At 60.1% G+C, this 230,686-nt stretch carries 215 protein-coding genes and 1 pseudogene (2 of these 216 running past the window's edge); 72 read left to right on the top strand and 144 right to left on the bottom strand.

From position 1 onward, the window contains the following. The 7 genes from N8H74_RS13470 to N8H74_RS13440 all read left to right on the top strand — a co-directional run. Positions 1-801: the 3' portion of an SDR family oxidoreductase gene (locus N8H74_RS13470; RefSeq protein ID WP_262148100.1), read on the top strand. It extends 69 nt beyond the left edge of the window; 801 of the gene's 870 nt are visible here — the last part of the coding sequence; the start codon falls outside the window, past its left edge; its stop codon occupies positions 799-801. 3 nt (positions 802-804) lie between these two features. Further along, positions 805-2,421 (top strand): geranyl-CoA carboxylase subunit beta, encoded by a 1,617-nt coding sequence (gene atuC, locus N8H74_RS13465; protein WP_262148098.1) that lies wholly within the window; start codon positions 805-807, stop codon positions 2,419-2,421. A 30-nt stretch (positions 2,422-2,451) separates the two neighbouring features. Next, the gene (gene atuD / locus N8H74_RS13460; protein ID WP_262148095.1) at positions 2,452-3,609 is read left to right on the top strand and encodes a citronellyl-CoA dehydrogenase; all 1,158 of its coding nucleotides are present in this window, start codon (positions 2,452-2,454) and stop codon (positions 3,607-3,609) included. Beyond that, positions 3,606-4,403 carry an enoyl-CoA hydratase-related protein gene (locus N8H74_RS13455; RefSeq protein ID WP_262148094.1) on the top strand — a complete coding sequence of 266 codons (798 nt, stop codon included), beginning with the start codon at positions 3,606-3,608 and terminating at the stop codon, positions 4,401-4,403. Before atuD ends, N8H74_RS13455 begins: the two co-directional genes overlap by 4 nt. Positions 4,404-4,452: 49 nt before the next feature. Further along, a complete protein-coding gene (locus tag N8H74_RS13450; protein ID WP_262148092.1) occupies positions 4,453-6,414 on the top strand; it encodes an acetyl/propionyl/methylcrotonyl-CoA carboxylase subunit alpha in 1,962 nt (653 codons plus the stop codon). Positions 6,415-6,483: 69 nt separating this feature from the next. Next, positions 6,484-7,026, top strand: a complete 543-nt coding sequence (locus tag N8H74_RS13445; RefSeq protein ID WP_262148090.1) for an exonuclease domain-containing protein — start codon at positions 6,484-6,486, stop codon at positions 7,024-7,026. Positions 7,027-7,095: 69 nt separating this feature from the next. Continuing rightward, on the top strand, positions 7,096-7,380 hold the full coding sequence (locus N8H74_RS13440; RefSeq protein ID WP_007973461.1) for a pyrimidine/purine nucleoside phosphorylase: 285 nt from the start codon (positions 7,096-7,098) through the stop codon (positions 7,378-7,380). A 68-nt stretch (positions 7,381-7,448) separates the two neighbouring features. On the opposite strand, the gene N8H74_RS13435 is transcribed toward N8H74_RS13440, so the two are convergent. Further along, positions 7,449-8,255, bottom strand: a complete 807-nt coding sequence (locus N8H74_RS13435; RefSeq protein ID WP_262148087.1) for an MOSC domain-containing protein — start codon at positions 8,253-8,255, stop codon at positions 7,449-7,451. A gap of 106 nt (positions 8,256-8,361) precedes the next feature. Next, positions 8,362-9,297 carry a chemotaxis protein CheV gene (locus tag N8H74_RS13430; RefSeq protein ID WP_217830830.1) on the bottom strand — a complete coding sequence of 312 codons (936 nt, stop codon included), beginning with the start codon at positions 9,295-9,297 and terminating at the stop codon, positions 8,362-8,364. A 451-nt stretch (positions 9,298-9,748) separates the two neighbouring features. Between N8H74_RS13430 and N8H74_RS13425 the strand changes: the two genes are divergently transcribed. The 3 genes from N8H74_RS13425 (at position 9,749) to N8H74_RS13415 (ending at position 12,246) form a co-directional block, all read left to right on the top strand. Beyond that, complete coding sequence (locus N8H74_RS13425; RefSeq protein ID WP_217830829.1) at positions 9,749-10,219, top strand: hypothetical protein; 471 nt, start codon at positions 9,749-9,751, stop codon at positions 10,217-10,219. 474 nt (positions 10,220-10,693) lie between these two features. Beyond that, positions 10,694-11,587 (top strand): sensor histidine kinase, encoded by an 894-nt coding sequence (locus N8H74_RS13420; protein ID WP_217830889.1) that lies wholly within the window; start codon positions 10,694-10,696, stop codon positions 11,585-11,587. Further along, on the top strand, positions 11,584-12,246 hold the full coding sequence (locus N8H74_RS13415; RefSeq protein WP_217830828.1) for a response regulator transcription factor: 663 nt from the start codon (positions 11,584-11,586) through the stop codon (positions 12,244-12,246). The genes N8H74_RS13420 and N8H74_RS13415 overlap by 4 nt, the downstream gene beginning before the upstream one ends. On the opposite strand, the gene yegS is transcribed toward N8H74_RS13415, so the two are convergent. Further along, complete coding sequence (gene yegS, locus N8H74_RS13410) at positions 12,230-13,147, bottom strand: lipid kinase YegS (protein WP_217830827.1); 918 nt, start codon at positions 13,145-13,147, stop codon at positions 12,230-12,232. The genes N8H74_RS13415 and yegS overlap by 17 nt on opposite strands. Positions 13,148-13,462: 315 nt before the next feature. On the opposite strand from yegS, the gene N8H74_RS13405 reads away from it, so the two are divergent. Beyond that, entirely contained in the window at positions 13,463-13,771 is a 309-nt protein-coding gene (locus N8H74_RS13405) for a hypothetical protein (protein WP_217830826.1), read from the top strand. 53 nt (positions 13,772-13,824) lie between these two features. Here N8H74_RS13405 and glp read toward each other — a convergent pair whose 3' ends face one another. Together glp and moaB are read right to left on the bottom strand one after the other, a co-directional pair. Further along, the gene (glp, locus tag N8H74_RS13400; protein WP_262148083.1) at positions 13,825-15,051 is read right to left on the bottom strand and encodes a gephyrin-like molybdotransferase Glp; all 1,227 of its coding nucleotides are present in this window, start codon (positions 15,049-15,051) and stop codon (positions 13,825-13,827) included. After that, positions 15,035-15,574 carry a molybdenum cofactor biosynthesis protein B gene (moaB, locus tag N8H74_RS13395; RefSeq protein WP_262148081.1) on the bottom strand — a complete coding sequence of 180 codons (540 nt, stop codon included), beginning with the start codon at positions 15,572-15,574 and terminating at the stop codon, positions 15,035-15,037. The genes glp and moaB overlap by 17 nt, the downstream gene beginning before the upstream one ends. Before the next feature lie 81 nt (positions 15,575-15,655). Here moaB and mobA point away from each other — a divergent pair, with 81 nt between their 5' ends. Next, positions 15,656-16,255 carry a molybdenum cofactor guanylyltransferase MobA gene (gene mobA / locus N8H74_RS13390; protein ID WP_262148079.1) on the top strand — a complete coding sequence of 200 codons (600 nt, stop codon included), beginning with the start codon at positions 15,656-15,658 and terminating at the stop codon, positions 16,253-16,255. A 78-nt stretch (positions 16,256-16,333) separates the two neighbouring features. After that, positions 16,334-16,555, top strand: coding sequence for a YgdI/YgdR family lipoprotein (locus N8H74_RS13385; RefSeq protein ID WP_217830822.1), 222 nt, complete (start codon positions 16,334-16,336; stop codon positions 16,553-16,555). Between the two features lie 84 nt (positions 16,556-16,639). Here N8H74_RS13385 and N8H74_RS13380 read toward each other — a convergent pair whose 3' ends face one another. From N8H74_RS13380 to N8H74_RS13370, 3 genes are all read right to left on the bottom strand, one after another. Beyond that, entirely contained in the window at positions 16,640-17,530 is an 891-nt protein-coding gene (locus N8H74_RS13380; protein WP_262148077.1) for a pseudouridine synthase, read from the bottom strand. Between the two features lie 73 nt (positions 17,531-17,603). Continuing rightward, on the bottom strand, positions 17,604-17,921 hold the full coding sequence (locus tag N8H74_RS13375) for a transcriptional regulator (RefSeq protein ID WP_217830888.1): 318 nt from the start codon (positions 17,919-17,921) through the stop codon (positions 17,604-17,606). 187 nt (positions 17,922-18,108) lie between these two features. After that, entirely contained in the window at positions 18,109-18,345 is a 237-nt protein-coding gene (locus N8H74_RS13370) for a glutaredoxin family protein (RefSeq protein ID WP_217830820.1), read from the bottom strand. 205 nt (positions 18,346-18,550) lie between these two features. Here N8H74_RS13370 and N8H74_RS13365 point away from each other — a divergent pair, with 205 nt between their 5' ends. Beyond that, complete coding sequence (locus tag N8H74_RS13365) at positions 18,551-20,263, top strand: monovalent cation:proton antiporter-2 (CPA2) family protein (RefSeq protein ID WP_262148075.1); 1,713 nt, start codon at positions 18,551-18,553, stop codon at positions 20,261-20,263. On the opposite strand, the gene N8H74_RS13360 is transcribed toward N8H74_RS13365, so the two are convergent. Continuing rightward, complete coding sequence (locus tag N8H74_RS13360) at positions 20,260-21,468, bottom strand: ammonium transporter (RefSeq protein ID WP_217830818.1); 1,209 nt, start codon at positions 21,466-21,468, stop codon at positions 20,260-20,262. The genes N8H74_RS13365 and N8H74_RS13360 overlap by 4 nt on opposite strands. A gap of 305 nt (positions 21,469-21,773) precedes the next feature. Here N8H74_RS13360 and N8H74_RS13355 point away from each other — a divergent pair, with 305 nt between their 5' ends. The 8 genes from N8H74_RS13355 to N8H74_RS13320 all read left to right on the top strand — a co-directional run bounded on the left by N8H74_RS13355 (position 21,774) and on the right by N8H74_RS13320 (position 33,116). After that, positions 21,774-22,088 carry a DUF883 family protein gene (locus N8H74_RS13355; RefSeq protein ID WP_217830817.1) on the top strand — a complete coding sequence of 105 codons (315 nt, stop codon included), beginning with the start codon at positions 21,774-21,776 and terminating at the stop codon, positions 22,086-22,088. A 2-nt stretch (positions 22,089-22,090) separates the two neighbouring features. Beyond that, complete coding sequence (locus N8H74_RS13350) at positions 22,091-22,477, top strand: phage holin family protein (protein ID WP_217830816.1); 387 nt, start codon at positions 22,091-22,093, stop codon at positions 22,475-22,477. Then, entirely contained in the window at positions 22,474-22,812 is a 339-nt protein-coding gene (locus tag N8H74_RS13345) for a hypothetical protein (protein WP_217830815.1), read from the top strand. Before N8H74_RS13350 ends, N8H74_RS13345 begins: the two co-directional genes overlap by 4 nt. Before the next feature lie 127 nt (positions 22,813-22,939). Continuing rightward, positions 22,940-24,103: an EAL domain-containing protein gene (locus N8H74_RS13340; RefSeq protein ID WP_262148072.1), complete on the top strand. Its 1,164-nt coding sequence runs from the start codon at positions 22,940-22,942 to the stop codon at positions 24,101-24,103. A gap of 68 nt (positions 24,104-24,171) precedes the next feature. Next, positions 24,172-25,500 (top strand): deoxyguanosinetriphosphate triphosphohydrolase, encoded by a 1,329-nt coding sequence (locus N8H74_RS13335; RefSeq protein WP_217830813.1) that lies wholly within the window; start codon positions 24,172-24,174, stop codon positions 25,498-25,500. Between the two features lie 342 nt (positions 25,501-25,842). Continuing rightward, a complete protein-coding gene (locus tag N8H74_RS13330) occupies positions 25,843-26,469 on the top strand; it encodes a response regulator transcription factor (RefSeq protein ID WP_217830812.1) in 627 nt (208 codons plus the stop codon). A gap of 8 nt (positions 26,470-26,477) precedes the next feature. Beyond that, positions 26,478-30,122, top strand: a complete 3,645-nt coding sequence (locus N8H74_RS13325; RefSeq protein WP_262148069.1) for a transporter substrate-binding domain-containing protein — start codon at positions 26,478-26,480, stop codon at positions 30,120-30,122. A 48-nt stretch (positions 30,123-30,170) separates the two neighbouring features. Further along, on the top strand, positions 30,171-33,116 hold the full coding sequence (locus N8H74_RS13320) for an HD domain-containing phosphohydrolase (RefSeq protein ID WP_262148067.1): 2,946 nt from the start codon (positions 30,171-30,173) through the stop codon (positions 33,114-33,116). Here N8H74_RS13320 and N8H74_RS13315 read toward each other — a convergent pair whose 3' ends face one another. Further along, positions 33,117-33,599, bottom strand: a complete 483-nt coding sequence (locus N8H74_RS13315) for a GAF domain-containing protein (protein WP_217830809.1) — start codon at positions 33,597-33,599, stop codon at positions 33,117-33,119. Continuing rightward, complete coding sequence (locus N8H74_RS13310; RefSeq protein ID WP_217830808.1) at positions 33,596-34,486, bottom strand: ATP-binding protein; 891 nt, start codon at positions 34,484-34,486, stop codon at positions 33,596-33,598. The genes N8H74_RS13315 and N8H74_RS13310 overlap by 4 nt, the downstream gene beginning before the upstream one ends. A gap of 166 nt (positions 34,487-34,652) precedes the next feature. Here N8H74_RS13310 and N8H74_RS13305 point away from each other — a divergent pair, with 166 nt between their 5' ends. Beyond that, on the top strand, positions 34,653-36,974 hold the full coding sequence (locus tag N8H74_RS13305) for a response regulator (RefSeq protein WP_262148064.1): 2,322 nt from the start codon (positions 34,653-34,655) through the stop codon (positions 36,972-36,974). Here the strand turns inward: N8H74_RS13305 and N8H74_RS13300 are convergent. The 3 genes from N8H74_RS13300 to msrB form a co-directional block, all read right to left on the bottom strand. Then, entirely contained in the window at positions 36,958-37,419 is a 462-nt protein-coding gene (locus tag N8H74_RS13300) for a MarR family transcriptional regulator (RefSeq protein ID WP_217830806.1), read from the bottom strand. The two genes, N8H74_RS13305 and N8H74_RS13300, sit on opposite strands and share 17 nt — an antisense overlap. Then, positions 37,416-37,901 (bottom strand): glutathione peroxidase, encoded by a 486-nt coding sequence (locus tag N8H74_RS13295; protein WP_262148062.1) that lies wholly within the window; start codon positions 37,899-37,901, stop codon positions 37,416-37,418. The genes N8H74_RS13300 and N8H74_RS13295 overlap by 4 nt, the downstream gene beginning before the upstream one ends. A 121-nt stretch (positions 37,902-38,022) precedes the next feature. Further along, positions 38,023-38,418 carry a peptide-methionine (R)-S-oxide reductase MsrB gene (gene msrB, locus N8H74_RS13290; protein ID WP_262148060.1) on the bottom strand — a complete coding sequence of 132 codons (396 nt, stop codon included), beginning with the start codon at positions 38,416-38,418 and terminating at the stop codon, positions 38,023-38,025. Positions 38,419-38,642: 224 nt separating this feature from the next. Here msrB and N8H74_RS13285 point away from each other — a divergent pair, with 224 nt between their 5' ends. Next, the gene (locus tag N8H74_RS13285; protein ID WP_217830803.1) at positions 38,643-39,854 is read left to right on the top strand and encodes a pyridoxal phosphate-dependent aminotransferase; all 1,212 of its coding nucleotides are present in this window, start codon (positions 38,643-38,645) and stop codon (positions 39,852-39,854) included. A gap of 304 nt (positions 39,855-40,158) precedes the next feature. Next, positions 40,159-41,046 carry a protease HtpX gene (gene htpX / locus N8H74_RS13280; RefSeq protein ID WP_217830802.1) on the top strand — a complete coding sequence of 296 codons (888 nt, stop codon included), beginning with the start codon at positions 40,159-40,161 and terminating at the stop codon, positions 41,044-41,046. A 166-nt stretch (positions 41,047-41,212) separates the two neighbouring features. Here htpX and N8H74_RS13275 read toward each other — a convergent pair whose 3' ends face one another. After that, positions 41,213-41,869, bottom strand: a complete 657-nt coding sequence (locus tag N8H74_RS13275; RefSeq protein WP_262148057.1) for a thiopurine S-methyltransferase — start codon at positions 41,867-41,869, stop codon at positions 41,213-41,215. 104 nt (positions 41,870-41,973) lie between these two features. Here N8H74_RS13275 and N8H74_RS13270 point away from each other — a divergent pair, with 104 nt between their 5' ends. Beyond that, the gene (locus tag N8H74_RS13270) at positions 41,974-42,741 is read left to right on the top strand and encodes a class III extradiol ring-cleavage dioxygenase (protein WP_262148055.1); all 768 of its coding nucleotides are present in this window, start codon (positions 41,974-41,976) and stop codon (positions 42,739-42,741) included. Between the two features lie 76 nt (positions 42,742-42,817). Here N8H74_RS13270 and N8H74_RS13265 read toward each other — a convergent pair. After that, positions 42,818-44,522 (bottom strand): annotated as a pseudogene (locus N8H74_RS13265) (DEAD/DEAH box helicase). A gap of 388 nt (positions 44,523-44,910) precedes the next feature. Here N8H74_RS13265 and N8H74_RS13260 point away from each other — a divergent pair. Then, positions 44,911-45,702, top strand: coding sequence for a crotonase/enoyl-CoA hydratase family protein (locus N8H74_RS13260; RefSeq protein ID WP_217830798.1), 792 nt, complete (start codon positions 44,911-44,913; stop codon positions 45,700-45,702). A gap of 51 nt (positions 45,703-45,753) precedes the next feature. Here N8H74_RS13260 and N8H74_RS13255 read toward each other — a convergent pair whose 3' ends face one another. Next, the gene (locus tag N8H74_RS13255) at positions 45,754-46,509 is read right to left on the bottom strand and encodes a spermidine synthase (protein ID WP_262148053.1); all 756 of its coding nucleotides are present in this window, start codon (positions 46,507-46,509) and stop codon (positions 45,754-45,756) included. Positions 46,510-46,659: 150 nt separating this feature from the next. Between N8H74_RS13255 and N8H74_RS13250 the strand changes: the two genes are divergently transcribed. Then, entirely contained in the window at positions 46,660-48,006 is a 1,347-nt protein-coding gene (locus tag N8H74_RS13250; protein WP_262148051.1) for a 3-deoxy-7-phosphoheptulonate synthase class II, read from the top strand. A gap of 94 nt (positions 48,007-48,100) precedes the next feature. Here the strand turns inward: N8H74_RS13250 and N8H74_RS13245 are convergent, their stop codons facing one another. Together N8H74_RS13245 and N8H74_RS13240 are read right to left on the bottom strand one after the other, a co-directional pair. Further along, entirely contained in the window at positions 48,101-49,327 is a 1,227-nt protein-coding gene (locus tag N8H74_RS13245) for a winged helix-turn-helix domain-containing protein (protein WP_262148048.1), read from the bottom strand. A 64-nt stretch (positions 49,328-49,391) separates the two neighbouring features. After that, a complete protein-coding gene (locus N8H74_RS13240) occupies positions 49,392-49,607 on the bottom strand; it encodes a DUF1127 domain-containing protein (RefSeq protein WP_217830794.1) in 216 nt (71 codons plus the stop codon). A gap of 96 nt (positions 49,608-49,703) precedes the next feature. On the opposite strand from N8H74_RS13240, the gene N8H74_RS13235 reads away from it, so the two are divergent. After that, positions 49,704-50,558 carry a LysR substrate-binding domain-containing protein gene (locus N8H74_RS13235; protein WP_217830887.1) on the top strand — a complete coding sequence of 285 codons (855 nt, stop codon included), beginning with the start codon at positions 49,704-49,706 and terminating at the stop codon, positions 50,556-50,558. Here N8H74_RS13235 and N8H74_RS13230 read toward each other — a convergent pair. Further along, on the bottom strand, positions 50,548-51,297 hold the full coding sequence (locus tag N8H74_RS13230) for a sulfite exporter TauE/SafE family protein (protein WP_217830793.1): 750 nt from the start codon (positions 51,295-51,297) through the stop codon (positions 50,548-50,550). The genes N8H74_RS13235 and N8H74_RS13230 overlap by 11 nt on opposite strands. Before the next feature lie 111 nt (positions 51,298-51,408). Here N8H74_RS13230 and N8H74_RS13225 point away from each other — a divergent pair, with 111 nt between their 5' ends. The 4 genes from N8H74_RS13225 to N8H74_RS13210 all read left to right on the top strand — a co-directional run bounded on the left by N8H74_RS13225 (position 51,409) and on the right by N8H74_RS13210 (position 54,644). After that, positions 51,409-52,365, top strand: coding sequence for a LysR family transcriptional regulator (locus N8H74_RS13225; RefSeq protein ID WP_217830792.1), 957 nt, complete (start codon positions 51,409-51,411; stop codon positions 52,363-52,365). Positions 52,366-52,448: 83 nt separating this feature from the next. After that, positions 52,449-52,913, top strand: a complete 465-nt coding sequence (locus N8H74_RS13220) for a MarR family transcriptional regulator (RefSeq protein WP_217830791.1) — start codon at positions 52,449-52,451, stop codon at positions 52,911-52,913. 263 nt (positions 52,914-53,176) lie between these two features. Continuing rightward, complete coding sequence (locus N8H74_RS13215; RefSeq protein WP_217830790.1) at positions 53,177-53,596, top strand: organic hydroperoxide resistance protein; 420 nt, start codon at positions 53,177-53,179, stop codon at positions 53,594-53,596. A gap of 34 nt (positions 53,597-53,630) precedes the next feature. Further along, a complete protein-coding gene (locus tag N8H74_RS13210) occupies positions 53,631-54,644 on the top strand; it encodes an alpha/beta hydrolase (protein ID WP_217830789.1) in 1,014 nt (337 codons plus the stop codon). A gap of 85 nt (positions 54,645-54,729) precedes the next feature. Here the strand turns inward: N8H74_RS13210 and N8H74_RS13205 are convergent, their stop codons facing one another. Then, a complete protein-coding gene (locus N8H74_RS13205) occupies positions 54,730-55,299 on the bottom strand; it encodes an elongation factor P (protein ID WP_123466546.1) in 570 nt (189 codons plus the stop codon). Positions 55,300-55,347: 48 nt separating this feature from the next. Beyond that, on the bottom strand, positions 55,348-56,490 hold the full coding sequence (gene earP, locus N8H74_RS13200; RefSeq protein WP_262148044.1) for an elongation factor P maturation arginine rhamnosyltransferase EarP: 1,143 nt from the start codon (positions 56,488-56,490) through the stop codon (positions 55,348-55,350). Positions 56,491-56,614: 124 nt separating this feature from the next. On the opposite strand from earP, the gene N8H74_RS13195 reads away from it, so the two are divergent. Beyond that, positions 56,615-57,022 carry a hypothetical protein gene (locus N8H74_RS13195; protein WP_217830787.1) on the top strand — a complete coding sequence of 136 codons (408 nt, stop codon included), beginning with the start codon at positions 56,615-56,617 and terminating at the stop codon, positions 57,020-57,022. A gap of 2 nt (positions 57,023-57,024) precedes the next feature. Beyond that, positions 57,025-57,507, top strand: coding sequence for a GreA/GreB family elongation factor (locus N8H74_RS13190; protein WP_217830786.1), 483 nt, complete (start codon positions 57,025-57,027; stop codon positions 57,505-57,507). A gap of 8 nt (positions 57,508-57,515) precedes the next feature. On the opposite strand, the gene cysB is transcribed toward N8H74_RS13190, so the two are convergent. From cysB to N8H74_RS13165, 5 genes are all read right to left on the bottom strand, one after another. Then, the gene (gene cysB, locus N8H74_RS13185; protein ID WP_085700020.1) at positions 57,516-58,490 is read right to left on the bottom strand and encodes an HTH-type transcriptional regulator CysB; all 975 of its coding nucleotides are present in this window, start codon (positions 58,488-58,490) and stop codon (positions 57,516-57,518) included. Between the two features lie 113 nt (positions 58,491-58,603). Then, positions 58,604-59,107 carry a universal stress protein gene (locus tag N8H74_RS13180; protein WP_217830785.1) on the bottom strand — a complete coding sequence of 168 codons (504 nt, stop codon included), beginning with the start codon at positions 59,105-59,107 and terminating at the stop codon, positions 58,604-58,606. A gap of 98 nt (positions 59,108-59,205) precedes the next feature. Beyond that, on the bottom strand, positions 59,206-60,111 hold the full coding sequence (locus N8H74_RS13175) for a 5'-nucleotidase (protein ID WP_262148040.1): 906 nt from the start codon (positions 60,109-60,111) through the stop codon (positions 59,206-59,208). Positions 60,112-60,141: 30 nt separating this feature from the next. After that, entirely contained in the window at positions 60,142-61,098 is a 957-nt protein-coding gene (locus N8H74_RS13170) for a putative 2-dehydropantoate 2-reductase (RefSeq protein WP_262148038.1), read from the bottom strand. After that, positions 61,095-61,481, bottom strand: a complete 387-nt coding sequence (locus N8H74_RS13165; protein ID WP_262148036.1) for a thioredoxin family protein — start codon at positions 61,479-61,481, stop codon at positions 61,095-61,097. The genes N8H74_RS13170 and N8H74_RS13165 overlap by 4 nt, the downstream gene beginning before the upstream one ends. On the opposite strand from N8H74_RS13165, the gene N8H74_RS13160 reads away from it, so the two are divergent. Further along, positions 61,480-61,923: a PilZ domain-containing protein gene (locus tag N8H74_RS13160; RefSeq protein ID WP_217830781.1), complete on the top strand. Its 444-nt coding sequence runs from the start codon at positions 61,480-61,482 to the stop codon at positions 61,921-61,923. The genes N8H74_RS13165 and N8H74_RS13160 overlap by 2 nt on opposite strands. Positions 61,924-62,114: 191 nt before the next feature. Then, complete coding sequence (locus N8H74_RS13155) at positions 62,115-63,191, top strand: 3-deoxy-7-phosphoheptulonate synthase (RefSeq protein ID WP_114884576.1); 1,077 nt, start codon at positions 62,115-62,117, stop codon at positions 63,189-63,191. Between the two features lie 71 nt (positions 63,192-63,262). Here the strand turns inward: N8H74_RS13155 and N8H74_RS13150 are convergent, their stop codons facing one another. Beyond that, positions 63,263-63,544 (bottom strand): GNAT family N-acetyltransferase, encoded by a 282-nt coding sequence (locus tag N8H74_RS13150; protein WP_007955658.1) that lies wholly within the window; start codon positions 63,542-63,544, stop codon positions 63,263-63,265. A 634-nt stretch (positions 63,545-64,178) separates the two neighbouring features. Between N8H74_RS13150 and oprI the strand changes: the two genes are divergently transcribed. Next, positions 64,179-64,430 carry an outer membrane lipoprotei OprI gene (gene oprI, locus N8H74_RS13145; RefSeq protein WP_011335311.1) on the top strand — a complete coding sequence of 84 codons (252 nt, stop codon included), beginning with the start codon at positions 64,179-64,181 and terminating at the stop codon, positions 64,428-64,430. Positions 64,431-64,550: 120 nt separating this feature from the next. On the opposite strand, the gene N8H74_RS13140 is transcribed toward oprI, so the two are convergent. From N8H74_RS13140 to N8H74_RS13130, 3 genes are all read right to left on the bottom strand, one after another. After that, the gene (locus tag N8H74_RS13140) at positions 64,551-65,522 is read right to left on the bottom strand and encodes a L,D-transpeptidase family protein (RefSeq protein ID WP_217830780.1); all 972 of its coding nucleotides are present in this window, start codon (positions 65,520-65,522) and stop codon (positions 64,551-64,553) included. A gap of 124 nt (positions 65,523-65,646) precedes the next feature. After that, positions 65,647-65,940, bottom strand: coding sequence for a hypothetical protein (locus N8H74_RS13135; RefSeq protein ID WP_003226812.1), 294 nt, complete (start codon positions 65,938-65,940; stop codon positions 65,647-65,649). Between the two features lie 57 nt (positions 65,941-65,997). Beyond that, a complete protein-coding gene (locus N8H74_RS13130) occupies positions 65,998-66,603 on the bottom strand; it encodes an arylesterase (protein ID WP_217830779.1) in 606 nt (201 codons plus the stop codon). 10 nt (positions 66,604-66,613) lie between these two features. Between N8H74_RS13130 and N8H74_RS13125 the strand changes: the two genes are divergently transcribed. From N8H74_RS13125 to greB, 3 genes are read left to right on the top strand one after another with little or no spacing between them, the layout of a single operon-like run. Continuing rightward, the gene (locus N8H74_RS13125; RefSeq protein ID WP_262148031.1) at positions 66,614-67,297 is read left to right on the top strand and encodes an ABC transporter ATP-binding protein; all 684 of its coding nucleotides are present in this window, start codon (positions 66,614-66,616) and stop codon (positions 67,295-67,297) included. Further along, complete coding sequence (locus tag N8H74_RS13120) at positions 67,297-69,801, top strand: ABC transporter permease (RefSeq protein WP_262148029.1); 2,505 nt, start codon at positions 67,297-67,299, stop codon at positions 69,799-69,801. Before N8H74_RS13125 ends, N8H74_RS13120 begins: the two co-directional genes overlap by 1 nt. A gap of 34 nt (positions 69,802-69,835) precedes the next feature. Continuing rightward, positions 69,836-70,333 (top strand): transcription elongation factor GreB, encoded by a 498-nt coding sequence (gene greB / locus N8H74_RS13115; RefSeq protein WP_262148027.1) that lies wholly within the window; start codon positions 69,836-69,838, stop codon positions 70,331-70,333. Between the two features lie 10 nt (positions 70,334-70,343). Here greB and N8H74_RS13110 read toward each other — a convergent pair whose 3' ends face one another. The 3 genes from N8H74_RS13110 to N8H74_RS13100 all read right to left on the bottom strand — a co-directional run bounded on the left by N8H74_RS13110 (position 70,344) and on the right by N8H74_RS13100 (position 72,864). After that, on the bottom strand, positions 70,344-70,652 hold the full coding sequence (locus tag N8H74_RS13110; RefSeq protein ID WP_262148025.1) for a class I SAM-dependent methyltransferase: 309 nt from the start codon (positions 70,650-70,652) through the stop codon (positions 70,344-70,346). 247 nt (positions 70,653-70,899) lie between these two features. Beyond that, on the bottom strand, positions 70,900-71,334 hold the full coding sequence (locus N8H74_RS13105) for a DoxX family protein (RefSeq protein WP_007950955.1): 435 nt from the start codon (positions 71,332-71,334) through the stop codon (positions 70,900-70,902). A 108-nt stretch (positions 71,335-71,442) separates the two neighbouring features. After that, positions 71,443-72,864, bottom strand: coding sequence for a transglycosylase SLT domain-containing protein (locus N8H74_RS13100; RefSeq protein WP_217830776.1), 1,422 nt, complete (start codon positions 72,862-72,864; stop codon positions 71,443-71,445). Between the two features lie 235 nt (positions 72,865-73,099). On the opposite strand from N8H74_RS13100, the gene N8H74_RS13095 reads away from it, so the two are divergent. The 3 genes from N8H74_RS13095 to N8H74_RS13085 all read left to right on the top strand — a co-directional run bounded on the left by N8H74_RS13095 (position 73,100) and on the right by N8H74_RS13085 (position 76,078). After that, positions 73,100-73,906, top strand: coding sequence for a TatD family hydrolase (locus N8H74_RS13095; RefSeq protein WP_262148020.1), 807 nt, complete (start codon positions 73,100-73,102; stop codon positions 73,904-73,906). A gap of 143 nt (positions 73,907-74,049) precedes the next feature. After that, entirely contained in the window at positions 74,050-75,531 is a 1,482-nt protein-coding gene (locus tag N8H74_RS13090; RefSeq protein WP_217830774.1) for a methyl-accepting chemotaxis protein, read from the top strand. Between the two features lie 181 nt (positions 75,532-75,712). After that, positions 75,713-76,078, top strand: a complete 366-nt coding sequence (locus tag N8H74_RS13085; protein ID WP_217830773.1) for a terminase — start codon at positions 75,713-75,715, stop codon at positions 76,076-76,078. 1 nt (position 76,079) lies between these two features. Here the strand turns inward: N8H74_RS13085 and N8H74_RS13080 are convergent, their stop codons facing one another. The 3 genes from N8H74_RS13080 to N8H74_RS13070 all read right to left on the bottom strand — a co-directional run bounded on the left by N8H74_RS13080 (position 76,080) and on the right by N8H74_RS13070 (position 78,132). After that, entirely contained in the window at positions 76,080-76,874 is a 795-nt protein-coding gene (locus N8H74_RS13080; RefSeq protein ID WP_262148018.1) for an acyl-CoA thioesterase domain-containing protein, read from the bottom strand. Positions 76,875-77,008: 134 nt separating this feature from the next. Beyond that, the gene (locus N8H74_RS13075) at positions 77,009-77,779 is read right to left on the bottom strand and encodes a CHAD domain-containing protein (RefSeq protein WP_217830771.1); all 771 of its coding nucleotides are present in this window, start codon (positions 77,777-77,779) and stop codon (positions 77,009-77,011) included. Between the two features lie 74 nt (positions 77,780-77,853). Next, the gene (locus N8H74_RS13070) at positions 77,854-78,132 is read right to left on the bottom strand and encodes a hypothetical protein (RefSeq protein WP_217830770.1); all 279 of its coding nucleotides are present in this window, start codon (positions 78,130-78,132) and stop codon (positions 77,854-77,856) included. 217 nt (positions 78,133-78,349) lie between these two features. Here N8H74_RS13070 and N8H74_RS13065 point away from each other — a divergent pair, with 217 nt between their 5' ends. Further along, complete coding sequence (locus N8H74_RS13065; RefSeq protein WP_217830769.1) at positions 78,350-79,387, top strand: patatin-like phospholipase family protein; 1,038 nt, start codon at positions 78,350-78,352, stop codon at positions 79,385-79,387. Positions 79,388-79,398: 11 nt separating this feature from the next. On the opposite strand, the gene N8H74_RS13060 is transcribed toward N8H74_RS13065, so the two are convergent. The 6 genes from N8H74_RS13060 to kdpF form a co-directional block, all read right to left on the bottom strand. Next, the gene (locus N8H74_RS13060) at positions 79,399-80,097 is read right to left on the bottom strand and encodes a response regulator (RefSeq protein WP_217830768.1); all 699 of its coding nucleotides are present in this window, start codon (positions 80,095-80,097) and stop codon (positions 79,399-79,401) included. A 48-nt stretch (positions 80,098-80,145) separates the two neighbouring features. Further along, positions 80,146-82,797, bottom strand: a complete 2,652-nt coding sequence (locus tag N8H74_RS13055; RefSeq protein ID WP_262148015.1) for a sensor histidine kinase KdpD — start codon at positions 82,795-82,797, stop codon at positions 80,146-80,148. A 73-nt stretch (positions 82,798-82,870) separates the two neighbouring features. Further along, positions 82,871-83,416: a potassium-transporting ATPase subunit KdpC gene (gene kdpC / locus N8H74_RS13050; protein ID WP_217830766.1), complete on the bottom strand. Its 546-nt coding sequence runs from the start codon at positions 83,414-83,416 to the stop codon at positions 82,871-82,873. 230 nt (positions 83,417-83,646) lie between these two features. Further along, positions 83,647-85,704: a potassium-transporting ATPase subunit KdpB gene (gene kdpB / locus N8H74_RS13045; RefSeq protein WP_262148013.1), complete on the bottom strand. Its 2,058-nt coding sequence runs from the start codon at positions 85,702-85,704 to the stop codon at positions 83,647-83,649. A gap of 10 nt (positions 85,705-85,714) precedes the next feature. Continuing rightward, positions 85,715-87,409, bottom strand: a complete 1,695-nt coding sequence (gene kdpA, locus N8H74_RS13040) for a potassium-transporting ATPase subunit KdpA (RefSeq protein WP_217830764.1) — start codon at positions 87,407-87,409, stop codon at positions 85,715-85,717. Between the two features lie 8 nt (positions 87,410-87,417). Next, a complete protein-coding gene (kdpF, locus tag N8H74_RS13035; RefSeq protein WP_032830911.1) occupies positions 87,418-87,507 on the bottom strand; it encodes a K(+)-transporting ATPase subunit F in 90 nt (29 codons plus the stop codon). A gap of 277 nt (positions 87,508-87,784) precedes the next feature. Between kdpF and N8H74_RS13030 the strand changes: the two genes are divergently transcribed. Together N8H74_RS13030 and N8H74_RS13025 are read left to right on the top strand one after the other, a co-directional pair. Then, positions 87,785-87,952: a DUF2897 family protein gene (locus N8H74_RS13030; RefSeq protein WP_217830763.1), complete on the top strand. Its 168-nt coding sequence runs from the start codon at positions 87,785-87,787 to the stop codon at positions 87,950-87,952. 330 nt (positions 87,953-88,282) lie between these two features. Continuing rightward, positions 88,283-88,840 carry a TetR/AcrR family transcriptional regulator gene (locus N8H74_RS13025; protein ID WP_262148008.1) on the top strand — a complete coding sequence of 186 codons (558 nt, stop codon included), beginning with the start codon at positions 88,283-88,285 and terminating at the stop codon, positions 88,838-88,840. Here the strand turns inward: N8H74_RS13025 and fabF (N8H74_RS13020) are convergent. From fabF (N8H74_RS13020) to N8H74_RS13005, 4 genes are all read right to left on the bottom strand, one after another. Beyond that, positions 88,837-90,111 (bottom strand): beta-ketoacyl-ACP synthase II, encoded by a 1,275-nt coding sequence (gene fabF, locus N8H74_RS13020; protein ID WP_262148006.1) that lies wholly within the window; start codon positions 90,109-90,111, stop codon positions 88,837-88,839. The two genes, N8H74_RS13025 and fabF (N8H74_RS13020), sit on opposite strands and share 4 nt — an antisense overlap. Before the next feature lie 22 nt (positions 90,112-90,133). Beyond that, the gene (locus N8H74_RS13015) at positions 90,134-90,937 is read right to left on the bottom strand and encodes an SDR family oxidoreductase (RefSeq protein WP_262148004.1); all 804 of its coding nucleotides are present in this window, start codon (positions 90,935-90,937) and stop codon (positions 90,134-90,136) included. A 214-nt stretch (positions 90,938-91,151) separates the two neighbouring features. Further along, the gene (locus N8H74_RS13010) at positions 91,152-91,487 is read right to left on the bottom strand and encodes a helix-hairpin-helix domain-containing protein (RefSeq protein WP_262148002.1); all 336 of its coding nucleotides are present in this window, start codon (positions 91,485-91,487) and stop codon (positions 91,152-91,154) included. A gap of 114 nt (positions 91,488-91,601) precedes the next feature. After that, positions 91,602-93,596, bottom strand: a complete 1,995-nt coding sequence (locus tag N8H74_RS13005; RefSeq protein ID WP_262148000.1) for a nucleoside-diphosphate sugar epimerase/dehydratase — start codon at positions 93,594-93,596, stop codon at positions 91,602-91,604. A gap of 346 nt (positions 93,597-93,942) precedes the next feature. Between N8H74_RS13005 and cysC the strand changes: the two genes are divergently transcribed. The 3 genes from cysC to N8H74_RS12990 all read left to right on the top strand — a co-directional run bounded on the left by cysC (position 93,943) and on the right by N8H74_RS12990 (position 96,846). After that, entirely contained in the window at positions 93,943-94,536 is a 594-nt protein-coding gene (gene cysC / locus N8H74_RS13000) for an adenylyl-sulfate kinase (protein ID WP_262147998.1), read from the top strand. Continuing rightward, a complete protein-coding gene (locus N8H74_RS12995; protein WP_262147996.1) occupies positions 94,533-95,921 on the top strand; it encodes an FAD/NAD(P)-binding protein in 1,389 nt (462 codons plus the stop codon). The genes cysC and N8H74_RS12995 overlap by 4 nt, the downstream gene beginning before the upstream one ends. A gap of 157 nt (positions 95,922-96,078) precedes the next feature. After that, positions 96,079-96,846, top strand: a complete 768-nt coding sequence (locus N8H74_RS12990; RefSeq protein WP_262147994.1) for an SGNH/GDSL hydrolase family protein — start codon at positions 96,079-96,081, stop codon at positions 96,844-96,846. Between the two features lie 83 nt (positions 96,847-96,929). On the opposite strand, the gene N8H74_RS12985 is transcribed toward N8H74_RS12990, so the two are convergent. The 24 genes from N8H74_RS12985 to mtnA all read right to left on the bottom strand — a co-directional run bounded on the left by N8H74_RS12985 (position 96,930) and on the right by mtnA (position 132,258). Next, entirely contained in the window at positions 96,930-97,901 is a 972-nt protein-coding gene (locus N8H74_RS12985) for an NAD-dependent epimerase/dehydratase family protein (RefSeq protein WP_262147992.1), read from the bottom strand. Positions 97,902-98,154: 253 nt separating this feature from the next. After that, positions 98,155-103,434 carry a glycoside hydrolase family 99-like domain-containing protein gene (locus N8H74_RS12980; protein ID WP_262147990.1) on the bottom strand — a complete coding sequence of 1,760 codons (5,280 nt, stop codon included), beginning with the start codon at positions 103,432-103,434 and terminating at the stop codon, positions 98,155-98,157. A gap of 142 nt (positions 103,435-103,576) precedes the next feature. Beyond that, entirely contained in the window at positions 103,577-104,950 is a 1,374-nt protein-coding gene (locus N8H74_RS12975) for an ABC transporter ATP-binding protein (protein WP_262147988.1), read from the bottom strand. Then, complete coding sequence (locus N8H74_RS12970) at positions 104,940-105,758, bottom strand: ABC transporter permease (RefSeq protein WP_262147986.1); 819 nt, start codon at positions 105,756-105,758, stop codon at positions 104,940-104,942. Before N8H74_RS12970 ends, N8H74_RS12975 begins: the two co-directional genes overlap by 11 nt. Positions 105,759-106,704: 946 nt before the next feature. Beyond that, the gene (locus tag N8H74_RS12965) at positions 106,705-110,436 is read right to left on the bottom strand and encodes a glycosyltransferase (protein ID WP_262147984.1); all 3,732 of its coding nucleotides are present in this window, start codon (positions 110,434-110,436) and stop codon (positions 106,705-106,707) included. Positions 110,437-110,439: 3 nt separating this feature from the next. After that, positions 110,440-111,699 (bottom strand): ABC transporter ATP-binding protein, encoded by a 1,260-nt coding sequence (locus tag N8H74_RS12960; RefSeq protein WP_262147982.1) that lies wholly within the window; start codon positions 111,697-111,699, stop codon positions 110,440-110,442. Then, positions 111,699-112,511, bottom strand: a complete 813-nt coding sequence (locus N8H74_RS12955) for an ABC transporter permease (RefSeq protein WP_262147981.1) — start codon at positions 112,509-112,511, stop codon at positions 111,699-111,701. The genes N8H74_RS12960 and N8H74_RS12955 overlap by 1 nt, the downstream gene beginning before the upstream one ends. Positions 112,512-112,772: 261 nt before the next feature. Next, a complete protein-coding gene (locus N8H74_RS12950; RefSeq protein ID WP_262147979.1) occupies positions 112,773-113,792 on the bottom strand; it encodes a glycosyltransferase family 4 protein in 1,020 nt (339 codons plus the stop codon). After that, a complete protein-coding gene (locus N8H74_RS12945; protein ID WP_262147977.1) occupies positions 113,792-114,751 on the bottom strand; it encodes an SDR family oxidoreductase in 960 nt (319 codons plus the stop codon). The genes N8H74_RS12950 and N8H74_RS12945 overlap by 1 nt, the downstream gene beginning before the upstream one ends. Beyond that, on the bottom strand, positions 114,748-115,671 hold the full coding sequence (locus N8H74_RS12940; RefSeq protein WP_262147975.1) for a glycosyltransferase: 924 nt from the start codon (positions 115,669-115,671) through the stop codon (positions 114,748-114,750). Before N8H74_RS12940 ends, N8H74_RS12945 begins: the two co-directional genes overlap by 4 nt. Positions 115,672-115,727: 56 nt before the next feature. After that, a complete protein-coding gene (rfbA, locus tag N8H74_RS12935; RefSeq protein WP_262147973.1) occupies positions 115,728-116,618 on the bottom strand; it encodes a glucose-1-phosphate thymidylyltransferase RfbA in 891 nt (296 codons plus the stop codon). Next, positions 116,615-117,508: a dTDP-4-dehydrorhamnose reductase gene (gene rfbD / locus N8H74_RS12930; RefSeq protein WP_262147971.1), complete on the bottom strand. Its 894-nt coding sequence runs from the start codon at positions 117,506-117,508 to the stop codon at positions 116,615-116,617. The genes rfbA and rfbD overlap by 4 nt, the downstream gene beginning before the upstream one ends. Next, positions 117,505-118,581 carry a dTDP-glucose 4,6-dehydratase gene (rfbB, locus tag N8H74_RS12925; RefSeq protein ID WP_262147969.1) on the bottom strand — a complete coding sequence of 359 codons (1,077 nt, stop codon included), beginning with the start codon at positions 118,579-118,581 and terminating at the stop codon, positions 117,505-117,507. Before rfbB ends, rfbD begins: the two co-directional genes overlap by 4 nt. 224 nt (positions 118,582-118,805) lie before the next feature. Then, positions 118,806-119,045, bottom strand: a complete 240-nt coding sequence (locus N8H74_RS12920; protein ID WP_262147967.1) for a LapA family protein — start codon at positions 119,043-119,045, stop codon at positions 118,806-118,808. A gap of 27 nt (positions 119,046-119,072) precedes the next feature. Then, positions 119,073-119,369: an integration host factor subunit beta gene (gene ihfB, locus N8H74_RS12915; RefSeq protein ID WP_003189779.1), complete on the bottom strand. Its 297-nt coding sequence runs from the start codon at positions 119,367-119,369 to the stop codon at positions 119,073-119,075. Between the two features lie 148 nt (positions 119,370-119,517). Next, complete coding sequence (locus N8H74_RS12910) at positions 119,518-119,796, bottom strand: hypothetical protein (protein ID WP_217830739.1); 279 nt, start codon at positions 119,794-119,796, stop codon at positions 119,518-119,520. Positions 119,797-120,006: 210 nt separating this feature from the next. Further along, positions 120,007-121,692 carry a 30S ribosomal protein S1 gene (rpsA, locus tag N8H74_RS12905; protein ID WP_217830738.1) on the bottom strand — a complete coding sequence of 562 codons (1,686 nt, stop codon included), beginning with the start codon at positions 121,690-121,692 and terminating at the stop codon, positions 120,007-120,009. Between the two features lie 120 nt (positions 121,693-121,812). Further along, a complete protein-coding gene (cmk, locus tag N8H74_RS12900) occupies positions 121,813-122,502 on the bottom strand; it encodes a (d)CMP kinase (RefSeq protein WP_217830737.1) in 690 nt (229 codons plus the stop codon). Beyond that, the gene (locus N8H74_RS12895) at positions 122,499-124,706 is read right to left on the bottom strand and encodes a bifunctional prephenate dehydrogenase/3-phosphoshikimate 1-carboxyvinyltransferase (protein ID WP_262148167.1); all 2,208 of its coding nucleotides are present in this window, start codon (positions 124,704-124,706) and stop codon (positions 122,499-122,501) included. Before N8H74_RS12895 ends, cmk begins: the two co-directional genes overlap by 4 nt. Positions 124,707-124,734: 28 nt before the next feature. Continuing rightward, on the bottom strand, positions 124,735-125,847 hold the full coding sequence (gene hisC / locus N8H74_RS12890) for a histidinol-phosphate transaminase (protein ID WP_217830735.1): 1,113 nt from the start codon (positions 125,845-125,847) through the stop codon (positions 124,735-124,737). A 13-nt stretch (positions 125,848-125,860) separates the two neighbouring features. After that, a complete protein-coding gene (pheA, locus tag N8H74_RS12885; protein WP_262147963.1) occupies positions 125,861-126,955 on the bottom strand; it encodes a prephenate dehydratase in 1,095 nt (364 codons plus the stop codon). Beyond that, positions 126,955-128,040: a 3-phosphoserine/phosphohydroxythreonine transaminase gene (gene serC / locus N8H74_RS12880; RefSeq protein ID WP_217830734.1), complete on the bottom strand. Its 1,086-nt coding sequence runs from the start codon at positions 128,038-128,040 to the stop codon at positions 126,955-126,957. Before serC ends, pheA begins: the two co-directional genes overlap by 1 nt. A gap of 64 nt (positions 128,041-128,104) precedes the next feature. Beyond that, positions 128,105-130,768 (bottom strand): DNA gyrase subunit A, encoded by a 2,664-nt coding sequence (gyrA, locus tag N8H74_RS12875; protein ID WP_262147960.1) that lies wholly within the window; start codon positions 130,766-130,768, stop codon positions 128,105-128,107. A gap of 413 nt (positions 130,769-131,181) precedes the next feature. Further along, complete coding sequence (mtnA, locus tag N8H74_RS12870; protein ID WP_262147959.1) at positions 131,182-132,258, bottom strand: S-methyl-5-thioribose-1-phosphate isomerase; 1,077 nt, start codon at positions 132,256-132,258, stop codon at positions 131,182-131,184. A gap of 108 nt (positions 132,259-132,366) precedes the next feature. Here mtnA and N8H74_RS12865 point away from each other — a divergent pair, with 108 nt between their 5' ends. From N8H74_RS12865 to N8H74_RS12845, 5 genes are all read left to right on the top strand, one after another. After that, the gene (locus N8H74_RS12865; protein WP_262147958.1) at positions 132,367-133,701 is read left to right on the top strand and encodes a TRZ/ATZ family hydrolase; all 1,335 of its coding nucleotides are present in this window, start codon (positions 132,367-132,369) and stop codon (positions 133,699-133,701) included. A 57-nt stretch (positions 133,702-133,758) separates the two neighbouring features. Further along, complete coding sequence (gene ubiG, locus N8H74_RS12860; RefSeq protein ID WP_217830730.1) at positions 133,759-134,457, top strand: bifunctional 2-polyprenyl-6-hydroxyphenol methylase/3-demethylubiquinol 3-O-methyltransferase UbiG; 699 nt, start codon at positions 133,759-133,761, stop codon at positions 134,455-134,457. 4 nt (positions 134,458-134,461) lie between these two features. After that, positions 134,462-135,133 (top strand): N-acetylmuramic acid 6-phosphate phosphatase MupP, encoded by a 672-nt coding sequence (mupP, locus tag N8H74_RS12855; protein ID WP_217830729.1) that lies wholly within the window; start codon positions 134,462-134,464, stop codon positions 135,131-135,133. Between the two features lie 31 nt (positions 135,134-135,164). After that, positions 135,165-135,905 carry a YciK family oxidoreductase gene (locus tag N8H74_RS12850; protein WP_217830728.1) on the top strand — a complete coding sequence of 247 codons (741 nt, stop codon included), beginning with the start codon at positions 135,165-135,167 and terminating at the stop codon, positions 135,903-135,905. Between the two features lie 362 nt (positions 135,906-136,267). Further along, positions 136,268-137,194 carry a GGDEF domain-containing protein gene (locus N8H74_RS12845; protein WP_217830727.1) on the top strand — a complete coding sequence of 309 codons (927 nt, stop codon included), beginning with the start codon at positions 136,268-136,270 and terminating at the stop codon, positions 137,192-137,194. Positions 137,195-137,263: 69 nt separating this feature from the next. Here the strand turns inward: N8H74_RS12845 and N8H74_RS12840 are convergent, their stop codons facing one another. The 7 genes from N8H74_RS12840 to N8H74_RS12810 form a co-directional block, all read right to left on the bottom strand. After that, positions 137,264-138,058 (bottom strand): iron-containing redox enzyme family protein, encoded by a 795-nt coding sequence (locus N8H74_RS12840; protein ID WP_217830726.1) that lies wholly within the window; start codon positions 138,056-138,058, stop codon positions 137,264-137,266. Between the two features lie 46 nt (positions 138,059-138,104). After that, a complete protein-coding gene (locus N8H74_RS12835) occupies positions 138,105-140,561 on the bottom strand; it encodes an EAL domain-containing protein (protein WP_262147955.1) in 2,457 nt (818 codons plus the stop codon). 201 nt (positions 140,562-140,762) lie between these two features. Further along, positions 140,763-142,589: an ABC transporter ATP-binding protein gene (locus tag N8H74_RS12830; RefSeq protein ID WP_217830724.1), complete on the bottom strand. Its 1,827-nt coding sequence runs from the start codon at positions 142,587-142,589 to the stop codon at positions 140,763-140,765. Next, positions 142,582-143,184 (bottom strand): DsbA family protein, encoded by a 603-nt coding sequence (locus N8H74_RS12825; protein WP_217830884.1) that lies wholly within the window; start codon positions 143,182-143,184, stop codon positions 142,582-142,584. Before N8H74_RS12825 ends, N8H74_RS12830 begins: the two co-directional genes overlap by 8 nt. 35 nt (positions 143,185-143,219) lie before the next feature. Beyond that, on the bottom strand, positions 143,220-144,161 hold the full coding sequence (locus N8H74_RS12820; protein WP_262147953.1) for a rhodanese-related sulfurtransferase: 942 nt from the start codon (positions 144,159-144,161) through the stop codon (positions 143,220-143,222). A 146-nt stretch (positions 144,162-144,307) separates the two neighbouring features. Further along, the gene (locus N8H74_RS12815) at positions 144,308-144,607 is read right to left on the bottom strand and encodes a BolA family protein (RefSeq protein ID WP_065257175.1); all 300 of its coding nucleotides are present in this window, start codon (positions 144,605-144,607) and stop codon (positions 144,308-144,310) included. A gap of 12 nt (positions 144,608-144,619) precedes the next feature. Beyond that, on the bottom strand, positions 144,620-145,138 hold the full coding sequence (locus N8H74_RS12810) for a DUF2059 domain-containing protein (RefSeq protein WP_217830722.1): 519 nt from the start codon (positions 145,136-145,138) through the stop codon (positions 144,620-144,622). A gap of 192 nt (positions 145,139-145,330) precedes the next feature. On the opposite strand from N8H74_RS12810, the gene N8H74_RS12805 reads away from it, so the two are divergent. Then, entirely contained in the window at positions 145,331-146,725 is a 1,395-nt protein-coding gene (locus N8H74_RS12805) for a class II fumarate hydratase (protein WP_262147949.1), read from the top strand. A 94-nt stretch (positions 146,726-146,819) separates the two neighbouring features. On the opposite strand, the gene N8H74_RS12800 is transcribed toward N8H74_RS12805, so the two are convergent. After that, on the bottom strand, positions 146,820-147,779 hold the full coding sequence (locus tag N8H74_RS12800) for a DMT family transporter (RefSeq protein ID WP_262147947.1): 960 nt from the start codon (positions 147,777-147,779) through the stop codon (positions 146,820-146,822). 213 nt (positions 147,780-147,992) lie between these two features. Here N8H74_RS12800 and N8H74_RS12795 point away from each other — a divergent pair, with 213 nt between their 5' ends. Next, positions 147,993-148,187, top strand: a complete 195-nt coding sequence (locus N8H74_RS12795; protein WP_217830719.1) for a DUF6316 family protein — start codon at positions 147,993-147,995, stop codon at positions 148,185-148,187. A 93-nt stretch (positions 148,188-148,280) separates the two neighbouring features. Here N8H74_RS12795 and N8H74_RS12790 read toward each other — a convergent pair whose 3' ends face one another. Together N8H74_RS12790 and pap are read right to left on the bottom strand one after the other, a co-directional pair. Beyond that, a complete protein-coding gene (locus N8H74_RS12790; protein WP_262147945.1) occupies positions 148,281-149,465 on the bottom strand; it encodes a thiolase family protein in 1,185 nt (394 codons plus the stop codon). A 102-nt stretch (positions 149,466-149,567) separates the two neighbouring features. Next, the gene (gene pap / locus N8H74_RS12785) at positions 149,568-151,082 is read right to left on the bottom strand and encodes a polyphosphate:AMP phosphotransferase (RefSeq protein WP_262147943.1); all 1,515 of its coding nucleotides are present in this window, start codon (positions 151,080-151,082) and stop codon (positions 149,568-149,570) included. A gap of 172 nt (positions 151,083-151,254) precedes the next feature. Between pap and mnmC the strand changes: the two genes are divergently transcribed. Further along, positions 151,255-153,234: a bifunctional tRNA (5-methylaminomethyl-2-thiouridine)(34)-methyltransferase MnmD/FAD-dependent 5-carboxymethylaminomethyl-2-thiouridine(34) oxidoreductase MnmC gene (gene mnmC / locus N8H74_RS12780; RefSeq protein ID WP_262147941.1), complete on the top strand. Its 1,980-nt coding sequence runs from the start codon at positions 151,255-151,257 to the stop codon at positions 153,232-153,234. Here the strand turns inward: mnmC and N8H74_RS12775 are convergent, their stop codons facing one another. Next, positions 153,235-158,040 (bottom strand): NEL-type E3 ubiquitin ligase domain-containing protein, encoded by a 4,806-nt coding sequence (locus tag N8H74_RS12775; protein WP_262147939.1) that lies wholly within the window; start codon positions 158,038-158,040, stop codon positions 153,235-153,237. Between the two features lie 296 nt (positions 158,041-158,336). Here N8H74_RS12775 and N8H74_RS12770 point away from each other — a divergent pair, with 296 nt between their 5' ends. The 4 genes from N8H74_RS12770 to N8H74_RS12755 all read left to right on the top strand — a co-directional run bounded on the left by N8H74_RS12770 (position 158,337) and on the right by N8H74_RS12755 (position 163,513). Further along, the gene (locus N8H74_RS12770) at positions 158,337-160,109 is read left to right on the top strand and encodes an N-acetylglutaminylglutamine amidotransferase (RefSeq protein ID WP_262147938.1); all 1,773 of its coding nucleotides are present in this window, start codon (positions 158,337-158,339) and stop codon (positions 160,107-160,109) included. A gap of 3 nt (positions 160,110-160,112) precedes the next feature. Further along, a complete protein-coding gene (ngg, locus tag N8H74_RS12765) occupies positions 160,113-161,861 on the top strand; it encodes an N-acetylglutaminylglutamine synthetase (RefSeq protein WP_262147936.1) in 1,749 nt (582 codons plus the stop codon). Positions 161,862-161,940: 79 nt separating this feature from the next. After that, on the top strand, positions 161,941-163,131 hold the full coding sequence (locus tag N8H74_RS12760) for an osmoprotectant NAGGN system M42 family peptidase (RefSeq protein ID WP_217830712.1): 1,191 nt from the start codon (positions 161,941-161,943) through the stop codon (positions 163,129-163,131). 154 nt (positions 163,132-163,285) lie between these two features. Beyond that, positions 163,286-163,513 carry a YheU family protein gene (locus N8H74_RS12755; protein ID WP_217830711.1) on the top strand — a complete coding sequence of 76 codons (228 nt, stop codon included), beginning with the start codon at positions 163,286-163,288 and terminating at the stop codon, positions 163,511-163,513. 6 nt (positions 163,514-163,519) lie between these two features. Here N8H74_RS12755 and csrA read toward each other — a convergent pair whose 3' ends face one another. From csrA to N8H74_RS12740, 3 genes are all read right to left on the bottom strand, one after another. Beyond that, on the bottom strand, positions 163,520-163,705 hold the full coding sequence (gene csrA, locus N8H74_RS12750) for a carbon storage regulator CsrA (protein WP_217830710.1): 186 nt from the start codon (positions 163,703-163,705) through the stop codon (positions 163,520-163,522). Between the two features lie 149 nt (positions 163,706-163,854). Then, the gene (locus tag N8H74_RS12745; RefSeq protein ID WP_217830709.1) at positions 163,855-164,187 is read right to left on the bottom strand and encodes a YnfA family protein; all 333 of its coding nucleotides are present in this window, start codon (positions 164,185-164,187) and stop codon (positions 163,855-163,857) included. 64 nt (positions 164,188-164,251) lie between these two features. After that, complete coding sequence (locus N8H74_RS12740) at positions 164,252-165,067, bottom strand: SDR family oxidoreductase (protein ID WP_262147932.1); 816 nt, start codon at positions 165,065-165,067, stop codon at positions 164,252-164,254. 297 nt (positions 165,068-165,364) lie between these two features. Here N8H74_RS12740 and N8H74_RS12735 point away from each other — a divergent pair, with 297 nt between their 5' ends. Continuing rightward, positions 165,365-165,517 (top strand): DUF3309 family protein, encoded by a 153-nt coding sequence (locus N8H74_RS12735; RefSeq protein WP_003226960.1) that lies wholly within the window; start codon positions 165,365-165,367, stop codon positions 165,515-165,517. A 59-nt stretch (positions 165,518-165,576) separates the two neighbouring features. Here N8H74_RS12735 and N8H74_RS12730 read toward each other — a convergent pair whose 3' ends face one another. The 10 genes from N8H74_RS12730 to N8H74_RS12685 form a co-directional block, all read right to left on the bottom strand. Then, positions 165,577-167,670, bottom strand: coding sequence for an LTA synthase family protein (locus tag N8H74_RS12730; RefSeq protein ID WP_217830707.1), 2,094 nt, complete (start codon positions 167,668-167,670; stop codon positions 165,577-165,579). A gap of 315 nt (positions 167,671-167,985) precedes the next feature. Beyond that, positions 167,986-168,591, bottom strand: a complete 606-nt coding sequence (locus N8H74_RS12725) for an START domain-containing protein (RefSeq protein WP_217830706.1) — start codon at positions 168,589-168,591, stop codon at positions 167,986-167,988. 41 nt (positions 168,592-168,632) lie between these two features. Next, positions 168,633-168,887, bottom strand: coding sequence for a YkgJ family cysteine cluster protein (locus N8H74_RS12720; RefSeq protein ID WP_262147930.1), 255 nt, complete (start codon positions 168,885-168,887; stop codon positions 168,633-168,635). Positions 168,888-169,054: 167 nt separating this feature from the next. After that, on the bottom strand, positions 169,055-169,534 hold the full coding sequence (locus N8H74_RS12715; RefSeq protein ID WP_262147928.1) for a translation initiation factor 2: 480 nt from the start codon (positions 169,532-169,534) through the stop codon (positions 169,055-169,057). Between the two features lie 74 nt (positions 169,535-169,608). Next, complete coding sequence (locus N8H74_RS12710) at positions 169,609-171,048, bottom strand: PLP-dependent aminotransferase family protein (RefSeq protein ID WP_217830703.1); 1,440 nt, start codon at positions 171,046-171,048, stop codon at positions 169,609-169,611. Between the two features lie 201 nt (positions 171,049-171,249). Then, positions 171,250-172,062, bottom strand: coding sequence for an OmpA family protein (locus N8H74_RS12705; RefSeq protein ID WP_262147927.1), 813 nt, complete (start codon positions 172,060-172,062; stop codon positions 171,250-171,252). Then, entirely contained in the window at positions 172,059-172,415 is a 357-nt protein-coding gene (locus tag N8H74_RS12700; protein WP_217830701.1) for a DUF4398 domain-containing protein, read from the bottom strand. Before N8H74_RS12700 ends, N8H74_RS12705 begins: the two co-directional genes overlap by 4 nt. Before the next feature lie 9 nt (positions 172,416-172,424). Then, complete coding sequence (locus N8H74_RS12695) at positions 172,425-173,270, bottom strand: transporter substrate-binding domain-containing protein (protein WP_217830700.1); 846 nt, start codon at positions 173,268-173,270, stop codon at positions 172,425-172,427. Positions 173,271-173,350: 80 nt separating this feature from the next. Beyond that, entirely contained in the window at positions 173,351-174,280 is a 930-nt protein-coding gene (locus tag N8H74_RS12690; RefSeq protein WP_262147924.1) for an FAD-binding protein, read from the bottom strand. Between the two features lie 2 nt (positions 174,281-174,282). After that, positions 174,283-175,032, bottom strand: a complete 750-nt coding sequence (locus N8H74_RS12685; protein WP_007942046.1) for an electron transfer flavoprotein subunit beta/FixA family protein — start codon at positions 175,030-175,032, stop codon at positions 174,283-174,285. Positions 175,033-175,581: 549 nt separating this feature from the next. Here N8H74_RS12685 and N8H74_RS12680 point away from each other — a divergent pair. Continuing rightward, entirely contained in the window at positions 175,582-177,246 is a 1,665-nt protein-coding gene (locus N8H74_RS12680; RefSeq protein ID WP_217830698.1) for an electron transfer flavoprotein-ubiquinone oxidoreductase, read from the top strand. 63 nt (positions 177,247-177,309) lie between these two features. Here the strand turns inward: N8H74_RS12680 and N8H74_RS12675 are convergent, their stop codons facing one another. Beyond that, a complete protein-coding gene (locus N8H74_RS12675) occupies positions 177,310-178,200 on the bottom strand; it encodes an AraC family transcriptional regulator (RefSeq protein WP_217830697.1) in 891 nt (296 codons plus the stop codon). A gap of 190 nt (positions 178,201-178,390) precedes the next feature. On the opposite strand from N8H74_RS12675, the gene N8H74_RS12670 reads away from it, so the two are divergent. Next, complete coding sequence (locus tag N8H74_RS12670) at positions 178,391-179,443, top strand: NAD(P)-dependent alcohol dehydrogenase (protein ID WP_262147920.1); 1,053 nt, start codon at positions 178,391-178,393, stop codon at positions 179,441-179,443. A gap of 4 nt (positions 179,444-179,447) precedes the next feature. Here the strand turns inward: N8H74_RS12670 and N8H74_RS12665 are convergent, their stop codons facing one another. From N8H74_RS12665 to N8H74_RS12615, 11 genes are all read right to left on the bottom strand, one after another. Further along, positions 179,448-180,251 (bottom strand): IclR family transcriptional regulator, encoded by an 804-nt coding sequence (locus N8H74_RS12665; RefSeq protein WP_262147919.1) that lies wholly within the window; start codon positions 180,249-180,251, stop codon positions 179,448-179,450. A gap of 60 nt (positions 180,252-180,311) precedes the next feature. After that, a complete protein-coding gene (locus tag N8H74_RS12660; RefSeq protein WP_262147917.1) occupies positions 180,312-181,622 on the bottom strand; it encodes an MFS transporter in 1,311 nt (436 codons plus the stop codon). A gap of 175 nt (positions 181,623-181,797) precedes the next feature. Beyond that, on the bottom strand, positions 181,798-182,946 hold the full coding sequence (dgoD, locus tag N8H74_RS12655; protein WP_217830693.1) for a galactonate dehydratase: 1,149 nt from the start codon (positions 182,944-182,946) through the stop codon (positions 181,798-181,800). A 61-nt stretch (positions 182,947-183,007) separates the two neighbouring features. Beyond that, entirely contained in the window at positions 183,008-183,628 is a 621-nt protein-coding gene (locus N8H74_RS12650; RefSeq protein WP_262147915.1) for a 2-dehydro-3-deoxy-6-phosphogalactonate aldolase, read from the bottom strand. A gap of 19 nt (positions 183,629-183,647) precedes the next feature. After that, positions 183,648-184,637 carry a 2-dehydro-3-deoxygalactonokinase gene (locus tag N8H74_RS12645; RefSeq protein WP_262147913.1) on the bottom strand — a complete coding sequence of 330 codons (990 nt, stop codon included), beginning with the start codon at positions 184,635-184,637 and terminating at the stop codon, positions 183,648-183,650. Positions 184,638-184,744: 107 nt separating this feature from the next. Next, positions 184,745-185,659, bottom strand: coding sequence for a hypothetical protein (locus tag N8H74_RS12640; RefSeq protein ID WP_262147911.1), 915 nt, complete (start codon positions 185,657-185,659; stop codon positions 184,745-184,747). A gap of 26 nt (positions 185,660-185,685) precedes the next feature. Beyond that, positions 185,686-186,183, bottom strand: coding sequence for a hypothetical protein (locus N8H74_RS12635; RefSeq protein WP_262147910.1), 498 nt, complete (start codon positions 186,181-186,183; stop codon positions 185,686-185,688). Next, the gene (locus tag N8H74_RS12630) at positions 186,180-186,905 is read right to left on the bottom strand and encodes an alpha/beta hydrolase (RefSeq protein ID WP_262147909.1); all 726 of its coding nucleotides are present in this window, start codon (positions 186,903-186,905) and stop codon (positions 186,180-186,182) included. Before N8H74_RS12630 ends, N8H74_RS12635 begins: the two co-directional genes overlap by 4 nt. 5 nt (positions 186,906-186,910) lie before the next feature. Further along, positions 186,911-187,405 (bottom strand): PAAR domain-containing protein, encoded by a 495-nt coding sequence (locus N8H74_RS12625; RefSeq protein WP_262147907.1) that lies wholly within the window; start codon positions 187,403-187,405, stop codon positions 186,911-186,913. Then, positions 187,402-188,064 carry a hypothetical protein gene (locus N8H74_RS12620; RefSeq protein ID WP_262147906.1) on the bottom strand — a complete coding sequence of 221 codons (663 nt, stop codon included), beginning with the start codon at positions 188,062-188,064 and terminating at the stop codon, positions 187,402-187,404. The genes N8H74_RS12625 and N8H74_RS12620 overlap by 4 nt, the downstream gene beginning before the upstream one ends. A gap of 157 nt (positions 188,065-188,221) precedes the next feature. Then, on the bottom strand, positions 188,222-188,704 hold the full coding sequence (locus N8H74_RS12615; RefSeq protein ID WP_262147905.1) for a GNAT family N-acetyltransferase: 483 nt from the start codon (positions 188,702-188,704) through the stop codon (positions 188,222-188,224). A gap of 199 nt (positions 188,705-188,903) precedes the next feature. Here N8H74_RS12615 and N8H74_RS12610 point away from each other — a divergent pair, with 199 nt between their 5' ends. From N8H74_RS12610 to N8H74_RS12590, 5 genes are all read left to right on the top strand, one after another. Further along, positions 188,904-189,557 (top strand): HD domain-containing protein, encoded by a 654-nt coding sequence (locus tag N8H74_RS12610; protein WP_262147904.1) that lies wholly within the window; start codon positions 188,904-188,906, stop codon positions 189,555-189,557. A 110-nt stretch (positions 189,558-189,667) separates the two neighbouring features. Further along, a complete protein-coding gene (locus N8H74_RS12605) occupies positions 189,668-190,864 on the top strand; it encodes an MFS transporter (RefSeq protein ID WP_262147903.1) in 1,197 nt (398 codons plus the stop codon). A gap of 81 nt (positions 190,865-190,945) precedes the next feature. Continuing rightward, positions 190,946-191,287: a hypothetical protein gene (locus N8H74_RS12600; protein ID WP_262147902.1), complete on the top strand. Its 342-nt coding sequence runs from the start codon at positions 190,946-190,948 to the stop codon at positions 191,285-191,287. Between the two features lie 43 nt (positions 191,288-191,330). Further along, entirely contained in the window at positions 191,331-191,585 is a 255-nt protein-coding gene (locus tag N8H74_RS12595) for a hypothetical protein (RefSeq protein ID WP_217830684.1), read from the top strand. A 63-nt stretch (positions 191,586-191,648) separates the two neighbouring features. Then, complete coding sequence (locus N8H74_RS12590; protein WP_217830683.1) at positions 191,649-192,029, top strand: Rho termination factor N-terminal domain-containing protein; 381 nt, start codon at positions 191,649-191,651, stop codon at positions 192,027-192,029. Positions 192,030-192,218: 189 nt separating this feature from the next. Here N8H74_RS12590 and N8H74_RS12585 read toward each other — a convergent pair whose 3' ends face one another. The 27 genes from N8H74_RS12585 to N8H74_RS12455 all read right to left on the bottom strand — a co-directional run bounded on the left by N8H74_RS12585 (position 192,219) and on the right by N8H74_RS12455 (position 217,018). Next, positions 192,219-193,148, bottom strand: a complete 930-nt coding sequence (locus tag N8H74_RS12585) for a PfkB family carbohydrate kinase (protein WP_262147901.1) — start codon at positions 193,146-193,148, stop codon at positions 192,219-192,221. After that, positions 193,141-194,607 carry a cytosine permease gene (locus N8H74_RS12580; protein WP_262147900.1) on the bottom strand — a complete coding sequence of 489 codons (1,467 nt, stop codon included), beginning with the start codon at positions 194,605-194,607 and terminating at the stop codon, positions 193,141-193,143. The genes N8H74_RS12585 and N8H74_RS12580 overlap by 8 nt, the downstream gene beginning before the upstream one ends. A gap of 223 nt (positions 194,608-194,830) precedes the next feature. Further along, positions 194,831-195,829 (bottom strand): ADP-ribosylglycohydrolase family protein, encoded by a 999-nt coding sequence (locus tag N8H74_RS12575; protein ID WP_262147899.1) that lies wholly within the window; start codon positions 195,827-195,829, stop codon positions 194,831-194,833. Next, positions 195,826-196,539, bottom strand: coding sequence for a GntR family transcriptional regulator (locus N8H74_RS12570; RefSeq protein WP_217830679.1), 714 nt, complete (start codon positions 196,537-196,539; stop codon positions 195,826-195,828). The genes N8H74_RS12575 and N8H74_RS12570 overlap by 4 nt, the downstream gene beginning before the upstream one ends. Positions 196,540-196,810: 271 nt before the next feature. After that, the gene (gene araH / locus N8H74_RS12565) at positions 196,811-197,779 is read right to left on the bottom strand and encodes an L-arabinose ABC transporter permease AraH (protein WP_217830678.1); all 969 of its coding nucleotides are present in this window, start codon (positions 197,777-197,779) and stop codon (positions 196,811-196,813) included. Between the two features lie 12 nt (positions 197,780-197,791). Next, positions 197,792-199,327, bottom strand: a complete 1,536-nt coding sequence (araG, locus tag N8H74_RS12560) for an L-arabinose ABC transporter ATP-binding protein AraG (protein WP_217830677.1) — start codon at positions 199,325-199,327, stop codon at positions 197,792-197,794. Positions 199,328-199,383: 56 nt separating this feature from the next. Then, positions 199,384-200,388, bottom strand: a complete 1,005-nt coding sequence (locus N8H74_RS12555; protein ID WP_217830676.1) for a substrate-binding domain-containing protein — start codon at positions 200,386-200,388, stop codon at positions 199,384-199,386. Positions 200,389-200,532: 144 nt separating this feature from the next. Next, positions 200,533-201,351, bottom strand: coding sequence for an SDR family oxidoreductase (locus N8H74_RS12550; RefSeq protein ID WP_262147898.1), 819 nt, complete (start codon positions 201,349-201,351; stop codon positions 200,533-200,535). 270 nt (positions 201,352-201,621) lie between these two features. Continuing rightward, complete coding sequence (locus N8H74_RS12545) at positions 201,622-202,497, bottom strand: SMP-30/gluconolactonase/LRE family protein (RefSeq protein ID WP_262147897.1); 876 nt, start codon at positions 202,495-202,497, stop codon at positions 201,622-201,624. A 53-nt stretch (positions 202,498-202,550) separates the two neighbouring features. Then, positions 202,551-203,267, bottom strand: coding sequence for a FadR/GntR family transcriptional regulator (locus N8H74_RS12540; RefSeq protein WP_262147896.1), 717 nt, complete (start codon positions 203,265-203,267; stop codon positions 202,551-202,553). A 110-nt stretch (positions 203,268-203,377) separates the two neighbouring features. Then, positions 203,378-203,938 carry a DUF1285 domain-containing protein gene (locus tag N8H74_RS12535; RefSeq protein WP_262147895.1) on the bottom strand — a complete coding sequence of 187 codons (561 nt, stop codon included), beginning with the start codon at positions 203,936-203,938 and terminating at the stop codon, positions 203,378-203,380. Positions 203,939-203,953: 15 nt separating this feature from the next. Next, complete coding sequence (locus N8H74_RS12530; RefSeq protein WP_217830671.1) at positions 203,954-204,559, bottom strand: DUF4823 domain-containing protein; 606 nt, start codon at positions 204,557-204,559, stop codon at positions 203,954-203,956. A gap of 171 nt (positions 204,560-204,730) precedes the next feature. Next, complete coding sequence (locus tag N8H74_RS12525) at positions 204,731-205,699, bottom strand: radical SAM protein (RefSeq protein WP_217830670.1); 969 nt, start codon at positions 205,697-205,699, stop codon at positions 204,731-204,733. Between the two features lie 137 nt (positions 205,700-205,836). Then, positions 205,837-206,475, bottom strand: a complete 639-nt coding sequence (locus N8H74_RS12520; RefSeq protein ID WP_007950805.1) for a TetR/AcrR family transcriptional regulator — start codon at positions 206,473-206,475, stop codon at positions 205,837-205,839. A 341-nt stretch (positions 206,476-206,816) separates the two neighbouring features. Continuing rightward, the gene (locus N8H74_RS12515; protein WP_217830669.1) at positions 206,817-207,602 is read right to left on the bottom strand and encodes a TatD family hydrolase; all 786 of its coding nucleotides are present in this window, start codon (positions 207,600-207,602) and stop codon (positions 206,817-206,819) included. Between the two features lie 14 nt (positions 207,603-207,616). Continuing rightward, the gene (locus N8H74_RS12510) at positions 207,617-207,973 is read right to left on the bottom strand and encodes a PilZ domain-containing protein (RefSeq protein ID WP_217830668.1); all 357 of its coding nucleotides are present in this window, start codon (positions 207,971-207,973) and stop codon (positions 207,617-207,619) included. A gap of 57 nt (positions 207,974-208,030) precedes the next feature. Further along, a complete protein-coding gene (locus N8H74_RS12505; protein ID WP_262147893.1) occupies positions 208,031-209,014 on the bottom strand; it encodes a DNA polymerase III subunit delta' in 984 nt (327 codons plus the stop codon). Continuing rightward, positions 209,007-209,639, bottom strand: a complete 633-nt coding sequence (gene tmk, locus N8H74_RS12500) for a dTMP kinase (protein WP_217830666.1) — start codon at positions 209,637-209,639, stop codon at positions 209,007-209,009. The genes N8H74_RS12505 and tmk overlap by 8 nt, the downstream gene beginning before the upstream one ends. A gap of 19 nt (positions 209,640-209,658) precedes the next feature. After that, positions 209,659-210,852 carry an endolytic transglycosylase MltG gene (gene mltG, locus N8H74_RS12495; RefSeq protein WP_262147891.1) on the bottom strand — a complete coding sequence of 398 codons (1,194 nt, stop codon included), beginning with the start codon at positions 210,850-210,852 and terminating at the stop codon, positions 209,659-209,661. A gap of 3 nt (positions 210,853-210,855) precedes the next feature. Then, positions 210,856-211,671, bottom strand: coding sequence for an aminodeoxychorismate lyase (pabC, locus tag N8H74_RS12490; RefSeq protein ID WP_262147889.1), 816 nt, complete (start codon positions 211,669-211,671; stop codon positions 210,856-210,858). Then, complete coding sequence (gene fabF, locus N8H74_RS12485) at positions 211,671-212,915, bottom strand: beta-ketoacyl-ACP synthase II (RefSeq protein ID WP_007908259.1); 1,245 nt, start codon at positions 212,913-212,915, stop codon at positions 211,671-211,673. The genes pabC and fabF (N8H74_RS12485) overlap by 1 nt, the downstream gene beginning before the upstream one ends. Positions 212,916-213,025: 110 nt before the next feature. Beyond that, on the bottom strand, positions 213,026-213,262 hold the full coding sequence (gene acpP / locus N8H74_RS12480) for an acyl carrier protein (protein ID WP_217830663.1): 237 nt from the start codon (positions 213,260-213,262) through the stop codon (positions 213,026-213,028). Positions 213,263-213,458: 196 nt separating this feature from the next. Further along, positions 213,459-214,199 carry a 3-oxoacyl-ACP reductase FabG gene (fabG, locus tag N8H74_RS12475; RefSeq protein WP_217830662.1) on the bottom strand — a complete coding sequence of 247 codons (741 nt, stop codon included), beginning with the start codon at positions 214,197-214,199 and terminating at the stop codon, positions 213,459-213,461. Between the two features lie 16 nt (positions 214,200-214,215). Further along, positions 214,216-215,154: an ACP S-malonyltransferase gene (fabD, locus tag N8H74_RS12470; protein ID WP_262147885.1), complete on the bottom strand. Its 939-nt coding sequence runs from the start codon at positions 215,152-215,154 to the stop codon at positions 214,216-214,218. A 125-nt stretch (positions 215,155-215,279) separates the two neighbouring features. After that, entirely contained in the window at positions 215,280-216,290 is a 1,011-nt protein-coding gene (plsX, locus tag N8H74_RS12465; RefSeq protein ID WP_262147884.1) for a phosphate acyltransferase PlsX, read from the bottom strand. A gap of 4 nt (positions 216,291-216,294) precedes the next feature. Next, positions 216,295-216,477 carry a 50S ribosomal protein L32 gene (gene rpmF, locus N8H74_RS12460; RefSeq protein WP_003179396.1) on the bottom strand — a complete coding sequence of 61 codons (183 nt, stop codon included), beginning with the start codon at positions 216,475-216,477 and terminating at the stop codon, positions 216,295-216,297. Between the two features lie 13 nt (positions 216,478-216,490). Beyond that, positions 216,491-217,018, bottom strand: a complete 528-nt coding sequence (locus N8H74_RS12455; protein ID WP_217830660.1) for a YceD family protein — start codon at positions 217,016-217,018, stop codon at positions 216,491-216,493. A gap of 106 nt (positions 217,019-217,124) precedes the next feature. Here N8H74_RS12455 and N8H74_RS12450 point away from each other — a divergent pair, with 106 nt between their 5' ends. Next, on the top strand, positions 217,125-217,703 hold the full coding sequence (locus N8H74_RS12450; protein ID WP_262147883.1) for a nucleoside triphosphate pyrophosphatase: 579 nt from the start codon (positions 217,125-217,127) through the stop codon (positions 217,701-217,703). Positions 217,704-217,751: 48 nt separating this feature from the next. On the opposite strand, the gene N8H74_RS12445 is transcribed toward N8H74_RS12450, so the two are convergent. The 3 genes from N8H74_RS12445 to rluC are packed head-to-tail and all read right to left on the bottom strand — an operon-like array spanning position 217,752 to position 220,374. Then, positions 217,752-218,741: a S49 family peptidase gene (locus N8H74_RS12445; RefSeq protein WP_217830658.1), complete on the bottom strand. Its 990-nt coding sequence runs from the start codon at positions 218,739-218,741 to the stop codon at positions 217,752-217,754. A 24-nt stretch (positions 218,742-218,765) separates the two neighbouring features. Beyond that, the gene (locus N8H74_RS12440) at positions 218,766-219,428 is read right to left on the bottom strand and encodes an HAD-IA family hydrolase (RefSeq protein WP_262147881.1); all 663 of its coding nucleotides are present in this window, start codon (positions 219,426-219,428) and stop codon (positions 218,766-218,768) included. After that, positions 219,415-220,374, bottom strand: a complete 960-nt coding sequence (gene rluC / locus N8H74_RS12435) for a 23S rRNA pseudouridine(955/2504/2580) synthase RluC (RefSeq protein ID WP_217830656.1) — start codon at positions 220,372-220,374, stop codon at positions 219,415-219,417. The genes N8H74_RS12440 and rluC overlap by 14 nt, the downstream gene beginning before the upstream one ends. Before the next feature lie 700 nt (positions 220,375-221,074). On the opposite strand from rluC, the gene rne reads away from it, so the two are divergent. Further along, positions 221,075-224,332: a ribonuclease E gene (gene rne / locus N8H74_RS12430; protein WP_262147879.1), complete on the top strand. Its 3,258-nt coding sequence runs from the start codon at positions 221,075-221,077 to the stop codon at positions 224,330-224,332. A 92-nt stretch (positions 224,333-224,424) separates the two neighbouring features. Here rne and N8H74_RS12425 read toward each other — a convergent pair whose 3' ends face one another. The 7 genes from N8H74_RS12425 to kdsB all read right to left on the bottom strand — a co-directional run. Beyond that, entirely contained in the window at positions 224,425-225,021 is a 597-nt protein-coding gene (locus N8H74_RS12425) for a nucleotidyltransferase family protein (RefSeq protein ID WP_262147877.1), read from the bottom strand. Then, positions 225,018-225,998 carry an XdhC family protein gene (locus tag N8H74_RS12420; RefSeq protein WP_262147875.1) on the bottom strand — a complete coding sequence of 327 codons (981 nt, stop codon included), beginning with the start codon at positions 225,996-225,998 and terminating at the stop codon, positions 225,018-225,020. The genes N8H74_RS12425 and N8H74_RS12420 overlap by 4 nt, the downstream gene beginning before the upstream one ends. Further along, complete coding sequence (locus N8H74_RS12415) at positions 225,998-228,319, bottom strand: xanthine dehydrogenase family protein molybdopterin-binding subunit (protein WP_262147873.1); 2,322 nt, start codon at positions 228,317-228,319, stop codon at positions 225,998-226,000. Before N8H74_RS12415 ends, N8H74_RS12420 begins: the two co-directional genes overlap by 1 nt. Next, complete coding sequence (locus N8H74_RS12410; RefSeq protein ID WP_217830651.1) at positions 228,316-228,786, bottom strand: (2Fe-2S)-binding protein; 471 nt, start codon at positions 228,784-228,786, stop codon at positions 228,316-228,318. The genes N8H74_RS12415 and N8H74_RS12410 overlap by 4 nt, the downstream gene beginning before the upstream one ends. Before the next feature lie 246 nt (positions 228,787-229,032). Further along, positions 229,033-230,052, bottom strand: coding sequence for a UDP-N-acetylmuramate dehydrogenase (murB, locus tag N8H74_RS12405; protein WP_262147871.1), 1,020 nt, complete (start codon positions 230,050-230,052; stop codon positions 229,033-229,035). After that, on the bottom strand, positions 230,049-230,513 hold the full coding sequence (locus tag N8H74_RS12400) for a low molecular weight protein-tyrosine-phosphatase (RefSeq protein ID WP_262147869.1): 465 nt from the start codon (positions 230,511-230,513) through the stop codon (positions 230,049-230,051). Before N8H74_RS12400 ends, murB begins: the two co-directional genes overlap by 4 nt. Next, positions 230,513-230,686, bottom strand: partial view of a 3-deoxy-manno-octulosonate cytidylyltransferase gene (gene kdsB, locus N8H74_RS12395; RefSeq protein ID WP_262147868.1) — the end only. 591 nt of this gene lie beyond the right edge of the window; only the last 174 of its 765 coding nucleotides appear in the window; its start codon lies beyond the right edge, outside the window; it ends in the stop codon at positions 230,513-230,515. The genes N8H74_RS12400 and kdsB overlap by 1 nt, the downstream gene beginning before the upstream one ends.

The following is a 230,686-nucleotide window of genomic DNA, read 5'->3' as shown; positions in this document are numbered from 1 at the left end:
AGCGGCATCGGCCGGTGTACCGCCCATGAACTAGCGGCGCTCGGGGCCACCGTGGTGCTGGTCGGACGCAAAGCGGAAAAGCTCCAGCGGGTCGCCGCCGAAATTGCCGAGGACGGTGGTCGCGCGTACTGGAAGGCCTGCGACATTCGCGATGAAGAAGCCGTGAAGCAACTGGTTGCCGAGCTGATCCACGAGCACGGGCCCATCCACGGCCTGGTCAACAATGCCGGCGGCCAGTATCCGTCGCCGTTGGCGTCGATCAATCAGAAAGGTTTCGAAACCGTGCTGCGCACCAATCTGGTCGGCGGCTTCCTGATGGCCCGGGAAGTGTTCAACCAATCCATGAGCAAGCACGGCGGCAACATCGTCAACATGCTCGCCGACATGTGGGGCGGCATGCCCGGCATGGGCCATTCCGGCGCCGCACGCTCGGGTATGGACAACTTCACCAAGACCGCCGCGTTCGAGTGGGGCCATGCGGGAGTGCGGGTCAACGCGGTGGCGCCGGGATGGATCGCCTCCAGTGGCATGGACACTTACGAAGGCGCATTCAAAGCGGTGATCCCGACCCTGCGCGAACAGGTGCCGCTCAAGCGCATCGGCACCGAGTCGGAGGTCAGCGCGGCCATCGTGTTCCTGCTCAGCCCGGCGGCGGCATTCATCAGCGGCAGCACCTTGCGCATCGACGGCGCGGCGAGTCTCGGCAGTCGCGCCTGGCCGCTGCACAAGGCGACCCACAGCGAATCGTTCAACGGTTTCCACCGCGCGTTTTTGCCGGACGTACTCAAGGACAAGGAGTAAGCCATGCCGCAGATCCAGTCCCAACTCGATCCCCACAGCGAAACGTTTGCCCGCAATCGCGCGGCGATGCTCGCGGCCATCGAGCATGTGCAGCAACTCGAGCAGAACCTGCTGAACAAAGCCGCCGAAGCCAAACCGAAATTCGACAAGCGCGGCCAACTGCTGCCACGCGAGCGTCTGAACCTGCTGCTAGACCCCGGCTCGCCCTTCCTGGAACTCGCCAGCCTCGCCGGTTACAAGTTGCATGACGACAAGGACGGCAGCGCTGCCGGTGGAGGCTTGATCGCCGGCATCGGCTACGTGTCCGGCGTGCGGGCGCTGGTGGTGGCGAACAACAGCGCGATCAAGGGCGGAACCATCTCGCCCACCGGCCTGAAAAAATCCCTGCGCCTGCAACAGATCGCCCAGGAAAACAAACTGCCGGTCATCACCCTCGCCGAAAGCGGCGGCGCCAACCTCAACTACGCGGCGGAGATTTTCGTCGAAGGCGCGCGCAGCTTTGCCAATCAGGCGCGGATGTCCGCCATGGGCCTGCCGCAAATCACCGTGGTACATGGTTCGGCCACCGCTGGCGGCGCCTATCAGCCGGGGCTGTCGGATTACGTGGTGGTGGTGCGCGGCAAGGCCAAGCTGTTCCTGGCCGGTCCGCCGCTGCTCAAGGCCGCCACCGGCGAAGTCGCCACCGATGAAGAACTGGGCGGCGCCGAAATGCACGCGCAGGTGGCCGGCACCGCCGAATACCTGGCCGAGAACGATGCCGACGGCGTGCGTCAGGTAAGGGAAATCGTCAGCCTGTTGAACTGGAACGAGCAACTGCCGTGGCTGCCCGAGCCGCAATACAAAGAACCGCTCTACCCCATCGACGAATTGCTCGGGCTGATTCCCGACGACCCGAAAAAGCCCTACGACGCGCGCGAAATCATTGCACGGATCGCCGACGAATCACGCTTCCTGGAGTTCAAGGGTGAGTTCGATCAACAGACCCTGTGCGGCCACCTGAAAATCCACGGCCGGGCCTGCGGCTTCATCGGCAACAACGGCCCGATCACCCCCAATGGCGCGAGCAAGGCGGCGCAGTTCATTCAGCTCTGCGACCAGAGCCAGACGCCGCTGCTGTTTTTCCACAACACCACCGGGTTCATGGTCGGCACGGAGTCAGAACAACAAGGCGTGATCAAGCACGGCTCGAAACTGATTCAAGCGGTGGCCAACGCCCGGGTGCCGAAACTGACCATCGTCGTGGGCGGCTCCTACGGGGCCGGCAACTATGCGATGTGCGGGCGCGGCCTCGACCCGCGATTCATCTTCGCCTGGCCCAACAGCCGCACCGCCGTCATGGGCGGCGCCCAGGCCGGCAAGGTGTTGCGCATCGTCACCGAAGCCAGGCAGCTCAAGGATGGCCTGGAGCCCGATCCGAAAATGCTCGACATGCTGGAACAGGTCACCGCGCAGAAACTCGACAGCCAGTCCACCGCTCTCTACGGCAGTGCCAACCTGTGGGACGACGGCCTGATCGACCCCCGTGACACCCGTACCCTGCTCGGCTATCTGCTGGACCTGTGCCACGAGGCCGACGTGCGTGCGCTGCAACCCAACAGCTTCGGCGTGAGCCGGTTCTAACTGCCACGGATTTCAGGAGAACAATAAAAAATGATCTTCACCCCGGAACACGAAGCACTGCGCCGCACCGTCCGCCAATTCGTCGAGCACGAGATCAACCCCCACGTCGAGGCCTGGGAAAAGGCCGGGCGTTTTCCGATCCACGAGATCTTCCGCAAGGCCGGCGACCTCGGCCTGCTGGGGATCTCCAAACCGGAAAAGTTCGGTGGCATGGGCCTCGACTACAGCTATTCGATCGTCGCCGCCGAAGAATTCGGCACCATTCATTGCGGCGGGATTCCGATGTCGATCGGGGTGCAGACCGACATGTGTACCCCCGCCCTTGCCCGCTTCGGCTCCGATGAATTGCGCGAAGAGTTCCTGCGTCCGGCGATCACCGGCGAACAGGTCGGCTGCATCGGCGTCTCGGAAGTCGGGGCCGGCTCCGACGTCGCCGGATTGAAGACCACGGCGCGCAAGGATGGCGACGACTACGTGATCAACGGCAGCAAGATGTGGATCACCAACTCGCCGAGCGCCGACTTCATTTGCCTGCTGGCGAACACATCCGATGACAAACCGCACGTCAACAAGTCGCTGATCATGGTGCCGATGAACAGCCCCGGCATCAGCCTCAGCTCGCACCTGGACAAGCTCGGCATGCGCAGCTCGGAAACCGCCCAGGTGTTTTTCGACAACGTGCGCGTGCCCCAGCGCAACCGCATCGGCCATGAGGGCGCCGGCTTCATGATGCAGATGCTGCAATTCCAGGAAGAGCGGCTGTTCGGCGCGGCAAACATGATCAAGGGCCTGGAATATTGCGTCGACAGCACCATCGAGTACTGCAAGGAGCGCAAGACCTTCGGCAATGCGCTGATCGATAACCAGGTGATCCACTTCCGCCTCGCCGAATTGCAGACCGAAATCGAATGCCTGCGGGCGCTGGTCTACCAGGCCACCGAGCAATACGTGAAAGGCCAGGACGTCACGCGACTGGCATCGATGGCCAAGCTCAAGGCCGGGCGCCTCGGCCGCGAAGTCAGCGACAGTTGCCTGCAATATTGGGGCGGCATGGGCTTCATGTGGGACAACCCGGTGGCCCGCGCCTACCGCGACGTGCGGCTGGTGTCGATTGGCGGCGGCGCCGACGAAATCATGCTGGGGATCATCTGCAAACTGATGGGCATCCTGCCGGGAAAAAAGAAATGAGCCCCCTGCCCGATTGCCAGACGCTGCTGCTCGAATCCCATAACGGCGTGCTGCACATCACCCTCAATCGCCCCGACAGTCGCAACGCCATGAGCCTGCAAATGGTCGCGGAACTGCGCAGCGTGCTGGCGGCAGCGCGCGACGACAGAGGCGTGCGCGCACTGGTGCTCAGCGGCGCCGGCGGGCACTTCTGCGCCGGTGGCGACATCAAGGACATGGCCAGCGCCCGCACCCGGGGCGCCGATGCCTATCGCGAGTTGAACCGCGCCTTCGGTGCCCTGCTGGAAGAAGCACAACACGCGCCGCAAGTGCTGATCACCGTGCTGCAAGGCGCGGTGCTTGGCGGCGGGTTCGGTCTGGCGTGTGTCAGCGACATCGCCATCGCCGATCATCAGGCGCAATTCGGCCTGCCGGAAACCAGCCTCGGCCTGCTGCCGGCGCAGATCGCGCCGTTCGTGGTGCAGCGGATCGGCCTCACCGAAACCCGGCGCCTGGCGCTGACCGCTGCACGTTTCGACGGCACGCACGCACGACGCATGGGGCTGGTGCATTTTGTCGAGGAGGATCCGCAAGCCCTGGCCGAACGGCTGGATGAAGTGCTGCAGCACGTGTTGTGTTGCGCCCCCGAGGCCAATGCCATGACCAAGAAACTGCTGCTGGCCAGTGCCGCCCAGCCTTCGAGCCAGTTACTGGATGACGCGGCGCAATGGTTCAGCGCGGCGGTGACCGGCGCCGAGGGAATCGAGGGGACCATGGCGTTCGTGCAGAAGCGCAAGCCTCGGTGGGCCTCGTAACCCCCGTGGGAAGCCAATCCATTCACCGCCCACTTCCAGGAAAGCCACCATGCCCGCCATCCACAAAATCCTGATTGCCAATCGCGGTGAAATCGCCTGTCGCATCCAGCGCACGGCCCAGGCCCTGGGCTATCGCACCGTCGCCGTGTTCAGCGAGGCCGATGCCGACGCGTTGCATGTGCAGATGGCCGATCAAGCGGTGAACATCGGCCCGGCACCGGTGCAACAGTCCTACCTCAATATTCCGGCCATCCTCGATGCCGCCCGGCGCAGCGGTGCCGATGCGATCCACCCCGGCTATGGTTTCCTCTCGGAAAACGCCGAGTTTGCCCGCGCCTGCGAACAAGCGGGGCTGACCTTCATCGGCCCCAGCGCCGAGGCCATTGAGCTGATGGGCAGCAAACGCCTGTCGAAAATCGCCATGCTTGAAGCCCGCGTGCCGTGCATTGCCGGTTATCAAGGCGCCGAACAGGATGATGCGACCTTGCTGCGCGAAGCCGAACGCATTGGTTATCCGCTGATGATCAAGGCCAGCGCCGGCGGTGGCGGGCGCGGCATGCGTCTGGCACACAACGCCGATGAACTGCCGGCGCAGCTGCGTACGGCGCGCTCCGAGGCGCTGAACGGTTTCGGCAGTGATGAACTGATCCTCGAACAGGCGCTGATCGAACCTCGACACATCGAAGTGCAGTTGTTTGGCGACCACCACGGGCATCTGGTTTACCTCGGCGAGCGCGACTGCTCGATCCAGCGCCGTCATCAGAAAGTCATCGAGGAAGCGCCCTGCCCGGTCATGACCGCCGAGCTGCGCCAGGCGATGGGCGAAGCGGCGCTCAAGGCCGGACGGGCAGTGAACTACGTCGGTGCCGGCACCGTGGAGTTTCTGCTCGATGCCCGTGGAAGCTTCTACTTTCTGGAGATGAACACGCGCCTGCAAGTAGAGCATCCGGTGACCGAGTTGATCACCGGGCAGGATCTGGTGGCGTGGCAATTACGCATCGCCGAAGGACAGCCGCTGCCGTTGACCCAGGATCAGGTGCAACTCAACGGCCATGCCATGGAGGTGCGCCTCTACGCCGAAGATCCGGCACAGGGCTTTCTGCCGCAGACCGGCCGGGTCGAAGCCTGGGAGCCGGCCTTGCACGAGGGCACCCGGATTGACCATGGCCTGCGCGAAGGCCAGTCGGTCAGCGCGTTCTACGACCCGATGCTCGGCAAACTGATCGCCCACGGCGCGACTCGCGAAGAGGCCCGGCGCAAACTGCTGCGCGCGGTACAGGACAGCGTTCTGCTGGGTCTGCACAGCAATCAGCGCCTGCTGACCCATCTGCTGCAACATCCACAATTCATCCGTGGCGAATTCAGCACCGCTTTCATCCCTCAGTACTTCGCCGATCACCCTTGCCTGCAGGCGTATGCGCCCAATGCCGAGGAACTGGCCATCGCGGCGCTGCTGTTTTATCAGGGCACGGCCCAGGCGCACCGCGCGCCACTGAACGGCTGGCGCAACACCGCCAGCGTGCCGCTGCGGTATCGGCTGGGCCTGGAAGATCAGGACTGGAACGTGCAACTGCTCGCCGGAGCGCAAGGCGCGTTCGAGGTGCGCGTGGCCGACCGCACGCTGGCGCTCAAACTGCTCGCCCACGACGAGCGCTCGGCCCTCCTGGAAATCGACGGTGTGCGCCAACGCCATGCCTATCGTCTTGATGATGGACAACTCTGGTTGTTCACCCGTCCCGGCAGCCTGCGGCTGGTGGATCGAACTCATGCGGTGATCGGCAGTCAGAGCAGCGTCAGCTCCGGCACCTTGAAGGCGCCGATGGACGGTGCCATTGTCGACGTGCTGGTCAGCGAAGGCAGCCCGGTCAGCAAAGGGCAACTGCTGGTGGTGCTGGAAGCGATGAAAATGGAGCACCCGCTCAAGGCCGGCATCGACGGCGTACTCAAGCGGGTGCAGGTCAAGGTCGGCGATCAGGTGAAAAATCGTCAGGTTCTGTTGCAGGTCGAGTGAGTCGCCGGGCGCATCCGCAAGGTTTGACTACGCTCTGACTATCAGAACGCGTATATCAGGAACCCTGCGATGCCCCATTGGCTGGTCATTGATCTGGAAGCCACCACCGACGAAGGTGGCTGGCCGGTTACGGACATGGAAATCATCGAAATCGGTGCCACCCTGGTGGATCGGGCCGGTCGCGAACAGGATCACTTTCAACGCTTCGTCAAACCGACGCGCCGTCCGCTGCTGACGCCGTTCTGTCGGGAGCTGACGCACATCACCCAGGCCAACATCGACAGCGCGCAACCGCTGGGCGAAGTCTGGCCGGCGTTCGAGCGCTGGCTCGGCCAGCACCAGACGCGGCTCGAAGGTTGGGCCAGTTGGGGCGATTACGACCGCAGGCAGTTGCTTCAGGAATGGCAGCGCCTGCAACTCGACAGCGCGTTGAGCCGTGTCCCGCACATGAATCTCAAACAGCGCTTCGCCAAGGCCCGGCGCCTCGAACGACCGATGGGGCTCAACGGCGCGCTGCAACTGGCCGGCATGCAGTTCAACGGCCAGCAGCATCGGGCACTGGAAGACGCCCGCAATACCGCGCGGCTGCTGCCGCTGGTGCTGCCGCTTTAGGGGCGTGACGGCACCGGAAGCCTTGGGCATACTGGCCGGCCCTTTTTAGCCCTTTTCGAGGAATCGCCCATGTTTAAAGTCAACGAGTACTTCGACGGCACCGTCAAGTCGATCGCCTTTGGCACCGCTGAAGGTCCGGCGACCATCGGCGTCATGGCCCCGGGCGAATACGAATTCGGCACCAGCCAGCGTGAAATCATGCACGTTGTTTCCGGTGCGCTGACCGTCAAGCTGCCAGACAGCAACGACTGGGAAACCTTCGCCGCCGGCAGCCAGTTCAACGTCCCGGCCAACAGCAAGTTCCAGCTGAAGGTCGCGGTCGACACCGCTTACCTGTGCGAGTATCGCGGCTGAGTCCACGGCTCTCGCGGCAAAAAAATGCCCGTGTCCAAGGACACGGGCATTTTCGTTTCCGTTACCGATTATTCAAGGATCTCGACCGCCATCCCGACTTCCAGACGACCATTACCGTCGTTGACCAGATTCTGCCCGAACATCGCACCATCAGCCTCGGCGCGGGTTTTCTGCAGGGTCGCCAGCGGCTCTCGGTCGGCGCTGCGCTCGCCGGTCTGCGGATCGATCGTGGTAAGAATGCAGCGCGAGCAGGACTTGACCACCCGAAACTCGACATCGCCAATGCGGATCCGCTTCCAGCCATCCTCGGCGTAGGCTTCGCTGCCCTCGATCACCAGGTTCGGCCGGAAACGCAGCATTTCCAGCGGCCGCCCGACCTCCTGCGACAAATGTTGCAACGACGCCTCGCCGATCAGCAGCAATGGGAAGCCATCGGCGAATGCCACCTGATCGTCATCCTTGCCATATCCGGCCTGGGTGGTGCGGGCGCGCTCCAGCGGCACTTGCACCAGACGGGTCGGCTTGCCAAGGAAATCGCTGACCCATCGGGCCGCTTCGTCACCGGCATCCGGCACACGCAGGGTGTCGCGCCAGATAGTCACGCCACGCAGCTCGGCATCGCTTTCGGGCAAGGCGATATCCAGCGCCGAATGCCCCGGCGCACTGAGCGTCAGGCCACCGTCGGCATTCCACAGCGCTGACAACTGGCTCATCTTCGCTTCGGCGCGCTGGGTCAGGAAACGTCCGCTGGCCTCGTCCACCAGCATCCAGCGTCGATCCCCCTCAAGCCCCAGTTTGTCCAGGCCGATCCCTTGCAGGACCTCGCCCTTGCCGGATTTCAACGGGTAACGATAAAGCGCGCTCAGACGCAGCATGGCCAGCTCCCTGGTGGGTCAAAAACGCCACCCTATACGAGCTTCATGGGCGAATCAAAGACTGAAAAGAAACCGGTGGGAGCGAGTCCGTCGCTCCCACCCGCTATCAGGCCGGTACGGCGTCGAGCATCAGGCGCTGGCGCACCACATCGACCAGTTTGTCCGGCTGGAATTTGGACAGGAAGTTGTCGCAACCGACCTTCTTCACCATCGAATCGTTGAAGCTGCCGGACAGCGAAGTGTGCAGCACCACGTACAAGCCACGCAGGCGCGGATCGTTGCGGATTTCGGTGGTCAGGCGATAGCCGTCCATTTCCGGCATTTCCGCGTCGGTGAAGACCATCAGCAGCTTGTCGGTCATGTTCACCCCGGTGTCGGCCCACGCCTTGAGCATGTTCAACGCCTTCAGGCCGTCGCTGGCAATGTGCATCTTCACACCCAACTGGCCGAGGGTGTCGCGCAGTTGCGACAGCGCAACGTTGGAGTCGTCCACCAGCAGCACTTCACGGCCACGGGCGCGCTCCAGCACCGGATCGTCGAGTTTGTCGCGGGAAACCTTGGCGTTGTACGGGACGATTTCGGCGAGGACTTTTTCCACGTCGATGATTTCCACCAGTTGATCGTCGACCTTGCTGATGGCGGTCAGGTAATGCTGGCGGCCGGCGCTGGTCGGCGGCGGCAGGATGGCTTCCCAGTTCATGTTGACGATGCGGTCGACGCCACCGACGAGGAATGCCTGCACCGAACGGTTGTATTCAGTGACGATGATCGTGCTGTTCGGCCCCGGCACCAGCGGACGCATGCCGATGGCCTGGGACAGGTCGATCACCGGCAAGGTCTGCCCGCGCAGGTTGACCACGCCGCAGACGAACGGGTGACGCTGGGGCATCAGGGTCAGCTTCGGCAGTTGCAGGACTTCCTGAACCTTGAACACGTTGATCGCGAACAATTGGCGTCCTGCCAGTCGAAACATGAGAATTTCCAGGCGATTCTCACCCACCAGTTGCGTGCGTTGGTCTACCGTGTCGAGAATGCCGGCCATCATGACTCCTGGGCTTGTACTGATGAATTCACTATTGGGGGTTATCGGCTGGATCCGGAAGATCTTGATCCCGTCACAAATCACTAACAAAATGCCATGAACGGGCATTGATGTCACATTAACATCATGCTTTACTGGCTCGGTGAAATCATCTGCTACATTCTCTCCGACGCGACCCCGGTTTGCGCCGAAGGTTCCTGCGCCTAGGGGATTCCCCTAGTAACAATCAGGCCCAACCTGATGTTCGCAATATCCAATAGCCATTAATGTGACGCCATTCTCATTGCATGAACGGAGTCAGGCTATTGTGTGCGATCGCAGGTCAGTGGAAACACCTCCTCTTGAAACCCCAGGTTCGTGCCATTGCACACCGGGGCGCGATCTCACGACGGTTCATGATCGTCGGCACACACGGCATTCCCTCATCAGACATGACGTGGTGGAGATAAGCATGCCGAACGAGCACAAAGACTGGGCGCAGCGGTTCCCCGAGTTTCTTGCCGAGGCTGAAACACTCCTGGCCAAGTCCGAAGAATGCCTCAGCCATTTGCAATTGATCAGCAACGACAAGGACGCCATCGACTGCATGCTCAGCACCCTCCTGAAACTTGCGCACAAGGCAAAAGCTCTGGCGCTGGAGGCGGTTTCCGAGTTTTCGCTGCACATTCACCAGTTGCTGAACCAGGCGGTGGACCACGTCGACCTTCATACCCAAGCGCTGGCAGCGTTGAAAGACTGTTTCACGCTGATGGCCTGGCAACTGGAACTGGTCGACCACAACACTGGCCAACTGAGCCTCGACGAAAGTGAACAATGCTCGTTGATCGAAGCCTTTGCCTTTCAGGTCGGACAGAGCCAGATCCAGCTGCCACTCAGCGTCAAGCCACTGGCCCTGGTGGCCTACTCGGAGCGCCAAGCGTAATCAGGTGCACTTGAGACACTTCTGCTTCAACCGTAAATGTCGCAATTGAATAGTTCATGCCTGCCCGCGACAAACTCAAAAAAATAATCAGCCCGAACGAACGCCGAATTTTTCCGGCCGTATCAGGGTTTGCCTGTGTATAAAAATACAACTTCCGGCAACCTCGATATCTATCGAACAATCCAACTTTTTCCATTGTGGAACTGACGTCCAATGTGGCGATTTTCCTGACCCCATGGACATATTGGGTAAACGCGACCGACGGTATCTTAAGTGGTATTATGCCGCCCGCTAGTTGCTCTCAATTAATGGCACAGTGATTTCAGTGATATGTCTGCAGAGAAGTTTTCATTTGACTGTCGATCACTTAACCGTATTGATTCCAACAACATAAGTGACAGTTTTTTCATTCAGAGACCCGCCAGCCATCCAGGCCGCTCTGCCCGCAGCGAACATCCATTGGCTCCATCCGTTATGCACGCCAGCCTCAAGTCAATCGCCAAATGGCAACCCTCGCGAGAAAACGCACGCCGGTTCACCCTGCTGCTATGTCTGGGTTCCGCCCTTGGCTGCGTGCTGACCTACAGTCTGTCCGCCCAACTCTCGCTCGGCCTGCTGCTGCTCAATGTGGCTGCCGCCAGCAGCGTCTGGGTGCAGCATCGCTTGTCACGCAAGTCGATCAAGTTCCAGCCGCAGGAGCTCGCCGATCGCTTGTTGCAAGTCCAGGAGAACGAGCGTCATCGTCTCAGCCGTGAACTGCACGACGATATCGGCCAACTGCTGACCGCCGCCAAACTGCAAAGCGAATGGTTGAAACGCCGCCTCCCCGAAGACTTGCAGGAACAGAGTTCGGCACTCTGCGAGACGCTGGACGAAACCCTGAACAAAGTCCGCGACGTGTCAGCCATTCTCAACCCGCGCCAGCTGACCAGCCTCGGCCTGGAAGCCAGCCTGCGCGCGCACCTGCTCAAGACATTGACCAATACGTCGGTGAACTGGAGCCTGGACTGCCAGCAGCGTCTGAACGGCATTCCCGAGGAAATGGCGGTTGCCGCATTTCGTATTGCCCAGGAAGCTGTTACCAATATCCTGCGCCATGCCCAGGCCCAGAATCTGCTGATCCGCGTGCAACGCCTGCCCCAAGGCTTGACCCTGATGATCAGCGATGACGGCCAGGGCTTCGCGCCAGCCGCCAACCCCGGGCGGGAAGGACAACGGGGCATGGCCGGGATGGCCGAACGGATCGAACAATTGGGTGGCACCTTGAACGTGATCAGCGAACCGGGCAAAGGCACTCGAATCGAAGCACTTTTCCCCTGGGCGCCCCGGGCACTCGAGCGGGCCAGCACGAATAAGGTTCTGCGTTGACTTGTAACTTACTTCTGGTGGATGACCACTCGCTGATCAGGGCCGGCGTGCGCGCTCTGGTACTGGATATTCCCGGTTACGCGGTAATCGGCGAGGCCAACGATGGCTCGCAGCTGCTCGAAATGGTCGAGCAACTGGTCCCCGATATTGTGTTGCTGGATATCTCCATGAAAGAAACCAGCGGCTTGCAGGCCTTGCAACAACTGCGACGCGTCCGCCCGCAGAGCAAGGTGCTGATTCTTTCGATGCACACCGATCCGGCGCTGATCATGCAGGCGCTGGAATCCGGCGCCCACGGCTACCTGCTCAAGGACACTACCGCCACCGAGCTCGAGCATGCGCTGGAAGCGCTGCGCAACAACGAGCGCTACCTGAGTCCGGCGATCGCGCATACGGTGATCAATCAGGCCCTGACCCGCAACAACCAGAAAAACCAGCCGGAAACCGCCGAATCACACAACCTGACGGCGCGCCAGCTGGAAATCCTGCGCCTGATCGTGCGCGGCAAGTCCACCCGGGAAATCGCCCATGGCCTGGGCCTGAGCATCAAGACCGTGGAAACCCACCGCTCGCAGATCATGAAGCGCTTGCAGATCTACGATGTGGCGGGCCTGGTGCTTTTCGCCGTCAGGGAACAGATCATCAGCCTCGACGATTGAGCGCCTGCCGGGCCAGCAGTAGTGGCGAATCCTGCGGCAAATGCACCTGCAACGCCCCGGGACGCACCTCGAACCGCAGGCTGTCGCCCTCCAGCGGTTCGCCATCCAGATTGATATAAAGCCCTTCGGCCACCTTGATTTCAACCCAGGGCAAGCGGGTGCGGACAAACATGTTGTCGAGGCCGAAACCGTCGCTCAGCAGGTTTTTCAAAGTCCCGACGAGCTCCTGTGGCGCCGGCAGGATACTGATGTCCAGCAAGCCATCATCGGCCAGGGCCTGCGGACACAGGACATGCCCTCCCCCGGCCTGACGCCCGTTGCCGATACCCAGCGCCAGCAGCTCGCCACTCCAGTGGAAGTCCGGGCCTTGCAGCTCTCCGTACGCGGCATGCAGCTCACTGAATCGCGACAGACCGGTGAACAGATAGGCCGCGCCACCCAGGACTTTTTTCAAATCCTCTGAAGTATTGGCCGTGACCTGGCTGCCGAAACCACCGGTGGCCATATTCAGAAAAATCTGCCCGCCGACCTCCCCCAGATCGATGTCGCGGGGCGCCACCTCCAACAGCTCCAGCGCCTGCGCCGGCACCAGGGGAATCCCCGCCGCACGGGAAAAATCGTTGGCGGTTCCCAGCGGCAACAACACCAGACTGGCCTTGCGCGGATGCGCCGCGAGGGCCTCGGCAATGTCGCGCAACGTGCCGTCCCCGCCGCCGGCAATGATCTGCCGATAACCGGCCGTCAGCGCTTCCTCGACCAGGCGCTGGGCGTCGCCGGCCTCCCAGGTCAGTCGCACCGCCACTTCCCAGCCCTGTTTGCGCTTGCCTTCGACGGCGGCGCGAACCTCCTCATTGAGTGCCTGCTTGCCATGCAGAATCAACAGTGCCCTGCGTTCACTCATTGTGGTCACTCCCGCAATTGATTGGTAACGGGACATGTTGACCACTGGCGCACGCAAAAAAGCCTCAAACCCTTTAATTAATTCGGGTTCGGGGTTGTACGTCCTACAGAGCGGTATTTTTTCTTACGAAATCTGACGAATCAGCTCAATTGACCGGATTTGTTCGCTGGTTCACCTTGTTCGGGCGGTATCAATCTTCTATCTGAAAACACGCAAGGATGTGCATGTAAATGAATGGATACATCGTCAGGACTTTCAACAGTCCGCATGGCAGCAGATACCAGCAGGAAGCCAAAACAGTGAGTGGCGGTTTCCATGTCGAGCCATGAAAGCAGAATCCCAGTGAGCCCGGTCGCCCCACTTGCCGAAAGCCGCGTCAATCATAAAACCGACTTCAAAAGCAGCGCTAAAACCACTGGAGGAAATGATATGGAACCTCGTATCACCGAGCTGGAGACTCACCTGAAATACATTTGCAGGGATCTCGCTGAAGTCCGCGGGGACGTCAAATCCATCAAGCATCGCCTCGCCTATTCGGCCGGTGCGGCTGCCGTGGTGATGGGCCTGCTGGGCTGGGTCGCCAACAGCCGTTTCGATCAGCTCGTCGGTCTGATGAGCTCTTGATACAAAAATGCAGGCGTCGACTGCATCAGCCGAGCCTGCACTTGCACACCCTCTCAGCCCAGGAGGTCGCTCAAGGGTATGAAATTCACCTCGTCGCCGTTGGTCAGCGTACGCCCTTCCAGCACCTCCACCAGCCCATCGGCCCACGCGGCACTGCGCAGGACGCCAGAGCTTTGATTGCGATAGACAGTGGCCCGCCCCTGCTCCAGGCGCCCGCGCAGATACTCGCGGCGGTTGCCGGCCACAGGCCAGTCAAAGCCTGCCGGCACCGGGAATTTCAGCGGTTCGACATCCTGCCCCCCCTGACGCCGCAACAGATAAGGCCGCGCCAGCAAGGCGAAGGTGACCAGCGTCGACGCCGGGTTACCCGGCAAACCGATCACCGGCACATTGCGAAAATGCCCAAACGTCAGCGGTTTTCCGGGTTTGATGGCCAGCTTCCACAGCGCCAGTTCACCCTCTTCGCGCAAAGCGATCCCAAGGAAATCCGCCTCCCCTACCGAGACACCACCCGTGGAAAGTATCAGATCGACGTCCTGCAACTGGCCGAGACGCTCGCGAGTGCTCGGCAGATCATCCGGGAGAATGCCGGCATCGATCACTTCGCAACCCAGGCGCTGCAACCAGCTGCACAACAGCACGCGGTTGCTGTTGTAGATCTGTCCGGGTCCCAGATCCTGACCCGGTTCCACCAGCTCGTCGCCCGTCGACAACACCGCGACGCGCACCTTGCGTACCACGTCCAGCTCCGCGCGTCCCAAGGACGCCGCCAACCCTTGCTCGATCGGGCCGAGCCGGGTTCCCGCCGTCAGGATCAGTTCCCCCTTCGTGGTTTCCTGGCCCTGGGGCCTGATGTTCTGCCCTGCCTTCATGGGTTCGATGAAACGCACGCGTTCATCGCCCTGTACCTCGGCGTTTTCCTGCATCTCGACACAATCGGCCCCCTGGGGCACCGGCGCACCCGTGAAGATCCGCGCACATGTACCGGGCTGCAATGGCTCGGGGAATTGACCGGCGAAAACCTTCTGGCTGACCGGCAACGGTTCGCCCTTCCAGTCCGCCAGAGCCAGGGCATACCCGTCCATCGCGCTGTTGGGCCAGGGCGGAAGATCCAGCGTCGCAACCAGATCCTCGGCCAGTACCCGGCCCTGAACCTTCGCCAGCGGCAACCGCTCACGCTCGACGATCCTCGATGCGTCAGCCATTTCCAGCAATCTGGCGAGGGCCGTTTCGACCGGCATCAGGCTGCCGGTCTTGCCAGGCTTACCCACGGGATTCACAAGGCGCCGCCTGTTTCAGATGAGGAACGAAATTGCACGGACGGTGCCGCGAATCCAGCTGCTCGGCCAAGATGCCGTCCCAACCGGTGCGCACCGCATTGGTTGACCCCGGCAGGCAGCAGACCAGCGTGCCATTGGCCAGGCCGGCCAGCGCCCGGGACTGCACGGTGGAGGTACCGATATCGGCCACCGAGATCTGCCGGAACAGCTCGCCGAAGCCATCCACCTGTTTATCGAGCAGGCAGGCGACCGCTTCCGGCGTACTGTCGCGGCCTGTGAAGCCGGTGCCGCCGGTGATCAGCACGACTTGCACCACGTCTTCGGCAATCCAGGTGGCGACTTGCGCACGGATTTTGTACAGGTCATCTTTGAGCATCACCCGTTCGGCCAGGTTATGGCCGGCAGCGGTCAGACGGTCGACGAAGACCTGGCCCGAGGTATCGGTTTCCAGGGTGCGGGTGTCGCTTACAGTCAGCACCGCAATATTGAGCGGCACGAAAGGTACATCAGCCTTGGCTTTCATAGGCTCGTCCAGTTGTAGGAGAAACAGCCCGGTGTTATATCACAGCGCCCCATTTTTTCGCCGCCCGAACGGAGAGCTGAAATGACCACGACACAATTGCCTCCCGGCTCCATTCTGCTCCTGGCCGGAGGGCGCGGCCAACGCATGGGTGGCCAGGACAAGGGGTTCGTGGAGTGGTTGGGCGAGCCACTGATTGCCCATGTGCAACGCCAGGTGCGCCCGTTCACCGACGACCTGATCATTTCCTGCAACCGCAATTTCGATCGTTACGCGCCCTTCGCCGACCAATTGGTGTCGGATCACGAAGGCGACTTTCCTGGCCCCTTGGCGGGGATCCTCGCCGGCCTGAGAGCCGCACGTCATTCACACTTGCTGGTCCTGCCCTGCGATGTGCCACGAATCGACGCCGCCCTGCTGGAAAGCATGCGCGAAGCCGCCAGTCGTCAACCTGAAAAACCTTTAATGTTGCGTCATGACCAGCACTGGGAGCCGCTGTTATGCGTGATTCCGCTGGTACTCCTGCCCGCGTTCGAAGAGGCCTGGAACAGCGGTGAACGCAGCCCCGGCCGCATCATGCGCAGTCTCGGCGCGGCTGCCCTGGAATGTCCTGACAACGACCCGCGCCTGGCCAATCTCAACACCCCGGAACTGTTAAGCTCGCACAACACTGTGTCAGACTGACAGCACTCAAGGAACTTGCACGCCTTGTATACGTCTCAAGCTCAGTAACCAAAAGATTATCCCTTCGGAGACACACTCATGACTCAACGGACCCTCGCCACTTTCATGCTCGCACTGGGCCTCGCTACCCTCGCCGGTTGCGCTTCGCCGTCAGTGATCACCTTGAATGACGGTCGCGAAATCCAGGCCGTCGATACGCCTAAATACGATGAAGACTCCGGTTTCTACGAGTTCCAGCAACTCGACGGCAAGCGCACTCGCATCAACAAGGATCAGATTCGCACCGTTAAAGAGCTGTAAGCTTTTTACGACGCACCTGATACAGAAAAAGCCCGCATCATGCGGGCTTTTTCGTGGGAGATAGAAACGCGGGGAATCCGATAATCACCAATCCAGCGTGATCCGGCTTTCAAATTCGCGCTGCTCCCCCGTAACCGGATCGATGAATCGCAAACCCTGCGCCAGCAGTTTGAGCGGCCTGGTGTAATCGTCCTCGATGCCCTTCAAGACTTCCGGGTAGAACGGATCATTGCAGATGCTCGCTCCTAACGCCGTCATATGTACCCGCAACTGATGCCTCTTGCCGGTCACCGGATACAGGCCATAGCGCCAGAGTTCGCCGTTTTTTTCCCGAACCTCCACGCGGGTTTCGGTATTGCTCACACCCGGTACTTCCTGCATGCGGAAAAACGGTTCGCCGTCCACCAGACGGCTTTTGTGCAGCAGAGGAAAATCCAGCCCCGGCAAGGCGCCGGCAATGGCTTCGTAGCGTTTTTCAATCTGCCGTTTCGGGAACAACGACTGATACGCAGAGCGGCTTTGCGGATTCGCCGAAAAGATCACCAGCCCCGCCGTGTGCCGGTCGATACGGTGCAACGGCACCAGATTGGGGTTCTCCAGGCGGCGGATCAAGCGGCGCAGCAAAGTCTGCTCCACGTACTCGCCCGCCGGGATCACGGGTAGAAAGTGCGGCTTGTCCGCCACCACCAGATGATCGTCCGCATAGAGGATCGACTCGATGACCGGAATCGGCTTTTCATCCGGCACTTCGCGGAAGTAGTGGATGCGCAGGCCTTCCCTGTACGGCAGATCCACTGCAATCGGCTGCCCGTCGCTGTCCAGGACTCGTCCTCGGGCGATCCGGTCGAGCCATTGCTCGCGGCTGATTGCACTGAAATGCGCACACAGGCAATCGAGTACGGTTACCCAGGAGCCGGGAGGCAGATGAAGCGTGCTGGCCTGATTCTGTGCGGCAGAAAACGTTGATGTGGACATACGAAACTCGAACCCTCAATGCAGGCCGGCATTATCCAACAGGGAACGAAACGAACCTAGCCCGGAATCCGCATCAGGCCGGAACCGATGATCTCTGCGCTGCCTCGGTAAACTCCTTGAGCCAGCGCAGCACCTCGACGGCTTCCCAGCGTCCCGGGTCATACAAGGCATAGAGCAGGCCCTGATAGCCGACGACATCGAGTTGTTTGTGATAACCGGCGCGCTGGAACAACGCCTCGATTTCAGCGAAACAGGTGTTGAAATGCAGCTTGTTGAATGGCGTCTTGCCCTCTGTCACCAGTCCGTCCAGGCGCAGCTCGAGGACGGCCTCGCGCACCACGTCAACCGACATCCGGTTTACGCTGTTCTTCAACTGTTGGACATTGACCACGGTGCATCCCTCTGACATCCGGGCTCACCTGCCGACTCCTTGACCAAGGAGCCAGTCACCAAAAGCATGGCAAGGCAGGCCAACCCGATTACTGTATGCGCATACAGTAACCGAATAATCCGAAAGGTGCCAAGGGAAGGATCAAACGGGCGACAGACGCAACGCCTGTGCGCTGTCAGAGGAACGCTTAACGCAGGAACGCCACCACCTGATCGGCACTGAATGGCCAGCCGATTTCCGCGCCGGTGTCGATCCGGCGCAGCACCGGAATCCGCAAACTGTAGGCCTCGAACCAGGATTCATCGTCAGCGATGTCCACCAACTCCACCAGCAGCCCGTGCTCGACGAACTCCATCAACATGGCTTCAGCGACTTCACACAGATGACACCCCAGGGTGCCGAACAGCTGACATTCAGGAAGCATGTGCGCTCAACCGAAAAAATTGAACGCCTATTCTAGGCCCGCTCCGAAAACCCGTCGAGCCGCCCCGACCGGAAGGTCTCCGAACCTCAGTCGCACTTTCCGGCAAAACGCTGATGCACATCAGTCGCGAAAAATCCGCTTTGCGCGATGCTTCGTTGTTTTTTGCCTCTACGCTTGAGTAGCCAGACCTGTCTTCGGAGTTTTCGTGTTTGCCAACCTGTTGATCATTCTCGCTTCGTCCCTGCTGATGATTGCCCTGTTCCGCCGCCTGCGTCTGCCGCCGGTGCTAGGGTATCTGTGCGTGGGATTGATGGTCGGACCCAAGGCGTTCGACTGGGTCAACGAGAGCGAACACTTGCCGGACATCGCCGAGTTGGGCGTGGTCTTTCTGCTGTTTTCCCTGGGGCTGGAATTCTCCCTGTCGAAAATGATCGCCCTGCGAAAAGTGGTGTTCCGTCTGGGCAGCCAGCAAGTGCTGGTCAGCGCACTATTGCTGGGCGGGGTGCTGATGCTGCTGGGCATGCCGGTCACGGCCGCGCTGTTGTTGGGGGCTGGCCTGTCATTGTCATCCACGGCAATTGTCACCAAGGAACTGAGCAGCCTCGGCGAAGTATTCAGCAGCCACGGCCAGAATGCCGTGGGCGTGCTGCTGTTTCAGGACGTGGTGGCGGTGCTGTTGCTGACGCTGGTCCCGGTGTTCGCCGGCAGCAGCGATCAGGCATGGTATCTGGCGCTGCCGCTGACCCTGGGCAAAACCGTGGCGCTGTTCCTCGGCCTGCTGCTGGCCAGCCGATGGTTGCTGCCGCGACTGTTTCACGAAGTCGCCGCCTCGCGCTCGGCGGAGCTATTCGTCCTGCTGGCACTGGTGATCGTTCTGCTGACCGCCTGGCTCACACACCTGCTGGGCCTGTCCCCTGCCCTGGGGGCCTTTCTCGCGGGCATGCTGTTGGGGGAAAGCCACTATCGGCATCAGATCGAGGCGGATATCCGGCCGTTTCGCGACATCCTGCTCGGCCTGTTTTTCGTTAGCATCGGCATGCTGATCGACCTGCAACTGTTTTTCAGCCACAGCCTGGCGATCCTCGGCCTGACACTGGGTTTGCTGCTGATCAAGGGCTGCGTGGTGGCGGTGCTGGTCAATTGGCGCGGCAGCGACAGTGAAACCGCCTGGCGCAGCGGTCTGGCCCTGGCCCAGGGCGGCGAATTCTGTTTCGCCCTGATGGCGCAGATGCAGCAGAACCAGATGCTCCCGGCCGGACTCGGTGCCCTGCTGTTGGCGGCGACGTTCTGTTCGATGCTGCTGACGCCGCTACTGCTGCGCGCGGCCCCGCGAATCGCTGCCGGCCTGCACCGAAAACCCAATCAAGAGGCGCAGATCGAACAGATCAGCGCGCTGAACGCCGGGTTCGATCAGCATGTGGTGATCTGCGGTTACGGCCGCGTCGGCCAGTCGATCGGGCGCTTCATGCACAACGCCGGACAACCCTACATCGCACTGGATAACGATCCCGTGCGAATTCAGGAAGCAGCCGCCCGCGAACGCGATGTGCATTACGGCGACTCCACACGGGGCGACTTGCTCACCGCCGTGGGCCTGCTGCGCGCCAGGCTGGTGGTGATTGCCGTGGATCAGAGCGATGTTGCCTTGCGCGTACTCAAGGAGGCGCGACGCCTTAACGCCACCGTGCCCATTCTGGTGCGCACCCGCGATGACAGTCAGTTGGCTGAGCTGAAAGCCGCCGGCGCCACGGAAGTGGTGCCGGAGCTGCTGGAGTCAAGCCTGATGCTCGGCTCACACGCCTTGATCATGCTCGGGTTGCCGGCACACAAGGTGCAGGCAAGAGTCGATCAGATACGTATGGATCGCTATCGCCTGCTGCACGGTTTTTACCCCGGTGCCGAAGATGAAGAGACTTAGTCCTGACTCACCGCGCCGATCTTGTGCAGCGACAGATCGGCGCCGTAATACTCTTGTTCCTGGCTCAGGCGCAGCCCGTGCAGTGCCTTGATCAGCCCGTAAACGGCAAAGCCGCCGACCAGCGCCACGACCACGCCCAGCGCTGTGCCGATCAGTTGACTGACCAGGCTCACACCGCCCAGGCCACCCAACGCGGTCTGCCCGAAGATCCCGCAGGCGATCCCGCCCCAGACGCCACACAAGCCATGCAGCGGCCACACGCCCAGCACATCGTCGATCCGCCATTTGACTTGCGCGGCGGTGAAGCACCAGACAAACAGCGCACCGGCAATCGCACCGGTCACCAGTGCGCCCACCGGGTGCATGAGGTCGGAACCGGCACACACCGCGACCAGTCCGGCCAGCGGGCCGTTATGCAGGAACCCCGGGTCATTGCGCCCGACCAGCAACGCCGCCATCGTTCCGCCGACCATCGCCATCAGCGAATTGACCGCCACCAGGCCACTAACCCCTTGCAGGGTCTGCGCGCTCATCACGTTGAAGCCGAACCAGCCGACAATCAGGATCCACGAGCCGAGCGCCAGAAACGGAATGCTCGACGGCGCGAAAGCCACCAGCCGCCCCTCGCGATAGCGTCCGTTGCGCGGCCCCAGCAACAGCACGGCCGCCAGCGCCAGCCAGCCGCCCATGGCATGCACCACCACGGAACCGGCGAAATCATGGAACGCGGCACCGAATTGCGCCGTCAACCAGGCTTGCAATCCGTAGTTGCCATTCCAGATCATGCCTTCGAAGAACGGATAGATGAACGCGACGATCAATGCTGTCGCGCACAGTTGCGGCACGAACCGCGCCCGCTCGGCGATACCTCCGGAAATGATCGCCGGAATCGCCGCCGCAAAGGTCAGCAGGAAGAAAAACTTCACCAGCCCGTAGCCGTGATCGGCACTGAGTACGGCCGCCGGTTGCAGGAAGGTCACCCCGTAGGAAATCCAATAGCCTATAAAGAAGTAGGCCAGCGTGGAGACAGCGAAATCGCTGAGAATCTTCGACAGGGCGTTGACCTGGTTCTTCTGGCGAACCGTGCCGACTTCCAGAAACGCGAATCCGGCGTGCATCGCCAGTACCATCACCGCGCCAATCAGGATGAACAACGTATTAGAGCTGTGAACCAGCGTGTCCACAGCGCTTTGCAGATTTTCCATAAGGAGGCAGACCCAAGGCTGAAAAAGGCACCAAAGCGGTTCATGCGGACATTTCATGCACCAAGTTGCGACTGTACGGTTCCCGATCCGGCAGTCCGGCGAACCGCTTTGGCGCACAAGGTCGATGTCCTGACACGTTCCATCATTAACCGGATAAAGTTTTCCCGGTTGCACGCCCGGCAACGGCGCACAGTGGCCGGTCGATGCACCACGACACAGCAAAAGTTGTACCAGTCATTTGCACTGAACCTTCGCGCAAGGCTCATACTCGAACGCTTCAGAAAGCCACTTACGGAGATCCACCCATGGCCAGAACCAAGGCACAGACCGCTCAAGACATTCTGATGGAAGACTTTCAGACGCTGGTGGCCGATACCGAACGGTTGCTCGAGCACACCGCCACCTTGGCGGGCGATCAGGCCGATGAGTTGCGTGAGCAGATCCACGAAAGCCTGCTGCGCGCCCGGGAAACCCTGAAGCTGACCGAAGACACCCTGCGTGATCGCGGCCAGGCAGCGGTTGCCGCCACCGAAGACTATGTGTCGGCCAACCCGTGGCAATCGGTCGGCATCGCCGCAGGCGTGGGCTTTCTGATTGGCCTGCTGGCCACACGGCGCTGATTATGTCGATCGGTGAATCCGGCCCGGCATCGGGCACCAGCTCCTCCACCCGGCGCCTGGGCGCCGCCGTCCTTGGCTTGTTGCACAGTCACGTCGAATTGTTCGGCATCGAACTGCAGGAGCAGAAAGCCCGTACCGTCAGCCTGTTGCTGTTCGCCGGCCTGGCCTTGGTATTTGCGCTGTTGTTGCTGGTCGGTCTGTCAGCACTGGTGCTGATTGTGTTCTGGGACCTCTATCGCCTGCCGGCGATCATCGGGCTGTGCGTGTTCTATACCCTGGCGGCCATCTTCTGCGGTCTGCGGCTCAAGGCTGCGGTTTTCGATGAATCCTCGCCCTTCCACGGTACTTTGGAAGAGTTGGCCAACGACCGGGAGCGCCTGCTGCCATGAGCCTGCCAGAACTTCCGCACAACAGTTCACGCCAGGAAATGCGCAAGGCACTGATCCGCTTGCGCATGGAAATGCACCGTCAGGAAATCCGCCATGAGACCGGCCAGGTCCTGCAACCCTTGCAGCGAATCCGTGGCATGAGTCAGAACCTGCACGAAGGTTTCGGCATCAAGCACGCGCCGTTGTGGGGCGTGGCCGCCGTGACGCTGCTGGGTTTTCTCACCGGCAAGGGTGCGAAGAGCGGCGGTATCGGCGGCCTCACCCGGTTGATCCGCCTGGGCACCACGCTCGGCCCGTTGATCAAACTGGTCATGCAGAACTCGGGCAAACGCTGACGTCGCGCATCTGGCTGCATTCTTGCAATAGCGGCGGGATTGAATCTCTTTATCCAGAGGTTCAATCCCGCTCGCCTATCCGGTCGGCAAGCATCCACCAGAACAACAAGACTTTTTAGGAGGCCCCGTGATCGACGGGCAACCGCTCGCCTGCTTTCAGCCGTTCATCGATACCGCGACAGGACGTATTGCAGGCGTCGAAGCACTGGGTCGCCTGCGCCAGGCCGACGGTCAACTGGCCTCGGTCGGGCCGCTGTTCGCCGACCCGCGTACACCCGCGATCGCCCTGCGTCGCCTCGACCGGCAGATACGCGACAACGCCCTGAGTCGACTGCATGAAGCTCCGACCGACTGGTTCCTCAGCCTGAACATGTCGCCGCGCTGGATCAGTCGTTTGCGCGCCGATCAACCATTGCCCAGTCTCAAGCAGCTCGCCCGCCACGGTATCGATCCCCGACGCATTGTCTTCGAGATCACCGAACTGGGCGGCAACAGTCAGCGCCTCAACGAGGTCGTGGCGCGCTACCGCGAGGTCGGCGCACGAATCGCCATCGATGATTTTGGAGCCGGCTATTCGCAACTGGATCGCGTGCTGGCCTTGCAACCGGACATCCTCAAACTCGACATGCGCCTTTTCCAGGAGGCCGCACGCGGCGGGCCGAGCAGCGATGTGGTCAAGGCGCTGGCGCAAATGGCCGAGAAAACCGGTTGCTGGATCATTGCCGAAGGGGTGGAAACCGAGGCCCAGCTCAACTTTGCCCTGGAATGTGGATCGCGCTACGTCCAGGGCTTTCTGTTTGCCCGGGCGCAGGAAGCGTTTTTCGCGCCTGACGCCTTCGTCCAGTCGTTCGCCGCACTGCGCCAGCGCTACGTTGCGCAGAAACTCGCAGAACGCGGGCGCTTGATGCGGATGCGCCAGCAGCTCGGCGAACTCATGGCGATCCTGCAAGCCTGGGCTCAGGCCCGCGCACCGCTCAGTGCGTTGCCGCAACTCGATGCGTTTCCCTGGCTGCTGCGCTTTTACCAGTGCGACCGCCATGGCACCCAACTGACCCCCAACCTCGAATGGCAACACAATGGGTGGAGCGCCGATAACCGTTACCTGGGACACAACTGGTCATGGCGCCCCTACTTCTATCACCTGCTGGCCGAAGGCTGGGAAGAACGCCGTCTGACGCTGTCCAGCACCTACCGTGACGCGACCAGCAACCAGTACTGCCTGACCGCCGGACAGTTTTTCGACAATGGTGAACGCCTGCTGCTGATCGACATCGATGCCGCCGGGTTGTAGTTGCGCTTGCAGACGCGAGTGCGAACCGGGAAGCTAGGCCATCAGTCACCAGACGGAGAGAATCAGCCTTGGATTGGCAAACCCTGCTCAACCGCGAACGCCTCGGAAAGCCGCTGCACAGCCCGCAAGAACTCGGCCGCAGCCCTTTTCACAAAGACCACGACCGCATCATTTTCTCCGGTGCATTCCGCCGCCTGGGACGCAAGACCCAGGTCCACCCGGTTTCCAGCAACGATCACATCCATACCCGCCTGACCCATTCTCTGGAAGTCAGTTGCGTCGGCCGCTCGCTGGGCATGCGTGTCGGTGAAACCCTGCGCGGCGCCTTGCCCGAGTGGTGCGAGCCAAGTGATCTGGGCATGGTGGTGCAATCGGCCTGTCTGGCCCATGACATCGGCAACCCGCCGTTCGGGCATTCCGGCGAAGATGCGATTCGCCATTGGTTTCAGCAGGCCGCCGGACGCGGCTGGCTGGATGCGATGAGCGATGCCGAACGCGGTGACTTCCTCAATTTCGAAGGCAATGCGCAAGGTTTCCGGGTGCTCACCCAACTGGAGTATCACCAGTTCGATGGCGGCACCCGCCTGACCTACGCCACCCTTGGCACCTATCTCAAGTACCCGTGGACGGCGCGTCACGCCGATTCCCTCGGCTACAAAAAGCACAAGTTCGGCTGCTATCAGAGCGAATTGCCGCTGCTCGAGCAGATCGCCCACAAACTCGGCCTGCCACAGCTCGAAGAACAGCGCTGGGCGCGTCATCCGCTGGTCTATCTGATGGAGGCGGCGGACGACATCTGCTATGCCTTGATCGATCTGGAAGACGGTCTGGAAATGGAGCTGCTCGACTACCCGGAAGTCGAGTCGCTGCTGCTTGGCCTCGTGGGCGATGACCTGCCGGAAACCTATCGCCAGCTCGGCCCCCAGGATTCGCGTCGGCGCAAACTGGCGATCCTGCGTGGCAAGGCCATCGAACACCTGACCAACGCCGCCGCCCGGGCCTTTGTCGAGCAACAGGATGCGCTGCTCTCCGGCACGCTTCATGGCGATCTGGTCGAGCATATGCACGGCCCGGCCAAGCGTTGCGTGCTGAATGCCAAGGACATAGCGCGCAAGAAGATCTTTCAGGACAAGCGCAAGACCCTGCACGAAATCGGTGCCTACACGACCCTGGAAATCCTGCTCAACGCTTTTTGCGGTGCCGCGCTGGAGCAGCACAACGGGCGGACGCCGTCGTTCAAGAGTCGCAGGATCCTGGATCTGCTCGGCAACAACGCGCCGGATCCCCACGGTTCATTGCACGGCTCGTTCCTGCGCATGATCGACTTCATCGCCGGCATGACCGACAGTTACGCCAGCGACATGGCCCTGGAAATGACCGGACGCTCAAGCCACTGAAATCTCCGCTGACCGGTGACCTCCAACACCGGTCAGCGGGGTCTCGACAGCCGAAACGGGGCTGCAGCGCCTTCCACTCTTAAACAACCGCGAGATAAATAATCATCGGCAAATAAAAGCCGAAAAACCGCTTACCAATCAATATTCGAGAACAACTTCGATATTATTTTTTTGGTAAAAACAACCTATCTCCTTACGCCACACCTAGTTTACTTGTAGTCACATTCTCTTTCTCTTGTAGGAATAATCCTAGATCACTGCTGGAGCCATGTCCGCTCATGCGACTGCTCATTTATCTGAGCTAAGGTGCGCGCTTTATTCGCGCTTGCATGGGATTTGATTATGAACTCCGTTTTTATCGTCGACGATCATCCGGTTATTCGTCTTGCCGTTCGAATGTTGCTGGAACACGAGGGCTACAAGGTGGTCGGTGAAACCGATAACGGGGTCGACGCCATGCAGATGGTCCGCGAATGCATGCCCGACCTGATCATTCTCGATATCAGCATCCCCAAGCTGGACGGCCTCGAAGTCCTCGCCCGCTTCAACGCCATGAGTTCACCGTTCAAGACCCTGGTCCTGACCGCTCAATGCCCGACACTGTTCGGCATTCGCTGCATGCAATCCGGCGCTTCGGGCTATGTGTGCAAACAGGAAGACTTGAGCGAACTGGTCAGCGCAATCAAGGCCGTACTTTCCGGTTACAACTATTTCCCGAGTCAGGCATTGAATCCGGTTCGCAGTGACGATATTCGCTACAACGAACTTGAACTGTTCAAGTCCGTAAACGACCGTGAATTGATGGTCCTGCAACTTTTCGCCCAGGGACGCACCAACAAGGAAATTGCCAAAGGCATGTTTCTCAGCAACAAGACCGTCAGCACTTACAAAAAACGCCTGATGCAGAAACTCAAGGCGAAGTCCCTGGTAGAACTTATCGAAATGGCCAAACGTAACGCACTCGTGTGAGAGCCCGCATGCCCAGCCGTTTAAAGGAATATCTGATCGCAGTGTGCGCGGGGCTTTGCCTGAGCGGGCCTGTGTCCGCCAACCCCACGGATCCGCAGGACTTCACCCTGCTCAGTCGCTCGGCAAGCGGATCGATACCGCTGGTGCTGGAACCTTCGCAACGGCAGTGGCTGCACACTCGCAAGGAACTGGTCGTCGGGACGTCCGCGCCGGATTACCCGCCCTTTGACATGACCGCCAGCGGGCGCGACTACGAAGGGTTCACCGCCGATTATGTGGGTCTGCTGAGCCAGGCCACCGAGCTGCCGGTCAGGATCGCGCGCTATGCCTCGCGGGATGCCGCCATCCGGGCGCTGATCGACGGGGATATCGACCTGATCGGTACTGCCAACGCCTATGAGGCTGGCAACCCCGAGCTTACGCTGTCCCGGCCCTACGCCATCGATCAGCCGGTACTGGTCACCCGCGAAGGCGAAACCCGTTCCCTGAGCGAAGGCCTGGCCGGCCTGCGACTGAGCATGGTCTATCACTACCTGCCGCTCGAGGAAATCAAGGCCCTGTACCCGAAAGCGCTCATCACCTCCTTTCCGTCCTACCAGAATGCGATCAACGCAGTCGCGTTCGATCAGGCCGATGTGTTCCTCGGCGATACGATTTCCACCCACTACATGATCAACAAGGGCTACCTGAACAACATCCGCATGGCCAACTTCGGCAAGCAGGAAGCCCATGGATTCAGCTTCGCGGTGCATCGCGACAACACCCCGTTGCTCGGCATCATCAATGCCATGCTCGCGGCGATGCCAGGCAGCGAACGGGTCAGCATCGCCAAGCGCTGGAGCGCCGGCAGTGACATATTGCTGACCGACCAGAAACTGCAACTGACCCGCCGCGAGGAGCTCTGGCTCAAGGAACACCCGGTCGTCAGCGTGCTGGTCAACGAGTCGTACGCGCCGCTGACCTTCTTCGACAACGACGGCAACTTCCGTGGCATCAGTGCGGACCTGCTCGAACTGATCCGCCTGCGCACCGGTCTGCGCTTCGATATCCGTCGCAGCCGCAGCGACATCGAAATGATCAAACAGGTCGACACCCATCGCGCCGACCTGATCGCCGCCCTGCTGCCAACGCCTCAGCGCGAGCAGATCCTCAACTTCAGTCGGCCGTACCTGGAAAACTCGTTCGTCCTGTTGACCCGCAAATCCGCCGACAGCCCGACCCACCTGGGGCAACTCAAGGGCAAGCACCTGGCGATCGCCCAGGGCAATCCGATGATCGAGTACCTGCGCCGCGAGTTTCCGCGCATTCAGTTGATCGAAACCCCCGACACCTTCAGCGCGGTGGCCCTGCTCGATGAGGGCCGGGTCGAAGGCGCGGTGAATTCGCTGCTGATCGCCAACTATTTCATCTCATCGCGGATCTTCGAACATCCTCTCCAGATCACCACCACCATCGGCACGCTGCAGGCAGCCTTTTCCCTGGCGACATCCCGCGACAATCAGGAGTTGGGGTCGATCATCGACAAGGCCCTCTCCAGCATCACCCCCGAGGAACTGGGCATCATCAACGGTCATTGGCGCGGTTACTCCGGCGCATCGCCCAGCACCTGGCGGGTTTACCAGCGCCTGTTCTATCAGGTGATCGGCGTGGCCTGTCTGCTCCTGCTGCTGTCTCTGGCGTGGAATGCCTACATGCGCCGGCAGATCAGACAACGCCAGAAAGCCGAGCGGGCGTTGAACGATCAATACGAATTCATGCGCTCGCTGGTCAATGGCACGCCCCATCCGATCTATGTACGGGACCGCCAGGGCCTGCTGCAAAGTTGCAACGACAGCTATCTGCGAACCTTCAACGCCAGGCGCGAAGATGTCATCGGCAAAAGCGTCATGCAGGGTGCGTTGAGCAACGCATTCGAGGCGCAGGTCTATCAGGCGGATTACCAGCGTGTCATCGCCGAAGGCAAGCCGCTGGTGCTCGACCGTCCCCTGCACATCGGCAACCGGCGCCTGACCATCTACCACTGGATCCTGCCCTACCGCGACTCCAGCGCCCGGGTGCAGGGAATCATCGGCGGCTGGATCGATATCAGCGAGCGTCACCAGTTGTTCGACGAGTTGCGCGCAGCCAAGGAACAGGCGGATGACGCCAACCGCGCCAAGAGCACCTTCCTGGCAACCATGAGCCATGAAATCCGTACGCCGATGAACGCTGTCATCGGCATGCTCGAACTGACACTCGAACGCATGGAGCACTGCCACCCTGATCGCTCGTCCATCGAAACCGCCTACCAGTCGGCCAAGGATCTGCTGAGCCTGATTGGCGACATTCTCGACATCGCCCGGATCGAGTCCGGGCGCCTGAGCCTGAGTCCGGAGCGGGTCAACCTGACGGATACGGTGAGTTCGGTGGTGAAAATCTTCGAAGGCCTGGCCCGGCAGAAAAATCTCGTGCTGCAGCTGACCTGCAACCCTGCCAACCCGGAGGTTGATGTGCATCTGGATCCGCTACGTTTCAAGCAGGTGCTGTCCAACCTGATCAGCAACGCCATCAAGTTCACCGACCGTGGACACGTAAGGGTGATGGTGGACCTGATGACCACCGAAGAACCCTCGCATTCGATTCTGCAACTGGCCATTCAGGACAGCGGTATCGGTATCGGTGCCGAAGACCAGCAACGCTTGTTCGCCCCCTTCGCCCAGGCCGGAACCGGCCGGCCGCAGGTCAGGGGCGGCGCCGGCCTGGGACTGGTGATCAGCCGCAGCCTGTGCGAAATGATGGGGGGACAACTGCACCTGAGCAGCCAGCAAGGGATTGGCACTCAGGTGTGCATTTCCCTGCCTCTGGAAACCTTCCCCGCCGACACCGGCAGACAGAAGATAGAGCCGCCCATCCTGATGTCCGCAACGCCCCTCAATGTGCTGGTGGTTGACGATCACCCGGCCAACCGTCTGCTGATGTGCCAGCAACTGGAATTCCTCGGTCATTCCTTCAGCCTCGCCGAAGAGGGTCAGAGCGGTTTCGAGCAATGGAAGGCCGGCCGTTTCGAACTGGTGATCGCCGACTGCAACATGCCGGTGATGGATGGCTATGAACTGACCCGCGCCATCCGCCGCCATGAACGCCAGACCCAACGCCCGCCCTGCACCGTACTGGGATTCACCGCCAACGCGCAGCCCGAGGAAGTGCAACGCTGCAAGCAGGCGGGGATGAATGACTGTCTGTTCAAACCCTTGAGCCTGAGCCTGCTCAGTCAATGGCTGAACAAGGTCAGGCCGACGCCCGCCGTCGCGGCATTCAACCTGCAAGGGCTGAATCAGCTGACCGGTGGCAACCCGGCCCAGGCGCAGCGATTACTGGTTGAACTGCTCAACAGCAGTCGCGATGACCGCCAGGAGCTGCTGGCGCTGTCGCCCCTGCATGATCGTCAGGCACTGGCGGCGATCGCCCATAAAATCAAAGGCGCCGCACGCATTGCCCAGGCCACCCGCCTGATCGAATGTTGCGAAGCGCTGGAACAGGCCTGCACCCAGGCGTTGCCGGCCAATGATATCGGTCAGCGCTGCGAAGCGAGTAACCAGGCCATGCTCGATCTGGAGCAGGCATTGCAGCAGCAATTGGCCCGATCCGGTTACGGCAAAACCGCCGAGCCTTAACTATGCTTTGACGCTGAGCAGTGTGTTAACCCCCATGGAGAGACCGTGATGCCCAGCCCACTGCGCCCGGAACAACGCCGGTTTCCGCTGCATGTGCACATCAGCGTCATGTTCACCTTCCTGCTGTTGCTCACCGGGGTGGTGCTGGGTCTGTTCAATTACCGGCAAACCACCCAGATCATCCTCGTCAGCAGTGAAAAACTGTTCAGCCGCATCGAACAGGACGTACGCGTGGATCTGCAAGCCACCTACGAACCGATTCGGCATCTGTTGAGTTTGCTGGCGGGCAATCCGGCCACCCAGGCAGCGGACCTGGAACAACGCCTGGCGCTGCTCAAACCATTCAGTCAGTCACTTGCCGACAACCCGGATCTGGCCTCGCTGTACGTCGGCTACGCCAACGGCGACTTTTTCATGGTCCGGCCCCTGCGCACGGCAGCGTTGAAAACCCTGGTCAAAGCCCCGGATGCCGCGGCCTATCAGGTCTGGAGCATCGAGCATGACGCCAGCGGTCAGGCCCGTTCGCAATCAGTATTTTTCGATCAGGCGTTGACGCGGATCGGCCAGCAGGACAATCCCGACGATGCCTATGATCCACGCCTGCGGGCCTGGTTCAGCGACGCCCGGCAACAAAGCGGGCAGATCACCACCGAACCCTACGTGTTTTTCTCCACCCGTAACGTCGGCACCACCCTGGCCCGGCGCAGCGATGAAAACGCGGTGATCGGCGCCGACCTGACCCTGGAAACCCTGTCCGCCACCCTGGTCAAGCATGTGGTCACGCCGGCCACGGAAATCGCCCTGTTCGACACCGATGGCAATGCCGTGGCTTACCCCGACAGCAGCCGTCTGGTCGTCGACGACCGTACACCGCGCCTAGCCAAGGCGGCCGACCTGAGTCCGAGCCTGCACGCGCTGCTGTCCGGCAAGCATCAAGGCAAACGGCTGATGGTTGACGGGCGGCAGTGGATCGTCGCCCGCAGTGCCTTGCAGGAGGGTGGACCCAAAGGGTTGCAGATGGCGTTGCTGGTGCCGGAGGACGAACTGCTGGTCGACGCTTATCGCCTGCGCTGGCAAGGCGCGTTGATTACCCTCGCCACCCTTTTGCTGTGTCTGCCGCTCGGCTGGCTGATTTCCCGGGTTCTGGTCAAGCCGCTGCATGCGCTGGTCAAGGAAGCCGACGCGATTCGCAGCTTCGACTTCAACTTCCCGCTCACCCGCCGCTCTCCCGTACTGGAAGTCGACCAACTGAGCGTGTCGATGGCGCGGATGAAGGACACCCTGGCGAGTTTCTTCCGTATCACCGACAGCCTGACCGCAGAAACCCGGTTTGCCCCGCTGTTGCAGCGCGTGTTGCTCGAAACGGTGCAGATCGCCCAGGCCCAGGCCGGGTTGATTTACCTGCGCGAACACGACGGCGATCGCATGGAGCCCCACGGGCTGGTGATCGATGGCAAGGCGCAGGCCCTGGCGACTTTCGATATCCAGGGCCGGAACCTGGATGCCGGGCAGAGTCCCGGTTGGTTTCAGCAACTGGCGCAGGCCGACACGGTGGTCAGCGACATCGGCTTCGAGCAGGCCGGCGATCTGCAAAAGGTGCTGCTGGCGATGACCTCGCCGAGGGTGCATCTGATCGGCATCCGCCTGCGCAACCGGCACAACGAAACCGTCGGCCTGCTGATCCTGCTCATCAACGACAGCGGCACCCAGGCCGATCTGGAAAAGCTGCGGCCCGATCGCATCGCGTTCCTGCAAGCGGTGTCCGGGGCAGCGGCGGTGAGTATCGAAAGCCAGCGTCTGCAAGCCCGGCAGAAACATTTGCTCGATGCGTTCATTCAACTGCTTGCCGGGGCCATCGATGCGAAAAGCCCCTACACCGGCGGACATTGCCAGCGCGTGCCGGAACTGGCGCTGATGCTCGCCCACGCCGCTGCCGCCAGCCAGGCCCCGGCCTTCCGCGCCTATCAGCCGAGCGAAGACGAATGGGAAGCCCTGCACATTGCCGCCTGGCTGCACGATTGCGGCAAGGTCACGACGCCTGAATATGTGGTCGACAAAGCCACCAAACTGGAAACCCTCAACGACCGCATCCACGAAGTCCGCACCCGATTCGAAGTGCTCAAGCGCGATGCCTGGGTCAGTTACTGGCAGGCGCTCGCCACCGGTGGCGACGAAACGCAACTGGCAACGCTGCGCGATACCACCCTGGCCGGCCTGGATGACGACTTTGCCTTTGTCGCCCACTGCAACCTGGGGGCGGAAGCCATGGCCGAAGCCGATCTGCTGCGTCTTGAACAGATCGCACAGCGGCGCTGGCAACGCACGCTGGATGATCGTCTGGGAGTGTCATGGGAAGAGAATCGGCGCCAGTCGCACACACCAGCGCCGGTTTTGCCTGTCAGCGAACCGTTGCTCGCCGACAAACCCGAACATCTGCTCGAACGCGCCGCCAGCGAGCTGATCCCCGAGGACAATCCGTGGGGGTTCAAACTCGACGTGCCGCCCTACAAATACAACCGTGGCGAGCTGTACAACCTGCGGATCAGCCGCGGCACCCTGACCCGCGAAGAGCGCTACATCATCAATCACCATATGGTGCAGACGATCCTGATGCTCAGTCACCTGCCCTTCCCCGAGCATCTGAACAACGTCGCGGAAATTGCCGGCGGTCATCACGAAAAAATGGACGGCACCGGTTATCCCAAACGCCTGAAACGCGAGGAAATGAGCCTGCCGGCACGGATGATCGCAATCGCCGACATCTTTGAGGCGCTGACCGCCGCCGACCGGCCCTACAAAAAGGCCAAGAACCTCAGCGAGGCGCTGGCAATCATGGCCAACATGTGCCGCGACGCGCATATCGATGCCGAACTGTTCGGCCTGTTCATCAGCGACGGCGTGTACCTGGAGTACGCCCATCGCTTTCTCGATCCTCGGCAGATCGATGCCGTCGATCCCGCCAGCCTGTTGCACAAGGCGGGTCTGACGGTGTGATCAGCAGTCGGTCAGACGCAGGAAAATCGCCGCCAGCCGCTCGATGCCGGCCTGATCGTCAACGCCGAAGCGTGCCAGTTTCGGGCTGTCCAGATCCAGCACGCCAATCAGGCGGCCGTCCTTGACCAGCGGCACCACCAGCTCGCTGTTCGACGCGCTGTCACAGGCGATGTGGCCGGGGAACGCATGCACGTCTTCCACCCGCTGGGTTTGCAGGCTGGCCGCCGCCGCGCCGCAGACACCGCGCCCGAACGGAATGCGCACACAGGCAATCTGGCCCTGGAACGGACCCAGCACCAGCTCTTCGTTGCGGTTGAGGTAGAAACCGGCCCAGTTCAGGTCATCGAGCTGGTTGAACAGGAATGCGGAAAACTGCGCGGCGTTGGCGATGAAATCGCGCTCATCCGCCAGCAGCGATTCCAGTTGGGCGGCCAACATGCCATAGCCTTCGAGGCCCTGGCCGCTCTGTTGCAAATCAATCATGCCTTGTGCTCCAGCAATTTGAGTCCCACCCAGTAACGGGCGAATTGGTACGCGCAACGTCCGTTGCGGTTGCCGCGTCCGGTGGCCCAGCGCACGGCGAGAATGTCCAGTTGCTCGTCGCGCTGCCAGCTCAGATTGGCCTTGGCGGCCAACTGGCCGATCCAGTGTTCGACGACATTGAGGAAGTGTTCCTGGGTAAACGGGTAAAACGACAGCCACAGGCCAAAGCGATCCGACAGCGCGATCTTGTCTTCCACCGCCTCGCTGGGATGCAACTCGCCGTCGACGCGCTTCCAGTTTTCGTTGTCGCTTTCCTTTTCCGGCACCAGATGGCGGCGGTTCGACGTCGCATACAGCAACACGTTGTCCGGCGCCTGCTCCAGCGAACCGTCAAGCACGCTTTTGAGCACGCGATAATCACCTTCGCCGGACTCGAACGACAAGTCATCGCAAAACAGCACGAAGCGCTGTGGCAGCTTGGCGATCTGCTCCACCACCCGTGGCAGATCCGCCAGATGATCGCGCTCGATCTCGATCAGCCGCAGACCGGCTGCGGCGTGCTCGGCGAGCAACGCACGCACCAGCGACGACTTGCCAGTGCCACGCGAGCCCCAGAGCAAGGCATGGTTGGCCGGCATGCCGTCGAGGAACTGCTGGGTGTTGCGGCCCAACTGCTCCAGTTGGCGATCGACGCCGATCAGGTCGGACAGGCGCATGTCCAGGCTGACTTCCAGCGGCAGCAGGAAACCGCTGCGACCGTCACGCTGCCAGCGCGCGGCCAGGCAATGGCTCCAGTCGATGACCGGGCGCGGCGCCGGCAGCAACGGCTCGATGCGCGCCAGAACCGACTCGGCGCGTTCAAGAAAAGCATTCAATCGGGAATCCACGTCTTCTCCTCGGGCTCGTTCACAGTAATGATGGCGGTACAGCGCCGACAAACAGACTTCAACACCCTCTCCACCCCTTGTTACAAGGCGATTCGAGAGGCACGGTATCCATACTTGATCGACTATGCTTGAGCAGCGAAGGGAAACGGAAGTGGTTCAACACCCCATGGATATCAAATTCACCCACCGGCTGTCTTACAAGCAAGCCCGGCTTACCGTGCTTGTCGGGTTCATTCTGGGCACGCTGCTCAGTCTGGTGCAGATCGGCATCGATTATGCCAGCGAAGACGCCTCCATCAACCGTGAAATCCTGTCTTTGCTGGAAATCAGCCATAACCCGGCTTCGCGCATTGCCTACAACATCGACGCCGAACTGGCCCAGGAACTGACATTGGGCCTGCTGCGCTCGCCAGCAATCATTTCCGCGCAACTGGTCGACAACAACCAGACGGTGCTGGCCAGCGTCAAACGCCCCGAGCTGCAAAGCGGCTACCGGATGATCAGCGACTTCCTGTTCGGCGCCAAACGCCGTTTCGAAGACCGCCTCTACCTCGACCACTTGCCCAACGAATCCCTCGGCAGCCTGAGCCTGGAGGTCGACACCTACGCCTTCGGCAGCCGCTTTCTGCGCCGCGCCGAAGTCACCCTGCTCAACGGTTTTGCCCGCAGCCTGATCCTCACCGGCCTGTTGCTGGCGCTGTTCTACGTGATGCTGACCAAGCCGCTGGTGCGAGTCATCCGCGAGCTCAGCGGCCGTGATCCGCGCAGCGCCGAGCCCACCACCCTGGAATGTCCTACCGGACACGCCAACGATGAAATCGGCGTGCTGGTCAAAGTCGCCAACCAGCAGTTCGACAACATCGCCACGGAGATCCAGCAACGGCGCAATGCGGAAAACCGTCTGACCGACTACCTCGGGCAACTGGAAAACATCGTCTCGGCCCGCACCGCCGAACTCAAGGCAATCAACGACCGCCTCACTCAGTCCAACGAAGAACTGGAAGTCGCCCGCAGCACCGCCCTGGACATGGCCGAGGCGCGGTCGGCGTTCCTCGCCAACATGAGCCACGAGATCCGTACCCCGCTCAACGGCCTGCTTGGGATGATCGCGCTGTCGCTGGACGGCCCGCTGAATGCCGAACAGCAGCAGCAACTGTCCATCGCCCACGACTCGGGCAAGGTGCTGGTGGAACTGCTCAACGACATCCTCGACCTGTCGAAATTCGATGCCGGGCAACTGGAGCTCGAGCACATTCCGTTCGACCTCGGATCGCTGATCGAAGACACCGCCAACCTGCTGTCACAGAACGCGGCGCCGAGTGTCGAGCTGACGTGCCTGATCGACCCGCATTTCCCGGCGCTGGTGCTGGGGGATCCGACCCGGGTCCGGCAGATCGTCAGCAATCTGCTGTCCAACGCCCTGAAATTCACCCGCTTCGGTCGGGTCGACGTGCGCTTGTCGACCTGCCCGGACGGCGTGCGCATAGAGGTCTGCGACACCGGCATCGGCATCGCTCAGGAAGCGCAGGTGAAAATCTTCCAGCCGTTCACCCAGGCGGGCGCCGGTATCACCCGGCAGTACGGCGGCACCGGACTGGGCCTGGCGCTGACGTACAACCTTTGCGAAGCCATGCAGGGCCGTTTGACGATCAGTTCCGAAGTCGGCTTCGGCAGCCAGTTCTGCGCCGAACTACCGCTGCCCTGCCATACCCGCGCCGTGCCCCCGGCGCCGATGACGGGCAAGGTGCTGGCAATCACGGCCTCAAGCAGCGGTCTGGCGGAACTGCTCGGCGGTCTGCTGCCGGTCTGGGGGCTGACCTATGAACAGCGCACCATCGATGACTCACTGCTCGGCTTGTCACCCGATGTACTCATCACTGATTGTCCTGAATGTCTGTTCGGCCTGCGTCCGACCCTCGGCGCGCCGGTGCTGTTGGTGACCGCCTACGGCAGTTTCATGCCCAGCGAGGAAGCGGCCGCCCTCGCCCCGCTGCAGCAGCAGGCCCGACCGCTGGCGCGCAATGCGTTGTATCAGAACCTGCGGCGGATCCTGCAACAGGACGTCACCACCATCGACAGCGCGCGCGTCGAAGCGCCGCCGTCCCAGCGCCGTGGACGGGTCTTGCTGGTGGAGGACAACCCGGTCAATCAGTTGGTGGCCAAAGGCATGCTCGGCAAACTCGGCTGCGACGTGATCGTTGCCGCCCATGGCGCCGAAGCGCTGGATCAACTGGAACACGATGAGTTCGACCTGGTGCTGATGGATTGCAACATGCCGGTGATGGACGGCTATGAAGCCAGTCGGCAGATTCGCCAGAGCGGTCGCTGGCCGCACCTGCCAATCGTCGCCCTGACCGCCAACGCCATGTCCGAGGAACGCGAACGCTGCCGGTCAGCGGGCATGAGCGACTACCTGGCCAAACCGTTTCGCCGCGAAGAACTGGCGGCCCTGCTCGATCAGTGGATACCGACTACGACGCCGCTTTGATCTGCCCGAGCAGGTAATCGAGCCCTGTGCGCAGCTCTTCGAGCCGTCCCAGATCCACCCCGCTGTCGCACAACAACCGGGCCTTGAGCGGCCCGACCTGATCGCGCAGGGCCAGGCCTTCGTGGGTCAGGCTCAAGTGAACTTCACGCTCATCCCGCGCCGAGCGCTGGCGCTGCACCAGTTGCAGTTGCTCCAGACGTTTGAGCAGCGGCGTCAGCGTCCCCGAGTCGAGCGCCAGACGCTCCCCCAGGGCCTTGACGGTCGGCTGCTCGGGCGCAGTTTCCTGCCACTCCCACAACACCAGCATCGCCAGGTATTGCGGGTAGGTCAGGCCAAGCTGATCGAGCATCGGCTTATAGCCACGGATCACCGCGCGGGAGGCGGCATACAGCTTGAAGCACAGCTGGCTGTCGAGCTTCAGCGAATCGGCGGACAGGTCGTTCATTTGAGCAGGGCTTCGATCTCGCGGCTCAGGTCCTGTGGCTTGGTGGCCGGCGCGAAACGCTTGACCAACTGCCCGTCCTTGCCGATCAGGAACTTGGTGAAGTTCCACTTGATACCCTGGGAACCCAACACGCCCGGTGCGCGTTTCTTCAGTTGCGCGAACAGTGGGTGCGCACCCGCGCCATTGACGTCGATCTTCTTGAACAGCGGGAAGCTGACGCCGTAATTCAGCTCGCAGAACTCACTGATCGCGCCTTCGTTACCGGGCTCCTGCTTGCCGAACTGATTGCACGGGAAACCCAGCACCACCAGGCCCTGATCCTTGTAGGTCTGCCACAACTCTTCAAGCCCCTTGTATTGCGGGGTGAATCCGCACTTGCTGGCGGTGTTGACCACCAATACCGCCTTGCCGGCGAAGTCGGCCAGGGTCTTTTGTTCGCCCTTGATGGTGGTACACGGGATGTTCAGCAGGTTGTCGCTCATGGGTGCGCACTCTGAAAAGTGGGTAAGGGGCAAAAATAGCGAGCAATTGAATTGTGTGCAATTTAAATATTCACACAACACCCTGCGAGAGCCGCCAAAAGCAACTCCCGCAGGGTTCACATCACGCGCGCGGTTCCAGGTTCAGGCACACCGAGTTGATGCAGTAACGCAGCCCTGTCGGCGGCGGACCGTCGGGGAACACGTGACCCAGGTGGGCATCGCATCGGGCGCACTTGACCTCGGTGCGGATCATGCCGTGGCTGGTGTCACGGATTTCGGTCATGGCGCTTTCGCCGATCGGCGCGTAAAAGCTCGGCCAACCGCAACCGGAGTCAAACTTGGTGGTGGAATCGAACAGCGGCTCGTCGCAGCAGACGCAGTGATAAACACCGTCGGTCTTTGTGGCGTTGTACTTGCCGGAGAACGGTCGCTCGGTGGCGCTGAGACGGCACACGTTGTACTGCTCGGGGTCGAGCATCGCCCGCCATTCCTCCAGGGTCTTTTCTATCTTTTCCATCATCACACCTCAGCGGCTGAAAAAGCCCGATCTGTACCTTTTCCACGGATCGGGTGGCACGTATGATTGCGCCTCGTCACGCGCCAGTCTGGCAGCGGCATCCTGCGCATTCAAACGAATTCCGGGAACCGCCGCGCAAGACCTCCACCTGTGTGAAGACGCAGGATTCCCAGCACGGTTGTCCACCCGCCGCCTGGATCGTTCATTTTCGGGATCACATCGCCATGCAGTTCAGCAAATCGAACAAGCTCGCCAACGTCTGCTACGACATTCGCGGCCCGGTGCTCAAGCACGCCAAACGCCTGGAAGAGGAAGGCCATCGCATCCTCAAGCTGAACATCGGCAACCCGGCACCCTTTGGTTTCGAAGCGCCGGATGAAATCCTTCAGGATGTGATCCGCAACCTGCCGACCGCCCAGGGCTACAGCGACTCCAAAGGCCTGTTCAGCGCGCGCAAGGCCGTCATGCAGTATTACCAGCAGAAGCAGGTCGAAGGTGTCGGCATCGAAGACATCTACCTGGGCAACGGCGTTTCCGAACTGATCGTGATGTCGCTGCAGGCCCTGCTCAACAACGGCGACGAAGTGCTGGTGCCAGCTCCGGACTATCCGCTGTGGACGGCGGCCGTGAGCCTGGCCGGCGGCAATGCGGTGCATTATCTGTGCGACGAAGGCGCCGACTGGTTCCCGGACCTGGCCGACATCAAGGCCAAGATCACCCCGAATACCAAAGCCATGGTGATCATCAACCCGAACAACCCGACCGGCGCGGTGTACTCGAAGGAAGTGCTGCTGGGCATGCTGGAGCTGGCGCGCCAGCACAACCTGGTGGTGTTCTCCGACGAAATCTACGACAAGATTCTCTACGACGATGCCGTGCACATCTGCACCGCCTCGCTGGCCCCGGACCTGCTGTGCCTGACCTTCAACGGTCTGTCCAAGTCCTACCGCGTGGCCGGTTTCCGTTCCGGCTGGATCGCGATTTCCGGTCCCAAACACAACGCCCAGAGCTACATCGAAGGCATCGACATGCTGGCCAACATGCGCCTGTGTGCCAACGTGCCGAGCCAGCATGCCATCCAGACGGCGCTGGGCGGTTACCAGAGCATCAACGACCTGGTGCTGCCACAGGGGCGCCTGCTGGAACAGCGCAACCGCACCTGGGAACTGCTCAACGACATTCCCGGCGTAAGCTGCGTCAAGCCGATGGGTGCGCTGTATGCGTTCCCGAAAATCGACCCGAAGGTCTGCCCGATCCACAACGACGAAAAATTCGTCCTCGACCTGCTGCTCTCCGAGAAGCTGCTGGTGGTTCAAGGCACGGCGTTCAACTGGCCGTGGCCGGATCACTTCCGGGTCGTCACACTGCCACGGGTCGATGACCTGGACATGGCGATCGGCCGTATCGGCAACTTCCTCAAGTCCTATCGCCAGTAACCGGCCATCAGTGCGCAACGCCCCGAACGTTGCGCACTGTCTGATTCAGCAACACTTCTGCACGCCCCGCCCTCATACGCCTTCTACACTTGCGACTCGTAACGGTCACACGCCCCTGAGGTAGTGGCTGCGGGTGGACGCTGGCGATCTTGCCTGTCAGCACCGGACGTGGGAAACGCCCTGCACGCGACGGATTTGGCTGTAGGACACAGTTTGAAATAGTCACCCGGTTGAATCGCCAGGTGCCGCACCTTATATACCCCGCAGTACGCTACATCTTTAGCTTGAGGAGAGTTCTACAACCATGATGCGCATCCTGCTGTTTTTGGCCACTAACCTGGCGGTCGTGCTGATAGCCAGCATCACCCTGAGCCTTTTCGGCTTCAACGGGTTCATGGCGGCCAACGGGGTTGATCTCAACCTCAGTCAGCTGCTGGTTTTCTGTGCGGTCTTTGGTTTTGCCGGTTCCTTGTTCTCGCTGTTCATCTCCAAATGGATGGCGAAGATGAGCACCAGCACCCAGATCATCAGCCAACCGCGCACCCGTCATGAACAATGGCTGCTGCAAACCGTCGAGCAACTGTCCCGTGAAGCCGGGATCAAGATGCCCGAAGTCGGGATTTTCCCGGCCTACGAGGCCAACGCCTTCGCCACCGGCTGGAACAAGAACGACGCGCTGGTCGCGGTCAGCCAGGGTCTGCTGGAACGTTTTTCGCCGGATGAAGTGAAAGCGGTGCTGGCGCACGAGATCGGCCACGTGGCCAACGGTGACATGGTCACCCTGGCGCTGATCCAGGGCGTGGTGAACACCTTCGTGATGTTCTTCGCGCGGATCATCGGCAACTTTGTCGACAAGGTGATCTTCAAGAACGAGGAAGGCCAGGGCATCGCCTACTACGTGGCGACCATCTTCGCCGAACTGGTACTGGGCATCCTGGCCAGCGCGATCGTCATGTGGTTCTCGCGCAAACGGGAATTCCGCGCCGACGATGCCGGTGCGCGTCTGGCCGGCACAGCCGCGATGATTGGCGCCCTGCAACGCCTGCGTGCCGAGCAAGGCCTGCCGGTACACATGCCCGACACCCTGAATGCCTTCGGCATCAACGGGGGCATCAAGCAAGGGTTCGCTCGCATGTTCATGAGCCACCCACCGCTGGAAGAGCGTATCGACGCCCTGCGTCGTCGCGGCTGATTCAGCCCGGCGTATAAACAAGAAGGCCCGCAGTGATGCGGGCCTTTTTTATTGCAGTGTTTTTGGGAGTGCCTGTCAGGACCCTTCGCGGGCCAGCCCATATTGGAATGTGTTGCCCTTATGAGAGCGGGCCTGCTCGCGAAGACGCCTGAACAGCCAATGCACCTCAGCGACCGGAAACCCGATACGCCCGCTCCTCCAGCCGCGTCGCGCCGGCCTGCAGGAACTTGCCGTTTTCCCCCAGCACATCCTGCTCTTCCAGCATCTGTACCTGCCACGCACCACAGAGAAGGCGCTGCACCTCGGCATCATCCACCGCAAACGGTGGCCCGGACATCTGCGTCTGATCGTAATCCAGAGTAATCAGCAAACCCTGCAACCCCGTTGGCAAAATGGCCTGCAGATGCGCCGCGTAGCGCTCGCGCATCGGTGCTGGCAAGGCAATCAGCGCCGCGCGGTCGTACAACGCGGCGCAGTCCGCCACGTCATCCGCCGTCAGGGCAAAGAAATCACCGCACCACAATTCGATCGAACCGGCGCGATAACGCTTGAATGCACCCTTCTCACTGACCTGCACCGGCAACTGCTGCTCGCTGAAAAAATCCTCGACGGCCTTCTCCGACAACTCGACGCCGAGCACCTGATGACCGCGCCCCGCCAGCCACAGCAAATCGAGGCTCTTGCCGCACAACGGCACCAGCACGCGGGCTTGCTCCGCGACTGACAGATCCGGCCAATGCCGCTGTAAATACGGGTTCACCTGCGGCTGATGGAAGCCGATCTGGTTCGACTCCCACTTCTTGTACCAAAAATCGGGCTGCATGGGTCACTCCCAAAAATTCGATTAAAAGGCGTTAAAACTTATATTAGATTTAGATCAATGATCTGACTGAAGATGGCGCCATCTTAACGCTCAGGAACCCTTCCATGTTTCCCAGCCTGTTTATCTCCCACGGCTCGCCCATGCTGGCACTGGAGCCCGGCGCCAGCGGCCCGGCACTGGCGCGACTGGCCGCCGAACTGCCAAGACCCAAAGCCATCGTCATTGTTTCCGCTCACTGGGAAAGCCACGAATTGCTGGTCAGCAGCCACCCGAACCCGGAAACCTGGCATGACTTCGGCGGTTTTCCTCGCGCCCTGTTTGAAGTGCAGTACCCGGCGCCCGGCAATCCGCAACTGGCACAAGAGGTTGCCGAACGGCTGACCGCCAGCCAGTTGCCCGCCCGCCTCGACCCTCAGCGTCCGTTCGACCACGGCGTCTGGGTACCGCTGACACTGATGTATCCACAGGCCGATATCCCGGTGGTGCAGGTTTCCCTGCCCAGCCGGGGCGGACCGGCCTTGCAGACCCGCGTCGGTGCTGCGCTGGCCGGGTTGCGCGAGCAGGGTGTTCTGCTGATCGGCTCCGGCAGCATCACCCACAACCTGCGTGAACTGGACTGGCACGCCGGCCCGGAAAGCGTCGAGCCCTGGGCGCAGGATTTCCGTGACTGGATGATCGACAAGCTGAAAGCCGACGATGAAGCCGCGCTGCACGACTATCGCCAGCAGGCGCCGAACGCCGTGCGCAGCCACCCGAGCGATGAGCATCTGTTGCCGTTGTACTTCGCCCGGGGTGCCGGGGGCAAGTTCAGCGTGGCACACCAGGGATTCACGATGGGTGCCCTGGGCATGGATATTTATCGCTTCGGCTGAGGCTTTCTTGCAGGCATAAAAAATCCCCGAACCAGTCGGGGATTTTTTATGTTCGATCAATCAGCCCAGAGGCGGATCAATCTTCGCGGTAGCGACGCAGCTTGAGCTGCTTGCCGGCAACGCGAGTGTCCTTCAGCTTGGTCAGGAGTTTGTCCAGACCATCTTCCGGCAGCTCGACGAGGCTGAAGCTGTCACGTACCTGGATACGACCGATCGCTTCGCGAGCCAGACCACCTTCGTTGAGGATGGCGCCCAGCAGGTTCTTGGCGGCGATACCGTCACGCGCGCCCAGCGCGGTACGGCAACGGGCACGACCTTCGCCCAGCGGCATTGGCGCGCGACGCTCGCGGTCACCGCGATCCGGACGCTCGCCACGATCAGGACGGTCGCCACGCGGTGCGCTGTTCGGCACCAGTGGACGCTCCTTCTCGATCGCTGCCAGGTTCAGCGCCTGACCATTGGTAGCCTTGCGCAGCAGAGCGGCAGCCAGGGCACGCGGGGTGCAACCGATGTCGGCGGTCAGACGATCCAGCAGATCGCCATGAGTCGCTTCGGCATCAGCCACCAGCGGCGACAAGCTGTTGGTCAGCTTCTTGATGCGCGCATCGAGAACAGCCTGGGCGTCCGGCAGACGCACTTCGGCAACTTTCTGACCGGTCACACGCTCGATCACTTGCAGCATGCGGCGCTCACGCGGAGTCACCAGCAGCAGCGCGCGGCCTTCGCGACCGGCACGGCCGGTACGGCCGATACGGTGTACGTAGGATTCCGGGTCGTACGGCATGTCCACGTTGAATACGTGGGTGATGCGCGGCACGTCCAGACCACGGGCGGCAACGTCGGTCGCGACAACGATGTCCAGACGGCCATCCTTGAGCGAGTCGATCACGCGTTCACGCTGGTTCTGGGCGATGTCACCGTTCAGCGCAGCGGCCTTGTAGCCTTTGGCGTCGAGGGCGCTGGCCAGATCCAGGGTCGCTTGCTTGGTGCGCACGAACATGATCAGAGCATCGAAATCTTCCACTTCCAGCAAGCTGAGAACGGCCGAAGTCTTCTGGTCGGCGTGGACCATCAGGTGAGCTTGTTCGATCGCGGTAACGGTCTGGGTCTTGCTCTGGATCTTGACGTGTTTCGGATCCTTGAGGTGACGCTCGGCGATCGCGCGGATCGACTGCGGCAAGGTCGCCGAGAACAGTACGGTCTGGCGGGTTTCCGGCAGAGCCTTGAAGATCACTTCGAGGTCGTCCATGAAGCCCAGTTTGAGCATTTCGTCCGCTTCGTCGAGAACCAGGTGGTTCACGGTGTTGAGGACTTTTTCGTCGCGACGCAGGTGGTCGCACAGACGGCCCGGAGTGGCGACAACGATCTGTGCGCCATTACGGATTGCTTTCAATTGTGGGCCCATCGGCGCGCCGCCGTAGACAGCCACAACAGTCACGCCCGGCATTTGCTTGGCGTAGGTTTCGAAAGCGGTTGCAACTTGCAGCGCCAACTCACGAGTTGGGGCCAGGATCAGAGCTTGCGGCTCGCGCTTGGACGGATCAATGCGGTTCAGGATAGGCAGGGCAAAGGCAGCGGTTTTACCGGTACCGGTTTGCGCCTGACCAATCATATCGTGACCGGCGAGAATGATCGGGATCGACTGCTGCTGAATGGCCGAAGGCTCTTCATAGCCGGTAGCGACTACTGCAGCGACAATATTGGGATGAAGTTCAAGAGCGGCGAAGCCGCCGATTTCCTGGGTCATGGGTCTGCCTCTAAGTGCATCCGCAAAGACCCATGCTCCAAAGCTGCACATGCCGTGTTGAGACTCAAGAGTCGCCCTGGCAGCTTTGTCGGCGGGGATTTGCGAAAACGAATGGATGGAAAAAGAATCGTCAAGGAAGAGCCCGCAGTGCGGACGTGCAGCCGAAGCTGACTTCGGAGAATTGCGCTACCTAAACGCGACCCGGTTAAAGGCCGGCGCGCACTATACCGGAATTTGCCCGAAAAGGGAGCTTTTTTTATCGCTCCGGTGCGCTTGTCACCGTGATGTAACGGGGTTTTGCGGATAATCCCGCCAAGGTCTACTTTTCAAAGGCCCGGCTCTGTTGGCGATGGCGCTTAATCGATTCATCGACGTGCGGCATGTGGTCGCTGCACCCACCCTTCCCGTCTGAGGAAATCCCCATGAATCAGCCCTGCCCCGGCCGTGTCAGCCGTGAGCGCCGTGGTCACGTCCACTTGCTCGGTCTGGATCGAGCGGCCAAGCGCAATGCCTTCGACCTCGAACTGCTCAACGACCTGAGCCTGGCCTATGGCGAGTTCGAGGCGGACAGCGAGGCGCGGGTCGCGGTGGTGTTCGGGCATGGTGAGCACTTTACCGCCGGGCTTGACCTGGTCAACACCAGTGCCGCCCTCGCCGAAGGCTGGCAGGTGCCGCCCGGTGGCTGCGATCCGTGGGGTGTTTTCGTCGGGCCACGGGTCAGCAAACCGGTGATCGTCGCGGCCCAGGGTTACTGCCTGACCATCGGCATCGAGCTGATGCTCGCCGCCGACATCAACCTGTGCGCCAGCAATACCCGGTTCGCCCAGATGGAAGTCCAGCGTGGGATCTTTCCTTTTGGTGGCGCGACGTTGCGCTTTCATCAAATCGCTGGCTGGGGCAATGCCATGCGCTGGCTGCTGACCGGTGATGAATTCGACGCTCATGATGCGTTGCGCCTGGGACTGGTGCAGGAAGTCATGGCCAGCGAGGATCTGCTACCGCGAGCCATTGAGCTGGCTGAGCGGATTGCCCGGCAGGCGCCGCTGGGAGTGCAGGCGACGTTGATGTCGGCGCGACAGGCGCGTTATGAGGGCGAGACCGCCGCAGCGCAGGGATTGCCGCCGCTGGTGAAGCGGCTGCTGGCCAGCGAGGATGCGCGCGAGGGTGTTCGCTCGCTGGTCGAGCGGCGTCCCGGAGTATTCAAAGGGATCTGAATACGGGGGAGGTCTTGAAGCCGCCCTCGCGGGCAAGCCATCACTGACGACTCAGGTCGCCGGACGAATCGCGTTGATCAATGTCTGCAACGAATACCCCAGCCTCGGCGCCAGCGCTTCGGCCCGGGCCGTCAGCGCCTGCATGTCCAGTTGCTGATCCAGATCCGCCGGCACGATCAGAATCACATTGCCCTCCTTCACCGGCAGCTCCCAGTAATGCCGGTGATAGAGCCCGCGCAACAGTGCCGCGCCCAAGGGTTTGCCATCGTCGGTGGCCCATTGGTTGATCACCAGCCAGCCGCCGGGATTCAGACGTTTCTGACAATCGCCGAGGAAATTCCATGCAAGGTGCCCGGCGCCGGGGCCGACGTCGGTGTACAGATCGACGAAGATCAGATCCGCGGGTTCCGCCGTCGGCAGCAGTTCGAGCGCATCACCGACGCGGATATACAGCCGCGGATCGTCATCCAGCCCGAGGTATTCGATGGCCAGGCGCGGGACGTCCGGGCGCAACTCGATGGCTTCGACGTCTTCCAGCGGCAGGAACTTGAGGCAGGCCTGGGTCAGCGTACCGGCGCCCAGCCCGAGAAACAGCGCACTTTCCGGCTGTTCATGGCACAACGCGCCAATCAGCATCGCCCGGGTATAGTCGTATTCCAGCCAGCTGGGATCGGCGGTGAACACGCAGCTCTGCTCGATGGCATCGCCGAACTCCAGAAAGCGGTAATCGGCCACTTCCAGCACGCGGATCACGCCGAACTCGTCCTTTACCTCGGCGAGCAAAAGCTCGACGCGCTCCTCAGTCATTTCATCTCCTGGTGGTCACCGGGCGCGGTGACGCGATGGCACCGCAGCGGTGCCGTGGCAAAGCGGCGATTGTCGGCGAAGGAGCGGGAGCAGGTCACGCACTAATTGCTGCTACCATGGCCGTCCGTGCGTAGAACCTTAGAGACCATGATGAGCCAACCCTGGAGCCCTGACAGCTGGCGCGCCCTGCCGATCCAGCAACAACCCCAATACCCCGACGCCGCGCATCTGCGCCAGGTCGAGCAGACCCTGGCCAGTTATCCGCCGCTGGTGTTTGCCGGCGAGGCCCGGGAATTGCGTCGTCAGTTCGCTGAAGTGACCCAGGGCCGGGCGTTCCTGTTGCAGGGTGGCGACTGCGCCGAAAGCTTCGCCGAGTTCTCCGCCGCGAAGATCCGCGACACCTTCAAGGTGCTGCTGCAAATGGCGATCGTCATGACCTTTGCCGCCGGTTGCCCGGTGGTCAAGGTCGGGCGCATGGCCGGGCAGTTCGCCAAGCCGCGTTCGGCCAACGATGAAACCATCGACGGCGTGACCCTGCCGGCCTACCGTGGCGACATCGTCAACGGCATCGGTTTCGACGCGGTCAGTCGTGTGCCGGACCCGGAGCGCCTGCTGCAGTCCTATCACCAGTCCACCGCCACCCTCAACTTGTTGCGCGCCTTCGCCCAGGGCGGCTTTGCCGACCTGCATCAGGTCCACAAGTGGAACCTGGATTTCATCGCCAACTCGGCCCTGGCCGAAAAATACAGCCACCTGGCCGACCGCATCGATGAAACCCTGGCCTTCATGCGCGCCTGCGGCATGGACACTTCGCCGCAACTGCGCGAAACCAGTTTCTTCACCGCCCACGAAGCGTTGCTGCTGAATTACGAAGAAGCCTTCGTGCGCCGCGACAGCCTGACCAACGATTACTACGATTGCTCGGCGCACATGCTGTGGATCGGCGACCGCACCCGTCAGCTCGACGGTGCCCATGTCGAGTTCCTGCGCGGGGTGAACAACCCGATCGGGGTCAAGGTCGGCCCGAGCATGAACCCGGATGACCTGATTCGCCTGATCGACGTGCTCAACCCGGACAACGATCCGGGTCGCCTGAACCTGATCGCACGGATGGGCGCGAACAAGGTCGGCGATCACCTGCCGGCGCTGATCCGCGCGGTGCAGCGTGAAGGCAAGCAGGTGCTGTGGAGTTCCGACCCGATGCACGGCAACACCATCAAGGCCAGCAGCGGCTACAAGACCCGGGATTTCGCGCAGATCCTCGGCGAGGTGAAGCAGTTCTTCCAGGTCCATGAAGCGGAAGGCAGCTATGCCGGCGGCATCCACATCGAGATGACCGGGCAGAACGTCACCGAATGCATCGGCGGCGCGCGGCCGATCACCGAGGATGGTTTGTCGGATCGCTACCACACCCACTGCGACCCACGGATGAATGCCGATCAGTCGCTGGAGCTGGCGTTTTTGATTGCTGAAACACTGAAGCAAGTTCGCCGCTGAGATTTTCGATCTTTAGTGCCTGCACTGGCCTCTTCGCGGGCCGGCCCGGCTCCCACAGCGTTTGGGAGCCGGGCTGGCCTGCGAAGGCAATGGCTCAGTCTCCATCGATCCGCGCCAATGCCACCCGCAACCTGGCCGCACTCTGCCGCTGACAATTGAGCTGCAACCGCTCCAGCCCCAGCCAGTCCGCCATCCGCCGCAGACTCCCCGCCAACGCCAGCATCCCCGCCTCATCCAGCCCGCTTTCCTCTTCGTGTACCGCATGCACCGCCAGTTGCCCCGAGGCCCGCTCGGCGCGCAGGTCGACCCGCGCCGCAATCCGTTCGTTGTGCAGAAACGGCAACACGTAATAGCCGTAGACCCGCTTGTGCTGCGGCGTATAAATCTCCAGCCGATAGCGGAAATCGAACAGCCGCTCGGTGCGACTGCGCTCCCAGATCAGCGAATCGAACGGCGACAACAGGGCACTGGCCTCGACTTTGCGCGGCACTTTTGGCTCAGGCAGGCAATAGGCGATCTGACGCCAACCGGCGACCTCGCAAGCCTGCAATTGCCCGGCCTCGACCAGCTCCGCCAGCCGTGGCCGGGCGTCCGCCGGGCTCAGCCGAAAGTAATCGCGCAGGTCTTTTTCCGTGCCGACGCCCAGCGCTTCAACCGCGTGCAGCAGCAAGCCGCGTTGCGCCTCGGCCTCATCCGGCAGCGGCTGCTGCAGAATCGCGGACGGAATCACGCGCTCCGGCAAGTCATACAAACGCTCGAAGCCACGCCGTCCGGCGACGGTCACTTCGCCCGCCGCAAACAGCCATTCCAGCGCGTGCTTTTCCGCACTCCAGTCCCACCACGGCCCGGCCTTTTCCTGACGGGTCGACAGACTGCCGGCGCCCAAGGCCCCCTGCTCCTCGACCGACGCCAGCACGCGACGAATAGTGGCTTGCTCCTCGCGCCCGAATCGCGCCAGTTGCTGGTAGATGTCTTCGCCACGCTTGGCGCGCTGCATGCGCCAGCCCATCAACGGATACATCGACAGTGGCAGCAATGACGCTTCGTGCCCCCAGTACTCAAACAGCGTGCGACGCCGTCCCGAACTCCAGGCAGCCTGGTCGAGCAAATCGGCGGAATAGGAACCGAGGCGGGAAAACAGCGGCAGGTAGTGCGAGCGCACAACGGCGTTGACGGAATCGATTTGCAGCAGGCCCAGCCGTTCGATCAGCCGGTTGAGATGAGGTGCCTTGACGACCGACGGCTGGCGCCCGTTGAACCCTTGGGCGGCCAGCGCCAGACGTCGAGCCTGTTTGAGAGAAAAGGACAAAGTCGCGGGCATGTGTACCTCCATGTCTGCTCGCAACCTACCTCACCTGAAGTGGGTTTGTGTAGCGCGGCCCTCATCATTTATGCATCGGATCGTCCCAGAACGGCCGCACCACTTCATGTTCGACATCGGCCCGGCTGACGCCGATGTCCTTCAACGCTTCGTCGCTCAGACTGGAGAGCAACTCGCGCTCGCGGTGAAGTTCGTACCAGCGGCTAAACTTGTGCAGCAGATCGGAAACGAGATGGCCGGAAATTTTTTCGTCGCTTACATACTCTCTTTGACCTTTCATCGTGTTGCCTCCTTTGTGGATGGCTCAAGTCTCTCGCCAGCGCTAAGATCAATCCAACGAATGTTTCTGATGGCATGCATCTCGGAGATTGATGATTTGTCGGCCTACCCCAGTATCGATACCGATGTCCTGCGTACCTTCGTCGCGATTGCCGACCAGGGCGGATTCACCCGCGCCGGCGAAATGGTCAACCGCACCCAATCGGCGGTGAGCATGCAAATGAAGCGTCTGGAAGAGGACGTGTTGCAGCGCCAGTTGTTTGAGCGGGACGGGCGTCAGGTACGCCTGACCGCAGAAGGCCAGGTACTGCTGGGCTATGCCCGGCGCATCCTCAAGCTGCACAGCGAAGTGTTCAACACCCTGCGCGAGCCGCACATGGTCGGCACCGTGCGCATCGGTACGCCGGACGATTACGTGATGCGCTTCCTGCCGGGGATCCTGTCGCGCTTCGCCCAGTTTTATCCGCTGATCCAGATCGAAGTGCATTGCGAATCGACCAGGCAACTCTTGCAGCGCACCGATCTGGACTTGTCGATCGTCACCCGCGAGCCAGGCAACGAAATCGGACAGTTGCTGCGCAAGGAGCGCTTCGTCTGGGCCGAGGCGCAGAACTTCAGCGCCCACGAGCAGACGCCATTGCCGCTGGCGATGTTCAACAGTGATTGTTTCTGCCGCTTGTGGGCCTGCAATGCGCTGGACGCCATGGGCCGCGAATACCGCATCGCCTACAACAGCAGCAGCCTGTCGGCGTTGATGGCGGTGGTGAGCGCGGGTCTGGCGATCACCGCGCAACTGGAAAGCCTGATCACGCCGGACATGCGCATTCTCGGCGCCAACGAAGATCTACCGCTGTTGCCGGAGGCCAGCATCATGCTGATCCGCAACCTGAACAATCCGTCGCCGATCACCGAATGCCTGGCCGAGCACATCGTCGAAGGCTTCAAACTTTAAAGGCGAGCATCACCGCACACAGCACCAGAAAGCCGCAGAACAGCCCGCGCAGGAGTTTTTCCGGCATCGCGTGGGCGACTTTCACGCCCCAACTGATGCTCGCCAGGCCGCCGATGGCCAGCGGCAAGCCGATCATCCAGTCCACTTCATGATGCACCGCGTAAGTCACCAGGGTGACACCGGTGCTCGGCAGTGCCAGCGCCAGCGACAAGCCCTGGGCAACCACCTGGGTAGTACCGAACAGGCTGGTCAGCACCGGCGTTGCCACCACCGCCCCGCCCACGCCGAACAATCCGCCCATGGTTCCGGACGCCGCGCCGAGCACACCCAGCCACGGCCACGAATAACGCATCTCGGACGTCGCCGCCGGCCGCGCGCCGAACATGCGCAGCAGGTTGTAGGCCGACAGCGCCACGAGAAAGGCGACAAAGCCGATGCGCATGGTTTGCGCGTCGATGCCCACCGCCCAGATCGAACCGATCCAGGCGAAGCAGAACCCCATGACCGCCAGCGGCAGCGCATGACGCAACTCAATGCGATTGCGCTGGTGATAGCGCCACAGCGCCAGCATCACGTTGGGCACCACCATCACCAGCGCCGTGCCTTGGGCGATCTGCTGGTCCAGCCCGAACCACACGCCCAGCAGCGGAATGGCGATCAAACCGCCACCGATGCCGAATATTCCGCCGAGTGTGCCCAGGGCGGCGCCGAACAGCAGGTACAGCAAAAACTCCATCACTAGCGAATTCCTCTTACGTCAGGCGATTCATCCTACGCAGTCGACGCTGGCACGGAAACGCACAGCAACGCACAATGGCTTTGCCAAATTCGCATAAGCGTTGATTGATCCATGAATCCGAACCAATTGACCGACCAACTGGGCCTGTTCCTCGACGTGCTGGAAAGCGGCAGCTTTTCGGCGGCGTCGCGGCGCCATCCACTGACGCCGTCGGCCGTGGCCCGACGGATCGACAGTCTTGAGAACGCCGTCGGCAGCCAGTTGTTCATCCGCAGTACCCATGCCGTGCGCGCCACCCCGGCCGGCCTGGCCTTCGCCGAACGGGCGCGGCGGATCGTCGCCGAGCTTCGTCTGGCCCGCGCCGAGGCGGTGTCCCTGAGCAGTGCGCCGGAAGGCTTGATCCGGGTCGACGCCCCTGCCGCGTTCGGTCGGCGACACCTGGCGCCGGTGATTGCTGACTTTCTGGTGCTGTATCCAGGCCTGGATGTGCAGTTGCATCTGATCGACAGCTTCGTCGACATGGGCGGCTCGAACCTGGGCAAGGTCGATCTGGTCCTGCGTGCCGGGCAACTGGCGGATACCCGGTTGGTCGCCACGCCATTGGCGAGCATGGTGCGGATTGCCTGCGCCAGCCCCGACTATCTCAAGCGGCGCGGCGCTCCCAGCGATCCTGCGCAACTCGGTGAACACGACGGCCTCGACTGGGAGGGCCTGGCCCCACCCTTCGCCTGGCGTTTCGAGCAGGACGGGCAGATGCAGTTGCACCGTCCGGCGCGGATCCGCATGAGCGCCAACAACGCCGAGGCCCTGGTGTTCGGCGCACTGGCCGGGTTGGGGATCGCCCACCTGCCGACCTGGCTGGCGAGCGAGTACCTGCTGCGCGGGGAATTGCTGCCGCTGTTCTGTGACAACGGTCTGCCGAAACCGGAAACCACCGGCATCTATGCCCTGCGCCTGGAACAACAGGCCAGCTCGCGCAGCCGCCTGCTGCTGGAATACCTCAAGACCCGTTTCAGCCCGGTGCCGCCCTGGGATCTGGCGCTGCAACGGGATCTGGGCCGGCACTAGCCGATTCGACGTGGGCCACAATTGTCTGGCGCATTAAAGATTCGAGCGCTAGATTCATCAGCATCACCGTTCAAGGCACTGACATGACCACCGACCGCAACACCCCCGACCTCTGCGAAGACCTGCTGCTCGATAATCAGGCCTGCTTCGCCCTGCACTCCACCTCGCTGATGATGACCAAGGTCTACAAGCCGCTGTTGCAAGCGCTGGGCCTGACGTATCCGCAATACCTGGCGATGATGGTGCTGTGGGAGAAGGATGGTTTGACCGTCGGAGAAATCAGCACGCGCCTGCTGACGGATCCGGGTTCACTGACGCCGCTGCTCAAGCGTCTGGAAGCGGAAGGTGTGCTCAGCCGCACCCGCAGCCGCGAAGATGAGCGCGTGGTGATTGTCGAACTGACCGAACAGGGACGCGCCCTTCGCCAGAAAGCCGAAACCATCCCGCAATGCATCCTCGGCGCCAGCGGCTTCAGCCTCGAACGTCTGCAGAATCTGCAAGCCGAGTTGCAGGCCCTGCGCAGCCATTTGCAGGACAGCCTGATCTAAGACCTGCACCTGTGGGAGCAAGCCTGCTCCCACAAAGCCCTCGCTCCCGCACTCCCCTGCGATTTTTTTTCGCCCCCCGTTTCTCCCCGAAAACCTTTTCAGATCAAAAACTTCCGACCTATCCGGCACCCCTCCTCCAGCCCTGAATCGGATTTTTTTGAAAATTTATCTTGCGCACTAAATATTAGAGCGATACATTCACCTCGCAATTAGTTAACGCGCAAACAATTAGCGCAACAATCACACTCGATGAGGCTCACACCATGCAAACTCTCTACACCGCAATCGCAACCTCCACCGGCGGCCGTGACGGTCGTGCGATCTCCAGCGACAACATCCTCGACGTCAAACTGGCGACCCCGAAAGAACTCGGCGGCGCAGGCGGCGCGGCCACCAACCCTGAGCAACTGTTCGCCGCCGGCTACTCGGCCTGCTTCATCGGCGCACTGAAATTCGTCGCCAGCCAGACCAAACGCAAAATCCCGGACAACGCCTCGATCACCGCTCACGTCGGCATCGGCCAGATCCCTGGCGGTTTCGGTCTGGACATCGACCTGCACATCAGCCTGCCAGGCCTGGAACAAGCCGACGCGCAAAGCCTGGTCGACGCAGCCCACCAGGTCTGCCCGTACTCCAACGCCACCCGTGGCAACGTCGATGTACGTCTGCACGTCACCGTCTGACCACTGACGCCCCAGGCCCGAACAGGAAATGAACATGAACACTTTCAGCAAAGTCTTGACCGGTACTCTTCTCGCCCTGTCCGTTCACAGCGCATTTGCCGGTGACGTTGAACACAACACCCAGGCGTTCCTCGATGCCTTGAACGCCGGCACCGGAAAACCGCTGGAGCAACTGACACCCAAAGACGCCCGCGCCGTGCTGGCGGGTGCGCAGTCCGGAGTCAAACTGACACTGCCCAAGGCGGACGTCAGCGAGAAGACCATCCAGGTCGATGGCCAACCGTTGAGCCTGACCATCGTCCGGCCGGCCGGAGTCAAGGGTGAGCTGCCGGTGTTCATGTTCTTCCACGGCGGTGGCTGGGTGCTGGGGGATTTCCCGACCCACGAACGACTGGTGCGGGATCTGGTGGTCGGTTCCGGCGCGGCGGCCGTGTTCGTCAACTACACGCCGTCACCGGAAGCGCATTACCCGGTGGCGATCAACCAGGCCTACGCCGCGACTCGCTGGGTGGCGGAACACGGTAAAGAGATCAACGTCGATGGCAAACGCCTGGCCGTGGCCGGCAACAGCGTCGGCGGCAACATGGCGGCAGTGGTTGCCCTGATGGCGAAAGACAAAGGCACCCCGGCCATCCGCTTCCAGGTGCTGCTGTGGCCGGTGACCGATGCGAACTTCGATACCGGTTCCTACAACCAGTACGCCGAGGGGCACTTCCTCACCCGCAACATGATGAAGTGGTTCTGGGACAGCTACACCACCGATGCCGGGCAGCGCAACGAGATCTACGCCTCGCCGCTGCGGGCCACCACCGCGCAGTTGCAAGGCTTGCCGCCAGCGCTGGTACAAACCGCCAGTGCCGACGTGCTGCGTGACGAAGGCGAAGCCTACGCCCGCAAACTCGACGAGGCCGGTGTGCCGGTCACGGCGGTGCGCTACAACGGCATGATCCACGACTACGGCTTGCTCAACGTGGTCAGCCAAGTGCCGGCGGTGCGTTCGGCGATGTTGCAGGCGTCGGAAGAGCTCAAGCAACACCTGAAGAAATAAGCGCCAAAAGCGCGGCCGCAATTCTTTCAGGCATAAAAAAGCCCGACTCAATGGTCGGGCTTTTTCTTTCCGCAAAAAGCAGTGCTTATTTGGCACGGCCTTTGTAGGAACCGCCTTCGCGGGTATCGATCTCGATCATGTCGCCGATTTCGATGAAGTCAGCCACCGACAGCTCGGTACCGTTCTTCAGTTTGGCAGGCTTCATCACCTTGCCGGAAGTGTCACCGCGAGCGGAACCTTCGGTGTAGTCAACCTGACGCACGATGGTGGTCGGCAGTTCTACGGAAACCAGACGCTCTTCGAAGAACACGGCTTCGCAAACGTCGGTCATGCCTTCTTCCACGAATGGCAGAACGGCTTCGATGTCTTCAGCGTTCAGCTCGTACATGGTGTAGTCGGTGGTGTCCATGAACGTGTAGGAGTCACCGCTGATGAAAGACAGGGTGGCTTCTTTACGATCCAGGATCACGTCGTCCAGTTTGTCGTCCGCACCGTAAACGGTTTCGGTCTTGTAACCGGTCAGCAGGTTTTTCAGCTTGGTCTTCATGATCGCGCTGTTACGGCCCGACTTGGTGAATTCAGCTTTCTGAACCAGCCAAGGATCGTTGTCGATACGGATCACGGTACCGGGTTTGAGTTCTTTACCAGTTTTCATTGCGAATATCCGAATTTGGATGGGATGTACAAAAATCTAGGCCGCGTATCATAGCCAATTTCGGTAAAACTGTACCAGCGCCTTGGCAAGATCAGCTTGCAAGGCCTGTTCCAGACACCATTGTTCAGCGTTTTTTTGCAGTTCCGGCCAATGTTCACGGGCCGCGAGCCAGAGCGCGCCAATAGGTTGTCCGGCGCTCCAGGCCCGCCAGAGACCGTTCATCGCCTCGGCGGCGGCCGGTGAAAGCGCTTTTGTGTAGAGCGCGAGGAACGCGTCGAGCTTGTCCAGGTGAATGTCTTCGTCCTGCTGATAGATGTGCCAGAGCATCGGCCGCCCCGCCCATTGCGCTCGAACGAACGAATCCTCGCCACGCACGGCGTTGAAATCGCAGCACCAGAGCAACTGGTCATATTGATCCTGTCGGACGAACGGCAACACTTGCACGGTCAGCGACTGGCGCACATGCAGCGCGCCGGTCGCCAGCGACTCGACCCCGAGCCAACGCGCGACGTCGCCCAGAATCCGCCCTTCCGGCACCAGCAGGTGAGTCGGCGTCGCGTCGGCGGCGAGCACATCCAGCCAGCTGGCCAACCCGGCGTTCTCGTAGGCGAACAGTGAAATCAGTTGCGCGCCGGGCGTCGGCTCAATGCCCAGATCGTGCAGGAATTTTCGCTGCGCATCGGGATCCCGCTGAAATTGCTCACGACGCTCAAGCAAACCGCTTTCACGCAACAGTCCACCCGTACCGGGCTGAAACCCCGGGAAGAAAAAGAACTTCTGCACGGTTTTGTATTTCACTGACGGCAGGCCATGGCAACCGATCACCCAGTCTTCGGCGCTGAGATAGTCGAGGTTCATCCATAACGGCGGTTTTTCCCGCTCGGCCATGGCGTCCATGTAGGCGCCCGGCAACTGACAGGCGAATGCGGCGATCACCACATCGGCGGCTTCGGTCGGCGACCACTCGGCGGACCAATGTCGCACCTCGACGCCTTCCTGAAGTTGCTGCTCCAGCTCAACGTCGATCGCCGGGCAGATCCGCTCGAACGCACGCAGGTCGTCGACCCACAGCCGCACCGCCAAACCGTGTTCGGCCACCAGTTGCCGGGCCAGGCGCCAGGTCACACCGATATCGCCATAGTTGTCGACCACGGTGCAAAAAATGTCCCAGCGGGTTTTCAGTGGCGGCATTCAAGACTCCCGGTGGCAAAAGCGTCGATTGTCCGCATAAATCTCTGCGTACAGAAGAGCCGACGACGATTAATCTTCGTGCGACAATCGCCACTTGCCCGCAATCACCCGCCAGGAGGCAGTCATGCCCTACCGTCCCAATCCGCGTCGCCCCTTGCCTGTTCAGCTTAGCGCGCTGCGTTTGACCGGCAGCATCGCCCTGGGCATGTGGCTGGGGTTCCTGGCGATCGCGCTGACCTGCTGGCTGCTCTCGCGCTTGCTGTTCAACGAACAACTGGCCCCCGTCGCCCAGGCTGTGCAGCAACTCGCCAGGCCACCGGCGGCTCAGACGGCGCCGGACATTCCGCCACCGAGCCCGCAATTCCAGCAGTACGAAGAAAACCTGCGCAAGAACGAGCAACAGGTTCGCCTCGACCAGGCCCGCAACAGCGCCCGTAACCTGTCGAACCCCAAATGCCAGTTCTGGCTGCAACAGGATCAGACCGCGCCGAGCGAGAAAAGCCGCGCCAACGTCCTGCAATTCTGCGATTGATCATGAACAAGCACAGCGTCCACCAACTGATTCTCGACAAGCTGCGGATCGATCTCGACATCGCCGAGCGCGCCGCGTTGACCGCTTACGAAACCGCGACCCACGAAGAAAACATCGCCGAAAACAAGTACGACACGCTGGGGCTGGAAGCGGCATACCTGGCGGCCGGACAGGCGAAGCGGGTCGAGGAAATCCGTCAGTCGCTGACGCTGTGCCAGAACCTGACATTGCGTGCCTATGACGATCAGCGCGGAATCGAAATCGGCGCCCTGCTCGGTCTGGAAGACGAAAAGGGTCGCGAGCAATGGCTGTTCCTGGCGCCGGATGCGGCAGGCCTGAAAGTCGAGGTGGTGGGTCAGCCGATTACCGTCATCACGCCTCGCTCGCCGCTGGGCAAAAGCCTGCTGGGCAAGTTCGAGGGTGATGAGGTGGAGATTCTGGTGGCGGGCGCTCGGCAACAGTTCGCTGTCACCGAGGTGCTGTAGCGCGGTGCTTAGTGGACGGGCAGTTCAACACCTTCGAACAGCTCTTCCAGTTCCTGCTTGTTGTGGCACTGAATGGCTTTGGCCATCACATCGCGGGTCAGGTGCGGCGCGAACTTCTCGATGAAGTCGCACATGAAACCACGCAGGAAAGTGCCGCGACGGAAACCGATCTTGGTCACGCTCGACTCGAACAGTTCGCTGGCATCGAGCACCACCAGGTCGTTGTCGAGTTTGGTATCGACGGCCATTTTCGCCACGATGCCGACGCCCAGGCCCAGGCGCACGTAGGTTTTGATCACGTCGGCGTCGGCGGCGGTGAACACCACTTTCGGCGTCAGGCCGCGATGGCTGAAGGCTTCGTCGAGCTTCGAACGGCCGGTGAAACCGAACACGTAAGTCACGATCGGGTATTCGGCGAGCGCTTCGAGGGTCAGCTTCGGCAGTTTGGTCAGCGGGTGCCCCTGCGGCACGACCACGCAACGGTTCCAGCGATAGCACGGCATCATCACCAGATCGCCGAACAATTCCAGCGCTTCGGTGGCGATGGCGAAATCCACGGTGCCGTCAGCGGCCATTTCGGCGATCTGCATCGGCGAACCTTGATGCATGTGCAGCGCCACGTCCGGGTATTGCTTGATGAAATTGCTGATCACCGGCGGCAGTGCATAACGCGCCTGGGTGTGGGTGGTGGCGATCGACAGGGTGCCCTTTTTCTCGTTGGAGAATTCCTGGGCGATCTGTTTGATGCTTTCGACCTTGCGCAGAATCTCACCGGCGGTGGTGATGATGCGCTCGCCGGCCGGCGTGACGCGGGTCAGGTGCTTGCCGCTGCGGGCGAATACTTCGACGCCGAGTTCGTCTTCCAGCAGACGGATTTGCTTACTGATGCCCGGTTGCGAGGTGTAAAGACTTTGGGCTGTAGCGGAAACGTTGAGGTCGTGGTGCGCCACTTCCCAGATGTAGCGCAATTGTTGAAGCTTCATATGAATCCCTCAAAGCAGATAGACGCCACGGGCATCAGCGACGGTATATAACTATATTAATGGTTTGAAGAATAAATCTAGAACTTTTTTATCAAAACGCCATTATTCCTGCCTCAACGATCCTCCCGCCGCCGACGCTCCACCAACGGCACCAGATAAACCGGCACCTTGGACAATTGCAGGACCCTGGCCGCCGTGCGCCCCAACGGCGTTTCCGCCCCTACCCCGTGGCTGTGGCTTCCCAGAATCAACAGATCGACACCCAGTCTCTGCGCCTGCTCGAGAATCACCTGCGACGGATCGCCCTGGAGCACTCGCACCGAGCGTATCCGTTGCAAATCCTGCTTGCCGTCATCGCCCAGCTCGTCGCGAAAACTCTCGAGCACTCGCTCCTCGATGTTGGCGATGACAGTTTTCAGACCCTGGCTGTGGAATTCGTTCAATGCCTGCTCGTCCAGATAGCTCTGCAACACCGACTCGGCGAACAACCCCATGGGCTCCACCGCATGCACCACATACAAGTCGGCATTGAATGTTCGGGCCAGAGCCAGTGCATGCTGCATCACTAACGGTGCGTACAGACCGAGGTCAGTGGCATACAGCATCGAACGAATCATATGACCTCCTCGCGAGCCAACATGGCGGAGATTTGATTGAGCTTAGCAGTGCCTTGGCGAGTACGACGTATGGCGCAACGTCTTGAAGCGTGGGGGCTTTAGATCGTGGGTTCGTTGCTGATGCCGTGGGGAACGTGACCGGTGGCGACCACTTCCCGGGCCAGTTCGCAATGGCCGGTCTGGTCATCGAAAAACACGTCGGCGGCAAACGCTTCAAGGAACGCCGACTTGGTCAGGCCGCCGAGAAACAGCGACTCGTCCAGCCGGATATCCCATTCGCGCAGGGTGCGAATCACCCGCTCGTGGGCCGGCGCCGAACGGGCGGTGACCAGTGCCGTACGGATCGGGCAATCCTCGTCCGGAAACTCGCGCTGCAACAGATTGAGGGCCGCCAGAAACCCTTTGAACGGGCCACCGCGCAACGGCTCGCGCGCCGACTCGCGCTCCTTGGCTTGAAAGGCTTCGAGGCCGCCAGACTGATAAATCCGCTCCGACTCGTCGGAGAACAGCACCGCATCACCGTCGAAGGCGATACGCAATTCATCACTCGCCGCACGGCTGGCGCCACCGGACAGAATGGTCGCCGCCGCGAAACCGGCATCCAGCGCTGCGCGCACATCCTCGGCATGGGTGGACAAAAACAGATCGCAACCGAACGCCTTCAGGTACGGATAAGGACTGCGCCCGCCAACGAACGCCGCGCGGGAGATCGCCAGGCCGTAATGACCGATCGAGTTGAACACCCGCAACCCGGTGTCGGCACTGTTGCGCGACACCAGAATCACCTCGACCCGGGCACGGCCGAGGCGACTGTTCAGGTCCAGCAGTTTTTCCACCAGAGGGAAGGCATCGCCCGGGGCGAGGATTTCGTCTTCGTGCTCGATCTGATATTGCCGATAGGCTTCAACGCCTTCCGACAGATAAACCTTGTGGCTTTCGCTCAGGTCGAACAAGGCGCGGGACGAAATTGCCAGCACCAGTTTGTCATCGATGTTCTTGGCCATGCTTCCCCCATCCTTTGCGCAAAAACCGACTCAGGCGTTACGCCGGTCGATAAACCCCAGATTGCGATACAGCGCCTCGATGCGCGGCAGTTCACAGCCCGCCGCTTCCGCCGCCGCCAGGGGCCGGGCGTAAATCGCCTCCAGTTCCAGCGGCCGCTTGTGCAGAAAATCGTGGTACATGCTCGGCCAGTAGTCGGGCATTTTCTCGGTCATCATGAACAGGTACTCGGCGTATCCGGGCGGCATGTCATGACCGCAGGCCTTGGCGCCCTGCACCACTTCAGCCATCAGCGCCTGGATCGACGCGCGGCTGTCGACATCGGCCATCAGCGGCGTAGTGCTGGCACCGAGCAGTACCGACAGACCGTTGTAGGGGATGTTCCACACCAGCTTCTGCCAACGGGCCTGGTGCAGATTGGGCATCGCCTGGGAGTCGATGCCGGCGGTACGGAACAGTCCCGCGCCCTCTTCGACAATCGCCATGCGCGTCGCGTCATCGGTCGCCGGGCCGCTGTGATAACCGATGTTCACCGCCCCCAGCGCCTGATGGGTAATCTGCCCTGGAGCGTCGCGATGCACGCAGATCAGGCACAACCCGCCGAGCAGGTGCAGAGAATCGGGCAGCAACTCACGCAAACTGTCTTCGACATCCAGACCGTTTTGCAGCACCAGCACCCTGGCACCGGGTTTCGCCGCCTGAATGATCGACGGCGCCAGACCGGCGTTGCTGGTGGTCTTGGCGCCGACCAGCAACCAGTCACAGGGCGGCATGTCTTCGGCCGACGAATAAGCCTGTACCGGACTCAGCGTCAGCGCGCCATGGACCGCGCTGTCGACCCGCAAGCCATGCTCGGCGACGGCGGAAAACTCACTGCGCAGCAAAAAATGCACATCAAACCCGGCCCGCGCCAGCATCAGGCCGTAGAAACCTCCGATGGCCCCCGTGCCGATAATCCCCACCACCGGTTTGTTGACTGCCCCCATCATGGCAACTCCTCTGCAATTCGACCCAGTGCCTGGGCCACGGCGGCGTTCAGCTCGTCGCGGCTCAGGCGCGTGTGCAATGCCCCAAAGAACTCGCCGTCGCACACGACAAACAGCGCCGGCAAATGAAAGACCTGATATCGCTCGACCAGTCCGCCATTGTTACCGGCGTCAATCCAGCACAGCCGGTCAACCGCCAGTTCCAGCCCCGGCAACACTTCGCGGGCGAACCGGCAGCTCGCGCAGCCGACACTGGTGAAAATCACCAGCGAAACGCCGCTCATCGCCAGCAGCCGTTGGTCGGCGTCGAAATCGGTCAGTTCCGATTCGACCACTATACTGGGGGAAACAATGTCAAATGGCCGACACAGGGAGTCTGTGCTCATGGGACGGTTTATTCCTCATCCGGATGATGTGCCCGTCGAATTAACCTTGCTCAAACCTGAGTGTATTTCGCGGCAACAGCTGCACACTATCAGCCTCGGCGGTATCGCTTGCAATTACCACCGCGCCTGGCGCCATGGCACGGCGTTGCAGGTGCGCATGCCGACCCTCAACGCCGATATCTGTTATCCGGGTTACGTGGCTTGGTGCCTGCGCCGCAAGAAGGGCTATCTGGTGGGCATCGCCTTCACCGACGAGCAGACGCTGTTCAGCGCCCGAATGGGTGAGCAGGTGTGTCAGATCGAGCGTTATTGCCGCCTCAACGAAGCCCCCGACGACCTCCAGAACGTCCAGGCCCTGGCCCTGCAATGGGTCGAACAGCACGCCGACGAGTTCTCCCATGACACCGTGCGCAAGGCCTTTGCCCAGCCGGTTCTGGATTAGGTCATTGGCTTGCGGTTTCCCCGCGCGGTAAAAACTGCACGGCGAACGCCCCCTGAACAGTTACTTTCCCATTGTCGAGCAGGCGCCTAACGCGCTAAGGTTCGGCTCCCCGACGCGCTTAAATCTGCTGTGCTCCGGTCCGCCGCGCGGGGATCGCTGGTGGCCGGCACCCGTGACCTGACGAGTAAACGATGGCTGATTTACCAATCAACGACTTGAACGTCGCTTCCAACGAGACCCTGATCACTCCCGATCAGCTCAAGCGTGATATTCCGCTGAGCGACGCTGCCCTGCGCACCGTCACCAAAGGTCGCGAAGTTATCCGCAATATTCTCGACGGCACCGACCACCGTCTGTTCGTGGTCATCGGGCCTTGCTCGATCCACGACATCAAGGCTGCCCATGAGTACGCCGAGCGCCTGAAAGTGCTGGCGGCGGAAGTCTCCGACACCCTGTATCTGGTGATGCGCGTGTATTTCGAAAAGCCGCGCACCACCGTCGGCTGGAAAGGCCTGATCAACGACCCGTACCTGGACGACTCGTTCAAGATCCAGGACGGTCTGCACATCGGTCGCCAGCTGCTGCTGGATCTGGCGGAAAAAGGCCTGCCAACCGCCACCGAAGCCCTCGACCCGATCTCCCCGCAGTACCTGCAGGACCTGATCAGCTGGTCGGCCATCGGTGCGCGCACCACCGAATCCCAGACCCACCGCGAGATGGCTTCCGGCCTGTCCTCGGCGGTCGGTTTCAAGAACGGCACCGACGGCGGCCTGACCGTGGCGATCAACGCGCTGCAGTCGGTCTCCAGTCCGCACCGTTTCCTGGGGATCAACCAGGAAGGTGGCGTGTCGATCGTCACCACCAAGGGCAACGCCTACGGTCACGTGGTGCTGCGTGGCGGTAATGGCAAGCCGAACTACGACTCGGTCAGCGTCGCCCTGTGCGAGCAAGCGCTGAACAAGGCGAAGATCAAGCCGAACATCATGGTCGATTGCAGCCACGCCAACTCCAACAAGGATCCGGCCCTGCAACCGCTGGTGATGGAGAACGTGGCCAACCAGATCCTCGAAGGCAACCAGTCGATCATCGGCCTGATGGTCGAGAGTCACCTGAACTGGGGCTGCCAGGCGATTCCGAAAGACCTCGCCGACCTGCAATACGGCGTGTCGATCACCGATGCCTGCATCGACTGGTCCGCCACTGAAAACACCTTGCGCAGCATGCACGCCAAGCTCAAGGATGTTCTGCCAAAACGCCAGCGCGGCTGACAGCCGTTTCGCAGGCATAAAAAAACGCCGGGCTCAGCCCGGCGTTTTTGTGTGTGCGGTGTGGTGCAAAATCAGATCTTGGCGGTGCGCCGCTGGTGGCGCTCCATGTAGCGCTCGACGTAGGAGCACGACGGAATCACGGTGTAGCCCATTTCATCGGCATATTGCAGCGCCCGCTCGGTCAGGGCTGCCGCGATGCCTCGGCCACGCAAGGCGTTGGGCACGAAGGTGCGGTAGATATCCAGGGTCTGTTTCCCCAGATCCATATAGGTCAGATAGGCACGATGACCGTCCACATTGGTCTCGAACTGATGACCAGCCTGGTCATGGTGGATGGACAACGCCTCGCTCATCACTACTCCTCGCGGGTCTTTAAATTGCGACCCCTACCTTACCGATGTTTTCCCGGCGAAGGAACATCTACGCCACCCCGTGCCTGATCGACACCAAAAGAGCCACACCGATCTTGCGCAACCGAGCACGTAACAAATATTAGGCACCATTGGCAAAAATGCTCAAGGTGCCCTCGTCACCCTGCTTGCGGGGAGAGGCAGCTCCGGTGGACGCAGGGTCGGTTGGGGAGTCAATCCTCCCCGAAAGCCTGAACATTGCCGGATGTTGAGACTTAAGACGTACCACCTTGTTTAAAGTCACCTCAAGATGGACAAAGATAGGCAACGCATTGCACCAAACCTGAACAAAAGTATGGTCACCGACATATAGACAGACTCTAGCCGAAGCAGGAAAAACAGCACGCGACAACGGGAACTTTTTCTCATTAACTCGCTCAGCTCGCGGCTTGCAGCTGGATATTTTTTAAACAGAACAGTTAAAAGTTGCTCGAAAAAGAATCAACGCCTACAATTTTTTTTGCTTCTTGCGCTACGTCAGTTTACTTACTACAAGTAATGGGTAGTATGTACGCCGGCTATTTCCTCAATCGGAGGAGACAGCCACTTAATTTGAAAGTCCTTGAAGGGGAACACGATGAACAACGTTCTGAAATTCTCTGCTCTGGCTCTGGCCGCAGTTCTGGCTACCGGTTGCAGCAGCGCATCGAAAGAAACCGAAGCACGTCTGACCGCTACTGAAGACGCAGCTGCTCGCGCTCAAGCTCGTGCAGATGAAGCTTACCGTAAAGCTGATGAAGCTCTGGCTGCTGCTCAAAAAGCACAACAGACTGCTGACGAAGCTAACGAGCGTGCTCTGCGCATGCTGGAAAAAGCTAGCCGCAAGTAATAGTCCTTCGGGATTGTTATCAAGCCGACCCATTCTTGGGTCGGCTTTTTTGTGCCCGGTGTTTTCTGCGGGCAATAAAAAACCCGCCGATGTCGTCATCGGCGGGTTTTGTTTTTGAGCTTATTGCTGCAAGTCGATCGGGGCGCTGGAAACGATCGGCGCCGAGGTGTTCGGCGTGGCGATTTCCACCGGCAGGCCATCCTCGGCCGCCACCACATCACGCACCACATCCCAGTTCATGCGCAGGTTGTTGGTGATGTCTTCACGCTTGAGCATCGCGTTGATCACCGCCGTGTGTTTGTCGACCACCGACGGGTTGCCCTTGTCGTCCAGCGGCGTGTGCGCTTCCAGGTAGACCTTGCCGGCACTGCGGCCGAACTTGTACGGGTCGTTGATGATCCGCACCGACGTTCCGACCGGCACCATGCCGGCCATTTCCAGCACGTTGTTGTTGAACATGCGGAAGCAGCCGTGGCTGGTGCGCATGCCGATACCGAACTTCTTGTTCGAACCATGGATCAGGTAGCCCGGCGTGCCCAGGGTGAACTTGAACGGCCCCAGCGGGTTATCGGGACCGGCCGGCACCACGTTCGGCAGCGGATCACCGTCGGCGGCGTGTTCGGCCTTGATCGAGGCCGGCGGCGTCCAGGTCGGGTTCGGGGTCTTGGCGGTGATCGAGGTATGGGCGATCGGCGAGCCCCAGCCTTCACGGCCAATACCCAGCGGGAAGGTGTACACCACGTTCCGGCCTTTCGGGTAGTAGTAGAGGCGGTATTCGGCGAGGTTGATCACGATGCCTTCGCGCGGACCCGGCGGCAGGATGAATCGCGTCGGCAGGACCACTTCGGTGCCGGCACCCGGCAACCAGGCATCGACGCCCGGGTTGGCCGCGACCATTTCCGAATAGCCCAGATCGTAGGTGGTGCCCAGGTCGGCGAAGGTGTCTTCGTACTTGGCCTTGATCACCTGCACCTGGCCGATGATGTCTTCACCGGGTGGTGGCAGGGGGAACTCCAATGCTGCAACGGGGCCGGCCACACACAGGGCGGCAAGAGACAGGCAGCGGGTGACGGCAGGAAAGCGCGGCAACATCCGGAACATCCTTCGCATGATCAACAGGGATATAGGAGCGCGATTGTACACCGCACCTCGGGAATTCGGGGAGATCAGCCCATGACAGGCGATACAAGGCATTTTTTTGGGGAGCGTCGCCCGCTTACAGTTCGAAGCGCAACTCGGGCCAGATCGGCGACGTGCCGCGCTTCTGCGATTCGAGAATCGCCCGGCACAGCGAACACAGGCGCTGATCCTGGAACACCCGGCGATCCACGCTCGACCAGCGCGGCTGCGCCGGCAGCAGACTGCCGCACAGGGTTCGATCCGCCGAGCCACCGAGCTCCAGTTGACGGGTCACCAGATGCACTCGCACTTCCTGGCAGGCGAACAGATCCAGCTGTTCGTCAGGCTCGATCAGTTGATAGGCAAACAGGGACCAGGCAGGGCGCGGCATCGGGGGCTCCAGATAAGGGGGCGCCACATTAGCCGAAAGCCTGCCGCTAGAAAAGCCTCATAGCAGCGGTTTTAGCGTAGGCCAGACATTTTCCAGCAACTTGCCCTGAGCCCCGGCCGCCGGGTGCAGACCATCGGCCTGCATCAGATCCGGATGCCCGCCCACACCATCGAGAAAAAACGGCACCAGGGGGATGTTTTTCTCCTCGGCGAGTTTGCCGTAGACCTGGGCAAAGGCATCGGTGTAGCGCTTGCCGTAATTGGGTGGCAGTTGCATGCCGAGCAACAGCACCTTGGCGCCCTGCTCGCGGGAGCTGTCGATCATCGCAGCAAGGTTTTGTTGCAATTGCGTGGGCGGCATTCCGCGCAGGCCGTCGTTGCCTCCCAGCTCGAGGATCACCAGGGCCGGCTTATGCTCTGCAAGCAGCGCCGGCAGCCGCGCCTGGCCTCCGGCGCTGGTGTCGCCGCTGATGGAGGCATTGACCACTTTGTCGTCAAAACCTTCGGTCCTGAGCCGTTGTTCAAGCAACGACACCCACCCCAACCGGGTATCCAGCCCGAAACCGGCGCTGATACTATCGCCGACGATCAGGACTGTACCCGCCGCTGCGTTCTGGGCCATGCACATCAAGGCCAGGCCAGCACTCAAAAACCACACACGCATCGGATTCTCCATGGGCGCAAGCATTCTCACCGCGAAGAACCTTAGCAAAGTGGTTCCCAGCGCGGAAGGTGAACTGACCATCCTGCACGAACTCAGCCTGGAACTGAACAAGGGCGACAGCCTCGCGATTGTCGGCGCGTCCGGTTCCGGCAAATCCACCCTGCTGGGCCTGCTCGCCGGGCTCGACCTGCCCAGCAGCGGCGAAGTCACCCTCGCCGGCCAGGGCCTGAGCAATCTCGACGAAGACCAGCGAGCGCGCATTCGCGCCGAACACGTCGGTTTCGTCTTCCAGTCATTTCAGCTGCTCGACAGTCTCAACGCCCTGGAAAACGTCATGCTGCCGCTGGAACTCGACGGCCTCAAAGACGCCCGTGGTCGCGCCACCGAACTGCTGCAACGGGTCGGTCTCGGCCAGCGCCTGACCCACTCGCCGCGCCAGCTCTCCGGCGGTGAGCAACAACGCGTGGCGATTGCCCGCGCCTTCGCCGCCGAACCGGACGTGTTGTTCGCCGACGAACCCACCGGCAACCTCGACAGCCATACCGGCGAGCGCATCAGCGATCTGCTGTTCGAATTGAACAAGGAGCGCGGCACGACGCTGGTGCTGGTGACTCACGACGAACGCCTGGCCCATCGCTGCCGGCGCCTGATCCGACTTGAAGCCGGCCTGCTGGTCGCCCCTCTGGAGCCTTGATGGCACGTCTGCCGCTGTTGCGTCTGTTCAGTCTCGCCCTGCGCCAACTCATGCGCGATGCCCGCGCCGGCGAGTTGCGGGTGTTGTTCTTCGCCCTGCTGGTGGCGGTGGCCGCAAGCACCGCGATCGGCTACTTCGGCGCGCGCCTGAACGGCGCCATGATGTTGCGCGCCACCGAGTTTCTCGGCGCCGACCTGTTGCTTGAAGGCAGCTCGCCGGCCCGCCCCGAACAGATCAAGAGCGGCACCGAGCTGCGCCTCGATCATGCGCGGGTCGTGGAGTTTTCCAGCGTCATCGCCACGGACAACGGCATTCAGTTGTCGAGTATCAAAGCGGTCGACCGCGCCTATCCGCTGCGCGGCGAACTGAAAAGCGCCCCCGCCCCTTACGCCACGGAAGAGGCCGGCGGCGAACCGCAACCCGGCGAAGCCTGGGTCGAATCGCGCTTGCTGACTGCGCTGGACCTGAAGATCGGTGACAGCATCGACGTCGGCATGAAGACGCTAAAGCTGACGCGGGTGCTGACGTACGAGCCGGATCGCGCCGGCAATTTCTACAGTCTCACGCCACGGGTTCTGATCAACCTCGACGACCTCGCCGCCACCGGCGTGGTGCAACCCGGCAGCCGGGTGAGCTACCGCGAACTGTGGCGCGGCCAACCCCAGGCACTGGAAACCTATCGACAGTTGATCAAGCCAGGACTGGCGGCCAATCAGCGGATCCAGGACGCCCGCGACGGCAACCGGCAGATCGGCGGCGCCCTGGGCAAGGCCGAGCGCTACCTGAACATGGCGAGTCTGGTCGCCGTGTTGCTGGCCGGGGTGGCCGTTGCATTATCGGCGAACCGCTTCGCCAGCCGCCGTTTTGACGCCAGCGCCTTGTTGCGCTGCCTCGGTTTGTCGCGACGGGAAACCATGGTGCTGTTCAGTTTGCAGCTGACGGTGCTGGGCTTGCTCGCCAGCCTCAGCGGCGCCCTGCTCGGCTGGCTGGCGCAGTTGGGACTGTTCGCGCTGTTGCACGATCTGCTGCCGACCGACGTGCCGCCGGGTGGTTTGCTGCCAGCGCTGGCGGGAATCGGCACCGGGCTGGTGGCCCTGGCCGGTTTCGCCCTGCCGCCGCTTGCAGCGCTGGGTCGCGTGCCGCCGCTGCGGGTGTTGCGTCGGGACCTGCTGCCGATCCCCTCAAGCACCTGGATGGTCTACGGCGCGGCGCTCGGTGCGCTCGGCCTGATCATGTGGCGTCTGAGCCTGGATCTGCTGCTGACGTTTGCCTTGCTCGGCGGTGGCGTGGTCGCCGCGCTGGTGCTGGGCGGTTTGCTGCTGTTGCTGCTGAACAGCCTGCGTCGTCTGCTCGCCCGCGCGTCCTTGCCGTGGCGGCTCGGACTGGGACAATTGCTGCGTCATCCGCTGGCCGCGGCCGGTCAGTCACTGGCCTTCGGTCTGATTCTGTTGTCCATGGCGCTGATCGCGCTGCTGCGCGGCGAACTGCTGGACACCTGGCAAAACCAGTTGCCGAAAAACGCGCCGAACTACTTTGCCCTGAACATCCTGCCGGCGGACAAACAAGCCTTCGCCGATCACCTGGTCAATGTTTCAGCTCAAGCCGCGCCGTTGTATCCGGTAGTGCCAGGTCGCCTGATCAGCATCAATGGCGAAGCGGTGCAGCAAATCGTCAGCAAGGACTCGGCGGGCGACCGCGCCATCCAGCGTGACCTGAGCCTGACCTGGGCCGCCGACCTGCCGGCGGGCAACAAGCTCACCGCCGGCTCGTGGTGGAGCGAGCAGCCATCGGACCATGTGCCGGGGGTATCGGTAGAAGGCAAAGTTGCCGAAAGCCTCAAGCTCAAACTCGGCGATCATCTGGTGTTCAGCGTCGGCGGGGTCAACCGCGAAGCGAAGGTCACCAGTCTGCGGGAAATCAACTGGGACAACTTCCAGCCGAATTTCTTCATGATCTTCCAGCCCGGCACGCTGAAGGATCTGCCGGCGACCTACCTGACCAGTTTCTATCTGGCGCCGGGTCATGACCAGCAGATCGTCGAACTGTCGCGGGCCTTCCCGGCGGTGACCATTCTTCAGGTCGAGGCCTTGCTCGAGCAACTGCGCAGCATCCTCGCCCAGGTCACCTTGGCCGTTGAATATGTATTGTTATTTGTGTTGGCGGCGGGAATGGCTGTGCTGTTCTCCGGGTTGCAGGCAACCCTCGATGAACGCATTCGCCAAGGCGCGTTGTTGCGCGCACTGGGGGCCGAGCGGCAATTGTTGATCAAGGCGCGTCGGATCGAATTTGGTCTGCTGGGCGCAGTCAGCGGATTGCTCGCGGCGATCGGTTCGGAAGTGGTGAGTCTGGTGTTGTATCGCTACGCCTTCGACCTGCCGTGGCATCCGCATCCATGGCTGCTGGTGCTGCCGCTGATAGGCGCGGTGCTGATCGGTGGCGCGGGGGTGTTCGGCACGCGTCGGGCGCTCAACGCAAGTCCGCTGACAGTGTTGCGCGAGGGTTGATAGACTCCGGCCGTCTCCATCACAAGAACCTGCCATGAGCCGTTATCGCCCTCCCCGCACCGCTGGCACCGCGCTGATCACCCCCGAAGGTGAAGCGCGGATGCGCGCCGAATTCCATGAGCTGTGGCATGTGCGCCGGCCGCAAGTGACACAGGCCGTCAGCGAGGCGGCGGCGCAGGGCGATCGTTCGGAAAATGCCGAGTACACCTACGGCAAAAAGATGCTGCGCGAGATCGACAGTCGCGTGCGCTTTCTGACCAAGCGACTCGAAGCCTTGAAGGTTGTCAGCGAAAAACCCAGCGATCCGAACAAGGTCTACTTCGGCGCCTGGGTCACCATCGAGGACGAGGACGGCAAGCAATCGCGCTACCGCATCGTCGGCCCGGATGAACTGGACCTGAAGCTGGGTCTGATCAGCATCGACTCGCCATTGGCCCGCGCCTTGATCGGCAAGGTTCTGGACGCCGAAGTCCGGGTACAGACACCGACCGGGGAACAGTTCGTCTACATCGTGGCGATCGAATACCCCTGAGCCCGCAGGACTAACGCCGTGCGATCAGGCCCTGGCGGGCGACGCGGGTCAGCTGGCGGATCATTTCCGGGGCATCCTCCTGGCTCGGCGCCTGAATCACCGCCAGATCGAAACTGTCATCGGCAAAACGCGCCAGCGACTCGCCGTCTTCGACAAACTGGATGAGGAACGCGGCAGGACCGCCGCTGCGACGTGGCCAGCCGTCGAGATAACGCAACAGCGTCGGCTGGTGCTTGCCGCCAAGCAGGATTTTTGGATTGCGCTGGGTAACGTGTGCCGTGATCGGCGCGGGACGTGCTGGAGGGCGAAGTGCATTCATCGTGTCGTGTCTCTGCCTCAAAGTCTGCATGGCAGGTGAGAGGCAACACCGAACCAGCGCTTTAGCGGTATTTCGAAGCCGTTGTTCCGGCTTCTACGGCAACTGAATGAGTCACCTGGCGCCCCGCAAGTAGCTGTTTAAATCGGCGCATGAGTGGCATCCTAGAGAACGTGACCGGCGAGTGTCAAGAATCAGCCGCAACAAAAAAGGCCCGCGCAATGCGGGCCTTTGGCTTGAGCCAGAGCGCTCAACCGGCGATGGCGCGATCCACTGAGAGCTTGCCGGCACCTTCGATCAGTACCGCGAGGCTGCCACCGAGCAGGGCCAGGGCGAATTCGTAACCGTTGTTGGCCATGAACAGACCGTTGCTGATGTGGACAGTGAAGATCGCCACCAGCGACAGGAAGGTCAGGCCCAGCGCCGCCGGGCGCACCAGCAGACCGATGATCAGCGCCAGACCGGCGAAGAACTCGGTGCCGCCAGCCAGCGTTGCCATCAGGTAGCCAGGCGTCAGGCCAATGCTTTCCATGTATTGCGCGGTGCCTGCCAGGCCGTAACCACCGAACAGACCGAAGAGTTTCTGCGAACCGTGGGCGGCGAAGATCACGCCGACAGCGATACGCAGAATGGTCAGGCCGTAGCCAGCGCGGGTGAACAGTACCTTGTTGATCAGAGAGCTCATGTTTGTCGTTCCTTGCTTGGGAAAGTGTGTGTGGATTGGCCGCTATATTAATCAGTAAATATCATGTTAAAAGCGCAAATATTCCGCCATAACAATCAATTTATTAGATCATTTGCGTGAGACAACTTTCTGTCCCCCGGGCTCCAGCGACTCCCGCTCCCGGTCGAACGCCAAGTAGTATTTGTTCACGCTATTAACATAGCTGACGGGGCCCATCCCCACTTGCTCCATGGCGATGCGCTCGACCTGAAAGAACCACTGGTTCGGGTTCAAGCCGCGTCGCCGCGCCTCGGCCCGCATGCCCTGGACCCGCTCGGGGCCGATGTTGTAGGCGGCCAGCGTGAACGCCATGCGCTCGCGTTCGTTGAGCTTGGGGCTGTTGAAGAACTTGCGGCGGATCATCGCCAGGTACTTGGCGCCGGCCTGCACGTTCGCATCAAGATTCTGGATATTACTGACCCCGACCCGCTGCGCCGCCGACGGCGTGATCTGCATCAGCCCGGTCGGGCCATTGCCGCTGCGCGCGCTGGGCTGCAGTGCCGACTCCTTGAACGCCAGCGCAGCAAGGTTCAGCCAGTCCATGTTTTGCGCTTCGGCGTGCTTTTGCAGGGTCGGACGGAGTTTTTCCAGGCGCTGGCGATCAGCCTTGGCCAGCGGATAGTGAACCTGGTAAAGCCGGCGATAGATCCGCAAAAACGCCGCATCTTCGTTCGACGGCTTCTTGTAGCCGGCCAGGAAGCGATCGATGCTCGCCCGCAGCATCGACGCATCGCGCCGAACGAACCAGTATTCCTCGCCCGGCTCGCTGATCATCAACTGCCGGTCGAAGCGCAGTTTGGGCAGGATCTTGCCCCAACGCTCGGCAATCGGTTGCTCGACGATGGTCAGGTGGAAAATCCCGCCCTGGACCATTTCCAGCACATCTTCGACCGCCAGCGTCGGATCGACCCATTCGATCTTGATCGGCGCCAGTTTGTGCAGCGCCAGTTTCTGATTGAGCTGGCTGACCGCCTCCCCCGCCGCGCTACCGGTGGGCAGCGCCAGAGTCTTGCCGGACAGTTGCTCGACCTTGGTGTAGCGCCGCTCGCCCTTGATGCCGACCAGTACCAGCGGCACATTGCTGGCGAGCGGTTCGCTGCTGGCGACCGCGTGGCCGGGTTGCAGCTCGAGCAACTCGCCCGGCGCCACCAGGTCGCCCTCGCCACGCTGCAAGGCGCCGAGCAATTGGTCCTTGGCTTTGGGAATGATCTTGAGGGTGATTTCCTGACCGTCGCGGGCGTGGCCGTTGAGGTATTGCTCGAAGGCGCGCAGGCGGTGGTATTCGATGCCGATGGCCTGGCCCTGGACTTCACCGGAGCTGTTGCGGCTCTGGTTGACCAGCACCCGCAAGACCCGGCTGCTGCGGATTTCACTCAGGTCGCGCACCTTGGCCGCCGGCACGGCTTGCAGCGGCCCGGGCAGGCGCGCAACCGCCGTCATCGGCAGCAGCAGCGATCCACACAACAGGAGCAAAACCGAGGGACGAACCATCCACTCTCCGGAAAGAATACGGGGTGTTTTCACCGCTGAACGGTCAAAAACACCGACGAAAACAGAGCGCCTGGAGCGCTGATAAAGTGCGAGAGACTGGCACAGTGATGGCAATTGTGCCAACCCAACCTGCCTCGCGGCCTCAACAGACAGCCATAAGCCGTTGTAGTTCTTGGCTTTTCTTATAAATCTACAGCTCTGATATGCTTTCCGGCCTTCGGCCCGAGGTAGCACCATGCAACTCATCGATATCGGCGTCAACCTGACCAACCCCAGTTTCGCCGACAAACACCAGGCGGTGCTCGATCGCGCTTACGCTGCCGGGGTCTGCCAACTGGTGCTGACCGGGACCAGCGTCGAGGGCAGCGAACAGGCTCTGGAGTTGTGCCGGCAACTGGACGCAGACGGCCAGCGGCTGTTTGCCACCGCCGGCATCCATCCCCATTCGGCCAGCGACTGGAACGCCGACAGCGCCCGGCGCCTGCGCAGTCTGCTGAAAGAAGCGAACGTGGTGGCGGTGGGTGAATGCGGGCTGGATTTCAATCGCGATTTCTCGCCGCGTCCGCAGCAGGAAAAAGTCCTCGAAGAACATCTTGCCCTGGCCGTCGAACTGCAATTGCCGGTGTTTCTCCACGAACGCGACGCCAGTCAGCGCCTGCTGGACATTCTCAAGGACTTCCGCGATCGATTGCCGGCCGCCGTGGTGCATTGCTTCACCGGCGAGCAAAAAGCGCTGTTCAGTTATCTGGACCTGGACCTGCACATCGGCATCACCGGCTGGATCTGCGACGAACGCCGTGGCACGCACCTGCACCCGCTGGTCAAAGAGATCAAACGCGGACGCCTGATGCTGGAAAGCGACGCGCCGTACCTGCTGCCACGCAGCCTGCGTCCGAAACCGAAGAACGGTCGCAACGAGCCGGCGTACCTCACAGAAGTGCTGCGTGAAGTGGCCCTACACCGGGGCGAAACCGAGGAAGACCTGGCTGCCCATACCACCGCCTGCGCCCGAGCGTTCTTCAACCTCCCCGCCCTCTCCTGACTGACCAGGCCGCCACTTGTGAGAGCGGGCTTACCCGCACTCACAGCATCACTCGTTGACGCATATCAAAAGTCCGACCTCTCGATACCGGCACAATAATGGCACCTTGCCAAAACTGTTTCCGCTATCAGAGAAGACCTTCCATGGGTGCCTGGCTTAGCAATATCTCGCTGAAATACAAATTCTGGGCGGTCAACGCCGTCGCCTTCGTCACCACCCTGCTGCTGGTGTTGTACGCCGTGCAACTCGAACAACAGGCCCGCCGTCATGCCGCGCAGGCCTCGGCCCAAGCCCAGGCGCAATTGCTCAAGGCCTGGCCGGCCGGACAGACGTTGCCCAAGGCCGATCAGGTGTTGACCTTCAAACGCGGTGAAGCGCCGCGACTCAACGATCAACCGTTGCTGGAAATCACCGACAGCACAGGCTGGATCGAAATCAACCCGATGCCGCTGTTCGGCGAAAATCCGCTGCTGGGCGCCGAGGTGTTCAGTCGCGCCGATGGCCAGCAAGTCGCCGTGATCGCCTACGCCCCGAGCCTTAGCCAAGTGTTCGGCGAGCGCTTCACCCACTACGCGGTAGCCGTATTCATCCTGATGCTGGCAATGCTCGGCGCTTCGCAATTGCTCATCCGCTTCCTGCTCAGCCAGCTCAACACCTTGAAAGACGTGATGCTGCATGTGGAAAAAAGCGGTGACCTGTCCGCCCGCGTGCCGCTGGCCGGCAAGGACGAGGTCGGGCAGATGGCCAATGCGTTCAACGCAATGCAGGCCGGTTATCAGCGCGTGGTCAGCACCGTCGCCAACACCGCCCGCCAGCTCGACGTCGGCGCCGCGCGACTGGCGTCGAGCATGAACGAGGTGCGTCACGGCATGCTCGGCCAGCAGAGCGAAACCGATCAGGCGGCGACGGCGATCAACGAAATGACCGCCACCGTCTACCACATCGCCCAGCATGCCGGCGCGACGCGCGACCTCTCGCAGACCGCCGATGGCCTGGCCGGCAGCGGCCAGCAAGTGGTGACCCGGGTGCAACACTCGATCGCCGGGCTGTCGAGCGGCGTGCAGCAGACCGCCGAGATGATCCAGCGTCTGGCCGAGGACAGCCAGAAAATCAACGGGGTGGTCAGCGTGATTCATAGTATCGCCGAGCAGACCAACCTGCTGGCGCTCAACGCTGCCATCGAAGCGGCCCGCGCCGGGGAGATGGGACGCGGTTTTGCGGTGGTTGCCGATGAGGTGCGCAACCTGGCAAAACGCGTGCAGACCTCAACCGATGAAATCACCACCATGGTCTCGGCGTTGCAGGCCGGCACCCGGGATGCGGTGGACTTCATGCAGGAAAGTTCGTTTAAGGCCGACGACTGCGTGCAACAGGCGCAGGAGGCCGGCGAAGCGCTGGCGGAAATCACCGGCGCGGTGGCGCAGATGCGCGAGAGCAACACGCAGATCGCCGTGGCGGCGGAACAACAGAGCCAGGTCGCCGAGGAGATGAACCGGGCGGTGGTGAGCATTCGCGATGTCACCGAGAACACCGTGCAACAGACCGTGGATTCAGCGACCACCAGCAATGAACTGGCAACGCTGGCCGGGGAATTGAACAAGGCGATTGGTCAGTTGAAACTTTGATGGCCTCTTCGCGGGCAAGCCCACTCCCACATTGGAAAGTGTTGTCCTTGTGAAGGCTTGCCCGTGAACATCGAACCCGACCATTACCGCTATCACTTCCATAGCGAACCTTGATTCGCCGCCCTCTGCGCCCGGGCCTATTCTTCAGGCATGTGTCCAACATGGAATGAGGAGTAGCAACATGGGCAAACGTCACCCCAATCTTCCCGCGTGGCAATGGCGCGCGTACCCGCACAATCACCAGCATCCGACCAATCTGGTGTTGCACCTGATTGCCGTGCCGCTGTTCATTGTCGCGTTTCTGCTGATCGTGTCCGGGGTGTTCAGCCTGAGTCTGGTGAACGTCGCCATCGGCGTGATTGGCATCATCGCAGCGCTGGGGTTGCAGCGCCACGGTCACAGCCTGGAGGCGCAAGCCTCCGAGCCGTTCAGTGATCGCAAGGACGCGGTTTCGCGTCTGCTGGTCGAGCAGTTTCTGACCTTTCCGCGCTTTTTCCTCAGTGGCGGCTGGTATCGCGCCTGGCGCGAACGCCACCGCCGGCATTGAGTCAGGCGAAGATGGTCACGGTCTGCCGGCTCATGGCAATCAGTTCGCCCTCCGCGCTCCACAGCTTGGCAGCGACGTGGCCGTAACCGTCGGCCGCATACTCGATTTGCGCCAGATACTTGCACCAGTCCAGCGTGCTCAAGTCACGTAACGGCTGCACGAACTCGATGGTCCAGGTCAGCGTGCTGCCCGGTGCCGGTTTCTTCAGATAAGGCAGCAGCGCCGGAGGCCAGGCATCGACCAGTGCCAGCAGATGCGCCTCGCTGACCGGCTCTTCCTTCACATCGCCACGCAGCCGCACCCAGCCCCCCATGTCCCGCGATTCGGCGCCGGTGAACGGCATGCTACCGACACTCCAGCGCATCGCCAGATGGCGCATGAACTCCGGCGTCACACCTTTGATGTAGGGCAGTTCCTGGCACTCCTCCCAATGTTTCATCTCAGGCGCGGGATGTGCTGGCACCGCCACTTCCGAGGTGCGCGGGGCACCGAAACTGCCGTGTACCAGCGTGACGACCTGGCCGTTCTGCACGGCGCGACCCAGCACCTGGATGACCGCTTTGCCTTCGCGCAGGATTTCAACTTCGAAGTTCACCGGCACTTCGGGTTCGACCGGCCCGACGAAGGTGATCGCCAGCGACCGCACCGGCCGATCCGCAGACACCCTCGCGCGCATGGCCTCATATTGCAGCGCCACCACCAGTCCGCCGAAACTGGCGCGACCCTGACCCCATTCGGCCGGAATGGTGACGTCCGATTGATGACGGACGGCATCGAGCAGATCGCTAAAGCGCATGGAAACCTCGAACACTGGAAAAGGAATGCAGCGATCTTAACCAGCCTGACAGAGCGGCACAGCGTCTATTCCGGTCAAAGAGACTGACAGATAGGCCGCCAGCGATCTGACCTCTCATTAAAATTTTGCGGGGTTCAGGACGCTTTGAAACAACTCGAGCTGAGTTTTTCCAGCACCCGGTCAGCCTTGATTTCGGCCTGGATCATGGTCGCCTGCCAGGTGTCGACGCAGGGTTGCAGATCCGCCTCTTGCTCGGCTTTGGCCAGCCACTGCCAGCAATCGTGCCAGTCGCCCAGTGCGCCTTGCGCGGACTTCAGGCGCGGCAGCGCCGCTTCGGGCAGGCGATCAAGTTCGGGATAGGCTTCGATGCCATAACGTACACGCTTGATCAGCAGGCGCAGACGATGGCGGTCATGGGCCGGGTCATGCAGCGCTTCGTCGAGATTCTTCCATTGCTTGCCCAAGCGTTTTTCGATGCGTTTATCCAGGCTCTTGAGCAAGCCCTGGCGCTGGGATGCCCGCAGGAAGCGTGGAAAGGCATCGAGGATCATCAGCAGCGAAGCCAGCTCGGGGCTTGCGGCCAATGCGGGATACGCTTCGGCCATTTGCGCCATGCGCCGTTGCGCGGCCTGCGGTTGATCGTGCTTGAGCAGATACGCCGCCAGCACCTCGCGATCCCGCCAGGGCGTGGTCAGTTGCCCGACACTGGCGGCCGCGTCTTCCAGTTGCTCGACGCCCGGCAGGCCACGCAACGGCCGCAGCAGGCTGCGCAAGCGCCGCACCGTGGTGCGCAGATCGTGCAACGCCTCAGGATCGGTACGCGCGGTCAGACGCGCCTGACAGGCGAGCAGTCTGACTTCAAGGCTCAGGACGTGGGCCACCAATCGATCAACCAACGCGGACATCGCTTGCTCCTGGAAATGGCGTTGCACAAGTGTGCGCTTGCAAGGGCATCCTGCCCTTGCGTCATGTCAGCAGCTTAGCGCCCGGCGCGAGATTCGCGAATGTAGAAACGCGCCTTCTCGGCTTTCTTGCTGCAACCTTCGAACCCCTCGAATTGCTGTTGGGTCTTGGCCGCCGTCAGCAGCGACAGGGCCTTGGAGTAGCTGACCGTCCCGGCGAAACCCTCGGCCTTGGCCAGGTCCAGCTCATGCCACGCCGCATCGAGCTGGGTGCCACAGGTGTCGCGGTACGCGGTTTTCCCGGCACAACCGGCCAATGCCAGGGCAATCAACGGCACACAGATCCAGGCTTTCATCACTCACACCTCAAAGTAGGTCAACAGTCGTGCAGGTAAGACGGTCGGGCGGCGAAAAAGTGCCTTGGCCCGTGCGCAAACCGCCATCAGCGAAAGATAGCGCCGCCAGGGCCGGAAGTATCGAAAAAACGACGCCCTCGGCATTGCAGGCGACCCCGCCGATTGTCCCCCGCCCCTCGATGGGTGCATTGTGGAACCTTGCCGGGGAGGATGTTCGATGAAAAAACGTGTCGCACTGGTGCTGGGCTCCGGTGGCGCCCGGGGTTATGCCCATATCGGGGTCATTGAAGAGATCGAACGACGCGGCTACGACATCGCCTGCATTGCCGGTTGTTCGATGGGCGCGGTGGTCGGCGGGATCTACGCCGCCGGCAAACTCGACGAGTACCGCAACTGGATCGAAAGCCTGGATTACCTCGATGTGCTGCGGCTGGTGGACGTCAGTTTCCGCCTCGGCGCGATCCGGGGGGAAAAGGTCTTCGGGCAGATCCGCAAGATCGTCGGTGACATGAACATCGAAGACCTGCGCATCCCCTACACGGCGGTGGCCGCCGATCTCACCAACCAGCAGGAAATCTGGTTCCAGGAAGGCTGCCTGCATCAGGCCATGCGTGCGTCGGCGGCGATTCCCAGCCTGTTCACCCCGGTGATGCAAGGCAACCGGATGCTGGTGGACGGCGGCATTCTCAATCCGTTGCCGATCGTGCCGGTGGTGTCCAGCCACTGTGATCTGATCATCGCGGTCAACCTCAACGCCACCAATCAGCGTCATTACAAACTCCCGGTGATCCAGCGTCCGGCAGCGTTCCGCACCCGCTTCGACAGTCTGATCAGCTCCCTCGGCTCGAAGCTGCCGTTCCGCCGCAAACAGGCCGAACAATTACTGTTGCTGGAACAGGAAGCCTTGCGCGCCGAAGCGGCGGAGATCAATCCGTGGGTCGAGGGCGCCGAGCCGGAAACCCAACAACCGGCCGCCGCCCCGGAGCGTGACGGCGCGCCGAAATCGGCCACTGGCTCGTTCATCATCGACAACGTCGGGCCGGCGTCGCTGCTGGATCTGATCAACCAGAGTTTCGAGGTGATGCAGACCTCGTTGGCACAGTACAAGATCGCCGGCTATCCGCCGGACGTGCTGATCAACGTGCCGAAACGGGTGTGCCGGTTCTTCGAGTTCTACAAGGCGCCGGAACTGATCGCCCTGGGCCGGGAAATTGCGCGCGATACCCTGGACCGCTATGAGAGTGAGCAGGGCTGAAGACCACTCAGTTACAGCCCCCCTTCGCTCAGCAACCGATACCCCACCCCCGCCTCGGTCACGATAAACCGTGGCCGGGTCGGATCATCCGCCAGTTTCTGCCGCAGATGGCCGACGACGATGCGCAGGTAATGGCTGTCCTCGGTATGGGTCGGCCCCCAGATGTCCTTGAGCAATTGCTGCTGGGTGATGACCCGCCCCGGATGCCGCGCCAGTTGCGCGAGCACCGCGTACTCCTTGCGGGTCAGGGCGACTTCGGCGCCATCGAGCAGCACCCGGCGATACGCCAGATCCACGGTCAGCGGGCCAAAGCTCAACGCCGCCTGCTGCGCTTCGCCGGCGGGAGCCTGACGCAGCAACGCGCGCACCCGGGCGAGAAACTCCTGAATGCCGAACGGCTTGGTCACGTAGTCATTGGCACCACCGTCCAGCGCCTGGACCTTCTGCCCTTCGCTGGCCCGCACCGAGAGCACCAGCACCGGCGCCGTGGCCCATTCGCGAAACTCGCGCAGCACTTGCTGGCCGTCCATGTCCGGCAGGCCGAGGTCGAGCACCAGCAGATCGGGCTTGTTCAGCGCCGCCTGGGCCAGACCCTCGGCACCCGTGCCGGCCTCCAGCACTTTGTAGCCCTGTGAGGCGAGGCTGATGCGCAGGAATTTGCGGATCTGCGGTTCGTCATCGATGACCAAAATGGTCGCGGTCTGGCTCATGGGTTCACATCAACGCAAAGGATGGGCGAGAGAGTAGCGCAGCCGAGGTCAGGCTTCATTGTCCATTCCCGGTTGCGTCTGGAGTGGCAGGTGCAGGGTGATGCAGGTGCCGCGCCCGTCAATGCCGTCATCGACGCTGATCCGGCCGCCATGAGCACCGACCATGCCCTGACAGATCGCCAGTCCCAGCCCGGTGCCCTGCCCGCCACGATCACCACGGGCAGCGGTGTAGAACATGTCGAAAATCTTCGCCCGCTCATCCACCGGAATACCCGGCCCCTCGTCGCTGACCGAGAAGAACACCTCGCTGTCATCCGCCCCCGCGCGCAGTTGCAGGCGGCCATGGGACGGCGAGAACCGCGCGGCGTTTTCCAGCACATTGACCAAGGCCTGTTCGATCAGCGCGGCATGCACGAACAACAGCGGCAACTGCGCCGGCACCTCGGTGCTGACCTGCAATGACGACAGCACCGCGCGCAGGCGATTGAGGGCGCTGCCGACGATGTCTGCCGGCGACACCCAGTCCCGCGCCAGTTTCAATGCGCCGTGGCCGAGGCGGGTCATGTCCAGCAGATTCTGGATGTAGCGATCCAGACGCTCGGCTTCATCGCGAGTGCCTTCGAGCAGTTCGCGGCGATCCTCCAGCGGGATCGCCTCACCGAGGGCCAGCAGGCTGTCGATGCTGCCGCGCATGGCGGTCAGCGGCGTGCGCAGGTCGTGAGACACCGAAGCCAGCAAGGCGCTGCGCAGTTGTTCGGTTTCACCGTGCAGGCGCGCGGCTTCCAGGTCATCGGCCAGTTGCGCCCGGGCCAGGGCCTGGGCCAGCGGCTGGCTCAAGGCAGTCAACAAACGGCGGCGCTGACCACTGAGTGTCTGGCCCTCCGTGGCGCACACGCCGAGCAGCGCCAGCGGCCCGTCCTCCACCGACAGCGGCCACCACCACCAGCGCCCGAACGGCAAGGTGCCGGTGCCCATCCCTGCCGGTTGATCGTGCTGCCAGGCCCAGTCGGCGGCGGCGCGTTCGGCTTCGCTGAATTGCAGCGGCCCGCCGGTCTCGACTTTCCAGCCGCCCTGCCCGTCGCGATTGAGCAGACACAGTTGCAGATCGCTCCAGCCATTGAGATGTTGCGCGGCGGCGCTGACCACGGCCTGACGATCGGTCGCCGCCGTGAGTTTGCGCGACAGATCGAGCAACTCGGTGGTTTCTTCCTGAGTGTCGCGCAATGCCTGCAACTGCCGCCGCTGGCGGGCCGCCAGATTGCCGGTGAGCGCCGCCATCAACAGGAAGAACAGCAAGGTCAGGACGTCTTCCTCACGCTGAATCGCGAAGGAAAAATTCGGCGGGATGAACAGAAAGTCATAGGCCAGGAACGACAGCGCCGCGCAGGCCAGCGCCGGCCCCAGGCTGCTGCGCACCGCCACCAGCAACACCGCCGCGAGAAATACCAGGGAGATGTTCGGCAGCGGCAGCACGCTGGCCACTGCCCACGCCAGCGCACTGGCCAGCACCGTGGCGACCAGCGCCAGCGCATAGTCGAACCACACCAGCGTCGGGGTCGCCCGCATGCGCGGTTGATGCTGTTCCTGATCGCTGTCGAGGACGTTGATTTCCAGGCCATGGGCCTGCCGCAGCAAACGCGCGGCCAGTCCACCGCCGAACAAACGCCGACGCAGGCGCGGCCGGGACTGGCCGACCAGCACCAGACTGGCGCGACGTTCGGCGGCGTGTTGAATCAGGGTTTTCGCCACTTCACCGGCGCGCAGCAGGACGACCTCGCCACCAAGGCGTTCGGCCAGTTGCTGGGCACTTTGCAGCCGCAGGCGCGATTGCTCGTCGCGCACGCTGCCGTTGTCGACATGCACCAGGCTCCACGGCAGATGCCGGCGCTGGGCGACGCGACTGGCGTGGCGCACCAGACGCTCGGCCTGGGCATCGCCATCGACGCCGACCAGCAAGCGCCCGCGCACGGCCGGCGCGGCCTGACCGAGCTGGCGATAGCCCTGGGCGAGATCGTTGTCGACCTGCGCCGCTGCGGTCTGCATCGCCAGTTCGCGCAGCGCGGTGAGGTTGGTCTGGGTGAAAAACGCATCGATCGCCGCCCGCGCCTGCTCCGGCACATAGACCTTGCCCTCGCGCAGACGCTCGAGCAATTCGCGGGGTGGCAGGTCGATCAGCAGCAGTTCGTAGGCTTCCTGCAAGACCCAGTCCGGCAGGGTTTCGCGCACCTGCACACCGGTGATGCCGCGCACCTGGTCATTGAGGCTTTCCAGATGCTGGACGTTGACCGTGGTGAACACGTCGATGCCGGCGGCGAGGAGTTCCTGGATGTCCTGCCAGCGTTTGGCGTGACGGCTGCCAGGGGCGTTGCTGTGGGCCAGTTCGTCCACCAGCACCAGTTTCGGCCTGGCCGCGAGCAGGCCGTCAAGATCCATTTCTTCAAGGGTGACGCCCCGGTATTCAGAGCGCACCAGCGGCAGTTGCGGCAGGCCGCCGAGCAGCGCTTCGGTTTCGGCGCGACCGTGGGTTTCCACGACTCCGGCGATGACTTTCACGCCCTGGCGCAATTGACTGTGGGCGGCCTGGAGCATGGCGTAGGTCTTGCCGACACCGGGCGCGGCGCCGAGAAATACCTTGAGCCGGCCACGACCATCGCGGGGCAGGTCTGCTAACAGCGCGTCGGCGCGGCCGGAGTCACTCATGCTTGAAGCTCTCTCTTCCTGATGTTGATGCGACGGCCGTGCGGGCCTCTTCACGGGCAGGCCCGCTCGCGCATTAGAGTTTTTCCAGCGCCATGTTCAGCGCCAGCACATTCACCACCGGCGGTCCTACCAGCGGCTGCTCGATGTGCGCCTCCAGCAACTGCTGCAAGGTCGAGACCGGCAGGTTACGCGCGGCCGCGACACGCGCCAGTTGATAGGCAATCGCGGCCGGTGGCAAGTGCGGATCGAGGCCGCTGCCGGAGGTGGTCAACAGCGCCAGCGGCACCGGGCCTTGCCCTGGAACCTGCAACTTGTTGGCGTCATCGATCACCCGAGTCGCCAGGGCCGGATTGCTCGGCGACAGGTTGCTCGCGCTGCTCGAAACCGTCGCAAAGGCACCGGCGGAGGGACGCGGATGGAACCAGGCGTCGCCGACGAAATCCTGGGCAATCAGCGCCGAGCCGCGCACCTTGCCTTCGGCGTCGCGCACCAGGCTGCCGTTGGCCTGCTCGGGGAACGCGACCTGCGCGACCCCGGTGACCACCAGCGGATAGGCAACGCCGGTGACCAGGGTCATCAGCACCAGCAGGCTCAGGGCCGGACGTATCAATGTGGACATTTGTAAATCCTCGAATTCATGGGGCAACAGTTTTTGGGGTATCCGGGAGAGCCATCCCCCTCACCCCAACCCTCTCTCCCAAAGGGGGCTAGGGGGAAAGGGAGCCGATCTTCGTGCTTTTCAAATCCTGAGTTCGGCTCGATAGCTCAGGTCGACGTATAACTCCGGAACGCCTCGGTCAGTCCCCTCTCCCTCTGGGAGAGAGTTAGGGTGAGGGGACGATTTCAGCCTCAAACCAGATGCAACGCCGTGAGCAGCATGTCGATCACCTTGATCCCCACGAACGGCACCAGAATCCCGCCCAGCCCATAGATCAGCAGATTGCGCCGCAGCAGTGCCGCCGCGCTCGCCGCCTGCACCCGCACACCGCGAAGGGCCAGCGGAATCAGCACGACGATGATCAGGGCGTTGAAGACGATGGCCGACAGGATCGCGCTCTGCGGACTGCTCAGGTGCATGACGTTCAGCACACCCAGTTGCGGGTAGATCGCGGCGAACAGCGCCGGCAGGATCGCGAAGTATTTGGCCACGTCGTTGGCGATGGAAAAGGTCGTCAGCGCGCCACGGGTCACCAGCAGTTCCTTGCCGATCTGCACCACGTCCAGCAGCTTGGTCGGATCGCTGTCGAGGTCGACCATGTTGGCCGCCTCGCGCGCCGCTTGCGTGCCGTCGTTCATCGCCATGCCGACGTCTGCCTGGGCCAGCGCCGGGGCGTCGTTGGCGCCGTCGCCGCACATGGCGACCAGGCGACCGTCGTTCTGCTCATGGCGAATACGCGCCAGTTTTTTCTCCGGGGTGGCCTCAGCGAGCACGTCGTCGACGCCTGCTTCAGCGGCAATCGCAGCGGCGGTCAGCGGGTTGTCGCCGGTGACCATCACGGTGCGGATCCCCAACTTGCGCAGTTCGGCAAAACGCTCGCGAATCCCCGGTTTGACCACGTCCTTGAGGTGGATCGCGCCGAGCAGTTTGCCGTCGGCGCAGACCAGCAACGGGGTGCCGCCGCTCTGGGCGATCTTGTCGATTTCCCGGGACAGCGCCGGGGCCAGATCCGAGCGTTTCTGGCCGAGGAAGGCCAACAACGAATCCACCGCGCCCTTGCGGAACACGCGGCCCTGATAGTCCACGCCGGACAACCGGGTTTCCGCGCTGAACGGCACGGCGATCAGGGTTTCCGCTGCTGGCTCAGGCTGTGGATGCAGACCGCGCAGGTACTCGACGATGGATTTGCCTTCGGCGGTTTCATCCGCCAGGGAAGCGAACAACGCGCCTTCGGCCAGTTCCCGACCGCTCACACCCGGCGCGGCATATACCGCGCTGCAACGACGGTTGCCGAAAGTGATGGTGCCGGTCTTGTCCAGTAACAGCACATGCACGTCACCCGCTGCCTCCACTGCGCGGCCGGACTTGGCAATCACGTTCAGGCGCACCAGACGATCCATCCCGGCGATCCCGATCGCCGACAGCAGACCACCGATGGTGGTCGGAATCAGCGTGACCAATAACGCCACCAGGAACACCAGCGGCAGGCTGCCGTTGGCAAAGTGGGCGAACGGCTGCAGGGTCACCACCACCAGCAGGAAGATCAAGGTCAGGCCGATCAGCAGGATGTCCAGCGCCACTTCGTTCGGGGTTTTCTGACGCTTGGCGCCTTCGACCAGCGCGATCATGCGGTCGAGGGTCGACTCGCCGGGATTGGCGGTGATTTTCACCAGCAGCCAGTCGGACACCAGCCGCGTGTTGCCGGTGACGGCGGAACGGTCGCCGCCGGACTCTCGAATCACCGGCGCCGATTCACCGGTGATCGCCGCTTCGTTGACCGCCGCAATACCTTCGATGACTTCGCCGTCACCGGGGATCATTTCCCCGGCCTCGACGCGCACCACATCGCCCTTGCGCAGGCTGGCAGCAGGCACCACCTGGAAGCTGCCGTTGGCCAGTTTGCGGCGGGCGCTGAGGCCTTCGCTGCCGGCCTTCAGGCTGTCGGCGCGGGCCTTGCCGCGACCTTCGGCCAGGGCCTCGGCGAAGTTGGCGAACAGCACGGTGAACCACAGCCACAGTGCGATCTGCGCGGCGACGAACGTCGGCACGACGCTGTCGGGAATGAAGCACAACACCGTGGTCAGGATCGCAGTCAGCTCGACCACCAGCATCACCGGCGAGCGCTGCAACTGCCGTGGATCGAGCTTGACGAAGGCTTGCACCAGCGCCGGCCGCCACAGGGCCGAGATCGCGGTTTTCGCTTGCTCCGGCGCCTTGGCGGCGACCGGTTTGATTGCGGGCATATTCATCATTCAGTCCTCAGAAGCCCATGCTCAAATGTTCAGCAATCGGGCCAAGTGCCAGGGTCGGCAGAAACGTCAGGCCACCCACCAGCAAAATGGTCACGGTCAGCAGGGTCACGAACAGCGGGCCGTGGGTCGGGAAACTGTTCTGGCCGATCGGCGCGGTTTTCTTCATCGCCAGGCTGCCGGCCAGGGCCAGTACCGGGAGGATGTAACCGAAGCGCCCGATCAGCATGCCCAGGCCCAGCATCAGATTGTGGAACGCGGTGTTGGCGGTCAGCCCCCCGAAGGCTGAGCCGTTGTTGGCGCTGGCCGAGGTGTAGGCGTACAGCAACTGGCTGAAACCGTGGGGGCCAGGATTGCTGATGGTCGCCGCCGGGCCGGGCAGAACAGCCGCGATCGCCCCCAGCACCAGCACGCCGACCGGCATCACCAGCAGGGTCACCACCAGCAGTTGCACTTCACGGGCCTGGAGTTTCTTGCCGAGGTATTCCGGGGTGCGACCGATCATCAAGCCGGCGAGGAACACCGCAATCAGCACGTTGAGCAACATGCCGTAGAGCCCGGCGCCGACACCGCCGAAGATCACTTCGCCGACCATCATGTTGACCAGCGCCACCATGCCACTGAGCGGGTTGAGGCTGTCATGCATGCCGTTGACCGAGCCGTTCGACGCCGCCGTGGTGGTCACCGACCACAACACCGTGGCGGTGGTGCCGAAGCGTGCTTCCTTGCCTTCCAGCGGCGCGGTCTGTTCGACGGCGGCGTTGTTCAGCGCCGGGTTGGGCTGGTATTCGGCCCACAACGAGGTGGCGCCGCCGATGATGAACAGCGCGAGCATGCAACCGATGATCGCGCGGCTCTGGCGCAGGTCTTTCACGTAATGGCCGAAGGTGAACACCAGCGCCACCGGGATCAGAATGATCGACGCCACTTCGAACAGGTTGCTCCATGCGGTCGGGTTCTCGAACGGATGCGCCGAGTTGACGCCGAAGAAGCCACCGCCGTTGGTGCCCAGTTGCTTGATCGCAATCTGGCTGGCCGCCGGGCCGAGCGGGATCACCTGATCGACGCCCTGCATCGTCACCGCGTTCACGTATTGTGCAAAAGTCTGCGGCACGCCCTGCCATACCAGGTACAACGCCAGCAGCAGGCAAAGTGGCAGCAGGCCGTAGAGGGTCGCGCGGGTCATGTCGACCCAGAAGTTGCCCAGCGTCTTGGTGGACTTGCGCCCGATGCCACGGCACAGCGCGACCAGCACGGCGAGGCCGGTGGCGGCGCTGACAAAGTTCTGTACGGTGAGGCCGACCATCTGGCTCAGGTAGCTGAGCGAGGCTTCACCGCTGTACGCCTGCCAGTTGGTGTTGGTCATGAAGCTGACAGCGGTGTTGAACGCCAGCGTCCACTCCTGTCCCGGCAGGTTTTGCGGGTTGAGCGGCAGATGGTCCTGGAACAGCAGAATCGCGAACAGCAGCAGGAACCCCGCCAGGTTGAACGCCAGCAACGCCAGCGTGTATTTCTGCCAGCTCTGTTCGGACTGCGGATCGACCCCGGCGATGCGATAACAGCCGCGCTCGACCGGGCCGAGGATTGGCGTCAGCCAGGTGCGCTGGCCTTCCATCACTTTGTAGTAGAAGCGCCCGAGGAACGGCGCCGGCAGCAAGACCACCGCGAAGAACGCGAGGATCAGCCAATAGTCATAACTGTGCATAGCCGCTCCTAGCTCCGATCCGCGCGCAACAGCGCAACCAACAGATAAATGAACAGCCCCACTGCCAGCAGCAGTGACACCCCGTCCAGAACGCTCATGGAAGATCTCCGTGTAACGGCGTATTGCCGCGAGTGCAGTCATTGTCGGAAAGGAGGCTGTAAAGGAACGAGAGCACGGGGACTGGCTGGGCATAAAGAAAGCGTAAAGAGTGGCTTTACGGCGCGGTTACAGCGGCGGTGCTTCAGGGATTGATCGGATACGACAGGCTGAACCGGCCTAGAATGGAACCACTGCGAATGCACTTCGCTCAAACGTGGTATGCAGCGTTGCGCGGCGAAACCCTCGCCCGTCGATCTGCCCTTAAGGAGAGCCGTTATGCCCTGGTATGCCTGGTTGATTCTGGTCGTTGCAATCGGCTCGATCGTTGGCGGTCTGATGATGCTGCGCGACACCGCCAGCAAGGTCGAGCTGACCGAAGAACAACGTCGACGCGTGGCTGAGCGCAATGCTGAAGCGGACGCCAAGGACGCGCAGGACCGCTGAACGAAAAACCCCGCCTGATTCGGCGGGGTTTGTTGTTTTCGGCGGGATTATTTTCTCGGTCGGCCCTGACCCGTGAAGGCCATGCAGGCCCTTGTACCCTGCGCGCTCAGGCTGACGCCAGCCTTCGAGCAGTGAGTCTTCGAGATGGATTCTCTCCCCCACGCCTTCTTCTCACGATGACGGGGAGCGACGTGAACAACCACTCTCCGTACCCACTTTTCCCGTCGTTACAACCATATTGGGCGCATCTGCATGCTTTTTAGAAGTAGAAGTACAATCACCATGCAATTTTCATTGGTTAAGATGGGGACCTTGTTGCGGAGAGTTTAAATGCGTTACTCGCACGACCATAAAGCCCAGACCCATCAGCGCATCATCAAGGAAGCCTCGGAACGGTTCCGCAAGGACGGCATCGGCGCGACCGGGCTGCAGCCATTGATGAAGGCACTGGGCCTGACCCATGGCGGCTTTTACTCGCACTTCAAGTCCAAGGACGAACTGGTGGAAAAAGCCCTGCAGGCCGCTGGCGATCAGGTCGCCGGATTGTGCGCGGAAATTTTCGCCCAGGAAAACCCGCTCCAGGTGTTCATCGACACTTACCTCTCCGAATGGCACCAGACCTCCCCGCATGAAGGCTGCCCGTTACTGACCATTTCTTCGGAGCTGGGCCTGCGCGGACAGCCGAGCCCGACCAGCGACACAGTGCTCAACGCACGCCTGGAGCAGATCGAAAGCACCCTCGAAGGCGAGAACACCAGCGACCGCAGTATCGTGATCATGTCGACGCTGGTCGGCGCCCTCCTGTTGTCACGCAGCGTCGCGGATGCCGAGTTTGCCCAGCGCATTCTCGATGTCACCCGCGAACACTTGAAGCGCTCGGAAGATTAAGCCTGCCAGCGCTTGAACAGCACGCTGGCGTTGACCCCGCCAAAACCGAAGCCGTTGGACAGTGCATATTCGATCGGCATCGATCGCGCCTCGCCATGGACGATGTCAACGCCCTCGCTCGCAGGATCGGGATTGTCGAAATTGAGCGTCGGCGGCACCACCTGATCGCGCAGCGCCAATAACGTAAAAATTGCTTCGAGCCCGCCGGCCGCACCGAGCAAATGACCGGTGGCGGATTTGGTCGAGGTGACGGCGATTGCGTTCTGCGTCCCGAACAACGATTTGATTGCCGCCAGTTCGCCGAGGTCGCCCACCGGGGTCGACGTGGCATGGGCGTTCAAATGCTGTACGCGATCGGGCGTAAGCCCCGCCTGAGCCAACGCCAGCGCCATTGCCCGTCGTGCACCGCTGCCGTCCTCCGGCCCGGCTGTCAGGTGATAGGCGTCGGCGCTGGTGCCATAACCGACCAGCTCGGCCAACGGTTGTGCGCCTCGCGCCAGGGCATGCTCCAAAGACTCGATCACCAGCAGACCTGCCCCCTCACCCATCACGAAACCGTCGCGTCCACTGTCGAACGGCCGCGAGGCACGTTCGGGCGTGTCGTTGAAACCGCTGGACAGCGCCCGGGCGGCAGCGAAACCGGCGAGGCTGACCCGGTCGATTGCGGCTTCGGCCCCGCCACACACGGCGATATCGGCTTCACCGGCGCGAATCAGCCGCGCCGCGTCACCGATCGCCTGCACCCCGGCGGCACACGCCGTGACCGGAGCGCCGAGCGGACCTTTGAAACCATGCCGGATCGACACATGGCCGGCCGCCAGGTTGACCAGAAACGACGGGATGGTGAATGGCGACAAACGCCGTGGACCGCGAGTGTCGGTGGTGCGCACGGCATCGGCAATCGCACCGAAACCGCCGACGCCCGAGCCGATGATCGTCGCCGTGCGTTCCTGTGACGCCGCTTCGGCCGGTTGCCATCCGGCCTGTTCCAGCGCCTGCCGGGCGGCCTCCATGGCGAACAGAATGAAGCGGTCCATCTTCTTCTGCTCCTTGGGGGGCGTGGCGCGATCCGGATCGAAACCGGCCTCGGCGTCCTCCTTCATCGTCGGCACCACACCGCCAACGCGGGCCGGCAGATCGGCGATCACCGCCTCCGGCAAACTGCGCAGCCCGGAGCGCCCGGCCAGCAATCGTTGCCAGACTACTTCGACGCCACTGCCCAACGGCGACACCAGCCCCATGCCTGTGACCACTACTCGACGCTGATCCATACCGCGATTACCTCTGCTCGATTCAAATGACTGACTTGTAGCGCTGGGCTGCCGAACTGCGCGAAAGGTTCGGCCCCAGCACATGCCGCGCAGCGACGAACGCTTGCCACTCATTGGCATCGGGCAGTGATGGAATGGTGATCAACTCACCCTGATCCAGACCGGCCAGCGCTGCATCCACCATCTCGCCCGCCTCCATGACCATCTCCGCCGGAATACCGCTGGCGTCGATGCCAGAGCGTTCCCAGATTTCGGTACGGGTAACACCTGGCAACACCGCTTGCACCTTGACACCCGTGCCCTCGAGTTCGGCATTCAGCGACTGGCTCAGGCTCAGCACGTAGGCCTTGCTGGCGCTGTAGGTGGCGTTGAAGCGTTCGGGGAACAAGGCGACCACCGAGGCAATGTTGATGATCGTGCCACGACCGGCCTTGGTGAAACCGGCGGCGGCGGCCGATGCCAGGCGGGTGACGGCCGTGACGTTCAGCTGGATCAACTGCTCGAGCTGATCCGGGTCGGCATTGGCCAGCAGACCGTTCGCCGCCACCCCGGCGTTGTTCAGCAGCAGCGTGATATTCGAGTCGCTGCGCAGACGCTGTTCAATTTTGAGTACGTCATCTTTTTGCGTCAGGTCAGCCCTCAACACCTCGACCTGAACTCCGTGGTCCTTGCGCAAAATGTTCGCGGCGACGTCCAGGCGCTGCTGGTCGCGCGCCACCAGCAACAGATCGAAACCACGGGCCGCCAGACGCTCGGCGTAAATCGCACCGATACCGGATGAAGCACCGGTGACAAGGGCAGTACCTGGGGACTTAGCAGAACTCATGACCGTACTCCTGAAATGCCTTGGGGAATGAACGCTCGGGGATGCAACAAAGCATCAGCGCCGAGGCAAATTATTATAGGCATAATCTAAACTCAATATGATAGTCGTAATTTTATACCGTCCGACGGAAAGTCCTTCTCCTCTGGTCATCCGTTCGCCATGCCTGAAAGCAAAAAGGGCCGATCAAATGACCGGCCCTCTGGGTTCGACTAGCTTAGTTCACGTCCAGCTTTTCGCGATTGCGATCCAGGATCGCCTTGCCGATCCCCTTCACTTCCAGCAACTCATCCACCGACGCGAACGGCCCATTGGTTTCACGATATGCAACAATCGCTTTCGCCTTGGCCTCACCCACTCCCGACAGTTCCTTCTGCAGCGTGGCCGCATCGGCATTGTTGAGATCGACTTTCGCGGTTTGGGCGGAACCCGCCACTTCGGTTACCAAGGGTATCCTGACTGGCTCGGCGGTAGTGGCAGGGGCTGCCACCACGGCGATCGAGGCGCCGGTCAGCAGCGCAAAAACCAGAGAGTAGAAGTAACCAGTACGCATAAAATGACGCTCCATGACATCGATTGAGAAAGCAGCTTTTCCTGAAGCTGCCTCTCAAACTTAGGCGATGGATGGAGCCTGTCAAAAATGCGTTCGTTACCGAATGTGAAACAATCAGGGTTCGAGACGGCGTTGCTGGTAGATCCAGTCAACGATTTCGCCGTCCGGCGTATAGCCACTGACGGTCTCACGCAACAATTGGCGAACCCGGGAATAATCATCGCGCTCGACGGCGCCCAGCAGCTCGCTCAAGCGGCCCTTCAACACATCCCAAGGCAAGTGATCTTCATTGGCCGTCATGATCATCGGGTGCGGTGTGGCCGCCACGTTATCGCCGATCAGCAGCTCTTCGTAGAGCTTCTCCCCCGGCCGAAGCCCGGTGAACTCAATAGAGATGTCGCCCTGGGGATTGCGCTCGGAGCGAATGCTCAAACCGGAGAGATGGATCATTTTCTCTGCGAGTTCAACGATTCTGACCGGTTCGCCCATGTCCAGAACAAACACGTCACCGCCCTGCCCCATTGAGCCGGCCTGAATGACCAGCTGCGCCGCTTCCGGAATTGTCATGAAGTAGCGAGTGATCTTCGGGTGCGTGACCGTCAGCGGACCACCGGACTTGATCTGGCTGTGGAACAGCGGAATCACCGACCCGGACGACCCCAGGACATTGCCGAAACGCACCATGGTGAAGCGGGTTTTGTTGACGCGGGAAACGTTGGCTTTATCGCCGAACAGGACCGGAGCCACCTCACGGCTGAGGGCCTGAAGCGTCAGCTCGGCCAGGCGCTTGGTACTGCCCATGACATTAGTGGGGCGCACGGCCTTGTCGGTGGAAATGAGAACAAAGTTGGCGACGCCGGACTGCAGAGCCGCCTGAGCTGTATTGAGTGTTCCAATGACGTTGTTCAGCACGCCTTCGGCGATGTTGTGCTCCACCATCGGCACATGTTTATACGCCGCAGCGTGATAGACCGTATCGACCTTCCAGGTTTTCATCACGTCCTGCAACTTGTCCTGATGCCGTATGGAACCGAGGATCGGTAATAACCGAACCGGCGCCGATTGCCGACAGGCCCGTTGCTCCAGCTCTGACAGGATGCTGTAGAGATTGAACTCACTGTGTTCGAACAAAATCAGCGTGGTGGGACTCAGTGCAAAAATCTGCCGACACAACTCCGCGCCTATGGAACCACCTGCCCCGGTGACCATCACGGTCTTGCACTTGATGCACCGGGCCATCAGATCAGGTTGCGCAGGCACCGAGTCGCGCCCCAGCAGATCAGCGATATCCACTTCCTGGATATCCTCGACCTTCACACGGCCGCTGGCGAGATCAGTGAAATTCGGCACGCTTCGAATATGAAGCGGAAAACCTTCCAGAAGGTTGAGAATCTCCCGGCGTCGCGCTCGGGTGGAGGATGGCAGGGCCAGGAGGATTTCCTGGGCTCCGGTGACATCAATCATCTGCTGGATATGCTTGGGCTTGTAGACCTGCAGACCGGAAATCGAACGGTCGGATATACCTGAGTCATCATCGATGAACGCGACGGGGCGCATCACCCGTCCCATTCGCAGCGCGGCAACAAGCTGGTTGCCCGCAACACCCGCCCCATAAATGGCAACTTTGGTCAGACCATCGTCACGGCTGGTAAACGGTACGTGTTGCGCCGCTGTAAACCAATCGCCCATGAAGTACTGCCGCAGACACAAGCGCAGTCCCCCGATGATGACCATGCTCAACCACCAATAGTTGAAGATGATCGAACGTGGAACAACGGTTTCATGGTTGCTGTACCAGTACACAACAACTGCAAGAATCAATGAGGAAAGACTGACTGCCTTGACGATCGCGATCAGGGCGTCATTGCCGAAGTAGCGCATGACCGCACGATACATGCCAAAACGAATGAAGAACGGGATAGCGATGACCGGAGCGCAGGCAAACAGCCATATGTGGGCCCTGATCGGGTTGTACATATCATCGATACCCAGACGCACGATGAAAGACAACCACAGCGCGAGCCATACCAGCACGACATCAGTAGCCACCTGTAGCAAACGCTTCTGTCTGCGAGGCAATCCAAGCAGTATCGTTCGCACTTTATCCATTCACCCGTTCTCCCTCCTTCAGTTGACGCGGGGCATTGTACGCTCAATGCGTGAACCATCAGATGAATACTTGATCAGACAACACGCTCGGTCGCCGACCGGATCACCGTGCAGCTCACCGATTCAACACGAGCAATTTGTCCGGAGCATAGCTACAATCCATGGACCACCGAAAATTTGAAGGGTTCTTGGATTTTCGGATGATGATAAGCCTTGAGCTGCCGATAAGGATCATCGACACGGATCACGGGAGCAAAACAGCAGGGAAATGGAATTTGCCTCGCTACCCATAACCCCCTGATCCAGCAACTATCATTTTCCAATTTTCAATGTTTAACGAGAAAACATGCCCGAAAATCTTGTAGCTCACGTGTCTGTCGTGGACGCCAGGCGCCGCAGCATCATAAAAAACCAGCGGCCTATCGTAATCTGGCTGACAGGACTTAGCGGCGCAGGCAAGTCCTCCATCGCCAACGCCCTGGAGCTGGCACTTTGCGATGCCAACCGTCATACCTATTTACTCGATGGTGATAACGTTCGATTAGGCCTTTGCCATGATCTCGGATTCAGTGACAAAGATCGAATTGAAAACATACGTCGCATTTCGGAAGTTGCAAAACTGTTTCTTGATGCGGGCCTGATTGTAATCACCGCATTCATCTCCCCGTTCCTGCGTGACCGCGCGCTGGCCAGGGATGTCATCGGCGCGGAAAACTTCATCGAAGTCTTCGTTGATACCCCTCTCAGCGAGTGTGAGCGCAGAGACCCTAAAGGACTTTATAAAAAGGCCCGGCAAGGATTGATAAAAAACTTCACAGGCATCGACTCTGCCTATGAGCCGCCGGAAAATCCCCAGATCAGAATCAACACCCTGGAAGATGATCTGCAGACCGCAGCGCAACGCATTATCGACTTCATCAATAACTCGTCGTGCAAATGAAAACTTTAGTCATCATCGGCGCCGGGTTCAGTGGAACTGTCGCCGCCATCGAATTTTTGCGATCAGCCCCCGAAGGCACCCGACTCATCATCATCAACAGATCCGGTGCCGTGGCGCGGGGCCTGGCCTACGGAACCAGCAGTTCCAAGCACTTGTTGAATGTGCCGGCAGGCAACATGAGTGCCCTGGTCGATGATCCGGATTCATTTCTGCGTTACTGCCAGACCCGCCTACCCGATACAACTTCCAGCTCTTTTGTATCCAGAAAACTCTATGGCGATTATCTCTCCTCCCTTCTGGACAACGCTGAACAAGATGCAAGAAATCATATCGATGTCGAACGCTTAACCGCCGAAGTTAAAACATTGACGCCCCATGAGCACGGCGCATTGATTGAATTGTCCTCAGGTGAAAGCATCTTCGCCGATCAGGTCATTTTAGCGTTTGGACATTTCCCTCCCCGGACTCCAGCCGTACTGGAAAGCCTGCTTGATTTCCCAGGTTACGTGGCCAACCCGTGGAATGCCTCGTTCTCGACATCCACCTCGAACAGCAAAAATGCATCAATTCTGTTGTTGGGAAGCGGCCTTACCGCACTCGATGTAATTTCCAGCCTCGGAAAAACTTGCGAAGGTGGGCAGATCTATCTCCTGTCCCGGCGCGGGCTGCTACCGCTACCACACCGAGCCAGGAAAGGTGGGCTGCATCCGCCCGCTTCATTCAAGGATGAACTGCTGAACACTCCACCCAGGATTTTGAACTACCTGCGCACGATCAAGGCGCAGGTGAAGGCCGGGGAAAAGTCTGGACTGAACTGGAGAGATATTGTTGCTGCCGTGCGACCGATCACATCTTCACTCTGGACTCGTCTTCCCGCCAAAGAACGCAGCCGTTTTCTTCGTCACTTGCAACCCTATTGGGATGTTCACCGCCATCGCGTAGCACCGGACACCTATCAGGTTTTCGACGATGCACTGGCAAGGCAAAAAATCCTGCCAATCGCCGGACGTATAAGCAACATCGAACCCTGCGATGGAAAAACCCTTGTCACAGTCCAGCGACGCGGTGGCCGAGGAACGGAGAAGCTGTTAGTTGACTGCATCATCAACTGCACAGGACCCAACTCGAATCCGAGCCTGATTGAAGAACCTCTGATCCAGCAATTGATAAGAGACGATCTGATCTCTATCGACGATCACGGTCTGGGTCTGCGGATCAGCGACAATATGGCCGTCGAAAGCCAGGATGGGACGCCGTCTGAATGGTTGAGTTATGTCGGCCCCATGTTGAAAGCCAGCCTCTGGGAAGCCACGGCCGTACCTGAACTGCGCATATATGCATCCGGGCTCGCCAGAAAAATATCCCGCAAGTTCAACCCCGCCTGACATATGCGATGAAACTCAACCATCACCGATATAGCTGGCTGATTCGGTGACGGCAACTTGCGAACGTCCCTCTATTGCGTTCACATCCGGCTCCCTGGCAAAGGGAGCCGGAACAAGACCCCTGTCTAAAAGCATTCAATCAGGACCTGATCAGATAATGAACCCTGTGCTTGTACTCGGCGATTCCCACGCTCTGGTTTTCAGCTCGGAGCAAATGACTGCCCTGTTCCCCGAACACACTTTCGAAGTGACTTCCGTCGGGGGAGCTACTGTATCCGGTCTGAAAAATCCCAACGCCGTTACCCAGGCCATGCCGCAATTCAACTCGGCGCTGCAAGCGACCACGGCGAAAACAGTCATCGTCATGCTCGGTGAAGTCGATACCGGTTTTGTGATTTGGTACCGGGCTCAAAAGCATGGCAGTTCCATAGACTTGATGCTTGAACAAGCTCTCAGCAACTATCAGAAACTTCTTGTGGATGTAGCTAAAAACTTCCGGGTGATCTGCATCAGCACCCCCCTTCCAACCATCAGCGATGACATGCAATGGGGTGAAGTCGCGAACATGAGAAAGGAAGTAAAGGCCTCCCTCAGTGAAAGAACCAGACTGACCGTAAAGTTCAACGCGCTGATGGAAGCCTTCTGCATTGGCGAGGGTATCAGCCATCTCAATTTCGACCATTTATCCATTGATGAAACCGGCCAGCTTGCAAAAACGCTTCGCAACTCCGACCCAAGCGATCACCATTACGAACCCTCAGCCCACGCACTGATGATTGCGCCTCTTTTGCGGCCATTGCTTGAACAGGACTGCCAACTGGATAACGACAGCCGCACGAAAGAACCTGGCGCTTCTACCAGGTGCGAACATCACGGCTACTCAATCCTGCGCAAGTTTTGGCACGCACTTCTTCGGCGCAAATAAAAAGCCCCACTGGGAACACCAGCAGGGCTTTTCACCGAGAGCCTTGAGCGCTGACAGCAAAATCAATCGACTGACGGCAAGCCTCAGGAGGCCGGATTTTCATCCAGCCATGCGACAAACTGCTCCAGTCCTTGCTCGAAGCTCACCGCCGGTGCCCATCCCAGCGCGCGCTTGGCCCGCTCGATACTCAATACACTCACAGGAACGTCAAAACCGCGAGCAGGTAAGTATTGGCGATTGGTGGTGCGTCCGGTGATCTTCTCTATCGCATCAAGCAAATCGTTCAAGCTGTGACCTTGACCTGAACCGATATTGAACACATGTTCGTCTTGGGACGGTTCCAGCGAAGCCAGCAAGGCTTGAATGACATCGTCGACGTGGATGTAGTCGCGAACTACTGAACCATCGCCCCAGATTTCAATGGACTCGTTACGCAGTACTTTGCCCAGGAATACCGCAACAGCACCCTGACTGGCGTGGGTGCGCTGCCCTTCGCCGAACGGGTTCGCCAGACGCAAAACGGTGTAATCCAGACCATGCAGTCGATGAAACAGTGCCAGATACTTTTCGATCGCCAGCTTTGCAATGCCGTAGGAACACGCGGGGTCTGTAGGATGGGTTTCAGGAATCGGCAACTCGACCGGATCGCCGTAAACGGTTCCACCCGATGACACGAAAATGACCTTCTTGATACCGGCCTCTAGCGCCAGGTTCAACAAGCGAATGGTCCCGACGAGATTGCTCTCGACATCAAACACCGGATCCGCATTTGAGGACTTGGGCAGTGTGGTCGATACCAAGTGATAACAAATGTCGCAACCCTGCAATGCTTCACTGATGTCCGCTTCGCTGGTGAAGTCGCCTTCGTATAGCTCGAAATGTGGATTCTTCGCATGCGACTCCCCAAGCTCCACCACATTTGGGCGGTCAAAACAGCGCACAGCATGCCCCTGATCGAGCAGTGCATCGATCAGATGGGTACCGATGAAGCCTCGCCCGCCCAGCACCAGGGACTGTACAGCCCTGTCAGTCGAGCTGTTCTCGGATTTTTTCAACGTAGCCTCCAATGCTCCAACGGTTCGATCTATTGGACTGATCTCAGGAATCAGAACTCACAAAACGTTGTAAATAGAAAATTTAACAGCACCACGCGAAGCAGTACAAAGGCAGCCGATGAACAGAATGTAGCGGCAGATCGGAGAGCACTATCCCTGATCTGCCTCGACTCGCCCTTGCGATGACTCGATGGATCTTCCCTACGACCAACAACCACTCCCCAAAACCTGTGAAGCGGCGTCGAGTGGGCAATTAAGCCGTGCGGTCAGCCCGGCTGGCCTTGATGTCACGCTCGAACAATCGAACGTACTGCGTAGCTACAGCATCAATTCGGTAGCGATTGGAAACCTCCTTGACCAACCCAAGCGCCTTTCGGTATTGCTCTTTATCTGCGGCAAACCCGGCGATGACTTTCGCTGCTCGTTCAATTGGGACTTCCCAGTCATCCAATCCAATAACCTCACCAGCGATGCGCTCATTGAGCGTCAGCATGTTTCTGATATCGCCCACGTCTGAAGCGATGTATGGCTTCCCGGCAAACAGACAGTCGACAATCGTAAGAGGGAAGCTCTCAGACTTGAACTTGGTCAACATGATACCCATGTCCGCAGCAGCATAATGTCCAACCGAGTTGTCACTGAATCCTGCCAGATAGACGAAGTCTGGTGCCCCGACCTTGCGATATTCATCGTAGACCGGCCCATTACCGACTAGCAGTAAACGAATGTCCTTGCCGGAAAGCTTACGCGCCAACTCTACGGCCTGGATCGTTTCCTCCCACCCCTTGTCAGGAATTGCACGACTCACACAGCAAAGTACAAAAGCATCCTCGGGAATACTCAGTTGCTCACGAGCCACGGCGACTATATTCGGCGGCTGCAGACCATTCGGCACCTTGACGAAACGCTCAGAGGTTTTGTCATAAAGAGAGAAGTTCGCGAAAGGAACGATATTCTTTTCGGCGGTATATACCCATGTGGTTACTGCGGCATCTGCTGCTCGAAGTTGCTCCTCAGTAACAGCAAATGCATCACCATGCTCAATCATTCCGTGTAAGGACGCCACATGAGAACCCAATTCGGAGAACACCTCGGGCAGGTGCAACGGATACTTCTGAATGTGCCATTGATGAGTGTTCATCGCCTCAACGCCGAACTCGTGGATAACCGATCGCACGTCTTCGAGATCCGAGGTCTCCACAAGCGGAACATCAGGTCGGAGCATACGGCGGACACCATCTTCACGAGCTGTCAAACCGGCGCTCAGTAGAAAAACAGACAGCCCTTGTCGCTTGAATTCGTTCGCCAAACGGATAGGCAGAATCTCCGCACCGCCAGGATAGAAGCCAATCGTCGAAACCATAATGTTCGGCGAGCGATTTTTACGCGCTTCAAAAATCGCGTCGCGACCATACCAGTTCTGAAACTGCTCAATTGATTCACCGACGTTATGCTCATAAAGCCGCTGGCAGCTTTCCTCACACCGCTCAAGAACCGACAATGGCACGTTATATAGCGCCTGCACTGTCCGGCTGGACATCCCAAGCTCGCGATAGAAAACCTCTCGCTTGTAAGTGGTGTGAGCCGCACTACCATCATACCGACGGAAGAAGTTCGTACCATCAACCGAATAGGCGACCTTGCCTCCACGGATGAGATGAAGATAGAAAACCCAATCGCCTGCGACTCGCATGGACAACCAGGTCTCATCATCGAGTAATGGCATTTCGACGGGGCGTTTGAAAACAACACCACTGGCGTTAGGAATTGTATTCTTGATCCCAAGTGCAGTTCGTACTTCGTTGTGAGCGGTTTCTACGTACGATTCTTTCCATTTTTCTGCCACTTCCAAATCGCTGACATAGCGATGGAACTCGTTCTCGATTACGACCTCGTCACTTGTAACAAATTCGCAACGAGCGTAGGCCAGCATGACGGCTTCATCATCGAAACAACGAACGAGAGCTTGCAGGAATTGCTCGTCGCAATAGTCATCGCTCTCAGCCACCCAAACCAGGTCGCCAGTTGCCGACTTGATGCCTTTGGCCCACTGTCTGAACACGCCACCAGAGTTGGTTTCGTTGAATAGCTTGATCGTTACATCGGGATACTTCTCGGCATACTCGCTCAATACCGCACGACTTTGATCAGACGAACAATCATCCATCAAAATGACTTCGATATTCTGGTACGTCTGCCCATAGATACTATCCAGACGACGACGCAAGAAGCGCTCATGGTTGAAGTTCGGCACAATCACCGAAACCTTCGGCATCAACACATTCGATTCGATATCCAACAGCGTGCAACTTGTTTCATTGATTCGACCGAAGCCGGCGACTCTGTCGGGCTCAAGAAACAGCCCCTGGCCCCAGTCATTCCAGGCGTTTACAAACACCAGACGTCGATCCGCAGCATGTATGCCCCGAGCACTGGAGATGGCAGCCTCTAGCCAGCGACGATATTCACCGGCGGTAAAGCGCGTATAAACCAACGGGGATTCCGAGGTAATCGCCGACTCGTCCCTGGCCAGAGTGACCCCGTGATAGACGGGGAATGCCTGCAACGGCGCACTCTTCGTCCGCGAAATTCCGTTAGCCACAACCACCGAATAAGGGATAGCGGACAGTCCATTCTTCGACTGAGGAACAAACGTGCCTGTTTCACCTGGAACCGGGGCGACAGGCAGATCCAGAACAGCATCACAAAGCTCGGTCAATTTCTTGAGCTGCGTCTGATCATCGGTATGTACCGACTGAACAATCAGATAAGCCGTGATATTCAGTTTCACAAGCACGCTGCGTAGATCGTCAAGCGACTTAACAAGATCATCGATCGCAGGCTCAACCACAATGACAGGTCGTCCATCGATGCGCATGTAGCGCTGGTCAGAAACAATTTCTGCAATGCGCGTCGGCAATTTTTTGGCAGATGCGGAAACTTTCAAGCAAAAGTTGAAATCGATCTCTGCATGATCAAAGAAGACGTCAACTGGTTGCTGTACATCAACCAGTGCCGCGTCGCCTTCCCATTGGAAGCAGAAGCCGTGCAGACCATGAGCTTTAGCAAGTTGAGCCTGTTTGCCAAGAACAGCGCTATCCAGCGGATCATAAAATCCAAGATATTCATCCGGCAGCAAGCGTGCTCCACCCTTGGCCGAAGACTGAGCGCCACGTAGCTTGTCCCACTGCGGAGTAACATACAGCGCAAGAAGCTTGATATCAGTGTCGACACTACCGAATCGGATATCTTCCTGATAGCGAAGGGTCGTACCTGATACAGCAATCCGCTGCTCTGAAGCACCAGCAACAACATAGTGCCAGAACGGGTTGATATCAGCCGCCTGGATATCCTTGTAAGTTTCGAGATAGGATCGAGTATCGAAATCGTCGGACGGATTTCGCCCCTCGCGCCAACCTGAATCGCAGTAGTGGCGGATAGGGTCGATGTTAGATCCCAACAAGTCGGGATACATCGCAAAATAATAAGTCTCATCAAACATGCCCGACGTCTTGATGACCTCAACTTGAGCATCAATAACGGTCTGGGGAGTCTGATTGAAGACTTGAGGTGCCGATACGACGTGTTCCGAAGGTTTATTACTGCCTACGGCTGCACTGACACTCCGAACCCGCGTATGAGAAGCGATTGAACGCCCCTCCAACTGGCCGTTTCTGAGATAGTGAACCAAGGGATTCACGCGTGCAGCGGCCACATCCGGATTCTCATCCAGATATTTGGAAGTGCTAAACAGCACCGAAGGATTTCGGCCTTCACGCCAGCCATGAAGCATATAGTGCTTGAGCGGATCAACACCCAGAGCGCTGACGTCAGCGTTGCTGGCCAAGTAATAATCCTGGTCAAACAGAACACTTTCACGAAGCAGGTTTACTGTGGCCTCGTTTCGGAAATCCCGGCGATTTCTCAGCACCTCAATCGCTTTACCCAGCGAGAGAACACTCAGCACTCGCTTCGTTCGGCGCGCAAGTCCACCGAATTTGCGCAAAGGAGAAGTAACGCGCCAGGAACGGGACTGCAGAACGCTATTCAGTTCTTGCCTTAACCCATCGACATCAAGCGCTTTTTGCTGAGCAATGCGCGAAACCTCACTTTTCAGGCAGCCGACCTCGCCCTCGCGCTCGACAATGGAATGTTTGAGATGCGTGATCTCCACGTCTCTCTCGCCCATGACACCATTGAGATGGGAGATCTGTTTTTCATGCTCAACCAAAGCGTGGCTGAGACTTTTTATCGTCTGGTTATAGTTGTTGATCTCGCCTTCGCGGGCACTGTCAAGGTGAGTGAAATTTCGCAGTTGAGCTTCAAGCTCGACAATCGAATATCTCAGGTTGGCGATCTGCGTGTCCCGCTCGGCGGTTGCCTGCGTCAACCCGACAAGCTGGCCATCTCGCTCAACCAGGGCATGACGGAGCTCGGTAATCTTGTCGTCATACTCGACAACTTCCGCGTTACTGCGAACTTGATCAGAAATATCCTTTTCAAGGTCGACAATGCGCTGCTTGAGCTTGGTAATCTCGGTCTCACGCCCTACCACCCGCAGACCCAGATCAGTAATTTGCGCGCCTCCTTCGCTTACCAGAGCATTGAGGGACTCGATTTTCGCCTCGAGTGCCCTGGCCGTCCGATTCAGAAACTCAATTTGGCCGTTCCGCTCACCAAGACGCTGATGACGCCCGCGAATCAGCATGACAGCCCGTAGCGCCAGGTGCAGCTGGTCCTGCGAAAACGAATCCTTGGCCTGCGGTAGTTCAGTGTCGTATCCGAACACTGAGAAATCTTCGGCGTACAAAGTCCGAATCAGACTGGCACTACGCGCCGTCACAAATTCTGGGAGGTAAGGAATCAGACTCTCATTCGCCCGTCTATCTGCGAAAGGGTCAGGTAGAAACTCACCTAAATGGGCGGATAAAGCCTCACTAAGGTGCGACGACTCTTCGATTTTTACCAACATGGTGTAGTTGATCAAATCAGGACGCAGTAGCGTAACTTGCGGGGTCCAGTGCTGATCCCAGTAGGACGGCGCTTCCTTGCTTGCAAGATGCTCAAGGAACCCCTCGAAAGCCAACGCAATATCTTCGGCGTTTTTCAACGGCCGATGATAAAAGTCGCTCTGAGTATAAGGTCCGACCTGCTGCGGCTCTTGCAGCAAAAGTTTTGATTGCCACGCGGAAAATATACGCTTGTATGGATTTCGCACTACAGCAAATCGAAAATACGAGTCCGATGTCAACGCTTCAAAAAGCTCGTCTGCACCTAGACCAGTAACATGTGGTGCAACTTTATGCATCTCATGAACAATCTGATCCGGATTGCTTTCAGCACTATCAGTGATTTCGTACAATGCCTTCGAGCAGCCTTCCAAAGCGGCGAACCACCACTTGAGGGAGGTACATGCAACTTTAGGTGTGCTTACGTACAAGAGCTTATGTTGCTCTGAACGATAGCCACTCCAGCGGAGATAGTTGAATACTTTTTCTGCGTCACTCGGTGGCCAATCACTGATATTTAGCATATACGTCAAAACCCTATGAATATGCTGCTGTACAGCAGCAAACTTCCAAGCTAATTAAACCATTGCACAAGCCACTTGCCTTCCAATGACTTGTTTGAAACATTCTTAGACTGTCGGTATGGCTTATCATCCGACAGTCAACCTAGCTCGTAGTTTTTCCACCGATCTCTGCCTGAGGTGCGTTCGCCATCAAATCCACGTAACCAAATGAATTTAACTTCCCTCCCGGCACGACTCTAAACATGATGGCGTCCATGATTCTATGAGCACAGCTCGGCTCTTGGTTCGACCAGACGCCACCACCCACGAAATAGACACCCGGCAACAGATTCATCTGAAAAGAGAACCGCACGGCAAAGTCACTTCCGCTGGCAACAGGCTCGAAATACGATCCGTCCTCAGGAAATCTCTGACCGGTGATAACTGCGCCCGAGACATTGCGGATATGTATCCCCCAATAAGTTGCGTCAAAACTCTCCATAAAGTGGCCAGCCACTTCGATCTGGTATGTTTTCCCGGCTTGCAGCACGTTCACCACGCGCCCTTCAGCGTCCAGGATAGAGAACGACTTGATTTCGGCGCCTTGCGTGGGATAGATCGCCGTCGTTTCAGGAACGAGACCGGAATCAAATGCGTCGCTTGGCAACTCATTGATCTCAACAGAAGGCTCCACAACCTTCTTCTGGAGATCAATCGGTTCGCCTGCCTTATCTGCTACCGAGTATTCTTCAACGAGCCTTTTATATTCCGCGTCGGGTGCATAGATGAGTTTCTGATACGCACGTACCGCTTGCGGGGCGGCGCCATACATAAGTCGGACACCATGATCCAGCAGCAATGTACGGTCACATAGTTCAATAATGCTCGTCGCCGAATGCGATACGAACAGAATGGAAGTGCCTCGACTTTTCAACTCCTCCATTCGTGCAAAGCATTTGCGCTGAAACTTCTCGTCCCCGACAGCAAGCGCTTCATCAACAATAAAGATATCAGGATCAATCATTGCTTGAACGGCAAAGGCCAGTCGAACGACCATGCCGCTGGAATAGCTTTTTACCGGCTGTTCAATAAAACTTCCGATATCCGCGAAAGCCGCAATCTCATCAAATCGCTGGTCGATCTCTTCCTTTGCCAGCCCGAGTACCGCCGCGTTCATGTAAACGTTGTCTCGACCAGTAAACTCCGGATCGAATCCAGAACCCAACTCCAGCAATGCGGCAATACGCCCGAACGTCTGCACCGTGCCTGATGTCGGATTCAACGTGCCGCAGATCATTTGCAGCAGAGTCGATTTACCGCTGCCGTTACACCCGATAATGCCGACCGTTTCTCCTTTCTTGACTTCGAAAGAAACGTCCCGCAAGGCCCAAAACTCACGGAAAAACTGGCTGGGCTGCATCCGCACCGCGTTTTGCATGCGAGGGACGATGAACTGCTTCAGTCGATCACGCGGTTGGTCGTAGATTTCGTAGCACTTGCTAAGGTTCTCAACCTTAATCGCGACTTCAGAGGACATCAGCAAATCCTTTACGTGTTTTCTGGAACCAGGCGAAACCCAACCAGGCGATGCAAGTAGTGGCTACCCAATAGATTCCCAATATTTCAAAATCCGGTAATTTCCCCCAAAACAGGACGTCGCGAGTCATTTCAATCGCTGGAGTCAACGGGTTGAGGTAGAGCAGATGGCGATATGCTTCGGGAAGAGCGGTCGCAGGGTAAAAAATGGGACTGAGGAACATCAGCACAGTGGTCAAAATACCAATGAACTGCGAAACGTCGCGCAGGTAAACACCCAGAGACGCCAAGGCCCAGCTGATGCCCATGATAAATAGGATGAAAGGGATAATGATCAAAGGCAGGTAGAGCGCGGTGACATGCGGTACGCCAAAAAAGATGCCGTAGGCAATAAACCAGACGCCCAGACTGATCGCGGCATGAAACAACGCGGACCCCAGCACTACGACAGGCAGAATTTCAAGTGGATAAACCACCTTTTTTACGAAATTCACCTTGCCGAGAATCAAACCTGGAGCCCGATTGATGCACTCGGAAAACATATTGAAAACGATCAATCCCGCAAACAGAATCAGTGCAAATTCCGTCTTCGAATCGCTGTCTACACTCCAGCGCGCGCGAAGCACGGCACTGAAAACGAAGGTGTATACCGCGAGCATCAACAGTGGGTTAAAAAACGACCACAGCAACCCCATCGCCGAGCCACGATACCTTCCAAGCACCTCCCGGATCGTGGATGCCTTGATCAACGCGAAATTGCGCCAGAAGCTGGCGAACATGTCCAACGGACTGATGGAAAACTGTCGCATCAAGCAAAAACCTCAACAGATAATTGTGCATGCCTGGGCGCGGCACAAGCCGCTGGCAGCGGGGCTACACCCATTAACGAAAAAAAAATGCTTCCATGAGAATCACCGCACACCTCAGCCCGGGGCTCGATGTAGGTCGGCGCATTGTCGTACATATCTAGGGAATTCCTTTCGTTAGAAGCTGCAATGACCTTGAACAAAAAGTGCGTGGACCATGATCTCAGCCTGAGCTGACCGACTGGTACGCAGGGGGGCATGGGTAAAACGCTGTACTGGATAGAAAGCAAAACCGGGCAACCTGTCGCCCGACAGGCCCCCTTCCAAACCTGCATAACGGAGATGATACCGAAGGAGGCGATTCCCCCAGCGCTGGCCCCAATGACAGATGAAGCCCACAGCGGCCGACAACACCCGTGGTCCTCACCCAGCACACGGCCCAAGCCTAACAAGCAGCTAGTTTTGTAGCCAGCCAGAGCTTTCAAGCCATCGACACTGAGGTCAATAATCCGTCAGATGATAGCATTCAAACCCACACGGAAACACGATTTTTCCCACACAGATATCATCCCTCGGGCGTAGACAAAATCGAATAGAGCGCTAGATATTCAACAATTTCGTCCACAATCGAGGGCGGTAACGCAAGGACAAAATGCATGGCGGCGACAGAAGACGGCAAAAAGCGAAATTTCCCACACTTTCTAACGGCATCCGCATAAACCAGACTCCTTACAACCGAGGACAGGGTGTTCGCAGCCTTACAATCCTGAATCCCGAGGGCCTAACTGATGAACAACCACTTCAATGACACCGGAAAAATGAAAAAATCGATGCCTGTTCAGACATCGATTTTTTATTTATCTCAACAAAGAGAGAACGCTAAACTCGACTCTTTGAATTAACCTCAAAGGTAAATTTCTGGCGAATGAGGTTTTATAACTTTCAGCACTCAAATATAGCCTTCACAAGATTTCACAGCACGCTCCCTTGCAATAAAGTAGGCGTCATGAAGCTGTTTATGACGACTCATTCTCACCTTAGGGTCCGCAGGCGTCCTGAACAGCGACGTGGTTTTTGGAACATAGCAAAAACGATTTTTATATCCATAACGCAACCACAGATTCCAGTCTTCGAGGTTGCTCATATCTGTTTCAAAACCACCACGCTCCAAGTATAAATCTCGCTTGAATAGAAGAGACTGGATCGGGATATAGTTATGATCGAGCAATGTCTCGTAATCAAACTCATGTTTGTATGCATTGGGGGTTTCGTGACTGATCTCAACGTACCGCCCTGTACTACCATCGGTAACCGTGCCGACCTCCATTGCCAGCGAATAAGCCGCAGCTGCGCCGTCATCCTTCAAGAGTGCCGTCACCAAGACTTCAACATGATCAGAAAAAAGCAAATCATCATCATCCAGAAACATGCAATACCGGCCGGTAGCCATTTCCAAACCACGGTTCCCCGTAACAGAACGCCCCACCTTTTCCATCCCATGGAATCGAATACTGCGTCCCGGCGACATTAAAGTACCTTCAACGAGGGACTTCATCGTAGAGCCTCCATCCTCCACAACAATCAACTCAATATTACGGTACGTTTGATTTTGTACCGACAGGATTGCTTGTTTGAGAAATTCATCTCTTTTCTGGTAGGTTCGCGTCACGATGGTGACCAAGGGTTGCTCGGATATGGCATCACCAATCCGCCAGAAAGCACCTTCGCGGATCATCTCGTAATCAAACCCCCGGAACGGAAAGCTAACCCCTTTTTCCGGTCCTTTACCCTTCATAAAATAGGAAGCTTTTTTTACGAGCCGACCGATGCTACGCACTATATCGCGACGAGATCCCGGATAAACTTGAGGCCGCAGCAATAACAATAACTGAAGTACGACGCCACCCAATTTGTCGACCAACCTGCCATAACGCAATCTTATATTTGCGTTCGCCAACGTGCTTCCAACATATTGGATTGGCTTCACATGATTCTCGTGCTCGTAGGTATAGTGATAAACCATCGCGGAAGGACAGTACTTCAACCGATAGCCAAAGGACCTGAGTCGATACGATAGCTCGACATCCTCTCCATACATGAATATTTGGCGCTCGTATCCGCCTACTCGCTGGTAGGCAGAGCGCCTGATCAAGACACATGCATGTGAGGACCAGTTGGTTTCAAGCGTGACCGGATCATAATATTTTGGATGTTCATAAGGCGCCTGTCTCATTTCCCATGATGCGACATCATCCTGGCCGCACGACAAGGCTGAACAAACTACCCGCTCAATTGCCTCTTTGGAAAACTGGATATCGATATTACTGATCAGAAAATAATCTGCCTGTCCCAATGCAATCGCACGATCATGTCCTGCTCCAAATCCTATATTTTCTCCACTTATAATATTGAAACTTGCAAAGTCACTACCGAAAGCGGCCTGCCACCGCGCAATCGCCTCGACGGTATTATCTGAAGAGCCATTATCAACAAAAAAAAGGTTTATTTTCTTACAAGAATAACTTTGACTTCTTAATGACTCAAAAAAACCATCAACCCATTTGGAGCTATTAAAAGTAACAACTGATATATCAATCAAGGGAAGTTCAGCCGCTTCCACTTTAGGCAAAACATGTACAAATCGGCGATCCGCGAGGGTTTGCAGCGCCTGTATGTTGTCTTTCGAGTAGATGAGTGCAAGAAGCTTCGAACGAACTGCCCGAGAATAAAGCCCGATGCGCACCCGGATACTCGCCAGAACAGGAACTTTTTGATAAATGGGGCGCAATAGCGACTTTGATTTCGACAGCAAACGACGCAGCCCCACCGAGCAGTGGGCAAAAAACGACTTTTTCGAAGTCTTCATACCGAACAGTTTTTCCTTTAAAAACGAGTTTTTTTCTTCTGATTCTTCAAAATCCGGACCGTTTTGCCGCAGGCCTTCGAGCGCGCCCTCTAGCTCGAGAACCTTTCCATTCACCTGAACAAGCTCTTTGTTCAGGGCAGCCAAATCGGTGCCCAGCTCCCGGTTTTTTGACTCTAACCAGGAAATGTACGACTGTTGCCGATAACTTTCCAAGGCCGGGTCATATTTATTTCGTTCGCGCAGCTCTCCGGCATCCGCTTTGATTCTGAACAAGTGCGCCGAAGGCTCACGGAATTGCTCATCCGACAGGAAATATTGCATTTCGGCAAAATCAAGAATGGACGCCCTCAGCGCCTGTGGGGCAATGCGATCCGCCTTGTGTAACGCCCAGGTCGCCGACAGACTCGCCGGATCCTGAACATCAACGGTAAGCCCCAATCCCGAATAGGGTGCGGCCCCGAGAACATATACACACTTACCCGCCAGAGCTGCCTCGAATCCCGCCGAAGAGTTGATGGTAAAAACCACGTCAGCTGCTGCGATGAGCTCAGAAATACTATCGTTCTTGTCCGCGACGGCGACATGATCTGGCAGGCTGGGAACAGAATCCAAGGGATGAGGCTTGACTACAGCTAAGAGGCCAGCCCCCTCCAGAACATCTGAAATATGCTGAACATACTCAGCCATGCTCGAATACGGACATCCCGTGATTATGTTGGAATCGTCCTTGACCTGCAGCAGGATTAGCGCACTGGGTATCTGCGCCTTACCTTGACGAGCATACCGCTCCTCGAGAATCTTCAACCTTTCGACAGCCTCACGATTCTCGCCCATTGACACCCTTGCGGAATAAGCCAGGAATTCATCTCTGAATCCACTTCGAGCATTCACACCTTGCGGGTCGGAATAATATCCCATCACGTTAGGAGCCCGTAACATTCCCAACTCATTAAAAACCAGAGGAATCTTTCGGGCGCCACATGCCAGATCGAGAGCACCATCGTAGTTCCAGCAGAAAATCAGATCCGGATCAATCTCTGCCAACAACCTCTGTACAAATTCATCATGATAGGGCAGATCTTCCCTATTGAGAATTTTTGTCCAGTCATCGATCCACCCCTTCTCTCCTCCATCTGGATAGATGCATGAAAAACTCTCTGGCGTAACCCATTTATACCCAAAGTTGGGGTACTCATCCCTGAGCTGGTCAGAACCGACAAACACGCACTCCCAACCATCTCGAGAAAAGTTATTTGCCAGCGGCAAATATACATCAACAATACTACTAAACAGCGTTGGCTGCCCTCGCAGGACAAGAGGCAGCGTGTAAAATACAACGCGTTTGAATTTTCTATCAGAAATTTTTATCGCTGGATTCCCTGCCGCTATGCTCATTCTCTCGATATTAAACTTGACGGCAGAGTTTGCACTTATGACAGCCCCCTCACCGATTACCGCACCCGCAAGGACTGAAACATTCGCGCCAATCCAGACATCATCACCAACAACCACTTCCGCGAGTTTCAATCCCTGCTCACTGATCGGCAACAGTCGATCGAAACGATGAGAGGAAGAGGTAATTGAACAGTTTGGGGCAACTAAAACATTTTTACCAATGGTGACCTTTCCACTACCATTTATCCATGTACCACAATTAATCACCGTCCCTGATGAGATGCTCACAAATTCGCCAGCACCGCATTCAATGACAACATTGTCGCGAATCTGTACATTATCTTCGATAATGCAAAGAGCACTTTCATCAATGTAAAACTTCACTGAATCAGATATAGCGGAATCACCAATCTTGAGCATTTATCAATCCAACTTCAAAACAGTTACAGATGAAGGGCAGTAAGCAGACCCTACAGCGTTACGCGCACCCACCACAATTATCTTGCGTAAAGGCCAACGCTGATCAAGCTCTATGCGCTGACCGTCCAGGCTAGCCATGCCAATATATAAAAAATACTCACCAGGTGAAACATTCAGTGAATAAGAGAAACTCACCTTGTAATACCCATCTTCGAAGTCAATTTCCTGACCGGCCAAATGGGTATTATCACCTGCCACATCAACACCCTTGGAATTACGCAAGGAATAACCAATGACGACATTTTTTATATCGCCCCAAGACTTGATATGACAGACCATCGTGACTTCGTCCAGCGGAGCAAAGCTATTCGTACTCGCACCTGAAGCAGATAAAAAATCAACCGCATTTATTTTTGCTTCACCGGAACCAAATCTTACTTCTGAAATATCACCCAACTCATGCTTATAAGCCACTTCCGCATGTAACTCATCTACGGCTATAGACTTCAATGCTGAAGCATTTCTGATATTTTTTTCATAGTTCTTGGTTGCGCTCAAAACCTCCGAGCTATGCTCAAGAATTCGCCCTGCCTGCATGACTATGACAGATTGGCAAAAACGGATAACGGATTGTGTATCGTGAGAGACAAACAGAATAGTCGTACCGCTCTCCTGCATCTCGTTCATTTTAAGCATGCATTTTAGTTGAAAACCCGCGTCCCCCACGCTAAGCGCCTCATCAACAATAAGCACATCCGGACTTACGTTGATTGCTACCGAAAATGCCAAGCGTGCAAACATGCCGCTACTGTACACCCTGACAGGTTGGCTTATAAATTCGCCAATATCTGCAAACTCAGTGATTGCCGAGACGCGCTTGTGCATTTCCGCGCGACTATAGCCCATCAGAGTGCCCTGAAAGTAAATATTTTCAATACCGGTATAATCTGGATTAAAGCCTGCTCCGAGCTCCAGTAGTGACGAGACTCGCCCGAAAACCTTGACATCCCCGCTTGTAGGCGTAAGCACACCGGTCAAAATCTTCAGAAGAGTGCTCTTTCCAGCGCCATTCGCTCCCAGAATACCAACGGTCTGCCCTTTCGCTACCGAGAAGGATACATTTGAAAGCGCATGAAAATCATGATGTCGTCGTTTTCCGGAAAATGACAAAGCCTCAATCAATCGGTCAACGGGCTTTTTATATAAGCGGTAAACCTTGCAAATATCCCTGACGACGATGGCACTTTCAATATTTTCGCTCATCACAAAACATCCGCGAAGTGAGGTCTCAGCTTTTTGAAAGTTCGCAGACCTATCAACATCAGAGCAATCACGACGGCCCAGAATACGAGTGTTTGATCAATACGATCCCAAAACCAAACTCCACGAATAAATGAATCCCTGAATCCCTCAACAACATAAGCAAACGGGCTAAAGCGGAGAAAGCCTGCAACGCCGCCCGTCATGTTATCTATATTCCAAAAAACCGGGGTCAACCAAAACCCAAACTGCACGCCCATGGAGATCAACTGATGAAGATCCGGAAAAAATATAACTATCGAACTGGTTATCCACGCAACAGCAAGCAATAACGAAAGCATGCAAAAAATATAATAAAAAACCTGAAGCCAGTACAAAGTCGGCATATAGCCATAAATCAGAAGCAAGGCTATAAAAACCAAAACAAAAAAACAGTGGACCACCACAGCAGAACCTATTTTAACTACAGGTAACAATGAAACATTAAATACAATTTTTTTTACAAGGTAGCTGTTTTCCCTGATAGAGGAGCAACCGGAATTCAATGCTTCGACAATAAAAAACCATGGCACGAGCCCACAAACCAGCCACAGAACAAACGGAAAAGAGGTATGAACAGAAGACTTGAATCCAAACTGAAAAACAAACCACAAAATAATTGTGGTTGCGACTGGCTGGATAAAAACCCAGAGAATACCAAAATAATTGGTTAGATATCTTGCACGCAGGTCATTGGAAACGAGACTGAACAAGATCATTCGATCCCGGGTAAATTTACTGAACACCTGCATAAAACCACCTTTCGGAAGATTCATCTTGCATCACCGTCAACGAAAAATTGCCGGGTCGACGATTCCCTCAGCATTGATACCGTATCAGAAGAACGCGGAAAGCAGCTCGAAGCTTTACCGACAATCACCTTGGCTCGAGAGACACCGAGGATCCCCCCACAGTTCCAATGGCTTCCCAGCACTTTCCCGCTACCTAGCGCAGGATACGGAATTTTGAAGAACAAGAAATATGATACTTCCGAGACGGTTGTAGGAAATCTCCTCAAAAATCTGCCAATTACACCGCTATTTTTCGACTTCCAACATTCCAGCATTGTATCGATTCGCGATAAAAACCAACGGAATGTAGGCAATAAATAGTGCCAAAACGCCCGGAAGCATGCCAATCCCGGAAAGAACCGCAAGAGGCAACAGCCACAGCACATTTATCGTCAGGACAGCATAAACCACGGTTTTATGAGTGCCATAGTGCCGGGAAGCGAACTGATAGGCGTGACTGCGATGGGCCTCGTAGATTTTGTCCCCACGAAGAAGGCGTCGCATAAGTGTCCACGTTGCATCGACAATGAATACGCCCAACAATATCAGCCAGCTCCACAACAACTCGGGTGCCTCACTGGAGGCGATAATGGCCAGGAGCCCGATAGTCAAACCGAGAAAGCCGCTGCCGGCATCTCCCATAAATATTCGGGCGGGAGGAAAGTTCAAACAGAGAAAACCCGCCACAGATGCTGCAAGCACCAACACTATACAACTTAAATCCTGATGCCCGCTCAACCAATAGATCAGGCAAGCAGATAAGCAGACGAAAATGGCCTCGACACTCGCCAATCCATCTATGCCATCCATGAAATTATATAAGTTGAGCATCCAAACCAGATAAACTGCAAACAAAAGGCTTGATAACCATTGCAACTCCAGGAGCACACCAAAAATGGATATTTGTCCAACGCCGCCCAGCCAATATAGCGCCCACACCGCAGCCGTAAAATGCCCAACAAGTCTCCACCTGGCAGCGATATGGCCGTGATCATCAGCAAATCCCAGCAACGCAACCAAAGCCCCCGCCCCCAATAGCCCGGTCATCACCGTAAAGCTGATCAACTGCAAGTAATACAATGCGGGCAATGCAATCAGGAAGGATAAGACAATGGCCACTCCACCACCTCTCGGAGTCGGAATAGTATGAGAGCTCCGAGAGTTTGGAATGTCGATCAGACTGTTTGCCAGCGCATAACGGCGCAGCACATAAGTCAGCGACAACGAAATTATGAATACGGCACCAATCAGCCCATACAAAATCATTATTTTTTATTTTCCAGATAGTGTTCAACTGTATGGCGGATCGCCCTATCCACACTCACCGGCGGACTCCATCCAAGGGTAGCCTGAGTCTTGGCAAGATCGATCTCAAGCGAATCAAACAAGCGCTGGGCTATAACCTTTTTTCCGACCAATGCCAGCAAACTCTTCAGTATCCAGACTGGAATCGGAATCAGCAAAACAGATCGTCCAAGTGCCTTACTGATACATGTCAACAGTTGGGTAGTCGAAAGATCCACGCCATCGCTGACTAAAAAAACATTGTTCGCAGCCGCAGGATGATCAATACATTTGATAATGACGTCTGCAAGATTACTCAGCGAAATAAAGCTTCTTCGGTTTTGTACTCCCCCTAACGGCAGAGGAACACCTTTATTCAGCCAATTCACCATGCTGAGAAAGTTAGCCTTCACCCCTGGCCCGTAAACCAATGGTGGGCGAATGATCACTAATTCCATCCCGGTTTCCCGGCTGATCAGTCCCAAGACCTGCTCAGCTTCGAGCTTGGATTGACCATAAGCATCTTGTGGTGCGGGCACAGCATCAGATCTGAAGGGAGCGCCTTTCGTGGTGCGCTCGCCATTGACCTTGATCGAGCTGATATAAATGAAACGCCGTACTCCGGCCGCCGCAGCCTTACGCGCCAGAGCCGCAGTACCTTCCACATTGATCTTGCGAAATTCGGCTAAAGCGTCCAGCGCAGTTTCATTCATCACATGTACACGCGCTGCACAGTGAACCACAACATCAATGTCGTCCAGAGCGGGCAACTCCGCACGGTCACCAAGAGCGAATGTTACAACCTGGCAGAGCCCGGCGAGGTTCGACGCCCCACGAACGGCAGCTACCGGTGTGAACTTGCGATCCAGCAACAGACGCATGACTACCGCTTCGCCCACAAAACCCGAAGCGCCTGTCACCAATACCCTCGGCCGGTTCATTGGACACTCTTGCCAATAATTGCTTTAGTCCAGCAAATCAAAAAAAAGAGCACCTTGTCACGCATACGCCTCCGGCATTTCCATGCACTAAAAGAAAGACACATTAGTTGTCTGCGGCCAAGCTGAAACCAACGACGGACAAAAGGGTCATGCTCTCTCCCTACCAAAACGGCAATGAGTTGCACTTGAGAAAACCACCAACCGTCATGAATGGTTTTGTAGCGCGTCAACAATGAGTTGATTCCGATGTTGGCACCAACCTGGTTACTTTCATGTTGACGGTATTGCATGGTGGGCACCGGATCAGTGAACCAGCGAAAGCCATGACTTCGAGCGAATGCATAGCAGTACCAGTCATGAAGACTGACACCCTGCAGCTCATGCCATTGCTCACACACCGAAGCTTTGAGCTCGGTGGCAAGTTTATGGCTGAGAACATAAGTGCAGCCAGGGCCGGCCGCTTCGAACAGATAGTCCCAGGTAACCTGAGGCTGCGCCTTGTCTATCAAATGGTTGGTGCCGTCATTCCAGAACGCAATGACATTACTGGAGTAGCCATCCAGATTTCGCGCGATGAGCGTCTCTGTAGCGCGCTGAAGCTTATCGCTGTGCCAGATATCATCCTGATCAGCGAATGCGACAAAGTCGTAGCCATCGAAGTCGACGTCACGAATCAGTCTGAAAAAATTACGCGCAGCCCCACCGAACTTGCCGGCTGCCGGCAACACTACGATCCGAGGATCTGCGGTAGCGGATTCAGTGCACCAGGCTTCAGTACCATCCGTGGAAGGATCAATACTGATGTACACCGTAACATCTACCGCAGACTGTTCGAGAACCGAGACCAATTGCTCCTCGACCCATTGCATGCCATTGAAGGCACCCAGCAATACTGCAACCTTAGGATGTCTTACTGGCATGCCTATCCTGCTAAAAACGAGCCGAGTGTTGCCGACTGGAAAGGTATATGCCCGCGTTAGTGCGCAGGCGCGTCCAGCAGCTTCTGCAGGTATTGTCCATAACCCGTTTTCTTGAGCGCATCGGCCTGAGCCCCCAGCTGCTCCGCAGTGATCCAGCCATTGTGATACGCAATTTCTTCCAGGCAGGCCACTTTAAGACCTTGACGCTGTTCGATTGTATGCACGAAGTGGCTGGCCTCCAGCAACGAATCATGAGTCCCTGTGTCCAGCCATGCAAATCCACGACCGAGCATCTCTACACTCAGATCCTTACGCTCCAGATAGGCACGATTGACATCGGTGATTTCCAGCTCGCCACGATCCGAAGGCTTGATGTTCTTTGCAATTTCGACAACGTCGTTATCGTAGAAGTACAAGCCTGTTACCGCATAGTTAGATTTCGGCTTTAGCGGTTTTTCTTCGATACTCAATGCACGACCAGCAGCATCAAACTCAACTACCCCGAAGCGCTCTGGATCGGAAACGTGGTAGCCGAAAACGGTAGCACCATGCTTTTGCGAGCTAGCCGAACGCAAATTGTCCGAAAAATGCTGACCGTAAAAGATGTTATCGCCGAGGATCAAACAGCAAGGATCCTTGCCGATGAACTCTTCACCAATGATAAATGCTTGAGCCAGTCCGTCCGGGCTTGGCTGCTCCGCATATGTCAGCTTGATGCCATAGAGACTGCCATCGCCCAACAACTTGCGGAAGCAAGGAAGGTCGTCGGGCGTAGAGATGATCAGGATTTCGCGCATCCCCGCCAGCATCAGCACCGAGAGCGGATAGAAGATCATCGGCTTGTCGTAAATTGGCAGCATCTGCTTGGAGACACCAAGAGTAAGCGGATGAAGGCGAGTGCCCGAGCCGCCAGCGAGGATGATGCCTTTACGATTTGTAGTGGTCATTTGTTCAAAACTTCCCTAAGCATTCGGGTTACACCACTCTGCCAATCCGGCAGGTGTAGAGAAAAGTTGTCACGCAGTTTCTGAGTGCTCAATCGTGAATTCAGGGGACGGCGCGCAGGTGTTGGGTATGCCGTGGTTTCGATTGGAGTGATCGAAGTAACGGCAAGCGATTCGCCATTCTTCTTGGCAAAATCAATCACATGACTTGCGTAGCCATGCCAGGAAACCTCGCCACTGGCAGCCAGGTGATAAAGACCTGAAAGCTCGGGACGCGAATGGATTTGTTGAATCGCCAGCGCAGTCACGTCAGCGATCAAGTCAGCTCCCGTCGGGGCTCCGACCTGATCATTTATGACACTAAGCGTTTCTCGATCCTTGGCCAAACGCAGCATGGTCTTGGCGAAATTGTTGCCACGCGCGCCATAAACCCAACTGGTACGAAAAATCAGATGCCTGCAGCCAGAAGCGATGATCGCTTGCTCACCAGCCAACTTACTGGAGCCGTAATAATTTACGGGGGCCACGGCATCATTTTCACACCACGGCTTGTCACCCTGACCACTAAAAACGTAATCGGTCGAGTAGTGAATCAACCATCCATCCAAAGCTGCAACTTCTTGAGCCATCACCTGGCAGGCTTCAGCGTTCACACGATCAGCCAACTCTGTATCAGACTCTGCTTTATCGACCGCCGTGTACGCGGCAGCGTTGACGATAATGTCAGGTTTGACCTTCCGGATCGTGGCGCGCAATGCGTCCAGATCAGACAAGTCACCAGACATGCCGTCAGCGCTGTTTCGATCCAAGGCAATCAACGTACCAAGTGGCTGAAGGGAGCGTTGCAGCTCCCAACCCACCTGGCCGTTTTTTCCTAATAGAAGGATTTTCATGCTTTGCTCGAGCGATCCGCATAGTTCTGATCGATCCACTGCTGATAGGCACCGCTCTTCACGTGAGCGACCCATTCGGTATTGTTCAGATACCACTCGACAGTTTTGCGGATACCGGTTTCGAAAGTCTCTTCCGGCGTCCAGCCCAGCTCGCGCTGGATCTTGCTCGCATCGATCGCGTAACGCTGGTCGTGGCCCGGACGGTCCTGCACATAAGTGATCAGACTGGCGTGCGGGCGATGAGCGGAGTCCGGACGCAATTCATCAAGCAGCGCACACAGGGTGTTTACGACTTCGATGTTTTGTTTTTCGTTGTGGCCGCCGATGTTGTAAGTCTCACCGATTACACCCTCGGTAACGACTTTGTACAACGCACGAGCGTGATCTTCGACATACAGCCAGTCACGGACCTGATTGCCTTTGCCATAAACCGGCAGCGGCTTGCCTTCCAGCGCGTTGAGAATGATCAGCGGGATCAACTTCTCGGGGAAGTGGCATGGGCCATAGTTGTTGGAGCAGTTGGTGACCAGAGTCGGCAGGCCATAAGTACGCGCCCACGCACGAACCAGGTGGTCGGAACTCGCCTTGCTGGCAGAGTACGGGGAGCTCGGCTGATACGGCGTGGTTTCAGTGAAGAGATCTTCAGGACCTTCAAGATCGCCATACACTTCATCGGTCGAAATGTGGTGGAAGCGGAAGTTGGCTTTGCGCGTGTCATCCAGCGCAACCCAATATTGACGCGCAGCTTCCAGCAAAGTGTAGGTGCCGATGATGTTGGTCTGGATGAACTCGGACGGGCCGGAAATCGAGCGGTCAACATGGGATTCGGCAGCCAGGTGCATGATTGCATCAGGCTGATGTTCACGCAGAACGCGATCAATCTGGTCACGATCACAAATATCCACGCGCTCAAACGAATAACGGGAGTTCTGACTGACTTCCGCCAACGACTCCAGGTTACCGGCGTAAGTCAGCTTATCGACGTTAACGACAGAGTCGGAAGTGTTGGAGATGATATGACGGATGACTGCCGAGCCGATAAACCCGGCGCCGCCGGTAACTAGAATTTTCACGCGAAACCATACCCTTGAGCTGCGGACAGCGCCCCCAACGAGCGCCATCTAATCCATGAATGCAAAAGCCATCGGACACGAGGCTTCTGTCAAAGTCAGACTGCATCGACGTGGGATTACGCCACTATCGAACAAGGGATGCATTTTACAGCTTAATGAACGTTTTACTAATGGATATAGACGGGTAGCGACGCAATTCGACAGATATCCCGCGCCTGTCGCTTTCAGACAAGGCGCTTGCGAGCAGTTTTGGACAAGCGCCCAAGAAACCACCCCAGAATCGGACCGAGCAACATCCCTACAAGCAACGCCAACACCATGACCAACGAGACTGGAAGTTGCGGACCCGCCCAGCCAAGAAACATCAAGGAAATTGATTGCTGGTTTTCAAGAACAAATGCCAGGACCACCAACACCAGCAAAAGAATGAAAACACCAAGAAGTATGCGCCTGAAGTTACGCATGAGTAACTCCTTGAAGGATCACGACTGTCAAACCCCCTCCTCCTCTTCCTCGTTCACCCGATCTCGCAACTCCTTACCCGGCTTGAAGTGCGGAACGAACTTGCCATCAAGGCTTACAGACTGACCGGTCTTTGGATTGCGCCCTACGCGCGGTGCACGATAGTGCAGGGAGAAGCTGCCAAAACCACGGATCTCGATGCGATCTCCAGTAGCCAGACATTGGGACATTTGCTCAAGCATGGTCTTGATGGCCAACTCCACATCCTTGGATGAGAGCAGCCCTTGATGGGTGACAATTCGTTCGATCAACTCCGACTTCGTCATATTTTTCCCTTCTTTTTCAAGCAGCTAGATCAGCGCTTGAAAGGTTTTAGCATGCCCGGAGGATTTTGAACAGCCCAGGGGTTGACATATCTTTCGCCGCATCGAAACACCCATTTTCAGGACAGTTAATCGCCAAGCCTGATCACGCTCAACGACACATCACCAGCATGGTACGAGTCACGAAGCCTGCAGGATTGAAGCCGAACGGAAACTCATCCTCCTCCTTGGCATCATCGGATCGAGTAATCACCTTGTAGCCTGCCCCCTTACACTCCTTCGCCGCGCGCTTTTGGCACCTGTCCCACCCCGAACCCAAGCCCGAGCAATCGATCTCAATACCACTGACCCCGCGCACCGCATGCGTTCTGGCGCTTGTGGTACAGCCCGCCAATATCAGCACAGCCATCAAGACAATGAGCTTGTTCATTCAATTCCTTATGCCAGGCAAGCAGCCCGACTACTGCGATCTTCAGACTAAGCCTAGTCGCAAATAGACCATTGATCCGCTCAAAGAAACAGACAACCGCGCCAGGTATTTGGTTTCACGGGAATTCTGCGCAGCAAATGAGCGCAACCACCAAATCGCAGGCACAAAAAAGGGCGACCGAAGTCGCCCTTTTTCATGATCAGACAGAACTCAGTTCTGTTTGGCCATTGCTTGACGCAGCAGTGCCGCCATAGTGGTGTCAGCTGCTTCGCCTTCCGGAGCTGCTTTCAGGCTCTGGATGGCGTCTTTCTCGTCAGCTTCGTCTTTCGACTTGATCGAGAGCTGGATTACGCGGCTCTTGCGATCAACGCTGATGATTTTGGCTTCAACTTCCTGACCTTCTTTCAGAACGTTGCGCGCGTCTTCAACGCGGTCACGGCTGATTTCGGAGGCTTTCAGGGTTGCTTCGATATCGTCAGCCAGAACGATGATGGCGCCTTTGGCGTCAACTTCTTTCACGGTGCCAGTAACGATTGCGCCCTTGTCGTTAACCGAGACGTACTCGGAGAACGGATCGCTTTCCAGTTGCTTGATGCCCAGGGAGATGCGCTCGCGCTCCGGGTCAACCGACAGGATAACGGTGTCCAGATCGTCGCCCTTCTTGTAACGACGCACGGCTTCTTCGCCGGTTTCGTTCCAGGAGATGTCGGACAGGTGAACCAGACCGTCGATGCCGCCGTCCAGACCAATGAAGATACCGAAATCGGTGATCGACTTGATGGTGCCGGAGATCTTGTCGCCCTTGTTGAACTGGCCAGAGAAGTCTTCCCATGGGTTCGACTTGCACTGCTTGATGCCCAGGGAGATGCGACGACGCTCTTCGTCGATGTCCAGAACCATGACTTCCACTTCGTCGCCGACTTGTACGACTTTCGAAGGGTGGATGTTCTTGTTGGTCCAGTCCATTTCCGAAACGTGCACCAGACCTTCAACACCTTCTTCCAGCTCAGCGAAGCAGCCGTAATCGGTCAGGTTGGTTACACGAGCGGTAACGCGAGTGCTTTCTGGGTAACGGGCTTTGATAGCAACCCATGGATCTTCGCCCAGTTGCTTCAGGCCCAGGGAAACACGATTGCGCTCGCGATCGTACTTCAGAACCTTGACGTCGATCTCGTCGCCAACATTGACGATCTCGGAAGGATGCTTGATGCGCTTCCAGGCCATGTCGGTGATGTGCAGCAGGCCGTCCACGCCACCCAGGTCGACGAATGCGCCGTAATCGGTGAGGTTCTTGACGATACCTTTGACTTGCTGGCCTTCCTGCAGGGATTCCAGCAGAGCTTCACGCTCGGCGGAGTTCTCGGCTTCCAGGACGCTGCGACGGGAAACGACAACGTTGTTGCGCTTCTGGTCCAGCTTGATGACCTTGAATTCCAGCTCTTTGCCTTCCAGGTGCGTGGTGTCGCGCACTGGACGGACGTCAACCAGGGAACCTGGCAGGAACGCACGGATGCCGTTAACGTCGACAGTGAAGCCGCCTTTAACCTTACCGTTGATAACGCCCTTGACCACTTCCTCAGCTGCGAAGGCTGCTTCCAGAACGATCCAGCATTCAGCGCGCTTGGCTTTTTCACGGGACAGCTTGGTTTCACCGAAACCGTCTTCAACCGAGTCCAGAGCAACGTGAACTTCGTCACCGACGTTGATAGTCAGATCGCCAGCGTCGTTGTAGAACTGCTCAAGCGGGATGAGTGCTTCAGACTTCAGACCAGCGTGAACGGTTACCCAGCGAGCCTGGTAATCGATATCAACGATAACACCGGTGATGATGGAGCCTGCCTGAAGATTCAGGGTCTTTAGGCTTTCTTCAAAGAGTTCCGCAAAGCTTTCGCTCATTTTAATTCCTGTTGATTAGGGCGAAGAATACGCCCGTCTCCACATCCCAGACGATGCGGGTCAGTTTCAATTAAAGGAAGCCACCGCAGGACTATGACTGGTCCCCTGCGGCCTTCCTGATCATCCGGCGATATCGCGAATGGCGATCTCGCTCATGATGCGTTGCAACACCTGATCGATGGACAACTCCGTGGAATCCAGCTGAATGGCGTCAGCCGCCGGTTTGAGCGGGGCTACGGTTCGCTGGGTGTCACGCTCGTCGCGCGCACGGATCTCATCTAGCAGACTCGACAGACTAACACCCTCGACTTTGCCCTTCAACTGCAAATATCGACGGCGTGCCCGCTCCTCGGCGCTGGCCGTGAGGAAAATCTTCAATGGCGCGTTTGGAAAAACCACCGTGCCCATGTCGCGACCATCCGCCACCAGCCCCGGCATTTCCAGAAAATCACGCTGGCGCTGCAGCAGCGCCTCGCGCACCGCCGGCAACGCAGCCACCTGGGAAGCGCCGGAGCCGACGCTTTCAGTACGGATGACATCGCTGACTTCATCACCTTCCAGGATGATCCGCTGCAACTGACCGTTCGTCGCCGGAATGAATTGCACATCCAGATGAGCGGCGAGCTTCTTCAGCAGTTCTTCATTGGTCAGGTCGACACCATGATTGTGCGCGGCGAACGCCAGCAGGCGATACAGCGCGCCGGAGTCCAGCAGTTTCCAGCCCAGACGCTCGGCCAGAATCCCGGCTACCGTGCCCTTGCCCGAACCGCTTGGCCCATCGATGGTGATAACCGGTGCAATGATGTTCACGACTGAGCCTCTTGCGCTACACGAATGCCGACCTGGGCGCACAGCGCCAGGAAATTCGGGAACGACGTCGCGACGTTGGCGCAATCATGGATGCGGATCGGTGCCGTAGCGCGCAACGAGGCCACGCTGAAAGCCATGGCAATCCGGTGATCGCCGTGACCATGCACTTCGCCGCCGCCGATCTGGCCGCCGTCGATGATGATGCCGTCCGGGGTCGGCTCGCATTTGACGCCCAGCGCCAGCAAACCGTCCGCCATGACCTGGATCCGGTCCGACTCTTTGACCCGCAGCTCTTCGGCGCCGGTCAGCACGGTGCGCCCTTCGGCACAGGCTGCCGCGACGAACAGCACCGGGAATTCGTCGATCGCCAGCGGAACCAGCGCTTCCGGAATCTCGATACCCTTGAGTTTAGCTGCCCGCACGCGCAGGTCAGCCACAGGTTCACCGCCCACTTCACGCTGGTTTTCCAGCGTGATGTCGGCGCCCATCAGACGCAGAATGTCGATCACGCCGGTACGGGTCGGGTTGATGCCGACGTGCTCCAGCACCAGCTCCGAACCTTCGGCAATCGAAGCCGCCACCAGGAAGAACGCCGACGACGAGATGTCGCCCGGCACTTCGATGTGGGTCGCAGTCAACTTGTTGCCGGACTCGACCGAGGCCGTGGCGCCATCGACGCTCACCGGGTAGCCGAAACCACGCAGCATGCGCTCGGTGTGGTCGCGGGTCGGTGCAGGCTCGGTGACGGTGGTCTTGCCTTCGGCGTACAGACCGGCCAGCAGCAGGCACGATTTCACCTGGGCACTGGCCATCGGCATGGTGTAGGTCAAGCCCTTGAGCTTGTGCCCGCCACGAATGGTCATCGGCGGACGGCCTTCGGCAGCAGTCTCGATCACGGCGCCCATTTCCCGCAGCGGGTTGGCCACGCGGTTCATCGGGCGCTTGGACAACGAGGCGTCGCCAGTCAGGGTGCTGTCGAAATCCTGCGCGGCCAGCAGGCCGGACAACAGGCGCATCGACGTACCGGAGTTGCCCAGATAGATCGGGCCCGGAGCCGGTTTCAGGCCATGCAGGCCGACACCGTGAATGGTCACGCGACCGTGGTGCGGACCTTCGATGACCACGCCCATGTCGCGAAATGCCTGCAAGGTCGCCAGGGCGTCTTCGCCCTCGAGGAAGCCTTCGACTTCGGTCACGCCTTCAGCCAGGGAACCGAGCATGATCGAACGGTGGGAAATCGATTTGTCACCCGGTACGCGAATCCGACCGGACAGGCGGCCACCAGGTTGAGCCAGGAAGATCAGATCGTTGGAATTCATAGCGTCCACATAGGCCCTGCGGGCCAGGATTTTACTGAAATGCTCGCGGGCAACCCGGGCGCGCGTGAAGACGCCCAACAATTGGTGCCCATCCCCTGCATCGACCGCGTCGCGCAAGGCGTCGAGGTCGCTGCGAAATGTATCGAGTGTGCGCAGGACAGCCTCGCGATTGGCGAGAAAGATGTCGTGCCACATCACCGGGTCGCTTCCGGCGATTCTTGTGAAATCGCGGAAACCGCCCGCAGCGTAACGGAAGATCTCCAGGTTTTCATTGCGCTTGGCCAACGAATCGACCAGGCCGAAGGCCAGCAGGTGCGGCAGATGACTGGTCGCTGCCAACACTTCGTCGTGACGCTCGACTTGCATATGTTCGACATCGGCGCCCAATTCACGCCACAGGCGATCGACCACCGCGAGGGCAGCCGGGTCGGTCTGCTCCAGCGGCGTGAGGATGACCTTGTGGCGACGGAACAGCTCGGCATTCGACGCCTCGACCCCGCTTTGCTCGGAACCGGCAATCGGATGGCCCGGCACGAAACGCGCCGGCATGCCGCCGAACGCCTCGGTCGCCGCACGCACCACGTTGCCCTTGGCGCTGCCGACATCCGTCAGGATCGCCTGCCCCAGATCCATGCCGGCCAGACGGGCCAGCACTTTTTCCATGGCCAGGATCGGCACCGCCAGCTGAATCACATCCGCGCCCTGACAAGCCGCCACGAGCTCATCCTCGCAACGATCCACGACGCCCAACTCGACCGCCAGCCTGCGTGATTGCGGATCGAGATCGACCCCGATCACTTCACGGCACAGGCCGCTTTCACGCATGCCTTTGGCAAACGAACCACCGATCAATCCCAGACCGACCACCACCAGGCGCCCGATCATAGGTGCAGCAGATTGCAGCGCAGTGACATCACCCACGAGCCAGAACCTTGCGCAGCGCTTCGAGGAAGCGGCTGTTTTCCGCCGGCAGACCGATGGTCACCCGCAGATGGTTAGGCATGCCGTAGTTGGCCACCGGACGCACGATCACACCTTCGCGCAGCAAGCCCTGGAACACCGGCGCCGCCACCTGGCCGAGATCGACGCAGATGAAGTTGCCTTTGGATGGAATCCAGCTCAGCCCCAACTCACGGAAACCCGCTTCCAGTTGCTGCATGCCGGACTCATTGAGCTGACGGCTTTGCGCCAGGTACTCGTCATCCTTCAGCGCCGCACACGCCGCCGCCAGGGCCAGGCTGTTGACGTTGAACGGCTGGCGAACACGGTTCAGGACATCCGCCACGACTGCGGTGGACAAACCGTAACCGACACGCAACGCCGCCAGACCATAAGCCTTGGAGAACGTGCGCGAAACCAGCAGGTTTGGATACGCGGCGAGAAAATCCAGGCCATCGGGCAGGTCGCTGCCCTCGGCGTACTCGATGTAGGCCTCGTCCAGCACCACCAGCACATGTTCCGGCACGTCTTGCAGGAACTCGTCCAGCGCTTCGGCGCCGAACCAGGTGCCGGTCGGGTTGTTCGGATTGGCGATGAACACCACGCGGGTGTTGGCGTCGATGGCCGCGAGCATCGCAGGCAGGTCATGCCCCCAATCCTTGGCCGGAACGACCTTGGCCTGGGCGCCGACCGCCTGCGTGGCAATCGGGTAAACGGCAAACGCGTGTTCACTGAACACGGCGTTCAGGCCCGGGGCCAGATACGCACGCGCCACCAGTTCGAGAATGTCGTTGGAACCGTTGCCCAGGGTGACCTGGTTCAGTTCGACACGGCACTGCTCGGCCAGCAGAGACTTCAGCGCAAAGCCGTTGCCGTCGGGATAACGGGTCAGCTCGGCGAGCTCTTCGCGGATCGCCGCCAGTGCTTTCGGGCTGGCGCCCAGCGGGTTTTCGTTGCTCGCCAGTTTGACGATGCTCGCCGGATCCAGATCCAGTTCGCGCGCCAGCTCATCCACAGGCTTACCCGGAACGTACGGCGAAAGTTGTTGCACGCCCGGCTGTGCCAGCGCGAGGAAATTGCCACTCATTTGCTACCGCCCCTTAGAGAACTGCTTTCGGGTAGGAACCCAGCACTTTGAGTGCTACCGCTTCCTGACTGATCTTTTCCAGCACACCCTTGATCAACGGATCACGGTGGTGGCCGACGAAGTCGATGAAGAACACGTAGGTCCATTTGCCGCTGCGCGACGGACGGGTTTCGATCCGGGTCAGGTCGATCCCGTTGTCATGGAACGGCACCAGCAGCTCGTGGAGCGCGCCGGGCTTGTTGCTCATCGACACGATGATCGATGTCTTGTCGTCGCCGGTCGGCGGCACTTCCTGGTTGCCGATCATCAGGAAGCGCGTGGAGTTGTCCGGACGATCCTCGATTTTCTCGGCCAGACGGGTCAGGCCATACAGCCCGGCCGCCATGTCGCCGGCAATCGCCGCCGAATTCCACTCACCCTTGACCCGCTTGGCTGCCTCGGCGTTGCTCGACACCGCCACGCGCTCGACATTCGGGTAATGGGCATCCAACCACTTGCGGCACTGGGCCAGCGACTGGGCGTGGGAGTAGATACGGCTGATGCTGTCGGTCTTGGTGTTTTCGCCCACCAGCAAGTGATGGTGAATGCGCAGCTCGACTTCGCCGCAGATCACCATGTCGTGCTCGAGGAAGCTGTCGAGGGTGTGGTTGACCGCGCCTTCGGTGGAGTTCTCCACCGGCACCACGCCAAAATTCACCGCACCGGCCGCCACTTCGCGGAACACTTCGTCAATGGCCGCCATCGGCTTGCTGATCACGGCGTGGCCGAAGTGTTTCAAGGCCGCCGCTTGAGTGAAGGTGCCTTCCGGACCGAGGTAGGCCACCTTCAGCGGGTTCTCGAGGGCCAGGCACGAGGACATGATTTCGCGGAACAAGCGCGCCATCTCTTCGTTGCCCAGCGGCCCCTTGTTGCGCTCCATCACACGCTTGAGGACCTGCGCCTCGCGCTCGGGACGATAGAACACCGGCTGCTCGCCTTCGGCCAGACTGGCCATCTTGACCCGTGCAACCTCTTCGGCGCAGCGAGCGCGATCGCTGATCAGCTGGAGGATCTTCTCATCCAGACTGTCGATACGAACGCGCAGCGCCTTGAGCTCCTGCTCGGACATCAGGAATGCTCCTTCTCGAATTCAGCCATGTAACCGACCAGCGCTTCGACGGCGTCCAGACCCAGGGCGTTGTAGATCGAGGCACGCATGCCGCCGACCGAACGATGGCCCTTGAGGTTGAGCAGCCCACGGGCGTCGGCGCCGGCCAGGAACGCCTTGTCCAGACGCTCGTCGGCCAGGCGGAACGGCACGTTCATCCACGAGCGCGCGTTGATGTTGATCGGGTTGGTATAGAAGTCGCTGTTGTCGATGAAGCCGTACAGGCGATCTTTCTTCGCCTTGTTGCGCTGCTCCATCGCGGCGACACCACCCTGCTCCTTCAGCCACTCGAAGACCAGACCCGAGAGATACCAGGAATAGGTGGCCGGGGTGTTGTACATCGAGCCGTTATCGGCCGAAACCTTGTAGTCGAGCATGGTCGGGCAGGAACTGCGGGCGCGGCCCAGCAGGTCTTCACGGACGATCACCACGACCAGACCGCTCGGACCGATGTTCTTCTGCGCGCCGGCGTAGATCAGGCCGTACTGCGACACATCGATCGGACGCGAGAGGATATCGGAGGACATGTCGACCACCAGTGGAACGTCACCGGCTTCGGGTACCCAGTCGAACTGCAGGCCGCCGATGGTCTCGTTGGACGCATAGTGCAGATAGGCCGCACCCGGAGTCAGCTTCCACTCGTTCTGGCCAGGGATGGCCAGGTAGTCATAAGGCTTGGCGCTGGCGGCAACGTTGACATTGCCGAAGCGACGCGCTTCCTCGATGGCCTTCTTCGACCAGATGCCGGTTTCGACATAGTCGGCAGTGCCGTTCTCGGGCAGCAGGTTCAGCGGAATCTCGGCGAACTGTTGGCTCGCGCCGCCCTGCAGGAACAGCACTTTGTAATTGGAGGGGATGGACAGCAGGTCGCGCAGGTCTTGCTCGGCCTTCTCGGCAATGGCCACGTAGTCATCGCTGCGATGGCTCATTTCCATGACCGACAGACCCTTGCCGTGCCAGTCGAGCATCTCGGACTGGGCACGCAACAGGACAGCTTCAGGCAGCGCAGCGGGACCTGCGCAGAAGTTATAGGCTCGTTTGCTCACATCCACTCTCGCTATGCAATCACGGTAGCGGACAGAGCAAACACTCTGCCCTGCTACGATTTGGTTAGTCTTGCGACTCTTCTTCGTCTGCGGCGTCCGCCTGCAGGTTGTCGACCGCATCGTCCGGTTCGGCGCCGATCACGCCATCTTCCAGCTCGACGCCTTCTTCACCTTCAAACTCTTCACCCTCGACTTCCGACGGCTCCTGAACCCGCTCCAGGCCGACCAGGGTTTCATCCTTGGCCAGTTTGATCAGGGTCACGCCCTGAGTGTTACGACCCAGGCTCGACACCTCGTCGACACGGGTACGCACCAGTGTGCCCTGGTCGGAAATCAGCATGATTTCCTCGCCATCGAGCACCTGGACCGCGCCGACCAGACGACCGTTACGCTCGTTGCTGACCATGGCGATAACGCCCTGGCCGCCACGCTTGTACTCAGGGAACTCGGTGATCGCGGTGCGCTTGCCGTAGCCGCGCTCGGAAGCAGTGAGGATCTGGCTGCCTTCTTCCGGAATCAGCATGGAAATCAGCTTCTGGCCTTCCGGCAGACGCATGCCGCGCACACCGCGAGCGGTACGGCCCATGGCGCGAACGTCGGACTCCTTGAAGCGAGTGACCTTGCCGCCGTCGGAGAACAGCATCACTTCACGCTCGCCATCGGTGATGGCGGCGGAGATCAGCACGTCGCCTTCGTCCAGTTCCAGCGCGATCAGACCGACGCTGCGCTGACGGCTGAAGGATTCCAGCGGGGTTTTCTTCACGGTGCCGTTGGCGGTCGCCATGAAGATGTAGTGACCTTCGGTGTATTCCTCGACCGGCAGCATGGTGGTGATGTACTCGCCATCATCCAGCGGCAGCAGGTTGACCAGCGGACGACCACGGGCGGCGCGGGAGGCTTCCGGGATCTCGTAGGTCTTGAGCCAGTACACCTTGCCCTTGCTGGAGAACAGCAGCAGCGTGGTGTGGCTGTTGGCGACCAGCAGGTGAGCGATGTAGTCCTCATCCTTGACGCCGGTAGCCGATTTGCCTTTACCGCCACGACGCTGGGCCTGATACGCCGCCAGCGGCTGGGTCTTGGCATAACCGCCGTGGGAAATGGTCACGACGCGCTCTTCTTCCGGGATCATGTCGCCCAGGGTCAGGTCGAGGCGCGCATCGAGGATCTCGGTGCGGCGCACATCGCCGTATTCGGCGCGGATCACTTCCAGCTCTTCGCGGATCACTTCCATCAGGCGCACGGCACTGTTGAGGATGCGGATCAGCTCGCCGATCTGGTTGAGTATCTCCTGATACTCGGCCAGCAGCTTCTCGTGCTCCAGACCGGTCAGGCGGTGCAGACGCAGTTCCAGGATGGCTTGCGCCTGTTCCGGCGACAGGAAGTACTTGCCGTCGCGCAGACCGTATTGCGGATCGAGATTTTCCGGACGGCACGAATCGGCACCGGCGCGCTCGACCATAGTCATCACCGCGCTGGACTCCCAAGGCGTGCTGACCAGCGCCTCTTTAGCTTCCGACGGGGTCGGCGAGGCCTTGATCAGGGCGATCACCGGGTCGATGTTCGACAGGGCGACAGCCTGGCCTTCAAGGATGTGACCACGCTCGCGGGCCTTGCGCAGTTCGAACACGGTACGGCGGGTCACGACTTCGCGACGGTGGCGAACGAAGGCTTCCAGCAGATCCTTGAGATTGAGGATCCGTGGACGGCCGTCGATCAGCGCAACAATGTTGATGCCGAACACGCTCTGCAACTGGGTCTGGGCGTAGAGGTTGTTGAGGATCACCTCCGGCACTTCACCGCGACGCAGTTCGATCACGACGCGCATACCGTCCTTGTCGGACTCGTCGCGCAGCTCAGTGATGCCTTCGAGCTTCTTCTCTTTGACCAGCTCGGCGATCTTCTCGATCAGACGCGCCTTGTTCAGCTGGTAAGGCAGCTCGGTGACGACGATCTGCTGACGGCCACCGACCTTGTCGATGTCTTCGATGATCGAGCGGGCGCGCATGTAAATGCGCCCGCGACCGGTGCGGTAGGCTTCGATGATGCCGGCACGACCGTTGATGATCGCGGCAGTCGGGAAGTCCGGGCCGGGAATGTATTGCATCAACTCATCGACGGTCAGCTCGGGATTGTCGATGAGAGCCAGGCAACCGTCGATGACTTCACCGAGGTTGTGCGGCGGAATGTTGGTCGCCATGCCCACGGCGATACCGCTGGAACCGTTGACCAGCAGGTTCGGAACGCGGGTCGGCATGACCGCCGGGATCAGTTCGGTGCCGTCGTAGTTCGGCACCCAGTCCACGGTTTCCTTGTGCATGTCGGCCAGCAGCTCGTGCGCCAGCTTGGTCATGCGCACTTCGGTGTATCGCATGGCCGCAGCGTTATCGCCGTCCACCGAACCGAAGTTGCCCTGACCGTCGACCAGCAGGTAGCGCAGGGAGAACGGCTGCGCCATGCGGACGATGGTGTCGTACACCGCAGTGTCACCGTGCGGGTGATACTTACCGATCACGTCACCGACGACACGGGCGGATTTCTTGTACGGCTTGTTGAAGTCGTTGCCCAGCTCGCTCATCGCGAACAGCACGCGACGGTGCACAGGCTTGAGGCCATCGCGCGCATCCGGCAGTGCACGGCCGACGATCACGCTCATCGCGTAGTCGAGATAGGACTGTTTCAGCTCGTCTTCGATATTGACCGGGAGGATTTCTTTGGCCAGTTCGCCCATGAGAAGCCTGATTCCTTTTTCTGGTGAAACCTCGCCTTGTCCATGCGGGACTGACGAAGCTCGTCGATGCAGACAGAGTGCCGTGCTTCGACTTACGACAAATCAACAAGTTGAACATGGATTTGCGCAGTGAAGACAACCCCGTGGGGCGGCTTCGGAAAACGCCGGATGTTATCACAAGAGCCGCCACGCACCTATCCCCCAGATGCGCATGGAGCATAGTTAGTTGACCGATGACAGGCTTAACGGGGACGAGAGGGGCTTAGAGGCGGATCGAAGCCGGAAATCGGGCTTGATTTGTGAATGTTTATTGACTTTGCGGCGCTTTCGCGAGCGAACCCGCCCTCACAGATTTGGTGCCGGGACAGAAAACTGTGAGAGCCAGGGCTTACCCGCGAAGAGAACCAACGACTTCAGTGCAAACGCTTGCGGCACATCAATTGCGCCATTTTCGCGGTGTCCGGGCGCTCGACGATGCCCTTTTCGGTGACGATCGCATCGATCAGGTCCGCCGGCGTCACATCGAACACCGGGTTGAACGCCTCGACATCCGCTCCGACCCGCTTGCCGCCGACTTCCAGCAGCTCCGCACCGGCACGCTCCTCGATCGGAATGTCATCGCCGCTGGCCAGGTTCATGTCGATGGTCGAACTCGGTGCCACCACCATGAAACGCACGCCGTGGTGCATGGCGTTGACCGCCAGTTGATAGGTGCCGATCTTGTTCGCCACGTCGCCATTGGCGGTGATCCGGTCAGCGCCGACGATCACCCAGGTCACGCCCTTGGTTTTCATGATGTGCGCGGCGGCGGAGTCGGCGTTCAGGGTCACCGGAATGCCTTCGTTCGCCAGTTCCCACGCGGTCAGGCGCGAGCCTTGCAGCCATGGACGGGTTTCGTCGGCGTAGACCCGCTCGACCATGCCTTCGATGAACGCGCCGCGAATCACCCCGAGCGCAGTACCGAAACCACCGGTGGCCAGGGCGCCGGTATTGCAGTGGGTGAGCAGCGCCTGGGCGTTGCCCTGATGCTTGCGGATCAGATCCACGCCCAGTTGCGCCATGGTCAGGTTGGCCTCACGGTCGCTTTCATGAATCGCGATGGCTTCGGCTTCCAGCGCCTCCAGCGGATCGGCGTTGTCCTTCAAGCGATCGAGCCGGTCATGCATGCGGCCCAGCGCCCAGAACAGGTTGACCGCCGTCGGCCGGGAATCGGCCAGCAGCGCGAAATCCTCTTCCAGCGCGGCATACCAGTCGCCGCCCTCGGCAACCCGGGTCCGGGCCGCCAGCACGATGCCATAGGCCGCACTGATGCCAATGGCCGGCGCACCGCGCACCACCATCGAGCGAATCGCTTCGGCCACGCCGGCGGCGCTGGTGTAGGCGATCCAGGTTTCCTCGAACGGCAAAACACGCTGATCCAGCAGGTAGAGCGCGCCATCGCGCCAATCGATGGCCTTCACTTTCTCCGCAGCCAACAGACGATCGCGCATCCCTCACCCCGCACTCATGAACAAAAGCCGCCGATTATAGCGATCCGCCCGCGAAGACGCTCGGGTATACTTCGCCATCCTTTACAAAAGCACTGGAACCGACCCTCGATGCCGAAACCTGCCATTGCGCTCGACCTCTTATTGCTGCCGACCTGGCTGGTCCCCGTCGAACCTGCAGGCGTGGTGCTCAAGGAGCATGGCCTGGGCATCCGCGACGGTCGCATCGTATTCATCGGCCCGCGCAGCGAAGCGCTGAAGTGCCACGCCGCCGAAATTCGCGAACTGCCGGACGTGCTGCTTGCCCCCGGCCTGATCAACGCTCACGGCCATGCGGCGATGACCCTGTTCCGTGGCCTGGCCGACGATCTGCCGCTGATGACCTGGCTGGAAAACCATATCTGGCCGGCCGAAGCCAAATGGGTCGACGAAGCCTTTGTCCGTGACGGCACCGACCTGGCCATCGCCGAGCAGATAAAAGGTGGCATCACCTGTTTCTCTGACATGTATTTCTTCCCGAAGGTTGCCAGCGAACGCGTTCACAACAGCGGAATCCGTGCGCAGATCGCCATTCCGATCCTCGATTTCCCGATCCCTGGAGCCGGCAGCGCCGATGAAGCCATCCGTCAGGGCGTCGAACTGTTCGGCGACCTGAAGCATCACGACCGGATCAAGATCACCTTCGGCCCCCATGCACCCTACACCGTTGGCGATGAGAACCTGGAAAAAATCCGGGTGATCGCCGAAGAACTGGACGCCGCGATCCACATGCACGTGCATGAAACCGCGTTCGAAGTGCAACAGGCGGTCGAGCAGCGCGGCGAACGACCGTTGGCCCGCCTCGGTCGCCTCGGCCTTCTCGGGCCGCGCTTCCAGGCCGTACACATGACTCAGATCAGCGAAGATGACCTGGCGTTGCTGGTAGAAAGCAACACCAGCGTGATCCACTGTCCCGAATCGAACCTGAAACTGGCCAGCGGCTTCTGCCCCGTCGAGCGCCTGTGGCAGGCCGGGGTCAATGTGGCGGTCGGCACCGATGGCGCGGCAAGCAACAATGATCTGGATCTGCTCGGCGAAACCCGTACCGCTGCGTTGCTGGCCAAAGCCGTCGCCGGCTCGGCCACCGCACTGGACGCCCACCGCGCCTTGCGCATGGCGACGCTCAATGGCGCGCGGGCACTGGGCATCGATACCGAAGTCGGTTCGCTGGAAATCGGCAAGGCGGCGGACGTCGTCGCTTTCGATCTGTCGGGCCTGGCACAGCAGCCGGTCTACGACCCGGTTTCGCAGCTTATTTATGCCACTGGTCGCGATTGCGTCAAACACCTGTGGGTCGCCGGCAAACAACTGCTCGACGACCGGCAACTGACCCGCCTGGACGAAGAACAACTGGGCGCCACCGCCCGGGCCTGGGGCCAGCGCATCAGCGGCCACACCGAATCGTAAACACCGTGGATCATCATCCGCGGCTACAACCTTTTTGAAGATTCAGAGGAAGAGATCATGAGCAACGTCGACCACGCCGAAATCGCCAAATTCGAGGCCCTGGCCCATCGCTGGTGGGATCGCGAAAGCGAATTCAAACCGCTGCACGACATCAACCCGCTGCGGGTGAACTGGATCGACGAGCGCGTCGGTCTGGCCGGCAAGAAAGTCCTCGACGTCGGTTGCGGCGGCGGCATCCTCAGCGAAGCCATGGCCCAGCGCGGCGCCACCGTGACCGGCATCGACATGGGTGAAGCGCCACTGGCGGTCGCGCAACTGCATCAACTGGAATCCGGGGTCAACGTCGAGTATCGGCAGATCACCGCCGAAGCCCTGGCCGAGGAAATGCCCGAGCAGTTCGACGTGGTCACCTGCCTGGAAATGCTCGAGCACGTCCCGGACCCGTCTTCGGTGATCCGCGCCTGCTTCCGCATGGTCAAGCCCGGCGGCCAGGTGTTCTTCTCGACCATCAACCGCAACCCGAAGGCGTACCTGTTCGCCATCGTCGGCGCCGAATACATCATGAAGCTGCTGCCGCGCGGCACCCACGACTTCAAGAAATTCATCCGCCCGTCCGAACTGGGTGCCTGGAGCCGCATGGCCGGCCTCACCGTCAAGGACATCATCGGTCTGACCTACAACCCGCTGACCAAGCACTACAAGCTGGCGGCGGACGTTGACGTCAACTACATGATCCAGACCCTGCGCGAGGAATAAGCCGATGGCTATCAGAGCAGTCCTTTTCGACATGGACGGCACCCTGCTGGACACCGCGCCGGACTTCATCGCCATCTGTCAGGCGATGCGTGCCGATCGCGGCTTGCCGCCCATCAACGACAAACACATCCGCGACGAGATTTCCGGCGGCGCCAAAGCCATGGTCGCGGTGACGTTCTCGATGGATCCGGAATCCCCGGGCTTCGAGGAACTGCGCCTGGAGTTCCTCGAGCGCTACCTCGTCGGCTGCGCGGTCCACAGCAAGCTGTTCGACGGCATGGGCGAACTGCTGGCCGACATCGAAAAAGCCAACCTGATCTGGGGTGTGGTCACCAACAAACCGCTGCGCTTTGCCGAACCGATCATGCAACAACTGGGGCTGGCCGAGCGTTCGGCGCTGCTGATCTGCCCCGATCATGTGAAGAACAGCAAGCCGGACCCGGAGCCGCTGATCCTTGCGTGCAAGATGCTTGATCTGGATCCGGCCACGGTGCTGTTTGTCGGCGATGATCTGCGCGACATCGAATCCGGCCGCGACGCCGGAACCAAGACTTGCGCGGTGACCTTTGGCTACATTCACCCGGACGACAACCCTCGGCATTGGGGCGCGGACGCGGTGGTGGATCATCCGCTGGAACTGCGCAAGGTGATCGACAGCGCGCTTTGCAGTTGCTGATCTTTTCCAATGGATTTGTGTAGAGGTTTTTATGTTTGATTACAGCGCTCGCCCCGAATTGCTCAAGGATCGGGTCATTCTGGTCACCGGCGCCGGCCGTGGCATCGGCGCGGCTGCCGCGAAAACCTATGCCGCCCATGGCGCCACCGTGCTGTTGCTGGGCAAGACCGAAGCCAACCTGACTCAGGTCTACGATGAGATCGAAGCAGCAGGACACCCACAACCGGCGGTCATCCCGTTCAACCTCGAAACCGCCCAGCCGCATCAGTACGATGAACTAGCAGCGATGATCGAAAGCGAATTCGGTCATCTCGACGGCCTGCTGCACAATGCTTCGATCATCGGCCCACGGACGCCGATCGAACAGTTGTCCGGCGACAACTTCATGCGGGTCATGCAGATCAACGTCAACGCCATGTTCATGCTCACCAGCACCCTGCTGCCGCTGCTCAAGCTGTCGCGGGATGCCTCGGTGGTGTTCACCTCCAGCAGCGTCGGGCGCAAGGGCCGCGCCTACTGGGGCGCCTACGGCGTATCGAAGTTCGCCACCGAAGGCCTGATGCAGACCCTGGCCGACGAAGTCGAAAACGTCGCACCGGTGCGCTCCAACAGCATCAACCCCGGCGCCACCCGCACCAGCATGCGCGCCCAGGCGTACCCGGGGGAAAACCCGCTGAACAATCCGACGCCCGAGGAGATCATGCCGGTCTACCTCTACCTGATGGGTCCGGACAGCACCGGCATCAACGGCCAGGCTTTCAACGCCCAGTAATGCCATACGTCGCATTTGTTGCCGTGGCGGTTTCCCGTCGCGGCATGCATTTGCCGCTTTGGGCACGGCCAAGTCAGTCAAATATCCAGCGCACGCTTTTACCATCCAAACCCAAGTCATTGATTCAAAACGGTTTTAATAAATTCGAACCGAATGGCACGACTTTCGCTCTAAATTTCCCTACAAGCACGCCGTGTGAAGGCAGTCGGGCGAGGCCTGTTTCGATAGCTGACTAATCGTCATCAGGCAGACTAAACTTACGCCAAATGTCCTACGGGACTGATGGATCAGTATGACGCGCAGCCCATAGCCGCTCTCACCCAGCCTGTAAGACAGACTTACTGCTTAGGGGCTCACGCCATATGAAATCACCCTCCCAGACCAATGCAATTGACTTCGACAGTGCCAAATTGCAACGCCTGGGCTTCGGTCAGCAGCCTCCTCTCCTGGAACGGCCGGTCAGTCTGGCGCAATTACGCGCGCAACTGAGCCTGCAACTGCAAACCAGTCTTGAGCCACAACGCATTCTCGGGCTTTTCTTCCGCGACATTCAGCGCATGGTTCCGCTCGATGCCTTGACCTATGTGCATCAGGGCAGCGACTTGCGCCTGGAGTTCGGCACGCGCGGGCACCACTCGATCAGCTACAGCCTCAGTCACGAAGGCGAGCACATGGGTGAGCTGGTGTTCCGCCGCAACAAGCGTTTCAGCGAAGAGGAACAGGGCAACCTGGAATCCCTGCTGTCGTCGCTGCTGTATCCGATGCGCAACGCTCTGCTGTACCGCACGGCGACCCAGACCGCCCTGCGCGATCCGTTGACCGGCGCCGGCAACCGGATTGCCATGGAGCAGACCCTGCAACGGGAAATCGACATGTCCCGCCGCCACCTGCAACCGTTGTCGTTGCTGATGCTCGACATCGACCATTTCAAGCGGGTCAACGACAGCCACGGACACACCGCCGGCGACGAAGTGCTCAAAACCGTGGCCGCGTCGATCAAGGGCCAGTTGCGCAACGTCGATATGGTGTTCCGCTACGGTGGTGAAGAGTTTTTGATCCTGCTGTCCAACACCAGCCGGGAAGCGGCGGCGATGGTCGGCGAGCGTCTGCGCTATGCCGCGCAGGCTCAGGATTACTACGCCGAAGGGCAATTGATCGAACTGACTGTGAGCCTGGGCTGTTCGACCCTGCTGCCCGGCGAGTCGGCGGAAAGTCTGTTGCGCAGAGCAGACAGCGCGCTGTACGTCGCCAAGCGTGAAGGTCGCAATCGCCTGGCCATGGCCGGCTGATTACCTGCACCCATCGACAAATGAATAAGGGAGCACATCGGCTCCCTTATTTTTTGCCTGCTATCTGAATCAGCTGCCGACCAACGCCCGGCGCTCGCGGCCGTGGATCACCCGCTCCGACAGCTCCAGCTGCATGCAGCGCTCAAGGAACAGGTACATGTAGTCATAGCTCTTGCAGATGGCCTGTCGCAGCTCCGCCTGCAAGGCCTTGCTCGGGTTCATGCCGGCCAGGGTGCAGATGATTTCCAGCGCCTCCCACGGATGGGCATCGTCGTACTGAGCGTGCATCTTCAACCACTTCATTGCCCGTTTGCGATCCTCTTCCGGGAAGGCCGCGGCGTAGACGCCCGTGGAGCAGACCAGCGCCGACCACTCCCCGGTCGCGCCCTCGATCGCATAGTTGGTGGCGGCGATGGCAACGATCAGCGAATCCGCCGAACTGGTGTGCCAGCACCAATGACTCAGCGCGTGCAGTTCCGGCGGCACTTGCTGCTCCTGGAGATCTTCCAGGCTCACGCCATGGGCTCGACTCCAGTGTACCCAGTAGTCGGCGTGGTTCAGCTCGACGCGAATGTTGCGCATCAACCAGCGCCGCGCCATGTCTTCGCCCGGGTGACGGGCAAACTTGGTCTTGGTCAGGTTCTGCGCCATGTACAACGCGAATTGCTCAACCACCGGCCAGCCCCCGATCAGGTACTGGCGCATGGTTCTAGCGCTGAGCTGGTTATCACGCATGCGCAGGTAAAGTTCATGTTCGACAACCCGGCGCTTGCTCTCGCTGCAATCCTTGAGCAACTGCTGTGCCCAGGCAGGATAACTTGCAGCTTCCATGAGTGGTCCGGTTCGGTTGAATGTGTCGATCACTGTTCGGCTCCTTTTGATTTGTGATTGTACGGATCGGCGAGAGCCTTCAACGGAACGTGCCAGGCGCCTTGAATAACAACGGCTGCGGTCTGGCGGGCCGACTTTGCAAACTGTCGCAGGTAAACAATTGCGGGCGCTCTATGACGTAACCCTGTGCGTAATCCACGCCGATTTCAAGCAGTACCTGCTCGATCTGTGTTGTTTCGACAAACTCGGCAATGGTCTGTTTACCCATGACATGGCCGATGTGATTGATCACCTCGACCATTGCACGGTTAATCGGGTCGTCCAGCATATCCTTTACGAAACTCCCGTCGATCTTCAGGAAGTCTACAGGCAAATGTTTCAAATAAGCGAATGAGGACATTCCGGCACAAAAGTCATCTAGCGAGAAGTAACAACCTAAGCCTTTGAGTTCATTAATAAAACGAATCGCACTACCCAAATTTGCAATAGCACTGGTTTCAGTAATTTCAAAACAAATCATTTCAGGGGGCACTGCGTAAGTTTCAAACTGTTCACGCAGGAAGTGCAAAAACGCGTCATCTCCGATAGTAATGCCTGAAAGATTAATCGCACACATTGCCAATGACGTTTCATGTTCTTCGTTAATACATTGAGCAATAACCTTAAATACGTTTTGCACTACCCAGCGGTCCAGGGATGTCATCAATCCGTAACGCTCAGCCGCCGGAATGAAACTGTCAGGCAAGATCATGCGACCAGCTTCGTCGTGCAGGCGCAGCAGGATTTCGATGTGCCCGCGATCCTCGGCATGCCGCAGCGGAGCGATTTCCTGGGCATACAGGCAGAAGCGGTTCTCTTCCAGGGCCATGTGCAGCCGCTGCACCCAGGCCATCTCGCCGAAGCGCAGGGACAGTTCCGAGTCATCGGCGTGGTAGACCTGAACCCGGTTGCGCCCCTTCTCCTTGGCCATGTAGCAAGCCATGTCGGCAGCACGCAGCGAGGCTTCGAGGGTGGCCGGGGTTTGCGTGACATGCACCAGGCCAATGCTCACGGTGGTCAGGAACGGTCGCCCCTTCCAGACAAAATGCAGGTTCTGCACAGTCTGACGCAGCCCCTCGGCGATTTTTTCCGCCGCATCCGGCGCGCAGTTCTCCAGCAGAATGCCGAATTCATCGCCCCCCAGCCGTGCCAGGGTGTCGCCCTCGCGCAAACCGGACTGCAACAGCGCGCAGATATGCCGCAGCAGCTCATCGCCGGCCGCGTGACCGCAGGTGTCGTTGACCAGTTTGAATTGATCCAGATCGAGGAACATCAGCGCGTGCCGGCCCGACTGGCGCGTCAGGTTGTGCAGCGCCTGCTCCAGGCGATATTCGAACTCGCGGCGATTGGCAAGACCGGTCAGCGCATCATGGGTCGCCTGCCATGACAGGTTGGCGATGTATTGGCGCTCCTGCGTCATGTCGTGAAGCACCAGCACCGCGCCGCTGACCTTGCCGGCATTGCGGATCGGCGCGCCGACCAGCGTCACCGAGACGGTGCTGCCGTCCAGGCGCTGGATCAGCTTGGAATGTTCGCTGCTGCCCCCCAGCTTGCCGCTGAGAATGTGCTCGATCAGGGTCAGCCCTTCGCTCTGGGCATTGTCATCGAGCAGATTGAACAGTGCCGCCAGCGGCAGACCGGCGGCCTGCTCGGCCTTCCAGTGAGTCAAGGCTTCGGCGGCGGGGTTCATGTAGTCGATGGCACCGTCGACGTCGGTGGTGATCACCCCGTCGCCGATCGAATGCAGGGTGATGTGCGCCCGATCCTTCTCCAGTTGCAGCGCCTGGGCAAAGGCATGGCGCTGCTTGAGCAGTTTGTGGGTTCGCAGCAATGCCAGCACGATCAGCCCCAGCGCCGTCGCCAGGTTGGTGAACAGCAGCAGCCGCATGACCAGCCGCGAGCCTTCGCCCAGAGCATCGCTGAAGGCCTTGGCGGCCGGTGTCACACTGTCGTTGATCGCGAATATCCGCGCCTTCCAGTGGCGGATATCTTCATCGCTGGCGGCGTTGATGCTGATCTGCCGATGCATTTCCCGAGCGACATCATCGAGCTCGACCAGATAGGCGTCGCCCAACGTCCAGCGGTCAATGGCGGTTTCCAGATAACTGAAGTGACGGAAATTGAGGTACAGCCAGATCAGGCTCGAGACGTCGTCCGGGTGGTTGCCACCCCTGAGAATACCCTCGCGCGCCGCTTGCAGGTCCGGCGGCTGTCGGTCGAGCGCCAGACGCAGTTCGTGCCCACCCTGTGGCACGGAGATCGCCTGCTGGTACTTGAGGAAGATCGCCTCGTCGCGACTGTCGGCGTACAGGTTGAGGTAATAGATGGCGTCCTTCTGGCCCTTGGACCAGAGACTTTCACCCGCGACATAACCGCGAACGGCCGACAGCACATAGAGGCTGACGCCGCCCAGCAGCGCCTGACACAAGACGACGGCAATGAATGGCCAGACGATGCCCAACAACCGTGGCGTTCCGAGAGTCCGCTTTTGCTTCATGAGGTCCCTTGCGCAAGCACTGCCAGATGAACACCGGAAAATACCGCTCCTGACAGCTCAGCCTAGGCTAATTTTCGGCAAGTCAAAGAGACAGCTGTGCCGTCTTCTGTGCCGATCCTGCAACCTGACTGCGCGCAGAGCCGATCCGGGCGTTTTTACTCAAAGCAATTCAAGCACTAAGCACAGAAATGCGCACGAAACTCAAGGGCGCTGGATTTGTTGCAGGTGTCCGTAGAGCTTGGCGTACAGGCCACCCTCGGCAATCAGTTGCTGGTGGTCGCCGTCCTCGGCCACCTGACCGCCATCGAACACCAGCACCCGATCCGCCTGCTTAACCGCCGACAGGCGATGGGCAATGATCAGTGTAGTGCGGCCATTGAGGAACCGCGCCAGCGCCTGATGCAGGTTGTATTCGGTGGCAGCGTCGAGCGCCGAGGTGGCTTCGTCGAGAATCACCACTTTCGGCTCGGCAAGGATCATCCGGGCGATCGCCAGACGTTGCCGCTGCCCTCCCGAAAGGCGCACGCCGGAACGCCCGACGATGCTGTCCAGGCCTTGCGGCAAGGCGCGGATGGTGGGTGCGAGCTGGGCAATTTCCAGCGCCTGCCAACAGGCTTCGTCGCTGCGCGTGCGGCCCATGGTCAGGTTGGCCCGCACGGTATCGTTGAACAGCGCCGGATGCTGCAGCACCACCGCCACGTTTTCCCGCACCGTCTCCAGGCCGATATCTTCCTGGGTCGAGCCGCCGAAGCGGATTGTGCCGGCCAGCGGCGTGTACAGCCCCAGCAGCAATTGCACCAGGGTACTTTTACCGCCGCCGCTGGCACCGACGATCGCCACTTTCTCGCCGGGGGCGATGGACAGGTTCATCTGATCCAGCACCAGTTCGTCGCCATAGCCGAAACTCAGGCCCTGCACCTGAATCCCCACAGTCTCGCGCCCCTTGAACGGATCGACACCGCCGGGATATTGCGGCTCGTCGGCGCGCGCGAGCAGCTCGTTGATGCGGGTCAAGGCGCCACCGGCGGCGTAGTAGGCGTATTGCAGGTTAAGCAGTTGTTCCACCGGGCCGATCATGAACCACAGGTAGCTGAACACCGCGAGCATCTGGCCGATCGACAGGTCGGAAAACAGCACGGTGAGCATCGCCGCCGCGCGGAAAATGTCGATGCCGAACTGGAACAGCAGACCGCTGGCGCGGTTGGAGGCATCCGTCTTCCATTGGGAGTTGACCGCATAGTTGCGCACTTCCTGGGCGCGCAGGCCGAGGCGGCCGAGGAAATACCCCTGACGGTTGCCGGCCCGCACTTCCTGAATGGCATCAAGGGTTTCGCTCAAGGCCTGGGTGAAGCGCGAAGTGCTGTCGTTCTCCAGCTTCTTCAGGTGCTTGACCCGTTTGCCCAACTGCACCGTGGCGTAGATCACCAGCGGGTTGAACATCAGGATCAGCAGCGCCAGTTTCCAGTGCATCCACACCAGGATGCTGGCGGTGCCGACCAGCGTCAGCATCGCCACCAGAAAACGGCTGAGGGTTTCGCCGACAAATTTGTCGAGGGTATCCAGGTCTGTGACCAGATGAGTGGTGACCGTGCCGCTGCCCAGGCTTTCGTATTCGCCGAGGGAAATGCGCTTCAGCCGTTCGATCAGGCGCACGCGGATGCGGTAGACGATGTCCTTGGCCAGCCGCGCGAACAGCCGCGCCTGCAACACGCCAAAACACAGGGCGCTGCAGCGCAACGTCAGGGTGACCAGCAGCATCAGGCCGATATAGCCGGCCGCCTGCTGCCACATCGTCGGCAGCACATGGTTCATGACTTTCAACGCGGCATCGCCGTGACCGAGCAGGACTTCGTCCACCAGCAACGGCAACAGCAGCGGGATCGGCACGCTGCACAGGGTCGCCAATACAGCGACGCCGTTGGCGATCCACAGGGATTTTTTGTGATGAAGTGCCAGTCGCCGGACTTCTGCCCAGCTCAGCCGGTCGACACGCTTTACGGCTGGCGTGTCATCGGCCAGGTCAGGCACAGGCCAGACGCTCCAGCCAGCGGCCGAGCAGAGGCGAAAGTTCGCTGAGCGGCTGATAACCGTTGGTCAGCAGCGCCAGTTGGCCATTGCGCTCGGCGAGCAGGGTCGGGAATCCGGCGATCCCCAGGTCCTGCACCCAACTGAAATCGGCGGCGGTGGCCGCATGCTGTTCGGCCCGGTCGAAGGCTTCGGCGAATTCGATGCGCGGCACGCCGGCCTGCTCCGCCAGCTCCACCAGCACGCTGGCGTGGGTGACGTCGCGACCTTGCGCGTAGAACGCATGCTGAATCAGCCCCAGCAGCTTCCACGCGCAATCCGGTGCCAGGCTGCGCGCGGTGACGATTGCACGGCAGGCCGGCTCCGTGTCGTAGATGAAGCCGTCGGGCAGCGCGCCTTCGAACTTGAACGGCTGGCCGGTGGCTTCGGTGACCGCCTGCCAGTGTTCGAGGATGTAACGCCGGGTGGTCGGCTCCAGCGCCGCGCCACTGCCGGTGCGCAAGCCGCCGACCACCAGATGCAGCTCGACCCCGGCTGCCTGCGCCTGCTCCACCAATGCCTTGGCGACCGGGGCGAATCCCCAGCACCAGGAACACATCGGATCCATCACATAGAGCAGGCGTGCAGACATGATTAAGCCTCGGTGGATGCTTGCTTATAGTTGTAGCCGATCGGGTGCGGCTGGTTACGGGCCTTGGCCAGTTCGATCTGTTTCTGCCGGTCGATCGCGCTGCGGCGGGTCTTGTCGCTCAGCGTATCCCAGCAATGCGGGCAACTGATGCCGGCCACATAATGCTCGGAGGCACGATCCTCAACACTGACCGGAGTCCGGCAGGCATGACATTGATCGTAGTCGCCTTCGCTGAGGTCGTGGCGCACGGTCACGCGGTTGTCGAACACAAAGCAGTCGCCCTGCCATTTGGTTTCTTCCTGCGGCACCTCTTCGAGGTACTTCAGGATCCCGCCCTTGAGGTGATACACCTCTTCGAAGCCTTCGCCCAGCATGTAGCTCGATGCCTTCTCGCAGCGGATGCCGCCGGTGCAGAACATCGCGACCTTCTTGTGCACGGCCGGGTCGAAGTGGGCTTTGATGTAGTCGGGAAATTCACGAAAACTGGTGGTTTTCGGATCGATCGCGCCTTCGAAGGTGCCGATCGACACTTCGTAGTCGTTGCGGGTATCGATCAGCAGGACTTCCGGGTCGCTGATCAGCGCGTTCCAGTCCTGCGGCTCGACGTAGGTGCCGACCTTCTTGTTCGGGTCGACGCCTTCGACGCCCAGGGTCACGATCTCTTTCTTGAGCTTGACCTTGGTGCGGTAGAACGGCTGCTCGTCGCAGTACGATTCCTTGTGGTCGATGTCGACCAGGCGGGGATCGTTACGCAACCAGACCAACAGCCCGTCGATGCCTTCGCGGCTGCCGGAAACCGTGCCGTTGATGCCTTCTTCGGCGATCAGCAAGGTGCCTTTGACGCCATTGGCGACCATCGCCTGCAACAGCGGCTCGCGCAGGTCTACGTAATCTTCGAGGGTGACGAACTTATACAGTGCCGCCACGACAATCGCTTGTGTCATGGGTATTTCTCCAGGTGGCTACCCTCGCAAAGGGTGAACCGGATGCGAAAAAAAACGCGCCGGCTAAGCGGCGCGTTGCGGATTCTAGCAAAAACACTGTGGGATTAGGACTGCGATCTATCAGCACAGGCCCTCGTCACGACAACTCAGTGCTTGCTACCCCCGGCACAGGTCGGCGATGCAGGAGCGGCGCCCACTTCTGCCCATTCCTGCGGGGTGTAGGTGTGCAGCGCCAACGCATGGAACTCGCCCATCAGCTCGCCAAGCGTGCCGTAGACTTTCTGGTGGCGCTTGACCCGGTTCAGCCCTTCGAACTGCGCGCTGACCACCACAGCCTTGAAGTGGGTCTGCAACCCGCGACTGTGCATGTGGCTTTCATCCAGCACTTGCAGATGCTCGGGCTGCAGCAGGGCCAGCGTCGATTCGATGCGTTGTTGCATGGTCATCAAGAACTCCGCTTACTTCTTCTTGGCCGGGGCAGCGCCTTTAGGCGACAGCTCGTTGGTCATGTCGTCCAGCAGCTTGTTGACGACCGGCACCGCGCTTTCCAGCTTGGCCTGGGTCATCTGGGCCGATTGCTGGGTCAGCTGCGGCATTTTTTCCAGGACTTTCTTGCCCAGCGGCGACTGGTAGAACGCCACCAGATCCTTGAGCTCCTGTTCGCTGAAGTTGCTGGTGTAGAGCTTGACCATGTCAGGCTTGAGCTTGTTCCAGCCGATGGCTTGATCCAGGGCGGCATTGGCCTTGGCCTGGTAGGTTTCCAGGACGGCTTTCTTGGACTCCGGGGCTTTGGTCTGTTCAAAGCGCTGGGCGAACATCTGCTGCACTTGCATGTACACCGGAGTGCCCAGTTTGTCAGCGTGCGCCAGGGTCAGAAAAGATTCGGCACTGGCATTGTGGCTGGCGGTATCGGCAAGCACCTGGCCGCTGGCGCAAACCAGGGCAACCGCGGTACAGATGGCACGAAGACGAGTCATCGAGTTTCCTTTTCAGCTAGGCGAGGTCGAACCCCAAGGGCGACCATTCTGCGCCTAAAAAACGCTGCGGCTCAACCCCCGGGCCTTGCCGCGCTTGATTGCCGGGGCTGGCAGGTCAACAATCAGCTCGATGGAACCACCTGGGCCGGACCCGGCCTAAACTGCGCGAACAGACCAACAGGAGTGTGCATGATGAGCCGTAAAGAATCCGACAGCCTGGGCGAAATCGACGTCCCGGACGAAGCTTACTGGGGCGCTCAGACGCAACGCTCACTGATCAATTTCGCCATCGGCCAGGAGCGCATGCCGTTGCCGGTGCTGCATGCCCTGGCGCTGATCAAGAAAGCCGCCGCCCGGGTCAATGACCGCAACGGCGATCTGCCGGCCGACATCGCCCGCCTGATCGAACAGGCCGCCGACGAAGTGCTCGACGGCCAGCACGACGACCAGTTTCCGCTGGTGGTATGGCAGACCGGCAGCGGCACCCAGAGCAACATGAACGTCAACGAAGTGATCGCCGGTCGCGCCAACGAACTGTCCGGCAAGGCCCGTGGCGGCAAGTCGCCGGTGCACCCTAACGATCACGTCAACCGCTCGCAGAGTTCCAACGACTGCTTCCCCACCGCCATGAGCATCGCCACCGCGCAGGCGGTGCAAAACCAGTTGCTGCCGGCGATCGCCGAGCTGTCCGGGGGCCTCGCCGAGCTGTCGGCACGGCACATGAAACTGGTGAAGACCGGGCGCACCCACATGATGGACGCCACGCCGATCACCTTCGGCCAGGAAGTGTCCGGCTTCATCGCCCAACTGGATTACGCCGAGCGGGCGATCCGTGCCGCGCTGCCGGCCGTGTGCGAACTGGCCCAGGGCGGCACCGCCGTCGGCACCGGGCTGAATTCGCCCCATGGTTTTGGCGAGGCGATTGCGGCCGAGCTGGCGGCGCTGTCCGGCCTGCCCTTCGTCACCGCACCGAACAAATTCGCCGCGCTCTCCGGGCATGAACCGCTGACCACCCTCTCCGGCGCCCTGAAAACCCTCGCCGTGGCGCTGATGAAAATCGCCAACGACCTGCGTCTGCTCGGCTCCGGCCCACGAGCCGGGTTCGCCGAAGTGCGGCTGCCGGCCAACGAGCCGGGCAGTTCGATCATGCCCGGCAAGGTCAACCCGACCCAGTGCGAAGCGCTGTCGATGCTGGCGTGTCAGGTGCTGGGCAACGACGTGACCATCGGTTTCGCCGCAAGCCAGGGCCACTTGCAGTTGAACGTGTTCAAACCGGTGCTCATCCACAACCTGCTGCAGTCGATCCACCTGCTGGGTGACGGTTGCAGCAACTTCCACCAGCACTGCATCGCCGGGCTGGAGCCGGATGCCGAAGTCATGGCGCAACATCTGGAACGTGGCCTGATGCTGGTGACAGCGCTGAACCCGCACATCGGCTACGACAAATCGGCGGAAATCGCCAAGAAGGCCTACAGCGAAGGGCTGACCCTGCGCGAGTCCGCACTGGCGCTGGGGTATCTGACCAATGAAGAGTTCGATGCCTGGGTGCGCCCGGAGAACATGATCGAGCCGGGGGCCAAGGGCTGAGTGTTGTAGCGCCTGACAGCCACCCTTCGCGAGCAAGCCCGCTCCCACAAAGACGTGGGAGCGGGATTGCTCGCGAAGGGCACGACAAAGAATTTCAGCCAGGCACCGTCCGCGCCCGCCGCGCCTTGAGCCCGGCAATCAGCGAAGGCCCCAACGCCACCAGCGCCGACCCCAGCACCACCAGCACCGCCCCGCCATAGCCCAGCGCATTGATCTGCTCGGCATGCACGTATTCCGGCCACGTCCAGGCCGCCACCGCGACGGCGCCGAACGTCACCAGCGGCGTGATCGCCAGCGTGGCGCTGACTCGCGACGCTTCCCAATGGGCCAGTGCCTCGGCAAACGCGCCGTAGGCAATCAGGGTGTTCATGCAGCACGCCAGCAACAACCAGCCCTGCAACGGGTTCAGTTCCAGCGCTTCGAGCGGATGCACCCACGGCGTCAGCAGCAAGGCGCAGAACAGGTAGATCACCATCATCACCTGCAACGAATTCCAGACCGTCAGCAATTGCTTCTGCCCCAACGCATAGAACGTCCAGACCGTCGACGCGAGCAACACCAGCAACACCCCGGCGGTGTAATCCGACAGCGAGGTCAGCAGTTCCGCCAGGCGCTGGTTGAAAAACAGCGCGAAGCCAATCAACAGCACCGCCAGGCCAATGCCCTGGCCGATGCTGAAACGCTCCTTGAACACGAACAGACTGGCGATCAACAACATGATCGGCCCCATCTGCACCACCAGTTGCGCGGTGCCGGGGCTGAGCAGGTTAAGCCCCATCAGATACAACACGTAGTTGCCGACCAGCCCGAGCACCGCCATCAGCACCAGCCAGCCGCCCTTGGGACCCAACTGCTTGCGGCTCGGCAGACGGCGGGTGGCCGCCAGATAAATGAACAGGCAACCGCCGGACACCGTCAGGCGAAACCAGGTCACGGTGATCGGGTCCATCACCAGCAACACCTGTTTGAGCTTGATCGGCAGGATTCCCCAGAGAAACGCGGTCAACAAGGCCAGGAACATGCCGTACACCCAGCGACCCGACGAAATGTGCATGAGAACCCCGAAAACTGCCGACGAGAGTAGTCATTCTAGGCGTAGCCATCGGCGCGACACAGGGACAGTTGCGCTGCGGCCGCAAATGAAACTGTGCAGGTCGCAACGAAAAATTGACGGATTGCCGTTGATCGGTTGAACGAGCGAGCCAAGTGCTTCGGGCATAAGCTCATTGGATCCGACCCGGACCCTCACTCACCAGGAAGACCGATCATGTTAGGCATGCGCGCCCAGGACACCGCCCCCGCCACGCACTTTCGCAGCGACCGGGTGTGCCGGGTCAATGGCGAACTGTTTTTCAGCACGCGGGAGAACACCCTCGAAGGGCCGTTCGACAACCTTGAAAGCGCGGAAAAAGAAATCCGCGCCTATATAGCGCGGATGCAGATGCTGGATTCCAGCCGATAGATCCAGCGCCCTCTTCACAGACAAGCCCGCCTGCTCCTGTGGGAGCCGGCTTGTCTGTGAAGAGGCCGGAACAGACCGCCAATGCCTTTGCCCTCAGCGCACCGCCTCGAACAACCCGCTGGCCCCCATCCCGCCGCCCACGCACATGGTCACGATCCCGTAACGCAGACTGCGTCGCTGCAGCTCGCGCACCAGATGCCCGACCTGACGTGATCCGGTCATGCCGAACGGGTGGCCGATGGAAATCGAGCCGCCGTTGACGTTGTACTTCTCATTGTCGATTTCCAGCCGGTCGCGGCTGTACAGGCACTGCGAGGCGAACGCTTCGTTCAGCTCCCACAGATCAATGTCCGCCACTTGCAGCCCCTTGGCCTTGAGCAGTTTCGGCACCGAGAACACCGGGCCGATGCCCATTTCGTCCGGCTCGCAACCGGCCACGGTAAAACCACGGAAAAACGCTTTCGGCTTGAGCCCCAGTTGCAGGGCTTTTTCCAGGCTCATCACCAGGGTCATCGAGGCACCGTCGGACAACTGCGAGGAGTTGCCGGCGGTCACCGAACCGTCCTCGGCGAACACCGGTTTCAACCCGGCAAGGCTTTCGTAAGTGGTGTCCGGGCGGTTGCAATCATCGTGGTCGACGATGCCGTCGAGGATCTGCACTTCGCCGCTGTGCTTGTCCTCGACCCGATATTTCACGGCCATCGGCACGATTTCATCGTCGAACAGACCGGCCGCCTGCGCCTGTGCGGTACGCAACTGGCTTTGCAGGGAATAACGATCCTGGGCCTCGCGAGTCACCCCGTAACGGCGCGCCACCACTTCGGCGGTCTGGCCCATCGTGTGGTAAATGCCCGGCACCTGCTGTTTGAGCAACGGGTTGATCAGGTGATCGGTGTTGACGCTCTTGAGGGTCAGGCTGATCGACTCGACACCGCCGGCAACGATGATGTCGCTGCAACCCGATGCGATCTGGTTGGCGGCAATCGCAATCGCCTGCAAGCCCGAAGAGCAGAAACGGTTAAGGGTCATGCCGGCGGTGCCGGTGCCCAAACGCGACAGCACCGCCACGTTACGCCCGATGTTGTAGCCCTGGGCGCCTTCGTTGGAGCCGGCGCCGACGATGCAATCCTCGACGCTGGCCGGGTCGACGTCGTTGCGCGTCAGCAGCGCGTTGACACAATGAGCCGCCATGTCATCGGGACGGGTCTGGTTGAACTTGCCGCGAAAGGACTTGGCCAGGCCGGTCCGCACGCTGTCGACGATCACCACTTCACGCATGGCATACCTCATTGTTGTAGTCGGTTGAGAGTGGACCGAGCATAAGTCCACCCGATTGCCGACCGCGACAATCATTCACCCCGCGTATGCGTGTCCATCGGCTCAGTCCTTGTGTTTCTTCGCTTTGCGGTCGGACTTCTCGAACGCCTCCTCCAGCGCCCGGTTGATCGTGCGCAGCACCTTGACCCGCGCCCAGCGCTTGTCGTTGGCCTCGACCAGAGTCCACGGCGAAATCTCGGTGCTGGTGCGGTCGACCATATCGCCCACCGCCGCGCGGTAGTCGTCCCACTTGTCGCGGTTGCGCCAGTCGTCTTCGGTGATCTTGAAGCGTTTGAACGGGATCTCCTCGCGCGCCTGGAACCGTTCCATTTGCGTGTCCTTGTCGATCGCCAGCCAGAACTTGACGACGATCACCCCGGCATCGTCGATCTGCTCCTCGAAGTCGTTGATTTCGCCGTAGGCGCGCATCCAGTCGGCGGTGCTGCAAAAGCCTTCGATGCGCTCCACCAGCACCCGGCCATACCAGGATCGGTCAAACACGGTGAACTTGCCCCGGGCCGGAATGTGCCGCCAGAACCGCCACAGATACGGTTGCGCACGCTCTTCTTCGGTCGGCGCAGCAATCGGCACGATGCTGTACTGGCGCGGATCGAGCGCCGCCGCCACCCGCCGGATCGCCCCGCCCTTGCCCGCCGCATCATTGCCTTCGAACACCGCCACCAGCGCATGGCGGCGCATGCGTTTGTCACGCATCAGCCCGGACAGCCGCGCCTGCTCGGTGATCAGTTGTTCTTCGTAGTCGCTTTTATCCAGACTCAGGGTCAGGTTGAGGCTGTCGAGCAGGTTCAGTTGATCGACCGCGGTGCCCAACGGCGCGGCGCTGACATCGTGCGGATGCACGTCCGGGCGCTTCAAGGCGTTTTGCAGCCCCTCAAGCAGAATCTTGCCGACCGCCAGGCTGCGGTAATGCGCGTCCACGCCTTCGATGACATGCCACGGCGCGTAGTCGCGGCTGGTGCGGCGCAGCACGCGCTCGCCGTACTTGACGAACTTGTCGTAGGTTTCCGACTGCTGCCAGTCCAGCGGGCTGATGCGCCAGCTGTGCAGCGGATCATCGGCAAGGGCCTTGAGCCGCGCCTTCATCTGCTTCTTGGACAGGTGAAACCAGAACTTGAAGATCAATGCGCCTTCATCGCACAGCATCTTTTCCAGACGCTCGGCGCCCGCGATCGACTGATCCAGACGTGGGTCCTTGAACAACCCATGCACCCGCCCCTGAAGCATCTGGCTGTACCAGTTGCCGAAGAAAATGCCCATTCGCCCCTTGGCCGGAAGCATCCGCCAGTAACGCCAGGCCGGTGGCCGCGCGAGTTCTTCGTCGCTCTGCTGATCGAAGGTGCGCACTTCGATCAGTCGGGGGTCCATCCATTCGTTGAGCAGTTTTACCGTCTCACCCTTGCCGGCGCCTTCGATGCCGTTGATCAGAATGATCACCGGGAAACGCTTCTGCTGCTGCAACTCGAACTGCGCCTCGAGCAACGCTTCGCGTAATGCGGGCACCGCCGCATCGTAGGTTTCTTTGTCGATGGCGTGACCGATTTCAGCGGATTCGAACATGGGACGGCTCCTTCCAGAATTCAGCAAGACTAGCGGATTGGGCACAGGCGCGGCAGAGAAATTCCCGCGGGTTGCGGATTGTCTTCGACCCGGCGAGCGCAAGGCTTGCCATGGATCAAGCAGCGCCCGCGCTATCGGCTAGAATGGCCGCCTTGTCGTTGCCGAGCCTGCCATGAAACCTGTACTGCCCCACGCCCAACTCGACTGGGATGACCTGGGACGCCCGCGTTCGCGAGTGTTCGACGATGTGTATTTTTCCGATCAGTCGGGCCTGGATGAAACCCGTTACGTGTTCCTCGAACAGAATCGCCTGGCCGAACGTTTTGCCGCGCTGCCAGCACACGGGCGTCTGGTGATCGGCGAAACCGGCTTCGGCACCGGGTTGAATTTTCTCTGCGCCTGGCAGTTGTTCGAACAACACGCCCCGGCCGGTGCGCGGCTGCATTTCGTCAGTGTCGAAAAATACCCGCTGAGCCCTGCCGACCTGCAACGGGCGCTGGCCCTGTGGCCACCACTCAAGGCTCAGGCCGATCAGTTGCTCAAGCATTACGTGGCGATTCATCAGGGTTTCCAGCGCATCGTGCTGGATCATGGCCGGGTGACACTGACGCTGTTGATCGGCGATGCGCTGGAGCAATTGCCGCAACTGGATGCGCAGATCGACGCCTGGTTTCTCGACGGTTTCGCCCCGGCGAAAAACCCCGAGATGTGGACCGCCGAACTGTTCGCCGAACTGGCGCGGTTGGCGGCGCCGGGTTCGACCATCAGCACCTTCACCAGCACCGGTTGGGTGCGGCGCTTGCTCAATGCCGCCGGCTTCAAGATGAAACGCACGCCGGGCATCGGCCACAAATGGGAGATTCTGCGCGGCGAATTTCTCGGCTGGCCCGAGGGCGTTGCGCCACCGCCGCCGGACAAACCCTGGTTCGCCCGTCCGGCCCCGGTGTCCGGTGAGCGTCATGCGCTGGTGATCGGCGCCGGCCTGGCCGGTTGCGCCAGCGCCGCCAGTCTCGCGGCGCGGGGTTGGCAGGTCAGTCTGCTGGAACGCCATGACGCCGTCGCGCAAGAAGCCTCGGGCAACCCGCAAGGCGTGCTGTATCTGAAACTTTCGGCCCACGGCACCGCGTTGTCGCAGTTGATCGTCAGCGGTTTCGGTTACACCCGGCGTCTACTGGAAACCCTGCAGCGTGGCACCGACTGGGACGACTGCGGCGTGCTGCAACTGGCGTTCAACCACAAGGAAGCCGAACGTCAGGCACAACTGGCGGCGGCGTTCCCGGAGGATCTGTTGCAATGGCTCGATCAGCCCCAGGCGCAGGCTCGCGCCGGTGTCGGCCTGGCGCACGGCGGTCTGTTTTACCCCGAGGGTGGCTGGGTGCACCCGCCGGCGCTGTGTCAGGCCCAGGCCAGCCGAGACAATGTCCAATTGCTCAAGCATCACGACGTGCTGCAATTGCGTAAGGTCGATGATCACTGGCAAGCCTTCGACGGTGACCGACTGCTCGCCAGCGCGCCGGTGGTGGTGCTGGCCGGTGCAGCCGAGATCAAGCGCTTTGCCCAGAGCGCCGAACTGCCCCTCAAGCGCATCCGTGGGCAGATCACCCGACTGGCGCAAACCGCGCAGAGCCAGGCACTGGCAACGGTGGTCTGCGCCGAAGGCTACGTGGCGCCTGCCCGTTTGGGTGAGCACACGCTCGGCGCCAGCTTCGACTTCAACAGCGACGACCTGACCCCGACCACCGCCGAACACCTGGGCAACCTGGCGATGCTCGAAGAGATTTCCAGCGATCTGGTCGCGCGCCTGAACCTCAGCGAACAACCCGCCGAACAGTTGCAGGGACGCGCAGCCTTCCGCTGCACCAGCCCCGACTACCTGCCAATCGTCGGCCCCCTCGCCGACCGCGAAGCCTTCACCCAGGCCTACGCCGCGCTGGGCAAGGACGCCCGGCAAGTGCCGGACATCCCGTGCCCGTGGTTCGAGGGTCTGTACGTCAACAGCGGCCACGGTTCGCGCGGCTTGATCACCGCGCCGCTGTCCGGCGAACTGCTCGCTGCCTGGCTGGACAACGAACCGCTGCCCCTGCCCCGAAGCGTTGCCGAAGCCTGCCATCCCAACCGGTTCGCCCTGCGCCGGTTGATCAGGGGTAAATGACTACACCGATACAGCCTCGGGCAGCACGCAAATCCCCAGGTCAATCAGACGCTGAACCCGGTCAGTGATCTGTTTGACCAGGGTGTTTTCCGACTCTGCCTGGCTGGCCGCGTATTCGTTCATCTGCCGCAAGTAGTCGGCGGAGCTGTAGCTGCCCGCCTTGTCGAACAGTGTCTGGATCCTCAACTGATGAGGCGCGCGGGCCTCGCTGAACTCCCGCGCATACACGCCTTGCAGGTGGTTGATCCAGAACGGCTGGCGCGCCAGGAACTCGTGCCATGCCGGACTCAGCTCGGCCGTCGTGACCCGCAGGGCAGCCGTGTCCAGATCCGCAGCGGTGACCCCGCCCAATGAGGCGTAGCGCATGTGTCGCGGTTGCCCCGGCAGATTCAGCGACTCCGCCAGCCCCGTCCGATACGCCAGGCTGACTTCCAGAGGATCGCGCGCCGGATTTTTCCGCGCCTGCTCGGCGGCGATGGCATCCAGCTGTTCGAGGCGGAACAACCCACGGCCCAGTTCCAGCAGCGACGCCGTCGAAGCGCCCTCGGCCCCGGTCACCTTACGAATCTGCACCGCAAGCTCCAGATGACTGAAGTTCATGGCGGCGGAGTCCGTGCAGTTGATCGGGTTGGCGGCCACATCGAAAACCTGCTCGCGCAGTGCGGTATCGGCCTCGGTGTGCTGCAGAACCTCCCAGACACGGGTCGTCAGATCCTCACGTACCTGATCGGAATCGGCGGTGTTGCCCAGTTCGGCCAGCAAATGAAACAGCCCGTCGGCGCCCGGATCGTCCTTGAGTGCCGTCCAGATCTTCAAGCGCTGCTCACCGACCTCGCCACCGGTTTCGGGCAACCAGAGCGCCCGTGCCGATTGCTCGTCGAGACGCGCGTTGTCGTTTTCCACGAACCCCATGCCGACCCCGACGCGATCGCGATAACTTTCCAGCTGGACGCTACTGGAGCGTGACAACGGGTTGTCGCGCAGGTTGAGGGTTTCGCTGAAGCTTTTCTCGGCCTCGAACAACCACTCGGGCAGTTCCTGAATGTCGTTGCCACGCATATCCACACGATCCAGGTTGGGCAGGCGCTCAAGCCCTTTGGGCAACTCGGTGGCGCGGGTATTGCGCAACGAGAGGTAAACCAGATCGAACATTTTGCTGACATCCGGCGTCGCCCCCAGATGGTTGTCACTCAGGTTCAGGGCTTGCAGGGTGCGCAGGTTCGACAGTTTGGCCAGGGTCTGCTCGTTCAGCTTGAGCTGGTTGGAGGCCAGGCTCAATTGCCTGAGGCCGGGCATGTGCGAAAGCACTTCCGGCAGCAGGGTGAGCCGGTTCTTGTTGAGTTCCACGGACTCCGCCTGCTTGAAGGCCTTGAGGAAATAGGCGACGTCATTGCCCAGCGCTATGTCCTTGAGTGACAAGCGCTTCACATGATCAAAGTTGAGCCCGACCGGCAGCACCGGCAACTTGCCGACACGCATGCCATCCAGTTTCAATGCATGCACCGGACGGCGAAATTCGTCGGGGGCAAATACCATGCGCCGAAAGCTGTCCTCGATCACCGCAGCCACGGTTCGCCGACTCTCGCGCACTTCGCTCGACACGCCCCCGGCCTCTTTCACGCCTGCCTCGTCCCCGGCCCAGTCTTCCAGCGCTTCGCGCAGGCGGCCCAGATCCGTTCGCAGCTGTTTGACGCGGGTGGCCCGGGCAAGGTGGTCGTTGCCCAGGCTGTCGAGCAATTCACTGGCCTGCTGACTGGACAGTCGTGGATAGAGTTTGCGCAGCTTGAGCAGCAACGCACGCGAGTGTTTCGATCCCGCAGGCGGGTCGGCCTGTGTGCAGCCCGGTTCAGGGACAGCACGCTCGAACTTGCCACCGGCCAGGATTCGCGCACACCCCTCCCGTTCATCAAGCCCCCGGTCGAGCAACTGGCGTCTTAACCGCCAGGCGTCATCAGTCTTTGACTCGGCAAAACCCAGTGCCTTGCGCTGATCGGCGGACAAGGTTTTGAGCAAGGCCTGGTAAAAGCTGTCGGGGCCTGACTCGAATTGCCCCAACGACTTACCGTCGCTGCCGAATGCCTCATAACCCTGCTTGAGTCTGACCAGGGTGCGGGGGTTCGCCGAGCTGGCGACCTTCGTGCCAACCGACTCCAGCAAGCTGCCCTTGAGGGTCTGCGCTCGCACCTCCAGATGTACGCTCGTGTCCCAGCCACTCAGTTGGGGCAGCAATTGGACGGCCAGTTTTTCCGTATCGGGATTACTGACGTCGGTGAGATAAAAGCCGCTCAACGCGCGGTCGACACGGACAGCGGCCGACGCCTCGCGGACTTTCTGCGCCAGCTCCATGGGCACGCGGCCGGTGGCCCGCAGACGCAAACGCTCGACACTGGACGCCTGTTTGAGCAGTTCGTGGGCGTAGCGCACCGGCACCTGCGGATAGACGCCACGCACGGTGGCCACGTCCGCGACGGTGCTCTGGTCGTAACGCTGATACAGGTGTTCGAACAACCCGCGCCGATCGGCCTTGACCGTTTCGCCGATTTTCTTCGCCAGCAGGACGGGTTGATTGTTAGCCGCCTCCTCCCCAAGCAGCGCTTCCAGCTCTTTGGGATACAGACCGTCAATCACGGTCTGGAGCAATTCGCCGTTGGCGAGCTGCGCCTGACTGACAATGACACTCAAGGTGTCGTCATCGATGGCAGTGGGTGGATAAGTCGCCGTGATCCGGCCCTGCGCATCCACCACCTTGAGATAACGATCGACCGGCCAGCAAGGCAACTTCGGCAAAGTGTGCAATTGCTCCTGCGCATAGGTATTGCCGGTCACCTCGCCGCGCTCCATCTCGGTGATGAACTCCCGCAACCGGCGTTCGATCCGCAGACGCTCCAGCGCATCGGACAGACGCGCGGGCAGCGGCAGATTGTCATCGCTCAAACGGTGCAACTCGTCAAAACGGATGTCAGTCAGGCGACGCACCATGTCCAGGCGCCCGTCATCAATGTCCTGCAAGCGCGGGTCGATGCGCTTGAGCGTGTAAGCACCGGTCCAGTGTTCGCTGGACTCGGCTTGATGGCGCCAGCCGCCCAAGGCGTTGAGTTCGACCTTCGGGGCATAAGCCTGCGCTCGCCTCGGATGCTGGATGTGCCAGGTCCGGGTATGCGGATTCAGTTCCACCAGGTAAGCGTGATAGTCGATCCGGATCCAGATCTTGCCGCCAACGGCAAGAGTTCCGGCGGCCTCGGGCGCCAACTGGTAGGCATCCAGCTCCGGTTTCCACAACCGGTCCTCGCCGCTGCGGTTGAGAATGGCGGTGAACGGTCGGAAAAACTCCGGATGCTTGCGCGCGGTTCTGATTGCCAAAGTCTTCAGGGCATTCTGGCCGACCCCGGTTACCACCATCAGCACAATGTTTTCCGCGACGCTGAGCAGGTGCGACAGCGCTTCGCGCTGGTCGCCGTGACTCCAGTCCTCGACGCCTTCATAAACCTCGCCGAGCAACTGGCCGATGGCAACGCCCATCATCAATTCACCGAGCACCGGAACGAACAGCCCCGCGACGTTGGCGACCGTCAGGCCGATTTCCAGGTAGGCGCTCAGGCGTTTTTCCCGCGCGTCCTCATCCACGTCGGCAGTGGGCACCGCGAGCACGCGAGCATCCCGCTGCAATTTGCCAACATGGCTCTTGAGCATGAAATCGAACAGCGGCTCGCTCAGCGACAACGGCTTGACCTGACCCAGGCTGCGACGCTCAGCGAACGTCTTGAAGAAATCCGCCTTGTCGTCTTCATCGAGGCAATGGGTGAAATACTGCCGGTAACTGTCGATCCCCAGCCTGAAACTCAGGTATTCAACACAGGCCTTGAAGCTGGGAAATTCGTACAGGGGCTGATAAGGCTCATTGGCCATGTACACCAGGCATTTCTCTTGCGGGAACGCCTCGACCGAACGCTCGGAAAACACCACGGCGCCCCACACACAACTGCCGAGCAACTGGATGCCCTGCATGATCCAGGGCCGCCCTTCGTAATGCAGCGTCTTGTCGCTGACCGCGCCGCCGGCCTCGATCAGCCGCTGCACCATCCGGAACCCGGCCTCGGTGATGTGCGCCTTGATCAGCGCCATGTACAGATCGAACTGCAACAACTGGCGCTTCAAGGTGGCGATGTCCTGGGTCAGCGCACTGGTTGCGACCACGGCGCCATCGACGCGACGCAGGCCGAAGACCTGCAGAAAATGCTGCTGATATCTCTGCCCCAGATCCAGCTCCCGACAGAATCCGGCGAACGCGGCGGGCGTCAGACCGGGCACCCCTGACGGTGTACTGGCAACCCGGACGACGCTGCCCTCGGGAAAGCCATCAGCCCCGGTTTGCTCTTCGCTGAAGTTCTGCATCGCAGCGTCCAGCAGACTGCGTGTGGCCGGTGCGACCGTCGCCGGTTTGCCGTCAGCAGCAGGCGTTGCCGCACAACCGCAGGCAGCGCCCGGCAACTCCAGATGATCTCTTTCAACGTCAAACCCCACGCCCCATCGGGCCGCCAGGGCAATACTCAATTCGGCCGTGCAAAACGCCTTCAATGACTTCAACGCCTTCAACTCGGCTTCGACCTTCAATTGACTGGCATGCAGTTCGCGAGAGGTCTTGTCCAGCGCCTCAAGCGTGCCGGTGGCGCTTTTCAGCAACCCGGCAGGCAAACGTTTTTGCAGGACTTGAGCGGTCTCCAGATCGCCGGTGGCTTCCAGCAGCACGGTCAGAATCTGGCGGGATGTCAGCGTGGACGGGGGCGCAGGCTCCTTCTTGCTCGACATGGGCAATATTCCTTTATTGCAGGTTGGGGCCATTACCCTAGCGATCCTTCGCGGCGATGAAAAACAAGAAAACCTGCACGGTTGCACAGCGTAATGAGCAGTAATCTGCGGCGTTGAAGTAACTATTTACCACCCCCGATCCGCACTGCCAGGTTATTGGCCCGCCGGTCTGACAAGCGCTCTTATAACGGATCGTTCTAAAACTCCCACATCCGTGCCGGGTCAGTTTCTGAGTACCGGCCATTTCGGCGCGGTACGGCAACACCCTCCCCAACGGAAAAACCGGTAAGGACTTTATGTGCGGATTAGCTGGCGAGTTACGTTTTGATCAACAACCTGCAGACCTTGCAGCCATCGAACGAATCACCCATCACCTGGCCCCTCGTGGCCCCGACGCGTGGGGCTTTCATGCCCAGGGGCCGATTGCCCTGGGCCATCGACGCCTGAAAATCATGGACCTGTCGGACGGCTCGGCGCAGCCAATGATCGACAGCCAACTGGGCCTGTCCCTGGCCTTCAACGGCGCGATCTACAACTTCCCGGAACTGCGTGCCGAGCTGGAAGCGCTGGGCTATGCATTCCATTCCGGCGGCGACACCGAAGTGCTGCTCAAGGGCTATCACGCCTGGGGCGAAGCACTGCTGCCCAAACTCAACGGCATGTTTGCCTTCGCCATCTGGGAGCGCGATGCCCAGCGCCTGTTCATCGCCCGCGACCGCCTCGGCGTGAAGCCGCTGTACCTGTCGCGCACCGGCCAACGCCTGCGCTTCGCCTCGGCCCTGCCGGCGCTGCTCAAGGGCGGTGACATCAACCCGATCCTCGACCCGGTGGCGCTCAACCACTACCTGAATTTCCACGCCGTAGTGCCCGCGCCGCGCACCCTGCTGGCCGGTATCGAAAAACTGCCGCCGGCCACTTGGCTGCGCGTTGAGGCCGATGGCCGCACCGAGCAGAAAACCTGGTGGACGCTGCCTTACGGCCCACACGATGACGAGAAAAATCTGACTCTCGAAGACTGGCGCGACCGCGTGCTCGACAGCACCCGTGAAGCGGTGGCGATCCGCCAACGGGCGGCGGTGGATGTCGGCGTGCTGCTCTCGGGCGGTGTCGACTCGAGCATGCTGGTCGGCCTGCTGCGCGAAGTCGGCGTGGAAAATCTGTCGACCTTTTCCATCGGTTTTCAGGATGCCGGCGGCGAGCGCGGCGACGAGTTCCAGTATTCGGATCTGATCGCCAGGCATTACGGCACCCGCCACCATCAACTGCGTATCGACGAAAAAGAAATCATCGAGCAACTGCCCGCCGCGTTCCGCGCCATGAGCGAGCCGATGGTCAGCCACGACTGCATCGCCTTCTATCTGTTGTCACGGGAAGTGGCCAAACACTGCAAGGTCGTGCAGAGCGGCCAGGGCGCGGACGAGTTGTTCGCCGGTTATCACTGGTATCCGCAAGTGGACGGCGCGGCCGACCCTCATGCGGCCTATCGCGAGGCGTTTTTCGACCGCAGCTACGACGATTACGCCGCCACGGTACAACCGAAATGGCTGACGGCAAATGACGCTGCCGGCGACTTCGTGAAGGAACATTTCGCACAACCCGGTGCTGACGCCGCCGTGGACAAGGCCCTGCGCCTGGACAGCACGGTGATGCTGGTGGACGACCCGGTCAAACGCGTCGACAACATGACCATGGCCTGGGGTCTGGAAGCGCGCACGCCGTTTCTCGACTACCGACTGGTGGAACTGTCGGCAAGGATCCCCGGCCGGTTCAAGCTGCCCGATGGCGGCAAACAGGTATTGAAAGAAGCCGCGCGACGGGTGATTCCAAGCGAAGTGATCGACCGCAAGAAAGGCTACTTCCCGGTGCCCGGCCTCAAGCACTTGCAGGGTGACACGCTGAACTGGGTGCGCGAGCTGCTGCTTGATCCGAGCCAGGATCGCGGCCTGTTCAACCCGGCGATGCTCGACCGCCTGCTGACCGATCCACAAGGCCAACTGACGCCGTTGCGCGGTTCCAAGCTGTGGCAACTGGCGGCCCTGAACCTGTGGCTCAGCGAACAAGGAATCTGATCGATGAAACCCCACGCCACGGCTTACAGCCAACGCCTGTTGCGCGGCCAGACGCCGTCCTATGAACGCTTGCAGGCACGTCTGGCCGAGGACGGCAGCGAACCGGCCAGCGCCCCCATTGCCGTGCATTGCGGCTGGGGCCGGCTGCTGATCGGCCATACCTTTCCGGACCCGGCGAGCCTCGCCGGGGAACTGCTCAACGAGCAGCCAGGGGAGCGCGACATCGCCCTTTACGTCGCCGCGCCGCAGCAGATTCTCGGCCTCGAACCGACTCAACTGTTTCTCGATCCTTCCGACACCCTGCGCCTGTGGTTCAGCGATTATCGCCAGGCGACGCGGGTGTTTCGCGGCTTCCGTATCCGCCGGGCACAAAGCGAAGCGGACTGGCAGGCGATCAACCACTTGTATCAGGCACGCGGCATGCTGCCGATCGATGCCACGCGGCTCACTCCGCATCATCAGGGCGGGCCGGTGTACTGGCTGGCCGAGGACGAGGACAGCGGCGCGTTGATCGGCAGCGTCATGGGCCTCAATCACCACAAGGCCTACAACGACCCGGAAAACGGCAGCAGCCTGTGGTGTCTGGCCGTCGATCCGCAATGCTCGCGTCCCGGCGTCGGCGAAGTGCTGGTACGCCACCTGATCGAACACTTCATGAGCCGTGGCCTGAGCTACCTCGATCTGTCGGTGCTGCACGACAACCGCCAGGCGAAGAACCTCTACGCCAAACTCGGTTTTCGCAACCTCTCGACCTTCGCCATCAAGCGCAAGAACGGCATCAACCAGCCGCTGTTTCTCGGCCCGGGGCCGGAGGCGCACTTCAATCCGTATGCGCGGATCATCGTCGAGGAGGCCCACCGGCGCGGGATCGACGTACAGGTCGATGACGCCGATGCCGGGCTGTTTACCCTCAGTCACGGCGGGCGGCGGGTGCGCTGCCGCGAATCCCTGAGCGATCTGACCAGCGCCATCAGCATGACCCTGTGCCAGGACAAAAGCCTGACCCACAAGGCATTGAAAGCCGCCGGCCTGAAGCTGCCTTCACAGCAGTTGGCGGGGAATGCCGATGACAATCTGGCATTTCTCGACGAGCACTCGCGCGTAGTGGTCAAGCCGCTGGACGGTGAACAGGGTCAGGGCGTGGCGGTGGATCTGCAAAGCATCGAAGAGGTGCAGCAGGCCATTGAGGCGGCGAAACAGTTCGACAGCCGGGTGCTGCTGGAGAGTTTTCATGAAGGACTCGATCTGCGGATTCTGGTGATCGGCTTCGAAGTCGTGGCGGCGGCGATCCGGCGCCCGGCGGAAGTGGTCGGCGACGGCCAGCATTCGGTCGGCGCGCTGATCGAAGCGCAGAGTCGGCGCCGACAAGCCGCCACCGGTGGCGAAAGCAAGATTCCGCTGGATCACGAAACCCAGCGCACCTTGCATGCGGCCGGTTACGACTACAGCAGCATCCTGCCGGCCGGCGAACATCTGTTCGTGCGGCGCACGGCCAATCTGCATACAGGCGGCACCCTGGAAGATGTCACGGCGATTCTCCATCCGACACTGATCGACGCAGCCGTAAGGGCGGCGCGGGCGCTGGATATTCCAATGGTCGGCCTCGACCTGATGGTGCCGGCGGCGGACCAGGCGGATTACGTGTTCATCGAAGCCAACGAACGGGCGGGCCTCGCCAACCATGAGCCGCAGCCGACCGCCGAACGCTTTGTCGACTTGTTGTTTCCGCACAGTCAGCCGGCGGTTTCCTGATCTCGCGGTGCCTGGGCGGACGTCTTCGTCGCCCCCCAGGCACCACAAACGCTACCTGTCTCCCCATCAGGAGTTCCCTATGACCACCCGAATTCCCGAACCGGATCTGAAGTACCTACAAAAAGTCCTGCTGGAAATGCTCGCCATCCCCAGCCCGACCGGATTCACCGACACCATCGTGCGCTACGTCGCCGAGCGTCTGGAAGAACTCGGCATTCCCTTCGAAATGACCCGGCGCGGCACCATCCGCGCCACCCTCAAGGGCAAGAAAAACAGCCCCGACCGCGCGGTGTCGGCGCACCTGGACACCATCGGCGCCGCCGTGCGCGCGGTGAAGGACAACGGCCGACTGACCCTGGCGCCCGTCGGTTGCTGGTCGAGCCGGTTTGCCGAAGGCAGCCGGGTCAGCCTGTTCACCGACAACGGCGTGATCCGCGGCAGCGTGTTGCCGCTGATGGCTTCCGGGCATGCGTTCAACACCGCCGTGGACGAAATGCCGATCAGCTGGGATCACGTCGAACTGCGTCTGGACGCCTACTGCGCGACCAAGGCCGACTGCGACTCACTGGGCATCAGTGTCGGTGACGTGGTGGCGTTCGATCCGCTGCCGGAGTTCACCGAAAGCGGCCACATCAGCGCCCGACATCTGGACGACAAGGCCGGGGTCGCCGCCCTGCTCGCCTCGCTCAAGGCCATCGTCGACAGTGGCGAAGAACTGATGATCGACTGCCATCCGCTGTTCACCATCACCGAGGAAACCGGCAGCGGCGCGGCGGCCGCCCTGCCGTGGGACGTCAGCGAATTCGTCGGTATCGATATCGCCCCGGTGGCGCCGGGTCAGCATTCCAGCGAACACGCCGTCAGCGTGGCTATGCAGGATTCCGGCGGGCCCTACGACTATCACCTGTCGCGGCATCTGCTGCGCCTGGCCAGTGACAATGAGTTGCCGGTGCGCCGCGACCTGTTCCGCTACTACTTCAGCGACGCCCATTCGGCAGTGACCGCCGGGCATGACATCCGCACCGCCCTGCTCGCCTTCGGCTGCGATGCCACCCACGGTTACGAGCGTACCCACATCGACAGCCTCGCGGCGCTCAGTCGCCTGCTCGGTGCGTACATCCTCAGTCCGCCGGTGTTCGCCAGCGATGCGCAACCGGCCAATGCCTCCCTGGATCGCTTCAGTCATCAGATCGAGCACGAGACGCAGATGGAAAGCGATACCCGGGTGCCCTCGGTGGACAGTCTGGTCGGGCAGCGGTCGGACAGCTGAAGACTGTGGTGTCTGGCTCCCACAGGAATACCGCCATCCTTGGGGGAGCCGGGCTTGCCCGCGAAGAGGCCGGAACAGACAACGGAGCAATCGCGCACTGGTCGCCATCGATCATTCGCCGTAGCATCCCGACATTGATTTAGCCGAGGTGCCCATGCTCATCCCCCACGACCAACTCGAAGTCGACACCCTCACCCGCCTGATCGAGGATTTCGTCACCCGCGACGGCACCGACAACGGTGACGACACCCCGCTGGAAACCCGCGTGCTGCGGGTTCGCCAGGCGTTGATCAAGGGTCAGGCGATGATCGTCTTCGACCCGGAAAGCGAGCAGTGCCAGTTGATGCTCAAGCACGACGTACCCAAGCACCTGTTCGACTGACCGCGCTCAGCGGCCCTTGGCGTTGGCCTGTTTGCGCTGTATCCGTTCGTAGACTTCGGCGCGGTGCACGTTGACCTGCTCCGGCGCCTCGATCCCGAACCGCACGCTGGTGCCGTTGACCGCCAGAACGCGCAGGGAAATGTTGTCGCCGATGGAAATCAATTCACCGACAACACGGCTGAGTACAAGCATTGGGTTCGTCCTTCAAGGTTTGCGAGCCTTGAAGATGCGCGGCCCGGGGCCGCTCGACAATGCGCTGTGGGCAATTCAGTCATGCCCTACAGCAGCGGACTCGCCAGCCTTCGGAAATTTCCTGCAAATCCGGCAAATCCTTCCCGCCGTCAGGCCGCCGAGAACTTCGGCCCGAACAGAATCACGCTGGCGCCGATCACGCACAACGCCACGCCGATCCAGTCCGAACCCAGCGGCCGAATGCGTTCGACCACGGCCAGCCAGCCAATCGAGGCGATGATGTAGATGCCGCCATACGCGGCGTAGGCGCGGCCGGCGTAAGCCGCTTCGACGCGGGTCAGCAGCACGGCGAACAGGGTCAGGCTGAGCAATGCCGGGATCACCCACACAGCGCTCTTGCCCTGGCGCAGCCACATCCAGAAGGCGAAGCAGCCGGCGATTTCGAACAGCGCGGCGAGGAAAAACCAGAGGTAGTTGAGCATGCAGAGGTCTCGTCAGGGTAACCGTTGCGGGCCACCCTAACGATGCGTCATCCAGGCGGCAAGCTCAGCCGTTGCTTTGCTTGGCCTTGGCGCGCATTTTCTCGGCCATGGCAGTCATTTCGTCGTACAGCAATTGCGGGTTTTTCTGCTTGATCGCCCACGCCATGCGCCCTTGTTCATGGGGCAGGATCATGAACTCGCCGGCAGCGACCTGCTGGTAGATATAGTCGGCAATGTCGGCGGCGCTGATCGGCGAGCTTTCCAGCAACTTGCCGACCTGGGCTTTCATCGCCGGGGTCGGGCCACGGAAGGAGTCCAGCAGATTGGTCTGGAAGAACGACGGGCAAACCACATGCACGCCGACTTCCTGCTGGGCCAGTTCGATCAACAGGCTTTCCGACAGCGCCACCACGCCGGCCTTGGCCACGTTGTAGTTGCTCATCGCCGGACCTTGCATCAGCGCCGCCATGGACGCGATGTTGATGATCTTGCCCCGACTCTGCTCCAGCAGCGGCAGGAACGCCTTGCAGCCCTTGACCACGCCCATCAGGTTAATCGCGATCTGCCAGTCCCAGTCCTCCAGCGACAACTCGCTGAAGAAGCCACCCGACGCCACCCCGGCGTTGTTGACGATGATATCGATGCCGCCGAACTTCTCTTCGCACGCCTGGGCGAACGCGGTGAGCTGGCTGTAATCACGCACATCGCAGCGCTGGATGAAGCCGTCACCGCCTGCTTCGCGCACCAGCGTCAGGGTTTCCTGCAAGCCGGGTTCGCTGACATCCGACAAGGCCAGCCGCCAGCCCTCACGCGCCCAGCGCAGCGCGATTTCGCGACCCAGGCCAGAGCCTGCACCAGTGATCATCATGCGATTTTGCATAGCAGACAGCCTTGTTGTTCCGGGGAAGATGCGCGGAGTGTAGCGAAGGATCCGCAGCGACCCACGCTCCATCAGATTGCTGAATGGCAAGGGCAAACCAACAGCAACGAGCCGCTGTTCTTTTGCTCTTGATGATCGGTAAAAACGAAATAAGCCCTCGCTCCAAATACCCTGAAAAAACTTTGAATTTTCTTTCATCGGCACGGGTCGGAATTTGTAAGCCGTCTGGATTTAGTTCAACTCCAGTCGCCCTCGACACCAAGACTTTCCCGAACACTCTCAACAAGGAAACAAGACATGGGCACAATTCTCATCATTATCCTGATCCTGTTGCTGATCGGTGGTCTGCCGGTCTTCCCGCACTCCAGAAGTTGGGGTTATGGCCCCTCGGGCATTATCGGCGTGGTGCTGGTTGTACTGTTGGTGCTGTTGTTACTCGGTCGGATATGACGTTTTACCGACAAAAAAAGAGGCCCTTGAAAGGGCCTCTTTTTTATTGTGCCGGTTAATCAGTCCGGCTTGCCGTTAACGACACCGGCGGTGTTGTCCATCAGACTCTTGGTCGCGGTCTGGATGAACGATTCAAGCTTCTGCTTGAGCGCGGCTTCATCCGGCGAGGCCGGAATCACTTCGCCTTTCGGATTGGCGCCCAGCTCGTATTGATAGAGCTTTGGCGGCATTTCCTTGGGCAGTACCAGTACGCGGTCGGCAGTCACCAGGGCCACGGTCTGATCACTGCCCGAAGGTTTGATCATGCCGAAACCCTTGTCGCCTTCCGGCAGGTTCAGCAGGTCGCGACCCCAGCACTGATGCACCACGTCGCCACCGACGCGACCCATGATGGTCGGCACGATGTCGATCTGGGTGCCGACGGTGTGGTCACGCTGACCGAACTTCTCCTGAATGCCCGGCGCGATCATCAGCATCGGCACGTTGAAGCGGCCCAGGTCCATCTCGGTGATCTGCTGTTCGTTGCCGAAACCATGGTCACCCACTACCACGAACAGGGTTTCCTTGAAGTACGGCTCCTTGCGCGCCTTCTCGAAGAACTGACCCAACGCCCAATCGGAGTAACGCATGGCCGTCAGGTGTTCGTTGAGGGTGCCACGGTCGGTCACGCGCTCGACCGGCAAAGGCGTCGGCAAGGCATACGGCGTGTGGTTGGACAGGGTTTGCAACAAGGCATAGAACGGCTTCTTGTCCTTGCCATCGCGCGCTTTCAACTCTTCCAGGCCACGGTTGAACATGTCCTGGTCGGACACGCCCCACGTCGGGTCGGAGAACACCGGATTGACGAAGTCGTTACGGCCGACGAAGTTGGTCATGCCCTGGTTGCTGAAGAAGCCCGACTGGTTGTCCCAGGCAAAATCACCGTTGTAGACATACACATCGTCATAGTCGCGAGCACTGAGCAGTTGCGGCAGGCCGGACAACTTGTGGCTGCCTTCCGGGGTCTGCATCAGGTATTCGAAGCCCGGCAGGTTCGGGAAGCAGGCCATGGTGGCGAACATGCCCTGGTGGGTATGGGTGCCGTTGGAGAAGAAGCGGTCGAACAGCAGGCCTTCTTTCGACAACTGGTCGAAGTACGGAGTGATGTTGCCCGGACGGCCCAGCGCGCCCACCGAGTGGCCGGCGAAGCTTTCCATCAGGATCACGACCACGTTCTTGATCGGCAGGGTCTTGTCGGCATTCGGCGTGTATTCACGGCGAATCGCGGCGATATCGGCATCGACCAGTTTGTCGCTCGGGGTCAGCAGCATGTCCCGCACGGTCTGCTGGGCCAGCGGCTGATCGAGGGTGGCTTTCCAGATGTTGTTGCGGTCTTCGCCCATCCGGTCCTTGGCTGCCGCGATCAGCGACAGCGTGCCGTTGAGGCCGAGCTGGTTGGCGAAGTTCGACTCGGTGGTGTACACGTCACCCCAACGCAGTGGCGGGCCTTGACGCAAGGTGCCACGGGCGGCGACCACGCAGATCAACAGGCAGACCACGAATACCGCCAGACGCGCGTACCACGGCGCAACCTGACGGGTGCCGACGTTACCACCGCTGAACGGGCCGCGCGGGCGCGTGGCGCGGTCGGCGCCCTTGAACGCCAGGGTCAGGATCAGCGTGCCCACGGCCCAGGCCAGCAGGTAGCGCACCACCGGGAAACCGTACCAGAGCATGCTCATTACGGTTTTCGGGTCTTCCTTCACGTACTGGAACACCAGGCCGTTGAGGCGCTGGTGGAACTCGCGGTAGAAGTCCATCTCCATCAGGCCAAGGAACAGCGCGATGCTCGAAGCCACGGTCAGCCACAGACGGAAGAATCCGCGTGCCGCCATCGCCCGCGCGCTGAACAGCGCCAGCAGCAGCGGAATGCAGACGTAGACCACCAGGCGCAGGTCGAACCGCAGGCCGTTGGCGAAGGCTTCGAGGAAGGTCGAAGCCGGGGTGTCGAGGATCATCTCGCGGTTGTAGACCAGCAGCGCGAGGCGCAGCACGGAAAACATCACCATCATGACCAGCGCGCACAGCAGCGTGTAGGCCAGATGCGATTTGACGGTCGGTTGCAGCAGGCGACTGGAAGATCGCTGCTGATTCAGGGCGTCCGGGTTTGCCATGTCGTTTTAGGACCCATTGGAAGTTGAAATTGCAGAAAAACAGCTGCGCCCTGCCCTCTGTTGGCCATTCCAGGCCCCGGGGCTTGCGCGGTGCGCAAATGTTGCCCGATCACTGGCAGCATTGCCATTGATTACTGCCCCGCTGTCCGGTTGTTTCATCTAATGCCCGGTAAAGCGGGACACGCAGCAAACAGCGCGGGCGAATTGTCTTTAAGACTTTGTGAAAATTTCGTGCAACGCATATCTGGAAACACAATTAAGCCTAAAAGCAAAACGCCCCGAATCGATCGGGGCGTTTGCCAATGAACGCAGCGCTTATTTCTCGGCGCGTTCTTTAAGGGCTTTGAGCGTATTGAACGGAGCATCGACGACAAACTTGTTGGCAATCATCGACGGCACGCTGCCACCCGGCTCAGTGTGAACTTGATAAGTCACTTTGACCTGGTCGCCCTGCGGTTCGAACTTCCAGAAACCCTTGACCTGGGCAACCCGGACAAAACCTTTTTCTTCTGGCATGTACTTCGGCACGCCTTCCAGATTCCGGGTCAGGCTGCCATCGGCGCCTTCGACGGTGGTGACGTGCAGGATCGAGTCACGCGGGGTCACCGGCCAAGGCGTGTTGAACTGGGTGTAGGTCCAGCTCTGGTCGCCTTCGTGCTTGAGCAGTTTCTGGGTCTTGCACTCGTGGATCCAGGCGCAGGCACCGGAGACGTCTTCCTGCAAGGCGCGCAATTTGGCAACGGTGGTCTTCATCAGGGTCACGCCCTGATACGACTTGTAATCCGAACCTGGTACTTCAGCCAGGGAGACTTTGATCCCGTCCGCTTCCTTGGCGACTTTCCAGTCTTCGGCCTGGGCGGCCGTGGTGGCCAGCACAGCGGTCAAACCACACAACACAGCGATACGATGCAGCGAACCCATAGTCTTATTCCTTATTGTTGAAGTTCCGTTCGTTTGACACATCACGCCGCCGTCATTTGCTCCCACCAGCCGAGCAATCTGATCGCGTCTTCCTGACTGCTTCCGCAGACTTCCACATCAGCCGCAAACCCGGAGCAGACCGCCGGACGGTCCGGTTGGCCGAAAATGCTGCACAGGTTTTCGACCGACAGCTGAACGCAACGTTCGCCGGCCGGCTTGCCGTCGGGCATGCCCGGAATCGGCGAACTGATGGAAGGGGCTATGCAACAGGCGCCACAGCCTTCACGGCATTTCATGACGTCGAGTTCCTCGCGACGGGCAATGCATTAAAGAGACGCGGAACAGGGTAACCGCTAAAACGGCTGTTTTAAATTCCCTGCACCGGGGTTTTTACGCAGAAACGAAAGTGACTGACCAGTCTCCGACAAAGCGTCTGGTTGGCGGGTCACCGGGGAGCGACGATTTACTGTTTGAATTCGAAATCCAGCGCGGCGCCTTCGACTTCGCGACGCTCTTCGTTGCGCAGTTGCAACTGCATTTCGTTGCTGAGCAGACGGCCGTTGAGCTGGAATCCGCTGTTCTTCTCGCCAAACATCTGCGGCAGGATCGGCTCATGCCGTGTCAGCGGGACGGTGCCGACCGGCTTCAACTGTTGAACCATGTCCTTGGGCAGGCTCAGATCCAGCTTGGCGGGCGGCAGCTGGGTTTTCACCACTTCGCTGGCCGGTTTCGACTTGGAGGCGATCGGGGCGCGTTTTTTTACCGGTGCGGCTTTCTTCGGCGGTGCTTTCTTCGCCGCAGCCGCCGGTTTAGAGGTTGCCGGTTTTTTCGCGGTGCTGGCCGCTGGCGGCTTTTCAGGTGCGCCGGCCGCCACGACGCCTGGCGCGTGACCCAACAACAGCAGGCAGACGAAAACCCAGGCGGCAGGAAAAATCGCTTTCATGAACCCAACGACGCTAACGGCAGAGGGCCATATGCTCGCCTGTCGGGCGTCACATGACAAGCTCCGCCTACCCGTCAGAGAAACCCGGCCGTTTCCTGACAGAGTTGCGTCGCCAACAGTCCGAGGGTCATCAAGGTACGCTCGGCTTCGCGATTCCACGGGATTCCGCAGTTCATCCGGATGCAATGGTTGAACTGCTCGGTGTTACTGAAAATCAGCCCCGGCGCAATGCTGATGCCCTGCTGCAGGGCGCGGACGTGCAACTCCTGAGTGTTGACCCGCCCCGGCAGACTCACCCACAGAATGAATCCACCGGTGGGCCGGGTCATCTGTGTACCTTCAGGGAAGTACTGCTGCACCGCCAACTGGAAGGCGCTGAGGTTTTTCCGGTATTCCTGGCGGATGTAGCGCAAATGCCGGTCATACCCACCGTTTTCCAGATAGGCGGCAATCGCCATCTGCGTGACGCTGCACGCCGAGTGGGTGCTGAACGTCTGCAGGCGCTGGATTTCCTGCTGATATTTGCCGGCGATCATCCAGCCGATCCGCACACCCGGAGAAAGGGTTTTGGAAAAGCTTGAACAGTAGATCACCCGGTCCAGCCGGTCGTAAGCCTTGAGCGCCTTGGTCCGGCCCTGCTCGAACATCAGTTCGCCATAGATGTCGTCTTCGACGATCTGAATATCGAAATCCGACGCCAGGCGCAGCAGTTGCTTCTGCCGCTCTTCGGGCATGGTGCCGCCCAGCGGATTGCTCAGGCGCGTGGTCAACACCAACGCCTTGATCGACCATTGGTTGGCCGCCAGTTGCAGGGCTTCGAGGCTCATGCCGGTGGCGGGATCACTGGGAATTTCGATAACCTTGAGGCCCAGCAGGTCGGCCAGTTGCAGCAGACCGTAATAGGTCGGTGATTCGGCGGCGATCAGGTCGCCCGGACGGGTCAGCACTCGCAGCGACATCTGCAAGGCATCGACACAGCCGTGGGTGATCACCACTTCCGAAGGGTCGACCACCACACCGGCATCGCGCATGCGGATCGCCACCTGGCGGCGCAGCGGCTCGAACCCGGGGCTGAACATGTAGCTGAACGCCCGAGGGCTGTGGAATCGGGTGACTTTGGCCAACTGCTGGTGCAGGGCGCGCACCGGCAGGTAATCAACGCTCGGCACCGCCGCGCCCAACGGAAACACGCCTTCACGGCGCGACTCGACCAACACCTGCTGGATGATGCTGCTGCGGGTGACCAGACCGGGCCGCTCGACCCGGGCGATGTCCGGGGTCGGCGCGGTCAGGGCCGGTGTCTGGTGTACGTAATAGCCGGACTGCGGTCGCGCACGGATCAGCCCCTGATCTTCGAGGTTGGCATACGCCTGCAACACCGTCGCATGGCTGACGTTGAGCTGCGAACTCATCTTGCGCACCGAGGGCACGCGCTCGCCTGGCTGATAGACGCCACGCCGGATGTCTTCGGCCAGTTGTTGAGCAATACGTTGGTAGAGCAAGAGATTGGTCATGACGCAGCACTCGATTTCACGGGCATTTTATTCTTGTGTGAAACAATACCGGAACAGTTTAGAAGTGTACTGGGACAGTTGCCACATTACTCGACCGTACAGTGCAGTGTCAGCCCCCAACTGTTAGGTTTGCGCGCCAATCGACAGACGTAAAAAAGCCCGGCGCTGCATGACAGCCCGGGCTTTCCAGTAACGCAGCCCTCAGCGGGCGGCGCCGAGCTGGCCTTTTTCGTCGGAGAACACGATTTCCACCCGACGGTTCTGCGCCCGCCCACGCTCGGAAGCGTTGGCGTCCACCGGGTATTCGTCGCCGTAACCTTCGACCTGAATACGCTTGTCCTCGATGCCCAGATCCATCAGCACATCCGCCACTGCCTGCGCGCGATCGCGGGACAGCTTGAGGTTTTCCTGCTTGCCGCCGGTGCTGTCGGTGTAACCCTCGATGCGCACCACACGCTTGGGATTGAGTTGCAGGAACTGGACGATCTTCAGCACCACCCGGTTCGCCGAGTTCTTCAACTCGGCTTCACCGGTGTCGAACAACACATCGCCGAGGGTCATCACCAGACCCCGATCGGTCTGGGTCGTGGCCAGCGCGACAATTTGCTCCTCAAGCCATTTGCCCTGCTGCTGCACGCTCAGCAGTTTCGACTCACGCAGGGCCAGTTGCAGGCGCTGACGCTCCAGTTCCAGCTTGGCCGCGCGCTCTTCGTTGAGCGCCTGAGTGGTGTGCTCGCGGGCAATTTCACTGTAGCGCTGGCTCAGGTAGGCGTAATGCACCACGTCCGAACCGCTGCCCCAGTAAGTCGACAGGCGATCGGCCCGGGCCAGGGACTCACCGGCACGGATCACGTCCTTCGGTGCGATCCGCAACACGTTGGAATCTTCCTTGACCTTCTGGAAATCGGCACCGGCCTGCTGCAATGCGGCTTCGCTGTGCTGACCGGCACAACCGTAGAGGCTGGCGCAGCCGGCGAGGATCAGAGCGCCGATGACGTTGAACTTCAGGCTCATTGGGCATCTCCCAATTGCTTGCGCAGCCGGACGATGCGGGTATTGAGCACGTTCACCTGTTCTTCACTTTTCTGGGTCAGCACCTTGGCTTCGGCCAGACGCGCGTCCAGTTCAGCCTGCTCGGCACGCATCCGCGCGTTCTTGAAGGATTGATCGGCCATGTTGCCCTTGGCCCGGTTGAACTTGCCTTCCGCCAGCTTCATTTCCGGCACTTCGTCGGCGGTGGCGCCAACGGCCTTGGCCTGCTCGAGCGCCTGCTCGGTGAGGCGAAATTGTTCGTTGGGTGCCGGATCGCTGGCGCAACCGGCCAGGGCCAGAACAGCCATGGCGGCGAAAAGAGGTCGAATACTCACTAAGAATCCCTACTGTTTTGGGGCACTGACAGGTTGTGGCTGCTGCGGCTGGGGCTGCTGTTGCTGAGCCTTCCAGCGCTCGATATTGCGTTGCAGCGCGGCTTCCGTCAGTCCGGACGCGGGCAATTCTGTCATCTTTTTTGCCAACTGTCCGCGCAACCACGGATCGTTGCAGGCGGAGTTATGCGAAACCGCGAGGAACAGGCCGGGCCGATCGACCGGTTGCTCGAAGGCCAGCAGATCATTGGCCATGCCCAGCGCCTGTGCGGCCGCCATGCCCGAGTAGCGACCGGCGAGTACATATTCCACCTCGCCCAGAAGCAATTTCTGAAAGGCCTGAGTCAGGTTTGCCGTGCGGATCAGGGTCAATTGCTGCTCGGCGAAAGTGCCGAATGCCTGGGTCATTCGAGACTTTTCCGACAAGCCGCCGGTATGCCCGTGCAGGTCCTTTGCTTCGCTGTAGACCAAGGTCGAGCCTTTGCGGGTCCAGACCAGATAGTCGTTTTCCAGCAGCGGCGGGTGAATGTAATCGAAGTTTTCCAGCTCGTTCAGGGTCAGCGGGGCATCGGCCAGCATGTCCATCCGGCCGCTGCGCACCTCATCCAGCGCCTGGGAGCGCTTGCCGGCGTAAAGCAACTCAACCTTGATTCCCAAGTCCTTGGCGATCTGTTGCAGCAGATCGGCACTGGCGCCGATCAACTGTTTCGGGTTCTGCGGATCCTGCCACAGGTACGGCGGCGCATCCGGGCTGCCGGTGACCACCAGGCGTTCGCACTTGCCGGCAGCCACGGCCAACCCCGGTGCCAGTGCCGACACCCACAATAACGAGCAGCCCAACCGGCGGCGCAGATCCATGGCGTAACGCTCCCACTCAAACCCGAGACAAAAAAAAGCCCGACCAACAGGCCGGGCTCTTTATAAGTGAAGCAGCCGGATTAGACCAGCTTCTCCAGCTCAGGTACGGCTTCGAACAGATCCGCCACCAGACCGTAATCGGCCACCTGGAAGATCGGCGCTTCTTCGTCCTTGTTGATCGCAACGATCACTTTGGAGTCTTTCATGCCGGCCAGGTGCTGGATCGCGCCGGAGATACCGACGGCGATGTACAGCTGTGGAGCGACGATCTTGCCGGTCTGACCGACCTGCATGTCGTTCGGTACGAAACCTGCGTCGACCGCGGCGCGGGAAGCGCCGACGGCAGCACCCAGCTTGTCGGCCAGGGCGTACAGGTGCTTGAAGTTGTCGCCGTTCTGCATGCCGCGACCGCCGGAAACGACGATTTTGGCAGCGGTCAGCTCAGGACGATCAGATTTCGCAAGCTCTTCGTTGACGAAGCTGGAAGTACCGGCGTCGTGAGCAGCGGCCACCGATTCAACAGCAGCCGAACCACCTTCAGCGGCAACCGGGTCGAAACCGGTGGCACGCACGGTGATCACTTTGATGGCGGCGGTCGACTGCACGGTCGCAATGGCGTTACCGGCATAGATCGGACGCTTGAAGGTGTCGGCGCTTTCTACCGAGATGATCTCGGAGATCTGGTCGACGTCCAGCGACGCGGCAACGCGTGGCAGGATGTTTTTGCCGTTGGAAGTGGCGGCAGCCAGGATGTGGCTGTAGCCCTTGCCCAGTTCGGCGACCAGCGGAGCGACGTTTTCCGGCAGCTGATGCGCGTAAGCGGCGTTGTCAGCGTTCAGGACTTTGCTCACGCCCGCGATTTTCGCAGCGGCTTCAGCCACGGCGCCAGCGCCCTGACCGGCCACCAGAACGTGGATGTCGCCGCCGATCTTGGCAGCTGCAGCCACGGTGTTCAGCGTGGCCGGGGCCAGCACTTTGTTGTCGTGTTCAGCGATTACCAGGATAGTCATGGTCAGATCACCTTCGCTTCGTTTTTCAGTTTCTCGACCAGTTCAGCCACCGACTTGACTTTGATGCCCGCGCTGCGTGCAGCCGGCGCTTCGACTTTCACGGTCTTGTTGGTGGAGGCGGTGGAAACGCCCAAAGCGTCAGGCGTCAGCACTTCGAGAGGCTTCTTCTTGGCTTTCATGATGTTTGGCAGCGACGCGTAGCGCGGCTCGTTCAAACGCAGGTCGGTGGTGACGATCGCTGGCAGTTTCAGGGAAACGGTCTGCGCGCCGCCGTCGATTTCGCGGGTCACGGCAACGCTGTCGCCGGAGACTTCGACTTTCGAGGCGAAAGTGCCCTGACCGTAGCCGCTCAGTGCAGCGAGCATCTGGCCGGTCTGGTTGTTGTCGCTGTCGATGGCCTGTTTGCCCAGGATCACCAGCTGAGGCTGTTCCTTGTCGACCACAGCCTTGAGCAGCTTGGCCACGGCCAGGGAAGTCAGATCTTCGGCGGATTCGACGAGGATGGCGCGGTCGGCACCAAGAGCCAGTGCGGTACGCAGCTGCTCCTGAGCGGTGGACGGGCCGATGGAGACGACGACGATTTCAGTCGCAACGCCTTTCTCTTTCAGGCGTACGGCTTCTTCCACTGCGATTTCGCAGAACGGGTTCATCGACATCTTGACGTTGGCGAGGTCTACGCCGGAATTGTCCGCCTTGACGCGAACCTTGACGTTGTAATCCACAACGCGTTTGACAGCTACAAGAACCTTCATGGATTCCTCGTTACTCTCCGGTGAAAAGAAAGTCGCCTAGGCGAACCTGGCGGTTGATGCTCATCGGGCACAAGGGCACCTCTAAAAACGCCGGCATGAGTACGGGATGTTTCACATCGCGAAGTGGATGACCGTTCGTCAGTGGTGACCGATAAGTCATTCATCTGTGCGGTGTGTAAACTGCGCGCCAGATCTGTGTCGCGCATCACCGGGTACCGCCTACGCCCTGTCTTTAGAGGTGCTCTTGAAACCGCCAGTCTGCCTACGGCGAGCGCAAAACCGCCCGTATCTTGACCGGAACGCCTATTCCGGTCAATACGGCAAAATAGCCGTTCATAAGCCGCGCTTCTTTGATTTCTCTGGCCTGCGGCCAATTCAAACAAACGTTTGTATTGGACGCTGGGAGTGGTGTAGATATAATGCGCCGCCTAGAGAGAAAGGTGGTTTGCCCATTATTACCCTTGACGTTAACGTAAAGGCAATAACGGATACGACACCGAACCTCCAAATTAGAAAAAAAACTGTTGAGCCTTGAGTAGGAGATAGCCTGTGGAACGCGAATACATGGAATTCGACGTGGTCATCGTCGGTGCCGGCCCCGCTGGCCTGTCCGCCGCCTGCCGTCTGAAGCAGAAGGCCGCCGAAGCCGGTAAGGAAATCAGCGTCTGCGTGGTCGAAAAAGGCTCCGAAGTCGGCGCGCACATCCTGTCCGGCGCGGTATTCGAACCACGGGCCCTGAACGAACTCTTCCCTGACTGGAAAGAACTCGGCGCCCCGCTGAACACGCCCGTCACCCGCGATGACATTTTCGTGCTGAAAAACGCCGAAAGCGCGCAAAAGATCCCTGACTTCTTTGTGCCCAAGACCATGCACAACGAAGGCAACTACATTATTTCCCTCGGCAACCTGTGCCGCTGGCTGGCCCAGCAGGCCGAGAACCTGGGCGTGGAAATCTACCCGGGCTTCGCCGCCCAGGAAGCGCTGTTCGACGAAAACGGCATCGTGCGCGGGATCATCACCGGTGACCTGGGTGTCGATCGCGAAGGCCATCCGAAAGAAGGCCTGTACACCCCGGGCATGGAATTGCGTGGCAAGTACACGCTGTTCGCCGAAGGCTGCCGTGGCCACATCGGCAAGCAGCTGATCAAGCGCTTCAACCTCGACAGCGATGCCGACGCCCAGCACTACGGCATCGGCCTGAAAGAAATCTGGGAAGTCGACCCGGCCAAACACCAGCCAGGCCTGGTGGTACACACCGCCGGTTGGCCGATGGACATCATGGGCACCGAGAACACCGGCGGCTCGTTCCTCTATCACCTGGAAAACAATCAGGTGGTGGTCGGCCTGATCGTCGATCTGTCCTACAGCAACACGTACCTGTCGCCGTTCGACGAATTCCAGCGCCTCAAGCACCACCCGGTACTCAAGCAGTACCTGGAAGGCGGCAAGCGCATCAGCTACGGCGCCCGCGCGATCTGCAAGGGTGGCCTGAACTCGTTGCCGAAAATGGTGTTCAAGGGCGGCGCACTGATCGGTTGCGACCTCGGCACCCTGAACTTCGCCAAGATCAAGGGCAGCCACACCGCGATGAAGTCCGGCATGCTCGCCGCTGAATCGGTGGCTGACGCATTGTTCGCCGACAAGGACGGCAGCGAAGAGCTGACCACCTACGTCGACGCGTTCAAGAAGAGCTGGCTCTATGAAGAACTGTTCGCCAGCCGCAACTTCGGCCCGGCGATCCACAAGTTCGGTGCCATCGTCGGCGGCGGTTTCAACTGGCTGGACCAAAACATCTTCGGCGGCAAACTGCCGTTCACCCTGCACGACACCAAGCCGGATTACGCCTGCCTCAAGCTCGCCGCCGACTGCAAGAAAATCGACTACCCGAAACCCGACGGCAAGATCAGCTTCGACAAGCTGAGCTCGGTGTTCATCTCCGGCACCAACCACGAAGAAGAACAACCGTGCCACCTGAAGCTGACCGACCCGACCATTCCGCTAGCCAAGAACCTGCCGCTCTACGACGAACCCGCCCAGCGCTACTGCCCGGCCGGCGTCTATGAAGTGGTGACCAAGGAAGACGGCGAGAAACGCTTCCAGATCAACGCCCAGAACTGCGTACACTGCAAGACCTGTGACATCAAGGACCCTTCGCAGAACATCACCTGGGTCACGCCGGAAGGCGCTGGCGGCCCGACTTACCCGAACATGTAAGTCGAAACGCTGAACATCGAGGCTCCCGATATGGGGGCCTTTTTGTTGCCTGCGATTCGGTCATCAGGCAGCGCGTTCATCCCCGGGACTGCGCTCGAAGTAGCGCTTGTACTCGCGACTGAACTGCGACGTGCTCTGATACCCCACCCGATGCGCCACCTGCGCCACGCCCAGTCCCTCGGCGATCAGCAACGTCTGCGCCTTTAGCAAACGCAAACGTTTCAGATACTGCACCGGCGACAGCAACGTGCTGCGTTTGAAATGTTCATGGAAAGTCGAAACGCTCATGTTCGCGCAACCGGCGAGGGTCTCGACATTCAGCGGCTCGGTGTAATGCGCATGCAGATGGCTGATCGACGCCGCCACCCGGGCAAACTGCCCCTGCTGTTCCACCAACGCCCGCAGCACATCGGCCTGGGGTCCGCGCAGCGCGACGAACAGCAACTCACGCACTCGCGCCGGCCCGAGAATCTGGCACTCCAGCGGATCGTGCAGACAGCGCAACAACCGTTCGACGCAACCGCGCATGCCGTCATCGAGCACCACCGAGGTCATCGACTCCGGCGTCTGCGCTGCGATATGCCGCCCCGGCGCCAGGCCCATCGCCAACACCAACTCACCCAACAGCACCCGATCGATCGCCACCGACACCCCCAGCAGCGGCGCATCCGGCAAGGCATAGGTCTCGCACTCGAACGGCACCGGCAACGCCTGAATCAGGTAATGCCCGGCACCGTACTCCATCGTGCGCGGTCCCAGGTACGCCAGTTTGCTGCCCTGGGCGATGATCATCAGGCTCGGTTCATAAATGTGCGGGCCACGGGCCACGTCGCAACTGGCGCGCAACACCTGCACGCCCGGCAGACCGGTCTGGCTGTAGCCATCGCGCAGCGCCAGCGGTTCGATCAACGAAACCAGGGTGGCGTTGGCATCAAGGTGACGGGTCAATTGCATCGGATTGCTCTTCAAAAAAGTCACGGAATCAGGGACGAAAACATCATCGCAGATCCTTTTGCCAATGCGACCGATCAAACCCGCATGCCGGAGGATTAGGCATGACACCCGGAGGAATCGCCATGGCCGGACACCCGGACGGCGCCCAGAATGCGCCGCCTCACCTGTCACTGCTTTTGCGAGGTTCCCCATGTACACCGCCATCGGCTATGCCGCCCAATCGGCCACCACGCCCCTCGCCCCGATGAAGTTCGAACGCCGCAGCCCACGGGCCGACGACGTGGCGATCGACATTCTGTATTGCGGCGTCTGCCACTCCGACATCCACCAGGCGCGCAACGAATGGGGCATCGCCGTTTATCCGTTGATGCCTGGCCACGAGATCGTCGGAAAAGTCACCGCCATCGGTGCGAATGTCACCCGCCACAAGGTAGGCGATCTGGTCGGCGTCGGCTGCATGGTCGACTCCTGCCGCACCTGCGAAGCCTGCCAGTCCAACCTCGAGCAATATTGCCTCGAAGGCCCGACCATGACCTACGCCACCCCGGATCGGGTCGACGGCAGCAACACCATGGGCGGCTACTCGGACAGCATCGTCGTCAGCGAGCATTTCGTGGTGCGCATCCCGGAAAAACTCGACCTGGCCAGCGCCGCACCGATTCTCTGCGCCGGCATCACCACCTACTCGCCGCTCAAGCACTACGGCGTGAAGGCCGGCGACAAGGTCGGGATTCTCGGCATGGGCGGCCTGGGCCACATGGGCATCAAGTTCGCCAAGGCCATGGGCGCTGAAGTGACGCTGTTCACCCGTTCGGCAAGCAAGGCCGAAGAAGGTCGTCGTCAGGGCGCCGATCATGTGATCGTCTCCACCGACGAAGAGCAGATGAAAGCTGCAGCCGGTCGTTTCGATTTCCTGCTGGACACCATTCCGGTCCAGCACGATCTCAACCCGTACCTCGACACCCTGCGCTTCGACGGCGTGCACATTCTGGTGGGTCTGATCGAGCCGATCGATCCGCCGGTCCACGCCGCCAAACTGGTGCTGGGCCGTCGCGTTTTGGCCGGTTCGTTGATCGGTGGCGTCGCCGAAACCCAGGAAGTGCTGGATTTCTGCGCCGAACACAACATCAGCTGCGACATCGAGATGCTCGACATCCGCCAGATCAACGAGGCTTACGCGCGGATGATCGCCGGGGATGTGAAGTACCGCTTCGTGATCGACATGGCGACTTTGAAAGTCTGACGCGTCAGACCTTCAACCCCAGCTCCGCCGAGAGCCGGGCCGTGACCCCTTTGATCAGGGGAATCAGCTCGGCCATTTTTTCCAGTGGCATATAAGGCACGGTGCTGGCGATGCTGATGGCGGCGACGATCTGCTTGCTCGCATCGCGGATCGGCGCCGCCACGCAACGGATCGACGGCTCGTTGTCCTCCAGATCGAAGGCGTAGCCGCCGGCCACGTATTCGGTCATCCGCTGCTCCAGTTGCTCCCACGACTGCTGTGGGTGCTGCGGCCAGAACTGACTTTTCCCACCCGCCGGCAGGCTGATGTCGTACAGCCGCTGCCAGTTCTGCGGCGTGTCATCCAGCATCAGCGCCTTGCCGATCCCGGTGCGCGCCAGCGGCATGCGATGGCCGACCCGCGAACGCATTTCCGGGCCATTGCGCCCCGGATTTTTCAGCAGATACAGCACTTCGTCGCCTTCGCGAATGCCCAGGTGAACAGTGTCACCGGTCAGCGCCGACAATTCGTCCAGATACGGCCCGGCCAGGCTCGCCAGCGGCAACTCTTCGCGCGCCTGGAAACCCAGCTCGATCAGCTTCGGCCCCAGCAGATAGCCCACTTGCGGCACGACCCGCAGATAGCGTTCGTCCACCAGACAACTCGCCAGCCGATGGGTGGTGCTGCGCGTAGTGCCGATCAGCCGCGCGATCTCTTTCAGATCGCGGGCGCCACTGGCGACGGCCTGCACCACACCCAACCCGCGAAGCAGGGTCTGGGTGCCGGTGGGCGCGGCGTCCTTGGCGGTTTTTGGGGCGTCTTCCTGCATATCCAGCCTTTACCGTTGAGCGAGGGAACGGGCGGCATTATGGTCGCCCGACACGGACGACTACAACTCGATACGCTCGACCTTGCCCACCAGCAGCACGTAGGACAAGGCACCGATCAGCGCCAGAACCGCGATGTAGGTGATCGCCGGCGCGAACGAATCACCGCTGGCGAGGAAACCGATGACAATCGGCGTGGCGATGGCCGACAGGTTGCCGATGAAATTGAACACCCCGCCAGTCAATCCGAGCAACCTGGCCGGCGCCAGCGTCGACACCAGGGACCAGGTGATCGAGGCCAGCCCGTTGCCGAAAAACGCCAGCGCGAGGAAGGCAATCACCAGCGGCGTCGACTCGACGAAGTTGGCGCCGATGATCGAGGTGGAAATCAGCAGACCACCGATGATCGGCAACTTGCGCGCGAAGCCGACGGTATAACCACGGCGAATCAGGAAGTCGGAAAAGAACCCTGAACACAACACGCCGATAAACGCAGCGAGGAACGGCAGCGACGCCAGCAGGCCGGACTTGATGAAGTCCATGCCGCGATACTTCACCAGATAGGTCGGGAACCACGTCAGGAAAAACCACAGCGTCGAGTTGAGGCAGAACTGACCGAGGTAAATCCCCCACAACTTGCGTTTGCTGAGGACGATGCCCAGATCCGTCCAGCTGAATTTTGCCTTGACCTTCGCGGTGTCGGCCTGGATATCCACCAACCCGCCGCCCTCGCGGATCAGGTCGATTTCCGCCTCGTTGGCGCCTTTGAAATCCCGTGGTTCGCGATACACCGCGTACCAGATCGCTGCCCAGATAATGCCGACCGCGCCGGTGACCACGAACACCATGTGCCAGCCGTATTCATGCTGCAGCCAGGCCAGTACCGGGGTCAGGAACGCCAGCCCGACGAACTGGCCGGAGGTGTAGAAACCGATGGCGGTGGCCCGTTCACGCTCGGGAAACCAGGTGGTCACCACGCGGCTGTTGATCGGATATGCCGGCGCTTCCAGCGCACCGACCGCCATGCGCAGCACGAACAGCGCGATGAAGCTCGCGGCGAAGCCGAGCATCACCGTCGCCACAGACCACAGCAGTAGCGCGGCACTGTACAGAATGCGCGGCGGCACCCGATCCACCAGCCAGCCGCCGGGGATCTGCATGGCGGCGTAGGTCCAGCCGAACGCAGAGAAAATCAGCCCGACGTGAACCGGATCGATGCCCAGTTCGGAGGTCAGCGCCGGGGCGGCAATCGACAGGTTGCTGCGGTCGAGGTAGTTGATGACCACGGTGATGAACAGCAACACCATGATGAAAAAGCGCTTACGGCTGGGCGTGACCAATGACGCCTGCCCGGTCAGGGTTTGCGGTTGCATGGGGGTGCCTCTTCTTATGTTTATTGAGGTCGGCGTGAAGCCTTGCACTGAGCGTTTGTGGGAGTCGGGCTCGCCCGCGAAAGGGGTTTTTCAGTCAACATCTGCTGAGCTGACATGACGCATTCGCGAGCAAGCCCGCTCCCGCAAGGGGGGCGGAAAGCGTTGAGTCAGCGACTCACCACTCGGCAAAACTGCCATCGGCATGCCGCCAGACCGGGTTGCGCCAGCGGTGGCCGACGGCGGCGCGCTCGATCACATATTCCTCGTTGATCTCGATGCCCAGCCCCGGGCCGTTCGGGATCTTGACGAAGCCCTGGTCGTAGTCGAACACCCGTGGGTCCTTCACATAATCGAGCAAGTCGTTGCTCTCGTTGTAATGGATGCCCAGGCTCTGCTCCTGAATGAACGCGTTGTAGCAAGCCGCATCCAGTTGCAGACACGCCGCCAGCGCAATCGGCCCCAACGGGCAATGCAGCGCCAGCGCCACATCGTAGGCTTCGGCCATGTTGGCGATCTTGCGGGTCTCGGTGATGCCACCGGCGTGGGACGCATCGGGCTGGATGATGTCGACGTAGCCTTCGCTCAACACCCGTTTAAAGTCCCAGCGGGAAAACAGCCGTTCGCCCAGGGCAATCGGTGTACTGGTCAGTGGAGCCAGCTCTTTCAGTGCTTCGTAGTTTTCGCTGAGCACCGGTTCTTCGATGAACATCAATTTGAACGGATCGAGTTCCTTCATCAGCACCTTGGCCATGGGTTTGTGGACCCGGCCATGGAAGTCGACACCGATGCCGACGTTCGGCCCGACCGCATCGCGTACCGCCGCCACGTTGGCCAGCGCCAGATCGACCTTGTCGAAGGTGTCGAGGAATTGCAGCTCTTCGGTGCCGTTCATTTTCACCGCTGTGAAACCACGGCCCACCGCTTCTTTGGCCGCGCGCGCGGTGTCAGCCGGACGATCGCCGCCGATCCACGAATACACACGAATCTTGTCGCGCACCTGACCACCCAGCAGATCGCTGACCGATACGCCGAGGGCCTTGCCCTTGATGTCCCACAACGCCTGGTCGATACCGGCCAGGGCGCTCATGTGGATCGCACCGCCACGGTAGAAGCCGCCGCGATACAGCACCGTCCAGATGTCTTCGATGTTGCGTGGGTCTTTGCCGATCAGGTAGTCGGACAATTCCTCAACGGCAGCCGCGACGGTGTGCGCGCGACCTTCGACCACGGGCTCGCCCCAACCGGTCACGCCCTCGTCGGTTTCGACCTTGAGGAAGCACCAGCGCGGCGGGACGATGAAGGTCGTGAGTTTGGTGATTTTCATCTCTGCTCTCTTTTTGTAAATGCAGCTTTTATAGATGCAGCGCACTCAGCGCCAGAAAGTCTTAGCGAAGGGCTTTCCAGGCCGCGACATAGGCCTTGGCATTGGCCGCCACTTGCTCAGTCGTCATACCCGGTTTGAACAGCCCGGAGCCGAGGCCGAAGCCTTTGACGCCCGCGTCGATGAAGACCTGCATGTTGTCCGGCGTGATCCCGCCGACCGGCGCCAGCACCGTTCCGACCGGCAACACCGCCAGCCACGCCTTCACCACCGCCGGCCCCATCTGCTCGGCCGGGAACAGCTTGAGAATGTCCGCACCCTCCTCCAGCGCGGCGAAGGCTTCAGTCGGCGTCGCGACACCCGGCGACAGGTACAGCCCCGCCGCTTTCGCCGCCCGCAACACCTTGGCATCGCTGTGGGGCATGACGATCACTTGCCCCCCTGCCTCTTTCACCAGTTCCACCTGTTCCGGGGTCAGCACCGTACCGGCACCGATCAGGCAATCGGCGGGCAAGGTCTTGCGCAGGATGCGGATACTTTCGTACGGCGAAGGGGAATTTAGCGGTACTTCGATAACGCGAAATCCGGCCGCATACAGGACTTCTCCGACAGCGGCGGCTTCCTGCGGATGCAGGCCGCGCAGAATCGCGATCAGACCGTTTTGCGCCAATGCTTGCTTGAGCATGTCAGGCCTCCAGTCAGGGTTAACGGGATGAGGAATCGATCAGTCCGGCGGCCAGCGCCAGTTGCCACAGGCCACGCTCGGTGGCCTGCTCCGCCAGGGTCACCCGGGCGAAACCGCAGGCGTCGAGCGCACGGCTGTAGCGGGCACACAATTGGCTGTTGCCGATAAGAATGATCGAAGGAAGATGGACGCTGTTGCGTCGACGCCGCTGCACCTGGGCAAGCGCCGCCAGTTCATGGCCAATCAACAGACCGGAAAGATAATCGGGCTGTGCGGTGGCACTGAGTTCGCCTGTCAGGCCCAGGCTGCGGGCGCTGAACAGAGTCGACAGCACACCGATCTCGCCGTCCGCCGACAACGCTACCTGCACGCCACGATCAAACGCCTGGCCGTCGAAAGTCGCGCCGTGCTGTTGGGTACGGCCGAGAATGCTGTGTTCGCTGAGTACGGCAAACACCTCGCCGGTCATGAACGTGTCGAAATGGGTGATGCAGCCATCGACCACTTCCACCCATTTCGAATGACTGCCCGGCAGGCCGATCAACAGATCGTCACTCGCCTCCAGCGCCAGATTCTGCAAGACGCCGAGCACCTGGGTTTCTTCGCCACGCATGACGTTCGGCAGACGCGAACGCTGGATCACCCCCGGCACGATATGCACCAGCGTGCCGCGAAGGCTGCGTACGGTTTGCAGGGAATTTCCGAGATCGGCGACGTTGGCCGGCGTGTCGCGATAGGCCGCTTCGCGCCAACCCTGGGCGCTGCCGACCATGCCGCAAGCGATCACCGGCAACTGCGGCTGCGCATCGAGCCAGTCACCACAGGCCTCGTCGAAGGCCAGTTCAAAACCATCGGCGCATTCGCGACCGTGGAGGATGCGCGGCGTCTTCGGCAACTGCATGATCCCGGACGACAGCGAACGCTGCTCCAGCACCTGGCCACCCGCCGCGAGTTTATAAGCACGTAATGAGGTCGTCCCCCAATCGAGCGCGATCAATTGCGCCAGCATCGCTTCACCTGTTTTGTTTTTGGCAGTGAGTGAGCTGGACTATAGACCTCCCAAGCTATAAATCTCAATATGTAATTTTGCATCCCATATTTTGGGATTTGTCAGGTTCACATCGTCATGGCTTCCAGCCCTTCGTCAAACAGGAAAAGCTTGAAGCTCTCAGGGTCATTCGAACCAAAGACATGCGTATCGCCCTGCGCATCACTCAGCCCTTCCTCTTCTCGTCCATCCGGTCGCTTGATCAGATACCGTACGTTCGGCTGGGGCTTTCGCGTCTGGGCATCGACAATTCGAAATTTGCCATTCAGTGGTGCGAACGAACTCAATAACCCACTGTAAGGCAGGCCACTGCACACACCTCCATGAACGATGGTGTCCCCTGCGTAGTAGCGTCTCTCGGTGATGCAAATCTGCTCGAATTGAAGCCACGATAGCGGCCGAAGCTCCGGCGGCAAGATTACATACTCCGGCGCTGTGATTACTTTTTGAACCTCAGCAATGATCCGAGACGTGGGTATATACATAACCTTTGAATAATAAGCCTTATAGAAAGTAGCCGTTATTGTCGCTTGACAGGGAATATAGTCTTGTCTGCCCAGCAACGATAACAACACCTCCTTTCTGATTATTCTGGAACTGCCGCCCTGATCAACGTCCTCTTCAAACCTGAACCACACATTAAACTCATAACGTCGATCCCCCTCCACAACTCGCACATCACGGACAACACCGCCGCCGTAAAGTCGAATTTTATGAAGAATGGAAAAATCGCCGTCGCCATCCAGCGAACATTTCAACCATGTTCCGACTTGCTCGTTAATACCATGCGCCTTGTATAAATTCACCAAATCCCTATCAGACCTGAAGCGGAGATTATAACTTCCGGCATCATACTCAATAGATGTGAACTCAATTCGTGGCGCCGGAACATGCAACTGCATGCATGAAGAGCAGAGCATGAACAATGCAGCTAAAAACAACCTGCGCATCACCACCCCAAAAACCAAACACGCAAAAATCATAAAGCGTCACGATTCAGAGCGAGCAACTAATCGACGGCTCGAACAATACTTTCAACCGGAACATACATAGTATTTGAATAATAGGTATCCATCATTGTTGCATCAGCCAAAAACCTACACGGGATTTCAGTTTTTTTCTCCAGAAGCTCTCTTAGTTCTACAGCCGTCAAATCTCTCTCGCTCGACCCATTGGCATCAGACTCGCTAAAGGTAATTCGCGAAACAAAATCAAGATCCGTACCAGACCGATCTTGTGAAACCGAGCCCTTAATAAACCACTTCATCCTGTGGCCGGTTGAAAAATCCTGGTCATCCCCCAAAGCGCAAATCAATCTAACGCCAACCAATGATTTATAAGGCCCAAGAATATTGACATCTGAGGAAAAGTACAGATCATACAAAACTGTTTTACGTACCCTTTCAATTTTAGAAAACTGGAGATTAGCAGGGGGCTTATCTTGTTTAAAAGAACAACCCGAAAGCATCACCAGCAAAACAACAGCATAGACCTTCAAAATACTCACAACTCACCCCGATAATAGCTATTGAGCGAGTTTATCATGTAATGCAAGGCCGACTTACCATCAGCCAATACAGTAGTAAACATCTCCGCAGCCTTTTCGTGATTTACGTCCATTATGCTATTTACGTTAGGGCCACTCTCAAGTCGCCACTGCTCACCAATACCTGCAATCCAATCGGACATATTTGATTTTGAAGATTGGGCAAGAATATTTATCCACAACCCTGCCTTGGGTTGAGGAGTATCTGGATAAATATTGGACAGGCTTCCAACTAATGCGCCTTTGCCCACGGGATCAAGCGTCACCAACATTTTCACCGTGTACCCCATATTGGTCAGAATCGCCGACAGATGGGCCCCGTTCCAACCACCCAGACTATGCCCGACTATATAAATAGCATCATTTTTACAAAGCTCTTTCAGGACATTACTCTGTATGCTTGACTCACCGATAACCTCATTGTACCCAAGATAATGCGACTTAACGCCAGCAGCATACTCGGCCAGTTTTACCGAATTATCAAATGGCAGTCTTGCATGATCTATATTGTGCTCCGGCCCAAAACCATAATAACTCTCTTTATCACCAGCCCCTCCGACAAAGAAAGCTACGGCCCGTCGCATGTATTTGAATTTCTTAATCGATTCGTCTGTTGGGCAAGTCAGTGCGTGTGTTCCAAGGCTTTTTTTGCTTTCATCCGTAGTTACATTCTCCGTTCCCATTTCAATTACTCCGCAAACAGTTCGATGGTTTCCGCCAAATGGGAACTGACCGCGTGTGTAAAACCTGCCGCATCAGTTACACCGTGTTCCTCACTCCCATCTCCACGCTTGATTGTGTAAGGATGATTGACAACAGGCTCGCCCGAGAACTCATCAACCAGTTGCATCTTGTCCGTAAAATGCACCGGCATCGGCAACAACCCACTAAACGCTGCCCCTCCTCCGCTCTGTCCAATAATTACCGTCCCCGACCCACCCACCACCACATTCCCGTGCCCACCGGTACTGTCGAGCGTGGCGGCATTCAGGCCGTTAATGAAAACCGTGCCGGAGACTCCTCCGGTAATCGGGCTGCCGCAGGCGGATTTATCGGTCATGCGCGCAGCGGCGAGGCCGTCGAAGAATACGTCCGGCGAGCCAGAGACAATCGGGTTGGTGCCATGGCCTGGCAATGGGCATGCGGTTGGGTCGGTCATGCGTGCAGCGGGTTTACCACTCAATTCAAAGCTCCTTGCTTAGGGGATTGCGGGTGAGGCTGATAAATGTCGATAGCGGTCGCAGCAAAGCGCCAACGGTTTTCGACGGGGTCGAACAGCGCGTGGCAATGTTCGCGATTGTCAGGGGATATCACGGTTTGCAGTTGTCGCCAGGCTTCGTCGGCCTGCCAGGACAGTTCGCACGGTGTGGCATCATCAAGTTCATTGAGCCAGGCGTTGTAGTCAGGCAGGTGATTGCGGTCGTAGGTGGCCTGCAACAGGTCGGCCATTTGCTGGCCGAGTTCAAGATGATGCTCGGCAGTCCAGCGCCCGATCTCGGAATAGACGTACCAGCCCATTGGCGATAAAGCGTCGTTATCCAGCAACGATTGCCCGGCCATCGCGACAAAGCCGCAGCAGACATGCAACGTCAGCCAGCCCCGGTGTGCATCGATAAATTCATTCGGGTCGAAGCTGCGCAGTGCCAGCACGCGGTAATCGTCGAGCCCCGCACTGCGGGCCATCAATTCGGCGTCGAGTCGCGACACAAATGCACGAATGGCTTTGCCGCCGTGGCGATTGAGCGTGCAGAGAACATCCACCGGCTGGCGATGGGGGTTGTCGCTGGAGCCTGAGTTTTTCACCAGGCCGTACAGACGCATTGACGCCCGTAGTCCGCTCATCGCCGGTCACTCATTGACGCAGCGAAAGCTCCACGGGCGCGGAGAAAGAGTGCCGAAGGCATTGCAGATGTCGTCCATGAGCGTGCAAAAATGGCGCGTAGAATGCCGGACTAGAGCCCTGTCGACAATCGTTTCCGTATCAGATTGCCACTCCCCCTTAACGCCCCTCGGCAAACTCCCGCAACACCTTGCCATCCATGCGATAGCGCACCCATTCCTCTTGTGGCTGGGCGCCGAGGGATTTGTAGAATTCGATGGCCGGGGTGTTCCAGTCCAGCACGCTCCATTCGAAGCGGCCGCAGTCGTTGGCGCAGGCGATCTTGGCGAGGTGGCGCAGCAGGGTTTTGCCGGCACCGCCGCCGCGTTGTTCGGGGGTGATGTAGAGGTCTTCGAGGTACAGGCAGTTGCTGCCCAGCCAGGTCGAATAACTGAAGAAGAACACCGCGAAGCCGATCGGCAAACCGTCGCGCAGGCAGATCAGGCCATGGGCGGTGGCGCCTTCGCTGAACAGGCTGCGTTCGATGTCGGCGACGCTGGCGATGACTTCGTGACGGGCCTTCTCGAAATCCGCGAGTTCGGTGATGAAGGCGAGGATTTGCGGGGCATCGCTGGGGGTCGCCGGGCGGATTTCAATCGTCATGGACGGGCCTTGTCGGAAAAGGAAAACGCCATACTAAGGCGGCGCGCGGTGTACGGCAAAACTGCCGGTGCGGATGCAACTATTGTAAGAGTGAGACTGCTCGCGACAGGGGTGGTCAGTCAGTGGAGAAGTTGGCTGTGCCGGCGCTTTCGCAAGCAGGCTCGCACCCACAGGGATTTCGTTTGATTTGAGGATCTGCATGACCATCAATGCCTTTGCTCCTATGGAAGCGCTCGCAGCAGAGCTGTTGCCCCACGCGCTCGAACCCGCAGGAGACGGCGCTCACGATCTGTCGCATCTGCAACGGGTCTGGCACAACGCGCGCACCTTGCAGGCCGAAGAAGGTGGCGATCTGCAAGTGTTGCTGGCGGCGGTGTTATTGCACGATTGTGTGGCGGTGGAAAAGAACTCGCCACTGCGTTCGCAGGCCTCGCGGCTGGCAGCGGAAAAAGCCTCGCAGGTGCTGGCTGACCTGGACTGGTCGGCGACAAAAGTCAGCGCCGTGAGCCACGCCATCGAAGCCCACAGTTTTTCCGCCAGCATCACCCCGCTCACCCGCGAAGCGAAGCTGCTGCAGGACGCCGATCGCCTCGACTCCCTGGGCATGCTTGGGGTGGCCCGCACTTTCTACGTCGCCGGGCGCATGGGCAGCGCGCTGTACGACGCGCAAGACCCGGAAGCCAAAGCAAGGAACTACGACGACACGCGCTTCTGCCTCGATCATTTCCAGACAAAACTGCTGCACCTCGCTGACGGTTTCCAGACCGCCGCCGGTCAACGTCTGGCCAATATCCGCCATCAACGGCTGAAGGGTTTCATGGAGCAGTTCAAGGAAGAAATCGGCGTCATGTGAGGCATTACTCCGGCCGGCGACGATCCTGAGATCAGCAAGCTCAGACCTAAGCCCCGCACCAGGCATGTTAGATAGATGACGTTGAATTCTTCCGCTCAAGGAACCGCGTCATGCCGCAAGCAACACCCCAGGTCTCGGGCAAACTGTTCGGCCTGTTTTGCCTCGCCAGTTATCTGCTGTCGCTGTCCTATGGCGCGACGTTTCTGCTGTCGTTATTGATCGGTTCGCGCGGCGGTAACGAGCACGATGCCGGCAGCGTGATCAGCGCAGCAATGCTCAGTACGTTTGTGGCGGTGCTGGTGTCGGGGCATCTGTCCGATCTGCTCGGCGCAGCGCGTTCGATTGCGCTGTTCGGTCTGTTGCTGGTGGCGGCGAGCCTGGGGTTTGCGCTGACGCCGGGGTTCGGTCATCTGCTGTTGTTTTTCGGCTTGCTGCTGGGCCTCGGCTGGGGCGTTTTCTACACGCTGGGGCCGATCATCGTCGCCAGCCTGGTGAGCCCGGCGCAACGGGCCAGATACTTCGCCCTGCTGTCCGGCAGCATGATGACCGGGATCGGCAGCGGCCCGTTGCTCGGCCGTGCAGCCAGCGCTTTGGACTTGCCGGTGACCTCGGCGTTTTACCTGGCAGCGGCGGCGAGTCTGATCGGCGTGTGGCTGTTCTGGCGTCTTGGCGCACGACTGAAAAGTACCCAGGCGACTTCAGCAGCACGCATCACCTGGCGAGCAACGACCCAGGTGCTGGGCTCCCGGGCGCTGTTCCCGATCATCATGGTCGGCCTCGGCGGTTGCGTGTTCGGCGGACTGTCGAGCTTCCAGACCAGTTATGCCGCAGCGCGCTCACTGGACTATTCGCTGTTCTTCCTCGGTTTCATGGGCGCGGCCATCAGCAGTCGCATGCTGATCGCCGGCTTCGTGGTCAAGCGTGATCCGTTGCGTGCATCGTGCCTGCTATCGGGGCTGATGCTCGGCTCGATTGTGCTGTTCGCCTTCGGCGTCGACAGCGGTCCGAGCTATGTGCTGGCGGCGGTGATGCTCGGTGTCGGTTATGGCCTGACCTACTCGGTGATCAATGGCCTGGCCGCCAACGAAGCCCCGGCCGGCAGCACTTCCCAGGCGTTGCTGCTGTTCAGCCTGGCGTACTTTATCGGCGTTTTCGGCTTTCCTCTGCTGGCCGGGAAAATCATCGTTGAACACGGCATGGCGACGCTGCTGTCGACCGTGCTGGCGATCGCGCTGGTGAACTGGCTGATCACGCTTGGTCGCTTGTTGTGGCGTCGAATCAGCATCAGAACCGCCCCGGCGACCTAGACCGTTCGTCGTTCATCAGGCACCGACACCGCGCGAGGGCAGACCAAGATCATGTAAGGAATCCAATCACTGGAGAGCCCCATGATCTCGTCAAGGTTGACTGCCCTCGTCTTCGCCACACTGCTTTGCCCGGCGGTTTTCGCCGCCACCACCGCCAGCGGCACCGGGCCGACCGATCCGGTCACGCCGCCCCGAGCCCCCGCCATCAACAGCGCCCCCGGCATGAATACCGACGGCTCGGGCGTGCCTGTGATCAACCAGCCGCCCGCCACCGGCACCGACCCGCGCACCCAGGGCAGCGATCCGGGCCGCCAGGGCGGCATGAACACGCCCGACTCCCCCGCCACACCGGACAACGCCGGCCCTGGCGTCGGCTCGAAAACCACCACCGGAGGCTCAGGCTCCGAGGGCTCCGGCCAGTAGCTTGCCCGCAGCAACCCTTATCCACATCCATGAAGAGGTAAACATGAGCGTCGATAAAAACCTGGAAAAAGAAGTCCTCACCCGCCTGCTCCACGCCCACCCGAGCGGGCTGGGCAAAGAGGTGCTGGACAATTATCGCGGTGAAAAGGTCGTCGCCAGCGCCCTCGCCGCCTTGCAGGAACGTGGACTGATCCACCACGGCCATGTGACCTGCAACGAAGCGGGCGAGCATTCGCTGAACCTGCCGATCAAGCTCAGCGCCGCCGGCGTGGAAGCCGCCCGCAAGCTCGAGAGCTGACTCCGTGCGGGAGTTGCCTCTGGCAGCTCCCGCTCATTCATCCTGACGCAAAGGAGAAATCCCATGCCTCGTGGAAGCAAAGCCAAATACACCGCCGAACAAAAGCGCAAGGCCGCACACATCGAAGACAGCTATGAGCAAAAAGGCGTGTCGAAGGATGAGGCCGAAGCACGCGCCTGGGCGACGGTGAACAAACAGTCTGGGGGCGGTGAAAAATCCGGTGGCTCCGGACGCCGGAAACCGGCCAGCGCCAAGTCCGAAGATCGCAAGGAATCCGCGCGGCGTGCGGTTGCCAGCCGTGAAGGACACCCGCGTAACAGCCAGGCCTCGAGGGATACACAGACGGTCGACAGCCTGATGAAAGAGGCCCGGGCGAAGAAGATTCCGGGGCGCTCGTCGATGCGCAAGCAAGCGTTGATCGAGGCGCTGCGCAAGGCGGGTTGAGGGCGTTTTTTTTTGCAGTGACGCCAAAGGCCAATTCGCGGGCAAGCCCGCTCCCACAAAAACAACACATTCCAATGTGGGAGCAACTGTCTTGTCCATGCCATTCGGTCGCCTTCGTGGGCAAGCCCACTCCCACAGAAAAGCACCGAATTCCAATGTGGGAGCGGGCTTGCCCGCGAAGGCATCGTGTCAGGCGCTGAAGGTGTTGTGGATCAGCGCATCCACCTCAGCCGTCCCCGGCGCAGTCGCCGGTCCCCAGCGAGTCACCGCCAGAGCCGCCGCCGCATTCGCCCGCCGTGCCGCTTCAAAGGCAGGCAATCCCTGCGCCAATCCAGCGACAAACACCCCGGCATGGGCATCGCCCGCGCCGTTGCTGTCCACCGCCTGCACGGCAAACCCCGGCACATGCCGACGCTCGCCGCGCTGCTGAATCCAGCAACCCTGCGGTCCATCACGCACCACCATCAGCACATCACCCGGCAGATATTCCACCAGGCGATCCAGAGCCTGGGCAATGTCCGCCGCCCCGGTAAACCGTAACGCCTCGACGCCATTGCTGGTCCACACATCGATGCGCGGCAACAGCGCCTGCATCAATGGCGTATCCGGAGAATCCACCAAGGGTCCCGGATCGAACACCACGTTGACCGAGGCTGGCAGCGCCAGCGTCCAGTCCACCAGCGCCTGGCCCTTGCCCGCATGCAGCAGGCTGTAGCCGCTGACGTAGGCGTAATCACCGTCCTCGGCCGCCACGCTGTTCAAATCGGCGACGCTCACCTCTCCTTCGGCGCCGATGTAGGAAATGAAGCTACGCTCGGCCGACGCATCGGTCAGCGCCACGCACAGGCCAGTATCACGCTGCGCAGGTTCAGCGATGCCGATGTGAATGCCTTCGGCGTGCATCGCCTGACGCGCCAGATCACCGAAACGGCCCGTGCCATGGCGCCCCAGATAAACCACCGGCAAGCCGTTACGCGCGGCGGCGGCCATCACATTGAAACCTCCGCCGGCCTCGAAAGCGGCGGATTGCGCCAGTACGTCGCCGCCGATCTGCGGCAGTTCATCCACGGCCATGACCAGGTCGATGATGACCTGGCCGGTGTGCAACATCTTAGGCATGAGCATTCTCGACCTGCGCGGCGCGGCGATCTTTTGCCCCGCCGAGTACCCGGTAAATCCCGCCGGCGACCACGAACGTCACGATCCAGCCGAGGCCGTTATGGCCCAGCCACGAGTCGGACAGAAAGCCCTTGAACCAGACGTTTTCAGCGGTGGTGCCGATGGTGGTGAAACTGAAGCCCAGCACGATGGCGATCGCCCAGGCACCAAATGCACGCCACTCGATACCGCCGTTGTACCAATAGGCGCTGCTCGGGCTGACGTCGAGCAGGTCTTTCGGGCTGTAGTAGTGGCGATGAATCAGATCAACGACGAAGATCCCGACCCACGCGGTGATCGGCACCGCCAGCAGGGAAATGAACGTAATGAACGGGCCATAGAAGCTGTCGGCGATCAGCATGAAGTAGATCGAACCGGCGAAGATCGCCACGATGTCGACCACCACCGCATACACGCGCTTGACCTTCAGGCCGAGGGTCAGCGTGGTCAGGCCGGCGGAGTACACCGACAGGTTGTTCGACAGCAGCAACCCGCCGAACGCGGTGATCAGGTACGGCACCGCCATCCAGGTCGGCAGCATGTCGCGGATCGCCACGATTGGGTCGGTGGCCGAAGCGAGGTCGTTGTTGCCCACCGACAGCAAGCCGCCGAGGGTGATCAGCAACACCAGCGGAATTCCCGCGCCGAACGCCGCCGAGGCGACCAGCCGCACAGCCTTGACGCTGCGATGCTGGTAGCGCGACATGTCGGCGCCCGCGTTGGCCCAACCGATCCCGGTGCCGGCGGCCATGGTGCCGATACCGATAATCATCGCGCTCATTGGCGCTGGCGTGGCGTTGAACACCGCGCTCCAGTCGATGGTCGCGCAAAGGAAGCCACCGACCAGAATGTTCAGCGCGCCGAACACGTAGGTCGCCCACTTCTGGATGACCAGCAAGGTGGCGTGGCCGAGGCCGGAGACCGACAGGGTCAGCAGCACGAAAATCGCGATGAACACCAGGGTCAGCACCGGCGCACTCTTCGCCTCGACCGGCGAGCCGAACAGGATCGAGCACAGCGACAACAGCACGAAGGCTGCGGTGGTGGTGTTGACGGTTTCCCAACCCAGGCGCGACATCAGCGACACCAGGGTCGGACCGATATTGCCGCGCACACCGAAGATCGCTCGCGACAGGGTCAGGCTCGGCGCACGACCACGGCGACCGGCAATCGAGATGATCCCCACCACCGCGAATGAACCGGCGGCGCCAAGGATGGCGACGATGATTGCCTGCCAGATCGCCAGGCCGCGAAACGCGACCAGGGTGGCGCCCAGCGGCAGGCCAAGGATGGAAATGTTGGCAGCGAACCAGACCCAGAACAGTTGCAGCGGATGACCGTTGCACTCGCCTTCCGGCACCGGCTCGATGCCCCGGGTTTCCAGTTGCCCGGCGCTTTGCCCGGCGTTCGATGAACTCATGAAAAATGCTCCTGTTTGCCTTTATTGTGGTTGTGGCAATGACGCAAAACGACAAGACATCCCGGCCGTCCTGGGCCTGTCTGTGCGATCCATTGCGAGTTAAAAAGCAGATCGGCGGCGCGCCCTTCGCGAGCAGCCCCGCTCCCACACCGGAGCTGTCACGCCCTCAATCCTGCGGAATGCTTGTGTGAAAGCAGGCTTGCCCGCGAAGGCGTCGGCCCCTTCAGCGCAAGGCCAACAGCCCTGCTACCAGTGGTTCAAGCTCAAGATCATTGACTGACTTGACCGTCTCGATCATCGGCGCCGGCCAGCTCTCCAGACCCAGGCAGGCCCCGAGCATGGCGCCGAGAATCGCCGCGATGGTGTCAGTGTCGCCGCCGAGACTGGCGGCCATGCACAAGGCATCGAATGCCGACATTTCCCCTACCGCCACTTGCTGCGCGAGGGCGAAGGAAACGACGACCGACTCCTGGGACGCCACCGAAGTGCCGATCACGTCGTACAGCAGATCGGCGAGCAACGCCTTGTCGCTGTCGACGCTGATGCTGCGCGCCCAACTGATGCGCGAACCGATGCGTCCCCCGGCGACCCAGTGCCCATGTTCTTCGGCTTGCTGGGCGATCTGTTGGCCGAGGTTCAGCGCCTGGCCCAGGTCCATGCCATTGATGCCCGCCGACACCACCGCCGCCACCGCCGCTGCGCTGGAAATCCCCAGCGTGGTGTTGTGGGTGACCTGACAGGCCTGCACCACCGCCGCAATAAAACGCTCCGGATCGGCGACATCCGCCGCGATCCCCACCGGCGTGATGCGCATCGCCGCGCCATTGGTGGTGCCGTAGCGACCGGCCTCTTCCGGCGAGTGACCGGCAAGGATCATCTCGATCGCGCGTTTGGTCGATGGCCCGAGCAGATCCTGCGAACCCTTGGCCTGCATCTCGGCTTCCCATTCGATCAGCCGCTGCGCGAGCACCGCCGGTTCGATCCGGCCCTTGCCTTCGACCAGCAACTCGCCGACCAGAATCGCCTGTTCGGTGTCATCGGTGATCGAGCCCTTGGGCATGTTCGCCGCGATCGGCTGCAGCGGACCGGCGTCTTGCAGATCGGCGATCTTGCCAAAGCGCACCTTGATGGTTTCGCGGTTCAGCGATTGCGTCGGCATGCCCAGCGCATCGCCGAGGGCCAGGCCATAAAACGCGCCCAGGGCACGGTCGAGCGCGGTCATTTCGATTCTCCAAATTGCAGGTGCAGACGGAAATGCACCGGGTCGAGCAGGCTTTCGACCTGCTCCATGAAACGGTTCTGCCGGTCGTAGGTGGTCCGCAGGGCCTTGAGAAACACCGTGCCTTCGGGGCGACCGAGCAGTTCGGCGTCCACGGCGTTCAGCGGTTCCGCACCGATCCATTGATCGCCGCGCTCGCCGACGTAACCATAGGCGGCCAGGGTGATGGTCAGGGAATTGTCGATCAGGCCCACTCGCGGCAGGCTTTCCAGGCCTCCATTGGCGGGCATCAATGAACGTTCAAGGGACACCAGCGTGCCGTCGTTGGAACGGCGGCGACGTTCGAGGATGATGAATTGATCAGTGCCGAACACGGCTTGCAGATCCGTTCGAGTCACCGCTTCCAGACGCAACACTTCGGTATTGATCAGCGCCCCGGTATCGGCCAGGGCCTGCGCCCAGCCACTGCGCTGGTCGAGCACCACACCGTCGAAGGTGACGATCGAGCCGACGCCGCTTTGCGTGGCGATGTAATTGCGCCGCTTCAGTTCGGCCAGCGCTTCGCGCAACGTGCCACGGCTGACGTTGAATTCCTGAGCCAACTGATGCTCGCCGGGCAACAGAAAACCGTCCTCCATGAGGCCGCTTTCGATGCGCCGGACGAGTTCGTCGACCACCCTTTGTTTCTTGTCAAATCGTACCTGTCTAATCATGTACAAATTGATAACCGAAACGGCCTGAGACGGGCAAGGGAAATTTTGCGTGAGGTGACGGAAGGCGCCGGGGTCAAAAGCTTTCCCTCACCCTGGCCCTCTCCCGAAGGAAGAGGGCACTGAATGGGGGATATTAGGGAGGTACGTCGACCTGAAAGGGCTTTGCCGAATCCATAATCGAGCGGATTTTTCAGGTCGATGTAGAGCGTGTGACACTTCGGTCAGTCCCCTCTCCCTCCGGGAGAAGGCCAGGGTGAGGGGGCTTTTGATCTCAGCGTTGTTTCAAACGGTCGATCACCACAGCCAGCAACAAAATCGAACCCCGAATCACATACTGATAAAACGTGTCGATATTCTTCAGGTTCATCGCATTCTCGATGATCGCCAGAATCAACACCCCGGCAATCACATGCCGGATCATCCCGATCCCGCCACTCAGCGACACCCCGCCCAGCACGCAAGCGGAAATCACCGTCAGCTCGAAACCCTGACCGATCATCGGCTGCCCCGAGGTCATGCGCGACGCCAGAATCACCCCGGCCAGCGCACCGATCACGCCATGCACGGCGAAGATGATGATCTTGGTCCGATCGACGTTGACGCCCGCCAGCAGCGCCGCTTCCTGGTTGCCACCAATGGCCATGGTGTTGCGCCCGTAGGTGGTGTAGTTCAGCAGCCAGCCGAAAAACAGAAAGCAGACAATGGTGATCAGGATCGGCACCGGCACGCCGAACAACTGGCCATTGCCGAACACGAAAAATGATTCCTGCGACACGCCCACCGCTTTGCCGTTGGCAAAAATGTAGGCCAGGCCGCGGACGATCTGCATGGTCGCCAACGTAGTAATCAACGCATTGACCCGTAGCTTGGCAATCACGATGCCGTTGATCAGGCCAACGATCAGCCCCATCACCAGTGCCGCACTGACGCCAAGAAACACGCTGTTGGTGTCACGCATCACCACCGCCGCGACCACGCCGGCACAGGCGATCACCGACCCCACCGACAGGTCGAAGTGCCCCGACGCCAGGCAATACAACATGGTGCAGGCGGCGATCCCGGTGGTGGAAATCGCCAGGCCCAGGCCGCGCATGTTCAGTGGCGAAAGGAAGTTGTCGATCAGCAAGGTGCAGGCGACAAAAATGCCCACCGCCGCCAGCAGCATCACCCAGTCATCGAGGAAGCGCCGCAAGTCCAGGGGTTTGCGCTCGGTCGGCAGGGTTTCGTTTTGGGTTGTCATCATAGTCACCTCTCAGTTCGCCACGCCGCTGGCGCGTTGGCGCGGCAAAGCCAGTTGCAGCAGGTTGGATTCATTGGCCTGGTCACGGCTGACTTCGCCGCGCAGGGCACCTTCGCACAGCACCAGAATGCGGTCGGAAATGCCCATGACTTCCATCAGGTCGCTGGACACCACGATCACCGAAATACCCTCGGCGGCCAGGTTGTGGATGATCTGGTAGATCTCGGCCTTGGCGCCGATGTCGATGCCTCGGGTCGGCTCGTCGAGCAGCAGGACCTTCATCGGCATCGACAGCCAGCGCCCGAGAATGGCCTTCTGCTGGTTGCCGCCGGAAAGGAACTTGATCTGTTGCCCGGCGTGGGGCGTTTTCACTTTCAGGGCCTTGATCTGTTTCTCGGCGTTGCCCTTTTCCCAGATCCCGCGCAGCAGGCAACCGAGCCCGGAATGCGCGCTGCGGGCGCTGATGTTGATGTTCTCGGCGACACTGGCCAGAGGAATGATGCCCTCCTTCTTGCGATCCTCCGGGCACAGCAGAATCCCGGCGGCAATCGCGTCGCGTGGCGAGCGCAGCTTCAGTTCATGGCCACGCAGCTCCAGGCGTCCGGCGCTGTTGCGTTCCAGACCGCTGAGCAGGCGGAACAGCTCGGTGCGCCCTGCCCCGACCAGCCCGAACAAGCCAAGAATCTCGCCCTTGTGCGCCTCGAAACTGATCGGCTCGCGCAGTCCCGGCCCGAGCAGGCCATCGACCTTGAGCGCCACCGCGCCGCGCGGACGGCTGCGGTAATCGTAGATGTCCTGGATGTCGCGGCCGACCATGCAAGTCACCAGTTGATCGTGGGTCAACTGGCTCATGTCGTCGAAAGTGCGCACGTAGCGACCATCCTTGAACACGGTCACGGCGTCGCAGATGCGGAACACTTCTTCCATGCGGTGGGACACGTACAGCACGACTTTGCCCTCGTCGCGCAGGCGGCCGATGATCGCCATCAAACGATCGATCTCCCGCGCCGACAGGCTGCTGGTCGGTTCGTCAAAGGCAATCACATGGGCGCCACGGGACAACGCCTTGGCGATTTCCACCAGTTGCCGCTGACCGAGAGACAGGCGTCCGACCTTGGTCTGCGGGTCGATTTCATCCGCCAGCCCCTTGAGGCATGCCAGCGCTTGCTGACGCAGCGTGCCGCGATTGATCAGGCCGAAACTGGCCGGCAGATGACCGAGAAACAGGTTCTCGGCCACGGTCATTTCCGGCACCAGATGCAACTCCTGGTGAATCACCGCGACGCCGCTGGCGATGCTGTCGGCGGTGGACTTGAACGCCATCGTCCGCTCGCCGATCTGCAATTCGCCGCTGCTGGGGATGTAGGCGCCGCCGAGGATTTTCAGCAGGGTCGATTTGCCGGCGCCGTTCTCGCCCATCAAGGCGTGAACCTGCCCCGGATGGGCGACGAAGCTGATGCCATCCAGCGCTTTCACGCCGGGAAAGGTCTTGCCGATCCCGTTGAAACGCAGAAGGCCGTATTCGTGTGTCTGTACTTGCGCGTGCATTTAAGCCACCTCTTCACTCTGATCCAACGGCCCGGTTGCCCGGGCCGTCGCAGCCATCAGTTCCACAGGCCGATCTTTTCCAGTTCCTGCTTGAAGTTGTCGCGGGTGATCAGCGTGACGTCATCCATGGCGGTGTACTTCGGCGGCTCTTTGCCGGTGGTGATCCACTCATACATCATGCTCGCGGTGTTATAGCCCTCGATGTGCGGGCTCGGCAGCATCGACCCGTAGAAACCGCTGTTGGGCTTCTTCAGTTCGCCGATGGCGTCGGTGCCGTTGATACCGATGCCGATCACGTTGGCTGCCGCGAACCCGGCGGCTTCCGTGGCGCGCACACCACCGAGCACGGTGTTGTCGTTCATGCCACCGATAATCAGGTTTTTCGCCGCGCCCGGCAGTTTCACCAGTGCCGAGTTGGTGGCGTCCATGCTGCCCGGCACATCGAGGGTTTTCAGTGCCGAGAACAGGATGTGTTCCTTCGGCATGCCAGCGTCTTCCAGCGCCTTGACCGAGCCGTCGGTGCGCTTCTTGCCGGTATCGAGTTCGTTATAGGTGTTGACCACCGCGTAGGTGTCTTTCCAGTCCCAGTTACGCTTTTTCGCTTCGGCGGCCATGGCGGCGCCCTGTTTCTGGCCGACCTCGAACGCGGCCATGCCGAGGTACGGCACGTCTTCCATGAACTTGCCGCTGGCATCGACAAAACGGTCGTCCACAGCAATCACTTTGAGGTCATTGAGCTTGGCCTTGGCCATGATCGCCGGGCCGAGGGAGACGTCCGGCGGGCAGATCACGAAGCCCTTGGCACCGTTGGCCGCCAGGCTGTCGATGGCCGAGAGGGTTTTCTCGCCGTCCGGAACGGCAATCTTGATCAGTTCGAAGCCTTTGTCCTTGGCCGCTTTTTCAGCAAAGGCCCATTCCGTCTGGAACCACGGCTCTTCCGCCTGCTTGACCAGGAAACCGATCTTCACCGGATCGGCGGCCAGCAACGAACCGCTCAGGCTGAATGCAGTGACCGCCAGTGCGGCGCTGCACAGGGTACGAATGGCGAAACGACGTTTCATAAACAGACTCCTTGTTATTTTTCTTGAGCATTATTTGAAAAGCGTTAAAGCGTTCTGAGGGTGTTCCGGTTATCTATCACAAAATAGTCATATCGTATGATGATTGAATTTCAGACGGACCACGGCGCCTGAAATTCCATGCGATCAGTCGTGGTACAGCACCGAGCGGCCACCATCGATGGTGATGCACGAGGCATTGATAAACGGCGCTTCGTCGCTGGCCAGGAAAACCGCCGTCATCGCCACTTCAATCGGCTGGCCGATGCGCCGAGGCGGATGCAGATCCAGGGCACGCTGACGTTCAGCATGGGGGTCGGCGAAACCGTTCCAGTAATCGACGTTGAGCTGGGTTTCGATATAGCCCGGTGCAATCGCGTTGACCCGAATGCCCTTGGGCGCATATTCGATGCCCAGCGCACGGGTCAGCCCGAGCAGACCGTGCTTGGCCACCGGGTACGGGAAGCAGCCGGGAATGATGTTGGAGGAATGGGTCGAGGCAATGTTGATGATGCTGCCAATGCCTTGTTCGATCATCTGCGGCAGCACAGCCTTGCAGCCGTACCACGCACCATCGAGGTCGATGGCGAAGCAGCGGCGCCAGTCCTCATCGGTCATTTCCAGCGGATCGCGGAACACGTTGACCCCGGCGCAATTGACCAACACATCGATGCGGCCATGGCGCTCGACGGCCAGTCGCGCCATGGCGTGCAGATCCTGCTGGGACGACACGTCAGCCTTGAGCGCCTGCACATCCGCGCCCTGCTCGCGCCAGTGGGCGGCGACCTTTTCGACCTTGTCACCCTGGATATCGCTGATCACCAGTCTGGCTTGTTGCGAAGCGAAAGCCGCGACGATCGCCTCGCCAATACCCTGGGCGGCGCCAGTCAGCAGCACGACCTTGTTTTTCAGTCGCTCCCCCTTCGGCGGTGCAGGCACCGGCGGCAGGGAAAGAGGTTCGGCCATGAGTCAGGACTCCTGTTTGCAGGCACAAAAAAGACCGGGCATCTGATGATGACCGGTCTGAAAGGCTTCAAGAACAAACAGGCACGAAGCCGCGACGGCACTGGAACGGCCCGAAGCGCTGGCTCCGCAGGGGAGTGCGATGGAAATTCGCTGCATCACTTCACCTGTTTTGTTCTTTTTAAGTGTGAGTGCGTGTTACTGCTGGAGCCGACTATAAACCCGACCGCCAAATAATCTCAATATATAATTTTGCATCCCATATTTTGGGATTTAATCAGCAAATCGCGTACAGAGCTTTCCTGCAACATCGACCCGCAACGACAGCACGGCGCCATCCAGAGGATGGTTGCGCGGACTCTTGGCGCTGGTGATGTACAGGGTTTTCAGATCTTCGCCGCCGAACACGCAACTGGTGGGACGGCTGATCGGCAGATCGATCCGCCGGTCGACCTTGCCTTCCGGCGTCAGGCGCAGCAGACAGCCACCGTCCCAACGGGCATTCCACACGTAGCCATCGGCATCCATCGCCGAACCGTCCGGGCCACCGTTCTGATCCGGTCCATACCAGACACGGGCACTGTCGAGGTTGCCGTCGGTATGAATGAAATAGCGATGCAGCGTGCTGTCGAGGCTGTCGCCGAACAGCAGCGTGGTGCCGTCGTCGCTCCACAGCAGCGTGTTGGGAATGCCCAGGCCACGCAGCAACGGCGTGACCCGTTTGTCGGGGTCGATGCGGAACAACCCGCCGGAACGCCGGACGATCGGCAGATCCTCGCCCTGCTCGCCGATATTGTTCTGCATGGTGCCCAGCCATAACCGGCCCTGGGCATCGCAGCGCGCTTCGTTGGGGCGGTTGCCGGGTTGCGGGTCGGCCACGCAGAACAGCGTCAGCCGGGGTTCGAGGCCCGGGGAGTCGAGATCCAGCCGATAGACGCCGCTGCTCAACGTCACCAGGGCGTCGCCGCTGGCGCAGGGGATGAACGCCGAAATGTGTTCCGGCATCTGCCAGATCTGCACGTTCTGGCCAATCAGGCGCAAGGCCTGACGGCCGGCGATATCCACCCAATACAACGCTTGGGTCGGGGCGTCCCAGAACGGGCCTTCACCGAGTTGCGCCCGGTGTTGGGTCACTGCGGTCGGTGTCATGCAACCTCCTTGATTGTTCTTGTTGTTTTACTGCGGGAGCGGAATCGGTGGCCCTAGCCGGCTTTTTTGTCAGCCCGGACTTGCGGGTAAAAGCGTTTGATCGCCAGGTCCGCGTTGTCGATCAGGGTCATGCAGGCCCACACCCCGCGCGCCGCGTCCCGGGCGGCGATGGCGTCGGCCATGTCTTTGTGGATCGGCAAGGTGCGGCGCAATTCATCAGGGTCGGCGGCAGAAACTTCGAATGACACCGCCAGCAGCGCGCCAAGGGCCGGCACCATTTGCTCGATGAACTGGTTATGGCTGGCGGCAAGAATGCATTCGTGGAAGAACTGGTCGGCGCGGTTGTAATCGATGCCGCTGTCCACCGCCCGCTCCAGTGCGTGGTAGGCCTGCTGCACGGCTTGCACCTGCTCGACGGTGGCACGTTCGCAGGCCCAGCGCACGGCCATCGGCTCGATGGTGCGGCGCAGGTCGAGCAGGTCATCGACGAAGTTTTCCGGCAATCCGCTGCGCGACAACCAGCCGACCACCTGCGGATCGAACAGGTTCCAGCGCCGCACCGGCAGCACGCGGGTGCCGACCTTCGGCCCGACTTCGAGCATGCCCTTGGCGACCAGGGTCTTGATGGCTTCGCGGATCACCGTGCGGCTGACGCCGAGTTGTTCGCCCAGATCCGCCTCGACCTTGATGGCCTGCCCCGGCTTGACCTGGCCGGCGGCAATCCAGCCACCCAGCCAGTCGACCGTTGATGCATGAAAACTGCTGGACATGGACACCTCAAAGCCGTTCGCGATGGGTGTCCACGCTAATCATCATACGATTGAGAGTCAAATCAGATTTTCGGAGCCATGCACAAACCCAATGTGGTTTTTTGCGCGACTCAGGGTTCGAGGCCGATGCGGAAAAATTCGCCGCCGCTCCACACGCCAAGCCAGCGCTGGCCGTCGATTTCGCGACTGACCGCCAGCTCCACCAATTGGTAGAACACATTGCGGTGGATCAGCGCTTCAAGGTTGCTGCGCACATGCACATAGGGCGCCGGCTCCTGGGTATCGGGGTCGATTTCCACGCGGATCGGATGTTCAACGCCAGCCTCGGTGGTCTCATCAACGTTGGTAGTGAAACGCAACACCTGCGTCTCACCCTCGCCTTCAACGTCCACGGCAATCGCCACGAACGGCGCATCGTCGACCTTGATCCCGACTTTCTCGACCGGGGTGATCAGGAAATAGTCATCGCCGTCACGGCGGATGATGGTGGAGAACAGTTTGACCATCGGCTTGCGCCCGATCGGCGTACCCAGGTAATACCAGGTGCCGTCCCGGGCGATGCGCATGTCGATGTCACCGCAGAAATCCGGATTCCACAGGTGTACCGGCGGCAGGCCTTTGGTCTTCGGGATCTGTCCCAGCAGGTCATTGGCTTTTTGCGGGCCACTCATGGCGTTCTCTCCGGATTATTGGTCGCTGATGCCCAGCAGGCTGCGCGCGTATTGCTCCAGCGGCGGGCCGATCAGGTCTTCTGGCTTGTTGTCGTGGAACGTCAGTAAACCGCCACGACTCTTGATCCGTGCAGTATCGATCAAATACTGGGTGCTGGTCTCGATCAACATGATCTGAATCACCCCGCCATCGATACCCAGGCGATCCACGGCTTCCTGATCGAGCCACTCGTCAGAGTTGCCGATGCGGTCGTCAGCCTTGGCGAAACGCGTGTAAAGCAGGTAATGGGCACCGGCGTCGCGAGCTTCGCCCATCGCCTGGTCAAGTCCTTCCGGCGCGCGGGCGCGGCGGACCATCGGGAAATACTCGACAAAGCCCTTGAAGGCTTCTTCGGCCACCACGTTGGGCCGAGGATACGAGCCACCCGGCGGCGCGAACGAACCCTGGGCGATGTAGATGAACGAATCCGGCTGAATGCGCAGGTTGTTCACGCGGCGGCTGTCGCTGTGATCCAGCAACCCCGCGTCGCTCATGTGATAGCGAGTGCCTTCGGCCATATCGCTGACATTCATGCAGCCGCCAAGCGCCAAAACGGCCAGCAGCAAAACCAGGCTACGCATCCTCATCCTCCAGAAGCCGGTGACGGAAAACCGGCGAATGGCCGTTGGATGCAGCTTTTGCGCCAGCTCGCGAATATGCCTGATCCCGAGACGGCCTTCGTAAAAAAGCCCGCTCCCACAGACCCGGATACAGCGTCTGTGGGAGCGGGCTTTTTTTGCGAAGGCGATTGATCAACCGCCGATGATCTTCATCACCGTGGCCCCACCGGAAAACGCCACTTCCTGCTTGTCCCCCAGCGCCTTGACCAGCAATCGCTGCAACGCGGGGAGCGCCTGGTGACGCGGCTTGTCGAGCAGATCACCGACGTAGTGGCGATTGCTCGACGACAGACAGCCGTGCAGCCATCCGGTGGAGGAAAGACGCAGCCGCGAACAAGTGCGGCAGAACGGCACGCTTTCGTTGGCGATCACGCCGAAATTGCCCAGGCCGGGAATCGCATAACGTACGGCGGTGGCGTCCACCGGGGCGTCGGTCTGCGCGAACTCGTAACGCTCGCCGATCAGGCCGAGCAATTGCTCAAGGCTGACGAACTGCTGCAGGAAGGCGTTGGAGTCCTTGGCCAGGTGACCCATGCGCATCAGCTCGATGAAGCGCAGCTCGTAGCCCCGCTCAAGGCAGTAATCGAGCAGCGGCATCACCTGATCGAGGTTCTGCCCGCGCAACGGCACCATGTTGACCTTGATCTTCATCCCCGCCGCCGAAGCCTGATCCATGCTGTCGAGCACGGTGGCAAGGTCACCGCCACGGGCGATGCTGCGGAACGCGCCGGCATCCAGGGTATCGAGGGAAACGTTGATCCGGCGCAGACCGGCATCCACCAACAGCGGAAGTTTTTTGCCAAGGAGTTGGCCGTTGGTGGTCAGGCTGATGTCTTCCAGGCCCATCTGGCCGACGGCGGTCATGAACGATTCGAGTTTGGGGCTGACCAGCGGTTCACCGCCGGTGATGCGTAGACGCTCGATACCGGCCGCTTCGATCAGGTAGGCGACGCCGCGTGCCATGGCTTCGGCCGACAGCTCATCCTGCGCAGCCACCAACCGCTTGCCGTTGGGCACGCAGTAGGTACAAGCGTAGTTGCAGGCGGAAGTCAGACTGATCCGCAAATTGCGAAAACGCCTGCCTTGACGGTCAACGATCATGATCACTCCGGCGAAAGGAAATCGAGCCGCTAAAACTTGACTCACAAATCAAGTTTTAGCAAGCCCTATGCCTGAGTATATTCCTGCGGTACTGCGTCATGTAGCGAAAACATGGCGCAATAAGGCAACTGAATGGTTCAGCTGCTCGGCGTTTCGGGGTCGCGCTTGCGCTTGTTGCCCATGCGCACGCCGATGTCCATCAGGAACTGGAAGAAACCTTCCTGGTCTTCCAGCACATTGCTCCAGAACGGCGAGTGATACAGCGCCACCGCGCCATGCACCAGCGCCCAGGACGCGCAGTAATGGAAGTACGGCGGCACGTCTTCCAGCTTGCCTTCGCTGATGCGGCCCTTGATCAGCAGGGTCAGGCGTTCGAAGTTCGAGGCACGGATCTTGTGCAGCTCCTCGACCATCTCTGGCACCTGGTTGCCCTTGACCACCTTTTCTTCCAGGCGGTCGAACAGGCGATAGCGTTGCGGGTCGCGCATGCGGAATTCGAAGTAGGCACGGGACAGGGCTTCCTTGTCCTTGTCGACATCGGCCGAATGCAGCAGCTCGTTCAAGTCGCGCTCGTAATCGAGCATCAGGCGCAGATAGATTTCCGCCTTGGACTTGAAGTGCTTGTAGATCGTGCCTTTGCCGATACCCACGGCATCAGCAATCATCTCGACGGTGACACTGTCTTCACCTTGCTCGAGGAACAGCTTGAGCGCGGTATCGAGAATTTCTTGCTCGCGGCGACGAAACTCACGGACCTTACGAGGTTCTTTGTGCATAAGAAAAGGTCTGTAGGGGTCAAAATTCGAAGCCGCGTATTATGCCTAACTTACGCAAAAATGCACGGAACATCCGACCATATCTGTACTTCTCGTTCATTTCACGAACGTTTGCCCGTGAATGAGAACTCAACTGAAGCGAACGTATTCCAAATTTGTTTAAAAACCCCGACCGGCCAACTGGACTGAACGCCAGACTGATCAATACTTGAACTGTCGGGCGGCATCTCCCCCAAGTGCCGCGCCGATAAAGGTACCAAGGGACCGCGTGCCTTTGTTTTACTCCTAATGGTCTTAACCCGGATTCACCCCCCAGAACCCGGGTTTTTTTTGCCTGCGATTCAGGGTTTTACGTGTGCCAGCGGAAACAAGCGCCTGAAGTTCTGCGTCGTCTGTTCGGCGAACCGGTCATAAGGCACGCCACGCAGCATCGCCAGAAACTCTGCCACTTCCCGCACGTACTGCGGCAGGTTCGGTTTGCCGCGATAAGGAATCGGCGCGAGGTACGGTGAGTCGGTCTCCACCAGCAGGCGATCCGCCGGAACCTTGCTCGCCACATCGCGCAAGGCATCGGCATTGCGGAACGTGACGATCCCCGACAGGGAAATGTAATAACCCATGTCCAGCGCAGCCTTGGCCATCTCCCAGTCTTCGGTGAAGCAATGCAGCACACCGGCCTGGGGCAGCGCGGCTTCGCGCAGCAACTCAAGGGTATCGGCGCGGGCACCACGGGTGTGGATGATCACCGGTTTGCCGGTCTGCTGCGCCGCTTGCAGGTGCAGGCGAAACGACGCCTGCTGCAACTCGGCGGCTTCCGGCTCGTAGTGATAATCCAGGCCGGTTTCGCCGATCGCCACCACTTTCGGGTGATTGAGTTCGTGTAACAGCCAATCCAGCGCAGGCGCCGCGCCCGGCTGCACATCCAGCGGATGCACGCCGACAGAGCAATCGACATCGTCGTAACGCTCGGCCAGGGCCTTGACCTCGGCGGCGTTGTCGGCGCTGACGCCGATGCACAGGAAGTGCCCTACTCCGCGCCCGCGCGCGGCGTCGAGCGCGGCATCCAGGGAACCGTCATGGGCGGCAAGGTCGAGGCGATCAAGGTGACAATGGGAATCTACGAGCATAAAAACACGGCAACTTACATCGTATGAGTGGGACGGTCGGACTTCAGGGCTCCGGCCAGATGAGTTTCGATGCGACTGCGGGCGGTGTTGTCGCCATCGTTGAATTGCACGCCGACACCGGCAGCGCGGTTGCCCTGGGCACCCTTGGGGGTGATCCAGGCCACCTTGCCGGCGACAGGAATCTTTTCCGCTTCCTCCATCAGGTTCAGCAGCATGAACACCTCATCGCCCAACTTGTAGCTCTTGTTGGTCGGGATGAACAGACCGCCATTCTTGATGAACGGCATATAAGCGGCGTAAAGCACGGACTTGTCCTTGATGGTCAGGGACAAAATGCCGTTGCGCGGCCCTGGGCCGATGGGTTCATTCATGTTGACCTCCACTGCTGATCTTCAGAGTCTAGGCACACATCGTTGTTTTGGGGGCATCTACCTCTGGCCTGGCAGCCCCACCCATTGCACCAACAGCGCCTCCAGCAGCAACGCCGGATTGAGGTTGGCCTTGCTCAAGACCTTCTGGCGCTGGGCGAGAATCCAGTCCTGAATATCGAGTACCTTGCCCTGAGCACTTTTCTGCGCCAGATACTGCACGACCTTGCGCATGTCGGCCAGGCCAAGGCCCGCTTCATCCTGCGTCAGTTGATAACGCAGGATCAGGCTCGACCAGTCACAGAACCAGTCGAACAGCCGCAGCATCGGAATCGTTTTCCATTCTTCGGCCAGCTGCGTCGGCGATTGCTGCTGTTTAAGCAGCTTTTTCACCCCGTCAACCACCTGCGCACGCTGCTCGCGCACGCCCTGGGCCTGCAGGTCGACGGCAGCCAGTGGCGATCCGGCGGCCAGGGTCAGCAGTTCGACACGCTCCTCGACGGAACATTCCGGCAGCGCCTGCGCCAGCCACTCCAGGCTCATGGCTTCACCCGGCAACGGACAGGCCTGCTGCACGCAGCGGCTCTTGATGGTCGGCAACAGCCGGCTCGGCTGGTGACTGACCAGCAGCAGCACGGTATTGCCGGAAGGCTCCTCAAGACTCTTGAGCAAGGCGTTGGCGGCGTTGATGTTCATCGACTCCACCGGCTCGATCAGTACGACCTTGCGCCCGCCCAGCTGCGCGGTCTGCACCACGAAACTGACCAGATCGCGCACCTGATCGACCTTGATCGCCTTGTCCGCCTCTTCCGGTTCGAGGATGTAGTTATCCGGATGGCTGCCGGCCTTGAGCAGCAGGCAGGATTTGCACTCGCCGCAGGCGTCCGGTGTCGGACGCTGGCACAGCAGGCCGGCCATCAGACGCTCGGCCAGCGCACGCTTGCCAATCCCGGCGGGTCCGTGCAGCAGATAGGCGTGCGCGTGCTGGCTACGTCCGGCCAGTTGCTGCCAGAGGCTGGCCTGCCACGGGTAGGCCTCAGCCACGGCTCAGCTCCAGCAGACGCGGCAACAGCCCGTCGAGCGATTGCTGGACCTGCGCCAGCGGTTGACCGGCGTCGATCCGCACATAGCGCGCCGGATCGGCCTCGGCACGCTTGAGGAAGGCGCTGCGCACCGCCTCGAAAAACGCCCGGCCTTCAAGCTCGAAACGGTCCAGGCGACCACGGGCACTGGCCCGAGCGAGGCCGATTTCCACTGGCAGATCGAAAATCAGCGTCAGATCCGGACGCAGATCACCCTGCACGAAAGTCTCCAGTGCGGCGATCCGTTCCAGCGACAAGCCGCGACCGCCGCCCTGATAGGCGTAGGTCGAATCGGTGAAACGGTCACACAGCACGACGGCGCCACGGGCCAGTGCCGGGCGGATCACCTCGGCAAGATGCTGGGCGCGGGCGGCGAAGACCAACAGCAGCTCGGTGTCCGGGTTCATGACCTCGTCAACCGGTGCCAGCAGCACTTCACGAATGCGCTCGGCCAACGGCGTACCACCGGGCTCGCGGGTCAGCACCACTTCGAGACCGGCGGCGCGCAGGCGCTCGGCGAGGTACTCGCGGTTGGTGCTCTTGCCGGCGCCTTCCGGGCCTTCCAGGGTAATAAACAAGCCAGTCACAGGCAGTCCTTAGTCAAAGTCATTGCGCGTTTTGCGGGGCGGCCGCTTCCGGATCGGGCGCGGCCTGCGGAGCCGGTGCCGGGTCCTGGGCGGGAACCTGCGGCAACGCGTCCGGCGCGGTATCGGGCGATGCGGCAGGAATCGCCTCTTCGGCGGCCGGAGCAGTTCCCGGCGCCGTCGCTGGCGCCGGGCTGGAGCGGTAATCCGCGCGCCGCTTGAGCTGGAACTCGCGCACCGCATTGTTGTGCGCATCCAGATCGTCGGAGAACACATGGCTGCCATCGCCACGGGCGACGAAATACAGACTGTTACCTTCCACCGGATTGAGGGCCGCGTGAATCGCCTCGCGACCGACCATCGCAATCGGCGTCGGCGGCAGTCCCGGAATCACATAGGTGTTGTACGGCGTCGCTTCCTTGAGATGGGCGCGGGTCAGCTTGCCGTTATAGCGATCACCCAGACCGTAGATCACGGTCGGGTCGGTCTGCAATTGCATGCCCAGCGCCATGCGCCGAACGAACACGCCGGCAATCTGCCCCCGTTCCTGAGGCACGCCGGTTTCCTTTTCCACCAGCGAGGCCATGATCAGCGCCTGATAGGGTTCGGTGTACGGCGCATCGGCGGAACGTTTTTCCCACTCTTTGGCCAGCACTTCGTCGAGGCGGTCGAAAGCCTTCTTCAGCAACTCGACGTCAGACACGCCGCGCACGAAGCGATAGGTGTCCGGGAAGAAACGCCCTTCCGGGAACAGGCCGCGATGGCCGATCTTCTCCATCACTTCACTGTCGCTCAGACCGTTGAGGGTCTGCTCGACTTTTTCATCCTTGGCCAAAGCCGCGCGCACCTGATGGAAGTTCCAGCCTTCGACCAGCGTCAGGCTGTACTGAACCACGTCGCCACGCTTCCACAACTCGATCAGACCGTTGACGGTCATGCCCGGCTGCATGCGGTATTCGCCGCTGTGAATCGGCGTGCCGGCCAGATTGAAGCGCCAATAGACCCGCAGCCAGAAGGCGTCCTTGATGACGCCATCCGATTCAAGTCCGAGGAAAGTACGGGTCGGAGTCGACCCCTTGGGCACATCCAGCAGCTCTTCCTGCGTGATGTTCAGTGGCTGCTCCAGCGCCGAATGGATCTTCCAGGCGCTGGCGCCCAGCAGCAGCCCTGCCAGAACCAGTCCGGTTTCCAGCAGCAGCAAAAGTTTACGTCTCACGAATCAAGCATCCAGTAGCGTGCGGGCAATGGTTTGCAGTTTACGGGTGAGCGGGCCAACCGGCCAGTGCAGTGCAGCACAGGCGCGTACCGGCCAGATGCCGTACACGCTGTTGCAGACGAAGACTTCATCGGCCCATTGCAGTTGATCGAGGCTGATGTCGGTGATTTGTACGGGGATTGCCAATGACTCGGCCTGAAACAATATTTCGGCGCGCATCACACCGGCCACGCCGCAGCGTTTCAGATCCGCCGTGACCAGCACACCGTCGCGCACCAGAAACAGATTACTGAACACGCCCTCGATCACCCGGCCAGCCTGATCGAGCATCAAGCCTTCGGCGTGCTCGCTGTCCTGCCACTCGGCACGGGCGAGGACTTGTTCCAGACGATTCAAGTGTTTCAGGCCGGCCAGCAACGGCTGAACGGACAGGCGCGTCGCGCACGGAAACAGCCGAATGCCCTGCTCGCCATGGGCGGCCGGGTAAGCGGCGGGGGGATTGCCTTGCAGGATGCGCCGGCCCTGCGCCGAAGGATCCGGCGCATAACCGCGCAAGCCGTCGCCACGGGTGAGGATGAGCTTGAGCACACCTTCGCCCATGGCCGCGGCATAGGATTGCAGCTCGGCGCGAATCAGCTCGATATCGGCCGCGATGGCCAGGCGCGAACAGCCGTCGGCCAATCGGATCAGATGACGATCCAGCAGCAATGGCTGACCGCCACGCACGGCGATGGTCTCGAACAGACCATCGCCGTAAGCCAGGCCGCGATCTTTCAGCGACAGAGCGTCAGCCGGTTGACCGTCGACCCAGCAGTCCATCAGCCAGCGAACCGACGGAACGCCAACGTGCCGTTGGTGCCGCCAAACCCGAAGGAGTTCGACAACACGACATCGATGTCCATGTTGCGCGCGGTGTGCGGCACGAAATCGAGATCGCAGCCTTCATCCGGCTCATCGAGGTTGATGGTCGGTGGTGCCACCTGGCTGTTGATCGCCAGCACGCTGAAGATCGCCTCGACCGCGCCCGCCGCACCCAACAGGTGGCCGGTCATGGACTTGGTGGAGCTGACCGCCAGTTTATAGGCGTGATCACCGAACACCGACTTGATCGCGTTGGCTTCGGCGAGGTCGCCGGCCGGGGTCGAGGTGCCGTGGGCGTTGATGTATTGCACCTGATCGACGTTGATCTTCGCGTCGCGCAGTGCATTGGTGATGCAGCGTGCAGCACCGGCGCCGTCGGCAGGTGGCGAAGTCATGTGAAACGCGTCGCCACTGGTGCCGAAGCCGATCAGCTCGGCATAAATGGTCGCGCCGCGAGCCTTGGCGTGCTCGAGCTCTTCGAGCACCAGGGCACCGGCACCGTCGGACAGCACAAAACCGTCACGGCCCTTGTCCCATGGACGGCTGGCACGGGTCGGCTCGTCGTTGCGGGTCGACAGCGCACGAGAGGCACCGAAGCCACCCATGCCCAGACCGCACGCGGCCATTTCCGCGCCGCCGGCAATCATCACGTCGGCTTCGTCGTACATGATGTTGCGCGCCGCCATGCCGATGCAGTGCGTACCGGTGGTACACGCCGTGGCGATGGCGTAGTTAGGCCCCTGTGCACCCAGATGGATGGACAGGAAACCAGAAATCATATTGATGATCGAGCCAGGCACGAAGAACGGAGAAATCCGTCGCGGGCCAGTCTCATGCAGCGTGCGGCTGGTTTCTTCGATGTTGGTCAGACCGCCGATACCCGAACCCATGGCCACGCCAATGCGCTCACGGTTGGCGTCGGTAACTTCCAGACCGGCGTTGCGAACCGCTTGAAAACCCGCAGCGAGACCGTACTGAATAAACAGGTCGAGCTTGCGTGCTTCCTTGACCGACAGGTATTCCTCGACATTGAAGCCCTTCACCGAGCCGCCGAAGCGGGTGGAATAGGCAGAAAGGTCGGTGTGTTCGATCAGACCAATGCCACTGCGGCCAGCCAGAATGCCCTGCCAACTGCTCGGCACATCCGTGCCCAGTGGCGACAACATACCCATACCGGTGACTACGACGCGTCTACGCGACACAGCACTCTCCTTTTTTCAAATGACGACTTTGCATCAGGCCTAAAGAAAAAACCGCACGCCATGATGGCAGTGCGGTTTTTTCCATGACAGCAAACAACGATTACAAACTATTAGCCCTGGTGGCTAGTAACGTAGTCGATTGCAGCTTGTACAGTAGTGATCTTCTCAGCTTCTTCGTCAGGGATTTCGGTCTCGAATTCCTCTTCCAGAGCCATCACCAGCTCAACGGTGTCAAGGGAGTCGGCACCCAGGTCTTCAACGAAGGAAGCAGTGTTGATCACTTCTTCTTCTTTAACACCCAGTTGCTCGGCAACGATTTTCTTGACGCGCTCTTCGATGGTGCTCATACCTTGTTTTCACTCCTAATGGACAAATTCAGGCAGCTGGCCAGTGGGTAAGTGTATAGAAAGGCTTTTCAGCTTTTCAACTGAAAGCTTCGTTCCCCAGACCCGGCAGCCCTCTGCCTATAAATAGATTGCAGCTTTATAACGGATTTTAGACAGCTCGTATGACATTTTTTTGAAGCAATCCGTCACATTTTACTTACATGTACATCCCGCCGTTCACCGGGATTGTAGCTCCGGTCACGTATGCCGCAGCGTCGGACGCAAGAAAAGCGACCACGGATGCGATCTCTTGAGCCTGTCCCAGACGCCCCAGCGGAATCTGCGTCTGCAAGGCTTCACGCTGTGCCTCAGGCAGTTCGCGGGTCATATCGGTGTCGATAAACCCTGGGGTTACCGAGTTGACCGTAATCGCACGCGAACCGACCTCACGGGCCATCGCCCGGCTGAAACCTTCCAGACCGGCCTTGGCGGCTGCGTAGTTTACTTGGCCTGCGTTGCCCATGGCACCCACCACCGAGCCGATACTGATGATTCGGCCCCAGCGCGCCTTGGTCATGCCACGCAAAACGCCTTTGGACAGGCGATACAGACTGTTCAGGTTGGTATCGATCACGTCGTACCATTCGTCGTCTTTCATGCGCATCATCAGGTTATCGCGGGTGATGCCGGCATTATTGACCAGGATCGCCGGCGCGCCGAACTGCTCCTGAATGCTCGCCAGTACGGCGCTGACCGATTCGTCGCTGGTGACGTTGAGTTCCAGGCCAGTGCCCTGGATACCGTGTTCTTTCAGGGTTGCGGCAATACGCTCGGCGCCCGAAGCGGAGGTCGCGGTGCCAACGACGATGGCGCCCTGACGACCCAGTTCCAGTGCGATAGCCTGGCCGATACCACGGCTGGCGCCGGTGACCAGTGCAACTTTACCTTGCAGACTCATGCAAGCTTCTCCTGATTCAGGCCTGCGCTGCACGGGCGGCAGCGAAGGCATCTGGGGTATTGAGGTTGGAAGTCGATACGCCTTCGGCGCAGCGTTTGTTCAGACCGGCCAGCACCTTGCCAGGACCGCACTCGACCAAACTGGTCGCGCCCTTGGCGGCCAGGGTCTGTACGGATTCGACCCAGCGTACCGGCTTGTACAGTTGTTCGAGCAGATCACGCTTGAGGGTTTCCAGATCCGCCGGCACCTGGGCGCTGACGTTCTGCACGACAGGGATCTGCGGCGCCTGCCAGTCGATGGCAGCAATGGATTCGGCAAAGCGTTCGGCGGCCGGACGCATCAGTTCGCAGTGCGACGGCACGCTCACCGGCAACGGCATCGCACGCTTGGCGCCACGCGCCTTGCAACCTTCGATCGCACGATCAACCGCCGCCTTGGCACCGGCGATAACCACCTGGCCCGGGGAGTTGAAGTTCACGGCGCTGACCACTTCACCTTGCGCCGCTTCGGCGCAGGCTGCCAGCACGTCGGCGTCTTCCAGACCGAGGATGGCAGCCATGCCGCCCTGCCCGGCCGGAACCGCTTCCTGCATCAACTGGCCACGGCGCTCGACGAGCTTCACCGCGTCTGCCAGGCTCAGGCTGCCAGCCGCCACCAGGGCGCTGTACTCACCCAGGCTGTGACCGGCGACGAAGGCCGGGCGCGCGCGACCTTCAGCCAGCCACAGGCGCCACAGGGCGATCGAGGCGGTCAGAATGGCCGGTTGGGTTTTATCGGTTTGGTTGAGCAGCTCTTCCGGCCCCTGCTGGGTCAGTGCCCACAGGTCATAACCCAGAGCATCGGATGCTTCTTTGAAAGTTTCGAGGACCAGCGGATATTGCGCGCCCAGCTCGGCCAGCATGCCGAGGGACTGCGAACCCTGTCCTGGAAAGACGAATGCGAGGGAAGCAGACATGTAACAAGCCCCTAATGATCTTGTCGTCGGAGAATTGACGTCCCGCCCTGGGGACGCAAGAAACTGACAGTTGGATGGCCCTTTGAACCGGGCGGTCACATTTAAGCATTGTCCGACGAAAACGCCTAAGACAACAAATCCTCCAGACGGCCGTGAAGACGCTCGGGAAGATTCTCCTGAATCTCGATCAACGCCCGCTGAATGGCACTCTGAAAGCCCTGGACGCCAGCAGAACCGTGGCTTTTCACCACAATTCCCTGCAACCCGAGAAAGCTCGCGCCGTTGTGTCGCGCCGGCGCCAGATCCGCCTGCAAACGCTTCATCAAAGGCAAAGCCAGCGCTCCCACGGCACGGGAGGCAAGGTTTTTCCTGAACAGCGCCTCGATGCGCGCGGCAATCATCGTCGCCAGGCCTTCGCTGGATTTGAGCAGGATGTTGCCGACGAACCCGTCGCAAACCACCACGTCCGCTTCACCACGGTACAGCCCGTCACCCTCGACGAAACCGACGTAGTTGATACCACGAGCCGCCTGCAACAGCGTCGCAGCCAGCTTGACCTGCTGATTGCCCTTGATGTCCTCGGTGCCGATGTTCAGCAGCGCCACACGCGGGCGAACAATACCCAGCGTCTGCGCGGCCACCGACCCCATCACCGCGAATTGCAACAGATGCTCGGCACTGCAATCGACGTTCGCGCCGAGATCGAGCAACTGGCAATAGCCTTTTTGAGTGGGAATCGCCGCGACCATCGCCGGCCGGTCGATGCCTGGAAGGGTCTTGAGGACAAATCGCGACAAGGCCATCAACGCACCGGTATTGCCGGCGCTGACACAGGCCTGAGCCTTGCCATCACGCAACAGCTCAAGTGCGACACGCATTGACGAATCCGGCTTGCCGCGCAGGGCCTGGGCAGGTTTTTCGTCCATGGTGATGACTTCGGACGCCGACACGATCGTCAGGCGCGCGCGATCGGCAGCCGATTGGCCGGTGATCAATTCTTCAAGAAGGGAGGGTTGACCGACGAGGGCCAGGTGCAGCGAGGGCGTAGCAGAAAGGCAAGCAAGGCTGGCCTGAACAATGCTGCGGGGACCGAAGTCCCCGCCCATTGCGTCAATCGCGATGACTTGAGCGGACAAGTGATTACTCGTCAGCGCCCTTGTCGATCACTTTACGGCCACGGTATACGCCTTCTGGCGACACGTGGTGACGCAGGTGAACTTCACCGGTGGTTTTTTCTACAGACAGGGTGCTAGCCTCGAGAGCGTCGTGCGAACGGCGCATGTCACGGGCAGAGCGGGATTTTTTGTTCTGCTGAACAGCCATAATTGATTAACTCCTAAACGTTTGGGTCACGCTTTAACTGCGCCAATACACTGAACGGGTTGGACCGCGTTACCTCGTCCTCGCTCGGTTCGGGTTCATCTGCTCCCGCCGGCTGCTGGCATTCTTCCGGATGATGAGCAGGCACAATGGGCAAGGCGAGCAGAAGCTCCTCCTCGATCAGTGACTGCAGATCCAAAGGATCTTCGCCCAGTTCCAGCACGTCATAACCTTTCGGTATCGACTGGGTATTCGCACCCTCCTTCACCACGGCGTAACTGCATTCGCTGTGGATCGGCAGGGTGACCAGCTCAAGACAACGCTGGCAAACCATTTTGACTTCGGTGTCGATAAAGCTGTGGATCACCACAGATTTACGTTCATCTCGCTCAAAAACAAGTTTCGCCTGCACCGTACCGACATCGTCGGAAAGCGGGTCGCAGAGTCTCTTCAAATCGGCCAGCAGCAGTTCACCTTGAAGGGTGGTGCCACGGTCAGCCAATTTGCGCGGGTCAACGTGAGGTGGAATCGGGTCATTCAACATAGGCGCAGCATTATAGGGATGCACCCACCCATGTCAAAGGAAATTGTGCCCTGTCCGTCACTTGCAAGCCTCCGCTAGAATCCGCCACCTGCCTCAGGAGATGCGAATGCTGCCTTTATTACTCGCTTCAAGCTCGACCTATCGTCGGGAATTGCTCAGCCGCTTGCGTTTGCCGTTCGCCTGCAGCTCACCGGACATCGACGAAAGCCATCGCCCGGGCGAGCCGGCAATCGAGCTGGTCAAACGCCTCGCCGAACAAAAAGCCAGGGCACTTGCCGCCAGCCACCCGGCACATTTGATCATCGGCTCGGATCAAGTGGCCGTGCTCGGCGAGCGGATCATCGGCAAACCGCACACCTTTGACAAGGCCCGCGAACAGTTGCTGGCCGCCAGCGGCGCCAGTGTCACCTTCCTGACCGGCGTCGCCCTGCTCAACAGCCAGAGCGGGACCTGCCAGGTCGACTGCGTGCCGTTTACCGTACACATGCGCACGCTGGACGAGGCGCGCGTCGAACGCTACCTGCACGCCGAACAGCCCTACGACTGCGCCGGCAGCTTCAAGGCCGAAGGCCTCGGCGTGAGCCTGTTCCAAGCCACCGAAGGACCGGACGCCACCAGCCTGATCGGCCTGCCGCTGATCCGCCTGATCGACATGCTGCTGACCGAAGGCGTGCAAATTCCCTGAACCACAAAAAACCGGCCATCAAGGCCGGTTTTCTTATAGCAGCGACACTCAGCGCAACGACGGCCCGTGGAACCCCATCCACATCGCAAGCTGCTCGGCGACGCTGGCCCCCAGCTTCTTCGAGAAGCGGTCGAACGGCGACTCCTGAACGGTAAAGTCGACCAGCTCCTTCTCGCCGATGACGTCACGCGCCACCGAACTGGCATTGCCCAGACCATCGATCAAGCCCAGCGGCAGCGCTTGCTCGCCGGACCAGACCAGCCCGGAGAACAGCTCCGGATGCTCCTTGTCCTTGAGGCGATCGCCACGACCCTGCTTGACGCTATTGATGAACTGCTTGTGCGTGGTATCCAGAACGCTCTGCCAGAACGCGGTTTCTTCAGGCTTCTGCGGCTGGAACGGATCGAGGAACGATTTGTGCTCGCCAGAGGTGTAGGTGCGGCGTTCGACACCCAGCTTCTCCATGGTGCCGACAAAGCCATAACCGGCCGCCGTCACGCCAATCGAACCCACCAGGCTCGCCTTGTCGGCGTAGATCTGATCCGCCGCGCTGGCAATGTAATAAGCACCGGAAGCACCCAGATCGGAAATCACCGCATACAGCTTGGTATCCGGGTTCAACCCGCGCAGACGCTTGATCTCGTCATACACGTAGCCGGACTGCACCGGACTGCCGCCCGGGCTGTTGATGCGCAGGATCACACCCTTGACCTTCTTGTCCTCGAAGGCCGCCCGCAAGCTGCCGACGATATTGTCGGCGCTGGCCGGCTCCTTGTCGGCGATCATGCCGTTGATATCGATCAGCGCGGTGTAATTGGGGCCACGGGTGGCGCTTTTTTCCATGTCCATCAACGGCGTGAACAGGATCAGCGCAACAAACAGATAAACAAACGTCAGCAGCTTGAAGAAAATCCCCCAACGTCGCGAACGCCGCTGTTCCTGCACACCCGCCAGCAGCGTCTTTTCCAACAGCTTCCAGCTTTTCGCGTCACCGTCGTCGGCACTTGCCTTGGCCGGTGCTTTCCATTCGTCGGTCATGCCATCCACCCCAGCAAAATCGTATTAGGCCTGCTGCGCCAGCCAGGCATGCAATTCGGAAAAACGGTCAATCGACAGACGCGGCGCGAACTGCTGCAGCGAGTCAATCGACTGTGCGCCGTAACTCACCGCTACCGAGCCCATGCCCGCATTGCGCGCCATCAACAGATCAAAGGACGAATCCCCGACCATCAGCGCCTGCTCGGCACGCACACCGCAATGCGCGAGGATCTGCTCCAGCATCAGCGGGTGCGGCTTGCTCGCGGTTTCATCGGCGGCACGGGTGATATCGAAATAATCTTCCCAGCCATTGGCCTTGAGCACCCGATCCAGTCCGCGACGATTCTTGCCGGTCGCGACAGCCAGGTGATACCCCTGCTCGCGAAAGGACGCCATCGACTCGACCACGCCCTCGAACAACGGCGAAGGCACGGCTTCGGCAGCGATGTAGTGATCCGCGTAATACTCGCGAAAAGCGATCATTTCCGCATCACTAATCTCGGGATACAACGTGCGGATCGCCTCGGGCAAACCCAGACCGATAATGCCCTTGACGGCAAAATCATCGCGCAACTCGAAACCGGAGCGCCCGGAGGCCGAATGCATCGCGTCGACAATCCGACCAATGGAATCAGCCAGGGTGCCGTCCCAATCGAAAATCAGCAGTTTGTAATCAGGGTGCTGCACTGAGGCGCTCCACAGTCTTGGCCCACATTTCGTCCACCGGCGCCTGCAGGTTGAGCTTGCCGCCGTCCGGCAGCGGCACGGTCAGCATGTAGGCGTGCAGGAACAGGCGCTTACCGCCCAGGTCGCGGATTTCCTTGCTGAAATCGTCATCGCCGTACTTGCTGTCACCAGCAATGCAATGCCCGGCGTGAAGGGTGTGCACGCGAATCTGGTGAGTACGACCGGTCACCGGTTTGGCCTCGACCATGGTCGCGAACTCGCCGAAACGACGCAGCACCTTGAACACGGTGAGTGCCTCTTTGCCCTCGTCGTTGACTTCGACCATGCGTTCGCCGGAACGCAGGTTGCTCTTGAGCAGCGGCGCGTTGACTTGCTTGATCGAAGTCGCCCAATGGCCGCGAACCAGCGCCATGTAGCGCTTGTCGACACCGTCGCCGCGCAACTGCTCGTGCAGGTGGCGCAACATGCTGCGCTTCTTGGCGATCATCAGCAGGCCGGAGGTATCGCGGTCGAGGCGATGCACCAGCTCCAGCTCCTTGGCGTCGGGACGCAACTGACGAAAGGCTTCGATCACGCCGAAATTCAGCCCGCTGCCGCCGTGAACCGCAATGCCCGCCGGCTTGTTGATCACGATCAGCGCCTTGTCTTCATAGACAATCGAGTCTTCCAGGCGCTGCAACAGCCCCTGGGCGACCGGCACGGGCTCGTCGCGCTCTGGCACGCGAACCGGCGGCACGCGCACGATATCGCCGGCCTGCAGCTTGTATTCGGGCTTGATCCGACCTTTGTTCACTCGCACTTCGCCCTTGCGCAAAATGCGATAAATCAAGGTCTTGGGCACGCCTTTGAGCCGGGCGAGGAGGAAATTGTCGATGCGTTGGCCGGCATATTCCGGCGAGACCTCAAGCAATTGAACGCCGGAAGTCGGGGGGGCAGTAGTCGTCATGGCGCGGATGATAACAATTTTTTATGGAATTGAAGCACTTAATCATTGCTGCTATAGTCGCGAACGCCGCCAAAAGCGGCCTGGACAGAGGAACCACGGTCAAAAACCGGCCCTGACCAACGCAATTCACCAGGACGCAAGGCCGTCCTACGGGGCTTTCGCTACGTAACGGTGGAGTTTGCAGCTGTAACAAGCGCAGGTGACATGAGGCCTGAATCACGCCGCAAAGCAGAGTTTTCACTCGCTGCGCGAGCTCATATTCACGGCCAGTTCACAAAGTGCAGTCAGTCGCGAATGACCCCGAGCGAAATCTTCGGAAACACCGCCTAAATTAGCCATGATGCGTGACCTCCCCTTTCGGAGCTCACGGTAAATGCCAACCCGCTGCGGATTCTGCGCGCGGCAGCACCCGAATTATCAGGGATACGTGTAGGGTGGAGATGCACAACCGCTGGACTGTGTAGCAATAGGCTTTATCAAGACGCTTCATCTCGTCCACAGCCGCCGGTTGATTCCTCCTCCTGACTGAGTGCTTATGTAGCCACAGCAAGCAGGACGCGTACGTCGCGGTCCCGACCCATCTGGTCGGACATCGCCGGACACGGGATTGGCCAACCACTCCCGACGCACCTGACACCGACCGTGAGAAGTCGTGTGTGCCGAACGCCGTTTCCGGCAGCCCGGAAACCGACGGTACTACATGAAAAGAATGCTGATTAACGCAACTCAACCCGAAGAGTTGCGTGTTGCACTGGTAGACGGCCAGCGCCTCTACGACCTGGATATCGAATCCGGTGCACGCGAGCAGAAGAAGGCCAACATCTACAAGGGCCGCATCACTCGCATCGAACCAAGCCTTGAGGCTGCCTTTGTCGATTTCGGCTCCGAGCGCCACGGCTTCCTGCCCCTCAAAGAAATCTCCCGCGAATACTTCAAGAAAGCCCCTGAAGGCCGCGTCAACATCAAGGAAGTCCTGAGCGAAGGCCAGGAAGTCATCGTCCAGGTCGAGAAAGAAGAACGTGGCAACAAGGGCGCAGCCCTGACCACCTTCATCAGCCTCGCCGGCCGCTACCTCGTGCTGATGCCGAACAACCCGCGCGCCGGTGGCATCTCCCGCCGCATCGAAGGCGAAGAACGCAACGAACTGCGTGAAGCGCTGAACGGTCTGGTCGCACCTGCCGACATGGGCCTGATCGTGCGCACCGCCGGCCTTGGTCGCAGCAGCGAAGAAATGCAGTGGGACCTCGACTACCTGCTGCAACTCTGGACCGCCATCAAAGAAGCTTCGCTGGATCGCTCCGCGCCGTTCCTGATCTATCAGGAAAGCAACGTGATCATCCGCGCCATCCGCGACTACCTGCGCCAGGACATCGGCGAAGTGTTGATCGACAGCGTCGAAGCCCAGGACGAAGCCCTGACCTTCATCCGCCAGGTGATGCCGCAGTACGCCAGCAAGATCAAGCTCTACGAAGACAGCGTTCCGCTGTTCAACCGCTTCCAGATCGAAAGCCAGATCGAAACCGCGTTCCAGCGCGTCGTCGAACTGCCGTCGGGCGGCTCCATCGTCATCGATCCGACCGAGGCCCTGGTGTCCATCGACATCAACTCGGCGCGCGCCACCAAAGGCAGCGACATCGAAGAAACCGCCCTGCAGACCAACCTTGAAGCCGCCGAAGAAATCGCCCGTCAGTTGCGCCTGCGCGACATCGGCGGCCTGATCGTCATCGACTTCATCGACATGACCCCGGCCAAGAACCAGCGCGCCGTGGAAGAAAAAGTCCGCGAATGCCTGGAAGCCGACCGCGCCCGCGTGCAGATCGGCCGCATTTCGCGCTTCGGCCTGCTGGAAATGTCCCGTCAGCGCCTGCGTCCGTCCCTGGGCGAAAGCAGCGGCATCGTCTGCCCGCGCTGCAGCGGCACCGGCATCATCCGTGACGTCGAGTCGCTGTCCCTGGCGATCCTGCGCCTGATCGAAGAAGAAGCCCTGAAGGACCGCACCGCCGAAGTTCGCGCGCAAGTGCCGATCCCGGTTGCCGCGTTCCTGCTCAACGAAAAGCGTAACTCGATCACCAAGATCGAACTGCGCACCCGCGCACGCATCGTCATTCTGCCGAACGATCACCTCGAAACCCCGCATTTCGAAGTTCAGCGCCTGCGCGATGACAGCCCGGAAGCGGCCAACAACCAGTCCAGCTACGAGATCGCCGCTGCCGCTGCCGAGGTTGAAGAAGCCCAGCCAGCCGCCGCGACCCGCACCCTGGTTCGCCAGGAAGCCGCCGTCAAGACTGCTCCGGCACGCGCCAACGCTCCGGCACCGACCGAAGAAGCCGCTCCGGCACCTGTCGCTGCTCCGGTCGTCGCGCCAGAGCCTAGCCTGTTCAAAGGCCTGGTGAAGTCGCTGGTCAGCCTGTTCGCCTCCAAGGAAGAGCCCGTCGCTCCGGTTGTGGTTGAAAAACCGGCCACCGAGCGTCCGGCCCGTAACGAAGAGCGTCGCAACGGTCGTCAGCAGAGCCGCAACCGTAACGGTCGCCGCGATGAAGAACGCAAGCCGCGCGAAGAACGTGCCCCACGTGAAGAACGCGCTCCACGCGAGCCGCGTGAAGAGCGTCAGCCACGCGAAGCCCGTGAACTGCGTGAACCGCGTGAAACCCGTGAAGATGCACCGGTAGCTCGCGAAGAACGCGCTCCACGCGCTCCGCGTGAAGAACGTGCACCGCGCGCCCCGCGTGAAGATCGCAAGCCACGTGGCGAGCGTGAAGAACGCGTACGTGAACTGCGCGAGCCACTGGACGCCGCTCCGGCTGCTCCAGTCGCCGCTGCCGCTGCTGCCACCGCTGAAGAGCGTCCAGCCCGTCAGCCACGCGAAGAGCGTGCGCCACGTCCTCCGCGCGAAGAACGTCAACCGCGTGCCGAACAGGCCGCCGCTGCCGCTGCCGAAGAAGAAGTGATCACTGGCGAAGAGCAACTGTCGGAAGACGGTTCGGAGAACGCCGAAGGCGATCGTCCACGTCGTCGTTCCCGTGGTCAGCGTCGCCGCAGCAACCGTCGCGAGCGTCAGCGTGATGCCAACGGCAACGTGATCGAAGGTTCGGAAGAGTCCGAATCCGGCGAAGACGCTGCCGCACCGAGCACTGCCGACCTGGCCGCCGGCCTGGCGGTTACCGCCGCCGTTGCCAGCAGCGTGATCAGCGCGCCGGCTGAAGCACAGGCCAACGAGCAAGCCGAACGCGCCACCGCCGCCACGCTGGAATCCGCTCCAGCAGAAGCGCCGGTCGTTGAAGCCACTTCGCCGGTCGAAGTGACCGCTGCTCCGGAAATCGAAGTAGCGCCGGTCAGCGAAGCTCAGCCTCAGGTTGAAGTCGCCGAACCTGCCGTGGTTGCCGAAGCCCCCGTCGTTGTTGCAGAACCGGTTGTCGAAACCGTTGCTGAAACCGTGACCGAAACCGTTCGTGAAGTTCGCGAAGAGCAGACTACATTCAACTGGGCTGCCGAGCCGGCCGTCGCTGAAACCCCGGCCCCGGTGGCCGAGGCTCCAGTAGAAGACGCCATGGTTTCCGAGCCAGTGGTTGTGGCCGCCGAACCCGCTCCGGCGCCTGTCGTTGAAGCGCCAGTGGTCGAAGCGCCAGTGGTTGCCGAAGCACCGGCCCCAGTGGCCCCGGCCGCACCGGTCAGCGCCCTGACTGAAAACGGTCGCGCACCGAACGATCCGCGTGAAGTGCGTCGCCGCAAGCGTGAAGCCGAGCGTCTGCAGAAGGAAGCCGAACTGGCTGCCGCTGCTGCTCCGGTCGCTGCCGAGCCAGCCGTTGTCGAAGTGGTCGAGGCAGCCCCTGCCCCGGTCGCCGAAGAAGTGGCGCAGGTTGAAGCAGTGATCGCCGAAGCGCCGCGCTCCGTTCAGGGCGCGGTCGAGCATCACGAACAGGCCCAGGAAAAAGAACACGAGACCAAACCTCTGGTCTGATTCCTGAAGCCATGAAAAAGCCCCGTCTGGTTATCCAGGCGGGGCTTTTTTACGCGTCGATTTTTTCAGCGTTATGAAAATCCGGGCAATCCTCAGGCGTGCGGGAACGTCAAAGCTTCTGGTACATCGATATCCCACACCACGCCTGGATCATCCACTGCCACTTCAATCACCCTGCCCTGGGCAAACAGCGCCCTGGCCCCGCGATCACCGGACAGCGCCATCAGTCCCGGCCCGAATGCCCGGCCAAACCCCACCGGATGCCCATACTCGCCCTCCCGCACCGGCACACTGACCGCGTCCTCGGCAAGCGCCGCCGCCACGCGCTCAATGCTCGACGGCAATATGAATGGCATGTCCCCCAGCACGATCAGCCAGCCGTCCATATCCGCACATGCCGCAACGCCCGCCGCGATGCTGTCGCCCATGCCGGTCGACTCGATCGACACGATCTCACAGCCATAAGCCTGCGCCATGCGCATCGCCTGCGGCCGCGCCTCGGTCGTGACCAGCACGCGCTTATCGAGGTCGGCGGGCAGGTTCAGCAACACCTGCTCGATCACCGAACGCACCGAGCCGTCGCGCCCCGTGCAATCGGCCAGCAACTTGTCTTTGTCGGCGCCGGCCACTTGGCGAAAGCGACTGCCCTCGCCGGCGGCCAGCACGATCACTCCGATGGATCGACTCATACGTTCTCCACTGCCTTTTTTTGCTTCAACTCCACGCCGTTTTTGATCGCGACGATTTCCGCCAGCAACGACAAGGCAATTTCTGCCGGGGTGTGGCTGCCGATGTGCAGACCGATCGGACCGTGCAGACGCTCGATCGCCTGTTCCGACAAGCCTAGCTCAGCCAGATTGTCGCGGCGTTTCTGGCTGTTGATCCGTGAGCCGAGAGCGCCGACATAAAACGCTTTCGAATCGAGCGCGGTCAGCAGCGCCATGTCATCCAGACGTGGATCGTGAGTCAGCGCGACAATCGCCGTGCGCTCGTCGGTCTGAATGCTCAGCACCGCATCGTCCGGCATGCCGGGGACGAAACGACCATGCTGCGCCTCCCAGCCATAGACGAATTCGCTGCGCGGATCGCAGATCAGCACTTCGAAATCCAGCAGCCGCGCCATCTCGGCCACGTACCGCGAAAGCTGCCCGGCCCCGATCAACAGCAAGCGCCAGCGCGGGCCGTAAATGGCCCGCAAGGTCGTGCCGTCAAAGGTCAGTGAATCGCTCTTGCCGGCCGGCGAAAGCACCACCTCCCCGGTTTCGATATTCAGCTCGCGAGCAACGATTTCATGGTTTTCACAGCGCGCCAGCAATTCGCCGACCCAGGCCGGATCGCCGACGCGCTCTTCGGTCAATCGCAAGGTTCCGCCACAGGGCAGCCCGAAACGCGCGGCCTCCTCTTGAGTCACGCCGTAGGTAATCAACTGCACGGGCGGCCCGTCGGCGGGAATCCGCCCATCGTGGAGACGGGCGATCAGGTCATCCTCGACGCAACCACCCGACACCGAGCCAATCACTACGCCATCCTCGCGCAGCGCCAACATCGCGCCAGGCGCCCGGGGCGCAGTGCCCCAGGTCTGCACCACGCTGAACAACACCACCCGCCGGCCAGCGCGGCGCCATTCGAGGACGCTGCGCAGGACGTTGAGATCGACGCTGTCCATCACGCCTGTGCCTTTTGCCAGCCCTGCAACTGATACCGCACGGGCAGGCTGCGGATGCGCTTGCCGGTGGCGGCGAAGATTGCGTTGCACAGCGCCGGCGCAATCGGCGGCACACCCGGCTCGCCGACACCGCCCAGCGGCACTTCGCCCGGAGGTGTCACCAGATGCACCTTGACCTCCTTCGGTGCCAGGGACATGCGCGCCACTTCATACATATGGAAGTTGTCCTGCTGCACCTTGCCGTCCTTGAAGCTGATTTCGCCCCACACGGCATTGCCCAGGCCCATCACGCAAGCACCCTCGAACTGCGAGCGAATCCGTTCCGGATTGATCTGCGGCCCGCAATCCACGGCGATGTCAGCCTTGTGTACGAGCAGTGTGCCGTCGTCCTTGACCTCGACCTCGATCACCGCCGCCACATAGGTGACGAAGCTGTAATGCACGGCCAGCCCCAGGCCACGGCCCTTGGGCAGTTGTCGGCCCCAACCGGCGCCTTTGGCGGCGGTTTCCAGCACGGCGCGCATGCGTGCGGTATCGATCGGATAACGCTCGGGGGATTCGCCGTAGTTCCACTCCTCACTGAGGGTGCGCGGGTCGATCTGGCGATCCGGACCAAGCAGCTTGATCTGGTATTTCAGTGGGTCCTCACCGGCCTTGTGCGCCAGTTCATCGACGAAGCTCTGGATCGCGAAGCCATGGGGAATGTTCGACACCGAGCGATACCAGCCGACCCGCGTGTGAACCGTGGCCTCGGGGTTTTCCAGGCGCACATTGGGAATCGCGTAGGCCATGTTGGTGAAGCCCATGCCCAGTTCGAACGCCGCCTCGTGATTCATGCCCGGCGCAAACAGCGCGGTGATGCTCGGCGCCACCGTGCGGTGCAGCCAGGCAGACGGCAAACCGTCCTTGCCGACACCGGCCTTGAGGTACTCGGCGGAGACGGTGTGGAAATACGAGTTGTGAATGTCGTCTTCCCGCGACCACTGCACCCTCACGGCCTTGCCGGGAAACTCCTTGGCCAGAATCGCCGCTTCGATGACGAAATCCGGTTTGGACTTGCGACCGAAACCGCCACCGAGCAGGGTGACATTGAACGTTACATTATCGAAGGGCAGCCCCAGTCGTTCGGCGATCCGCTCACGGGTGACCTGCGGTGCCTGGCTCGGCGCCCACGCCTCGCAGGTGCCGTTCTGGTAACGGGCGATAGCGACCATCGGCTCCATTGGCGCCTGCGCCAGGTGCGGTAAATAGTAAGAGGCCTCAAGGGTGCCGGCGGCGCCGTTCAACGCTTTCTCGATATCACCGGTATTACGCACGACCTTGCCCGGTTTCAGCGAGGCGGCTTCCAGCTCCTTGCGGTAGGCAATCGAGTCGTAGCTGGCGTTCGGGCCGTCATCCCATTCGATTTTCAGCGCCTCGCGTCCCTTGAGCGCCGCCCAGGTGTTGCTCGCCACCACGGCCACACCGCCCAACGGCTGAAACTCCGAAGGCAATGGACGAGGTTCGATCTGGATCACCTTGAGCACGCCCGGCACCTTGAGTGCGGCGCTGTCGTCCACCGACTTGACCTTGCCGCCGTAAACCGCCGGCCGGGCGATGACCGCGAACAACATACCGTCGAAATGTACGTCGGCGCCGTACACCGCGCGACCGTTGACGATGTCGGCACCATCGATGGCTTTGGTGCCTTCCTTGCCGATGTAGCGAAACTCCGACGACGGCTTGAGTCGCAGACTGTCACGCGCTGGCACCGGCAACGCACTGGCCGCAACGGCCAATTCGCCATAACCCAGCTCACGGCCGGACGGTTTATGCACAACCTTGTGCAATTGCGCCTGGCACTCGGCGACCGGCACTTTCCATTGCTCGGCGGCAGCCTGCTCCAGCATGGTCCGGGCCGCCGCGCCGCAACGACGCATCGGTTCATACCAGTGACGCATGCTGCGCGAACCATCGGTGTCCTGATTGCCGAAGCGCACTTCATCCCCCGGCGCCTGCTGCACTTTGACATGCGCCCAATCGGCTTCCAGCTCATCGGCCACCACCATGGTCAGACTGGTACGCACGCCCTGGCCCATTTCCGAGCGGTTGCAAACCACGGTCACCGTGCCATCGGCGGCAATGCTGACGTAGACCTTCGGATCGTCGATCCAGCCGTTGGGCATGCCGTCGGCGCCGAATTTCTTCGGCGGGTCCTCGGCCAGCGCATCCTGCCAGCCCCAGCTGGCGGCCAGCACCAGAGCACCGGTGGCACCCACCCCTTTGAGAAATCCCCGGCGGCTGAGGTTACTCAGGGAAAAATCGTTCGGTAGACGGCTCATGCCTTGACCTCCTTCAGGTGGGTGGATGCCTGCCGGATCGCGGTCTTGATCCGGTTATAGGTGCCACAGCGGCAAATGTTGCCGACCATCGCCTCTTCGATCTGTTCATCCGTTGGATTCGGATTGGTTTTGAGCAACGCCGTGGCGGACATGATTTGCCCACCCTGGCAGTAACCGCACTGGGCAACAGCGGTGTCCAGCCAGGCTTGCTGAACCACCTGCCCCACCGGGTCGGCGTGCAGGTTGTCGATCGTGGTGACGTTCTGCCCGATCACCGAGCCGATCGGCGTGATGCAACTGCGCGCCGGCGAGCCTTCGATGTGAATGGTGCATGCGCCACACAGGCCCATGCCGCAGCCGAACTTGGTGCCGTTGTAACCGGCGACATCACGGATCGCCCAGAGCAGCGGCATGTCTTCGCTGACATCGAGTTGATGGTCTTGACCGTTGAGTTTCAGGGTAATCATGGGCACGCCCGCATATTCATGGAGGTTATGGGGTCGAGCAATCTGCCGCCGTGGCAACGGCGGTGGTTCGTGCAGATCGACTCAGGCTAATGAGGCTCTCTTGTGCGGACGCAAGCGTCTGCACCGGGCCTTTTGATGGAGCAAATGACTTGCATCGTTAGCGGGCCAAGTTAACCCAGCATTAACAAAAAAGCCCTGCACTGTTCGTCAGTGCAGGGCTTTGGAATGCGCCTTGAAAGCGTAGCCTCAATAGCGATTCGGCTCCATTTCCAGCTCGACATTGAAACGTTCTGCAATGTCTTTCTGGATACGCTGCGCCAGATCGAGCAATTGCAGTCCGGTCGCCGCACCGTAGTTGACCAGCACCAGCGCCTGCAATTTATGCACGCCGGCATCCGCCTCACGGAAGCCCTTCCACCCTGCCCGCTCGATCAACCAGCCAGCGGCAAGTTTCATCTGCCCGTCCGGTTGCGCATAGGCCACCAGATCCGGGTGCTGCTCCTTGATCTGCTCTACCCGCGCGGCCGACACCAGGGGATTCTTGAAGAAGCTGCCGGCATTGCCGAGCACCGCCGGATCCGGCAATTTTTCGCTACGAATGCTGCAAATCGCGCGACTGACGTCGGTCGGCGTCGGCTGCTCGATGCCCTGTTCGCTCAGGCGCTGGCGCACCGGGCCATATTCCAGATGCAGATGAGCGACGCGATCAAGGTTAAAGCGCACCCGCAGGATCAGCCAGCGACCCGGCTGCTGCTTGAACAGACTGTCGCGATAGGCGAAGTTGCATTCCTCCAGACTGAAGTCACGCAGCTCACCGGTCTGGCGATCCAGTGCGGTGAGGCCGGCGAAAACATCCTTGATCTCGACGCCGTAGGCACCGATGTTTTGCATCGGCGCAGCGCCCACGGTGCCGGGGATCAGGCTGAGGTTTTCCAGTCCCGACAAGCCCTCGGCCAGGGTGTGCAAGACGAATGGATGCCACGGCTCACCCGCTTCCGCTTCGATCACCACGCGGTTGCCGTCATCGCTGATGATGCGGATCCCGCGACTGGCCATGCGCAGCACCAGCGCCGCAATATCCGCCGTCAGCAGCAGATTGCTGCCGCCGCCGATCACCAGCAACGGCACGCCCTGCACATCGGCATACGCCAGGGCTTCGCGCACATCGGCGTCGCTGCGGGCCTCGGCAAACAGTTGCGCGCGCACCTCCACGCCAAAGCTGTTGAACGGTTTCAGGGAAACCTGCGATTGCACCTGCAAACTCATAACCGGCCCTTCACTTCGATCAGCAATTGGTCACAGGCGCGCTCGATCAGATCCAGCACCTGCTCGAAACCCTGATCGCCGTCGTAATACGGATCCGGCACTTCATCCACCTCACCGGCATACCGCCGCAGGAACAGGTCCAGCTCGGCCTTGGCGGTGGACGGTTGCAGGGCCTTGAGGTTGCGCAGATTGCTGTGATCCATGGCGAGGATCAGGTCGTAACTGGCGAAGTCGGCACGGCTGACCTGCTGCGCGCGTTGCGTCGACAGGTCGTAGCCGCGCAATTTGGCGGCGGCCTGGCTGCGCTTGTCCGGCGGATTGCCGACGTGCCAGTCACCGGTGCCGGCGGAGGCCACTTCGACCTGCCCGGCCAAACCGGCTTCACGCAACTTGTGGCGCAACACACCTTCGGCGGTGGGCGAACGGCAAATGTTGCCCAGGCACACGAACAGAACGCGCATCAGGCCCCCAACAGGCGACGAACGCGCTCGAGGTCTTCAGGGGTGTCGACCCCGGTCGGCGGCGCGATCAGCGCATCGGCCACATGAATCCGCACGCCGTGCCACAGGGCACGCAATTGCTCGAGGGATTCAGTGTTTTCCAGCCAGCACGGCCCCCAGCTCACGAAGTCATG

It is taken from the genome of Pseudomonas sp. B2M1-30 (assembly GCF_025447575.1).
Lineage (GTDB): Bacteria > Pseudomonadota > Gammaproteobacteria > Pseudomonadales > Pseudomonadaceae > Aquipseudomonas > Aquipseudomonas botevensis.
The sequence above is the reverse complement of the archived record's forward strand: the minus strand, read 5'-3'. Positions and strand labels throughout refer to the sequence as shown.

Bases quoted from the DNA above. Each gene is read 5' to 3' on its own strand.
- atuC (WP_262148098.1), top strand. From the start codon at position 805: ATGCCGCAGATCCAGTCCCAACTCGATCCCCACAGCGAAACGTTTGCC.
- atuD (WP_262148095.1), top strand. From the start codon at position 2,452: ATGATCTTCACCCCGGAACACGAAGCACTGCGCCGCACCGTCCGCCAA.
- N8H74_RS13455 (WP_262148094.1), top strand. From the start codon at position 3,606: ATGAGCCCCCTGCCCGATTGCCAGACGCTGCTGCTCGAATCCCATAAC.
- N8H74_RS13450 (WP_262148092.1), top strand. From the start codon at position 4,453: ATGCCCGCCATCCACAAAATCCTGATTGCCAATCGCGGTGAAATCGCC.
- N8H74_RS13445 (WP_262148090.1), top strand. From the start codon at position 6,484: ATGCCCCATTGGCTGGTCATTGATCTGGAAGCCACCACCGACGAAGGT.
- N8H74_RS13440 (WP_007973461.1), top strand. From the start codon at position 7,096: ATGTTTAAAGTCAACGAGTACTTCGACGGCACCGTCAAGTCGATCGCC.
- N8H74_RS13435 (WP_262148087.1), bottom strand. From the start codon at position 8,255: ATGCTGCGTCTGAGCGCGCTTTATCGTTACCCGTTGAAATCCGGCAAG.
- N8H74_RS13430 (WP_217830830.1), bottom strand. From the start codon at position 9,297: ATGGCCGGCATTCTCGACACGGTAGACCAACGCACGCAACTGGTGGGT.
- N8H74_RS13425 (WP_217830829.1), top strand. From the start codon at position 9,749: ATGCCGAACGAGCACAAAGACTGGGCGCAGCGGTTCCCCGAGTTTCTT.
- N8H74_RS13420 (WP_217830889.1), top strand. From the start codon at position 10,694: ATGCACGCCAGCCTCAAGTCAATCGCCAAATGGCAACCCTCGCGAGAA.
- yegS (WP_217830827.1), bottom strand. From the start codon at position 13,147: ATGAGTGAACGCAGGGCACTGTTGATTCTGCATGGCAAGCAGGCACTC.
- N8H74_RS13405 (WP_217830826.1), top strand. From the start codon at position 13,463: ATGTCGAGCCATGAAAGCAGAATCCCAGTGAGCCCGGTCGCCCCACTT.
- moaB (WP_262148081.1), bottom strand. From the start codon at position 15,574: ATGAAAGCCAAGGCTGATGTACCTTTCGTGCCGCTCAATATTGCGGTG.
- mobA (WP_262148079.1), top strand. From the start codon at position 15,656: ATGACCACGACACAATTGCCTCCCGGCTCCATTCTGCTCCTGGCCGGA.
- N8H74_RS13385 (WP_217830822.1), top strand. From the start codon at position 16,334: ATGACTCAACGGACCCTCGCCACTTTCATGCTCGCACTGGGCCTCGCT.
- N8H74_RS13380 (WP_262148077.1), bottom strand. From the start codon at position 17,530: ATGTCCACATCAACGTTTTCTGCCGCACAGAATCAGGCCAGCACGCTT.
- N8H74_RS13370 (WP_217830820.1), bottom strand. From the start codon at position 18,345: ATGCTTCCTGAATGTCAGCTGTTCGGCACCCTGGGGTGTCATCTGTGT.
- N8H74_RS13360 (WP_217830818.1), bottom strand. From the start codon at position 21,468: ATGGAAAATCTGCAAAGCGCTGTGGACACGCTGGTTCACAGCTCTAAT.
- N8H74_RS13355 (WP_217830817.1), top strand. From the start codon at position 21,774: ATGGCCAGAACCAAGGCACAGACCGCTCAAGACATTCTGATGGAAGAC.
- N8H74_RS13350 (WP_217830816.1), top strand. From the start codon at position 22,091: ATGTCGATCGGTGAATCCGGCCCGGCATCGGGCACCAGCTCCTCCACC.
- N8H74_RS13345 (WP_217830815.1), top strand. From the start codon at position 22,474: ATGAGCCTGCCAGAACTTCCGCACAACAGTTCACGCCAGGAAATGCGC.
- N8H74_RS13330 (WP_217830812.1), top strand. From the start codon at position 25,843: ATGAACTCCGTTTTTATCGTCGACGATCATCCGGTTATTCGTCTTGCC.
- N8H74_RS13325 (WP_262148069.1), top strand. From the start codon at position 26,478: ATGCCCAGCCGTTTAAAGGAATATCTGATCGCAGTGTGCGCGGGGCTT.
- N8H74_RS13320 (WP_262148067.1), top strand. From the start codon at position 30,171: ATGCCCAGCCCACTGCGCCCGGAACAACGCCGGTTTCCGCTGCATGTG.
- N8H74_RS13315 (WP_217830809.1), bottom strand. From the start codon at position 33,599: ATGATTGATTTGCAACAGAGCGGCCAGGGCCTCGAAGGCTATGGCATG.
- N8H74_RS13305 (WP_262148064.1), top strand. From the start codon at position 34,653: ATGGATATCAAATTCACCCACCGGCTGTCTTACAAGCAAGCCCGGCTT.
- N8H74_RS13300 (WP_217830806.1), bottom strand. From the start codon at position 37,419: ATGAACGACCTGTCCGCCGATTCGCTGAAGCTCGACAGCCAGCTGTGC.
- N8H74_RS13295 (WP_262148062.1), bottom strand. From the start codon at position 37,901: ATGAGCGACAACCTGCTGAACATCCCGTGTACCACCATCAAGGGCGAA.
- msrB (WP_262148060.1), bottom strand. From the start codon at position 38,418: ATGGAAAAGATAGAAAAGACCCTGGAGGAATGGCGGGCGATGCTCGAC.
- N8H74_RS13285 (WP_217830803.1), top strand. From the start codon at position 38,643: ATGCAGTTCAGCAAATCGAACAAGCTCGCCAACGTCTGCTACGACATT.
- htpX (WP_217830802.1), top strand. From the start codon at position 40,159: ATGATGCGCATCCTGCTGTTTTTGGCCACTAACCTGGCGGTCGTGCTG.
- N8H74_RS13275 (WP_262148057.1), bottom strand. From the start codon at position 41,869: ATGCAGCCCGATTTTTGGTACAAGAAGTGGGAGTCGAACCAGATCGGC.
- N8H74_RS13270 (WP_262148055.1), top strand. From the start codon at position 41,974: ATGTTTCCCAGCCTGTTTATCTCCCACGGCTCGCCCATGCTGGCACTG.
- N8H74_RS13260 (WP_217830798.1), top strand. From the start codon at position 44,911: ATGAATCAGCCCTGCCCCGGCCGTGTCAGCCGTGAGCGCCGTGGTCAC.
- N8H74_RS13255 (WP_262148053.1), bottom strand. From the start codon at position 46,509: ATGACTGAGGAGCGCGTCGAGCTTTTGCTCGCCGAGGTAAAGGACGAG.
- N8H74_RS13250 (WP_262148051.1), top strand. From the start codon at position 46,660: ATGAGCCAACCCTGGAGCCCTGACAGCTGGCGCGCCCTGCCGATCCAG.
- N8H74_RS13245 (WP_262148048.1), bottom strand. From the start codon at position 49,327: ATGCCCGCGACTTTGTCCTTTTCTCTCAAACAGGCTCGACGTCTGGCG.
- N8H74_RS13240 (WP_217830794.1), bottom strand. From the start codon at position 49,607: ATGAAAGGTCAAAGAGAGTATGTAAGCGACGAAAAAATTTCCGGCCAT.
- N8H74_RS13225 (WP_217830792.1), top strand. From the start codon at position 51,409: ATGAATCCGAACCAATTGACCGACCAACTGGGCCTGTTCCTCGACGTG.
- N8H74_RS13220 (WP_217830791.1), top strand. From the start codon at position 52,449: ATGACCACCGACCGCAACACCCCCGACCTCTGCGAAGACCTGCTGCTC.
- N8H74_RS13215 (WP_217830790.1), top strand. From the start codon at position 53,177: ATGCAAACTCTCTACACCGCAATCGCAACCTCCACCGGCGGCCGTGAC.
- N8H74_RS13210 (WP_217830789.1), top strand. From the start codon at position 53,631: ATGAACACTTTCAGCAAAGTCTTGACCGGTACTCTTCTCGCCCTGTCC.
- N8H74_RS13205 (WP_123466546.1), bottom strand. From the start codon at position 55,299: ATGAAAACTGGTAAAGAACTCAAACCCGGTACCGTGATCCGTATCGAC.
- earP (WP_262148044.1), bottom strand. From the start codon at position 56,490: ATGCCGCCACTGAAAACCCGCTGGGACATTTTTTGCACCGTGGTCGAC.
- N8H74_RS13195 (WP_217830787.1), top strand. From the start codon at position 56,615: ATGCCCTACCGTCCCAATCCGCGTCGCCCCTTGCCTGTTCAGCTTAGC.
- N8H74_RS13190 (WP_217830786.1), top strand. From the start codon at position 57,025: ATGAACAAGCACAGCGTCCACCAACTGATTCTCGACAAGCTGCGGATC.
- cysB (WP_085700020.1), bottom strand. From the start codon at position 58,490: ATGAAGCTTCAACAATTGCGCTACATCTGGGAAGTGGCGCACCACGAC.
- N8H74_RS13180 (WP_217830785.1), bottom strand. From the start codon at position 59,107: ATGATTCGTTCGATGCTGTATGCCACTGACCTCGGTCTGTACGCACCG.
- N8H74_RS13175 (WP_262148040.1), bottom strand. From the start codon at position 60,111: ATGGCCAAGAACATCGATGACAAACTGGTGCTGGCAATTTCGTCCCGC.
- N8H74_RS13170 (WP_262148038.1), bottom strand. From the start codon at position 61,098: ATGATGGGGGCAGTCAACAAACCGGTGGTGGGGATTATCGGCACGGGG.
- N8H74_RS13160 (WP_217830781.1), top strand. From the start codon at position 61,480: ATGGGACGGTTTATTCCTCATCCGGATGATGTGCCCGTCGAATTAACC.
- N8H74_RS13165 (WP_262148036.1), bottom strand. From the start codon at position 61,481: ATGAGCACAGACTCCCTGTGTCGGCCATTTGACATTGTTTCCCCCAGT.
- N8H74_RS13155 (WP_114884576.1), top strand. From the start codon at position 62,115: ATGGCTGATTTACCAATCAACGACTTGAACGTCGCTTCCAACGAGACC.
- N8H74_RS13150 (WP_007955658.1), bottom strand. From the start codon at position 63,544: ATGAGCGAGGCGTTGTCCATCCACCATGACCAGGCTGGTCATCAGTTC.
- oprI (WP_011335311.1), top strand. From the start codon at position 64,179: ATGAACAACGTTCTGAAATTCTCTGCTCTGGCTCTGGCCGCAGTTCTG.
- N8H74_RS13140 (WP_217830780.1), bottom strand. From the start codon at position 65,522: ATGTTGCCGCGCTTTCCTGCCGTCACCCGCTGCCTGTCTCTTGCCGCC.
- N8H74_RS13135 (WP_003226812.1), bottom strand. From the start codon at position 65,940: ATGCCGCGCCCTGCCTGGTCCCTGTTTGCCTATCAACTGATCGAGCCT.
- N8H74_RS13130 (WP_217830779.1), bottom strand. From the start codon at position 66,603: ATGCGTGTGTGGTTTTTGAGTGCTGGCCTGGCCTTGATGTGCATGGCC.
- N8H74_RS13125 (WP_262148031.1), top strand. From the start codon at position 66,614: ATGGGCGCAAGCATTCTCACCGCGAAGAACCTTAGCAAAGTGGTTCCC.
- N8H74_RS13120 (WP_262148029.1), top strand. From the start codon at position 67,297: ATGGCACGTCTGCCGCTGTTGCGTCTGTTCAGTCTCGCCCTGCGCCAA.
- greB (WP_262148027.1), top strand. From the start codon at position 69,836: ATGAGCCGTTATCGCCCTCCCCGCACCGCTGGCACCGCGCTGATCACC.
- N8H74_RS13110 (WP_262148025.1), bottom strand. From the start codon at position 70,652: ATGAATGCACTTCGCCCTCCAGCACGTCCCGCGCCGATCACGGCACAC.
- N8H74_RS13105 (WP_007950955.1), bottom strand. From the start codon at position 71,334: ATGAGCTCTCTGATCAACAAGGTACTGTTCACCCGCGCTGGCTACGGC.
- N8H74_RS13100 (WP_217830776.1), bottom strand. From the start codon at position 72,864: ATGGTTCGTCCCTCGGTTTTGCTCCTGTTGTGTGGATCGCTGCTGCTG.
- N8H74_RS13095 (WP_262148020.1), top strand. From the start codon at position 73,100: ATGCAACTCATCGATATCGGCGTCAACCTGACCAACCCCAGTTTCGCC.
- N8H74_RS13090 (WP_217830774.1), top strand. From the start codon at position 74,050: ATGGGTGCCTGGCTTAGCAATATCTCGCTGAAATACAAATTCTGGGCG.
- N8H74_RS13085 (WP_217830773.1), top strand. From the start codon at position 75,713: ATGGGCAAACGTCACCCCAATCTTCCCGCGTGGCAATGGCGCGCGTAC.
- N8H74_RS13080 (WP_262148018.1), bottom strand. From the start codon at position 76,874: ATGCGCTTTAGCGATCTGCTCGATGCCGTCCGTCATCAATCGGACGTC.
- N8H74_RS13075 (WP_217830771.1), bottom strand. From the start codon at position 77,779: ATGTCCGCGTTGGTTGATCGATTGGTGGCCCACGTCCTGAGCCTTGAA.
- N8H74_RS13070 (WP_217830770.1), bottom strand. From the start codon at position 78,132: ATGAAAGCCTGGATCTGTGTGCCGTTGATTGCCCTGGCATTGGCCGGT.
- N8H74_RS13065 (WP_217830769.1), top strand. From the start codon at position 78,350: ATGAAAAAACGTGTCGCACTGGTGCTGGGCTCCGGTGGCGCCCGGGGT.
- N8H74_RS13060 (WP_217830768.1), bottom strand. From the start codon at position 80,097: ATGAGCCAGACCGCGACCATTTTGGTCATCGATGACGAACCGCAGATC.
- N8H74_RS13055 (WP_262148015.1), bottom strand. From the start codon at position 82,797: ATGAGTGACTCCGGCCGCGCCGACGCGCTGTTAGCAGACCTGCCCCGC.
- kdpC (WP_217830766.1), bottom strand. From the start codon at position 83,416: ATGTCCACATTGATACGTCCGGCCCTGAGCCTGCTGGTGCTGATGACC.
- kdpB (WP_262148013.1), bottom strand. From the start codon at position 85,704: ATGAATATGCCCGCAATCAAACCGGTCGCCGCCAAGGCGCCGGAGCAA.
- kdpA (WP_217830764.1), bottom strand. From the start codon at position 87,409: ATGCACAGTTATGACTATTGGCTGATCCTCGCGTTCTTCGCGGTGGTC.
- kdpF (WP_032830911.1), bottom strand. From the start codon at position 87,507: ATGAGCGTTCTGGACGGGGTGTCACTGCTGCTGGCAGTGGGGCTGTTC.
- N8H74_RS13030 (WP_217830763.1), top strand. From the start codon at position 87,785: ATGCCCTGGTATGCCTGGTTGATTCTGGTCGTTGCAATCGGCTCGATC.
- N8H74_RS13025 (WP_262148008.1), top strand. From the start codon at position 88,283: ATGCGTTACTCGCACGACCATAAAGCCCAGACCCATCAGCGCATCATC.
- fabF (WP_262148006.1), bottom strand. From the start codon at position 90,111: ATGGATCAGCGTCGAGTAGTGGTCACAGGCATGGGGCTGGTGTCGCCG.
- N8H74_RS13015 (WP_262148004.1), bottom strand. From the start codon at position 90,937: ATGAGTTCTGCTAAGTCCCCAGGTACTGCCCTTGTCACCGGTGCTTCA.
- N8H74_RS13010 (WP_262148002.1), bottom strand. From the start codon at position 91,487: ATGCGTACTGGTTACTTCTACTCTCTGGTTTTTGCGCTGCTGACCGGC.
- N8H74_RS13005 (WP_262148000.1), bottom strand. From the start codon at position 93,596: ATGGATAAAGTGCGAACGATACTGCTTGGATTGCCTCGCAGACAGAAG.
- cysC (WP_262147998.1), top strand. From the start codon at position 93,943: ATGCCCGAAAATCTTGTAGCTCACGTGTCTGTCGTGGACGCCAGGCGC.
- N8H74_RS12995 (WP_262147996.1), top strand. From the start codon at position 94,533: ATGAAAACTTTAGTCATCATCGGCGCCGGGTTCAGTGGAACTGTCGCC.
- N8H74_RS12990 (WP_262147994.1), top strand. From the start codon at position 96,079: ATGAACCCTGTGCTTGTACTCGGCGATTCCCACGCTCTGGTTTTCAGC.
- N8H74_RS12980 (WP_262147990.1), bottom strand. From the start codon at position 103,434: ATGCTAAATATCAGTGATTGGCCACCGAGTGACGCAGAAAAAGTATTC.
- N8H74_RS12975 (WP_262147988.1), bottom strand. From the start codon at position 104,950: ATGTCCTCTGAAGTCGCGATTAAGGTTGAGAACCTTAGCAAGTGCTAC.
- N8H74_RS12970 (WP_262147986.1), bottom strand. From the start codon at position 105,758: ATGCGACAGTTTTCCATCAGTCCGTTGGACATGTTCGCCAGCTTCTGG.
- N8H74_RS12965 (WP_262147984.1), bottom strand. From the start codon at position 110,436: ATGCTCAAGATTGGTGATTCCGCTATATCTGATTCAGTGAAGTTTTAC.
- N8H74_RS12960 (WP_262147982.1), bottom strand. From the start codon at position 111,699: ATGAGCGAAAATATTGAAAGTGCCATCGTCGTCAGGGATATTTGCAAG.
- N8H74_RS12955 (WP_262147981.1), bottom strand. From the start codon at position 112,511: ATGAATCTTCCGAAAGGTGGTTTTATGCAGGTGTTCAGTAAATTTACC.
- N8H74_RS12950 (WP_262147979.1), bottom strand. From the start codon at position 113,792: ATGATTTTGTATGGGCTGATTGGTGCCGTATTCATAATTTCGTTGTCG.
- N8H74_RS12945 (WP_262147977.1), bottom strand. From the start codon at position 114,751: ATGAACCGGCCGAGGGTATTGGTGACAGGCGCTTCGGGTTTTGTGGGC.
- N8H74_RS12940 (WP_262147975.1), bottom strand. From the start codon at position 115,671: ATGCCAGTAAGACATCCTAAGGTTGCAGTATTGCTGGGTGCCTTCAAT.
- rfbA (WP_262147973.1), bottom strand. From the start codon at position 116,618: ATGACCACTACAAATCGTAAAGGCATCATCCTCGCTGGCGGCTCGGGC.
- rfbD (WP_262147971.1), bottom strand. From the start codon at position 117,508: ATGAAAATCCTTCTATTAGGAAAAAACGGCCAGGTGGGTTGGGAGCTG.
- N8H74_RS12920 (WP_262147967.1), bottom strand. From the start codon at position 119,045: ATGCGTAACTTCAGGCGCATACTTCTTGGTGTTTTCATTCTTTTGCTG.
- ihfB (WP_003189779.1), bottom strand. From the start codon at position 119,369: ATGACGAAGTCGGAGTTGATCGAACGAATTGTCACCCATCAAGGGCTG.
- N8H74_RS12910 (WP_217830739.1), bottom strand. From the start codon at position 119,796: ATGAACAAGCTCATTGTCTTGATGGCTGTGCTGATATTGGCGGGCTGT.
- rpsA (WP_217830738.1), bottom strand. From the start codon at position 121,692: ATGAGCGAAAGCTTTGCGGAACTCTTTGAAGAAAGCCTAAAGACCCTG.
- N8H74_RS12895 (WP_262148167.1), bottom strand. From the start codon at position 124,706: ATGATCGGGCGCCTGGTGGTGGTCGGTCTGGGATTGATCGGTGGTTCG.
- hisC (WP_217830735.1), bottom strand. From the start codon at position 125,847: ATGAGTGGCAATTTCCTCGCGCTGGCACAGCCGGGCGTGCAACAACTT.
- pheA (WP_262147963.1), bottom strand. From the start codon at position 126,955: ATGTCCGAGCAGGAGCTCAAGGCGCTGCGCGTTCGTATCGACAGTCTG.
- gyrA (WP_262147960.1), bottom strand. From the start codon at position 130,768: ATGGGCGAACTGGCCAAAGAAATCCTCCCGGTCAATATCGAAGACGAG.
- mtnA (WP_262147959.1), bottom strand. From the start codon at position 132,258: ATGCGCGATCGTCTGTTGGCTGCGGAGAAAGTGAAGGCCATCGATTGG.
- N8H74_RS12865 (WP_262147958.1), top strand. From the start codon at position 132,367: ATGCCGAAACCTGCCATTGCGCTCGACCTCTTATTGCTGCCGACCTGG.
- ubiG (WP_217830730.1), top strand. From the start codon at position 133,759: ATGAGCAACGTCGACCACGCCGAAATCGCCAAATTCGAGGCCCTGGCC.
- mupP (WP_217830729.1), top strand. From the start codon at position 134,462: ATGGCTATCAGAGCAGTCCTTTTCGACATGGACGGCACCCTGCTGGAC.
- N8H74_RS12850 (WP_217830728.1), top strand. From the start codon at position 135,165: ATGTTTGATTACAGCGCTCGCCCCGAATTGCTCAAGGATCGGGTCATT.
- N8H74_RS12845 (WP_217830727.1), top strand. From the start codon at position 136,268: ATGAAATCACCCTCCCAGACCAATGCAATTGACTTCGACAGTGCCAAA.
- N8H74_RS12835 (WP_262147955.1), bottom strand. From the start codon at position 140,561: ATGAAGCAAAAGCGGACTCTCGGAACGCCACGGTTGTTGGGCATCGTC.
- N8H74_RS12825 (WP_217830884.1), bottom strand. From the start codon at position 143,184: ATGTGTTCCTGGTGCTGGGGATTCGCCCCGGTCGCCAAGGCATTGGTG.
- N8H74_RS12820 (WP_262147953.1), bottom strand. From the start codon at position 144,161: ATGACACAAGCGATTGTCGTGGCGGCACTGTATAAGTTCGTCACCCTC.
- N8H74_RS12815 (WP_065257175.1), bottom strand. From the start codon at position 144,607: ATGACCATGCAACAACGCATCGAATCGACGCTGGCCCTGCTGCAGCCC.
- N8H74_RS12810 (WP_217830722.1), bottom strand. From the start codon at position 145,138: ATGACTCGTCTTCGTGCCATCTGTACCGCGGTTGCCCTGGTTTGCGCC.
- N8H74_RS12805 (WP_262147949.1), top strand. From the start codon at position 145,331: ATGAGCCGTAAAGAATCCGACAGCCTGGGCGAAATCGACGTCCCGGAC.
- N8H74_RS12800 (WP_262147947.1), bottom strand. From the start codon at position 147,779: ATGCACATTTCGTCGGGTCGCTGGGTGTACGGCATGTTCCTGGCCTTG.
- N8H74_RS12795 (WP_217830719.1), top strand. From the start codon at position 147,993: ATGTTAGGCATGCGCGCCCAGGACACCGCCCCCGCCACGCACTTTCGC.
- N8H74_RS12790 (WP_262147945.1), bottom strand. From the start codon at position 149,465: ATGCGTGAAGTGGTGATCGTCGACAGCGTGCGGACCGGCCTGGCCAAG.
- pap (WP_262147943.1), bottom strand. From the start codon at position 151,082: ATGTTCGAATCCGCTGAAATCGGTCACGCCATCGACAAAGAAACCTAC.
- mnmC (WP_262147941.1), top strand. From the start codon at position 151,255: ATGAAACCTGTACTGCCCCACGCCCAACTCGACTGGGATGACCTGGGA.
- N8H74_RS12775 (WP_262147939.1), bottom strand. From the start codon at position 158,040: ATGTCGAGCAAGAAGGAGCCTGCGCCCCCGTCCACGCTGACATCCCGC.
- N8H74_RS12770 (WP_262147938.1), top strand. From the start codon at position 158,337: ATGTGCGGATTAGCTGGCGAGTTACGTTTTGATCAACAACCTGCAGAC.
- ngg (WP_262147936.1), top strand. From the start codon at position 160,113: ATGAAACCCCACGCCACGGCTTACAGCCAACGCCTGTTGCGCGGCCAG.
- N8H74_RS12760 (WP_217830712.1), top strand. From the start codon at position 161,941: ATGACCACCCGAATTCCCGAACCGGATCTGAAGTACCTACAAAAAGTC.
- N8H74_RS12755 (WP_217830711.1), top strand. From the start codon at position 163,286: ATGCTCATCCCCCACGACCAACTCGAAGTCGACACCCTCACCCGCCTG.
- csrA (WP_217830710.1), bottom strand. From the start codon at position 163,705: ATGCTTGTACTCAGCCGTGTTGTCGGTGAATTGATTTCCATCGGCGAC.
- N8H74_RS12745 (WP_217830709.1), bottom strand. From the start codon at position 164,187: ATGCTCAACTACCTCTGGTTTTTCCTCGCCGCGCTGTTCGAAATCGCC.
- N8H74_RS12740 (WP_262147932.1), bottom strand. From the start codon at position 165,067: ATGCAAAATCGCATGATGATCACTGGTGCAGGCTCTGGCCTGGGTCGC.
- N8H74_RS12735 (WP_003226960.1), top strand. From the start codon at position 165,365: ATGGGCACAATTCTCATCATTATCCTGATCCTGTTGCTGATCGGTGGT.
- N8H74_RS12730 (WP_217830707.1), bottom strand. From the start codon at position 167,670: ATGGCAAACCCGGACGCCCTGAATCAGCAGCGATCTTCCAGTCGCCTG.
- N8H74_RS12725 (WP_217830706.1), bottom strand. From the start codon at position 168,591: ATGGGTTCGCTGCATCGTATCGCTGTGTTGTGTGGTTTGACCGCTGTG.
- N8H74_RS12720 (WP_262147930.1), bottom strand. From the start codon at position 168,887: ATGAAATGCCGTGAAGGCTGTGGCGCCTGTTGCATAGCCCCTTCCATC.
- N8H74_RS12715 (WP_262147928.1), bottom strand. From the start codon at position 169,534: ATGAAAGCGATTTTTCCTGCCGCCTGGGTTTTCGTCTGCCTGCTGTTG.
- N8H74_RS12710 (WP_217830703.1), bottom strand. From the start codon at position 171,048: ATGACCAATCTCTTGCTCTACCAACGTATTGCTCAACAACTGGCCGAA.
- N8H74_RS12705 (WP_262147927.1), bottom strand. From the start codon at position 172,062: ATGAGCCTGAAGTTCAACGTCATCGGCGCTCTGATCCTCGCCGGCTGC.
- N8H74_RS12695 (WP_217830700.1), bottom strand. From the start codon at position 173,270: ATGGATCTGCGCCGCCGGTTGGGCTGCTCGTTATTGTGGGTGTCGGCA.
- N8H74_RS12690 (WP_262147924.1), bottom strand. From the start codon at position 174,280: ATGACTATCCTGGTAATCGCTGAACACGACAACAAAGTGCTGGCCCCG.
- N8H74_RS12685 (WP_007942046.1), bottom strand. From the start codon at position 175,032: ATGAAGGTTCTTGTAGCTGTCAAACGCGTTGTGGATTACAACGTCAAG.
- N8H74_RS12675 (WP_217830697.1), bottom strand. From the start codon at position 178,200: ATGCAATTGACCCGTCACCTTGATGCCAACGCCACCCTGGTTTCGTTG.
- N8H74_RS12670 (WP_262147920.1), top strand. From the start codon at position 178,391: ATGTACACCGCCATCGGCTATGCCGCCCAATCGGCCACCACGCCCCTC.
- N8H74_RS12665 (WP_262147919.1), bottom strand. From the start codon at position 180,251: ATGCAGGAAGACGCCCCAAAAACCGCCAAGGACGCCGCGCCCACCGGC.
- N8H74_RS12660 (WP_262147917.1), bottom strand. From the start codon at position 181,622: ATGCAACCGCAAACCCTGACCGGGCAGGCGTCATTGGTCACGCCCAGC.
- dgoD (WP_217830693.1), bottom strand. From the start codon at position 182,946: ATGAAAATCACCAAACTCACGACCTTCATCGTCCCGCCGCGCTGGTGC.
- N8H74_RS12650 (WP_262147915.1), bottom strand. From the start codon at position 183,628: ATGCTCAAGCAAGCATTGGCGCAAAACGGTCTGATCGCGATTCTGCGC.
- N8H74_RS12645 (WP_262147913.1), bottom strand. From the start codon at position 184,637: ATGCTGGCGCAATTGATCGCGCTCGATTGGGGGACGACCTCATTACGT.
- N8H74_RS12640 (WP_262147911.1), bottom strand. From the start codon at position 185,659: ATGATTTTTGCGTGTTTGGTTTTTGGGGTGGTGATGCGCAGGTTGTTT.
- N8H74_RS12630 (WP_262147909.1), bottom strand. From the start codon at position 186,905: ATGGGAACGGAGAATGTAACTACGGATGAAAGCAAAAAAAGCCTTGGA.
- N8H74_RS12620 (WP_262147906.1), bottom strand. From the start codon at position 188,064: ATGAGCGGACTACGGGCGTCAATGCGTCTGTACGGCCTGGTGAAAAAC.
- N8H74_RS12615 (WP_262147905.1), bottom strand. From the start codon at position 188,704: ATGACGATTGAAATCCGCCCGGCGACCCCCAGCGATGCCCCGCAAATC.
- N8H74_RS12610 (WP_262147904.1), top strand. From the start codon at position 188,904: ATGACCATCAATGCCTTTGCTCCTATGGAAGCGCTCGCAGCAGAGCTG.
- N8H74_RS12605 (WP_262147903.1), top strand. From the start codon at position 189,668: ATGCCGCAAGCAACACCCCAGGTCTCGGGCAAACTGTTCGGCCTGTTT.
- N8H74_RS12600 (WP_262147902.1), top strand. From the start codon at position 190,946: ATGATCTCGTCAAGGTTGACTGCCCTCGTCTTCGCCACACTGCTTTGC.
- N8H74_RS12595 (WP_217830684.1), top strand. From the start codon at position 191,331: ATGAGCGTCGATAAAAACCTGGAAAAAGAAGTCCTCACCCGCCTGCTC.
- N8H74_RS12590 (WP_217830683.1), top strand. From the start codon at position 191,649: ATGCCTCGTGGAAGCAAAGCCAAATACACCGCCGAACAAAAGCGCAAG.
- N8H74_RS12585 (WP_262147901.1), bottom strand. From the start codon at position 193,148: ATGCCTAAGATGTTGCACACCGGCCAGGTCATCATCGACCTGGTCATG.
- N8H74_RS12580 (WP_262147900.1), bottom strand. From the start codon at position 194,607: ATGAGTTCATCGAACGCCGGGCAAAGCGCCGGGCAACTGGAAACCCGG.
- N8H74_RS12575 (WP_262147899.1), bottom strand. From the start codon at position 195,829: ATGACCGCGCTCGACCGTGCCCTGGGCGCGTTTTATGGCCTGGCCCTC.
- N8H74_RS12570 (WP_217830679.1), bottom strand. From the start codon at position 196,539: ATGATTAGACAGGTACGATTTGACAAGAAACAAAGGGTGGTCGACGAA.
- araH (WP_217830678.1), bottom strand. From the start codon at position 197,779: ATGACAACCCAAAACGAAACCCTGCCGACCGAGCGCAAACCCCTGGAC.
- araG (WP_217830677.1), bottom strand. From the start codon at position 199,327: ATGCACGCGCAAGTACAGACACACGAATACGGCCTTCTGCGTTTCAAC.
- N8H74_RS12555 (WP_217830676.1), bottom strand. From the start codon at position 200,388: ATGAAACGTCGTTTCGCCATTCGTACCCTGTGCAGCGCCGCACTGGCG.
- N8H74_RS12550 (WP_262147898.1), bottom strand. From the start codon at position 201,351: ATGGCCGAACCTCTTTCCCTGCCGCCGGTGCCTGCACCGCCGAAGGGG.
- N8H74_RS12545 (WP_262147897.1), bottom strand. From the start codon at position 202,497: ATGACACCGACCGCAGTGACCCAACACCGGGCGCAACTCGGTGAAGGC.
- N8H74_RS12540 (WP_262147896.1), bottom strand. From the start codon at position 203,267: ATGTCCAGCAGTTTTCATGCATCAACGGTCGACTGGCTGGGTGGCTGG.
- N8H74_RS12535 (WP_262147895.1), bottom strand. From the start codon at position 203,938: ATGAGTGGCCCGCAAAAAGCCAATGACCTGCTGGGACAGATCCCGAAG.
- N8H74_RS12530 (WP_217830671.1), bottom strand. From the start codon at position 204,559: ATGCGTAGCCTGGTTTTGCTGCTGGCCGTTTTGGCGCTTGGCGGCTGC.
- N8H74_RS12525 (WP_217830670.1), bottom strand. From the start codon at position 205,699: ATGATCGTTGACCGTCAAGGCAGGCGTTTTCGCAATTTGCGGATCAGT.
- N8H74_RS12520 (WP_007950805.1), bottom strand. From the start codon at position 206,475: ATGCACAAAGAACCTCGTAAGGTCCGTGAGTTTCGTCGCCGCGAGCAA.
- N8H74_RS12515 (WP_217830669.1), bottom strand. From the start codon at position 207,602: ATGCTCGTAGATTCCCATTGTCACCTTGATCGCCTCGACCTTGCCGCC.
- N8H74_RS12510 (WP_217830668.1), bottom strand. From the start codon at position 207,973: ATGAATGAACCCATCGGCCCAGGGCCGCGCAACGGCATTTTGTCCCTG.
- pabC (WP_262147889.1), bottom strand. From the start codon at position 211,671: ATGGACTGCTGGGTCGACGGTCAACCGGCTGACGCTCTGTCGCTGAAA.
- acpP (WP_217830663.1), bottom strand. From the start codon at position 213,262: ATGAGCACCATCGAAGAGCGCGTCAAGAAAATCGTTGCCGAGCAACTG.
- fabG (WP_217830662.1), bottom strand. From the start codon at position 214,199: ATGAGTCTGCAAGGTAAAGTTGCACTGGTCACCGGCGCCAGCCGTGGT.
- fabD (WP_262147885.1), bottom strand. From the start codon at position 215,154: ATGTCTGCTTCCCTCGCATTCGTCTTTCCAGGACAGGGTTCGCAGTCC.
- rpmF (WP_003179396.1), bottom strand. From the start codon at position 216,477: ATGGCTGTTCAGCAGAACAAAAAATCCCGCTCTGCCCGTGACATGCGC.
- N8H74_RS12455 (WP_217830660.1), bottom strand. From the start codon at position 217,018: ATGTTGAATGACCCGATTCCACCTCACGTTGACCCGCGCAAATTGGCT.
- N8H74_RS12450 (WP_262147883.1), top strand. From the start codon at position 217,125: ATGCTGCCTTTATTACTCGCTTCAAGCTCGACCTATCGTCGGGAATTG.
- N8H74_RS12445 (WP_217830658.1), bottom strand. From the start codon at position 218,741: ATGACCGACGAATGGAAAGCACCGGCCAAGGCAAGTGCCGACGACGGT.
- rluC (WP_217830656.1), bottom strand. From the start codon at position 220,374: ATGACGACTACTGCCCCCCCGACTTCCGGCGTTCAATTGCTTGAGGTC.
- rne (WP_262147879.1), top strand. From the start codon at position 221,075: ATGAAAAGAATGCTGATTAACGCAACTCAACCCGAAGAGTTGCGTGTT.
- N8H74_RS12425 (WP_262147877.1), bottom strand. From the start codon at position 225,021: ATGAGTCGATCCATCGGAGTGATCGTGCTGGCCGCCGGCGAGGGCAGT.
- N8H74_RS12420 (WP_262147875.1), bottom strand. From the start codon at position 225,998: ATGGACAGCGTCGATCTCAACGTCCTGCGCAGCGTCCTCGAATGGCGC.
- N8H74_RS12415 (WP_262147873.1), bottom strand. From the start codon at position 228,319: ATGAGCCGTCTACCGAACGATTTTTCCCTGAGTAACCTCAGCCGCCGG.
- N8H74_RS12410 (WP_217830651.1), bottom strand. From the start codon at position 228,786: ATGATTACCCTGAAACTCAACGGTCAAGACCATCAACTCGATGTCAGC.
- murB (WP_262147871.1), bottom strand. From the start codon at position 230,052: ATGAGTTTGCAGGTGCAATCGCAGGTTTCCCTGAAACCGTTCAACAGC.
- N8H74_RS12400 (WP_262147869.1), bottom strand. From the start codon at position 230,513: ATGCGCGTTCTGTTCGTGTGCCTGGGCAACATTTGCCGTTCGCCCACC.